This window comes from Pseudomonas sp. GW821-FHT09C10, assembly GCF_059418085.1.
In genome coordinates this window covers 1-177090 of sequence record NZ_JBWKPE010000017.1, presented here as the reverse complement: position 1 = coordinate 177090, position 177090 = coordinate 1, and the positions used below count along the sequence as shown (strand labels likewise).

General features: G+C 61.3%; 178 protein-coding genes, 2 tRNA genes, 2 pseudogenes and 1 riboswitch. Of the genes and pseudogenes, 77 read left to right on the top strand and 105 right to left on the bottom strand.

Annotated elements, in window-relative coordinates:
• Nucleotides 1–174: 174 nt before the first annotated feature.
• From AC07OT_RS27145 to AC07OT_RS27125, 5 genes are all read right to left on the bottom strand, one after another.
• Nucleotides 175–2616 (bottom strand): penicillin acylase family protein, encoded by a 2442-nt coding sequence (locus AC07OT_RS27145; protein ID WP_495109515.1) that lies wholly within the window; start codon nucleotides 2614–2616, stop codon nucleotides 175–177.
• Nucleotides 2617–2758: 142 nt separating this feature from the next.
• On the bottom strand, nucleotides 2759–3403 hold the full coding sequence (locus AC07OT_RS27140; protein WP_092487687.1) for a glutathione S-transferase N-terminal domain-containing protein: 645 nt from the start codon (nucleotides 3401–3403) through the stop codon (nucleotides 2759–2761).
• A gap of 175 nt (nucleotides 3404–3578) precedes the next feature.
• Nucleotides 3579–3779, bottom strand: a complete 201-nt coding sequence (locus tag AC07OT_RS27135) for an SEC-C metal-binding domain-containing protein (protein WP_003189235.1) — start codon at nucleotides 3777–3779, stop codon at nucleotides 3579–3581.
• Nucleotides 3776–4258 (bottom strand): LEA/WHy family protein, encoded by a 483-nt coding sequence (locus tag AC07OT_RS27130; RefSeq protein ID WP_098480258.1) that lies wholly within the window; start codon nucleotides 4256–4258, stop codon nucleotides 3776–3778. The genes AC07OT_RS27135 and AC07OT_RS27130 overlap by 4 nt, the downstream gene beginning before the upstream one ends.
• A gap of 19 nt (nucleotides 4259–4277) precedes the next feature.
• On the bottom strand, nucleotides 4278–4748 hold the full coding sequence (locus AC07OT_RS27125) for a YchJ family protein (RefSeq protein ID WP_065926434.1): 471 nt from the start codon (nucleotides 4746–4748) through the stop codon (nucleotides 4278–4280).
• A gap of 277 nt (nucleotides 4749–5025) precedes the next feature.
• On the opposite strand from AC07OT_RS27125, the gene AC07OT_RS27120 reads away from it, so the two are divergent.
• On the top strand, nucleotides 5026–5322 hold the full coding sequence (locus AC07OT_RS27120; protein ID WP_115485776.1) for a type II toxin-antitoxin system MqsR family toxin: 297 nt from the start codon (nucleotides 5026–5028) through the stop codon (nucleotides 5320–5322).
• A gap of 2 nt (nucleotides 5323–5324) precedes the next feature.
• Complete coding sequence (locus tag AC07OT_RS27115; protein WP_495109514.1) at nucleotides 5325–5726, top strand: type II toxin-antitoxin system MqsA family antitoxin; 402 nt, start codon at nucleotides 5325–5327, stop codon at nucleotides 5724–5726.
• A 29-nt stretch (nucleotides 5727–5755) separates the two neighbouring features.
• Here the strand turns inward: AC07OT_RS27115 and AC07OT_RS27110 are convergent, their stop codons facing one another.
• The gene (locus AC07OT_RS27110) at nucleotides 5756–6253 is read right to left on the bottom strand and encodes a DUF6231 family protein (RefSeq protein WP_027604444.1); all 498 of its coding nucleotides are present in this window, start codon (nucleotides 6251–6253) and stop codon (nucleotides 5756–5758) included.
• Nucleotides 6254–6444: 191 nt separating this feature from the next.
• Between AC07OT_RS27110 and AC07OT_RS27105 the strand changes: the two genes are divergently transcribed.
• Nucleotides 6445–7146 (top strand): PA1041 family peptidoglycan-binding anchor lipoprotein, encoded by a 702-nt coding sequence (locus tag AC07OT_RS27105; protein WP_141156935.1) that lies wholly within the window; start codon nucleotides 6445–6447, stop codon nucleotides 7144–7146.
• Nucleotides 7147–7302: 156 nt separating this feature from the next.
• A complete protein-coding gene (locus AC07OT_RS27100; RefSeq protein ID WP_495109513.1) occupies nucleotides 7303–8061 on the top strand; it encodes a collagen-like protein in 759 nt (252 codons plus the stop codon).
• Nucleotides 8062–8106: 45 nt separating this feature from the next.
• On the opposite strand, the gene AC07OT_RS27095 is transcribed toward AC07OT_RS27100, so the two are convergent.
• On the bottom strand, nucleotides 8107–8571 hold the full coding sequence (locus tag AC07OT_RS27095; RefSeq protein WP_495109512.1) for a CopD family protein: 465 nt from the start codon (nucleotides 8569–8571) through the stop codon (nucleotides 8107–8109).
• Between the two features lie 99 nt (nucleotides 8572–8670).
• On the opposite strand from AC07OT_RS27095, the gene dinG reads away from it, so the two are divergent.
• From dinG to pdxH, 5 genes are all read left to right on the top strand, one after another.
• The gene (dinG, locus tag AC07OT_RS27090; RefSeq protein WP_115485781.1) at nucleotides 8671–10815 is read left to right on the top strand and encodes an ATP-dependent DNA helicase DinG; all 2145 of its coding nucleotides are present in this window, start codon (nucleotides 8671–8673) and stop codon (nucleotides 10813–10815) included.
• A 98-nt stretch (nucleotides 10816–10913) separates the two neighbouring features.
• Nucleotides 10914–13211, top strand: a complete 2298-nt coding sequence (locus tag AC07OT_RS27085) for a beta-galactosidase (protein WP_495109511.1) — start codon at nucleotides 10914–10916, stop codon at nucleotides 13209–13211.
• 82 nt (nucleotides 13212–13293) lie between these two features.
• Complete coding sequence (locus tag AC07OT_RS27080) at nucleotides 13294–14439, top strand: serine hydrolase domain-containing protein (RefSeq protein ID WP_495109510.1); 1146 nt, start codon at nucleotides 13294–13296, stop codon at nucleotides 14437–14439.
• A gap of 143 nt (nucleotides 14440–14582) precedes the next feature.
• The gene (locus AC07OT_RS27075; protein ID WP_495109509.1) at nucleotides 14583–15746 is read left to right on the top strand and encodes an OmpA family protein; all 1164 of its coding nucleotides are present in this window, start codon (nucleotides 14583–14585) and stop codon (nucleotides 15744–15746) included.
• 27 nt (nucleotides 15747–15773) lie between these two features.
• Entirely contained in the window at nucleotides 15774–16421 is a 648-nt protein-coding gene (pdxH, locus tag AC07OT_RS27070) for a pyridoxamine 5'-phosphate oxidase (protein ID WP_495100988.1), read from the top strand.
• 36 nt (nucleotides 16422–16457) lie between these two features.
• On the opposite strand, the gene AC07OT_RS27065 is transcribed toward pdxH, so the two are convergent.
• A complete protein-coding gene (locus AC07OT_RS27065) occupies nucleotides 16458–16718 on the bottom strand; it encodes a hypothetical protein (RefSeq protein WP_027604435.1) in 261 nt (86 codons plus the stop codon).
• Between the two features lie 157 nt (nucleotides 16719–16875).
• Here AC07OT_RS27065 and AC07OT_RS27060 point away from each other — a divergent pair, with 157 nt between their 5' ends.
• Nucleotides 16876–17340, top strand: a complete 465-nt coding sequence (locus tag AC07OT_RS27060) for an outer membrane lipoprotein (RefSeq protein WP_003189251.1) — start codon at nucleotides 16876–16878, stop codon at nucleotides 17338–17340.
• Nucleotides 17341–18041: 701 nt separating this feature from the next.
• Here AC07OT_RS27060 and nhaA read toward each other — a convergent pair.
• Nucleotides 18042–19235, bottom strand: coding sequence for a Na+/H+ antiporter NhaA (gene nhaA, locus AC07OT_RS27055; protein WP_495109508.1), 1194 nt, complete (start codon nucleotides 19233–19235; stop codon nucleotides 18042–18044).
• 216 nt (nucleotides 19236–19451) lie between these two features.
• Here nhaA and AC07OT_RS27050 point away from each other — a divergent pair, with 216 nt between their 5' ends.
• Nucleotides 19452–20546: a PLP-dependent cysteine synthase family protein gene (locus tag AC07OT_RS27050; protein WP_027604433.1), complete on the top strand. Its 1095-nt coding sequence runs from the start codon at nucleotides 19452–19454 to the stop codon at nucleotides 20544–20546.
• 289 nt (nucleotides 20547–20835) lie between these two features.
• Here AC07OT_RS27050 and AC07OT_RS27045 read toward each other — a convergent pair whose 3' ends face one another.
• The 3 genes from AC07OT_RS27045 to AC07OT_RS27035 all read right to left on the bottom strand — a co-directional run bounded on the left by AC07OT_RS27045 (nucleotide 20836) and on the right by AC07OT_RS27035 (nucleotide 23923).
• Nucleotides 20836–22449 carry an NAD(P)/FAD-dependent oxidoreductase gene (locus AC07OT_RS27045; protein ID WP_092487710.1) on the bottom strand — a complete coding sequence of 538 codons (1614 nt, stop codon included), beginning with the start codon at nucleotides 22447–22449 and terminating at the stop codon, nucleotides 20836–20838.
• A gap of 106 nt (nucleotides 22450–22555) precedes the next feature.
• Nucleotides 22556–23227, bottom strand: a complete 672-nt coding sequence (locus tag AC07OT_RS27040; protein ID WP_495109507.1) for a COG3650 family protein — start codon at nucleotides 23225–23227, stop codon at nucleotides 22556–22558.
• A gap of 96 nt (nucleotides 23228–23323) precedes the next feature.
• A complete protein-coding gene (locus AC07OT_RS27035) occupies nucleotides 23324–23923 on the bottom strand; it encodes a short chain dehydrogenase (RefSeq protein ID WP_065938808.1) in 600 nt (199 codons plus the stop codon).
• Between the two features lie 103 nt (nucleotides 23924–24026).
• On the opposite strand from AC07OT_RS27035, the gene AC07OT_RS27030 reads away from it, so the two are divergent.
• Complete coding sequence (locus AC07OT_RS27030; RefSeq protein WP_495109506.1) at nucleotides 24027–24935, top strand: LysR family transcriptional regulator; 909 nt, start codon at nucleotides 24027–24029, stop codon at nucleotides 24933–24935.
• Here AC07OT_RS27030 and AC07OT_RS27025 read toward each other — a convergent pair.
• From AC07OT_RS27025 to AC07OT_RS26985, 9 genes are all read right to left on the bottom strand, one after another.
• Complete coding sequence (locus AC07OT_RS27025; RefSeq protein WP_141156942.1) at nucleotides 24932–25417, bottom strand: DoxX family protein; 486 nt, start codon at nucleotides 25415–25417, stop codon at nucleotides 24932–24934. The two genes, AC07OT_RS27030 and AC07OT_RS27025, sit on opposite strands and share 4 nt — an antisense overlap.
• Nucleotides 25414–26190, bottom strand: coding sequence for an HvfC/BufC family peptide modification chaperone (locus tag AC07OT_RS27020; RefSeq protein WP_495109505.1), 777 nt, complete (start codon nucleotides 26188–26190; stop codon nucleotides 25414–25416). Before AC07OT_RS27020 ends, AC07OT_RS27025 begins: the two co-directional genes overlap by 4 nt.
• The gene (gene bufB / locus AC07OT_RS27015) at nucleotides 26187–27065 is read right to left on the bottom strand and encodes an MNIO family bufferin maturase (RefSeq protein WP_495109504.1); all 879 of its coding nucleotides are present in this window, start codon (nucleotides 27063–27065) and stop codon (nucleotides 26187–26189) included. Before bufB ends, AC07OT_RS27020 begins: the two co-directional genes overlap by 4 nt.
• Nucleotides 27066–27087: 22 nt before the next feature.
• Entirely contained in the window at nucleotides 27088–27384 is a 297-nt protein-coding gene (locus tag AC07OT_RS27010) for a BufA1 family periplasmic bufferin-type metallophore (RefSeq protein WP_027604425.1), read from the bottom strand.
• A gap of 175 nt (nucleotides 27385–27559) precedes the next feature.
• Nucleotides 27560–28261 carry an ABC transporter ATP-binding protein gene (locus AC07OT_RS27005; RefSeq protein ID WP_017844798.1) on the bottom strand — a complete coding sequence of 234 codons (702 nt, stop codon included), beginning with the start codon at nucleotides 28259–28261 and terminating at the stop codon, nucleotides 27560–27562.
• Nucleotide 28262: 1 nt separating this feature from the next.
• On the bottom strand, nucleotides 28263–29030 hold the full coding sequence (gene livG, locus AC07OT_RS27000) for a high-affinity branched-chain amino acid ABC transporter ATP-binding protein LivG (protein WP_027604424.1): 768 nt from the start codon (nucleotides 29028–29030) through the stop codon (nucleotides 28263–28265).
• A complete protein-coding gene (locus AC07OT_RS26995) occupies nucleotides 29027–30280 on the bottom strand; it encodes a high-affinity branched-chain amino acid ABC transporter permease LivM (protein WP_065938814.1) in 1254 nt (417 codons plus the stop codon). Before AC07OT_RS26995 ends, livG begins: the two co-directional genes overlap by 4 nt.
• Nucleotides 30277–31200, bottom strand: a complete 924-nt coding sequence (gene livH, locus AC07OT_RS26990; RefSeq protein WP_003172375.1) for a high-affinity branched-chain amino acid ABC transporter permease LivH — start codon at nucleotides 31198–31200, stop codon at nucleotides 30277–30279. Before livH ends, AC07OT_RS26995 begins: the two co-directional genes overlap by 4 nt.
• A 229-nt stretch (nucleotides 31201–31429) precedes the next feature.
• A complete protein-coding gene (locus AC07OT_RS26985) occupies nucleotides 31430–32557 on the bottom strand; it encodes a branched-chain amino acid ABC transporter substrate-binding protein (protein WP_065938815.1) in 1128 nt (375 codons plus the stop codon).
• A gap of 340 nt (nucleotides 32558–32897) precedes the next feature.
• Here AC07OT_RS26985 and AC07OT_RS26980 point away from each other — a divergent pair, with 340 nt between their 5' ends.
• Together AC07OT_RS26980 and AC07OT_RS26975 are read left to right on the top strand one after the other, a co-directional pair.
• Nucleotides 32898–33200: a DUF2288 domain-containing protein gene (locus AC07OT_RS26980; protein ID WP_065938816.1), complete on the top strand. Its 303-nt coding sequence runs from the start codon at nucleotides 32898–32900 to the stop codon at nucleotides 33198–33200.
• A gap of 260 nt (nucleotides 33201–33460) precedes the next feature.
• Nucleotides 33461–34552 carry a hypothetical protein gene (locus AC07OT_RS26975; RefSeq protein ID WP_141156946.1) on the top strand — a complete coding sequence of 364 codons (1092 nt, stop codon included), beginning with the start codon at nucleotides 33461–33463 and terminating at the stop codon, nucleotides 34550–34552.
• 36 nt (nucleotides 34553–34588) lie between these two features.
• On the opposite strand, the gene AC07OT_RS26970 is transcribed toward AC07OT_RS26975, so the two are convergent.
• From AC07OT_RS26970 to AC07OT_RS26960, 3 genes are all read right to left on the bottom strand, one after another.
• Entirely contained in the window at nucleotides 34589–36766 is a 2178-nt protein-coding gene (locus AC07OT_RS26970; RefSeq protein ID WP_495109503.1) for a hypothetical protein, read from the bottom strand.
• 201 nt (nucleotides 36767–36967) lie between these two features.
• Complete coding sequence (locus tag AC07OT_RS26965) at nucleotides 36968–39232, bottom strand: putative bifunctional diguanylate cyclase/phosphodiesterase (protein ID WP_495109502.1); 2265 nt, start codon at nucleotides 39230–39232, stop codon at nucleotides 36968–36970.
• Between the two features lie 138 nt (nucleotides 39233–39370).
• Nucleotides 39371–39736, bottom strand: a complete 366-nt coding sequence (locus AC07OT_RS26960) for a YkgJ family cysteine cluster protein (protein WP_115485798.1) — start codon at nucleotides 39734–39736, stop codon at nucleotides 39371–39373.
• Nucleotides 39737–39987: 251 nt separating this feature from the next.
• On the opposite strand from AC07OT_RS26960, the gene AC07OT_RS26955 reads away from it, so the two are divergent.
• The gene (locus AC07OT_RS26955; protein WP_495109501.1) at nucleotides 39988–41334 is read left to right on the top strand and encodes a spinster family MFS transporter; all 1347 of its coding nucleotides are present in this window, start codon (nucleotides 39988–39990) and stop codon (nucleotides 41332–41334) included.
• A 181-nt stretch (nucleotides 41335–41515) separates the two neighbouring features.
• On the opposite strand, the gene rapA is transcribed toward AC07OT_RS26955, so the two are convergent.
• Nucleotides 41516–44362, bottom strand: a complete 2847-nt coding sequence (gene rapA / locus AC07OT_RS26950; protein ID WP_495109500.1) for an RNA polymerase-associated protein RapA — start codon at nucleotides 44360–44362, stop codon at nucleotides 41516–41518.
• Between the two features lie 218 nt (nucleotides 44363–44580).
• Here rapA and AC07OT_RS26945 point away from each other — a divergent pair, with 218 nt between their 5' ends.
• A complete protein-coding gene (locus tag AC07OT_RS26945; protein ID WP_065926412.1) occupies nucleotides 44581–44922 on the top strand; it encodes an aspartate-semialdehyde dehydrogenase in 342 nt (113 codons plus the stop codon).
• On the opposite strand, the gene AC07OT_RS26940 is transcribed toward AC07OT_RS26945, so the two are convergent.
• The 3 genes from AC07OT_RS26940 to AC07OT_RS26930 all read right to left on the bottom strand — a co-directional run bounded on the left by AC07OT_RS26940 (nucleotide 44919) and on the right by AC07OT_RS26930 (nucleotide 47531).
• Nucleotides 44919–46100: an aminotransferase class V-fold PLP-dependent enzyme gene (locus AC07OT_RS26940; RefSeq protein WP_495109499.1), complete on the bottom strand. Its 1182-nt coding sequence runs from the start codon at nucleotides 46098–46100 to the stop codon at nucleotides 44919–44921. The genes AC07OT_RS26945 and AC07OT_RS26940 overlap by 4 nt on opposite strands.
• Nucleotides 46097–46567, bottom strand: a complete 471-nt coding sequence (locus AC07OT_RS26935) for a RidA family protein (protein ID WP_495109498.1) — start codon at nucleotides 46565–46567, stop codon at nucleotides 46097–46099. The genes AC07OT_RS26940 and AC07OT_RS26935 overlap by 4 nt, the downstream gene beginning before the upstream one ends.
• A 91-nt stretch (nucleotides 46568–46658) precedes the next feature.
• Nucleotides 46659–47531 carry a LysR substrate-binding domain-containing protein gene (locus AC07OT_RS26930; RefSeq protein WP_495109497.1) on the bottom strand — a complete coding sequence of 291 codons (873 nt, stop codon included), beginning with the start codon at nucleotides 47529–47531 and terminating at the stop codon, nucleotides 46659–46661.
• 100 nt (nucleotides 47532–47631) lie between these two features.
• On the opposite strand from AC07OT_RS26930, the gene AC07OT_RS26925 reads away from it, so the two are divergent.
• Both AC07OT_RS26925 and ccoM read left to right on the top strand, forming a co-directional pair.
• Entirely contained in the window at nucleotides 47632–47826 is a 195-nt protein-coding gene (locus AC07OT_RS26925) for a hypothetical protein (protein WP_141156954.1), read from the top strand.
• A 143-nt stretch (nucleotides 47827–47969) separates the two neighbouring features.
• Nucleotides 47970–48086, top strand: coding sequence for a cytochrome c oxidase subunit CcoM (ccoM, locus tag AC07OT_RS26920; protein WP_017530457.1), 117 nt, complete (start codon nucleotides 47970–47972; stop codon nucleotides 48084–48086).
• A 136-nt stretch (nucleotides 48087–48222) separates the two neighbouring features.
• Here the strand turns inward: ccoM and AC07OT_RS26915 are convergent, their stop codons facing one another.
• On the bottom strand, nucleotides 48223–49698 hold the full coding sequence (locus tag AC07OT_RS26915; protein ID WP_027604410.1) for an inorganic phosphate transporter: 1476 nt from the start codon (nucleotides 49696–49698) through the stop codon (nucleotides 48223–48225).
• A gap of 311 nt (nucleotides 49699–50009) precedes the next feature.
• Nucleotides 50010–50210, bottom strand: a complete 201-nt coding sequence (locus tag AC07OT_RS26910) for a hypothetical protein (RefSeq protein WP_495109517.1) — start codon at nucleotides 50208–50210, stop codon at nucleotides 50010–50012.
• 559 nt (nucleotides 50211–50769) lie between these two features.
• On the opposite strand from AC07OT_RS26910, the gene pcaR reads away from it, so the two are divergent.
• The 11 genes from pcaR (at nucleotide 50770) to pcaC (ending at nucleotide 61684) form a co-directional block, all read left to right on the top strand.
• On the top strand, nucleotides 50770–51612 hold the full coding sequence (pcaR, locus tag AC07OT_RS26905; RefSeq protein WP_025855315.1) for a pca regulon transcriptional regulator PcaR: 843 nt from the start codon (nucleotides 50770–50772) through the stop codon (nucleotides 51610–51612).
• A 145-nt stretch (nucleotides 51613–51757) separates the two neighbouring features.
• Nucleotides 51758–53098 (top strand): 4-hydroxybenzoate transporter PcaK, encoded by a 1341-nt coding sequence (pcaK, locus tag AC07OT_RS26900; protein ID WP_065938825.1) that lies wholly within the window; start codon nucleotides 51758–51760, stop codon nucleotides 53096–53098.
• Nucleotides 53099–53244: 146 nt separating this feature from the next.
• On the top strand, nucleotides 53245–54102 hold the full coding sequence (locus AC07OT_RS26895) for a CoA transferase subunit A (RefSeq protein ID WP_027604408.1): 858 nt from the start codon (nucleotides 53245–53247) through the stop codon (nucleotides 54100–54102).
• Nucleotides 54102–54881: a CoA-transferase subunit beta gene (locus tag AC07OT_RS26890; protein WP_027604407.1), complete on the top strand. Its 780-nt coding sequence runs from the start codon at nucleotides 54102–54104 to the stop codon at nucleotides 54879–54881. Before AC07OT_RS26895 ends, AC07OT_RS26890 begins: the two co-directional genes overlap by 1 nt.
• On the top strand, nucleotides 54878–56080 hold the full coding sequence (pcaF, locus tag AC07OT_RS26885; protein ID WP_495101047.1) for a 3-oxoadipyl-CoA thiolase: 1203 nt from the start codon (nucleotides 54878–54880) through the stop codon (nucleotides 56078–56080). The genes AC07OT_RS26890 and pcaF overlap by 4 nt, the downstream gene beginning before the upstream one ends.
• Before the next feature lie 17 nt (nucleotides 56081–56097).
• Nucleotides 56098–56802 carry a protocatechuate 3,4-dioxygenase subunit beta gene (gene pcaH / locus AC07OT_RS26880; RefSeq protein ID WP_027604405.1) on the top strand — a complete coding sequence of 235 codons (705 nt, stop codon included), beginning with the start codon at nucleotides 56098–56100 and terminating at the stop codon, nucleotides 56800–56802.
• Nucleotide 56803: 1 nt separating this feature from the next.
• Complete coding sequence (pcaG, locus tag AC07OT_RS26875) at nucleotides 56804–57370, top strand: protocatechuate 3,4-dioxygenase subunit alpha (protein WP_098480246.1); 567 nt, start codon at nucleotides 56804–56806, stop codon at nucleotides 57368–57370.
• A 155-nt stretch (nucleotides 57371–57525) separates the two neighbouring features.
• Nucleotides 57526–58821, top strand: a complete 1296-nt coding sequence (locus tag AC07OT_RS26870) for an MFS family transporter (RefSeq protein ID WP_065938827.1) — start codon at nucleotides 57526–57528, stop codon at nucleotides 58819–58821.
• Between the two features lie 10 nt (nucleotides 58822–58831).
• Entirely contained in the window at nucleotides 58832–60196 is a 1365-nt protein-coding gene (locus AC07OT_RS26865; RefSeq protein WP_495109496.1) for a 3-carboxy-cis,cis-muconate cycloisomerase, read from the top strand.
• Between the two features lie 10 nt (nucleotides 60197–60206).
• Nucleotides 60207–60998 (top strand): 3-oxoadipate enol-lactonase, encoded by a 792-nt coding sequence (gene pcaD, locus AC07OT_RS26860; protein WP_495109495.1) that lies wholly within the window; start codon nucleotides 60207–60209, stop codon nucleotides 60996–60998.
• Between the two features lie 287 nt (nucleotides 60999–61285).
• Nucleotides 61286–61684: a 4-carboxymuconolactone decarboxylase gene (gene pcaC, locus AC07OT_RS26855; RefSeq protein WP_495109494.1), complete on the top strand. Its 399-nt coding sequence runs from the start codon at nucleotides 61286–61288 to the stop codon at nucleotides 61682–61684.
• A 5-nt stretch (nucleotides 61685–61689) separates the two neighbouring features.
• On the opposite strand, the gene AC07OT_RS26850 is transcribed toward pcaC, so the two are convergent.
• From AC07OT_RS26850 to AC07OT_RS26815, 8 genes are all read right to left on the bottom strand, one after another.
• Nucleotides 61690–63255 (bottom strand): M91 family zinc metallopeptidase, encoded by a 1566-nt coding sequence (locus tag AC07OT_RS26850; RefSeq protein WP_495109493.1) that lies wholly within the window; start codon nucleotides 63253–63255, stop codon nucleotides 61690–61692.
• Nucleotides 63256–63374: 119 nt separating this feature from the next.
• Complete coding sequence (locus tag AC07OT_RS26845) at nucleotides 63375–64274, bottom strand: polysaccharide deacetylase family protein (RefSeq protein ID WP_108573970.1); 900 nt, start codon at nucleotides 64272–64274, stop codon at nucleotides 63375–63377.
• Nucleotides 64275–64358: 84 nt separating this feature from the next.
• Nucleotides 64359–65609, bottom strand: a complete 1251-nt coding sequence (locus AC07OT_RS26840) for an OprD family porin (protein WP_495109492.1) — start codon at nucleotides 65607–65609, stop codon at nucleotides 64359–64361.
• Nucleotides 65610–65751: 142 nt separating this feature from the next.
• A complete protein-coding gene (locus tag AC07OT_RS26835; protein ID WP_495109491.1) occupies nucleotides 65752–67365 on the bottom strand; it encodes a J domain-containing protein in 1614 nt (537 codons plus the stop codon).
• A gap of 11 nt (nucleotides 67366–67376) precedes the next feature.
• The gene (locus tag AC07OT_RS26830; RefSeq protein WP_495109490.1) at nucleotides 67377–69074 is read right to left on the bottom strand and encodes a molecular chaperone HscC; all 1698 of its coding nucleotides are present in this window, start codon (nucleotides 69072–69074) and stop codon (nucleotides 67377–67379) included.
• A gap of 188 nt (nucleotides 69075–69262) precedes the next feature.
• Nucleotides 69263–70720 carry an AdeC/AdeK/OprM family multidrug efflux complex outer membrane factor gene (gene adeC / locus AC07OT_RS26825; RefSeq protein ID WP_027604394.1) on the bottom strand — a complete coding sequence of 486 codons (1458 nt, stop codon included), beginning with the start codon at nucleotides 70718–70720 and terminating at the stop codon, nucleotides 69263–69265.
• Entirely contained in the window at nucleotides 70717–73878 is a 3162-nt protein-coding gene (locus AC07OT_RS26820; RefSeq protein ID WP_065928270.1) for an efflux RND transporter permease subunit, read from the bottom strand. Before AC07OT_RS26820 ends, adeC begins: the two co-directional genes overlap by 4 nt.
• A gap of 3 nt (nucleotides 73879–73881) precedes the next feature.
• A complete protein-coding gene (locus AC07OT_RS26815; RefSeq protein ID WP_115485810.1) occupies nucleotides 73882–75030 on the bottom strand; it encodes an efflux RND transporter periplasmic adaptor subunit in 1149 nt (382 codons plus the stop codon).
• Nucleotides 75031–75315: 285 nt separating this feature from the next.
• On the opposite strand from AC07OT_RS26815, the gene AC07OT_RS26810 reads away from it, so the two are divergent.
• Nucleotides 75316–75948: a TetR family transcriptional regulator gene (locus AC07OT_RS26810; RefSeq protein WP_027604391.1), complete on the top strand. Its 633-nt coding sequence runs from the start codon at nucleotides 75316–75318 to the stop codon at nucleotides 75946–75948.
• 306 nt (nucleotides 75949–76254) lie between these two features.
• Here AC07OT_RS26810 and AC07OT_RS26805 read toward each other — a convergent pair whose 3' ends face one another.
• The 3 genes from AC07OT_RS26805 to AC07OT_RS26795 are packed head-to-tail and all read right to left on the bottom strand — an operon-like array spanning nucleotide 76255 to nucleotide 78845.
• A complete protein-coding gene (locus AC07OT_RS26805) occupies nucleotides 76255–77310 on the bottom strand; it encodes an alkene reductase (RefSeq protein WP_027604390.1) in 1056 nt (351 codons plus the stop codon).
• A gap of 28 nt (nucleotides 77311–77338) precedes the next feature.
• Entirely contained in the window at nucleotides 77339–78505 is a 1167-nt protein-coding gene (locus tag AC07OT_RS26800) for an MFS transporter (protein ID WP_495109489.1), read from the bottom strand.
• Between the two features lie 13 nt (nucleotides 78506–78518).
• Entirely contained in the window at nucleotides 78519–78845 is a 327-nt protein-coding gene (locus tag AC07OT_RS26795) for an ArsR/SmtB family transcription factor (protein ID WP_065938836.1), read from the bottom strand.
• Between the two features lie 154 nt (nucleotides 78846–78999).
• Here AC07OT_RS26795 and AC07OT_RS26790 point away from each other — a divergent pair, with 154 nt between their 5' ends.
• On the top strand, nucleotides 79000–79584 hold the full coding sequence (locus AC07OT_RS26790) for an acyl carrier protein phosphodiesterase (protein ID WP_495109488.1): 585 nt from the start codon (nucleotides 79000–79002) through the stop codon (nucleotides 79582–79584).
• Between the two features lie 113 nt (nucleotides 79585–79697).
• On the opposite strand, the gene AC07OT_RS26785 is transcribed toward AC07OT_RS26790, so the two are convergent.
• Nucleotides 79698–80489 carry a lysophospholipid acyltransferase family protein gene (locus AC07OT_RS26785; protein ID WP_495109487.1) on the bottom strand — a complete coding sequence of 264 codons (792 nt, stop codon included), beginning with the start codon at nucleotides 80487–80489 and terminating at the stop codon, nucleotides 79698–79700.
• Nucleotides 80489–81244: an L-ornithine N(alpha)-acyltransferase gene (gene olsB, locus AC07OT_RS26780; RefSeq protein ID WP_027604385.1), complete on the bottom strand. Its 756-nt coding sequence runs from the start codon at nucleotides 81242–81244 to the stop codon at nucleotides 80489–80491. The genes AC07OT_RS26785 and olsB overlap by 1 nt, the downstream gene beginning before the upstream one ends.
• 184 nt (nucleotides 81245–81428) lie before the next feature.
• Between olsB and AC07OT_RS26775 the strand changes: the two genes are divergently transcribed.
• From AC07OT_RS26775 to AC07OT_RS26760, 4 genes are all read left to right on the top strand, one after another.
• Nucleotides 81429–82502, top strand: a complete 1074-nt coding sequence (locus tag AC07OT_RS26775; protein WP_495109486.1) for a serine hydrolase domain-containing protein — start codon at nucleotides 81429–81431, stop codon at nucleotides 82500–82502.
• Complete coding sequence (locus AC07OT_RS26770; protein WP_065938841.1) at nucleotides 82499–82813, top strand: amidase; 315 nt, start codon at nucleotides 82499–82501, stop codon at nucleotides 82811–82813. Before AC07OT_RS26775 ends, AC07OT_RS26770 begins: the two co-directional genes overlap by 4 nt.
• Nucleotides 82814–82903: 90 nt before the next feature.
• Nucleotides 82904–83494 (top strand): YceI family protein, encoded by a 591-nt coding sequence (locus AC07OT_RS26765; protein ID WP_065938842.1) that lies wholly within the window; start codon nucleotides 82904–82906, stop codon nucleotides 83492–83494.
• Between the two features lies 1 nt (nucleotide 83495).
• Complete coding sequence (locus AC07OT_RS26760) at nucleotides 83496–84653, top strand: phospholipase D-like domain-containing protein (protein ID WP_495109485.1); 1158 nt, start codon at nucleotides 83496–83498, stop codon at nucleotides 84651–84653.
• A 63-nt stretch (nucleotides 84654–84716) separates the two neighbouring features.
• Here the strand turns inward: AC07OT_RS26760 and bglX are convergent, their stop codons facing one another.
• Nucleotides 84717–87008, bottom strand: coding sequence for a beta-glucosidase BglX (gene bglX / locus AC07OT_RS26755; protein WP_065938844.1), 2292 nt, complete (start codon nucleotides 87006–87008; stop codon nucleotides 84717–84719).
• Between the two features lie 238 nt (nucleotides 87009–87246).
• On the opposite strand from bglX, the gene AC07OT_RS26750 reads away from it, so the two are divergent.
• The 4 genes from AC07OT_RS26750 (at nucleotide 87247) to AC07OT_RS26735 (ending at nucleotide 90593) form a co-directional block, all read left to right on the top strand.
• Nucleotides 87247–87858 carry a LemA family protein gene (locus AC07OT_RS26750; protein WP_065928260.1) on the top strand — a complete coding sequence of 204 codons (612 nt, stop codon included), beginning with the start codon at nucleotides 87247–87249 and terminating at the stop codon, nucleotides 87856–87858.
• Between the two features lie 18 nt (nucleotides 87859–87876).
• Nucleotides 87877–88605: a TPM domain-containing protein gene (locus AC07OT_RS26745; RefSeq protein WP_065938845.1), complete on the top strand. Its 729-nt coding sequence runs from the start codon at nucleotides 87877–87879 to the stop codon at nucleotides 88603–88605.
• Nucleotides 88606–88636: 31 nt separating this feature from the next.
• Nucleotides 88637–89254 carry a TPM domain-containing protein gene (locus AC07OT_RS26740; protein WP_495101012.1) on the top strand — a complete coding sequence of 206 codons (618 nt, stop codon included), beginning with the start codon at nucleotides 88637–88639 and terminating at the stop codon, nucleotides 89252–89254.
• A 121-nt stretch (nucleotides 89255–89375) separates the two neighbouring features.
• Nucleotides 89376–90593, top strand: a complete 1218-nt coding sequence (locus tag AC07OT_RS26735) for a class I SAM-dependent methyltransferase (protein ID WP_495109484.1) — start codon at nucleotides 89376–89378, stop codon at nucleotides 90591–90593.
• Nucleotides 90594–90597: 4 nt separating this feature from the next.
• Here AC07OT_RS26735 and AC07OT_RS26730 read toward each other — a convergent pair whose 3' ends face one another.
• From AC07OT_RS26730 to AC07OT_RS26705, 6 genes are all read right to left on the bottom strand, one after another.
• Entirely contained in the window at nucleotides 90598–91491 is an 894-nt protein-coding gene (locus AC07OT_RS26730) for a DMT family transporter (RefSeq protein ID WP_115485824.1), read from the bottom strand.
• Between the two features lie 102 nt (nucleotides 91492–91593).
• Complete coding sequence (locus AC07OT_RS26725; RefSeq protein WP_253493563.1) at nucleotides 91594–94152, bottom strand: TonB-dependent receptor; 2559 nt, start codon at nucleotides 94150–94152, stop codon at nucleotides 91594–91596.
• 127 nt (nucleotides 94153–94279) lie between these two features.
• Nucleotides 94280–95248: a FecR family protein gene (locus AC07OT_RS26720; protein ID WP_495109483.1), complete on the bottom strand. Its 969-nt coding sequence runs from the start codon at nucleotides 95246–95248 to the stop codon at nucleotides 94280–94282.
• Nucleotides 95245–95784 (bottom strand): RNA polymerase sigma factor, encoded by a 540-nt coding sequence (locus AC07OT_RS26715; protein ID WP_065938851.1) that lies wholly within the window; start codon nucleotides 95782–95784, stop codon nucleotides 95245–95247. Before AC07OT_RS26715 ends, AC07OT_RS26720 begins: the two co-directional genes overlap by 4 nt.
• Before the next feature lie 137 nt (nucleotides 95785–95921).
• Nucleotides 95922–96794, bottom strand: coding sequence for a dihydrodipicolinate synthase family protein (locus tag AC07OT_RS26710; protein ID WP_115485827.1), 873 nt, complete (start codon nucleotides 96792–96794; stop codon nucleotides 95922–95924).
• A gap of 28 nt (nucleotides 96795–96822) precedes the next feature.
• Complete coding sequence (locus AC07OT_RS26705) at nucleotides 96823–97605, bottom strand: aldolase (protein ID WP_495101016.1); 783 nt, start codon at nucleotides 97603–97605, stop codon at nucleotides 96823–96825.
• Between the two features lie 158 nt (nucleotides 97606–97763).
• Between AC07OT_RS26705 and AC07OT_RS26700 the strand changes: the two genes are divergently transcribed.
• Nucleotides 97764–98291 carry a helix-turn-helix domain-containing protein gene (locus AC07OT_RS26700; protein ID WP_027604369.1) on the top strand — a complete coding sequence of 176 codons (528 nt, stop codon included), beginning with the start codon at nucleotides 97764–97766 and terminating at the stop codon, nucleotides 98289–98291.
• 61 nt (nucleotides 98292–98352) lie between these two features.
• On the opposite strand, the gene AC07OT_RS26695 is transcribed toward AC07OT_RS26700, so the two are convergent.
• Entirely contained in the window at nucleotides 98353–99369 is a 1017-nt protein-coding gene (locus AC07OT_RS26695; protein ID WP_495109482.1) for a DUF4917 family protein, read from the bottom strand.
• Between the two features lie 125 nt (nucleotides 99370–99494).
• Between AC07OT_RS26695 and yiaY the strand changes: the two genes are divergently transcribed.
• Nucleotides 99495–100643 carry an L-threonine dehydrogenase gene (yiaY, locus tag AC07OT_RS26690; protein ID WP_495109481.1) on the top strand — a complete coding sequence of 383 codons (1149 nt, stop codon included), beginning with the start codon at nucleotides 99495–99497 and terminating at the stop codon, nucleotides 100641–100643.
• Here yiaY and AC07OT_RS26685 read toward each other — a convergent pair.
• On the bottom strand, nucleotides 100610–101797 hold the full coding sequence (locus AC07OT_RS26685; RefSeq protein ID WP_495109480.1) for an MFS transporter: 1188 nt from the start codon (nucleotides 101795–101797) through the stop codon (nucleotides 100610–100612). The genes yiaY and AC07OT_RS26685 overlap by 34 nt on opposite strands.
• 140 nt (nucleotides 101798–101937) lie before the next feature.
• On the bottom strand, nucleotides 101938–103164 hold the full coding sequence (locus tag AC07OT_RS26680) for an aminotransferase class I/II-fold pyridoxal phosphate-dependent enzyme (protein ID WP_495109479.1): 1227 nt from the start codon (nucleotides 103162–103164) through the stop codon (nucleotides 101938–101940).
• Between the two features lie 355 nt (nucleotides 103165–103519).
• Here AC07OT_RS26680 and AC07OT_RS26675 point away from each other — a divergent pair, with 355 nt between their 5' ends.
• The 5 genes from AC07OT_RS26675 to AC07OT_RS26655 all read left to right on the top strand — a co-directional run bounded on the left by AC07OT_RS26675 (nucleotide 103520) and on the right by AC07OT_RS26655 (nucleotide 108714).
• Nucleotides 103520–104194 (top strand): NAD(P)H-binding protein, encoded by a 675-nt coding sequence (locus tag AC07OT_RS26675; RefSeq protein ID WP_065938855.1) that lies wholly within the window; start codon nucleotides 103520–103522, stop codon nucleotides 104192–104194.
• Nucleotides 104194–105123, top strand: coding sequence for a LysR family transcriptional regulator (locus tag AC07OT_RS26670; RefSeq protein WP_141156978.1), 930 nt, complete (start codon nucleotides 104194–104196; stop codon nucleotides 105121–105123). Before AC07OT_RS26675 ends, AC07OT_RS26670 begins: the two co-directional genes overlap by 1 nt.
• Nucleotides 105124–105191: 68 nt before the next feature.
• Nucleotides 105192–106385 carry a CaiB/BaiF CoA transferase family protein gene (locus AC07OT_RS26665; RefSeq protein WP_141156979.1) on the top strand — a complete coding sequence of 398 codons (1194 nt, stop codon included), beginning with the start codon at nucleotides 105192–105194 and terminating at the stop codon, nucleotides 106383–106385.
• The gene (locus AC07OT_RS26660) at nucleotides 106382–107323 is read left to right on the top strand and encodes a hydroxymethylglutaryl-CoA lyase (RefSeq protein ID WP_495109478.1); all 942 of its coding nucleotides are present in this window, start codon (nucleotides 106382–106384) and stop codon (nucleotides 107321–107323) included. The genes AC07OT_RS26665 and AC07OT_RS26660 overlap by 4 nt, the downstream gene beginning before the upstream one ends.
• Before the next feature lie 59 nt (nucleotides 107324–107382).
• Nucleotides 107383–108714, top strand: coding sequence for an MFS transporter (locus AC07OT_RS26655; RefSeq protein ID WP_495109477.1), 1332 nt, complete (start codon nucleotides 107383–107385; stop codon nucleotides 108712–108714).
• Here AC07OT_RS26655 and AC07OT_RS26650 read toward each other — a convergent pair whose 3' ends face one another.
• Nucleotides 108715–109203 (bottom strand): DMT family transporter, encoded by a 489-nt coding sequence (locus AC07OT_RS26650; protein WP_495109476.1) that lies wholly within the window; start codon nucleotides 109201–109203, stop codon nucleotides 108715–108717.
• A gap of 77 nt (nucleotides 109204–109280) precedes the next feature.
• On the opposite strand from AC07OT_RS26650, the gene AC07OT_RS26645 reads away from it, so the two are divergent.
• Complete coding sequence (locus AC07OT_RS26645; RefSeq protein WP_495109475.1) at nucleotides 109281–110189, top strand: LysR family transcriptional regulator; 909 nt, start codon at nucleotides 109281–109283, stop codon at nucleotides 110187–110189.
• A gap of 7 nt (nucleotides 110190–110196) precedes the next feature.
• Here the strand turns inward: AC07OT_RS26645 and AC07OT_RS26640 are convergent, their stop codons facing one another.
• Together AC07OT_RS26640 and AC07OT_RS26635 are read right to left on the bottom strand one after the other, a co-directional pair.
• Nucleotides 110197–110481 carry a type II toxin-antitoxin system RelE/ParE family toxin gene (locus AC07OT_RS26640; RefSeq protein ID WP_495109474.1) on the bottom strand — a complete coding sequence of 95 codons (285 nt, stop codon included), beginning with the start codon at nucleotides 110479–110481 and terminating at the stop codon, nucleotides 110197–110199.
• Nucleotides 110471–110710 (bottom strand): CopG family ribbon-helix-helix protein, encoded by a 240-nt coding sequence (locus tag AC07OT_RS26635; protein ID WP_065928241.1) that lies wholly within the window; start codon nucleotides 110708–110710, stop codon nucleotides 110471–110473. The genes AC07OT_RS26640 and AC07OT_RS26635 overlap by 11 nt, the downstream gene beginning before the upstream one ends.
• Before the next feature lie 100 nt (nucleotides 110711–110810).
• On the opposite strand from AC07OT_RS26635, the gene fos reads away from it, so the two are divergent.
• The 3 genes from fos (at nucleotide 110811) to AC07OT_RS26620 (ending at nucleotide 112563) form a co-directional block, all read left to right on the top strand.
• Entirely contained in the window at nucleotides 110811–111221 is a 411-nt protein-coding gene (gene fos / locus AC07OT_RS26630) for a fosfomycin resistance glutathione transferase (RefSeq protein ID WP_253493582.1), read from the top strand.
• A gap of 54 nt (nucleotides 111222–111275) precedes the next feature.
• Entirely contained in the window at nucleotides 111276–111917 is a 642-nt protein-coding gene (locus AC07OT_RS26625) for a LysE family translocator (RefSeq protein ID WP_027604357.1), read from the top strand.
• A 118-nt stretch (nucleotides 111918–112035) separates the two neighbouring features.
• On the top strand, nucleotides 112036–112563 hold the full coding sequence (locus tag AC07OT_RS26620) for a DUF4142 domain-containing protein (RefSeq protein ID WP_027604356.1): 528 nt from the start codon (nucleotides 112036–112038) through the stop codon (nucleotides 112561–112563).
• A 54-nt stretch (nucleotides 112564–112617) separates the two neighbouring features.
• On the opposite strand, the gene AC07OT_RS26615 is transcribed toward AC07OT_RS26620, so the two are convergent.
• Entirely contained in the window at nucleotides 112618–113043 is a 426-nt protein-coding gene (locus AC07OT_RS26615) for a low affinity iron permease family protein (protein ID WP_027604355.1), read from the bottom strand.
• 177 nt (nucleotides 113044–113220) lie between these two features.
• Here AC07OT_RS26615 and AC07OT_RS26610 point away from each other — a divergent pair, with 177 nt between their 5' ends.
• Nucleotides 113221–114003 (top strand): GNAT family N-acetyltransferase, encoded by a 783-nt coding sequence (locus AC07OT_RS26610; RefSeq protein ID WP_495109473.1) that lies wholly within the window; start codon nucleotides 113221–113223, stop codon nucleotides 114001–114003.
• Here AC07OT_RS26610 and AC07OT_RS26605 read toward each other — a convergent pair whose 3' ends face one another.
• From AC07OT_RS26605 to AC07OT_RS26585, 5 genes are all read right to left on the bottom strand, one after another.
• Nucleotides 114004–114504 (bottom strand): methylated-DNA--[protein]-cysteine S-methyltransferase, encoded by a 501-nt coding sequence (locus AC07OT_RS26605; RefSeq protein ID WP_495109472.1) that lies wholly within the window; start codon nucleotides 114502–114504, stop codon nucleotides 114004–114006.
• A gap of 93 nt (nucleotides 114505–114597) precedes the next feature.
• Nucleotides 114598–114939, bottom strand: coding sequence for a hypothetical protein (locus tag AC07OT_RS26600; RefSeq protein ID WP_495109471.1), 342 nt, complete (start codon nucleotides 114937–114939; stop codon nucleotides 114598–114600).
• A gap of 88 nt (nucleotides 114940–115027) precedes the next feature.
• Nucleotides 115028–115438, bottom strand: a complete 411-nt coding sequence (locus tag AC07OT_RS26595; RefSeq protein WP_027604351.1) for a type II toxin-antitoxin system HicB family antitoxin — start codon at nucleotides 115436–115438, stop codon at nucleotides 115028–115030.
• 22 nt (nucleotides 115439–115460) lie between these two features.
• Nucleotides 115461–115643, bottom strand: a complete 183-nt coding sequence (locus tag AC07OT_RS26590; RefSeq protein ID WP_003189411.1) for a type II toxin-antitoxin system HicA family toxin — start codon at nucleotides 115641–115643, stop codon at nucleotides 115461–115463.
• A gap of 164 nt (nucleotides 115644–115807) precedes the next feature.
• Nucleotides 115808–116704: a LysR family transcriptional regulator gene (locus tag AC07OT_RS26585; RefSeq protein ID WP_495109470.1), complete on the bottom strand. Its 897-nt coding sequence runs from the start codon at nucleotides 116702–116704 to the stop codon at nucleotides 115808–115810.
• Between the two features lie 95 nt (nucleotides 116705–116799).
• Between AC07OT_RS26585 and AC07OT_RS26580 the strand changes: the two genes are divergently transcribed.
• Both AC07OT_RS26580 and AC07OT_RS26575 read left to right on the top strand, forming a co-directional pair.
• Nucleotides 116800–117963, top strand: coding sequence for an MFS transporter (locus AC07OT_RS26580; protein ID WP_495109469.1), 1164 nt, complete (start codon nucleotides 116800–116802; stop codon nucleotides 117961–117963).
• Nucleotides 117960–119150: an MFS transporter gene (locus AC07OT_RS26575; RefSeq protein ID WP_495109468.1), complete on the top strand. Its 1191-nt coding sequence runs from the start codon at nucleotides 117960–117962 to the stop codon at nucleotides 119148–119150. Before AC07OT_RS26580 ends, AC07OT_RS26575 begins: the two co-directional genes overlap by 4 nt.
• Nucleotides 119151–119155: 5 nt before the next feature.
• Here the strand turns inward: AC07OT_RS26575 and AC07OT_RS26570 are convergent, their stop codons facing one another.
• Complete coding sequence (locus AC07OT_RS26570; protein ID WP_177414150.1) at nucleotides 119156–119398, bottom strand: helix-turn-helix domain-containing transcriptional regulator; 243 nt, start codon at nucleotides 119396–119398, stop codon at nucleotides 119156–119158.
• A gap of 403 nt (nucleotides 119399–119801) precedes the next feature.
• Here AC07OT_RS26570 and AC07OT_RS26565 point away from each other — a divergent pair, with 403 nt between their 5' ends.
• Nucleotides 119802–120041, top strand: coding sequence for a DUF6124 family protein (locus tag AC07OT_RS26565; RefSeq protein ID WP_027604347.1), 240 nt, complete (start codon nucleotides 119802–119804; stop codon nucleotides 120039–120041).
• Between the two features lie 68 nt (nucleotides 120042–120109).
• Here the strand turns inward: AC07OT_RS26565 and AC07OT_RS26560 are convergent, their stop codons facing one another.
• The 12 genes from AC07OT_RS26560 to AC07OT_RS26505 all read right to left on the bottom strand — a co-directional run bounded on the left by AC07OT_RS26560 (nucleotide 120110) and on the right by AC07OT_RS26505 (nucleotide 132722).
• The gene (locus AC07OT_RS26560) at nucleotides 120110–120415 is read right to left on the bottom strand and encodes a DUF6482 family protein (protein ID WP_495109467.1); all 306 of its coding nucleotides are present in this window, start codon (nucleotides 120413–120415) and stop codon (nucleotides 120110–120112) included.
• 257 nt (nucleotides 120416–120672) lie between these two features.
• A tRNA-Gly gene (locus AC07OT_RS26555) sits at nucleotides 120673–120746 on the bottom strand.
• Between the two features lie 110 nt (nucleotides 120747–120856).
• Nucleotides 120857–121741, bottom strand: coding sequence for an alpha/beta fold hydrolase (locus AC07OT_RS26550; RefSeq protein WP_495109466.1), 885 nt, complete (start codon nucleotides 121739–121741; stop codon nucleotides 120857–120859).
• Between the two features lie 304 nt (nucleotides 121742–122045).
• Nucleotides 122046–122738 (bottom strand): pseudouridine synthase, encoded by a 693-nt coding sequence (locus AC07OT_RS26545; RefSeq protein WP_495109465.1) that lies wholly within the window; start codon nucleotides 122736–122738, stop codon nucleotides 122046–122048.
• The gene (locus AC07OT_RS26540; protein WP_065938870.1) at nucleotides 122728–122934 is read right to left on the bottom strand and encodes a cysteine-rich CWC family protein; all 207 of its coding nucleotides are present in this window, start codon (nucleotides 122932–122934) and stop codon (nucleotides 122728–122730) included. Before AC07OT_RS26540 ends, AC07OT_RS26545 begins: the two co-directional genes overlap by 11 nt.
• Before the next feature lie 48 nt (nucleotides 122935–122982).
• Nucleotides 122983–126588 carry an urea carboxylase gene (gene uca, locus AC07OT_RS26535; RefSeq protein ID WP_141156997.1) on the bottom strand — a complete coding sequence of 1202 codons (3606 nt, stop codon included), beginning with the start codon at nucleotides 126586–126588 and terminating at the stop codon, nucleotides 122983–122985.
• A 163-nt stretch (nucleotides 126589–126751) separates the two neighbouring features.
• Entirely contained in the window at nucleotides 126752–127381 is a 630-nt protein-coding gene (locus AC07OT_RS26530) for an urea amidolyase associated protein UAAP2 (protein ID WP_074844417.1), read from the bottom strand.
• Between the two features lie 9 nt (nucleotides 127382–127390).
• Entirely contained in the window at nucleotides 127391–128116 is a 726-nt protein-coding gene (locus AC07OT_RS26525) for an urea amidolyase associated protein UAAP1 (RefSeq protein ID WP_495109464.1), read from the bottom strand.
• Nucleotides 128113–128877 carry an ABC transporter ATP-binding protein gene (locus AC07OT_RS26520; protein ID WP_495109463.1) on the bottom strand — a complete coding sequence of 255 codons (765 nt, stop codon included), beginning with the start codon at nucleotides 128875–128877 and terminating at the stop codon, nucleotides 128113–128115. Before AC07OT_RS26520 ends, AC07OT_RS26525 begins: the two co-directional genes overlap by 4 nt.
• Entirely contained in the window at nucleotides 128874–129689 is an 816-nt protein-coding gene (locus AC07OT_RS26515; RefSeq protein ID WP_495109462.1) for an ABC transporter permease, read from the bottom strand. Before AC07OT_RS26515 ends, AC07OT_RS26520 begins: the two co-directional genes overlap by 4 nt.
• Nucleotides 129690–129701: 12 nt before the next feature.
• Nucleotides 129702–130769 (bottom strand): putative urea ABC transporter substrate-binding protein, encoded by a 1068-nt coding sequence (locus tag AC07OT_RS26510; RefSeq protein ID WP_495109461.1) that lies wholly within the window; start codon nucleotides 130767–130769, stop codon nucleotides 129702–129704.
• Nucleotides 130770–130829: 60 nt separating this feature from the next.
• A riboswitch (guanidine-I (ykkC/yxkD leader) is annotated at nucleotides 130830–130931 on the bottom strand.
• A 168-nt stretch (nucleotides 130932–131099) separates the two neighbouring features.
• Complete coding sequence (locus AC07OT_RS26505) at nucleotides 131100–132722, bottom strand: methyl-accepting chemotaxis protein (RefSeq protein WP_495109460.1); 1623 nt, start codon at nucleotides 132720–132722, stop codon at nucleotides 131100–131102.
• Between the two features lie 262 nt (nucleotides 132723–132984).
• Between AC07OT_RS26505 and AC07OT_RS26500 the strand changes: the two genes are divergently transcribed.
• Nucleotides 132985–133356, top strand: a complete 372-nt coding sequence (locus AC07OT_RS26500; protein WP_081744398.1) for a hypothetical protein — start codon at nucleotides 132985–132987, stop codon at nucleotides 133354–133356.
• A gap of 55 nt (nucleotides 133357–133411) precedes the next feature.
• On the opposite strand, the gene dspII is transcribed toward AC07OT_RS26500, so the two are convergent.
• Nucleotides 133412–134524 (bottom strand): enoyl-CoA hydratase/isomerase DspII, encoded by a 1113-nt coding sequence (dspII, locus tag AC07OT_RS26495; RefSeq protein WP_495101034.1) that lies wholly within the window; start codon nucleotides 134522–134524, stop codon nucleotides 133412–133414.
• A gap of 136 nt (nucleotides 134525–134660) precedes the next feature.
• Here dspII and ung point away from each other — a divergent pair, with 136 nt between their 5' ends.
• Complete coding sequence (gene ung / locus AC07OT_RS26490; protein WP_027604331.1) at nucleotides 134661–135353, top strand: uracil-DNA glycosylase; 693 nt, start codon at nucleotides 134661–134663, stop codon at nucleotides 135351–135353.
• A gap of 31 nt (nucleotides 135354–135384) precedes the next feature.
• Here the strand turns inward: ung and AC07OT_RS26485 are convergent, their stop codons facing one another.
• The 5 genes from AC07OT_RS26485 to AC07OT_RS26465 are packed head-to-tail and all read right to left on the bottom strand — an operon-like array spanning nucleotide 135385 to nucleotide 140756.
• Nucleotides 135385–136422, bottom strand: coding sequence for an AbrB family transcriptional regulator (locus AC07OT_RS26485; protein WP_092487886.1), 1038 nt, complete (start codon nucleotides 136420–136422; stop codon nucleotides 135385–135387).
• Nucleotides 136415–137929: a tripartite tricarboxylate transporter permease gene (locus AC07OT_RS26480; RefSeq protein WP_495109459.1), complete on the bottom strand. Its 1515-nt coding sequence runs from the start codon at nucleotides 137927–137929 to the stop codon at nucleotides 136415–136417. Before AC07OT_RS26480 ends, AC07OT_RS26485 begins: the two co-directional genes overlap by 8 nt.
• A 1-nt stretch (nucleotide 137930) precedes the next feature.
• A complete protein-coding gene (locus AC07OT_RS26475) occupies nucleotides 137931–138389 on the bottom strand; it encodes a tripartite tricarboxylate transporter TctB family protein (protein WP_027604328.1) in 459 nt (152 codons plus the stop codon).
• 59 nt (nucleotides 138390–138448) lie between these two features.
• On the bottom strand, nucleotides 138449–139432 hold the full coding sequence (locus tag AC07OT_RS26470) for a Bug family tripartite tricarboxylate transporter substrate binding protein (protein ID WP_027604327.1): 984 nt from the start codon (nucleotides 139430–139432) through the stop codon (nucleotides 138449–138451).
• A gap of 31 nt (nucleotides 139433–139463) precedes the next feature.
• Nucleotides 139464–140756: an OprD family porin gene (locus AC07OT_RS26465; RefSeq protein WP_065947359.1), complete on the bottom strand. Its 1293-nt coding sequence runs from the start codon at nucleotides 140754–140756 to the stop codon at nucleotides 139464–139466.
• 235 nt (nucleotides 140757–140991) lie between these two features.
• Here AC07OT_RS26465 and AC07OT_RS26460 point away from each other — a divergent pair, with 235 nt between their 5' ends.
• Both AC07OT_RS26460 and AC07OT_RS26455 read left to right on the top strand, forming a co-directional pair.
• Nucleotides 140992–141663, top strand: a complete 672-nt coding sequence (locus tag AC07OT_RS26460; protein ID WP_108573986.1) for a response regulator — start codon at nucleotides 140992–140994, stop codon at nucleotides 141661–141663.
• A complete protein-coding gene (locus tag AC07OT_RS26455) occupies nucleotides 141656–143041 on the top strand; it encodes a sensor histidine kinase (RefSeq protein WP_065928218.1) in 1386 nt (461 codons plus the stop codon). The genes AC07OT_RS26460 and AC07OT_RS26455 overlap by 8 nt, the downstream gene beginning before the upstream one ends.
• Here AC07OT_RS26455 and AC07OT_RS26450 read toward each other — a convergent pair whose 3' ends face one another.
• Both AC07OT_RS26450 and ygfZ read right to left on the bottom strand, forming a co-directional pair.
• Nucleotides 143042–143863 (bottom strand): HDOD domain-containing protein, encoded by an 822-nt coding sequence (locus AC07OT_RS26450; protein WP_495101035.1) that lies wholly within the window; start codon nucleotides 143861–143863, stop codon nucleotides 143042–143044. It lies immediately after the preceding gene.
• Nucleotides 143864–143899: 36 nt separating this feature from the next.
• Complete coding sequence (gene ygfZ, locus AC07OT_RS26445; protein ID WP_495101036.1) at nucleotides 143900–144841, bottom strand: CAF17-like 4Fe-4S cluster assembly/insertion protein YgfZ; 942 nt, start codon at nucleotides 144839–144841, stop codon at nucleotides 143900–143902.
• Between the two features lie 140 nt (nucleotides 144842–144981).
• Between ygfZ and AC07OT_RS26440 the strand changes: the two genes are divergently transcribed.
• Complete coding sequence (locus AC07OT_RS26440) at nucleotides 144982–145236, top strand: FAD assembly factor SdhE (protein WP_115485870.1); 255 nt, start codon at nucleotides 144982–144984, stop codon at nucleotides 145234–145236.
• Nucleotides 145220–145666 (top strand): protein YgfX, encoded by a 447-nt coding sequence (locus tag AC07OT_RS26435; RefSeq protein WP_495109458.1) that lies wholly within the window; start codon nucleotides 145220–145222, stop codon nucleotides 145664–145666. Before AC07OT_RS26440 ends, AC07OT_RS26435 begins: the two co-directional genes overlap by 17 nt.
• Here AC07OT_RS26435 and nadB read toward each other — a convergent pair.
• Nucleotides 145635–147251, bottom strand: coding sequence for an L-aspartate oxidase (gene nadB / locus AC07OT_RS26430; RefSeq protein WP_141157005.1), 1617 nt, complete (start codon nucleotides 147249–147251; stop codon nucleotides 145635–145637). The genes AC07OT_RS26435 and nadB overlap by 32 nt on opposite strands.
• Before the next feature lie 463 nt (nucleotides 147252–147714).
• Here nadB and rpoE point away from each other — a divergent pair, with 463 nt between their 5' ends.
• From rpoE to AC07OT_RS26415, 3 genes are read left to right on the top strand one after another with little or no spacing between them, the layout of a single operon-like run.
• On the top strand, nucleotides 147715–148296 hold the full coding sequence (gene rpoE / locus AC07OT_RS26425; protein ID WP_003172477.1) for an RNA polymerase sigma factor RpoE/AlgU: 582 nt from the start codon (nucleotides 147715–147717) through the stop codon (nucleotides 148294–148296).
• A gap of 32 nt (nucleotides 148297–148328) precedes the next feature.
• Nucleotides 148329–148916 (top strand): sigma-E factor negative regulatory protein, encoded by a 588-nt coding sequence (locus tag AC07OT_RS26420; protein WP_495109457.1) that lies wholly within the window; start codon nucleotides 148329–148331, stop codon nucleotides 148914–148916.
• 16 nt (nucleotides 148917–148932) lie between these two features.
• A complete protein-coding gene (locus AC07OT_RS26415; RefSeq protein ID WP_495109456.1) occupies nucleotides 148933–149895 on the top strand; it encodes a MucB/RseB C-terminal domain-containing protein in 963 nt (320 codons plus the stop codon).
• Nucleotides 149896–149924: 29 nt separating this feature from the next.
• Here AC07OT_RS26415 and AC07OT_RS26410 read toward each other — a convergent pair whose 3' ends face one another.
• Entirely contained in the window at nucleotides 149925–150104 is a 180-nt protein-coding gene (locus AC07OT_RS26410; RefSeq protein WP_495109455.1) for a hypothetical protein, read from the bottom strand.
• A gap of 25 nt (nucleotides 150105–150129) precedes the next feature.
• Here AC07OT_RS26410 and AC07OT_RS26405 point away from each other — a divergent pair, with 25 nt between their 5' ends.
• Nucleotides 150130–151569, top strand: coding sequence for a DegQ family serine endoprotease (locus AC07OT_RS26405; protein ID WP_065938892.1), 1440 nt, complete (start codon nucleotides 150130–150132; stop codon nucleotides 151567–151569).
• Nucleotides 151570–151636: 67 nt separating this feature from the next.
• On the opposite strand, the gene AC07OT_RS26400 is transcribed toward AC07OT_RS26405, so the two are convergent.
• Entirely contained in the window at nucleotides 151637–153070 is a 1434-nt protein-coding gene (locus AC07OT_RS26400; RefSeq protein WP_027604315.1) for a M48 family metalloprotease, read from the bottom strand.
• A gap of 95 nt (nucleotides 153071–153165) precedes the next feature.
• Here AC07OT_RS26400 and AC07OT_RS26395 point away from each other — a divergent pair, with 95 nt between their 5' ends.
• On the top strand, nucleotides 153166–153405 hold the full coding sequence (locus tag AC07OT_RS26395; RefSeq protein ID WP_010212198.1) for a sulfurtransferase TusA family protein: 240 nt from the start codon (nucleotides 153166–153168) through the stop codon (nucleotides 153403–153405).
• A gap of 31 nt (nucleotides 153406–153436) precedes the next feature.
• Nucleotides 153437–154507, top strand: coding sequence for an AI-2E family transporter (locus AC07OT_RS26390; RefSeq protein ID WP_027604314.1), 1071 nt, complete (start codon nucleotides 153437–153439; stop codon nucleotides 154505–154507).
• A 49-nt stretch (nucleotides 154508–154556) separates the two neighbouring features.
• Here the strand turns inward: AC07OT_RS26390 and AC07OT_RS26385 are convergent, their stop codons facing one another.
• Nucleotides 154557–155030 (bottom strand): peroxiredoxin, encoded by a 474-nt coding sequence (locus tag AC07OT_RS26385; RefSeq protein WP_065928211.1) that lies wholly within the window; start codon nucleotides 155028–155030, stop codon nucleotides 154557–154559.
• Between the two features lie 10 nt (nucleotides 155031–155040).
• On the bottom strand, nucleotides 155041–155601 hold the full coding sequence (locus tag AC07OT_RS26380; RefSeq protein WP_003172487.1) for a glycine cleavage system transcriptional repressor: 561 nt from the start codon (nucleotides 155599–155601) through the stop codon (nucleotides 155041–155043).
• A gap of 273 nt (nucleotides 155602–155874) precedes the next feature.
• On the opposite strand from AC07OT_RS26380, the gene dapA reads away from it, so the two are divergent.
• The 5 genes from dapA to AC07OT_RS26355 all read left to right on the top strand — a co-directional run bounded on the left by dapA (nucleotide 155875) and on the right by AC07OT_RS26355 (nucleotide 159563).
• Entirely contained in the window at nucleotides 155875–156753 is an 879-nt protein-coding gene (gene dapA / locus AC07OT_RS26375) for a 4-hydroxy-tetrahydrodipicolinate synthase (protein WP_065938895.1), read from the top strand.
• 17 nt (nucleotides 156754–156770) lie between these two features.
• Nucleotides 156771–157886: an NlpB/DapX family lipoprotein gene (bamC, locus tag AC07OT_RS26370; protein ID WP_495109454.1), complete on the top strand. Its 1116-nt coding sequence runs from the start codon at nucleotides 156771–156773 to the stop codon at nucleotides 157884–157886.
• 4 nt (nucleotides 157887–157890) lie between these two features.
• Nucleotides 157891–158649, top strand: coding sequence for an MBL fold metallo-hydrolase (locus tag AC07OT_RS26365; RefSeq protein WP_027604310.1), 759 nt, complete (start codon nucleotides 157891–157893; stop codon nucleotides 158647–158649).
• 27 nt (nucleotides 158650–158676) lie between these two features.
• Complete coding sequence (gene purC / locus AC07OT_RS26360) at nucleotides 158677–159390, top strand: phosphoribosylaminoimidazolesuccinocarboxamide synthase (RefSeq protein ID WP_027604309.1); 714 nt, start codon at nucleotides 158677–158679, stop codon at nucleotides 159388–159390.
• Nucleotides 159391–159473: 83 nt separating this feature from the next.
• Nucleotides 159474–159563: transfer RNA gene (locus AC07OT_RS26355), tRNA-Ser, on the top strand.
• 139 nt (nucleotides 159564–159702) lie between these two features.
• Here the strand turns inward: AC07OT_RS26355 and AC07OT_RS26350 are convergent.
• Nucleotides 159703–160074 (bottom strand): helix-turn-helix domain-containing protein, encoded by a 372-nt coding sequence (locus AC07OT_RS26350; RefSeq protein ID WP_495109453.1) that lies wholly within the window; start codon nucleotides 160072–160074, stop codon nucleotides 159703–159705.
• Between the two features lie 3 nt (nucleotides 160075–160077).
• Complete coding sequence (locus tag AC07OT_RS26345) at nucleotides 160078–160380, bottom strand: type II toxin-antitoxin system HigB family toxin (RefSeq protein WP_495109452.1); 303 nt, start codon at nucleotides 160378–160380, stop codon at nucleotides 160078–160080.
• 568 nt (nucleotides 160381–160948) lie between these two features.
• Between AC07OT_RS26345 and AC07OT_RS26340 the strand changes: the two are divergent.
• Together AC07OT_RS26340 and AC07OT_RS26335 are read left to right on the top strand one after the other, a co-directional pair.
• Nucleotides 160949–161716: pseudogene (locus AC07OT_RS26340) on the top strand (MCP four helix bundle domain-containing protein); the annotation flags it as partial.
• Nucleotides 161711–162574 carry a methyl-accepting chemotaxis protein gene (locus tag AC07OT_RS26335; protein WP_495109516.1) on the top strand — a complete coding sequence of 288 codons (864 nt, stop codon included), beginning with the start codon at nucleotides 161711–161713 and terminating at the stop codon, nucleotides 162572–162574. The pseudogene AC07OT_RS26340 and the gene AC07OT_RS26335, both read left to right, overlap by 6 nt.
• 13 nt (nucleotides 162575–162587) lie before the next feature.
• Here AC07OT_RS26335 and AC07OT_RS26330 read toward each other — a convergent pair whose 3' ends face one another.
• From AC07OT_RS26330 to AC07OT_RS26290, 9 genes are all read right to left on the bottom strand, one after another.
• The gene (locus AC07OT_RS26330; protein ID WP_027604305.1) at nucleotides 162588–162800 is read right to left on the bottom strand and encodes a cold-shock protein; all 213 of its coding nucleotides are present in this window, start codon (nucleotides 162798–162800) and stop codon (nucleotides 162588–162590) included.
• A gap of 67 nt (nucleotides 162801–162867) precedes the next feature.
• Nucleotides 162868–163080 (bottom strand): cold-shock protein, encoded by a 213-nt coding sequence (locus AC07OT_RS26325; protein ID WP_027604304.1) that lies wholly within the window; start codon nucleotides 163078–163080, stop codon nucleotides 162868–162870.
• Between the two features lie 157 nt (nucleotides 163081–163237).
• On the bottom strand, nucleotides 163238–164116 hold the full coding sequence (locus AC07OT_RS26320; protein ID WP_177414151.1) for an SMP-30/gluconolactonase/LRE family protein: 879 nt from the start codon (nucleotides 164114–164116) through the stop codon (nucleotides 163238–163240).
• An 84-nt stretch (nucleotides 164117–164200) separates the two neighbouring features.
• On the bottom strand, nucleotides 164201–166135 hold the full coding sequence (locus AC07OT_RS26315; protein WP_495109451.1) for a PAS domain-containing hybrid sensor histidine kinase/response regulator: 1935 nt from the start codon (nucleotides 166133–166135) through the stop codon (nucleotides 164201–164203).
• Nucleotides 166125–166988 carry a sensor histidine kinase gene (locus AC07OT_RS26310; protein WP_495109450.1) on the bottom strand — a complete coding sequence of 288 codons (864 nt, stop codon included), beginning with the start codon at nucleotides 166986–166988 and terminating at the stop codon, nucleotides 166125–166127. The genes AC07OT_RS26315 and AC07OT_RS26310 overlap by 11 nt, the downstream gene beginning before the upstream one ends.
• Complete coding sequence (locus tag AC07OT_RS26305; protein WP_495109449.1) at nucleotides 166981–167988, bottom strand: ATP-binding protein; 1008 nt, start codon at nucleotides 167986–167988, stop codon at nucleotides 166981–166983. Before AC07OT_RS26305 ends, AC07OT_RS26310 begins: the two co-directional genes overlap by 8 nt.
• On the bottom strand, nucleotides 167979–168383 hold the full coding sequence (locus tag AC07OT_RS26300; protein WP_495109448.1) for an anti-sigma regulatory factor: 405 nt from the start codon (nucleotides 168381–168383) through the stop codon (nucleotides 167979–167981). The genes AC07OT_RS26305 and AC07OT_RS26300 overlap by 10 nt, the downstream gene beginning before the upstream one ends.
• A complete protein-coding gene (locus AC07OT_RS26295; RefSeq protein WP_065938902.1) occupies nucleotides 168380–168742 on the bottom strand; it encodes an STAS domain-containing protein in 363 nt (120 codons plus the stop codon). Before AC07OT_RS26295 ends, AC07OT_RS26300 begins: the two co-directional genes overlap by 4 nt.
• Before the next feature lie 2 nt (nucleotides 168743–168744).
• A complete protein-coding gene (locus tag AC07OT_RS26290; protein WP_027604298.1) occupies nucleotides 168745–169596 on the bottom strand; it encodes an STAS domain-containing protein in 852 nt (283 codons plus the stop codon).
• A 120-nt stretch (nucleotides 169597–169716) separates the two neighbouring features.
• Between AC07OT_RS26290 and AC07OT_RS26285 the strand changes: the two are divergent.
• A pseudogene (locus AC07OT_RS26285) lies at nucleotides 169717–169914 on the top strand (LysR family transcriptional regulator); the annotation flags it as partial.
• Here the strand turns inward: AC07OT_RS26285 and AC07OT_RS26280 are convergent.
• Nucleotides 169909–170667 (bottom strand): substrate-binding domain-containing protein, encoded by a 759-nt coding sequence (locus AC07OT_RS26280; protein WP_495103041.1) that lies wholly within the window; start codon nucleotides 170665–170667, stop codon nucleotides 169909–169911. The pseudogene AC07OT_RS26285 and the gene AC07OT_RS26280 sit on opposite strands and share 6 nt — an antisense overlap.
• Nucleotides 170667–171971, bottom strand: a complete 1305-nt coding sequence (locus tag AC07OT_RS26275) for an MFS transporter (RefSeq protein ID WP_495109447.1) — start codon at nucleotides 171969–171971, stop codon at nucleotides 170667–170669. Before AC07OT_RS26275 ends, AC07OT_RS26280 begins: the two co-directional genes overlap by 1 nt.
• A 197-nt stretch (nucleotides 171972–172168) precedes the next feature.
• Between AC07OT_RS26275 and AC07OT_RS26270 the strand changes: the two genes are divergently transcribed.
• Nucleotides 172169–172312: a hypothetical protein gene (locus AC07OT_RS26270; protein ID WP_162844254.1), complete on the top strand. Its 144-nt coding sequence runs from the start codon at nucleotides 172169–172171 to the stop codon at nucleotides 172310–172312.
• On the opposite strand, the gene AC07OT_RS26265 is transcribed toward AC07OT_RS26270, so the two are convergent.
• Nucleotides 172313–172810, bottom strand: a complete 498-nt coding sequence (locus AC07OT_RS26265; protein WP_495109446.1) for a hypothetical protein — start codon at nucleotides 172808–172810, stop codon at nucleotides 172313–172315.
• Between the two features lie 84 nt (nucleotides 172811–172894).
• A complete protein-coding gene (locus AC07OT_RS26260) occupies nucleotides 172895–173074 on the bottom strand; it encodes a hypothetical protein (protein ID WP_495109445.1) in 180 nt (59 codons plus the stop codon).
• A gap of 127 nt (nucleotides 173075–173201) precedes the next feature.
• Here AC07OT_RS26260 and AC07OT_RS26255 point away from each other — a divergent pair, with 127 nt between their 5' ends.
• A complete protein-coding gene (locus AC07OT_RS26255; RefSeq protein WP_092356590.1) occupies nucleotides 173202–174125 on the top strand; it encodes a LysR substrate-binding domain-containing protein in 924 nt (307 codons plus the stop codon).
• A 55-nt stretch (nucleotides 174126–174180) separates the two neighbouring features.
• The gene (locus AC07OT_RS26250; RefSeq protein WP_495109444.1) at nucleotides 174181–174543 is read left to right on the top strand and encodes a 5-carboxymethyl-2-hydroxymuconate Delta-isomerase; all 363 of its coding nucleotides are present in this window, start codon (nucleotides 174181–174183) and stop codon (nucleotides 174541–174543) included.
• A 15-nt stretch (nucleotides 174544–174558) separates the two neighbouring features.
• On the opposite strand, the gene AC07OT_RS26245 is transcribed toward AC07OT_RS26250, so the two are convergent.
• Nucleotides 174559–175494 carry a LysR family transcriptional regulator gene (locus AC07OT_RS26245; RefSeq protein ID WP_115485890.1) on the bottom strand — a complete coding sequence of 312 codons (936 nt, stop codon included), beginning with the start codon at nucleotides 175492–175494 and terminating at the stop codon, nucleotides 174559–174561.
• A gap of 137 nt (nucleotides 175495–175631) precedes the next feature.
• On the bottom strand, nucleotides 175632–176819 hold the full coding sequence (locus AC07OT_RS26240) for a cyanate transporter (RefSeq protein ID WP_065938910.1): 1188 nt from the start codon (nucleotides 176817–176819) through the stop codon (nucleotides 175632–175634).
• Nucleotides 176820–177090 lie beyond the last annotated feature (271 nt).

The window sequence follows — 177090 nt, the reverse complement described above, 5'->3', positions numbered from 1 at the left end:
CCGCGTCCAGGCCTCAAATGTGTAAACGATGTCCCCGGTTTCAGATGTAAACGATGTCTACGGTTCTACACCCCGATAGCAGTGGTTCAGTCAAAACATCGGTGACTGACACACCGCTATCGGGGGCAAGCCCCCTCCCACATTTGGATCAGGTTTCGTCAGGTGGAAGTCAGGTCACTTGCCTGGGGTCAGGGTCAACCTGGCCTTCCCATACACTTTCTCGAAGTTCTGCGGCTGCATCGGGAAGCTCAGGTATTGCGCCTTGAGCGACGGGTCGATGCCATTGGCGTAGTTCGGGCTGGCCGGGTTGCCGGACTGGCCGATGCCACCCTGGCCCATCATCGGCTCCACCTGGCCGAAGTCGACGATCATGCGCAGCGCCGGTACCTGGGTGGTGTTGAAGTCCTGGCCCCAGCTGTACGGCGCCGGGTTCAAGGTGTTGTGGTCGCCACCGGACGCCAGCGGGCCGCGAATCACTTGGCCACTGGTGTTTTTCCAGGTGGTGCTGTGCAGCTTGCCCCACTGCCAGGCCTTGTGGTCAGCACCCAGTTGGCTCTCGCCGGCGGTGATCGCGGCGGCCAGGCTGCGGGCGAGGATGGCGGGTTTGTCTTCTTTTTGCGCGGTGCGCACGTCGTCCCAGAACGGGCTGTCTTCGCGGCCCAGCAGGTGGTCGGCCTGGGCGGCATAGGACAGGTTGGCGTTGCTGACAAAGGCTTTCCAGCTGGCACTGTTTTCCGGCCCCAGTTCGTCGAGGAATATCTGCCGGGTGCTTTCCTGCAGGAACAGTTCGTAGAGCGCCGCGTCGGCGGACGTCGACACCAGGCGGCCGTCGAAGGCCATCAGGCGCTTCAGTGCTTCCCGTGCCTTGGCCTGCTCGGGGGCTGGCAGCGCATCAATCGCCTGCTTCAAGGGCTGGGCCATGCCCGGCGCCTGGAACATGGTCTTGAGCTTGGCGGCGAAGGTGGTGGTCTGGTCATATTGCATGGCGATCATGCTGCGGCTGTCGTGCTTGCCCGCATTGGCCAGTTGCGCCAGGCGCTCGCTGCGCTCCGGCGCATCCCAGGAGTTGGATAACTGCATGCCGTAGCCGCGAGGCGCGGTGCGTTGGTTGGCGGTGCCGATCCAGCCTTGGGCCGGGTCCTGGTCATAGGGGTGCAGCATCGCGTCGGCGTAACCGTCCCAGTCAAAGCGCGTATCCCAACCGGGCGAGGGCAGCAGGCCTTCGCCTTCGCGGCGGTTGGGGAAGCGGCCGGTAACCTGCCAGCCAATGCTGCCGGCGTCGGCGAAGACCATGTTCAAGGCAATGGCGCGAATGCTGCGGGTTGCGTCCGAGGCCTTGCCGGCGTTTTGCGCGCGGGACAGGTCGAAGAATGCGTCGAGGCTCTTGTCATCCTTGAAGTCGGCGGTTTGCAGGGCCAGGCCAAAACCGCTGGTCAGGGCCTGGCTGCTGTTGAGCAGGGCGCCGTGGCGGGTTTCGTACACCACTTCGCGAATCGAGCGTTGACCCTTGACGAAGAAGGTTTCATTACGCACCGCTGCCGGCAGCCATTTTCCGTTGTTCTCGTAGTACAACGCGCTGCCCTGGCGTTTGACCTTCTCCAGGAACAGGTCCTGGGTATCGCCCTTGACCGTGCTCATGCTCCACGCCACGTTGCCGTTGAAACCGGACAACAGGGTCGGCAGGCCGGCAATCGAGGCGCCGACGGCCTGGTATTTCGGTGCGCGAATCTGCACGTAGTTCCACGGCGACGGTGCTTGCGGCTGGGCGGCGAGGTCGCCTGCCAGCAGGCTCTTGCCGCTGCGACTGCGTTGCGGGCCGATGGCCCAGTTGCTCGACGTCGTAACCGCCAGCGAGTTGAGGCTGCTCAATTGCTGGCTGACCGCGTCCAGCCCGGCCAGGCCGGTGATCTGGCTGAGGTTCACGCCCTTGAGTTTTTCGGCTTCGGCCAGGGGGATCGGCTCATCCGGCGCGCTTGGTGTCAGCCAGGCGAGTTTGTCCACGCCGACCTTTTGCGCCAGCAGCAACGACGCCAGCTCTTCCTGCAGGTTGGCCGACTCGCTGAAATTCAGCAGGCAGAACAGCAGCGCCGAATCTTCCGGCTTCCAGTACTCAGGCTTGTAGCCCGTCTGGGCCAGGTCCGGCGGCAGCTTGTCGCGGTAGCGGAACAGGTAGGCGTTGACGCCACGGGCATACACTTCGAAGAAGCGCTTGAGGCGCGGCGACGAGGCGTTATACAGCTCGCCCGCGCTTTTCTTCAGGTTGACCGCACGCATGAAGCGGTCAACATCCAGCATTTCAGGCCCGGACATTTCAGCCAGGCGGCCCTGGGCCAGCAGGCGCAGGGTGACCATCTGGGTGATACGGTCACTGGCGTGTACATAGCCGAGGCTGAACAGCGCGTCGTGGAAAGTGTTGCTTTCGATCAGCGGCATGCCCTGGGCGTTGCGGCGTATCGAAACATTCTGTGCGAGGCCCTTGATCGGCTGCACGCCGGCCACTGGCGGCAGGGTGTCCTGGGTGCTCTGGAGCTGGCAACCGGCCAGGCTTAATGCACTGGCCACTGCCGCGGCAACGCCGAACCGGGGAAGAAAATGTGAGAGGGCTGGCGAGGCCATGGCAAAGCTCCTGCGGGGGGTAGCGTCAGTAAAGGCGCTACGTTAGTGAGCGCGGTGAAACGGCGCAAGCAGGAGTTTGGGTAAAGCGTTAGATCTTGAGTCGCACCGCCCCTCCCACCTGTTGACCGCGCACGACTTCAGGTCAGGATTTAGGCGGATTGACCTTTTGGACTAATTCATACGCCCGAACCGTCGCTGGCCGTTCCTTGATGCTATTGAACCAGCGATGAACGTGTGGGAAATCTTCCAGGCGCTGGCTCTGCCACTTGTGGGAAACGATCCACGGATAGATCGCCATATCGGCAATGCTGTAGTCCTCACCCGCCACGAACGCACGGTCCGCCAGACGTCGGTCCAGCACACCGTATAGACGGGCGGTTTCATCTACGTAGCGCTTGATCGCGTAGGGGATTTTCTCCGGTGCGAACTGGCTGAAATGATGGTTCTGACCCGCCATCGGCCCGAGCCCGCCCATTTGCCAGAACAACCATTGCAGCGCTTCCTGGCGACCGCGCAGGTCTTTTGGAATGAATTGACCGGTTTTTTCCGCGAGGTACAGCAGGATCGCGCCGGATTCAAACAGCGAGATCGGCGCGCCGCCGTCGCTCGGGTTCTGATCGACGATGGCCGGGATGCGGTTGTTGGGGGCAATCTTCAGGAAGTCCGGCTTGAACTGGTCGCCCTGGCCGATGTTGATCGGGTGCACGTTGTAGGGCAGACCGGCTTCTTCTAGGAACAGCGATACTTTGTGACCGTTGGGGGTGGTCCAGTAATACAGGTCGATCATGAAGCTCTCCAAAAGTGGTGATGCTTGAGCGAATGCCTGTAGGTATAGGTAAAGGTGGGAGGGTGGAAATTCAATCAAACATTTGCGTCTACCCTTAGACGCTTTCGATTTGGAATGCGATGCAGCTGTGGAAGGGAGCGAACTCCCTCACACACACGTGGGCCCTCAGCGCGATTTACGCGCCGTGGCACTTCTTGAATTTTTTCTCACTGCCGCACGGGCAAGGATCGTTGCGGCCAACGTCCTTCAACGCATTGCGCACCGGCTCCTGGTGAGCGTGGCCGCAGTTCGGGCCGTGGACATGGCCGTGGTCGTGATCATGGTGATCATGATCGTGGTTGCAGTCAGGACCATGGACATGGGGTTGCTGAGTCATCGATGTCGCTCCGGAATAAAATCGCCGGGGATTATCTCGCCATTGTGGTTCACCTGCACGTCATAACCGATGAATAATCCGGTTTTCAGTTCACCCTCCAGGCGATACGGCACAGGCTGGTCGGGTTTTTTCAGCAGTTGCACCACGTCGCGTATCTGCGGCCAGAGGTTGGTGCGCACCGATACCTTGAAAAATGCATGACCCTTGGGCGGTACCGTCAGCCATTCATTGGACTCGCCTTCGGTGAGCACAAAATCATCCAGGGTGACCTTGTAGATCAGCCCACGCACGGTCAGGTCCGAGTCGTCGCGGTTATCCACGCGAAAGTACAGTTTGAATTTCTGCTCCAGCAGCTTGGCCCGCACCACTTCGACTTTCACCAGGGAAACGTGGGGCGGGGGCGAATCGTCTTCGAACCAGGAGGCGCAACCGGTCAGGCCGAAGGTTAACGCCAGCATCAAGCTGTAGATCCGAAGCATGGCGTGAGTCCTGTGGTAGTTAGAGATAGCTGGAACAACACTTTTTGAATTTTTGCCCACTGCCGCACAGGCACGCATCGTTGCGTCCGGTTTTCACTTCCACCGTGGGGTCGATGAAGTACCAGCGCCCTTCATTCTGTACGAAAGAAGACTGCTCGCGGTGGCTATGTTCGCCGGTGCTGTCATGCCAGCGTGCGGTGAAGGTCACGAAGGCGTGTTCCGGCTGGCCGCCGAACACTTCGGAGCTTTCAACCTCCAGGCCGAGCCAGGTGCTCTGGGCGCTCCAGGCGGCGATGGCCTCACGGTCCAGGCCAGCCTGTTGCGCGGGCAAAGTGGTTGCGACCAGATAGTCCACCAGGCCCAGCACATAGGCGCTGTAGCGTGAACGCATCAGGGCGCTGGCACAGGGTGCCGGGTGCCCGGCGTGATAATGGCCGCAGCAGGCATCCAGCAGGTTGCCACTGCCGCAGGGGCAAATGGATGTACTCATCGGGTTACCACCAATACGCGTTCTGTTAGACGTAACAATAGCTAAGCCTTGGTATTACCGCAGACACAGCCGTTGACAGCTTATGGCCCGATACTACAGAGGATCGCAGGGGAACTCGACGCCCAGCGGGTGCGAGGGGCGGCCGAGCGAGCATTCATTCGTTGAGACACTTCCTGGCTGGCTCGCGCAGAGCCGCTTGAGGTTCCATTGAGCTCTACTGCAAGAATAGGTGGATTAACCTACTTGCTAAATAAAAACCCATTAGGTTAATTTCTGCATGGAGAAGAACGCGCCTCACTGCAAGCTGACCAGCGTCAAGGCCCTGATCAAATCCGGGAGGGTGCGTACCACGAATACTGCACGACTCGGCGCCGATGCTCTTAACCTCGACCTCTCCGAGATGCTGGCCGTGATACTGGCCCTTAAACCAACGGACTTTTACAAAAGCATGACTACCTACGCCGACCACACGCTATGGCAAGACGTGTACAGGCCACACACGAAGGCGGGGAAGGTCTATCTGAAACTCACGGTTATCGAAGACGTACTGATTGTGTCCTTCAAGGAGCTATGAAGATGAAATGCCCCGTTTGCGGCGCTGCGGACTTGGTCCATGACATCCGCGACATATCCTATTCCTACAAAGGTGAAACCACTGTAGTTGCGAATGTAACGGGTGAGTTCTGCCCGTCCTGCTCTGAGTCGATCCTGGATTTGGTTGAATCGGATCGTGTCATGAAAGCGATGCGCGCCTTCTCAAAACGGGTCAATGCAGATTTGGTAGACCCTGGCTTCATCGCTACGGTGCGTAAGAAACTTTCGTTGGACCAGCGGGAAGCCGCCGAGATATTCGGTGGCGGGGTCAACGCCTTTTCTCGCTATGAGAATGGAAAAACCAAGCCACCGCTGGCACTCATAAAGCTTCTCAAGTTGCTCGATCGTCACCCTGAGTTACTTAACGAAGTCCGAACGGTGTAGGGGCGCCTGGAATCGATGTACTCATCCGGTTACCACCAATACTTTCCGAAGTTTTCCGGGTTAGCCCAGAAACGGGCGTTGAGCCAGTCCGGCACCTGTTTATAGTCAAGCAGATCGTAGGTAAACAGCGTCAGCACCTGCTCATCGCGCTGGAAACGCTCGCCGGCCTGCAGCGCCAGGGAGAAGAAGTCGGTTTCCTTCCAGCCGCAGGCGCCCAGGTCCACCAGCACCGCAATGCGGCTGGCGTTGAGGTTGCGGATACCGCCGAGCAAGGTCAGGCCTTGGGGTTTTGGCAGGTGCTCGAGGCAATCGACCACCAGCGCCAGGTCAAACCGTTGGGCCGCCAGTGCTTGCGGCAATGGCCCTGGCGCGGCGCAGAACACCTGGGTGTCAGGGTGTGCGTCCTTAAAGGCGTCCAGCGCCGGGAACTGGCTGGCACCCAACAGCAACAGGCGTTTGGGCTGGTGCAGATCGAGCAAGGCGGCCAGCGCTTGCTGGGGAGTACGGGCAGAAATACCAGCGGTCATCAGAGATCCTCACATCAGGACCCTAGAGACTAGCGCGGCTGAGCGTGCGGGCCTAGAGCGGGTGGCTGCGAAAAGTCCTACGCGGGCGGCGATCCCCAATGAATACGGGGGCGCGGCGTAGTGGCGCAGTTGAAAAGAGCGGTCTTTACTCCACCCATCGGCCCCCGCCGATCCCCTCAGGAGAAAGTCAGATGAGCATCATGCGGACAGCTCTACCCTTGGTTCTGCTAACCGGAGTATTGACAGGTTGCGCAGGCTTGCAAAAAACCGATTGGCCTACCTGTGCCGCTGTCGGCGGTGTGACCGGCGCAGCGATCGGTGCGACTGAAAGCTCGGCCTACGCAGGCTATGGCGCGTTGCTGGTCGGCGGCATGGCCGGCGCCTATTGCTGGGTGCACGGCGATGGCGACGAAGATGGCGATGGCGTGCCGGACAGCCGCGACAAGTGCCCGGGCACCCCGAAAGGCGTGCAGGTCGACGCCAATGGTTGCCCACCGGCACCGCCAGTGCCAGCGGCGGTGGTTGAGGAGGTGGTCGTGGTCAAGGAAGAAACCATCGTGATCCGCGATGTGCACTTCCAGTTCGACTCGGCCAAATTGACGGCAGCGGATAAAACCAAACTCGACACCATTGCCACGCGCCTGAAGCAGGAAGCCCCGAGCGCCCAGCTACGGGTCAGTGGTCACACCGACAGCGTCGGTAAAGACGCCTATAACCAGAAACTCTCGGAAAAACGTGCCCATTCGGTCACCGATTACCTGATCGGCGCCGGGGTGCCCCGCAGTGCCTTTGTATCTGTCACCGGGGCGGGCGAAAGCCATCCGGTCGCCGACAACAAGACCGCTGAAGGCCGCGCCCTGAACCGCCGCACGGAAATCCAGATCAACCGCTGACAGCCCTTGCCTCTGTGGGATCCACAGGGGCATTGCCGGCCACCCTCGCTTGAACCGCTCCCTGCTCAAGTTTTTTGAACCTTCACTGGCAAATCGCCTGTAGAAGTCGTTACTGTGCGTCCAAAGAAAAATTTGAAAACATTCAGGAGCCCCATGATGCGTAAGGTTTTTCTGTTGGCCCTGTTGGTCAGCCCCGTTGCCCTGGCCCAAAGCGTCAGTGTTGAAACCAACTCATTGATGCGCCTTCCCTCCAGCACCAGCGTGTTGCAACTGGAGCGCCTGGACGTGGCGGACTACGGCACGTTGCTGATTCCGGCCACCATCAGCCAGGTTACGGTGGAGGAACTGCACCTGGGCCGCGACGCACGCATCGCAATTGTGCCTGGCAATACCGCGCTGCAATTGCAGGTGCGGCATGCACAACTTGAGCAGGGCAGCCAGATCACCTCGCGCGGTGCCCCCGGCACCCATGAAAAACCGGCCAAGGCCGGGCGTGACCTGACTTTGCGCATAAACTCGCTGACGGCTGAAGCACTGTCGGTGGATGCCCGTGGCGGCGCCGGTGCCCAAGGGTATGCCGGGCTGGATGGCGCCAATGGCGTGGATCCTGGGTGCACCTGGGGCTCGGCGGGGCGCGGTTTCAATGGCGATAACGGCGGCGATGGCCTGCCGGGTGGGGCGGGTGCACAGGTGCGCGTGGAGTTGCCGAAGGACTTCCCGGCGGAACATATCAAGGTCTGGGTGGATGGCGGGGCTGGCGGTTTGGCCGGCACGGCCGGCAAGCCGGGCAAAGGCGGGGAGTCCAAAGGTTGCCTGGTGTACCGCGCCGATGGTGGCGAGAAGGGGCGCCCAGGGTTGGAAGGACAGCCGGGGCCAGCTGGGCCTGCGGGTACCGTGACTATTCAGCGGCTCTAAGTTCTAAAGAGCTGCAAGCTTCGAGCTTGCAGCTTGCGGCTGTACTCAGAACATCGGCCGAGCCGATGCAATCGCTACCACCACCAACCCCACGATCAGGTTGATCCCCACCAGCTTGCGAATCTGCCCCAGTGCAGCCGCACCCGCCGGCCAATCCTCAGCCGCCACCGCCGCCTTCAGTTGCGGAAACTTCAGCGCCTGGATACGGATAAACAACGCCGTCATCACCAGATACAAACCCATCATCACCTGCACATAGCGCGGTGCGCTTTCAAACCCGCTGAAGCGCAGGTGCAGCAGGCCGACGCCGCTGATCGGCAAAACCAGCACTGCCACCCATACCCACACGAAAAAACGTTGAAACACATTGGCCCACAGCTTGAGTCGGGCAGGGCCCTCAAGGGCCGCCACAGCGGAGGGGCGCAGGATCATCCAGGCGAAAAACATGCCGCCGACCCAGATCAGGGCGGCCAATACATGCAGGGTGTAAACGAGGCTAAACGCGGTCATTGTGGTACTCCGTTCTGCGCGGGATTAATTAGCGGGGTATGATAGCTGCCGATCCGAACCACTGAAAATTTATCCAGCGTTTTTTGCGCCCGACTATCCATGATCAGCACTGAACTCAAAACCACGATCCAGGGCGCCTACACGCGTTTTCTCGAAGCCAAGAGCTTGAAACCGCGCTACGGCCAACGCCTGATGATCGCCGAAGTGGCCAAGGTCCTCGGGGATATCGACACCGATGACGAAGGCCGCCGCGAAGGTGAGCCCGCCGTCGTGGCCGTCGAGGCCGGTACCGGTACCGGCAAGACCGTGGCCTACAGCCTGGCTGCGATCCCGACCGCCAAGGCCGCCGGCAAGCGCCTGGTGATCGCCACCGCCACCGTCGCCCTGCAGGAGCAGATCGTCTACAAAGACCTGCCCGACCTGATGCGCAACAGCGGCCTGAACTTCACCTTCGCCCTGGCCAAGGGCCGTGGCCGCTACATGTGCCTGTCCAAGCTCGACGTGCTGCTGCAGGAAGGCCACGCACAAACCGCCACGGCGTCGCTGTTCGAGGAAGAAGGCTTCAAGATCGAGGTGGATGAGGTCAGCCAGAAGCTGTTTACCAGCATGATCGAGAAACTGGCCGGCAATAAATGGGACGGCGACCGCGACAGCTGGCCCACCGCCCTCGAAGATGCCGACTGGGCACGCCTGACCACCGACCACAGCCAGTGCACCAACCGCCATTGCCCCAACTTCGGCCAGTGCGCCTTCTACAAGGCTCGCGAAGGCATGGGCAAGGTCGACGTGATCGTTACCAACCACGATATGGTCCTGGCCGACCTGGCCCTGGGCGGCGGTGCCGTGCTGCCGGACCCGCGTGACACCCTTTACGTGTTCGACGAAGGCCATCACCTGCCTGACAAGGCTATCGGCCACTTCGCCCACTACACGCGCCTGCGCTCCACCGCCGACTGGCTGGAAACCACCGCGAAGAATCTGACCAAATTGCTCGCCCAGCACCCGCTGCCCGGCGATCTGGGCAAGTTGATCGAGCAGGTGCCGGAGCTGGCGCGGGAGATCAAGACCCAGCAACAGTTCATGTTCAGCGCCTGCGAGCAGGTGGCCGACTTCAAGCCCGGTGAAGATGTGGAAGGCCGTGAGCGCCCGCGCCACCGCTTTGTCGGTGGGATGATCCCCGAGCATATGCGCGAAATGGGCATCGAGCTGAAGAAAGGCTTTTCCCGTCTTACCGACCTGTTCACCCGCCTGACTGACTTGCTCAAGGAAGGCATGGACGGTGAGGTCAACATCGGAATCGCCAGCAACCAGGCCGAGGAATGGTATCCGCTGTTCGGCAGCCTGTTGTCCCGTTCCCAGGGCAACTGGGAGCTGTGGACGGCCTTTACCGTCGAAGACCCCGAAGACAACCCGCCCATGGCCCGCTGGCTGACCCTGTCGGAAAGCGGTGCGTTGTTTGATATCGAGGTCAACGCCAGCCCGATCCTCGCCGCCGAGATGCTGCGCCGCAACCTGTGGAACGTGGCGTATGGCTGCCTGGTGACCTCGGCCACGCTGACCGCCCTGGGCACCTTCGACCGCTTCCGCATGCGCGCGGGGCTGCCGAAAAAGGCCGTCACGGCGGTGGTGCCAAGCCCGTTCCACCATGCCGACGCCGGTGTGCTGCGGGTGCCCGATCTCAAGGCCGACCCGCGGGATGCACCGGCGCACACCGCGGCGATCATTCGCGACCTGCCCTCCCTGGTGGAAGGTTCGCGCGGCACCCTGGTGTTGTTCTCGTCGCGCAAGCAGATGCAGGACGTGTTCGACGGCCTCGACCGCGACTGGCGCAAGCAGGTGTTTATCCAGGGCAACCTGTCCAAGCAGGAAACCCTGAACAAGCACAAGGCGCGGGTCGATGGCGGGGATTCCAGCGTGCTGTTCGGCCTGGCGAGTTTCGCCGAAGGCGTGGACTTGCCCGGTGCCTACTGCGAACACGTGGTGATCGCCAAGATCCCGTTCTCGGTGCCGGATGATCCGGTCGAGGCCGCGTTGGCCGAATGGATCGAAGCGCGGGGCGGTAACCCGTTCATGGAGATCTCGGTGCCGGATGCTTCCTTGAAGCTGGTGCAGGCCTGCGGTCGCTTGCTGCGTACCGAGGCAGACCGGGGCACCATCACCTTGCTCGACCGCCGCCTGGTGACCCAGCGCTACGGCAAGGCGATCCTGAATGCGTTGCCGCCGTTCCGGCGCGAAATTTCTTAAGCCCTCGTGGGCGAATTCGCCCACTTCGTGGTCTATCTCACTGCTATCGATTTATGTCATCAGGCTATTTACCGGCCGTTTGGGAGAACCTTGTTCGTATGATTCGCACGCTGCCCGCCCTTTTTGCCCTGCTGTTCACTGCGCCCTTGATGGCCGCGCCCGCGGGGCAACAGACATTGTTCAACTTCGTCCGGCCTGCCGATGTGGTCAAGGTGGCGACCCAGGACGCCAGCCTGCCGCAATACAACGCCGAACAAACCCCCGAAGGCGAGGTGTTGCGTCGCATCACCTTCAACCCGGCCGCCGAGCCGAGCCTGGTGCTCAGCCCACAGGCCGGTGCCTGGGACTGGTCGCAGTCCGGCGCCATGAGCCTGCGTATCCAGAGTGCCATGGACTGGGCGCTGACCCTCTACGTCAAGGTGCAGAGCAGCGATGGCAAGACCCTGGTCAGCCGCATCGACCTACCGGCCGGCCCCGCCCAGACCTTGCTGGTCCCGTTGCAAGCCAACTCGCCGTTGAGCCAGGGCATGAAGGCCGGCCCGCCGATGCCGATCACCGTGGATGGCCAGCGTGTGTTGCTGGCCAGCAGCGCCGGCGAGATCGACCGTAGCCAGGTGGTCTCGGTGACCCTGTCGATGATCAAGCCCAACGCCGCGCAAAGCATCCTGCTGGAACGCTTTGGTGTGCAGGACAGTGAGCCGGTGCTGAAGGCGGCCTACAGCGAACTGGTGGATACCTATGGTCAGTCCACCCGTGCGCGCTGGCCGGAAAAGGTCAGCAGCGACGAACAGCTCAAGGCGGCTGCGGCAAAGGAACAAACCCAACTGCAGGGCTGGCTGGCCGCGCGTGATAAATCCGCATTGGACACGTTCGGCGGCTGGAACAAAGGGCCGGCGTTCAAGGCCAGTGGCTTTTTCCGTACCGAAAAGCGCGACGGTCGCTGGTACCTGGTGACCCCGGAAGGCCATCCGTTCTATTCCCTGGGTGTCAATACCGTGGCCCCGGACAACAGCCAGACCTACGTGGCCGGTCGTGAGTGGATGTTCGCGGCGCTGCCAAAGGCCGACGAACCCTTCGACAAGTACTACGGCAGCGGCGATAACCGCACCGGCAATGGTGCGGGTGAAGGTCGTGGCTTCGCTGCCGGGCGTTGGTACGATTTCTACGGCGCCAACCTGCAGCGCACTTATGGCGGCGAAGGGTTTGACCAGAAACGCTGGGTGACCCATACCCTCGATCGCCTGCAAGCCTGGGGTTTCAACACCGTCGGCAACTGGAGCGACGACGCGTTGGCCACTGCCGATCGTGTGCCGTACACCTTGCCGTTGTCGATTGTCGGCGACTACGCCAGCATCAGCACCGGCACCGACTGGTGGGGCGGCATGCCCGATCCGTTCGACCCGCGTTTCGCCATGGCGACCGAGCGCGCGGTGGCCATCGCCGCCCGCGACCACCGCGATGACCCGTGGCTGATCGGTTTCTTTGCAGATAACGAACTGGCCTGGGCCGGCCCCGGCGATGATCCGAAGTCCCGCTACGCCCTGGCCTACGGCACCTTGCGCATGACCACCGACGTACCGGCCAAGCGCGCGTTCCTCAAGCAATTGCGTGACAAGTACCGCAACGAGCAAGGCCTGTCGAAAGCCTGGGGCATCGAGTTGGCGGGGTGGGAGCTGATGGAAGACCCTGGCTTCGAGCCGCCGGTGCCCAACCCTGAACACCCGGAAATCGAAGCTGACTTCAAATACTTCCAGAAGACCTTCGCCGATGCCTACTTCAAGACCATCTCCGACTCGCTGAAATGGCACGCCCCCAACCAACTGCTGCTGGGCGGGCGTTATGCGGTGAGTACGCCGGAGGCCGTGGCGTCGTGCGCGCAGTATTGCGATGTGCTGAGCTTCAACATGTACACGCTCAAACCTCAGGACGGCTATGACTTTGCCGCGCTTCGTGCACTGGACAAGCCGGTGTTGATCACTGAATTCAACTTCGGCTCCGCAGACCGTGGCCCGTTCTGGGGCGGCGTGACCCAGTTGGCCAGGGAAGAAGAGCGTGGCGCGGCATATGCCAACTTCCTCAAGCAAGCCATGGCTGAGCCGTCCATTGTCGGCGTGCATTGGTTCCAGTACCTGGACCAGCCGGTGACCGGCCGGTTGCTGGACGGTGAAAACGGCCACTTCGGCCTGGTGGGTATCACTGACGTACCGTTCCAGGGGTTTGTCGACAGTGTGCGTAGAAGCAACCTGGCGGCGGTGGATCAACTGGGCAAGGAAGCGGAAAAGGCCAAGGCCGCCAGCACCGCGCGTGAAAGCGAAGGCAGCAAGCCTGGGCGCGAGGGCAAAGGCCCGGGGCAGGGCGCCGGACACGCCGGTGGGCATTCGGGAAATGGTCATTGATTCCTTGTTGACGGGTTCACAAATCCAACAATGGCTGGAACAATGTCGGCCACTTTTTACGGTGTTTTCCGAGGGGGCTTAGGTGCAGGTTCAGGGTCATTACGAGCTCCGGTTCGAAGCGGTACGTGAAGCGTTTGCCGCGTTGTTCGATGACCCGCAGGAGCGTGGCGCCGGGCTCTGCATCCAGGTCGGCGGCGAAACCGTCGTTGACCTGTGGGCCGGTACCGCCGACAAGGACGGTGCCGAGGCCTGGCACAGCGACACCATCGTCAACCTGTTTTCCTGCACCAAGACCTTCACCGCTGTCACGGCCCTGCAATTGGTGGCCGAGGGCAAGTTGCAATTGGACGCGCCAGTGGCCAGGTACTGGCCTGAGTTCGCTGCTGCCGGCAAGGAAAACATTACGCTGCGCCAATTGCTCTGCCATCAGGCCGGGTTGCCGGCCATCCGCGAGATGCTGCCCGCCGAAGCCTTGTACGACTGGCAATTGATGGTCGACACCCTGGCAGCCGAAGCCCCCTGGTGGACGCCGGGCCAGGGCCATGGCTACGAGGCGATCACCTACGGTTGGCTGGTCGGCGAATTGCTGCGCCGCGCCGATGGGCGTGGGCCGGGTGAGTCCATTGTGGCGCGGGTGGCACGGCCGCTGGGGCTGGACTTCCACGTGGGCCTGGCCGACGAAGAGTTTTATCGTGTTGCACATATCGCGCGCAGCAAAGGCAATATGGGCGATGAAGCCGCGCAGCGTTTACTGCAAGTAATGATGCGCGAGCCCACCGCCATGACGACGCGGGCATTTGCCAACCCGCCGTCTATTCTCACCAGTACTAATAAACCTGAATGGCGACGCATGCAGCAGCCGGCGGCAAATGGTCACGGTAATGCGCGTAGCCTGGCGGGTTTTTATAGTGGTTTGTTGGACGGTAGTTTGTTGGAAGCCGACATGCTCGAAGAGTTGACCCGTGAACACAGTATCGGGCCGGATAAAACGTTATTGACACAAACCCGCTTCGGGCTGGGCTGCATGTTGGATCAACCACAGTTGCCCAATGCTACATTTGGTCTCGGCGCCCGTGCGTTCGGGCATCCAGGCGCCGGCGGCTCGGTGGGTTTTGCCGATCCTGAGCATGATGTAGCGTTTGGTTTCGTGACTAATACATTGGGGCCTTATGTACTTATGGACCCACGGGCACAGAAGTTGGTCAGAATATTGGCCGGTTGTCTGTAAACCCCTTGCTGTTTCACATTTTTTTGTTACAAAGGCAACTATAAGAAGACGCTGAACGAAATGATGTAACTTTAATGTTCTGTAAGCGTCTGTTTAACGGGTCATCGAGACCCCCATTTCTTTTCTCATTTTGTGGATATCTCATGTTATCGAACAAGTCCTTGGCACTGGCGCTTTGCCTCACTATTACCGGTTGCGCACAAACTCCACAAAATGATGCCGAGGGTGGGCATTGGTGGTCATTTGGGTCGGATAAGGCCACTACCAAGGACGCAGTGACCCAAACCGACGCCAAGCCGGATGCCAAGCCCGCTGCCGGCGCCAAGCCTGCCGCACCTGTAGCCGCTGCTGCTGCGCCTGTCGCCTCCGCGCCAGCGCCGGCCGCCAAGGCTGACACCGGTTCCAGCTGGTGGCCGTTCTCCTCCAAGAGCGCCGACGAGAAGGCCGCTGATGCCAAGGCTGACCTGAAAGCCGACCTCAAGGCCGCGACCCCGACTCCAGACGCCGCGCCTGCCGTCGCCAAGACCGACAGCGAAACCCACTGGTGGTGGCCGTTCGAAAGCAAACCCAAGCCATTGGCCAAAGTCGACGTGACCAATGTGCCAATGCCTGACCCGAAAATCACCCAGGCCTGGTTGGACGACTACGAGCCGCGCCTGCGCGCTGCCATCAAGGACAGCAACCTGCAACTTGAACGTCGCGATAACGTACTCGTGGTGATTGCTCCGGTAGACGGCTCCTACAACCCGAAACGCCCGGCGATGCTGCTGCCGGTTACCCTGGGGCCGTTCACTCGCGTCGCCAAGGCGGTTGAAGCCGATCCAAAAACCGCCGTGCTGGTGCTGGGTCACGTGGATGCCACCGGTACCGCGCCTGCCAGCCAGGCGTTGACCAAGGAGCGTGCGCAGTCCATTGCCTCGATCTTCAGCCTCAGCGGCCTGAAACAGGACCGCCTGATGCTGCGTGGCATGGGTGACCTGATGCCACGTGCCGCCAACGACAGCACCCAGGGCCGCGCGCTGAACCGCCGCATGGAAATCATGTTCACCCAGCGCACTACCATGCTGGCGCTGTTGAGCAAGTATCAATCGGGCAAGACCCCGCCTGTAGCCGAAATGGTTGCGGTGCAGAACGTTCCAGCCCCGGCCCCCGCCGCCAAGACCCCGGCTAAAAAGGCACCCGCGGCTAAAAAGGCGGCTGCCAAGCCCGCGGCTAAAAAAGCCCCGGCCAAGCCCGCTGCGAAGAAACCGGCTCCGGCCAAGGCCAAGGCTGCTGCACCGGCTGCGAATGACCAGGCAAAAAACTGATCCGCTGAACCAGAAGGATAAAGCCGCATGACCCAGGCACTGGCCGATATGCGCCGTGACTACACACGGGACGGTTTGAGCGAGGCCCAGGCCCCGAATGAGCCGTTTGCGTTGTTCCACCAATGGTTTGCCGATGCGGTGAAGACTGAGCAGCCACCGGTGGAAGCCAATGCCATGACCCTGGCTACGGTCGACCAGGACGGTCGCCCGCACTGCCGCATCCTGCTGCTCAAGGGCCTGGATGCGCAGGGCTTTACCTTCTTCACCAACTATCAGAGCGCCAAGGGCGAACAGCTCGCGGCGCGGCCGTTTGCGGCCATGACGTTCTTCTGGCCGACCCTGGAGCGCCAGGTGCGTATTGAAGGGCGGGTGGTCAAGGTCACGCCTGAGGAGTCCGACGCTTATTATCAGGTCCGCCCCCTGGGCAGTCGTTTAGGCGCCTGGGCTTCCCCGCAGAGCCAGGTCATTCGTGACCGTGAAGAACTGCAGGACCTGCTCAAGGCCACCGAACAGCGTTTCAGCGATAGCCAGCCCGACTGCCCCGAGCATTGGGGTGGCTATCGCCTGCTGCCGGAGCGCATCGAGTTCTGGCAAGGCCGCGCCAGCCGCCTGCATGACCGCCTGAACTACCGCCTGCAAGGGACCGAATGGACCCGCGAGCGCCTGGCGCCCTGAGCGGCACCTTTCGTCACCCCACTGGAATGATATCGATCACACCGAAGTCTCTGTTGAAGAGGCTTCGGCTGTGTAGTGCTGTGCGGCGTTCTTCAGCCACTGCGGCAACTCGCTTCGCTTGATCTTCGAGATCCGTGCCTGCTCCAGTTGTTGCAGCATAAAGGCACGCTTGTGCAGGTCGTCGCCTGCGAGGGACAGTGCCAGGTCGCGGTCTATCCAGCGTCTGATCCGCAGGTACAGCCAGCCGTGGAAGTACAGGCCGGCGACGGTAGTGACTACAATGATGAAATAGTCCATGAAGTTCCTGGTTACGATGAGAGTGCTACCGTTGGTCGGTATTTTGGCTACGGGCAGCCTGTACTGAGGCTGAATGAAAGCAATTTCCTGCCGGGCTTGTCGTGACAGGCGTCAAGCTGCAGCGTCTAATGAATACCTGTCCTTTGGAGTTGATGCTATGCGTAAGTCCGTTTTACTGGTTGCCTGCTTTACCACGCTGTCGTTGCTGCTGGGTGGCTGCGCCTCGAGTCTGACCGGCGACTCGTACTCCCGTGACGAAGCGCGTCGTGTACAGACCGTTCGCATGGGCACCATTGAATCCCTGCGTCCGGTAAAAATCGAAGGCACCAAGACCCCAATCGGCGGCGCTGCCGGCGCGGTCATCGGTGGTGTTGGCGGCAGCGCCATCGGCGGTGGCCGTGGCAGTATCGTGACTGCCGTGATCGGCGCCGTTGCCGGCGGCCTGCTGGGCTCGGCCACCGAAGAAGGCCTGACCCGCACCCAGGGCGTGGAAATCACCGTTCGCGAAGACGACGGCAGCATGCGTGCCTACGTGCAAGCCGTGCAGGAAAATGAAATCTTCCGCATCGGCGATCGTGTCCGCATCATGACCGTTGATGGTACCAGCCGCGTTACTCGCTAACCGGTAAGCCGCAGGCAAAAGAAAAACCCCAACCGGGTGACCGGTTGGGGTTTTTGGTTTTATGTAGGCAATAAAAAACCGCCTCAATAGGGCGGTTTTTTATTGCAAACCCAGTTAGTGGCTGGGGTTGAAACCTCAAGGATGCATCGACCTGCAAGCGAATACTAACGCCGGCCTTGTTGGTACGCAAGGCTGAGCGATTTGGTGGTGAAATAGATCGTTTCTGATGCTTTTCGCTTAGTTTATTTCATTGCAATAGTCTGAAATGACTCTCTTGAGCAATGCTGAATATGTGATCACTGTTGGTCACACCTTCTACCCAAAAGTTGGTTAGCATTCTTTCGGTTCTACGTTTGTCGCTTTTAGGTGTGCCGGGGACTCGTGCGAATTCTGGGCCGACCGCCACGGGCTAGTAATCCGTGCCGGATTCATGCGGAAGGACCATTAACCCGGCCGCCTCAAGGATGCATCGACCTGCATCCAAAGGCTCACGTGTTCCGGTAAGTGTGCTGGAGGTAAGGCCCAACGCTTGGAGGGCCGAGTATGTCAAAGTTTGCACGACGTACGTGGAACCTCGTAGTGAATACCCTGCGTGTTTATCACGTGTGGGTATTCCTGCGAGATAGCTTCGATGACCTTTAAGGTCTGAGAAGTGGAGCCGCCTCGGTTTGAACCGAGGCGGCTTTTTGATTTTTGAACGGTTACTTCAAATCCGAAATGACGGCCTTCTTACGACTCGCCATCGCCGTCACCCCATACCCAATACACGCTGCGAGTATCGACCCGGTCAGGATCCCCATTCGATCCTCCCCGGCAAACTCACTGGCACCCGGCACAAACGCCAGGGAGCCGACGAACAGGCTCATGGTGAAGCCGATGCCGCACAGGATCGCCACGCCGAAGACCTGGCCCCAGTTGGCGCCACTGGGCAGCGCGGCAAGGCCGGTCTTGATGGCCAGCCAGGTGAGGCCGAACACACCGACGGTCTTACCGATCAGCAGGCCGGCGGCAATGCCCATCGGCACGTGGTGGGTGAAGCTTTCCAGGCTGACCCCGGTGAGTGACACCCCGGCGTTGGCGAAGGCGAACAGCGGCAGGATGCCGTAGGCCACCCACGGATGCAGGGCGTGTTCCAGTGTAAGCAGCGGCGAGGGCTCGGCATTCCTGGTGCGCATCGGGATGCAGAACGCCAGGGTCACGCCGGCCAGGGTGGCGTGCACACCGCTCTTGAGTACGCACACCCACAGGATCAGGCCGATGATCAGGTAGGGCCCGAGCTTGATCACGCCCAGGCGGTTCATTGCAATCAAGGCAACCAGGCAGGCGCCCGCGCCGGCCAGGGCCGCACCGGACAGGTCGGCAGAATAAAACACTGCAATAACAATGATCGCGCCCAGGTCGTCGATGATGGCCAGGGTCATCAGGAACAGCTTCAACGACACCGGCACCCGCTTGCCCAGCAGTGCCAGGACGCCCAGTGCGAAGGCGATGTCGGTGGCCATCGGGATTGCCCAGCCGGAGAGGGCGGCGGGGTAGTCCTTGTTGATCGCCCAGTAGATCAGCGCCGGCACCACCATGCCGCCGATGGCGGCTGCGCCGGGCAGCACCACTTGCGAAGGCTTGGACAGGTGGCCGTCAAGCAGCTCGCGCTTGACCTCCAAGCCGATCAACAGGAAGAACAGGGCCATCAGGCCATCGTTGATCCACAGCAGCGCGGGCTTGGCGATTTGCAGCGCGCCAATCTGGGCCACCACCGGCACGTCGAGAAACGCGCCATACAGGTGCGACAAGGGAGAGTTGTTGATGATCAGCGCCAAGGCGGCAGCGGCGATCAGCAACAGGCCGCTGGCGGCTTCCAGCTGGAAGAAACGGGTAAAAGTGCTACGCAGAGGCAAGGGATGCTCTCCAATCCAGGTTCAATAGGTGGGTACCCTAACCCGTACCGTTAGTTGTTAAAACAAAAGTTATATTCTTATTTGTTATAAGAGAAGGGGTAGGGTGGTGTAGCGCCAAAGCCTAGCAATTGTGTGTCCAATTGAGTCGTCACTGTATCTGTGTGCAGTGTAGGAAACATCCTAAGATTGGTACTGAAATCCTTAGAGTTCTTCCTTATGAGCGACCACCGTCCCTGGGCCCGCGAAGCCATTCGCATCATCGAAGCGGACTTCCAGCGCAGTGCTGACACGCATCTGATTCCGTTACCGCTGCCGGGCCTGCCGGGCATCGAGTTGTACTTCAAGGATGAATCCAGCCACCCCACCGGCAGCCTGAAACATCGGCTGGCCCGTTCGCTGTTCCTTTACGCGCTGTGCAATGGCTGGCTCAAGCCAGGTGCACCGGTTATTGAAGCATCCAGCGGCTCGACGGCGATTTCCGAAGCGTACTTTGCCCGGCTGCTCGGGGTGCCGTTCATTGCGGTGATGCCCGCCACGACGTCCCAGGAAAAGATCGCGCAGATTGCCTTCTACGGTGGCAAAAGCCATCTGGTACAGGATCCCACGCAGATCTACGCCGAGTCCGAACGCCTGGCCCAGGAAAGCGGCGGTCATTTCATGGATCAGTTCACTTATGCCGAGCGTGCCACCGACTGGCGGGCGAACAACAACATCGCCGAGTCGATCTTCCAGCAGATGCGCTTTGAGCGGCACCCGGAACCGAGCTGGTTGATTTCCAGCCCCGGTACCGGCGGCACGACCGCCACGCTGGGTCGCTATGTGCGTTATCGCCAGCACTGTACCCGCGTGTTGTGTGCCGACGCCGAGCGCTCGGTGTTTTTCGATTTCTACCAGAGCGGTGACGCCAGCCTGCGCCTGGACTGTGGTTCGCGGATCGAAGGCATTGGCCGGCCACGGGTCGAGGCATCGTTTCTGCCCAAGGTGATTGATGCGATGGTCAAGGTGCCGGATGCGCTGTCGCTGGCGGCCATGCATTACCTGGCTGAGCGCCTGGGGCGACGTGTCGGTGGTTCCAGCGGGACCAACCTGATTGGCGCATTAATGGCGGCGCAGCAGATGAAAGCGGCTGGGGAGTCAGGTTCGATCGTGGCGATCTTGTGTGATGGGGGCGAGCGGTATGCAACGACCTATTACGATCAGGCGTGGTTGGCGGGTCAGGGCTATGCGCTCGAGGGGTTGATCGCGGCCGTGGCGGCCAGTGTGGAGCAGGGTGAGCCATTGCCCGCCAGCATCCTGCGCGCAAATATCTGATCCGACGCAAATGTGGAAGGGGGCTTGCCCTAATGCCGATCAGTTAAGAGATAGAACGGGCAAACAGTAACCTGTGGCGAGCGGGCTTGTCGAATCGTCGCACCGCCCGCGTTGGGCTGCGCAGCAGCCCCAATAAGAGCGCTGCAGTGTGCCAGGCAGGTGCGGGGCTGTGTTTTGGGGCTGCTGCGCAGCCCAACGCGGGGCAAGCCCGCTCACCACAGTTACAGTGTTCATCCTTAACTGACTGGCATTAGGCCTTGCCCCCTCCCACATTTAATTTGCGCTGTTCTCAGGCCTCGATACCCAACATATCCCGCGCCAACGCCTCGGCAATCCGAATCCCGTCAACACCGGCCGACAGAATCCCACCCGCATACCCAGCGCCTTCACCGGCCGGGAACAGGCCTTTCACGTTCAGGCTCTGCATCGATTCGTCTCGGGTAATCCGCAGCGGTGACGAGGTGCGCGTTTCGATACCGGTCAACACGGCATCGTGCAGCGAGTAGCCCTTGATCTGCTTCTCGAACGCCGGCAGTGCTTCGCGGATCGCTTCGATGGCGAAGTCCGGCAAGGCCAGGGCCAGGTCACCCAGGGCCACCCCTGGCTTGTAGGACGGTTCCACACTGCCGATCGCCGTGGATGGCTTGCCAGCGATAAAGTCGCCGACCAACTGTGCCGGGGCCTCGTAGTTGCTGCCGCCGAGGATGTAGGCGTGGGACTCCAGGCGCTCCTGCAACTCGATACCCGCCAGCGGGCCGCCTGGGTAATCCACTTCCGGCGTGATGCCGACCACGATGCCGGAGTTGGCATTGCGCTCGTTACGCGAGTACTGGCTCATGCCGTTGGTCACGACACGGTTCGGCTCGGAGGTCGCTGCTACCACAGTGCCCCCCGGGCACATGCAGAAGCTGTAGACCGAACGGCCGTTCTTGGCGTGGTGCACCAGCTTGTAGTCGGCGGCGCCCAGCTTCGGGTGCCCGGCATATTTGCCCAGGCGCGCGGCGTCGATCAGCGATTGCGGGTGTTCGATCCGGAACCCCACCGAGAACGGTTTGGCTTCCATGTAGACGCCACGGCCATGGAGCATGCGGAAGGTGTCGCGGGCGCTGTGGCCGAGGGCCAGGATCACATGTTTGGAGAGGATCTGTTCCCCACCGTCGATGACCACGCCATTCAACTGGCCGTCTTCGATCAGCACGTCGGTCACCCGTTGCTCGAAGCGCACTTCACCGCCCAGGGCGATGATCTGCTCGCGCATGTTTTCCACCACGCCGGTCAGGCGGAAGGTACCGATGTGGGGTTTGCTGACGTAGAGGATTTCTTCCGGCGCGCCGGCCTTGACGAACTCGTGCAGGACTTTGCGGCCGTGGAATTTCGGGTCCTTGATCTGGCTGTAGAGCTTGCCGTCGGAGAAGGTCCCGGCGCCGCCTTCACCGAACTGTACGTTGGACTCGGGGTTGAGCACGCTTTTGCGCCACAGGCCCCAGGTGTCCTTGGTGCGCTGGCGTACTTCCTTGCCGCGTTCGAGGATGATCGGCTTGAAGCCCATCTGCGCCAGTAACAGCCCGGCGAAGATACCGCACGGGCCAAAACCGACGACCACAGGCCGTTCGACCAAGCCTTCCGGGGCCTGGCCCACCACCTTGTAGCTGACGTCCGGCGCCGGGTTGACGTTGCGGTCATCGGCGAACTTGAGCAGCAGGGCGGCCTCACCCTTCACATTGAGGTCAATGGTGTAGATGAAGCACAGCTCCGACGACTTCTTGCGTGCGTCGTAGCTGCGTTTGAACAGGGTGAAATCGAGCAGGTCATCACTGGCGATGCCCAGGCGCTGCACGATGGCAGGCCGCAGGTCTTCTTCTGGATGGTCGATGGGCAGCTTGAGTTCGGTGATTCGTAACATGACGGGATCCGGTAGGCGGCGGACAAAGAGGCCGGCTGTTTTGCAAACCGGCGATTATAAGCCCCAATGGCGGTTTTCCGTCAGGTTAAAACATCGCAGCGCTGAATCAGTCGTCCCGGGAACCACCAAACGCCGCGCAACCGCGCTGCACCTGGCCGTTGACGCGCAATTCCGCCGTCATGTGTTGCAGGCTGCCGCTGACGCTGTCGATGCAGCGTTGCGGCGCGACCCACAGTTCGATGTGCTGGTTGTTGGCTTCGGTCATCAGGTTGAAGCGGCCGTCGCCGATTTGCTCTTCGACATAAGGCACCGCCAGTGGCGCCTGGCCTTCACGCTCAAGCACCATGCCCTTGGCGGTGACGTTCATGGCCCAGGCCGGCTTGTGGCCGTTGGCCCGCAGGGTCATGCGCTTGAAGTCCGGGTCGGTGCAGGCAGAGGTCGAGCGCTCTACGCGGTAGAGTTGTTGCAGGTCGACGCTGCCCTGGGTGCCGCTGGCGACGCCCGAGAACTTGCCACGCAAATCGGCAAACAATGCCCCTTGCTGGCCGGCCAGGGACGCCGCTTCCTGCAGGATGCTGGTGCCACTGGTGTCGTTGACGACATAGTTGCGTTTATCGTCGCACGGCTGGAACAGCAGCTTGCTACCTACCGCCGTGAGTTCGCCCTGCATGCGGGTCAACCCGACGGTAGACAGCTTGGCCGGCTCGCTTTCGAACATCTGGCAAGCGGCGAACACAGGAAGCAAGGCAAATAGGGCGAGGGTACGGGCGGCACGCATGATCGGGTCTCCAGACAAGTGCCGCCACGTTACGCAGGCTGGCGTTGCATCACAACCCCGTCCGCCCGCTTCAGGCATTTCTTACAGACTTCAAATTCAGCCGACAGTAAAGGTTTGACCGGTCTGTAGGCCCTCAACACTTTTGGCGTAGGCCAGCGCTACATCGGCGCCAGCAGCCGGCTTGTAGCCACGGAAGTACGGCGCGTAGCTGCCCATGGCTTCCAGCAGGACCGTGGGACTCACGGAGTTGATGCGCAGCCCTCGTGGCAATTCAATTGCCGCAGCTTTGATAAAAGCGTCGAGTGCACCATTGACCAGAGCAGCCGACGCGCCTGTACGAATCGGGTCACGGTTGAGAATGCCGCTGGTGAAGGTGAAGGAGGCGCCGTCGTTGGCATACTCGCGGCCGATCAACAGCAGGTTGACCTGGCCCATCAGCTTGTCACGCAGGCCCAGCTCAAAATCGCTTTCGCTCATATCACCCAGCGCTACGAAGTTCACGTTGCCAGCCGCGCAGATGAGTGCGTCGAATTTGCCGGTCTGCTCGAACAGGTTGCGGATCGAGGTGCTGTCGCTGATATCCACTTGGAAGTCACCGCTGCTGCGGCCAATGCTGACCACTTCATGACGCTGGGCCAGTTCGGCCTTGACTGCCGAGCCGACGGTGCCGCTGGCGCCAATCAATAGGATTTTCATGGGGCTGTTCCTCCAAGAGTTAGTGAAGGTTCAGTCTAGAGTGGCTTTTTAAGCGGATAAACGTGCTAATAGGCAACCTTTGGTTTTCAATTGGAAACAATCGATGAGCGAGATGGATGACCTGGCGGCCTTTGCCGTACTGATCGAAGCCGGCAGTTTTACGGTGGCGGCCGAGCAACTGGGTTGCAGCAAGGGCCAGCTGTCCAAGCGCATCAGCCATTTGGAGGCACAGTTCAACGTGGTCTTGCTGCACCGCACCACACGCAGGCTCAGCCTGACCGCCGCCGGTGCGGCGCTGTTGCCCCAGGCGCAAGCGCTGGTGGTGCAGGTGGATCGCGCCCGTCAGGCATTGGCGCGTCTCAAGGACGATTTGGCCGGGCCCGTTCGTATGACGGTTCCGGTTTCATTAGGGGAAACCTTTTTCGATGGTTTATTGCTGGAGTTTTCCAAGCAGTACCCTCAGGTGCAGATCGAGCTGGAGCTCAACAACAGTTACCGAGACCTGGCGCGGGACGGCTTTGACTTGGGGGTGCGTTCGGGGGCGATTGAAAACGAGCGTCTGGTGGCCAGGCCGCTGTTGGCCTGGCATGAGATGACCTGTGCCAGTCCCGCCTATCTGGAGCAACATGGCGAACCACTGACCCCTGGGGATCTTGCGGCGCACACCTGTTTACTCAACAGCCACTACAGCGGTCGCGAGGAATGGCTTTATCACCAGCAACACGAGTTGTTGCGGGTGAGGGTGAGCGGCACCTTTGCCTCCAACCATTACAACTTGCTGAAGAAGGCCGCCCTGGTAGGGGCCGGTATCGCCCGCTTGCCGTCCTACGTGCTGCCAACGGAATTGGCTGACGGCCGATTGCGTTGGCTCCTGCGTGATTACCAGACGCGGAGTCTGCCGATGTACCTGGTCCATCCTTATCAAGGCGGCCTGCCGAGACGGACCCAGGTACTGGCCGACTACCTGGTGGACTGGTTCAAGCGCAGCGGTGAGGCACTGGATCGGCTTTAACGGTAGCGGCGCGCAATCAGGTGGTCGATGGACAGGCTGCCCGGCCCTTTGGCAAGCAACAGCAACAGCAGCGCAATCCAGGTGCCGTGGGTGGGGTAGGCGTCCGGGTAGACGAACAACTGAATGACCAGGGTCATGCCGATCAAGGCCAGGGCTGAGAAGCGCGTTGCCAGGCCCACCAGGATCAGCACCGGGAAAAAGTGCTCGGCAAACGCCGCCATGTGCGCGGCTACTTCCGGTGACAGCAATGGCACGTGGTATTCACTGCGAAACAGCGGCAATGTCGAGGCGGCGAGTTTGGGGGTACCGAGTTCGAACGTGCCGTTGATCAGGTCAATGGCAATGCCTTCGACCTTGGTTTGCCCGGATTTCCAGAACACTGCCGCAATGGAGAAGCGCGCGACAAACGCCAGCAGGCTGTAGGGGATTTTCTCGAAAAGTGCGATGGCCTGTCTGATCAGGCACGAAGAGGACGTGTTCATGGCGATACCTGTTGTTCTGGGAGCGGATGAGTGAGGGCGTCGTGGTTGATCAGCAGCGTGAGGCATTGGTGCAGGTCGAACTCGGCGCTGGCCTCGAGGGCATTGGCGACGGCCATTTCCAGCGCCGAGCCGCGTTTCAGGCTATTGATAAAGGCGACCGAGCCGCCGTCGATGGCGAAGACCTTGACGTTCAACCCTTGGCGCAACACCAGTGCGCTCTGGGCATGCCAGGGATCCAGGGTGGCCAGGGCGCCCTCGGTCTGGTGTGCCGCCCACACCGCCACCACGGCGTAGGCGGAGTTCAATGTGCCAACGGACGGGTGCAGTTGCAGATGCAGCGCCCCCGGCTTCGTGTGGGCCTGCAGTTGTTGCAGAACGGCTTGCGGATCCACCACGGTTGTATCCGCTGCGTGATAAGCGCGAACCCGCAAGCGTTCCAATCGGGCGACATCGGCCAGGTAGGGCACGCTGACGGCCGGTTCAAACCCTTGGATAAAGTCGGCGAATGTGCCGCCGTACTCGCTGATCAGCGGGCTGGCGGGCGGGTAGGCCTGGACGAAAATGCCGGCCATGGCGCGGAAAAACTCATCGCCGACCAGTTGCGCGGTTATGGGGTATGCGGTTGCCAGCGCATTGATCAACGAGTTGTGAACATTGTTGCGATACACCGCAAAACGACTGGCCGGGTCGGCCCCGTTGCTGCTGAACAGGCCGTCGGGGCAAGGTAGGTCTGGCGCCAGCAAGGCGCTGGAAAAGGCGTCGTGAAGGCTCATGGGCGGACCTGCGATAAGTACCGTTCAGCCTGCTGGGCTTCTGCCCATAGCACGCTGAAGGCCGGCACTTGGTTGTCGCGCTCGATCAGGGTTGCGACCGGACCCGTCAGCGCGAGCACGTGTTCGTACAGCAGCCATACCGCGTTATCGATGGGTGCGCCGTGGTCATCGATCAGCAGGCGATCGCCCAGGTTGTCGGTGTCTTCGGCGAAGCCGGCCAGATGAATCTCACCCACGGCGCGCAACGGTAGGGCGTTGAGATAGGCCAGTGGGTCGCGCTGGTGGTTGATGCACGACACATAGACGTTGTTCACGTCCAGCAGCAGACCGCAGCCGGTGCGGCGGATGATCTCGCCGATGAAGTCGGTCTCGTCCAGGGTCGAGCGCTGGAACAGCAGGTAGGTCGAGGGGTTCTCCAGCAGCATCGGCCGCTTGAGGGTGCACTGTACCTGGTCGATGTGCTCGCAAACTCGACTCAAGGTGGCGGCGTCATAAGCCAGGGGCAGCAGGTCGTTGAGAAACGCCGGGCCGTGGCTGGACCAGGCCAGGTGTTCGGAAAAGGAGTGGGGTTGGTAGCGTTCGATCAGTGCGGCCAAGCGCCCCAGGTGTTCACGGTTGAGCGGGCCTTCGCCGCCGATGGACAGGCCCACGCCGTGCAACGACAGGGGGTAACGTTCGCGAATCAACCCCAGGTAGTGATGAAACGGGCCGCCGGCCACCATGTAGTTTTCGGCGTGCACTTCAAAAAAACCGATATCGGGCGAAGTATCGAGCACTTCCTTGAAGTGCTCGTTCTTCAGGCCCAATCCGGCCCGATTGGGGAGCCTTGGCACCTGAACCGGTGAGACTGTGGACAGGCGTGAAAGCGTCATCATCCGTACTCCGGCCGGGGAGGGGTCAGGACTTGGCGGTGAAGGCGGCTTCCTGGCCGAAACCGGTCGGCGAGGTGGAGCTTGGGGTTTGGGTGCAGGTGCCGGCCGGGACCAGTTTCCAGGCGTTGGCCTGATCCTTGGTTTTCGAGGTGCCGGCGCAGGATGTGCCGGCACCGGCGGCGCAATCGTTCTTGCCGGCTTCAGCGACGCCGAAGCACTTCTGCATGTCGTCGGCAGCGTGGGCGGTGGTGGTCAGGGCGGACAGGCTCAAGGCCGAACTCAGGGCGAGGACGAGGCTAGCAGCGGACAGTTTGGTGGTCATGATGGATCTCCAGCAGTAGGTTGAGGAGCGGGCTTGAATGCCTGCTTGCACCACTAGAGGCGGGAGGGGGATGTTCGTTACAAGGTCAGACTAAATAATTTCAAACAATGCAAAAAAATGTGGGAGGGAACTTACTCCCTCCCACATGAGATCCGGCTTATCCAGCCACCGTCTCTTAGCCGCCCAGGTACGCCTCACGCACCTTCGGATCGGTCAGCAACTGCTCGCCAGTGCCCTGCATCACCACCCGGCCGTTTTCCAGCACGTAGGCGCGGTCAGCGATTTTCAGCGCCTGGTTGGCGTTCTGCTCCACCAGGAACACCGTTACACCGTCCTTGCGCAGTTGTTCGATGATGTCGAAGATCTGCTGGATGATGATCGGTGCCAGGCCCAGTGAAGGTTCGTCCAACAGCAACAGCTTGGGCTTGCTCATCAGCGCGCGACCGATGGCGAGCATTTGCTGCTCGCCGCCGGACATGGTGCCGCCGCGCTGGCTGAAGCGCTCCTTGAGTCGAGGGAACAGGTGCAGCACCTTGTCCATCTGCTCCTGGTAGTCGCCCTTGTCGGTGAAGAACCCACCCATGGCCAGGTTTTCTTCCACGGTCAGGCGTGAGAATACCCGCCGGCCTTCCGGCACCACGGCAATGCTCTTGCGCATGATGTGCGACGACTGCTGGCCCACCAGCTCTTCACCCATGTAGCGGATGCTGCCGCTGTGGGCCTGCGGCGAGCCGCACAAGGTCATCAGCAAGGTCGACTTGCCGGCTCCGTTGGCACCGATCAGCGTGACGATCTCACCCTGGCGCACTTCGACGTTGACGCTGTGCAAGGCCTGGATCTTGCCGTAGAAAGTGGAAACGTTTTCGAATTGCAGCATTTTACGCTTCCCCCAGATAGGCTTTGATCACTTCAGGATTGTCGCGGATCTGCTCCGGCGTCCCGTCCGCCAGCGGCGTGCCCTGGTTGATCACCACGATATGGTCGGAAATGCTCATGACCAGTTTCATGTCGTGTTCGATCAACAGCACCGTGGCGTTGTTTTCCTCACGCAACACGCCGATCAGCGCCTTGAGGTCTTCGGTTTCCTTGGGGTTCAGGCCGGCGGCCGGTTCGTCGAGCATCAGGATCCGCGGACGGGTCATCATGCAGCGAGCGATTTCCAGGCGACGTTGCTGACCGTAGGCCAGGGTGCCGGCGGGGCGGTTGGCGAACTCGGTGAGGTTGACCTTGTCCAGCCAGTACGCAGCGTACTCCATGGCCTCGCGCTCGCTCTTGCGGAACGCCGGGGTCTTGAACAGGCCCGCAAAGAAGTTGGTGTTCAGGTGACGGTGCTGGGCGATCAACAGGTTCTCGACCGCCGTCATGTCCTTGAACAGCCGTACGTTCTGGAAGGTGCGCACCACGCCCTTGCGGGCGATCTCGTGGCCGGCCAGCCCCTGGATCGGCTGGCCGTCCAGCAGGATGCTGCCGCCACTCGGCTTGTAGAAGCCGGTGAGGCAGTTGAACACCGTGGTCTTGCCGGCACCGTTGGGGCCGATCAGCGCAACCACCTGTTTCTCTTTCACGGTCAGGGCGACGCCGTTGACCGCCAGCAAGCCGCCGAAGCGCATGCTCAAGTTTTCGACTTTCAGGATCTCGCGGCTCATTTGCGCAGCTCCATGTGTGGACGTTGCATGGGCAGCAGGCCTTGAGGTCGCCAGATCATCATCAGCACCATCATGGCGCCGAACATCAACATGCGGTATTCGCTGAACTCACGCATCATTTCCGGCAGCAGGATCATCACGATCGCCGCCAGGATCACGCCCAGCTGCGAGCCCATGCCACCCAACACGACGATGGCGAGGATGATCGCCGACTCGATGAAGGTGAACGACTCCGGGGTCACCAGGCCTTGGCGAGCGGCGAAGAAGCTGCCGGCAAAACCGGCGAACGCGGCACCCAGGGTGAAGGCGGAGAGCTTGATGATGGTCGGGTTCAGGCCCAGGGCACGGCAGGCGATTTCATCTTCGCGCAACGCTTCCCAGGCACGGCCGATCGGCATGCGCAGCAAGCGGTTGATCACGAACAGTGCCGCCAGCGCCAGCAACAGCGCCACCAGGTACAGGAACACCACTTTACTCACCGGGTTGTAGTCGATCCCGAAGTACTCGTGGAAGGTCTGCATGCCTTCGGCAGCGGTGCGGTCGAACGACAGCCCGAAGAACGTCGGCTTGGGGATGCTGCTGATGCCGTTGGGGCCACCGGTGATGTCGGTCAGGTTACGCAGGAACAGACGGATGATTTCCCCGAAGCCCAGGGTCACGATGGCCAGGTAGTCACCGCGCAGGCGCAATACCGGGAAGCCCAGCAGGAAGCCGAACGTGGCCGCCGCCATGCCGGCCAGCGGCAGGCAGATCCAGAAGCTCCAGCCCAGGTAGTGCGACAGCAGCGCGTAGGTGTAGGCACCCACGGCGTAGAAGCCCACATAACCCAGGTCGAGCAGGCCGGCCAGGCCCACTACGATGTTCAGGCCCAGGCCCAGCAACACGTAGATCAGGATCAGGGTGGCAATGTCGACCGCACCGCGCGAGCCGAAGAACGGCCAGATCAGCGCGGCCACGATCAGGCCGATGATGATGTAGCGCTGGGTGCGCGGCAGGGTCAGGAATTGGCTGACCTTGGGCGAGACCAACGGGCCACGGTTGCCCTTGAACAGGGCACCGACCTGTTGGGTGAACAGCACGCGCAGGAACATCAGCACCGAACACAAGGCGATGATGGTCAGCGTCACGGGGCCGGTGCCATGCACTTCCAGGTTGATGCCGACAATGCTCAGCTTGAGGCCGAGTACCGGGAAGGCCACCGCCCACACCAGCAAGGCGCTGAAAAACGCCGATTTAAGATATCTGCTCATACTTTCTCAACCTCCGGACGGCCCAGGATGCCGGTCGGACGGAACAACAGCACCAGGACCAACAGGCCGAACGCGACGACGTCCTTGTATTGGTCGCCGAAAATATCGGCACCAAACGCCTCGGCCACCCCCAGCACCAGGCCGCCGAGCATCGCGCCCGGGATACTGCCGATGCCGCCCAATACCGCTGCGGTAAAAGCCTTGAGGCCTACCAGGAAACCGGCGTTGGGGTTGATCACGCCGTACTGCATGCTCAGCAGTACCGCCGCGACGGCTGCCAGTGCGGCACCGATCACGAAGGTCAGGGCGATGATGTTGTTGGTATTGATGCCCAGCAGGTTGGCCATCTTGATGTCTTCGGCGCAGGCCCGGCAGGCGCGCCCCAGACGGGAGCGGGAGATGAACAGGGTCAGGCCCAGCATGGCCACCAGGGTGACGACGAAGACCAGGATCTGCATGTAGGAAATCAGCACTTCTTCCGCACCACCCGGGCCGAAGGAGAAGCTCCCCGGGATCAGGTTGGGGATGGATTTATCCTTGGAGTCCTGGGACAGCAATACGGTGTTCTGCAGGAAAATCGACATGCCGATGGCGGAAATCAGCGGGATCAAACGGTTGCTGCCACGCAAGGGACGGTAGGCAACGCGCTCGATACTGTAGCCATAGGCACTGGTTACGACGATCGACGCCAGGAACGCGGCGGTCATCAACAGCGGCAGGGAGTGGATACCCATCATGGCCAGCCCGGCAAGGGCAATGAAGGCCACGTAGGAACCAATCATGTATACCTCGCCATGGGCGAAGTTGATCATTCCAATGATGCCGTAAACCATTGTGTAGCCAATGGCTATCAAGGCATAGGTGCTGCCAATGGTCAGCCCATTAACCAGCTGTTGGAAAAAATGATAGATCTCAGGCATTACAGCGCTCCTAAAAACCCGATACGCATTTCACTGGTGGAGTCATGTTCCGGCCCCGTGCTGTGTTCTGTGAGCACATTTGCACAAAGCGTTTGCCAGCGAACCGCTGGTGACGGTTTTAAGATTTTCAGGTGAGCCAGCGCCCGGATCGCGGGTGACAGGCCCATAAACCTCGTAAAACAAAGCCCACTGCTCTCACAGTGGGCTTGTTGGACCAGTAACGCCTGGCTTACTGAGGGGAAACTTCGGTTTTTGGTTTGCCGAAGTGCCATTCGTAGACCACGAACTTGAAGTCCTTCAGGTCGCCCTTGGCGTCGAAGCTCAGGTCGCCGGTAGGGGTCTTGAAGGTGCCCGCGTGGATGGCTGCGGCCACTTTGGCGGTGTCTTCGCTCTTGGCAGTCTTGATGCCCTCGGCGATGACTTCAACGGCCGAGTAGGCCGGGAACACGAACGGACCGGTTGGGTCCTGCTTGTTCTTGGCGAACTCTTCAACGATGGCTTTGTTGGCCGGGTCGGTATCGAAGGATTTAGGCAAGGTCACCAGCAGGCCTTCGGAGGCGCCCTGGGCGATTTGCGAGATGGAGTCGTTGCCGACGCCTTCCGGGCCCATGAACTTGGCGTTCAGGCCTTTTTCCTTGGCTTGGCGCAGGATCAGGCCCAGCTCCGGGTGGTAGCCGCCGTAGTAGACGAAGTCGACGTTGGCTTGCTTGAGCTTCTGGATGATCGAGGAGAAGTCTTTGTCGCCGGCGTTCAGGCCTTCGAAGACGGCAACCTTGGTGCCTTTCTTCTCGAGGGTCTGCTTGACGGCGGTGGCGATGCCTTCGCCGTATTGCTGCTTGTCGTGCAGGACGGCAACGATTTTCGGCTTCACGTGGTCGGCGATGTAGTTGCCGGCCGCCGGGCCCTGGGCGCTGTCCAGGCCGATGGTGCGGAAGATCAGCTTGTAGCCACGGGCGGTGATTTCCGGGCTGGTGGCTGCCGGGGTAATCATGATCACGCCTTCGTCTTCATAAATGTCGGACGCTGGCTGAGTGGAGCTGGAGCAGAGGTGGCCGACCACGAACTTGACGCCGTCGTTGACCACTTTGTTGGCTACGGCCACGGCTTGTTTAGGGTCGCAAGCGTCGTCGTATTCCTTGGCTTCGAGCATTTTGCCGTCGACGCCGCCCTTGGCGTTGATGTCGGCGATGGCCTGCTTGGCACCCATGAATTGCATGTCGCCGTATTGCGTTACAGGACCAGTCTTTGGACCGGCGATGCCGATCTTGATGGTGTCGGCTGCGAACGAATGGCCGGCAACCCCAGCCAGGACCATAGCGGCAAACAGTTTGGAAATCTGCTTAGTAGCCTTATTCATAGTGCTCCACTCTTACTGTTGTATTTTTTATAGTTCTAGCGGCCTTGTGAGCTGCAGAACCGGATCGGATATCTCGGATATCCCCCCGGCAGTGCCCTGGCAACTGTACCGGTACAGTGTAGAGCGCCGGTTGATCGCTTGAAAAGCTGGCTGCCGGGGGCAAAAGCCGGGTGTGTCGCTTAAATGAAAGAAAAAGACAGAATTGCGGCGGGGTGATGCCAGCGTTCCGGGCAATCCTTGGCTTTCCTGACACTTTCTATCGATGACTCATTTGCAACTGGGTTTTTCTGCCGGAGAGGGGGCGCTATGATTGCGCCGATTTTTCCCCAGGTGAATTCCCATGACTCAAGAACCTAGCACCCTCTATGCCAAGCTGCTCGGTGAAACCGCCGAAATCTCCTGGAAGGAGCTTGAGCCGTTCTTTGCTAAGGGTGCCCTATTGTGGGTCGATGCCGGCCTGGATTTGATCGAGGCCGCCGAGGGAATGGCTGAAGACAACCGCGATAAAGTCGCTGCCTGGTTGGCCGCTGGCAGCCTTTGCGAAGTGTCTGCGACGCGGGCATTGGACCTGGTTGAACGTGACCCGAGCTTGTGGGCGGTGGTGGTTTCGCCGTGGATACTGATCCAGGAAAGGGCGGCGTGATAAATGGTTGCACTGAAAAGGTGCGTGATTTTCCGTTTTAAAAGTGTGTAGCTGAGTAACCGCGGGCGCCGTGATGGCATCTTGCCGTGAAGAAAGGTCACAGCACTGGGTGACGCGCACGTCATGGGAACAGTTTTCTCGCCGGTGAATAGGCTGGAGAATTGTTTCTCAGTGTGAATAAAAGAGTGATGCCTGTCAGATCGCGGCGTAGGAAACGGCGAATTCCGGTAAAGTTCGCCGCTTGTCACCCGGAGCTAGTCATGCCGTCAGCGCTGTCCCCCTTAGCGAAGCCTTCGCACCAACTGCTTTACCTTATCTACGGTCACCAGGACGTTTATCGGCGCGAAGCCAAGTTCAGCATCCTCACTGCCCTGTCCCAACTCAAACCGGGCGAGTCGCTGTGCATCCGGGTCATGACCGATCGCCCCCAGGATTACATTGGCTGGCCGGTTGAAACCATCGCCCTGGACGAGCAGACCCTGGCCCAATGGCAGGGTGAAAACGGTTACCCCCATCGCCGCAAGGCCTGCGCGATCGCCCATGGGCTTACGCTGGCGGACAAGACCCTGTTCGTTGACACCGACACGCTGTTCCTCAAGTCCCCCCATCGTGTGTTCGAACTGATAGAGCCGGGCCAGTATGTGATGGACGGCTTCGAATACGACTGGAGCTATGTCTGCAAGCGCCCTGACTATCTCAAGTTGGGCGAGCACCTGCAGGCCCATGGCATCTCTGCGGATAACAGCTTCAAACTCTATAACAGTGGTCTGTGCGGCGTGCGTGCCAGCGATGCGCCGCTGCTCGAAGCCTCCATCCGCCTGATCGACGAGTGGACGCGGAACTCGTTCGATATTCACACCATCGAGCAAATCGCGATTTCCTTCGCGATGCGCGACCAGAAGGTGCGCGAGGCGCATAAATTCGTTCATCACTACTTCGCCGACAAGCGCTTCTTCCATGCCATGCAAGCGCACTTCTTCACCCTTCACGGTGAGGCATTCGGCCCTGAGCTGGTAGCGCGATGCAGGGATGTGCCGCGAGTCAAGCCGGTGCCCTCGCCCTGGCAGCGGCTGCGCATCAAGTGGAAGCTGCGCAATCAGCGCAAGCACCTGAAAAAGGTCGGTCGTGACTTGCTCTACGGCAGTTCGGCGCCTGCGCATCCGTACTACGACGTGTGCCGACACGGGTGGTGGGAATCGGCTTCGCGGGAGATTCGTGGCTGGGATGAGGCGGAGCAGAAGCGGTTCTTCGGCGCAAAAAATTCCGGCTGGCCGAAGCATTTGCCCCGGCCTGCAAGACGCGCCGACGAAAAGACCATCATCGCGTTCCTGCGTCAACGCATGACGCACTGAGGTTGCAACGGCGCCAGGCGGCGCCGTCACACTGGGCTAGGCGGTCTTGCCGGTGTGGTTATTCAACGAAATAACCTTGGTCTTGCCGATGCGGTGACGGTAGATCTCGCGCAAGTACTTGATCGCCTTCTTCACACAATCCCGTGACAGGCGAATGTCATTGATCGACACGAACTTCTCTTTGTCGTTGATCAACTCGCGGTACTTCTTCTCATACATCGGCTTGATCGCGTACCAGTTGGTATCGAGGATCTTCGCCGGGTTTTCAAACTCGTTGAGCAACTCGTCGATGCGGTCTTCGTCGAAGTCCTCGTGGATGATGAAGTCCAGGATCGAATTGTCCAATGTGTCATCGAAGCGGTACGGGTTGCGCGCAAAGCAACGCTTGATAAAGGCCACGATCAGCGTGAGGAAGTCATCCGACAGGCACGGGCTCTTGGCGATCAGGGTGGTCAGCGACAGGTTGGCGGATGCGCCGATCACCAGGGCATAGCGCTTGAGGGTGGTGTTGGGGAACAGGCTGTTGAGGTGCGTCTTGAGCCGGTTCAGGTCCATGTAGGACAGCTTGTAGTCCTTGGGCAGCGAGACGATCGACACCACCGACGAGCAGTTCTTGAAGAAGTGCAGGTCATGCAGCGCCGCCGCGTCGTAGCCGGAGTTCTTGTACTGCTCCAGGGACGCCTTGTAGCGCTTGGACTCGATCGGCAACAGGCTGATGCCTTCGATGGCCTGGGTGACCTTGTTGAAGTGCGGCAGGTCGATGGAGCGGAAGAACAGGTCGTCGATGTTCAGGCGCTGAGGCTCTTTCTCGAAGACTTTGAACTTGTCATTGGACGGCACCGGGGTTTCCGGTACGACGGATTCGGCGTAGGCAATCGCCACCGGCCCGGCCAGGCTCATGAACAGGTCATTGGCATCCAGGCGGATGGTTTCGCCGATGTCGATGCCGGCGCGACGGAAGTAGTTCTGGTCGTAGTCGGTGGTCACGGCCTGGGCGGTGAGGATGTTGAAGATCTGCTGGGATATGTACTGGTTGGCGTGTTTCTCCATGGCATTGACGTCAATGTTCTGGATATTGCCGTCATCGCTCTCTTCGGCGTAGCGCATGATGTCGTTGGAGATCAGCATCATCGCGTTCCACGGGCGGATGCGCCCCTTCACGCTGGCTTCGCTGCTGTCTTCGTTGGCAAAGTTGTATGAAAAATCCCATTCTTCAGACAGGTACTTGCACAGCAGTCGCCCGGCGTTGATGTGCAGCGCTTCGGACATTTCGCTGCGGTGGTCGGAGATGTTCGGCAGCACACAAATGCCGCTGGTGAAGATCGGCTCGAACACGAAGGCGTGGCCGCTTTTGCTGTCGTGTTCGTCGGCGGGCTTGGTGTCGAACGTCTTGTTCATGTACGAATGCTGCTGCGCCAGGCCGAACTCCGAGGCCATGCCCGAACCGGTGCCGCCGCCGGCGCTGAAGATCGAGAAGTACAGGCGCGACTGGTTGGCCTTGATGCCGCAGGAGTCGATCAGGTACGAGTGGATCATCTTCCAGTCGGGGCTGGAAAAGCGCTGGGTGTCTTTGTTGAGGATGATCTTGGCCAGGTACTGGCCGAGGATCGGCGCGTTACCGGCGCCACCGGCATGGACTTCGGAGAGGTCCATGATTTTCATCTTGCTGTAGTCGCGCAGGAAGCCGCTTTTTTCGCCCTTGCGCGAGAAACGGATACGCCCGGCGATGTCCTTGTCCAGGTCACCGAGCATCACCAGCGGTTCCACCAGGAACACCGGTTTGCTGGCCTTGCCGCCGCCCAGGCGCAGGTTGTTGCGAATCCACTGGGCCGGGCTGTAGCCCTTATCCAAGGTTTTGTCTTCGGTGCTGAATTCGTTGAGGTAGAACTTGCGCGCGTTGTACACCAGCTCCGCCACGTCCAGCGCGATGTTCGAACCGCAGCGGCCCAGGCCGATCAGGCACACCGAGGGGAATTCCTGCTCGCTGTGCTGCTCGCTGTCGCCTTCCAGGTGAGGCGGGCGCGGGAACACCATGTCGCGCAGGCCGTCGAGGTTATCGAGGATGCGGTCGGTATTGGTTTCGGTGAAGTACAGGTATTGCTGGGTGGCCAGCGGGCGCGCGGTGCTCAATGACTTTGAACCTGAGGGTTTGCCCTCAGGCGCTGGGAGCAACACGTCGGATACCACGGTGCCAGAGTTATTTTTAGAGGTCATTGTGCGCCATGTGCCTGGACGGATGGCTGAAAAGTATCAAATAGCCATCACGGAATGGGAGATCGCGACTTTACAGTGCGTCCTTGTCCGAACCATCAGGCTTACCCAGTGTGCTCAGGAAAAACCTGGCCGGACTCTGATGAATCGGCCGTTCGTCGGCGATCTTTAGGTAAGTGATGGCGAAATGCCAAAGATTCGACGTCAGCGAATTGGCCTGACAACGGAGGTGGATCCGGGGCGGCCTGGGGACAGCTCTTTTGTCGCAGGGGTGTCCTTGGTGCCCGCCACGCTGGCTGGGGTGATCGGATTGCGCCTGTCGATCCCCTGCATTGCGCCCATTATTTCACTGGCGGGCACCGCCGGGCTCAATAGGTAGCCCTGGACGAAATCACAGCCATGGTTGAGCAGCAGATCGAATTGGGCCTGGGTTTCCACGCCTTCGGTCACCACCTGCAAGTGCAGGGTGTGAGCCATGCCGATAATTGCCTGGACGATCTCGATGTCGGCGGTCGACTTGGGAATGTCCTGGATAAACGAGCGATCGATCTTCAGGGTGTTGAGCGGCAGGCGCTTGAGGTAGGCGAGGGAGGAGTAGCCGGTGCCGAAGTCATCGATGGCCAACGACACGCCCAGCGCGCGGATTTGCCGCAGCAGGGCCAGGGTGCTGCTGATATTGCCCATCAAGGCATTTTCGGTCACTTCCAGCTCCAGGCGGTTGGCGCCGATCCCGCTGAAGCGCAGTGCGTCTTCGATTTCATCCGCCAGTTCGTCGCGGGCCAGGTTCAGGGCCGAGCAATTCACCGACATGGTCAGTTCGGTATAGCCGCGGTCGGAGAGCAGGCTCAAGTCATGGCAGGCTTGGCGCAAGACCCAGTGATCGAGTTCGGCGATCAGCCCGTTGCTTTCGGCAATCCCGATAAACCGGGCTGGGGTCAGCAGCCCATGTTGCGGATGCTGCCAGCGCACCAGGGCCTCCAGGCGTGTCACTTTGCCCAGCTTCATGTCAAAGATCGGTTGGTAGAACAGTACCAACTGGTTCTGGGCGCGCAGGGCGCTGCGTAGCTCTTCTTCCAATTGCAGTTCGAGGGAGGCGCGGGTCTTCAGGTTGGAGTTGAAGAAGTTCAGGCTATTACGTCCCATGTCCTTGGACTGGTACAGCGCCAGGTCGGCGTTTTTGAGCAGCTCTTCGCAGGTCAGGCCATCCTCGGGAAACAGGCTGATGCCAATGCTGGTGGTCATCACCATACGGCGACCGGCCAGTTCGACGGGATCCTTCATCTTTTGCATGATGCGTTGGGCCAGGTGTCGCGCTTCGTCGCGGTGGTGAATGCTGATCAGGATGCAGAACTCATCGCCGCCAAACCGTGCGACCACGTCCGCATGGCTGCGCACGGAGCCTTTGATATGGCTGGCGAGAACGGTGAGCAATTGATCCCCTGCGTCATGGCCGAGGCTGTCGTTGATGCGCTTGAAGTGATCAATATCCAGGAAAATAACCGCCATCATGCCGTTTGAAGCCGTTTTTTCGGCGATTTTTTCCGCAAAAATCTGATTGAAACCGCGTCGGTTAAGCAAGCTGGTCAGCGCGTCGTAATGCGCCACCTGTTGCAGGGAGGCGCGCGCCTGATCCAGTTCGCTGAGCAGTGCGTTGACCCGACGCAGGTCGCGCTCCTTGTGTTGCAGCTTTTTATCCGCCAGCGCGGCGCTGATGCTGCTGCCGATCACCAGCAGGGTGATCACGGCGACCGACAGGCCCAGTTGGATAGGGTTATTGTCCAGAGGTAGCGAGAGATCGGCGCCGGTGGGGACGATCAGTTGCATGGCGGCCATGCCGGTAAAGTGCATGCTGATAATGCCTGCGCCCAACATCAGGCTGGCGGCGTATTTGAGCAGTTGATGGAAGACGCCGGCACCGGTGCGCAGGTAGCTCGACAACAACAGGGCGGCCAGGCTGGCGCCAATGGCGATGCCGACCGAGGCGAGCAGCAGGCCCGACTCGAAATACGCCTGGGCCTGGGAACGCATGGCCGACATGCCGACGTAATGCATCAGGGCTATGCCGATGCCCATCCACAGCGATGCCAGCAGGTATTGGTTAAATCGCAGTTTGGTGTGACTGAGGGTTTGCATGGCGAACAACGAGGCGATCAGGGCGATGGCCAGCGAGGCGAACGTCATGAGCAGTTCGTAGTGAATCGCGATGGGTGCCTGGAAGGCCAGCATGCTGATGAAGTGAGTGGACCAGATACCCCCTGCCAGGCAACCGGCACCCAGCCAACGCCAATGGCGGCGAGCGGTAGGGTCTTCGACATGGCCAACCCGTTCGGCCATGTCCAGGGTGCCGAACCCCGCCGCACAGGCGACCAGATAGGCCAACAGCACCAGAAAAGGGTTATGACTGCAATTGAGTAATAAGTGCCCGTTCGCTGGGAGGTCGGTAAAAAAGTGCAGACCTAGCCATTCCATAGCATGTCCCGTCATAGCGTCACGTCACAGCCTACGGCGATGACCTATGAGGTCGAGTATAGAAGCCTCGCGGGATTTTCCAGCGATAATGGCACTTTGCTCGGAATGATTTTGGCATGCCGTGCATAGCAATTAGTGCTAAGCGCTGATGGGCAACTCCAACTCGAACGGTGCTTGTAACGGCGGCAGGCCGAACGCAGCACGGGCGGCGTCGCAATCGACATTCTGCTCGCCCTGGCTCCATGAAGCCTCGAATTCTCGGCAGGGGCTTGAGCGTTGCTCATAAATCGAGCAACTCGTGCCTTTGCCGACTTCGCCTTCAAGGCTGCAGCAGCGCACGGGCTTCTGGTCGGTGCCGATCATTGCCACGCGGGTCGGGTTGATCTGCACCACCAGGTCATCAGGCACCGTCCCTCCCGAGGAGGCGCACTCACCCCAGAAGAAAGACACACGAAAGTGTGAACAGCAGGCACCGCAACTCAGACACGGACTGGCTTCGGACATGGGCGTCATCGATAAGAAAAGTAGAGTGGGGGACTACTGGAAGGCTCGCCATTCTAATCGGGTCATGGCCGTTGGGAAGGGGGGCAGGCACTTATATTTTTGTCGGCAAAGTCCCGTGCTGTCGGGTGAAATCATGCCCTATCAGCTTTACGAATCATTACAGACAACCACGGCTCGCCTGACTATGTTGCAGGTACCGGGCGGGATGCATCGGGCATCGCAGCTCTCATAACAATAAAAGAGACGGACCCATGCAGAACTCGACCCAAGCGGCGAATGCCTGGCGCATTCTGTTCCTGTTGTTCCTCGCCAACCTGTTCAACTTCTTCGACCGCACCATTCCGGCGATCATCATCGAACCGATCCGCATGGAATGGCACCTGAGCGACTTCCAGCTCGGCATCATCGGCACCGCTTTCACCATCGTCTACGCCATTGCCGGCCTGCCGCTGGGGCGTCTGGCCGATACCGGCTCGCGCAGCAAACTGATGGGCTGGGGCCTGTTCGCGTGGAGCGGGTTGACGGCGATCAACGGCCTGGTCGGCAGTTTCTGGACGTTTTTGCTGGTGCGCATGGGCATCGGTATCGGTGAAGCCAGCTATGCGCCGGCTGCCAACTCGCTGATCGGCGACCTGTTCCCGGCGCACCGTCGTGCCCGGGCCATGGGGATTTTCATGCTGGGCCTGCCTTTGGGCCTGTTGCTGGCGTTCTTCACCATCGGCTGGATGGTCAAGGCGTTCGACAGCTGGCGCGCGCCGTTCTTCATTGCCGCCGTGCCGGGGCTGATCCTTGCGGTATTCATGTTCTATATCAAGGAACCCAAGCGCGGCGCCGCCGAAGCCGTACAAGTCTCCCAGGAGCGCGTCGATCGCCCGATTCGCCGTGTGCTGGCCGTACCGACCTTTCTGTGGCTGGTGCTGGCCGGGTTGTGCTTCAACTTCGCCACCTATGCGTGCAACTCGTTCCTGGTGCCGATGCTGCAGCGCTATTTCCTCCTGCCACTGCAGGACGCGGCGGTCGCCACCGGCGTCATCGTCGGGTTGACCGGCCTGGTGGGCCTGACCTTGGGGGGCTGGATTGCCGACAAGATCCATCAACGCGTTGCCAATGGCCGACTGCTGTTTGCGGCGTGCAGCCTGATCATCTCCACCGTCACCACCGTCTGGGCCCTGCATGCCGGGCGCATCGAGATCGGCGTGTTTGTGGCGCTGTTCAGTGTGGGCTGGTTGTTTGCGTATAACTTCTACACCTGTGTGTACACGGCGATCCAGGACGTGGTCGAGCCGCGCCTACGGGCCACGGCGATGGCGCTGTTCTTTGCCGGTTTGTACTTGCTGGGCGGGGGCATGGGGCCGATTGTGGTGGGCGGGTTGTCCGACCATTTTGCCCATGCGGCGATGTATGCGGCGGGGGCCGAGCAGATGACCGAGGCTTACAAGGCGGTGGGCTTGCATGACGCCATGTACCTGATTCCGGTGGCGCTGTTCTTGACGATGCTGTTTCTGTTCCAGGCGTCACGCAGTTTTGTGCGTGATGCCAAGCGGATGAAGGAGGGGTTGAAGGGGGTTGAGGTACCGGCTGCGGCTGCGATGGCTTGATTCTGCGGTGACGCCATCGGGGGCAAGCCCCCTCCCACAGTAGACCGCGTTGTCATGTCGGTCACCGATCAATGTGGGAGGGGGCTTGCCCCCGATGAGGCCCGCAACGCCAACGGTGTTCTCAAGTGAATAAAAAAGGCCCGCAGTGCGCGGGCCTCTATTCAACCGGGCAGGGCGGTAATCAACCCGCTACCAACACCCGAATGGCTTCCAGTCGCAGCGCCGCCTTGTCGAGCATGGCCAGGCCTTGCTCACGTTGGTTGCGCAGGGCGACCAACTCGCTGTCGCGAACGGTCGGGTTGACCGCTTGCAACGCGGTCAGGCGCGCCAGTTCTTCGTCGGTGTCTGCCGCCAGGCGACGCTTGGCTTCGGCCACACGTTCGGCGTGACGCGGCGTGATCTTCTCTTCACCGGCATTGATCCGCGGTGTGAGTTGATCGCGCTGGGCCTGCACGAACTTGTTGGCGCTGGCCCGTGGCACGCTTTCCAGCTGGTCGTTCAAGGTTTCGAACGAGACGCGGCCGGACAGGTCGTTGCCATTAGTGTCCAGCAGGCAGCGCAGTGCCGCCGGTGGCAGGTAGCGGCCCAGTTGCAGCGCGCGGGGCGCGACCACTTCACTGACGTAGAGCAGCTCCAGCAACACGGTGCCTGGCTTGAGCGCCTTGTTCTTGATCAGTGCCACGGCGGTGTTGCCCATGGAGCCGGACAGCACCAGGTCCATGCCGCCCTGCACCATCGGGTGTTCCCAGGTGATGAACTGCATGTCTTCACGGGACAGCGCCTGGTTACGGTCGTAGGTGATGGTCACGCCTTCGTCGTCGCCCAGGGGGAAGCTCGCGTCGAGCATCTTCTCGCTGGGCTTGAGGATCAGCGCGTTTTCCGAATGGTCTTCGCTGTCGATGCCAAAGGCGTCGAACAGGGTTTCCATGTAGATCGGCAGGGCGAACTGGTCGTCTTGCTCGAGGATGTCCTCCACCAGCGCATCGCCTTCACCGGCGCCACCGGAGTTGAGCTCCAGCAGGCGGTCGCGGCCGGTGTGCAGTTCCTGCTCCAGGCGCTCGCGCTCGGCACGGGCCTCGTCGATCAGGGCTTGCCACTCGCTGTCGTCGGCGTTTTCCAGCAGCGGCAGCAGGCGCGGGCCGAACTGATGCTGCAAGGCGTTGCCGGTCGGGCAGGTGTTGAGGAATGCGTTCAGGGCTTCGTGGTACCACTGGAACAGGCGCTGTTGCGGGCTGGTTTCCAGGTAGGGCACGTGCAGTTCGATCACATGCTTCTGGCCGATCCGGTCCAGACGGCCGATCCGCTGTTCCAGCAGGTCGGGGTGGGATGGCAGGTCGAACAGCACCAGGTGGTGGGAGAACTGGAAGTTGCGGCCTTCACTGCCGATTTCCGAGCAGATCAGCACCTGAGCGCCGAATTCCTCATCGGCGAAGTAAGCGGCGGCGCGGTCACGCTCGAGGATGTTCATGCCCTCGTGGAACACCGTGGCCGGGATGCCGGAGCGCACGCGCAGGGCGTCTTCCAGGTCCATGGCGGTTTCGGCGTGGGCGCAGATCACCAGGACCTTGGTGCGCTTGAGCATTTTCAACTGGTCGATCAGCCATTCGACGCGCGGGTCGAAGCGCCACCAGCGGTTTTCTTCGTCGATGTCCGGTTGCGACTGGAAGCTGACTTCCGGGTACAGCTCGGCGTGTTCGCCCAGGGGCAACTCGAGGTATTCGTCCGGGTTCGGCAGCGGGTAGGCGTGCAGCTTACGCTCCGGGAAGCCCTGCACGGCGGCACGGGTGTTACGGAACAGCACGCGGCCGGTGCCGTGGCGGTCGAGCAGTTCACGTACCAGGCGCGCACTGGCTTCGGCGTCGCCATCGTTGACGGCGGTCAGCAGCGCTTCGCCTTCGTTGCCGAGGAAACCTTGGATGGTCTTGTGCGCGGCGGGCGACAGGCGGCCCTTGTCGAGCAGCTCCTGCACGGCTTCGGCCACCGGGCGATAGTTCTCGCTTTCGGCACGGAAGGCGTGCAGGTCGTGGAAACGGTTCGGGTCCAACAGGCGCAGGCGCGCGAAGTGGCTGTCCTGGCCCAGCTGTTCCGGGGTGGCGGTGAGCAGCAGCACGCCGGGAATCACTTCGGCAAGCTGCTCGACCAGCGAGTATTCCGGGCTGGCTTTGTCTTCATGCCAGACCAGGTGGTGGGCTTCGTCGACCACCATCAGGTCCCAACCGGCGGCGAACAGCGCGTCCTGGGCCTTCTCATCGTCCACCAGCCACTCCAGCGCGACCAGGGCCAGTTGGGTGTCTTCGAACGGGTTGGCGGCATCGCTTTCGATAAAGCGTTCTTCATCGAACAGCGCTAATTGCAGGTTGAAGCGGCGGCGCATTTCCACCAGCCACTGGTGCTGCAGGTTTTCCGGTACCAGGATCAGTACGCGGTTGGCACGGCCCGACAGCAGTTGGCGATGGATCACCAGGCCGGCTTCGATGGTCTTGCCCAGGCCCACTTCGTCAGCCAGCAAGACCCGTGGTGCGATACGGTCAGCGACTTCACGGGCGATGTGCAATTGGTGGGCAATAGGTTGCGCACGTACGCCACCCAGGCCCCACAGCGAGGATTGCAATTGGCGGCTGGTGTGTTCAAGGGTGTGATAGCGCAGCGAGAACCAGGCCAGCGGGTCGATCTGCCCGGCGAACAGACGGTCGCTGGCCAGTCGGAACTGGATAAAGTTGGAGAGCTGGGTTTCCGGCAGGGTGACCTGCTCGTTCTGCCCATTGAGGCCGTGGTAGACCAGCAGGCCGTCGACGTCGTCGACTTCCTGCACGGTCATTTTCCAGCCTTCGAAATGAGTGATGGAGTCACCCGGTGAGAACCTCACACGGGTGAGGGGCGCATTCCGTAGCGCATACTGGCGGGTGTCGCCAGTGGCCGGATAGAGCACGGTCAACAAGCGGCCGTCCTGTGCCAGAACGGTGCCTAACCCCAGCTCTGCTTCGCTGTCACTAATCCAGCGTTGCCCCGGTTGATACTGCTGCGCCATGCTGCCTGACTCCCGCCGTGAAAAAGCCGACTATGTTAACGGAACAAGGCCCCACGCCCAAGGACTCTGACAAAAACTACTCCGTTTGGGCGGCCGGGTGAGCACGCAATCGACGGGTGGCGGGCACTTGTGAGTGTCGACTGGGTCACAGGTTGGCGAACCTGCGCTCAAGTCGTCGCGCGGCCCGCCGACAGCCTGCTGACAGGAGAACAACTATCATGCTTCCACCTATGCTGCCCGTCAGCGTCGTACCGGTTACGTCGCAACTCGACCCGGTCCGCCAGAAACCCGATATTCCGCCCGTGGTCCCTGTGCAAGCGGGCTCCAACGAAAGCACCATCGACCTGAAAAAGGGCGATGCCGAGCAGTCGACTTTTTTGCTGCGCGAGGAACAACGCCGCCAGCAGGAACAGCAGAAACGTCGGCGCGAAGCCGATGAAGACCCGGATCAGCACTTGGCGATCCCGGGCGACCTGCTCAATGCCGACAACACCGTACCGGTTGTGCCGCTGATCGAAGACGCGCCGCGCCAGGGCTTGTGGGTGGACGTCGAGGTTTAGCCCCGCAGTTCCCCCAGGGCCGTCATCAGCAACTCGATGTCGTGATCGTTGTTGAACGGGCTGACGGAGATCCGCGCAATACTGTTCAGGCCACGGGCCTGCATATCCAACGGGGTGTAGGCCACACCGTTGGCGCCGATATTGATCCGTTTCAATCCCAATTGCCGCTTGAGTTCGAAGGCGTCCCAGCCGGCGAGGTTGAAGGCGATCAAGCCTGATTGAAGCGTGCCCAGGTCATGCAGGGAAATACCCGGCATCCCGCGCAATGCTTCGCGGATTCGCCTGCTGGTGTACGTGACCCTTTCCCACACACGCTCGATCCCCAACTGATTCATCTCCTGCAGTGCATTGCCCAGGCCCGCCAACAGGGCGAAGGACACCTCGCTGGTCTCAAAGCGCCGGGCGTCGTTGCGCAGGTCGAAACCGTCGGCGTTCCAGGGGGCGGAAAACACGTCGCGCTGGGCGGGGTTCAAGTGCGAGAGGAAATCCGGCCGCACATACAGCAGCGCCGTTCCCCGTGGCCCGCGCAGGTGCTTGCGCCCGGCTGCCTTGAGCACATCGCACTGCAACGCCTGCACGTCCACCGGCACCTGGCCGACGGCTTGGCCGGCGTCGATAAAGTAGGCGATCCCGTGACGCCTGGCCACTTCACCGATGGCCTGGGCGGGGTTGATCAGTCCGCCGTTGGCGGGGAGCCAGGTGAGGTCGATGAGCTTTACGCGTGAATCGATCATCGCTTCCAACGCCACGGGGCACACCGCGCCGCTAGCATCGCAGGGGATGACGTCCACCCGCGCGCCGGCTTGCACCGCCCACTGCATGCTCGCCAGGTTGCCGCCCCATTCGTGGCGTCCTACCAGAATGCGGTCGCCCGGCTGCCACGGGCCCAAGGCCTGGAACGCCATGCTCCAGGCGGTCGAGCCGCTGCTGGCAAAGGCAATCGACGGGGTGGGCGCGTTGAGCAACTGCGCGGCCGCGCGGCGGGCTTTTTCTACCAGCAGCGCGCCATGCTCGCCGGCTTCCATCGGGCCGTCGCGGGCTTCGCGTTGTAGTTGGTCGAGGATGGCGTCAAGGGTCGCCTGGCTCGGCAAGGAGGCACCGGCAGAGTTGAAGTGCACGATGCCCGATTGGCAGCCAGGAGTGCCCTCGCGCAGATGTTGCACGTGCAGCGGGCTCACGGCTGCAACTCGAAAATCCCGTCAACCTCCACCGCCACGCCGGCCGGCAGACTTGAAACGCCCACTGCCGTGCGCACATGCCGGCCTTTTTCGCCGAGGGCATTCACCAGCAGGTTGGACGCCCCATTGGCCACCGCGCCCTGGCGCTGGAACTCGCCGCTGCTGGCGATAAACACCCCCAGGCGCAGGATGCGCACCAGGCGCGACAGGTCATCGCCCAGGGCATCGCTCAATTGCGCGAGCAAGCTCAGTGCAGCCAGTTCCGCGGCCTGGATACCTTCTTCCTCGCTGAGGGATTCGCCCAGGCGGCCCACGTAGGCAGGCTTGCCGTCTATCAGCGGGATTTGCCCAGAGATAAACAGCTGGTTCTGGCTGACCACATGGTTGATGTAGTTGGCAATCGGCTGGCTGGGTGATGGCAGCGTCAGGCCGAGGGCTTGCACGCGGTGGCGGAGGGAGTCGCTCATGGTGAATCCTCTGGGGTCAGGAGGTTTCAGCATGTGGGGCAGGGGGGAGTGTCGACAAACGGATAGATCTCATCCGACGTATCGAAATAACTCACGTGTCGTGGCAGATATCCTTCAACCACTCGCTGAAACACCGCGCGGCGTCGCTGGCAGGGCCTTGCGCTGCAATCAACCAGTAGCCTATTTCACTGTGATAGGGCGGCCAATCGAAGGCTTCTACCAGGCTGCCATCATCCAGCCTGCGTTGGATCAAGCGATGACGGCCCATGGCGATGCCCTGGCCGGCCACCGCGGCTTCGACCACGATGTTGTAGTCGTGCAGCATGACGCGCGGATGGTGCTTGAGGTCGACTTGATAATGCCCAGACCAGTCCGTCCACTCAAAAGGACGGTGCGAAGTGGCCATCAACAGCGCACCGTTGTGCACTTGGCTGGCCTTGAATGCCGGGCTGCACACCGGTGAGATCACCTCCGGCATCAGTCGTGTGGCCTGTACGTCGGGCCAGTCGCCCTTGCCGTAGCGAATGGCCAGGTCGACTTCGGCCGCCGCGACGTTTGCCAGTTGAATCGCCGGCAGCAACTCCACCTGGATATGCGGATAGCGGTTGAGAAAACCGGCCAGGCGCGGCGCCAACCACAGGGTGGCGAACGACGCCAGCAGGCCGACACGTAACACCGTGGCGCTGGGCACCACCCGTTGGGCGCGGGTCGCGACGGCGATGGCGTCCAGGGCGGGACGGATTTCGGCGTAGTACTGCTGGCCGTCTGCGGTCAGATCGATCGCGCGGGTGCGTCGGATAAACAGCGATTTACCCAGGTGCTGTTCGAGCTTTTGTACCTGATGGCTCAGGGCACTCTGGGTTACCGACAACTCCTGCGCGGCCTTGATAAAGCTCAAGTGCCGGGCCACGGCTTCAAAGGCGCGCAGGGCCAGCAGCGGCGGAAGATCCTTATGCAGTGCCACCTGGATGGGCCTCCTTGAGTGATTGGAAAGTGCCGATTTTGGGCGTCGGTCGGCCTTTTGTCGCCGGTTGATTTGCCGTCGGGCGCAGGAGTCCGCATTATTGAGCCTTACTCGCCACTACGTAAGCCAAGCCATGAGTGATGACGACAAGCTGATCGACCTGAACGCCGAACGCGCCAAGCGCGTGCATGACCTGAATGACAAGCGCCTGAATGAAGTGCGCCAGGCGTTTGAACAGGCGATGCCTTTAGGCAAAGCCAAGAAAAAATCAAAGAACAAACCCAAAAAGCGTTAAAACGGCCTGCATCTATTGATGCAGGTCAGTTATTACCCTTCTTTACGCCCCGTCGCGGGCGACATTGATCCCCGTCAATTTTCCAATCCGCCTTCTCCATTAACTTAGCCCTATCGCAACAAGGCAAGTGCAGGAGGCCGGTCATGTTTATCGATAATGTGGTATTCGCCGGAGTGCTGACTGTAAGCCTCATGGTGCTGTTTTTTGTAGGGTTTGGATTTTTTATCTGGAAAGACGCGAACAAGCGTAAAAAACCTTAGGTCTTTCCGGGTTACATGAGCACGCAAGGCATTTTGGGCGACTTCGGTCGCCCTTTTTTTTGGGTGTTCAATTCTGGTCCATAAAAAAAGGTGCGGTCCTCACAGAGGCCGCACCTTTTTTGTCAGCGCCTGGCGATCAGTTGCCCAGTGCCTTGGAGGCCAGCCAGAACAAGCCGGCCGAGAGGCCCACGGTCGCAGGCAGGGTCAACACCCAAGCCATCAGGATGGTCTTGACCGTGCCACCTTGCAGGCCGCTTTTGTTGGCGACCATGGTGCCCGCCACGCCGGAAGACAGGACGTGGGTGGTGGAGACCGGTAGGGCGAAGATATTGGCAAAGCCAATCATGGTGGCGGTGGTGATCTGTGCCGACATGCCCTGGGCATAGGTCATGCCCTGCTTGCCGATCTTCTCACCGATCGTCAGTACCACACGCTTCCAGCCCACCATGGTGCCCAGGCCCAGGGCCAGTGCGACCGCGAGGATCACCCAGAACGGTGCGTACTCGGTGGTGGCGGTGAGGTCCTTGCGCAGTTTGTCGAGGTCGGACTTCTCACGCGCTTCCAGGCCCGGCAGCTTGCCGACTTTTTTCGCGGTGTCGTCCAGGCACAGCAGGTAGCGGCGCACTTCGATGCGGTGATCGGCACTCAGGGAATGGTAGTCGGAGACGCCTTTCAAGGTATCCAGCAAGGCATTGATGGTGGGTTCGGTCTGCTGCGGGTTGCAGCGGAACTTGCCCGGCAGGTCGTCTTTCACGCTTTTGCCCAGGGCCAGGAACTCACCCAGGGTCTCGTGGTTGCGCTGGTAGAACTGGTTAAGGTGCAGCGTGGCGTCGCGAGTACGCTCGATCTGGTAGGTGGTGCTGCCCAGGTCGAGTACGAACTGCGCCGGCACGATACCGATCAGCACCAGCATGATCAGGCCGATGCCTTTCTGGCCATCGTTGGAGCCGTGCACGAAACTCACGGCCATTGCCGAAATCACCAGGACCAGGCGGTTCCAGAACGGCGGGTGCTTCTTGTCGTCGAGCTTGCGGCGCTGGTCCGGGGTCTTGTGCATCTTCGACAGCGGGCGCCACCATTTCAGGCCGATCAGCACCAGGGCTGCGACCAGGAAGCCGGCCATCGGCGAGAACACCAGGGACGCGCCGATATCGACGGCCTTCTGCCAGTTCACACCGTCAGCCAGGGGGATGTCGTTGATCAGGGCATTGGCCAGGCCGACACCGAGGATCGAACCGATCAGGGTGTGGGAGCTGGAGGCGGGGATACCGAAGTACCAGGTGCCCAGGTTCCAGGTGATCGCCGCGGCTAACAACGAGAAGACCATCGCCAAGCCATGGCCGGTGTTCACATTGATCAGCAGCTCCACGGGCAGCAGGTGCACGATGGCGTAGGCGACACCGACACCACCGAGCAACACGCCGAGGAAGTTGAACACCCCGGAGAAGAACACGGCCAGATGCGGCGGCATGGCTTTGGTATAGATGACTGTGGCCACCGCGTTAGCGGTGTCATGAAAGCCATTGATGAACTCGAAGGCGAGGACAAAGGCCAGGGCGAGCAACAGGCTCACGAGAACCCAAGCATCCAGTCCGCTGAATAAATCGATCATGAAGGTTTTCTGACCCGGTCGTAAGGGGGCGCGATTATGCCAGAAAACCTCGGTAATCGATGCACTAGCTGCTCATCGGTATCAATCTTCATCGAATCGCCCTGGGCGAAAGCTGGCAATCCCAGGGTTTTCGGGGCTTTGGCAAGTCTTTGATTTATAACGCGCAGCGCTGAAAAGACAGGGTTTTGTCACCAAATCGTCATGCCTGAAACATTTGTATGAAATTTTACAGGCGATCGCGGGATGAGGCCGACGGCGCGCTGGCTAAATGGCAGCACTCCAGCCAGGACCCAAGACTCAAGCCGAAGCGCTTATTGCTCTTCGGCCTTGAGTTCCTGTTCAATCTTTTGGATTTCCTGGGCAAATGCCTGGTCGAGCAGGCTGGCTCGCTTGCGCCATGGTTTGCGTTCCGGTTCAGGCTGGGCGGCGTAGGTGGTGACTTCTCCGCCGTAAACATCCTTGTAACGTTGCTCCTGGCGCTCAAGTTCCGCGCGCAGTTCATCTTTCGTCACATTGTTACCTAATTGAGTTGAGTGTAAATACGTAGCAGCGTTAATGCCTGAATGCCGCCTCGGGTTGTTCCAAATTGAACCCATGAAGTGTTCAAGTTTGAAATGGAAACGAGAGGCCACTGTTGCGACAGTCATTGCAGGCAGGTAGTTGCGACCGTTCATGCACGGCCTGTGCATGGTCTGGCGAGCTCCGGCCCCGATATCAAACCGGGCTGACCTCCGCACAGGGTGCATTATAGCGGCGCATTTGAATAACACTATCGGCATAAAGTTAAAAAGCGTCAACTTTGTGTGAGTGTTTTGTTACGCGGACGCGTCGGTATTTGCTGAAAAACTGGCGTCATAAATACAACAAGGGATACCGTTATTAAATGACCGGCTTAACATTATCGGATGGCGAGATTGGGACATCTGCCAGGTGCGGTGCTGAATTGCGATAATCGCATGATTGTCCGATAATCGCCCAATGTTGCGGGGCGTGCCTTGTGCGCCACGGCCGGCCCGGCTTGTAATAGCAGCCCAATCCCCTGTGGTTGACAATAAGAGAAAGGAACCTGGCATGAACGATCAATTGCGCAACTCTTTCGCGTCAGTGGCGCCGCCGATCGTTGCCTCGCCGGCCAAACGTATCCAGGCGTTTACCGGCGACCCGGACTTCATGACCTCGCTGGCTCGCGGCCTGGCCGTGGTGCAGGCGTTCCAGGAGCGCAAGCGCCACCTGACCATCGCCCAGATCAGTCACCGCACCGAAATCCCCCGCGCTGCCGTACGCCGTTGCCTGCATACCCTGATCAAACTCGGCTACGCCACCACCGATGGGCGCACCTATTCATTGCTGCCCAAAGTCCTGACCCTAGGGCATGCCTACCTGTCCTCCACGCCATTGGCGGTATCGGCCCAGCCTTACCTGGACCGCATGAGCGAGCAACTGCACGAAGCCTGCAACATGGCCACCCTCGAAGGCGACGACATCCTCTACATCGCCCGTTCGGCCACCACCCAGCGCCTGATTTCCGTGGACCTGTCGGTGGGCGGACGGTTGCCGGCCTATTGCACCTCCATGGGCCGCATCCTGCTCGCGGCATTGGATGACGCTTCGCTGCAGGACTACCTCGATCACGCCGACCTGCAAACCAAGACCAGCCGCACCCTGACCACCCCCGAAGCCTTGTTCGAATGCCTGCAACAAGTGCGTCAGCAGGGCTGGTGCATTGTCGACCAGGAACTGGAACAGGGCCTGCGCTCCATCGCCGTGCCGGTGTATGACGCGTCCGGCCAGGTGCTGGCGGCGCTCAATGTCAGTACTCACGCTGGGCGGGTCAGCCGCAGCGAACTGGAGCAACGTTTCCTGCCGAGCATGCTCAGTGCCAGCCGTGAGTTGAGTGCGCAGTTGTTTGCTTAAGGTGTTCGGTGACCGCACAGATCCCCGCTTGATCAATTGACGATGTTTCCCCCGGCTTATTACTGTGCGGCAGCGCTCTTGAGGGCGCCCCAATAATAATGACGGCCCCAGGCCGTTGGCCCGCCATCGGTGTGGAATAAGAATAATGAATCAACCTTCTGTCGGCACGACCCTGGACGTCCAGTCCTTCATCAACACCCAGCCACTGTCCCGTTACCAGTGGCGCGTGGTGATCCTGTGTTTCCTCATCGTTTTCCTCGATGGCCTCGACACCGCCGCCATGGGCTTTATCGCGCCCGCGCTGTCCCAGGACTGGGGCATTGACCGCGCCAGCCTTGGCCCGGTGATGAGCGCTGCGTTGATCGGCATGGTATTCGGCGCCCTGGGTTCCGGACCGCTGGCCGACCGTTTCGGGCGCAAGGTTGTGCTGGTGGGCGCGGTGCTGGTGTTTGGCGCCTTCAGCCTGGCCTCGGCCTACAGCAGCAACGTGGACCAATTGCTGGTGCTGCGTTTTCTCACCGGGCTGGGCCTGGGTGCCGGCATGCCGAACGCGACGACCTTGCTCTCCGAATACACCCCTGAACGCCACAAGTCGCTATTGGTGACCAGCATGTTCTGTGGTTTCAACCTGGGCATGGCCGGTGGCGGGTTTATCTCGGCCAAGCTGATCCCGGCGTTCGGCTGGCACGCCTTGTTGATGATCGGCGGCATCCTGCCGTTGATCCTGGTGGTGGTGCTGATGCTGTGGCTGCCGGAATCGGCGCGTTTCCTGGTGGTGCGCAACCGAGGCACCGACAAGGTGCGCAAAACGCTGTCGCCCATCGAACCCTCTATTGTTGCCCAGGCCACCGCCTTCAGCGTGCCCGAACAAAAAACCGTCAAGGCGCGCAATGTGTTTGCGGTGATTTTCTCGGGCACCTACAGCGCCGGCACCTTGCTGCTGTGGCTCACGTACTTCATGGGCCTGGTGATCGTGTACCTGCTGACCAGTTGGCTGCCGACCCTGATGCGCGACAGCGGCGCCAGCATGGAGCAGGCTGCGTTTATCGGCGCGCTGTTCCAGTTTGGTGGCGTATTGAGCGCCGTCGGCGTGGGATGGGCGATGGACCGGTTCAATCCCCACAAGGTCATCGGCACTTTCTACCTGCTGGCCGGGGTGTTTGCCTACGCGGTCGGGCAGAGCCTGGGCAATATCACCCTATTGGCCACCTTGGTGCTGGTCGCCGGGATGTGCGTCAACGGTGCGCAATCGGCGATGCCATCCCTGGCGGCGCGCTTCTACCCGACCCAAGGCCGCGCCACCGGCGTGTCGTGGATGCTTGGCATCGGCCGTTTCGGCGCGATCCTCGGCGCGTGGATGGGCGCCACCTTGCTCGGCCTGGGCTGGAACTTCGAGCAGGTGCTCACCGCCCTGGTGATTCCGGCCGCTTTGGCCACGGCAGCCGTGGTGATCAAAGGCATGGTCAGCCATGCGGATGCGACCTGAGATCAATCGATAGCCTGCCAACAATCTGTTCGATAATCGAACGCTGAGTCGATTATCGGATTGTTTGGCCGATTTCCCCGGCTTAATCTTCAAGCACTTCGGCGCCACCTCAGCGCCTTTTCGATCCACACCGGGAGCCCAACCCCATGGCTGAAATTCTTGCGCTGCGCGACGCGGTGAAGCAATTCGTGAACGACGGCGACACTGTCGCACTGGAAGGCTTCACCCATCTGATCCCTACGGCAGCGGGTCATGAAATCATTCGTCAGGGCAAGAAAGACCTGACGCTGGTGCGTATGACGCCTGACCTGATCTACGACCAGTTGATCGGGGCCGGGTGTGCGCGCAAGTTGATTTTTTCCTGGGGCGGTAACCCGGGTGTAGGCTCCCTGCATCGCCTGCGTGACGCGGTCGAGAAGCAATGGCCGCAACCGTTGGAAATCGAAGAACACAGCCACGCCGACCTGGCCAATGCCTACGTCGCCGGCGCATCGGGCCTGCCGTTCGCGGTGCTGCGCGCCTACGCGGGTTCCGACTTGCCCAAGGTCAACCCGCTGATCAAGAGCGTGACGTGCCCGTTCACCGGTGAAGTGCTGGCAGCGGTACCGTCGGTGCGTCCGGACGTCACCGTGATCCACGCGCAAAAGGCTGATCGCAAGGGCAACGTGCTGCTCTGGGGCATTCTAGGGGTGCAGAAGGAAGCGGCCCTGGCGGCCAAGCGCTGCATCGTCACCGTGGAAGAAATCGTCGATGATCTGAACGCGCCGATGAACAGCTGCGTGCTGCCGACCTGGGCCCTGACGGCGGTGTGCCATGTACCCGGTGGTGCCCATCCGTCTTACGCCCACGGCTACAACGAGCGTGACAATCGCTTCTACCAGGCGTGGGACCCCATCGCCCGCGACCGTGGGACCTTTACCGCCTGGATGGATGAATACATCCACGGCACTGCCGATTTCAGTGAATTCCAGGCCAAGCTGACCACGCAGCAGGAGGCCAAGTAATGGCTTACTCGACCAATGAAATGATGACCGTCGCCGCCGCGCGTCGCCTCAAAAACGGCTCCGTATGCTTTGTGGGCATCGGCCTGCCGTCCAAGGCCGCCAACCTGGCACGCCTGACTTCGTCGCCGGATGTGGTGCTGATCTACGAATCCGGGCCGATTGGCGCCAAGCCCAGCGTATTGCCACTGTCGATCGGTGATGGCGAGCTGGCGGAAACCGCCGACACTGTGGTGCCGACCGGCGAGATTTTTCGCTACTGGCTGCAGGGCGGGCGTATCGACGTGGGCTTCCTCGGCGCCGCGCAAGTCGACCGCTTCGGCAACATCAACACCACCGTGGTCGGTGATTATCACCAACCCAAGGTGCGCCTGCCGGGCGCCGGTGGCGCGCCGGAAATCGCCGGCTCGGCCAAGAGCGTATTGATCATCCTCAAGCAGTCGTCCCGTTCGTTTGTCGACAAGCTGGACTTCATCACCTCGGTCGGCCACGGCGAAGGTGGGGATTCGCGTAAACGCCTGGGTTTGCCGGGTGCCGGTCCTGTCGGAATTATTACCGACCTGTGCATCATGGAACCGGAAGAGGGCACCCATGAATTCGTGGTCACCGCCCTCCATCCGGGCGTGACCCGCGAGCAAGTCGTAGCGGCCACCGGTTGGGCGATTCGGTTTGCCGAGCAGGTCAGCACCACCGCCGAGCCGACCGAGGTCGAGTTGACCGCCCTGCGTGATCTCGAAGCACGCACGGCCGCCGCCCATGGCCAAGCCCCGGGAGAAGCCTGATGCGCGAGGTGTTTATCTGCGATGCGATTCGCACCCCCATCGGCCGCTTTGGCGGTGGCCTGTCCAGTGTGCGCGCCGATGACCTGGCGGCCGTGCCGATCAAGGCACTGATCGAGCGCAACCCTTCCGTGGACTGGTCGGCCGTCGACGAGGTGTTCCTCGGCTGCGCCAACCAGGCCGGTGAAGACAACCGCAACGTCGCCCGCATGGCGTTGCTGCTGGCCGGCCTGCCGGAAAGCATTCCCGGCGTCACCCTCAACCGTCTGTGCGCCTCGGGCATGGATGCGATCGGCACCGCGTTTCGCGCCATCGCCAGCGGCGAAATGGAGCTGGCGATTGCCGGTGGCGTCGAGTCGATGTCCCGTGCGCCGTTCGTGATGGGCAAGGCGGATGCGGCGTTTTCGCGCAACATGAAGCTGGAAGACACCACCATCGGCTGGCGTTTTATCAACCCGTTGATGAAAGCCCAGTACGGCGTGGACGCCATGCCGCAGACCGCCGATAACGTCGCCGACGACTACCAGGTTTCCCGCGCCGACCAGGACGCCTTTGCCCTGCGCAGCCAGCAACGCACCGCCGCCGCCCAGGCTGCCGGGTTCTTCGCTGAAGAAATCGTACCGGTACGGGTCGTCCAGAAAAAAGGCGAAACCGTGGTGGAGCACGATGAGCACCCCAGGGACACCACCCTTGAAGCCCTGGCCAAACTCAAGCCGGTCAACGGCCCGGACAAGACCGTCACCGCGGGCAATGCCTCGGGGGTGAACGACGGTGCGGCCGCACTGATCCTGGCGTCTGCCGAAGCGGTGAAAAAACACGGCCTGACTGCCCGCGCCCGCGTGCTGGGCATGGCCAGCGCCGGTGTTGCGCCACGGGTGATGGGCATCGGCCCGGTGCCGGCGGTGCGCAAGCTGGTGGAACGCCTGGGCCTGGCCGTGACTGACTTCGATGTGATCGAACTCAACGAAGCCTTCGCCAGCCAAGGCCTGGCGGTGCTGCGTGAACTGGGCATCGCCGACGATGCACCCCAGGTCAACCCGAACGGTGGCGCCATCGCACTGGGCCACCCGTTGGGCATGAGCGGTGCACGGCTGGTATTGACGGCCCTGCATCAGTTGGAAAAAACCGGCGGCCGTAAAGGCCTGGCGACCATGTGCGTGGGCGTCGGCCAAGGCCTGGCCCTGGCGATCGAACGCATCTAATAAGAGAGGACAGCTCCATGAGTGACAAGCCCGGTTACCGGCGCCCGCAAGCGGGCACTCAGCCTGATTACCTGCACCCGGCCTACCAGTCGACGAACCTGCGTTCGCCGTCCCAGCCGTTGGTGTTCCTGCCCCATTCCTTGTCGGAAATCACCGGCCCGACCATCGGTGCCGAGCGAGTCAGCGAAAAGGACAACGACCTCACTGCCCAACACGACGGCGAACCGTTGGGCGAACGCATCATCATTCATGGCCGCGTGCTGGATGAAAACGGCCTGCCGGTGCCGGGCATCCTCGTGGAGATCTGGCAGGCCAACGCCGCCGGTCGCTACAACCACAAGCGTGACCTGCACGATGCGCCGCTGGACCCGAACTTCACCGGCACCGGGCGCACCGTCACCGACGCCGATGGCTGGTACCAGTTCCAGACCATCAAGCCTGGGGCCTACCCATGGGGCAACCACCACAACGCGTGGCGCCCGGCGCATATCCACTTTTCGCTGTTCGGCCCGAGCGTGCTGACGCGCCTGGTGACGCAGATGTATTTCCCTGGCGACCCGCTGCTGGAATACGACCCGATCTACAACTGCGTACCGGATACCAGCGCCAAGGAGCGCCTGATCGCCCGTTTCGACCTGGAAAAGACCATTCCTTCCTATGCCCTCGGCTACCGCTGGGACATCGTCCTGCGCGGCCGCGACGCCACGCCGATGGAGAAATGAGATGACACTCTACGCGACCACGTCCCACACCGTAGGGCCGTACTACCACATCGGCCTGACCTGGTTGAACCGCGAGGATTTGACCGTCGCCGCCACCCTCGGCGAGCGCGTGGCGATCAGCGGGCAAGTGGTGGACGGCAACGGTGATGTTGTCAACGACGCCATGCTCGAAGTCTGGCAGGCCAATGCCGCCGGCAAGTACGACCACCCTGAAGACGAGCAGGACAAGGCGCTGGACCCGAACTTCGAAGGCTTTGGCCGGGTGCCGGTGGATGCCGAAGGGCGCTTCCGCTTTACCACGATCAAGCCGGGCAGCGTGCCGGGCCTGCAAGGCACGACCCAGGCGCCGCACCTGGTGGTGTTGGTGTTTGCCCGTGGGCTGGTGAAGCACCTGCTGACGCGGATTTATTTCGAGGGCGAGGCGTTGAACGGGGACGACCCGTTGCTGGCCTGTGTGCCTGCCGAGCGGCGCGGCACGTTGATTGCCAAGCCGGATGCGGCGGGTGTGCACCAGTGGAATGTGATTTTGCAGGGCACAGATAAGGAAACGGTGTTCTTCGATTATTGAGTCGCTTGTCAGGACCCCATCGGGGGCAAGCCCCCTCCCACATTTTGATGTGGGAGGGGGCCGGTTCAGGCACTGCCTACGCAAAAGTCTGCTTGCGGAACATGGTTGTTGCAAAGTATGTCTAGGCTATAACCGTTCCCACTGAGTGAAAAACCATGACAACAACCACCAGTCACTACACCGGAGAAGAGCGCAGCAAACGGATCTTTGCGATTGTCGGTGCCTCCTCCGGCAACCTGGTCGAATGGTTCGACTTCTACGTCTATGCCTTCTGTGCCATTTACTTCGCCCCGGCGTTTTTCCCGTCGGATGACCCCACGGTCCAACTGCTCAACACCGCTGGCGTGTTCGCCGCCGGCTTCCTGATGCGCCCCATCGGCGGCTGGCTGTTCGGCCGGGTCGCCGACAAGCACGGACGCAAGAATTCGATGATGATCTCGGTGCTGATGATGTGCGCCGGTTCCCTGGTCATCGCCTTTTTGCCCACCTACAAAGACATCGGCGCCTGGGCCCCGGCCCTGCTGCTGGTGGCGCGGCTGTTCCAGGGCCTGTCGGTGGGGGGCGAATATGGCACCACTGCGACCTACATGAGTGAAGTCGCACTCAAGGGCCAGCGTGGGTTTTTCGCCTCGTTCCAGTACGTGACCCTGATCGGTGGCCAACTGTTGGCGGTGCTGGTGGTGGTGATCCTGCAACAGATCCTCACTGAGGAAGAGCTGCGGGCCTGGGGCTGGCGGATTCCGTTCGTGATCGGTGCGATTGCCGCGGTGATCTCCCTGCTGCTGCGTCGCACCCTCAAGGAAACCACCAGCAAGGAAACCCGCGAGGACAAGGACGCCGGCAGTATCGCCGCGCTGTTCCGTGACCATAAGGCGGCATTCATCACCGTGCTCGGCTACACCGCAGGCGGTTCGCTGATTTTCTACACCTTTACCACCTACATGCAGAAGTACCTGGTAAACACCGCCGGGATGCACGCCAAGACCGCCAGTTACATCATGACCGGCGCGCTGTTCCTGTACATGTGCATGCAGCCGCTGTTCGGCATGCTGGCCGACAAGATCGGCCGGCGTAATTCGATGCTGTGGTTCGGCGCGTTGGGCACACTGTGCACGGTGCCGATCCTGCTCAGCTTGAAAACCGTCAGCAGTCCGTTCCTGGCGTTTGTGCTGATCACCCTGGCCCTGGCGATTGTCAGCTTCTACACCTCGATCAGCGGCCTGGTGAAGGCGGAAATGTTCCCGCCACAAGTGCGCGCCCTGGGCGTGGGCCTGGCCTATGCGGTGGCCAACGCGATCTTCGGCGGTTCGGCGGAATACGTGGCCCTGGGCCTCAAATCCATGGGCATGGAAAACACCTTCTATTGGTATGTCACCGGCATGATGGCGGTGGCCTTCCTGTTCAGCTTGCGCTTGCCGAAACAGGCGGCGTACCTGCATCACGATTTGTAAGGGATGAGTTATGACACTGCGCACGAGCAATCAACTGTTCGACGCTTACTTCACCGCTGACAGCATGGCCGAGGTGTTCTGCGACCAGGGACGCTTGCAGGGCATGCTCGATTTCGAAGCCGCGCTCGCCCGGGCGCAGGCCCGGGTCGGGTTGATCCCCCAGGCCGCCGTGGCGCCGATTGCCCAGGCGTGCCTGGCGTCGCTGTACGACGTGGATGCCCTCGGCGTGGCAATTGCCGCGGCGGGGAATTCCGCGATTCCGCTGGTGAAGGCCCTGGGCAAGTTGATTGCCAGCGGGGATGCCGGGGCCGAACGCTATGTGCACCTGGGTGCGACCAGCCAGGACGTGATGGACACCGGGCTGGTGCTGCAACTGCGCCGGGCCCTGGGGTTGATCGAAACGGACCTGGCGCGTCTGGGCGACGTGCTTGCCGCCCAGGCCCAGCGTTATGCGACGACGCCGTTGGCCGGGCGTACCTGGTTACAGCACGCGACGCCGGTCACCCTGGGGATGAAGATTGCCGGTTGGCTGGGCGCGGTGACGCGCAGTCGCCAACGTTTGAAAGAACTGCAACCGCGTTTGCTGGTGCTGCAATTCGGCGGCGCGTCCGGGACGTTGGCGGCACTCGGTGAACACGCCATGCCGGTGGCCGAGGCGCTGGCGGCGGAGTTGCAACTGAGCTTGCCTGAACAACCCTGGCACACCCAACGGGATCGTCTGGTGGAGTTCGCCTCCGTCCTGGGCCTGATCGCCGGTAGCCTCGGCAAACTGGGCCGCGATATCAGCCTGCTGATGCAAACCGAAGCGGCCGAAGTGTTCGAGCCGTCGGCGCCCGGCAAGGGCGGTTCGTCGACCATGCCGCACAAACGCAACCCGGTGGGCGCCGCTGTGCTGATCAGCACCGCCACGCGCGTGCCCGGCCTGGTGGCCACGATGTTCAGCGCCATGCCCCAGGAACATGAACGCAGCCTGGGCCTGTGGCACGCCGAATGGGAAACCTTGCCGGAGATTTGCCGCCTGGTGTCCGGGGCCTTGAAACAAGCGCTGCTGGTGAGCGAAGGGTTGGAAGTCGACCCCGGACGCATGGCCCACAACCTCGACCTGACCCAAGGGCTGGTGCTGGCCGAAGCCGTCAGCATCGTGCTGGCTCAACGCCTGGGCCGGGAAACCGCGCACCACCTGCTGGAGCAATGCTGCAAACGCGCCGTCGCAGAAGGGCGCCACTTGCGCGCGGTGCTGGCGGACGAACCGCAGGTCACCGCCGAGTTGTCCGCCCCTGAGTTGGACCGCCTGCTCGACCCGGCCCACTACCTGGGCCAGGCGCCCACCTGGGTCACTCGCGCTGTCACCGAACACTTTGCATTGAACGCCTAAGGAGAACGCTGTGGCTTTCGTACAACTCGCCGAGGGCGAACTGCGTTACCAACTCGATGGCCCCGTGGACGCACCGGTGCTGGTGCTGTCCAACTCGCTGGGCACCGACCTGCATATGTGGGATATCCAGATCCCGGCGTTGACCGAGCATTTCCGGGTGTTGCGTTTCGACACCCGTGGCCACGGCAAATCCCTGGTGACCGAGGGACCGTACAGCATCGAGCAGTTGGGCCACGACGTGATCGCACTGCTGGATGCGCTGGATATTCAGCGTGCGCACTTTTGCGGGCTGTCCATGGGCGGCTTGATCGGCCAATGGCTGGGGATTAATGCCGGTGAGCGCCTGCAGCGCCTGGTGGTGTGCAACACCGCCGCCAAAATCGGCACGCCGGAGATCTGGAACCCACGGATCGAGATGGTCCAGCGGGATGGCGCGGCGTCCATGGTGGCCTTGCGCGATGCGTCGATTGCGCGCTGGTTCACCGCCGATTTTGCGGCAGCCAACCCGCACCAGGCCAAGCAGATCACCGACATGCTTGCCGCGACTTCGCCCCCAGGTTACGCGGCCAACTGCGCCGCCGTGCGTGATGCGGATTTCCGTGAGCAGTTGTCGAAGATCAAGGCGCCAACCCTGGTGATTGCCGGCACTGAAGATGCCGTCACGCCACCGGCCGGTGGTCACTTTATCCAGCACCATGTGCAGGGCGCCGAGTACGCCGAGTTCTACGCGGCGCACCTGTCCAATGTGCAGGCCGGTGCTGCGTTCAGTGATCGGGTTATCAAATTTCTGCTGGCCCGCTGAGGTCGCTGTTGTGGCAACTGGCTCGTTGTGGCAAGTGGGCTACCTGTGGTGAGCGCGCTTCTTGTGGTGAGCGGGCTTCTTGTGGTGAGCGGGCTTGCCCCGCGCTGGGCTGCGAAGCAGCCCCAATACGGACGCCGAATTATTTCAGACAGACCGTGGCGCTTGATTTGGGGCCGCTTCGCGCCCCAGCGCGGGGCAAGCCCGCTCACCACAAGAAGCCCGCTCACCATAGGAGCCCGCTCGCCACAGGTCATCGAGTTGAAATTTTATTGAACCAGGAGTTTTTTGTGGACGAGAAACAACGTTACGCCGATGGCCTGCAGGTGCGCCGCGAAGTGCTGGGCGATGCCCATGTCGACCGCAGCCTCAATGCCCTGACCGAGTTCAACAGCGAGTTCCAGGACATGATCACCCGCCACGCCTGGGGCGACATCTGGACCCGCCCCGGGCTGCCTCGCCACACCCGCAGCCTGATCACCATCGCCATGCTGATCGGCATGAACCGCAATGAAGAGCTCAAGCTGCACCTGCGCGCCGCCGCCAGCAATGGCGTAACCCGTGCCGAGATCAAGGAAGTGCTGATGCAGAGTGCGATCTATTGCGGGATCCCGGCGGCGAATGCAACGTTCCACCTGGCTGAATCAGTGTGGGACGAACTGGGGGTAGAATCCCGCGAGCCGAAGTAACAGGCTCAGGCCAGCCTTGTCGTGTAGACCCTCTTGCGCAACGGAAGTCCCATCTCTTCTTTCAGGCCGTTCTCGGTAAATTCCCGTGGATTGGTGGTGGTTTTCGCGGTGCTGGGGTCGCCGTCGAAATCAACCGGGGGGGCTGTCGTTTGCAGACCGATTGCCTGCCGCTCTATGTTGGGTTCGCGTTCCTGGTGAGTGTCGGGTGTTGCAGTTTCTCCCTTTAGATTTTGACCTGTAGCACCCGCGAATGCGTGTCCCCTCTCATGAGCGAGGCTGCTGATCGGGGGGGAACTGTCGTCATACATATACATCGGGTTGTAATTGATCGTGCCCAGGTCAGCCGTTTCTCCCGGTTTACCCTCCACGATGTAACCCAACTGTGAATCGGTCAGTGATTCGACGTCGCCGCCCGCTTGAAGATACCGTTGAATGGCTTGGGTGTTGAAGCCGTAGGTCATGTCATCACGGGTGTCCAGCTCGCGCAGGGTGACTGGCGCGTTGTTGCGCGCCGCCAGTTCGTCCTCTTTCTTCAAGGACTGCTGGCCTATGGGCGACATTCTCAATAGCTCCAGATCGTCTTCGACCCGCTGTCTGAACTCCGCGGAACCCTCGACCAGATAGGCTGTTTTGCCGGCGTCACTGGGCGTTACATCAAACCTGCGTGAGTTGAGCGAGCGGATCACATTATCCGAAGGTTTGGCGTAGATAACCGTGTTGTCATGGTAAGACCTCACGTTGTTACTATCCCTGCCGGTGTAAATGACCGAACTGCCATGACTGACCATCAGGTTGTCACCACCGCCACCGTGCATCACGGTGTGGCCATTTTTGGCGATCATGAAGTCGTGACCGCGCCCCCCGTCCATATGCACCACTCGGTTGGCAGGGCCCTTCACGGCCTGAAGGTGGTCGTCGCCATTGTCGCCATAAAGCGCACTGCTGCCACTGCCCGCGATCAGCGTGTCGTTGCCTTCTCCGCCCGATGCGACCCCACGCTCCCTGCCCATCACGATAAAGTCGTCGCCAGCGCCGCCCTTGATTTGGGTGGTACCGCCACCACCACGGGCGTAGTCGTCACCGTCTCCCAGGTCGATCCTGATGGGGGGCGTCACGTCTGGAGCCACTACCACGCTGTCGTTGCCGCCGTGGGTCTTGATATACAGGGGTTGGACCATGCCCGCCTCGGGGCGATTGAGCAGCTCAAGGGTGTAGGCTTTACCGTTGACGGTAGCGAGCAGCTTTCCATCGGAGGTACGTCTGATGTTCACCCGGTCTGCATGGTTGCCTGTTTCCAAAACGATTTGACTGAATATTGTGCTGACGTCGCCGTTTTGCGCGGCGCTGAATTCAACCTCCTGGGAGATTTTTACGTGCTTGTCCTGAAACAGGACCTCGCTGTTTACGTAGCTTTTGTGTCCCAGGGCGACTTCGGGAGTCGGTCGGGAGGCGGGGGTCAGGGCATCGGAATCAGGGCGTTTGTATTTGATGTGGACTGGGGGTTCTGGCGTTGCCGGTGATGGGCTGTTGGTGTAATTCGTCAGCACGGGCGTGGGCGCAGGGATAGTCATGGTTGGGCTCGATCGTGGTGGGCAGGTGTTCCTTTGAGTGGCGGGAGGGGAAATGCTGTTCCAAGGGAAAAGCAGTCAAACGCTGTCTTGATGTTGCATGCCTTAAGAGCGGCCTGGAGTTAATGGGAGTCGGCGTCCCACACCCAATTCCACACGCCCGGCAGATGCACTGCTTCATTCACGTCTTTGACCGTACGCGCCAATGCCGCGCGTTGCAGGGCGGCCGTATCGGTGTAGAACGGTTCGGCTGCGGTCTTCATGCCATTGACTCGTGCGCTGTCCAGCAGGATCTGCAGGTATTCCTGCATATGCCGCGCGGTATAGCGGTTGATATCGTGGAAGGTCACCACCACCGGTATCACGCCGTCCACCGTCGGTAACTCCCCCAATGCGATGCGCTCGCGCACCACCGACAGTTGTCGATACAGGTTGGCGCGGCGGCGTGGGCTGCCATTGAAGCCCCAGATCTTGCCGTCATTGGCGCTCAGGTCAGTCAGCAGGACCTGCATGCCGTGGCGCTGGTAGGCGGCGAAGGTGCGTCGGTCGTAGTTCCAGAACGGCGGGCGGACCAGCACGGGCGGCGCGCCGGTGATCGAGGCGATATCGCTCGCGCCCTGGCTGAGGGTGCGTTCCAGCTCGGCATCATTCAGCCAGCGGTGGTTGGTATGAAAGGTCGTGGCAGTGTGAAAAGCCAGCACATGCCCGCCGGCGTATTCACGCGCCATCGTCTTGCGCCCCCGCGAGCTGCCGCCGGAACGCGACGATTCTGTCTGCAGGAAGAACACCGCCTTGATCCCCGGCAGCACCGGGTTGTGCGCCAGGTCGGCGAGCACTGAACGGCTGGGGTTGTTGTAGCCCGAGGCGCTGGGGCCGTCATCGAAGGTCAGCAAAAAACGGATCGGTGCCTGGGCTTGCAGGCGTTGCTCGGTCTGCGCGGTCAGGGCGATGGGCGCGCCGATACAGCCGCTGAGGCTCAAGGCCAGGGCAAGCACGGCGGATGCGATGGCAAAGGATTTCATGGTGTGCGCAGGCTCGGATAAGAGGCCGCTGCTGGGCGGATCAGCAGCGGCAGGCGCGCACGATACAGTAAGTGCCGCGCCGGATTACAGCAGACTTATCGGGTAACTGACGATCAACCGGTTTTCATCGAACTCGTTGTTGCTGTAGTCGCGGCGCATGCTCGAATTGCGCCAGCGCACCGTAAGGTTTTTCACCACGCCGCTTTGCACGGTATAACCCAATTCGCTTTCGCGGCCCCACTCCTTGCCCTCGGTGACGGTGCCGGTGTGCACGTTGCTGCCGCTGATATAGCGGTTCATCAGGGTCAGGCCCGGTACGCCGAGGGCGGCGAAGTTGTAGTCGTGGCGCACCTGCCAGGATTTTTCCTCGGCGTTGTCGTAACTCGAGTTGTAGCTGTCGTTGGCCAGGGTACCGCCGCTGGTGCCGTTGACGCGCATCCAGGCGCTGTTGCCGGTGAGTTTTTGCAGGCCGACGTAAAAGGTGTTGCCGCCATACTTGGCCGAGAACAGACCGGACCAGGTTTTGTTGTCCAGGTCGCCAGCGCGGGCGCTGCCGTCGTCCTTGCCATAGAAGAACCCGAGGTTGGCGCCCAGGGTCCAGTCGCCCAGGGGCTGGCTGTGGATCAGGTTGACGAACTGCTGGCTGTAGATGTCCTTGAGCTGGGCGTTCCACAGTCCGATCTGGGTGCGTTTGTCATTGAAGGCGTACTCGCCGCCCTGGAAGTTGAAGCGGTCCGAGGTGAACGCGGTTTTGCCGACCATCGACATGTCCGACATGCTGCTGTCGTCGCGCGGGCTGTTGGCGCGGAACTGGCCGCCGTACAGGGTCAGGCCGTCGATTTCCTTCGAGGTGATCTGCCCGCCGCGCAGGGTTTGCGGCAGGGAGCGGCCATCGTCGGCACGCAGGATCGGCAGCACCGGCATCCATTCGCCGACCTTCACTTCGGTCTTGGAAATACGCGCCTTGAACGCCACGCCGAGACGGCCGAATTCATCCGCAGGGCGGCCATCGTGGTCCAGCGGCAACAGCTGGGTGCCGCCGGTACCGCGCCCGCCATCGAGCTTCAACGAGTACAGCCCCAGCACATCCACACCGAAACCGACGGTGCCTTGGGTAAAGCCGGACTTGGCGTCGAGGATGAAACTCTGTGTCCACTCCTGCGCGCCACCCTGGGTTTTGGTGGGGTTGGTGAAATTGCGGTTGAAGAAGAAATTACGCAGGTTGAGGTTGGCGCTGGCGTCCTCCAGAAAACCGTGTTCTTCGGCGACGACGGGCAGGGCAAGACTGGCGATAGCGGTGGCCAGCAGGAGCCGGCGCGGGTGAAAAGTGCTCATGGTGGTGGACCTGTTGTTATTGGGTTTATGCAGGTGGCGGCCATGGTGCGGGGCGGTGCGGGGGCGGTTCAATCGGGGCAGGGCGGGTTGTGGGCGATGATCGAACGCAAGTTGCCGGGCGCAAAGGCCCGGTACTGCGGGGTTATCGCTTGGGCAGGTCGAAGTGGGTCCAGGGCACCGCCGGCAAATAATGCTGGGCGGCAATGATCAGCGCCACCATCACCACCAGGAACACCCCTTGCAGAGGGCTCCAGAAGGCCCAGTGCAGGCCGTTCAACCAGGGGTAGCCTTCGGCGAACTTCTGGCTCATATGACCGATGCGTTTTTTGTGCAGCAGGTTGATCAGCAGCGCGCCGGCATAGGTCAGCGCACCCAGTACGCCGAGCATCAAGCCGCAGGCCACCAGCATGATCGCCTGCGGTACGCCGTGGCGAATCACCAGCCAGTAGTCGTTGGGGTTGATTCGCTTGGGGATCAGGTACTGGCTCAGCCACACATCCAGCACCCGATAGGTTGAACTCATCCCGGCCCACATTTGGGTGACGCGAAAGCCAACGGCCGCCGGCACGAACGCCATCAGCATGAAAATGACCAGCGACATCCCGTCCATTCTGTCTGGCTTATCGTGGGCGATGCTCAGGCCAAGCCCCAAAGCGAAGACGGCCCATAGCCGGATAAACACCTGGGTGTAGATCGGCCGGGGCACGAATTTGCGCCAAAAGAACAGGTCTGTTTGAGGCAGGCGCTCGACCAGTTGCGGATAGCGCCAGGTCAGTGTTTGCGCCAGGTGCTGGCAGGCGTTCCACTCGTTCTCGCCAAACCCATCGATCATGCGTTTGTGTTGCGTGGCGGACATCGGCGTCAGCAGCAGGCGTGCGGCCAGGGCATCGGCTGATGTGCGCCGCGTGTCCTGGGCCTTGTCCTGCAAGTTGGCGTAGAAACTTTCCTGCTCGCAACGCGACACCAGTTCGCGCCACATCCACGCCGGTTCCGGGTACACGCCTTTCTGGTCGTCCCAGCCGAAGGCCTGGCACACCCGCTCGAACAGCGGCACGCTCCACTGGGTGTCATGCAGCAGGTGCAGGACGATGCGCTGCCATTGCTGTTGCAGGTCGAACACCCGCAGCCAGGGTTGGTCGTTGTACTGCGTGAGCTGGGTGATGAACTCGCGCTCGGCCTTTTGCTCCAGGAGTTCCTGCAGGGTGCGGCGGTAGTCTTGCAGCAGCTCGCCGGTCAATGCTTCGTATTGCCAGGACGTCATCGCCACCTGCTGCCAGGGGGTCAGCCATTCCAGGTGTTGCGCGGCCCAAGCGGCGATGGCGCTGCGTTCGCCCGGTGCTTCGAAACAATGGCGCAACAGGCCGGCCTGGAACGCATCGGTGCAGCCCTGTTGCCGAGCCTGGGCCCAGCGTTCATCGAGGTTACGCGCGTTAAGGCCGTCGAGCAGTGCCTGGGCCGGGTCCGGTGTGGGGGCGTCGAAGGGCGCAGGGCTGACGGGGCTGATGTCCATCAGTTCGGCCAGGTCATTCAGGTTTGTGTAGGCCGCTTCGGCCACGGGCGCCTGGACGCGTTCTTCCTCTTCGTTATCCGCCCGCCAGCGTGCTTCACTCAGCGCGTGTTCATAGGCCTCGCGCAGGCGCTGGAAGCCTTGGGCGTCGTCGTCCGGGCGGCAGCTTTTCAGCAGCCGTGCATAGCTGCGCTTGATGCTGCGCTCGTCGGCGTCATCCGGCAGTTGCAGTACGGTCCAGCAATCCATGTCGTGTTCCCTCAGCGCCAGAACCCGTTGTCGAGTTGCTCAAGTTGACGGCTCAGTTCGCTGCGGGCTTCGCGGATGCGGCGTTCGTCCTGGGTGTCGAGTACCTGCTGGAACTGCGCCGCCCAATGCCCGAGCTGTTCGCGCAGCTCGCCGAGGTTTTCCTGGTAGAGCCGTTCGAGGCGGGCGACGAGCACGGTATTGACCTGCTGGTCGCGGGGGTGGACCTTCAATTGCGCCAGGGCTTGCAGGCGTTGCTGGATCTCCTGCGGGTTGAGCACGCCGGGGTTATTCTCGATCACCAGCGAATGCTGCTCGCCGGTCAGCGGGATATTCACCTGGGCTTCCAGCAGGCCGTTGTTGTCGTAGGTGAAACGCACGTCCAGGGAGACTTCACCGGCCTTGCGCTTGGGCACTGGAATATCCAGTTGGCCCAGCTCGATGTTGTCTTTGACCAGGCGGCTTTCGCCCTGGTAGATCTTCAGCAGTACGTGGGCCTGGTCGTCGTGCAGGGTGACCACGCTTTTGACCCGACTGACCGGCACGCTGCTGTTGCGTTCGATCAACGGCAGGTAATGGCCGCTTTCGATATGGCCGCCGTACTGGTTGGAGGTTTCGATGCCCAGGGTGTAGGGGCAGACGTCGGTCAGCACCACTTCTTCGAGGGCCGCGGAACGGGCCTTGAGGGCGGCCTGGATCGCCGCACCATGGGCGACCACCTGGTCGGGGTCGAGGCTGATGGAAGGGAAGCGCCCGAACAGGCCGGCGGCGAGTTTACGTACCAGCGGCATGCGCGTGGTGCCGCCCACCAGCAGGATTTCATCCAGGTCGCCGACCCGAATCCGCGCGTCGCGCAGGGCACGTTCGATCGGCGCGCGCAGGCGTTCCAGCAGCGGCGTGTAGAGCTTGGCCAGTTCCTGTTGGGTGATGGTTTTCACCCATTGCTGGCCGTCGACGCGCAGGGCGAACTCGGCGCTGTCGTCCTGGCCCAGGGCTTTGCGTACGCGCTCGGCTTCGCGGCGCAGGGCTTGCAGCACCGTGCTGGTGGGCGGGAAACCCGTGGCGTTGCGTTGGCTGTCGACAAAGTGTTCGAGCAACAGGGTGTCGAAGTCTTCGCCACCGAGGAAGTTGTCGCCGGCGCTGGCGCGGACTTCCATCACCCCGTCGAACAGCTCGATGATCGACACGTCGAAGGTGCCGCCGCCAAGGTCGAAGACCAGGAACGAGGTTTCTTTATCCCGCTGGTGCAGGCCGTAGGCCAAAGCCGCGGCGGTCGGTTCGTTGATCAGTTTCTCAACGCTGAGCCCCGCCAGTTCACCGGCGATGCGCGTGGCCTTGCGTTGGCCGTCGCTGAAATAGGCGGGCACGCTGATCACCGCGTCGGTAACGGTTTGGCCGTAGGTGCGCTCGATGTCTTCCTTGAGGCTTTTGAGTACCAGCGCCGAGAGTTCTTCGGGGCGGAACGAGCGGTCGCCCAGGCGCACTTCGGTGGCGCTGCCCATGTAGCGCTTGAACAGCGAGGTGGTCAGGTGCGGATGGGTGTGCAGGCGCTCTTTGGCGGCCTGGCCTACCAGGACACGGCCTTGGTCATCCAGCCCGACCACGCTGGGGGTCAGTAACTGGCCCAGGGCATTGGGCACCATTTCGGCGGCATCGCCGCGCCAGACGGCTGCGAGACTGTTGGTGGTCCCCAGGTCGATTCCTACGATCATTACGACAAGCTCCCTCTGTGGTCTGTAAGAATCTGTGACAGATTTTACCCTGAAAGGTTGAGCGCAAAGCAAGGCGGGAGCGCTTTGTGGCTCGCCATAAAAACATTCCGTCCATCGCAAGGCCCCGATGACCGGGCATAAAAAAACCGCTTCCAGTAAGGCAAGCGGTTTTGTTTACAACGGCGCTATCAGAACAACTTCAGCGCCGGTGCTTCTTCTTTCAACGGCTCGTTCTTCGCGGTCTGCTCGTTCCAGCCGCCGCCGAGGGCCTTGTACAGGTTGACCTCGCTGGTCAGCTGCGCCAGGCGGTCGGTGATCAGCGATTGCTGGGCACTGAACAGTTGGCGCTGGGCGTCGAGGAAGGTCAGGTTGCTGTCGACACCGATGCGGTAGCGACGCTCGGCCAGGCGGTAGTAATCCTGGTTGGCCGCGACGAAGCCACGCTGGGCCTCCAGCTGCTGCTTGTAGGTCTCACGCGCGGCGAGGCCGTCGGAGACTTCCTGGAAGCCGGTCTGGATCGCCTTCTCGTAGTTCGCCACGTTGATCTCTTTCTGGATCTTCGAGTAGTCCAGGCTGGCGCGCAGGCTGCCGGCGTTGAAGATCGGGATGTTGATCTGCGGGGCGAACGACCAGGTGCCCGAACCGCCTTTGAACAGGCCGCCCAGGGTAGGGCTGGCGGTACCGGCGCTGGCGGTCAGGCTGATGCTCGGGAAGAACGCTGCACGGGCCGCACCGATGTTGGCGTTGGCGGCCTTGAGGTTGTACTCGGCCTGCACGATGTCGGGACGACGTTGCAGCAGGTCCGAGGGCAAGCCGGCCGGTACGTCGCTGAGCAGGTCATCCGACAGCGGCTTGCTGGCGATATTCGCCGGCAGGCCGGTGCCCAGCAGCAGGGTCAGGTTGTTTTCGTCCTGGGCCACCTGGCGGGTGTAGCGTGCCAGTGCCACACGGGCATTTTCCACCGAGGTGCGCGCCTGGCTGAGGTCGAGGGCCGAAGCCACACCGACTTCATTGCTGCGCGAGGTCAGTTTGAAGCTCTGCTCGTACGCGCCGAGGGTGTCCTGGGTCAGCTTGAGCAGTTCCTTGTCGGCCTGCCAGGTCAGGTAGGCATTCGCCACGCTGGCCACCAGGCTGATCTGGGTGCTGCGCCGTGCTTCTTCAGTGGCGAAGTACTTTTGCAGCGCTTCTTCACTCAGGCTGCGCACACGACCGAACAGGTCCAGCTCATAAGAACTGATCCCGAGGCCGGCCGAGTACTGGCTGGTGATGGTCGATTCGCCGGTCTGCGACAGCTTGGCCGGGGTGCGCGAACGGCTGCCGCTGCCCGTGGCCGATACGGCCGGGAACAGGTCGGCACGCTGGATCTGGTACTGCGCCGCATACGCGTCGATGTTCAGGGCCGCGACACGCAGGTCACGGTTGTTCACCAGCGCGGTCTGGATCAGCTGTTGCAGGGCAGGGTCATGGAAAAACTGCTTCCAGCCCTGCTCGGCAGCGGCCTGGCCCGGCGCCTGGGCCGACGAATACGCCGGCCCCTGTGGGAACTGAGCTGCCACCGGCGCTTCAGGGCGCTGGTAGTCAGGGATCAGCGAGCAGCCACTGAGCACGAATGCGGTGACGGCTAAGGAGAGTAGCGACTTGCTCATTGGCCAGCCTCTTGAGGAGTTTGCTTAGGTTCAGTCTTGTTACGTTCGCCCATGGCGGACACGCTCGCGAAGAACAGGGGTACCCAGAAGATCGCCAGCACCGTGGCCGTGATCATACCGCCAATTACACCGGTACCGATTGCGTGCTGGCTGCCTGAGCCGGCGCCCGAGGAGATCGCCAGCGGCAACACGCCGAGGACGAACGCCATGGAGGTCATGATGATCGGCCGCAGGCGCATCCGCGAGGCTTCGATGGCCGCCTCGACGATGCCTTTGCCTTGCTCGTGGAGTTCCTTGGCGAACTCCACGATCAGGATGGCGTTCTTCGCTGCCAGGCCCACCGTCACCAGCAAGCCCACCTGGAAGAACACGTCGTTGGACAAGCCGCGCATGCTGGTGGCGATCAACGCACCCACCACGCCCAGTGGGACCACCAGGATCACTGCGATCGGGATCGACCAGCTTTCGTACAGCGCCGCGAGGCAAAGGAACACCACCAGCAGCGACAGCGCATACAGTGCCGGCGCCTGGGAGCCGGACAGGCGTTCTTCATACGACAGGCCCGTCCAGGCATAGCCCACACCCGCCGGCAGCTCCTTGGCGATGCGTTCGACTTCGGCCATGGCGTCACCGGTACTGTAGCCCGGTGCCGGGGTACCGAGGATTTCCATCGCCGCTACACCGTTATAACGCGAGAGCTTCGGCGAGCCGTAGATCCACTTGCCCGAGGCGATGGCCGACAATGGCACCATCTTCCCGGAGTCGCTGCGCACGTACCATTTGTTCAGGTCTTCCGGGGACATCCGGCTGGCGGCCTCACCTTGCACGTAAACCTTCTTCACCCGACCACGGTCGATGAAGTCGTTGACGTAGCTGCCACCCAAGGCAATCGCCAGGGTCTGGTTGATGTTGGACAGCGTGATGCCCTGGGCACTGGCCTTCTCGTCGTCGACGGTGAGCTCGTATTGCGGCTCATCGTTCACGCCGTTGGGGCGCACACCGGCCAGGATCTTGCTCTGGGCAGCCATGCCCAGGAACTGGTTACGCGCAGCCATCAGCTTTTCATGGCCGACACCGCCCTGGTCTTGCAGGAACACGTCGAAACCGGTGGCGTTACCGAGTTCCAGTACAGACGGCGGCACAATGGCAAACACCATGGCGTCCTGGAAGGTCTGCATGAAGTAACCCTGGGCACGCTTGGCAATCTCGAACACCGAGGTGGACGAGTCGCGCTCATCCCACGGCTTGAGCATCACGAAGGCCAGGCCCGAACTCTGGCCACGACCGGCGAAGTTGAAGCCGTTCACGGTAAACACCGATTTCACGCCTTTGCCTTCGCCTGGTTCGCCTTCCTTATCATTGAGCAGGTAGGCGCGCATGTCGTCGATGACTTTTTGCGTGCGTTCAGCCGAAGAACCTACCGGGGTCTGCACCTGGGCAAAGATCACGCCCTGGTCTTCATCGGGCAGGAACGCAGCCGGGATGCGCATGAACAGCCAGATCATGCCGGCGATGATCAGGGCGTACACCAGGAACGCCGGGATCTTGTGCTTGATCATGTTACCCACGCCGCGCTCGTAGCTCAGTACGCCGCGGTCGAAGGTGCGGTTGAACCAGCCGAAGAAACCACGCTTGGGTTGGCCGTGTTTTTCCGGGTCGATCGGCTTGAGCATGGTGGCGCACAGGGCCGGGGTGAAGATCAGGGCAACCAGTACCGACAACGCCATGGCCGAAACGATGGTGATGGAGAACTGTTTGTAGATCACACCGGTGGAGCCGCCGAAGAACGCCATCGGCAACAGTACCGCCGACAGTACCAGGGCAATACCCACCAGGGCGCCCTGGATCTGGCCCATGGACTTGACCGTCGCCTCTTTCGGCGACAGGTGCTCCTCGGCCATTACCCGCTCGACGTTTTCCACCACGACGATGGCGTCGTCCACCAGCAGGCCGATGGCGAGGATCATGCCGAACATGGTCAATGTGTTGATGGTGAAACCGAACGCCGCGAGGATCCCGAAGGTACCCAGCAATACCACCGGTACGGTCATGGTGGTGATGATGGTGGCGCGGAAGTTCTGCAGGAACAGGAACATCACCAGGAACACCAGCACGATCGCTTCGATCAGGGTGTGCACCACACCGGAGATCGATTCGGTCACGACCGGGGTGGTGTCATACGGCACCACCGCCTTCATGCCAGGCGGGAAGAACGGTTCCAGGGACGCCACGGTGGCACGGATGGCCTTGGCGGTGTCCAGGGCGTTGGCGCCCGACGCGAGCTTGATCGCCATACCGGAAGCCGGGTTGCCGTTGAACTGCGCGCTGATGCTGTAGTTCTGGCCGCCGAGTTCGATACGCGCCACGTCACGCAGGCGAACCTGTGAGCCGTCGGCATTGACCTTCATGAGGATATTGCCGAACTGCTCAGCCGTCTGCAGCCGGGTCTTGCCGATGATGGTGGCGTTCAGCTGGTTGCCGGGCAGGGCAGGCAGGCCGCCCAATTGACCGGTGGCCACCTGGACGTTCTGTGCCGAGATGGCCGTGCTGACATCCACCGGCGTGAGCTGGAAGTTGTTCAGCTTGGCCGGGTCCAGCCAGATACGCATGGCGTACTGCGAACCGAACACCTGGAAGTCACCCACACCTGCGGTCCGGGAAATCGGGTCCTGGATGTTGGAAACGATGTAGTTGGACAAGTCATCCTTGGTCATGCTGCCGTCTTCCGACACCAGGCCGATCACCATCAGGAAGTTCTTTACCGACTTGGTTACGCGGATACCCTGTTGCTGCACTTCCTGCGGCAGCAATGGGGTCGCCAGGTTCAGCTTGTTCTGTACCTGAACCTGGGCGATGTCCGGGTTGGTACCCTGGTTGAACGTCGCGGTGATGGTCATGCTGCCGTCGGAGTTACTGTCCGAGGCCACATAACGCAGGTTGTCGATACCGTTGAGCTGTTGCTCGATGACCTGCACCACGGTGTCCTGCACGGTTTGTGCGGACGCGCCTGGGTAGGTCACCTGGATGTCGATGGCGGTTGGCGCGATGGCCGGGTATTGGTTGATGGGCAACTTCAGGATCGACAGTGCCCCGACCAGCATGATCACCAGGGCAATTACCCAGGCGAAAATGGGACGGTCGATAAAAAATTTCGACATGGATTACTCCCCCTGGCCAGGCGCGGCAGCAGGAGCAGCGGCGGAACCGGCGGGCTTGGCGTTGTCAGCCTCCTTGACCTTGACCTCCACACCCGGCTTGACGTACTGCAGGCCTTCGGTGATCACGCGGTCACCGGCATTCAGGCCTTTCTCCACCAGCCAATAAGCGCCGGCGGTGCGGTTGGCCACCAGCACACGCTGCTCGACCTTGTTGTCGGCGTTGACCACCAGCGCTGTCGGGATGCCCTTGAGGTCGCGGGTCACGCCTTGCTGTGGCGCGAGGATCGCCTTGCTGTTCACGCCGGCTTGCAGCTGGGCGTGCACGAACATGCCCGGCAGCAGGGTGTGGTCAGGGTTGGGGAACACGGCGCGCAGGGTCACGGAGCCGGTGGTCTGGTCGACCGAGACTTCGGAGAATTCCAGCTTGCCGTCATGGCCGTAGTCGCTGCCGTCTTCCAGGGTCAGCTTGACCTTGGCGGCATTGGCGCCGGCTTTTTCCAGTTGGCCGCTTTCCAGGTCGCGGCGCAGTTTCAGCATTTCAGCCGAAGACTGCGTGACGTCGACGTAGATCGGGTCCAGTTGCTGTATTACCGCCATGGCATCGGTCTGGCCATTGCTGACCAGCGCGCCTTCAGTCACCGAAGAACGACCGATACGCCCAGAGATCGGCGCGAACACTTTGGTGTAGCGCACGTTGATCTGGGCGGTTTGCACGTTTGCTTCCGCGGTCATGCGGTTGGCCACGGCGGTGTCGTATTCCTGGCGGCTGACGGCTTGCTCATCGACCAACTGCTTGTAGCGGTCGGAGATGGACTTGGTCTGGGTCAGGCTGGCTTGTGCGCTTTTCAGCGTGGCGTCATAGACCGACGGATCGATCTGATAGAGCTGCTGGCCTTCCTTCACATCCGCGCCTTCCTTGAACAGGCGCTTGAGGATGATGCCGTTGACCTGCGGGCGAACTTCCGCGATGCGGTAGGCGGTGGTGCGGCCGGGCAGCTCGGACGTCAGGGTGTAGGCTTGCGGTTGAATGGTGACCACGCCGACCTGAGGGACTTGAGCGGGCGGAGCCGCTTCTTCCTTTTTACATCCGCTGAGCAGCGATGCCAGGGCGACGGCAGTGACCAGAGCGGTAACAGCTGGCTTAAGTTGCATGAAGATCCTCGGGTCAGGCGCGCAGGGTGCGCACAAGAAGTGTGGAAGGGTAAAAAACAAGCTGTGAGTAGATAAGTAGCTTGCTACGCAATATACTTACGTTCATGGTTGTTTGTAAACTCTTGACAGGCTTCGCGGATTGTTGACAAAGCAGGCCAAAAGTCTCGATTCCATTACGTTCGGCGCCCATGACGGTGTCGTCCCACAAATATTCGGATGATCGTTAACATCTATTAACACTGCGTTAACGATAGTCTTATGTGTCCTGATTGAGGTTGTACTGCCATGGTTCGTCGCACTAAAGAGGAAGCTCAGGAAACGCGCAGCCAAATTCTCGAAGCCGCCGAGCAAGCCTTTTATGAACGCGGCGTTGCACGGACGACGCTGGCGGATATCGCTGCGCTGGCCGGCGTCACGCGGGGCGCCATTTATTGGCACTTCAGTAATAAATCCGATCTGTTGCAGGCCCTGCTGGACACGCTGCATGAGCCACTGGACGAATTGGCCAGGGCCAGTGAAAGCGAGGACGAAGTCGATCCGTTGGGGTGCATGCGCAAGCTGCTGATTCATTTGTTTCATCAGGTGGCCCTGGACCCGAAAACCCGGCGCATCAATGAGATTTTGTTTCATAAGTGCGAATTCACCGATGAAATGTGCGACATGCGCCGTCAGCGCCAGACCCACAGCCTGGAATGCAACCTGCGCATCGGCCTGACACTGCGCAACGCGGTCCATCGCGGGCAACTTCCGGAAAACCTCGACACCACCCGTGGCGCAGTGTGCATCCATGCCTACATCAACGGGCTGATTGGCCAGTGGCTGCTGGTACCCGACAGCTTCCAGCTACATCAGGAGGCCGAACGCTGGGTGGATGCAGGGCTCGATATGCTGCGCCTGAGCCCCAGCCTGCGCAATTGAGACAAAATGCGTAATTGCATCAGGTTGTGTCAACAGTAAAGCCTAAGGACCGTCAATCGTCCTTCTGCCTGATAGGTGGGGTGACTTTATATACGGGCTGGCGGGCGGTTGATACATAGCCGCCTAAGTATTTTGTAGGGATTTTGTTGCAAGGCTGTTAAGGAGTGTTTCCCAAGGCAACATCGTGTCAACAATGTGGGAGGGGGCTTGTCCCCGATGGCCGTGGTTCAGTCAACACATACAGTGACTGACGCACCGCCATCGGGAGCAAGCCCCCTCCCTCATTTGGTTTCGCGTGTCGGGTGATTACAGTGGCAGCGTCGGGTAATCGATGTAGCCCACCGGGCCCTGGCCGTAGAAGGTTTCCGGATGCGCTTCGTTCAACGGCGCATCGGCTTTCAGGCGTGCTGGCAGGTCCGGGTTGGCAATGAACGGCACACCCCAGGCCACGGCGTCCGCTTTGCCTTCGGCCAGCCAGGCATTGGCACTGTCCTTGGTGAAACGTTCGTTGGCGATGTACACGCCGCCAAAGGCCTTTTTCAATTGAGGGCCGAGGCTGTCCGCACCTGCCTTTTCACGGGAGCAGATGAAGGCGATACCACGCTTGCCCAGCTCGCTGGCGACGTAGGTGAAGGTCTCCTTCAGGTTGTCGTCGCCCATGTCGTGGGCATCGGCGCGCGGTGCCAAATGCACACCCACACGGCCAGGGCCCCAGACCTCGATGGCCGCATCGGTCACTTCCAACAGCAGGCGTGCACGGTTTTCCAGGGACCCACCATAGTTGTCGGTGCGCTTATTGGTGCTGCTTTGCAGGAACTGGTCGAGCAGGTAGCCGTTGGCGCCGTGGATCTCCACGCCATCAAAGCCTGCGGCCTTGGCGTTCTCGGCGCCGGTGCGGTAAGCGTCGACGATGTCGGCGATTTCAGCGGTTTCCAGGGCGCGCGGCGTCGGGTAGTCGGCCAATGGGCGCACCAGGCTGACGTGACCTTTAGCCTGGATCGCGCTCGGCGCCACCGGGGTTTCGCCGTTCAGGTAGGACGCGTGGGAAATGCGGCCGACGTGCCACAGTTGCAGGAAGATCTTGCCCCCTGCGCCATGCACGGCCTTGGTGATGTTGGCCCAGCCGCGCACCTGGTCGTTGGACCAGATGCCCGGCGTGTCCGGGTAGCCCACGCCCAGCGGTGTCACCGAAGTGGCTTCGCTGAGGATCAGCCCGGCGGAAGCACGTTGCACGTAGTACTCGGCCATCAGTGCGTTGGGTACGCGGCCGGCATCGGCGCGGCAGCGGGTCAGCGGTGCCATGATGATGCGGTTCGACAGCTCCAGGTCGCCCAGTTTGATCGGATCGAAAATAGTCGTCATGGGAAAACACCCTTCTCTTTGAAGTTGATCAGTGGGTCGCAGGGGCCAGGTCGGCATCGCCGCCCTGACGGAAAGTAATCAGGGTCACCAGCAGCGCCAGGATCGCCAGGGCCGCTGCCGCCAGAGGCACGCTGCTCAGGCCGAAACCGTGGGCAATCACGCTGCCGCCCACCCAGGCGCCGAGGGCGTTGCCGATGTTGAAGGCGCCGATGTTCAGGGTGGAGACCAGGTTCGGCGCGGCCTTGCCGAAGGTCACCACGTTGATCTGCAGCGCAGGTACGGCGGCAAACGAAGCGGTGGCCCAGAGGAACAGGGTGATCTCGGTCGGGATCACGGCGATGCTGGTCCAGGTCAGCGCGGTGGACACCACCGCCATACTGATAAACACGCCGATCAGGGTGGCTGCCAGGCGTTTGTCCGCCAGCTTGCCGCCGATGATATTGCCCACGGTGAGGCCCAGGCCGATCAGCAGCAGGGTCCAGGTCACGCCTTTGGGTGACACGCCGGTGACATCGCCGAGCAGCGGCGCAACATAGGTGAAGAGGGTGAACATGGACGCGGCGAACAGGGCGGTCATGCTCAGCGACAACCAGATGCCGGCACCCTTGAGGGCGGCCAGTTCGGCGCGCATGTCGAGTTTTTCTTCGTCACGCTTGGCCGGCAGGAAGCGGATCAGGCCGATCAGCGCCACCACGCCAATCACCGTCACTGCCCAGAAGGTCGAGCGCCAGCCGGCTTCCTGGCCCAGCGCAGTGCCCAGTGGTACACCGAGCACGTTGGCCAGGGTCAAGCCGGTGAACATCAGGGCCACGGCCGAAGCGCGCTTGTTGGCCGGCACCAGGTTGGCGGCGACCACCGAACCGATGCCGAAGAACGCGCCATGGCACAGCGCGGTGACCACGCGGGCAACCATCAGCACGTTGTAGTCACTGGCCAGGGCGCAGAGCAGGTTGCCGATAATGAAGATGCCCATCAACGCTACCAGGGCCGCCTTGCGGGGCAACCTGGCGGTGGCCAGTGCCATGAACGGCGCACCGATGGCCACGCCCAGGGCATAGCCGGTGACCAGCCAGCCAGCGCCGGGAATCGACACGCCGAGGTCCGCGGCCACATCGGGCAGCAGGCCCATGATCACGAACTCGGTGGTGCCGATGGCGAAGGCGCTCAGGGCCAGGATGAGTAGCGAGAGGGGCATTATCGTTTCCTTGTTACAACGTCGCGCTGATTTCAGCGCTGAGTTCAGTGGTAAGCGCCGCGAGGAAGGCTTGGATCACTTCCTCATTGCGCTTGAAAAAGTGCCACTGCCCGGCCTTCTGGCTGCTGATCAATCCCGCCCGTTGCAAGGTGGCCAGGTGGGCCGACACGGTCGACTGGGACAAGCCGCAGCGCTGGTCGATCTGCCCGGCACAGATGCCGTATTCGTGGTTGTGCAATTGCTCGGGGAACTGCACTTTCGGGTCTTTCAGCCAGGTGAGGATGTCTCGTCGTACTGGGTGCGCCAGGGCTTTTATTATTTCGTCGAGGTCGATGGACATGGCAGGTGCTCGGTGTCGTAAAGCGTTATATCGCGATGAGGCGAACTTTAAATCGTTATATCCCGATATACCAATATGATTTTGCTCTGAGCTCAGGCTGAATCGGTATATCGGGTTATAACGATACGTTGGCGCCAGTGCTAGACTGCGCGGCATGAATTATCTCGCACATCTGCACCTGGGCGGCCAACTTCCTGCGCAACTGCTGGGCAGCCTGTACGGCGACTTTGTCAAAGGTCGCCTGCAGGGCCAGTTCAGCCCGCCAATCGAAGCGGCGATCCAGTTGCATCGCTCGATCGACCGCTTCACCGACAGCCACCCGTTGGTGGGCGAGGCGTTGTCGCGCTTCAGCCTGACCCGGCGGCGCTACGCCGGGATTGTCCTTGATGTGTTCTTCGATCACTGCCTGGCGCGGGATTGGGCGCTGTACGCCGACCAGCCCCTGGAGCACTTCACCTCGCAGGTGTACCGCGTGCTGGCGGCCGAACCGCAGTTGCCGGGGCGGCTGGCGCAGATAGCGCCGTATATGGCCGCGGATGATTGGTTGGGGTCGTACCGCGAGTTTGCGGTGATGGAGCAGGTGTTGCGCGGGATTTCGCGGCGGCTCACACAACCCCAGGAATTAAGGTTTGCGATGCAGGAATTGCGTGAGTTGTATGAGCCGTTGAGTGAAGACTTCCGGATCTTCTACCCCGAACTGCAAGCCTTCGCGCATAACTACCTGACAACACAAAGCTAAATGTGGGAGGGGGCTTGCCCCCGATAGCAGACTTCCAGTCAGCTTATCTATAGCTGACCCACCGCTATCGGGGGCAAGCCCCCTCCCACATTTGGAGCAGTGTCTAGCTCATATCACGCGGCAAAGGCTGGTCGCGCCGCTACGTGTTCAGTCTCCGGCACCGGCCCAAACAACGCCTTCTGCACCGCCTGCTGCGCCTGGAAAGCCAGCGCCGCACGTTCCTGCCCGGCGCAGGCAATCGGTTTGAGCACGTGGATTTCCACATCGCCCTGGTCATTGCCGAACAGGCGCATCAGGTGCGAGAGCAAATCGTCATCGCCAATGAACGGTGCCAGCGGGTCGACCTGCCCGTCGCGCAGATAACGGATGGCCACCGGTTGCAGCGACACATCCGCGTCAATCGCACTGGCCAGCAAGCGCCCATGGAAGGTGCGCAGGCTGCGGCCGTCGGTGGTGGTGCCTTCGGGGAACATCAGCAGCGGGTGCTGTTGTTCCAGATGGCGGGTCATCTGCTTGCGGATCAACTGGCTGTCACCCGAACCGCGACGGATAAACAAGCTACCGGCCTTCGCCGCCAACCAGCCGGCCACCGGCCAGGTGCGCACTTCGGCCTTGGATAAAAACGACATCGGCGCCACTGCGCCCAGTAACGGAATATCGGTCCAGGACACGTGGTTGCTCACCCACAGCATGGGCTGGGTCGGCAACTCGCCGTGCACTGTCACGCGAAAGGGCAGGGCGTTGGTCAGCCGTGCCATGAAGAACCGCGACCAGCGCTGGCGCCGCACCATCGAGTTGGCGATGCCCAAGCGTTCGAACACGCCAAACACACTGGCCATGCTCAAGCCCAGCGCCACTACCACCAGCACCCGGGCGATGCGCCCGTACACGCGCAGGCGGCTCATCACATGGCCGCCTTGAAGTGGCGCGCATAGCGCGGGCATAGCTCATCGCGCTTAAGCAGGATGAACACGTCGGCGACCTGGAAATCCTCATCCCAGCACGGCTCGCCGCAGATCTTCGCACCCAGGCGCATATAGGCCTTGAGCAGTGGCGGCATCTCGGCGATTACGTTGGTCGGCAGGTCCAGCGCCGGCAGCGGTTTTTTCGGTTCGGCGCGCAGGTGTTCGTTGCACAGGTAACGTTCGCGCAGGCGCTGCATGATCGCGTGGGCCTGGATGCCGCCGTCGTGCATCGGGATGCTCGCGCAGCCCATCAGGTAGCTGTAGCCGCCCTGGTTGAGCACTTCGGCCAACTCGCCCCACAACACGGCGATGGTGCCGCCGTTGCGGTAGGCCGGGTCGACGCAGGTGCGGCCGATTTCCAGGATCGGGCCCTGCAGATGCAACAGGCCATGCAGGCTGAATTCTTCTTCGCTGTAGAACCGGCCCAGGGTGCTGGCGGCCTGGTGGTCGAGCAAACGGGTGGTGGCGACGAGTCGACCGCTGTTCAAGTCCCGCACGCCGATGTGGCTGCAGTGAACATCATAGTCATCCATGTCCAGGCCGTGTTCCGCGCCTTTGAGCTTGGCGTTGAACTCGCCGCTGAAGACGTTGAAACGCAGGGCCTGGGCTTCTTGCAAAGCCTTGGCGCCAACCAGGCGTTCGGCTTGCAGACGGCGTTCATTGCCGGTGTCGCTGATGCGGGCGATCTGAGTCATGGCGAATCTCCGAGTGCCAGCCACGTTTCGGCCGGTCGACTTTGTTGTCCAAAGTCAGGCTATGTAGCCCCGGTGTCATCTCCATGAAGTTATGGTGACGCTTGGATGACAGGACCTCTGTAGCAAATCTGTCATTGCCCTCGGCTAGGCTCGCGGGCTTGAATGCCCCCTTGAGTCTGTGTCCATGGTCAAAGGCCTGTTGTGCGTTGCCCTGCTGTTCGTCACCGTTACCGCCTGCGCTGAAACCTGGCCTGACAAGGAGTGGGCCAAGGGCACGCCGCTCGCAGGGCCCGCCGTCGAAGCCCTTGACGCCTATGCATTCCCGCCCCGTGACGACACTGCCCGCCAAGGCATTCGCACCGACGCGCTGCTGGTGATCCGCGACGGTGTGGTCGTCTATGAACGCTACGCCGCGCCGACCACAGCCAGCACGCCACACCTGACCTGGTCCATCAGCAAAAGCCTGATGGCTACCGTGCTCGGCGTGGCCTACGGCGAAAACCGTTTCAAACTGACCGACCCTGCGGCACGCTTTTACCCGCCGATGAAACAGCACCCCAAGGTGACCATGGCCGACCTGCTGCACTGGGCCTCGGGCCTGGACTGGCAGGAAGACTATGAATACGCGCCGCTGAAGTCCTCAGTGGTGGCGATGCTTTACACCCGTGGCCGCGCCGATATGGCCGAGTTCGCCGCCAGCACTGAGTCCTTCAGCGCACCGGGCCAGGCCTTTCGTTATTCCAGCGGCGACAGCAATATCCTGTCCGCCGCGCTCAAGGGCATGCTCGGCCACAAGGCGTACATGAGTTACCCCTGGGACGCGCTGTTCAAGCCGCTGGGCATTCACAACGCCACCTGGGAAACCGATGCCGACGAAACCTTTGTCGCCTCGTCCTATGCGTTCCTCACCGCGCGTGACCTGGCGCGTGTCGGCCTGCTGATGGCCCGCGACGGGCGCTGGGGGGATCAACAATTGCTGCCCAAGGACTGGGTGGCGTTCAACCGCCAACCCTTCGACAAATACACCGCCGGCCAGGACGAAGCCGTCCCCGGTGGCCAATGGTGGCTCAACCAAGGCGCCCCGAGGCCCTGGCCCGACGCCCCCGCCGACACCTTCGCCGCCCTCGGTCATTGGGGCCAGGCGCTGTACGTGATGCCCGACGAACACCTGGTGATCGTGCGCTATGGCGATGATCGCGACGGCAGCTACCGCCACAACGAACTGCTCAAACGCGTGCTCGCGGCGGTGCAACCATGATCCGTCGTCGGCCGTTCACCAGCCTGTTTCTCGTGCTGCTGCTTGCCCTGTCTGGTTGGGTTTGGCACGAGCGCGTCAACCTGCAAGCCTTCCCCGATATCATCGCGGCGTATACCGCCAAGGAGTACTGCTCGTGCCGCTATGTGGCGAACAATCCAGCCGACTACTGCCGGGGTTATGTGAAGCAGTACGTGCCCACCAGTGCGTTCAGCGATAACCCGGAACGCAGTGAAGTGACGGCGAGTGGCTTGGGGCGTACGCACAGCGCGCGGTGGTTGGGGGATCGGCAGGGCTGTCGTCTGAATCCCTGACACAGCGCAAGCCACCCCCCACATTGGATTTGCGCCGTTCGTGACATTGCGCTTAAGGTTCGTGCAGGTTTTTCGCCCCACGAGTCCTTAATGTTCAACGCGTCTGTTATCAAACCCCTGGCCTTCGCCCTGCTGGCCGCTGCCGCGGTGCCCGCCCATGCCGACTGGTACCTGGACAACGAGTCCTCGCGCCTGTCGTTCGTCACCACCAAAAACACCGAGATCGCTGAAGTCCATCGCTTCCTGGTGCTGCACGGCAAGGTCGACAGCAAGGGCGCGGCGCAATTGGAAGTAGAGCTGGAGTCGGTCAACAGCGGCATCCCGCTGCGCGACGAGCGCATGCGCAATCAGCTGTTCGAAATCAAGACTTTCCCCGAAGCGCTGATCAGCGCACAGATCAATCTGCAACCCATCAATGACCTGGCGCCTGGCGCGCAACTGGAACTGCGCTTGCCCCTGAGCGTCACCCTGCATGGCAAGACCCAGACCTACAGCGCCGAGTTGTTGGCCACGCGCCTGGATGACCGGCGTTTCCAGGTGGTGACCCTGGAACCGGTGGTGTTGCATGCGGAGGATTTCGACCTGGCGCCGGGTGTGGCGATGTTGCGTAAAGCGGCCGGTCTCAAGTCGATCAGTTTGTCGGTGCCGGTGGGTGCGGTGCTGATCTTTACGGCGCGCTGACATGAGCGGCGCAGTGTTCCCGTGGCGCAGCGCCAACCGTTTCGAGTTGTTGATCGACGGCCCGCAATTTTTTCCGCAGATGCTGGTGGGCATTGCCCGGGCCGAGCGGCAAGTGGAGTTGGAATTGTATCTGGTGGAGGCTGGCGCCTGCGCCGAAGCGATGGTGCAGGCGCTGGTGCTGGCCGCCGAGCGCGGCGTGCGGGTGCGTTGCCTGTTTGATGACTACGGCAGCCTGGCGTTTACCCTGGGGCTGCGTAAGCGCCTGACCGACGCCGGAGTGGAACTGCGTTTCTACAATCGCCTGAGCTGGCGCCGTTGGATGCGCAACCTGTACCGCGACCACCGCAAGCTGTTGCTGATCGACCAGGAAACTGCCGTGGTCGGTGGCACGGGCGTCACCGATGAGTTCTGGACGCCGGGGCAAGACACCGCCGACTGGCATGAGGTGATGGTGCAGGTCCACGGCCCGCTGGTGCTGGACTGGCAGGCGCTGTTCGAACGGCAATGGCATGCCAATGTCGCGCGCCGTGCGTGGAAGCCCGCCACCCATTTCGGTTTGCCGCGCTTGCCCAAGGTGCCTGCGACGGGGCCAGGCCTGGGCCGAGTGGCCTATGCAGACGCCCGACAGCACCGCGATATCCTGCAATCGCTGATCCGCGCGCTGAACAGCAGCCAGCAACGTATCTGGTTCGCCACGCCGTATTTTTTGCCCACCTGGGGCGTGCGCCGCGCATTGCGTCGGGCCGCAGGGCGTGGGGTGGATGTGCGTTTGCTGCTCACCGGCCCGCGCACCGATCACCCCTCCGTGCGCTACGCCGGGCACCGTTATTACCCGCGTTTGTTGCGTGCAGGCGTGCAGATCTTTGAATACCAGCCGTGCTTTTTGCACCTGAAGATGGCGCTGGTGGACGATTGGGTGAGTATCGGCTCGTGCAACTTCGATCACTGGAATCTGCGCTTCAACCTGGAAGCCAACCTGGAAGCGTTGGACCCTGAGCTAACGCAGGCGGTGGCGGCGAGTTTTACCGCGGATTTTGCCCAGAGCCTGGTGGTCAGCCTGGAAGCGTGGAAGGCGCGGCCGTTGTGGCGGCGGGTGAAGCAGCGGGTGTGGGGGTGGATTGATCGGTTGGTGGTGAACCTGCTGGATCGACGCGGCTAGCAAGAACACTGAGGTCAAATGTGGGAGGGGGCTTGCTCCCACATTTGTTGACCGTGTCAGGCGTTAGAGCAGTTCGAAGGTCTGCTGCTGTACGTCCTGGGAATCCAGCCCGATCTGCACATTGAACTCCCCCGGCTCGGCGGCGAACTTGAGCTGGGTGTTGTAGAACTTCAAGTCGTCCTCGGTGATGGTGAAGTGCAGCGTGCGCTCTTCGCCAGCCTTGAGCATGACCTTCTGGAAGTTCTTCAGCTCCTTGATCGGACGGATCATCGAACCCGCCACGTCCTGGATATACAGCTGCACCACGGTTTCGCCATCGACCTTGCCGGTGTTTTTCAGCGTGACGCTGGCGTCGAGCTTGCCGGTCTTGTTCAGGGTGGTGGACGACAGCGCCATGTCCGACAGGCTGAAGGTGGTGTAGCTCAGGCCATAGCCAAACGGAAACAGCGGCCCGGTGGTGTCATCGAAGTACTGTGAGGTGTAGTTGCCCGGCTTGCCCGGGGTGAATGGCCGGCCGATGGTCAGGTGGTTGTAGTAGGTCGGAATCTGCCCCACGGAGCGTGGGAAGGTGATCGGCAGCTTGCCCGATGGGTTGTAGTCACCGAACAGCACGTCGGCGATGGCGTTGCCGCCTTCGGTACCGGCGAACCAGGTCTCCAGGATCGCGTCGGCTTGTTGTTTCTCTTCCAGGATCGACAGCGGGCGGCCGTTCATCAGTACCAGCACCAGCGGTTTGCCGGTGGCTTTAAGCGCCTTGATCAGGTCGCGCTGGCTTTGCGGGATATTCAGGTCGGTGCGGCTCGACGATTCGTGGGACATGCCACGGGATTCACCCACGGCGGCGACCACCACGTCGGCATCCTTGGCGGCCTTGACCGCTTCATCGATCATCACCTGGGCCGGGCGGGTGTCATCCACCACTTCCGGGGCATCGAAGTTGAGGAAGTTGAGGTAGTCGACCACCGCCTTGTCGTTGGTGATGTTGGCGCCACGGGCGTAGATGATCTTGCCTTTTTCGCCGATGACCGCGTTCATGCCGTCAAGCAGCGTGACCGATTGCTCCGGCTTGCCGGCCGCCGCCCAACTGCCCATCATGTCGATCGGCGCCTTGGCCAGTGGGCCCACGAGCGCGATGGTCGCGGACTTTTTCAGCGGCAGGGCGTCGTTCTGGTTCTTCAGCAGCACCAGGCTGCGGCGCGCCACATCACGGGCCTCGGCACGGTGCAGGCGGCTCTCTGCGTAAGTGTCGGCCGGGTCATCCTCGGCCTTGCCGATGCGCAGGTACGGGTCTTTGAACAGGCCCATGTCGTACTTGGCAGCGAGCACTTCACGCACGGCGTTGTCGATGTCGCTCTGTTCGATCTCGCCGGACTTGAGCAGCCCCGGCAGTTCCTTGCCGTACAGCGAGTCGTTCATGCTCATGTCGATGCCGGCCTTGATCGCCAGCTTGGCGGCTTCACGCCCGTCCTTGGCCACGCCGTGCTTGATCAGCTCGAAGATCGCCCCGTGGTCGCTGACGGCCAGGCCCTTGAAGCCCCAGTCCTTGCGCAGCAGGTCGTTCATCAGCCAGGTGTTGGCGGTGGCGGGCACGCCATTGATCGAGTTCAGCGCCACCATCACGCCGCCGGAACCGGCCTTGATCGCCGCGTGGTACGGCGGCAGGTAGTCCTGGTACATCTTGACCGGGCTCATGTCGACCACGTTGTAGTCACGTCCGCCTTCCACTGCGCCGTAGAGGGCGAAGTGCTTGACGCTGGCCATGATGCTGTCGGCATTCGCGGGGCTGGCGCCCTGGAAGGCCTTGACCATCACCTCGGCAATCCGCGAGACCAGATAGGTGTCTTCACCGAAGCCTTCGGACGTGCGACCCCAGCGCGGGTCGCGGGAGATATCGACCATCGGTGCAAAGGTGATGTCGAGGCTGTCGGCGGCGGCTTCCCGGGCGGCGACGCGCCCGGAGCGGCCGATGGCGTCCATGTCCCAGCTGGAGGCCAGGGCCAGGCTGATCGGGAAGATCGTGCGGTGGCCGTGGATCACGTCATAGGCGAAGAACATCGGGATCTTCAAGCGGCTGCGCATGGCCGCGTCCTGCATCGGACGGTTTTCCGGGCGGGTGATGGAGTTGAACGTGCCACCGATGCGGCCGGCGGCGATTTCCTTGCGGATCAGCTCACGGGGCATTTCCGGGCCGATGCTGATCAGGCGCAATTGGCCGATCTTTTCATCCAGGGTCATCTGCTTGAGCAGGTCGCTGACGAAAGCGTCCTTGTCCTTAAGCGCAGCAGGCTTTGTTTCTGCCCAGACGGGGTGGGTGGCCAGCGTGGCAACAAGGCCGAGCAAACACAGCTTCTTCATGAATATCCTTTTTCGGCTCACTGCACAGCGCTTGGGCTGATCGGCCAAAATGTGGGGAGCGTCTATTGTTGTTCGGGTGTTGTTCAGATAAATGCAGCACACTCTGAACTCTTTATCGCGCTGGGCATCTTTGTAGCTGATTGGCTCGATGCATTCCAGTGGTGGCGGATTATGCCCCAAGCGTGTGGTTTTTAGGGTTAGTCGTCACATTCCATCCAGTTTGGGCAGGAGAAACACCATGCAAGCAGCACAACATTCCCGCTGGGGCCTCAAGGCCGCGGCTTTGCTATTGATCAGCACAGTATTGAGCGGCTGCGGCATCAATAACATCCCGACCCTGGACGAACAGGCCAAGGCGGCCTGGGGCCAGGTGCAGAACCAGTACCAACGCCGCGCCGACCTGATCCCCAACCTGGTGGAAGTGGTCAAGGGTTACGCGGCCCATGAGCAGGACACCCTGACCGCCGTGATCGAGGCGCGGGCCAAGGCCACCTCGATCCAGGTGGATGCCAGCACCCTGGACAACCCGGAAAAACTCAAGCAGTTCCAACAGGCCCAGGACGGTTTGAGCGGTGCCCTCAGCCGCTTGATGGTGGTCTCCGAGCGCTACCCGGACCTGAAGGCCAACCAGAACTTCCTGGCCCTGCAATCCCAGCTCGAGGGCACCGAAAACCGCATCGCCGTGGCCCGTCGCGATTTCATCCAGGCCGTGCAGGCGTACAACACCGAGATCCGCACCTTCCCAGGTCGCCTGTGGCACAGCGTGATGTACAGCGACCTGCCGATCCGCGCCACCTTTGAAGCCACCAGTGCCGATGCCGATAAAGCGCCGCAAGTGAAGTTCAAATAAGGCTGCACTGAGGTGTCGATGCGTTTATTACGGATAGGCCTGGCGCTATGGATGCTGGCCTGCGTGGGGGTGGCCCAGGCAGCGCTGACGTTCCCGGCGTTGAGCGGACGGGTGGTGGACACCGCCCAGATGATCGACCCGGCCACGCGCGAGCACATCACCCAGCAGTTGCAGACGCTGGAGCAGACCCGTGGCGACCAGATCGTGGTGGTCACGGTGCCCGACCTGCAGGGCGTGCCCATCGAGGACTACGGTTACCAGTTGGGTCGCCAGTGGGGCATCGGCCAGAAGGGCAAGGACAATGGCGCGTTGCTGATCGTCGCCCGTGACGAGCGCACGTTGCGCATCGAAGTCGGCTATGGCCTTGAAGGCGTGCTCACCGATGCGCAGGCCTGGGTGATCATCAACCAGGTGATTGCGCCCAAGTTCAAGGCCGGCAATTTCAGCCAGGGCATCAGCGACGGCGTGGCGGCGATGGTACAGGTGGTCGGTGGCGAACCGCTGGCGGTGCCGGCGCATGTGGCGGATGCCAACTTTGCCAAGGATAATCCCGGCTTTTCCATCGGCCTGTTCATCCTGCTGATCGGCGTGTTGTGGCTGTGCAATCGCATGGGCCTGCCGGTGGGCGCGATCCTTTTGGCGATCCTCAGCAGCAGTGGACGCGGCGGCGGTGGCGGGGGAGGTGGCGGCGGTTTCCGAGGCGGCGGTGGTGGCTTCGGCGGCGGCGGCGCGTCGGGCGGCTGGTAATGACAATAACTAGAAAAGAGCATCTACAACCATGGCATTACTGACTGAACACGAGCAGCGCCAAGTCGCCGAAGCGATTGCCCGGGTCGAAAAAACCACCGACGCCGAACTGGTCACCGTGCTGGCGGCCAGCGCCGACGATTACGCCTACATCCCCCTGCTGTGGGCCAGCCTGATCGCCTTGGTGGTGCCGGGCGTGGTGCATTACCTGTCGGGCTACCTGACCATGTACACCTTGCTGCTGGCGCAGTGGGCGACGTTCATCGTGTTGTGCCTGCTGTTTCGCCTGCCCAAGGTGACCACTCGCCTGATCCCGCGCTCGGTACGCCATTGGCGCGCCTCCAACCTGGCGCGCCGGCAGTTCCTGGAGCAGAACCTGCACCACACCCTGGGCAGCACCGGGGTGCTGATTTTTGTCAGCGAGGCGGAACGTTATGTGGAGATCCTGGTGGACGAAGGTATTTCCAAGCGCCTGGATAACAGCAGTTGGGATGCCATCGTCAAGGCGTTTACCCAGCAGGTGAAACAGGGGCAGACGCTGGTTGGGTTTATTGCCTGCATCGAAGCGTGTGGTGAATTATTGAAGGTGCATGTGCCGGTGACACACGCCCGGAATGAACTGCCAAATCGCCTGGTCGTACTCGAATAGAACATCCAACACCGGAGATCAAATGTGGGAGGGGGCAGTACCGTTGATCAAATAACCCCGTGCCCTGAACCCCCATCCCCCCTAAAATGCCCGGCATTCCCTGCCCGAGGCGTTTTTGTTCATGTCTGTCACCGTTCAACCTGCCAGCCCCGCGCCGGATCATCACGCCCAGTTCATCGAACTGTTGAGCACAAGCCTTGCGCAGAACGCCTTTATCAAGCTGGTGCTGGCCAAATACGTCGGCGACGAAGCCGAGTTGCAGCGGCTGATCATCAAGGCGGTGACCGTCAAGGAGCAGCCGTGCCTGTCCTTCGTCTACCGCTACAAGACCCGCGACATCACCAAGAACTTGGCGCTGGCCGACGGCGTGGCGGCGATTGCCGCGTTGCTGCCGGGCTCGTTCAAGAACGCACACCTGCTGTCGCTGACCGACGAAGCCCAGTTGGAATACAGCAAGAAGAACAAAAGCTCGCTGTTCAGGAGCAAGCCTCAGCAACTGCGCGAGGCGCCATCGGCCGAGCATAACCGTGAGAAGCATCGCTTCCTCGACCTGAGCCGGCCGTTCCTCGCCGACCTGGGCGTGACCGACGCCAGGCAGGCGTTGATCCCGTCGATGTCGCGCAAGTGGAAGCAGATCAACAAGTTCATCGAAGTGTTCAGCCATGCGCTGACCTCCTCACCGCTGAAGCTGGACCAACCGGTGCGCGTCGCCGATTTCGGTTCGGGCAAGGGCTACCTCACGTTTGCGATCCACGACTACCTGCGCAACACCCTCAAGGCCGAAGGCGAAGTCACCGGCGTCGAGTTGCGCGAAGACATGGTGACCTTGTGCAACGGCGCAGCGGCCCGCCTGGAGCACCCGGGGCTGGTGTTCAAATGTGGTGATGTGCGCAGCGTGGCGCCCAGCCAGCTGGACGTGATGATCGCCCTGCATGCCTGTGACATCGCCACCGATTACGCGATCCACACCGGCATCCGCTCCGGCGCGTCGATCATCATGTGCTCACCGTGCTGCCACAAGCAGATTCGCCTGCAGATCCAGAGCCCGGCGCTGCTCAAGCCGATGCTGCAATACGGCCTGCACCTGGGCCAGCAGGCGGAAATGGTCACCGACAGCTTGCGGGCATTGTTCCTCGAAGCCTGCGGCTACGAGACCAAGGTGTTCGAGTTCATCTCCCTGGAGCACACCAACAAGAACAAGATGATCCTGGCGGTCAAGCGTGCGGAGCCGGTGGACAACGCGCAGTTGCTGGAGAGAATCCAGGAGTTGAAGGCGTTCTACCACATCTCCGAACACTGCCTGGAAACCCTGCTGCGCGCGGATGGCTACCTTAAATAGGGGCTCACGCCGACTTAGCGATCGGCGCAGCCTGCACCGCGGTCTTGCGCCCGAGCATCACCGTGACGATGACCCCACAGGCAAACACCCAGGTAATCGGCTCGATATGTTCACCGAAGAACAGCGCCGAAAACGCGATGGTGAAGAAGATCTGCAACAGCTGAATCTGGCTGACCCGCGCAATGCCGCCCATGGCCAACCCCGCGTACCAGGCGAAGAAGCCCAGGAACTGCGAGAACAGCGACACATAACCAAAGGCCCACCAGGCGCGCATCGAGACCGCGCCTTGGTGCTGCGCCGCCAGGTACCACACCGGGCCGATCAACACCGGCGTGGACAGCACCAGCGCCCAGCAGATCACCTGCCAGCCGCCCATCTCCTTGGCCAACCGGCCGCCTTCGGCATAGCCCAGGCCACCCACGGCTATCGCGCCGAGCATCAATAAATCGCCGGCCTGGATACTGCCGGCGCCGGTGATCAATGCATAACTCAACACCAACCCGCTGCCCAGCGCCGCGCAGGCCCAGAAGGCTTTCGACGGCCGCTCATGGGACAGCCACGCCGCATACAGCGCCACGCACAGCGGTTGCAGGCCATTGACCAGTGCGCCATGGGACGCTGGCAAGGTTTGCATGGCCCACGCCGACAGCACCGGGAAGCCCAGAATCACCCCCGCAATGACCAGGCACAAACCCCGCACCTGGCGCCAGGTCGGCCAGCGCTCGCGGCGCCACAGCAACAGCGCCGCCGCGGGGATCGCCGCGAACAAGGCACGGCCCAGGCCGTTGAGCAGCGGGTGGATTTCCTGCACCACGATACGGGTGAAGGGCAGGGTCAGGCTGAAGATGATGACGCCCAGCAGGCCGAGGGCCATGCCGGTGTTTTCGCGCGAGCTCATGGGCGGGATCCGAAATCCAGAGGGCTTCAAGGGAAGCCCATCTAGCCACAACCCCCGCCGATTCCGGGCCTACAGCTGGGTGCGGATTTATCCGTACAGTTTTCAGAAGAAGCGCGTGATGCTGATCTTGGCGTCGCGCCCCTTGGTGTAGGCACGGTCGCCGCTCAGGGCCGGACGGAAGTTGTTGTTGAACATATTGTCCAGGGTGAAGTTGACCTCAGTGCCCTTGAGGTACGCCTGCTGCGGCTTCCATTTGGCGAACAGGCCCTGGGTGTTGTAGCGCTTGTTGCCATACTGGTCGTAGAACAAGTCGCCGACGCTGGAGCCCGGGCCGCCCGAATATTTGTCGCTGGGCAGGCGGTCGGTGGCGCCGACGAATTGCCCCGTCCAACCGACCTGGGCATCCCAGGCCGGGATGTTGGTCCCTAACACCAGTACCCATTTGGTCGGCGGAATATCGCGTGCCGACACATCCGGCCCCCATGGGTTGGTGTAGGCCCCTTCGTGTTGGCCGGTGGCATAGGCGTACGATACCGAGCCGAACAGGTAGGTGGAGTTATAGAACGACTCGACCTCGAAGCCCTTGATGGTCAGGCCGCCGATATTGCGATAGTTGGACATCGCCCCCGGCGGGCAGGCCGTGGAAATACTGCCGCCGTTGATGGCCTGGTTCTGGCAGCCTACACCGGTAGCCTTGAAGATCTCGTCCTCGACTTTGTTGTGGAACAGGGTCGTGCGTATTTGCAGGTTGTCATCCTGGGCGATCAGGTTATCGAAGCTGGTGATGTTACCCACGGTGATCGAGGTGATGCGCTCCGGGTCGAGGTCGACGCTGGTGGCGGTGCGGCTGCCCAGGCCCTGCACTTCGTACTGCTCGTCGATCACCGGCGCGCGCCAGGTCTGGCTCCAATTGGCAAACAGCCCGACATGGGGAGTTACCGTCCAGAACAGCGCCAGGCGCGGCGACCAGCCGGTGTAGGTCCGGTCGCTGTAGTCGTGGCCGACGGCCGGGTCGGGGTTGCTGTAGTACGGTGCATCGTTGGCCTCGCCGCGGTTGCGCACGTGGTCGTAGCGCAGCGATGGGGTAACGGTCACGTCCCCCAGGGTCACCGCGTCCTGGATGAAGAAGCTGTTGGTATCGACCTTGCCATGCGGCATGAAGCCCGGTTGGAAATGCCCGTAGTTGTAGCGTGGGGTGTTGTAGGTGGCGCCGGGCATCCACATCTCGGTTTCGCGGGTGTGCTTGCGAATTTGGCCGCCGAGGGTCACTGCGTGTTGCAAGGGACCCGTGTCAAACAGGCTGACGTTACGGATGTCGAGGTTCTTGTCGGTGTAGGCCGTGTCCATCTTGCGCCCGCCGGTGGCCAGCTGGAAAAACGCCGTGGCATCGCGCTCGTCGGTCTGGTCGGTGTTGGACTGGGAGTATTTGACGGTCAGGTCCACCAGCGGGTTGTCCAGGGGCTGGTACTCATACTTGCCCGACCACGTGGTGTCGACGGTGTCGCGGTGGGCTAAAAAACGCTTGAGTGCTCCTTCGTAGCCGTAGCGATCAATGTTGGCCTGAGTCGGTGGCGTGGGGTAGCTGGCGGCGGAGAACGGTGTCCAGCGGTTGCTGTGGGACCGTGAGTAGGACAGGCCGACGCTGTGTTCATCGGTGAAGTGCGCATTGACCTTGAACAGCTTGCCGTCCACATCCTGGGCCGTATTGGGCAGGCGTTGGGGGTTGATCGGGTACTGGTTGTTTTCGTTGGGCAGCTTGGCGGCCACCTTCATGTCGTCACCGTCGCGTTTTGTCAGGTAGGCCAGCGCATCGAAACGACCATCGTCGGTGCGGCCATACACGGCGCTGCTGTAGACCTGTTCGTGGTCGTTGCTGGAATAACCGTACTTGAGCATTGCACCGCTGTTGCGACCGTCCTTGAGCAAATCCGGGGCATCCTTGGTGGTCATGTTCACCGTACCGCCAAAGCCGCCGTTCCCGCTGAACGGCGAGTTGGGGCCTTTCTCCACTTCGATGCTCTTGATCAACTCCGGCTCGATAAACACGGTGCCTTGCTGGTAGCGCTCGAAACCGCTTTTGGTCGCGCCATCGACGGTCAGCGGCACGTCTTCGGCATCGCCGAAGCCACGGATGTTGATGGTCTGACCGCCGGGTTTCAGTGAGCCACCCTGGCTCACGCCGGGCAGGGTCTGCAACAGGCTGGGGATGTTATTGGCCTGGTAGCGATCGATATCCGCCTGGCTCAGGGTGGAGCGGCCGACGGTGCTGGAGTCGACCTGATTGCCGGTGCCGATCACGCTCAGGGTGTCCAGTTGGATCGCGCCGCTCTGGGTGGTTTTGGCCTCTTCGGGCTTTACCACGTATGTGCTGCCGACCTTGATCAGGGTGAACTCACCGTTTTTCAGCAGGCTGCGAATCGCAACTTCCGGTGTGAAGTCACCGTTGAGCGCCGGTGCCTGCACGTTCTTGAGCAGTTCCTCATCGAACAACAGCTGGATCTTCGCCTGCTGCGCTACTTGGCTCAGGGACGTGGCCAGCGCCTGGGCGGGCAGTTGCACGGTGAATGACTCGGCCTGGGCGCTGAGGCTGAACGCCAGGCAGGTGGCAATAAGGGTCGGTCGAAGATACAGGTGCGAAGCGTGGCAAGGCGCGCGAAACATGGAATCCCCCGGAGCGGCCAAATGGCCAAAAAGGTGTGCTGATCAGATACAGACCGGAGGAAGACGGGGCAGGCAAAAAAATCCACACCTGCGAATGCAAAATATTCTCAAATAAGAATTTCGCAGGTTACTTGCTCGGTTCGATCCGCACGGTGCCATCGGACGAGACCACGGTTTTCACCGGCAACAGGGCGGGCAGGGCGTTGAGCAGGGCATCCGGATCATTCACGTCCAGATTGCCCGAGACTTTCAGGTGCGCTACCGCGTTACTGACCTGCAACGGTGCCTGCGGGCGATACAGGCTCAGTTCATCGATCAGGCTGGCCAGTTCACGGTTGCGGAACGACAAGTGCCCGCTGCGCCAATCGGCGACTTCTTCGGCCGTGAGGGTTTGCTGTTGCAAGGTGCTCTTGGCGTAGCTGTAGATGGCGCGTTGCTGGGCGCCGAGCAGAGAGACGGGGCTTGTGGCGGACGGCTCGAAAGCAACCTGGCCGTGGGCGACGCTGACCACCAGTTGCTGCTGGCTGCGGCGCACATCGAAGCCGGTGCCGACCACCCGCACGCTGGCCTCGCCGGCTTGAACGAACAGCGGCCGCTCTTTGTCGGCCGCCACTTCGATATACACCTGGCCCTTGTCCAGGTGCACGATGCGCTGGTGGGCGCTGAAATCCACACGCAGGCGGGTGTTGGCATTCACCGACAGGGTGCTGCCATCGGGCAGCTTCAGGGTGCGCATGCCCTTGGCATGGGCCGCCACCTGGCTGTGATACAACTCGCGGGGCGCACCGATGTGGGGGGCCAATACGGCGCATAGCACGGCGGCTGCTACGGCCAGGGCCGGGCGCAATACCGATGCTTTGCGCTTGGGCAGCGCCACGGGTTTGTTCAGTTGCTGCAACTGGGCCAGGTCGGCCCACAACTGCTCGAATTCGGCATAGGCGCGGGCATGGGCCGGCGTGGCCTGCCAGGCGGCAAAGGCCTTGCGATCGGCACGGCCTGCGTCGTTACGGTTGCGCGCAAACCAACTGGCGGCTTGGGCATCGATGGCGTCACTGGCTTCGATATCCAGGCCGTCGGTGTCGCTCAGGCGGTTCATTCTGGCTGCTCCGTGCCGGGGTCGTTTTGAAGGCGTCGCTTGCAATGCAGCAGGGCAAAAGCGATGTGCTTTTCCACCATGCTTGTCGAAATGCCCATGCGCTCGGCGATCTGCACCTGGCTCAGGCCTTCGAAGCGGTGCAGCATAAGGGCTTCTCGCCGGCGGGGCGAGAGTTCGGCGAGGACTTCTTTCAACTGTTCCAGGCGTTGCAGGCGCTGGGCGGCGGCCATGGGGTCGTTTTGCTCGTCGGTGATCGGTTCCGCGTCCCTGTCGGCCTGATCTGGGTGGACGGTTTGCCGTACCTTCTGTTTGCGCCAGTGATCACGCAGCAGGTTGCGTGCCATCTGGAACAAAAATGCCCGTGGCTGCTCGACCTTGGCCCGGTCGCGGTAGTCCAGCCACTGGGTAAAGACGTCCTGGGTCATGTCCGCCGCGTCGCTGGCGTTGTCCGTGCGTCTGCGCAGGAAATACAGAATATCTGCATAGAACCCGCGAAAGGCATCGGCCGACACCGGGTCGGGCTTGGGACGAGACATGGATATCCTTCTTGACGAAGCACGACGTGGAAAAGTCGTGAATGATATCGAGAACTATTGTCATTTGTCTCTATTTTAGACGAGCCCGGATTAAAATATGGGGAGGAGGCAAACCCCTCCCACATAAGGTCGCAGTTTTACCGCAGCAAGGTCTTCAGTTGTTCGATCCCTGCTTCTCCCAACGGAAACACCGGCAAACGAGGATCGCCCGCCTCCAACCCGGTCAGGCGCAGCCCGGCCTTGATCGTCGCCGGCAACCCGCCCTTGAGGATGAACTCCAGCAACGGCAACTGCCGATAAAATAGCTCGCGCGCCTTGTCCAGGTCATTGGCCAGCACCGCCGCATACAACGCCAGGTTCAGGTGCGGGATCAGGTTTGGCGCCGCCGTGCACCAACCCTTGGCTCCGGCCGCAAAGGCTTCCAGGGCCAGCGGGTTGCAGCCGTTGTAGAACGGCACGTCGCTGTGGCGCCGCAGTTGATGCATGCGTTGAACGTCCCCGGTGCTCTCCTTGACCATCGTCACGTTTGCCACCTGCTTGACGATACGCAGGATCAGATCCACCGACATGTCCGTACCGCTGGTGGCCGGGTTGTTGTAGAGCATGATCGGCACGCCGATGCTGTCGCCGATCGCAGCGTAGTGGGCGAGGATTTCCGCCTCGCTGAGCTTCCAATACGAGGCCGGCAGCACCATCACCACATCCGCGCCATTGGCTTCGGCGTAGCGGGCGCGGCGCACCGCCTTGGCGGTGGTCAGGTCGGAAACGCTGACAACCGTGGGCACGCGCCGGGCGATTTTTGCCAGGCTGTAGGCGCTGACTTCGTCCCACTCGGCATCGCTCAAATACGCACCTTCACCGGTGCTGCCCAGAGGCGCGATGGCGTGCACGCCGCTGTCGATCAAACGGTCGATGGAACGACCGAGGGCGTCGAGGTCGATGCGCTGGCCGTCAGCGCTGAACGGGGTGATGGTGTAGCCGATGATGCCGTGAATCGTTGGGCTGGACATGGAAAGTCTCCGGTAGAAAAAGGTCGGGTCAGTTCAGGCAATCGGCGTGCTGGCGCAGGTTCTGCCGCACGTAGTAATTGAACGCGGCGCCGTGGCGCTTGGGTCGGGAAATCCAGGCATGGGCTTCGCGCCCCAGTTGCGGCAGGATCGGCTTGATCGCACCGGCTGCCATGGCGAGCAACTGCAACTTGGCCGCGCGTTCGATCAACTGTGCGATCACGCAGGCTTCCTCGACACTCGCTCCGGTCGACAACTGGCCGTGGTGCGACAGCAGGATCGCGCGCTTGTCGCCCAGGGCCTCGGTGATGATTTCCCCCTCTTCATTGCCCACCGGCACACCCGGCCAGGCCTCCAGGAACGCGCAGTCTTCGTACAGCGGGCAAAGGTCCATGTGGGACACCTGCAACGGCACTTCCAACATCGACAGTGCAGCGATATGGGTCGGGTGCGTATGAATAATGCAATTCACATCCGGTCGCCCGCGGTACACCCAACTGTGAAAGCGGTTGGCCGGGTTGGGGATGCCGTGACCTTCCAGCACCTCAAGATCCTCGTTGACCAGCAACAGGTTGCTGGCCGTGATTTCATCAAAACCCAGGCCCAGTTGCTGGGTGTAGTAGGTACCCTGTTCAGGCCCGCGCGCGGTGATCTGGCCGGCGAGGCCGGAGTCGTGGCCGTGTTCGAACAGGATTCGGCAAGTGAGCGCCAGCTTTTGCCGGACGGTCCACGTATTATCCGCCAGGGTGTTTTGCATCTGGACCAGCGCTTGCTTGACCAGTTGGTCTTTGGGGAGTGCTAATGTCTTGGCCATATCGGTGTCCTTTGGGTGGTTCAATGGACGTCGGATTTGCTGGTCTCCCGCTGCTCGCAAGGTCGTTGGGTGAGGCAAATGACACTAATGATGCTATATGACACAAAGTGTCATTGGCAAGCGCAGCTTATCGCTTCTGCATGGATTAACCGCAGCACATGTCTATCCGTTTGAAATTATTGAGGAAAAAACTTGGCGTGACCTTGGAGGCCCTGGCTGAAAAATCCGGGATGACCAAGAGTTACCTGTCCAAGGTCGAGCGCGGGCTCAACACGCCGTCGATTGCCGCTGCGCTGAAACTGGCCAAGGCGTTGAACGTGAAGGTCGAAGAGCTGTTCAGCGAAGACCGCGTCAGCCTCGACAGCTACAGCCTGGTGCGCAGCCATGAGCGGCCCGACACCGCGCCGGGTTACGCAGTGCTGGCCCATCAGGTCAGTGAGCGCAGCTTGTTGCCGTTCATCATCTACCCGCCGGCGCAATTCTCCGACAAGACCTTCAAGGAGCACCTTGGAGAGGAGTTCCTGTTCGTGCATGAAGGGGCGGTAGAAGTGGATTTCATGAACGAGCGGGTGATTCTGGAACGCGGCGATGCGCTGCATTTCAATGCCCAGAAGCCGCATCGCCTGCGTTCGGTAGGCCCTGTGCAGGCGCAGCTATTGGTGGTTGTACACAGCTCGCAAGAATGACCGCGCTGACGGTTTGAAATGCGATCGGTATGGGCGGGAGCAAGCCCCTCCCACCGGTGGCTCAACGTTCGACAGGTACCGACAGGGCCGGATCACCCAACGGATGCGTGCGCGCGGCAAAAAACTTCAACTGCGCGCCACAGCCATCAAACAACTGCGAATACCGCCGCTTCTGCTGGCGAATAAACCCGTCGCTGCGGCCCGATACCGAGATCGCCAGGGTCGCGGGGCGGGCCTGGCGAATTGCATCCACCACGTGTTGATCCTGCGTTCCCAGGTCATGGCCAAAGATGCACAGCGCGCCCTCATGGCTCAGCAACTGTTCATAGCAGAACGACAGGTAATCCGAGCTGCGGATGGTCTTGAGCTTCTCTTGCACCGTGCCTTCGTTGATAAACAGCGGCACATCGTCCAGGGTCTTGATCGTATTGTTGATCGCAAAGCTGCTGAGCAAGGTGCTGTCGGTGCTCGGCAATTTGCGCGCGGTGCCGTCAAGGTTGCGCACCAGGTGCAGGCCGCCGTGCAGGTAGAGGATGCGTGTGGTATCGGTGTGGGTGTTGCGCAGGTCGAAGCTCGAGTCGGCGCTGCGGAACAGGTCGTCGATGCCCGGCGTGTGCAGGATCGCCCAATAGTTGAGCAGGTCGTAATTGGTGGTGAACACGCTGGTGTAGGTCGCCAGTTCGCGGTTGATCGTCGCCAGCGTCGACGGCTGCACCAGGCGCCACGGAATGTGCACGGCGTGGATGGTATTGATCAGCGCTTCCTTGATCGCGTAGTAGCGATTACGCGGTGCCGCCGAGCTAACCGCCAGGGCCTTGTTGACTCGGCTGGTGGTTTTCAAGGCCCCCAGGGTCTGCTCGAAGCTGCGGGTCTGCAGGGCGTCGAACACGCTGAGCTCGGATGGGCCCAGGGGTTTTTCTTCGACGGTGCGTGCGTTTTCGAACAGCGAGTCGTAGGCAAAGTCTTCCCAAATCGTGCGGCTCGCGCCATTGCCGATCAGAATCCCACTGAAGGCGGTGCTGCTGCGCAGGGCGCTCCAGTCTTCAAGGTGGGCGTCAATATCCTGGAAATCCTTCATTGCTGTGGGTCTACTCGAAATCGGCTGGATGGCGACTTTATCACGAGCCGGCGTTGATCCTGGTCAAGATGCCGCAGGCAGGTGAGGTTGATGCTGTAGGCATACACGTCATCCGAGGATTCGCCATGAGCAGCACCTTCTTCATTCCCGCCGTCAACATCATGGGCACCGACTGCCTCGACGAAGCCATGAATGCCATTCGTAACTACGGTTTTCGCAAAGCGCTGATCGTCACCGACGCGGGCCTGGCCAAGGCGGGCGTGGCCAGCATGATCGCCGAGAAGTTGGCGATGCAGGACATCGACTCGGTGATCTACGACGGCGCCAAGCCCAACCCCAATGTGGAAAACGTCGAGAAAGGCCTGGCGTTGCTGCAGCAGAGCGCCTGCGATTTCGTGGTGTCCCTGGGCGGCGGTTCGCCCCATGACTGTGCCAAGGGCATCGCCCTGTGCGCCACCAACGGCGGGCATATCAGCGACTACGAAGGCGTCGACCAATCCAGCAAGCCGCAGATGCCCCTGGTGGCGATCAACACCACCGCCGGCACCGCCAGCGAGATGACCCGTTTCTGCATCATCACCGACGAAACCCGCCACGTGAAAATGGCCATCGTCGACCGCAACGTCACGCCGCTGCTGTCGGTCAACGACCCGAGCCTGATGGTCGGCATGCCCAAGGGCCTCACCGCCGCCACCGGCATGGACGCCCTGACCCACGCCATCGAAGCCTACGTGTCCACGGCGGCCACCCCGATCACCGACGCCTGCGCGATCAAGGCCATCGAACTGATCAGCGCCAACCTGCGCCTGGCCGTACGCGACGGCAGCGACAAGGCCGCGCGGGAAAACATGGCCTATGCCCAGTTCCTCGCAGGCATGGCGTTCAACAATGCCTCCCTGGGTTTCGTGCATGCCATGGCCCACCAACTCGGCGGTCTCTACGACCTGCCTCACGGCGTGTGCAACGCGGTGCTGCTGCCCCATGTGCAAAGCTTCAATGCCAGCGTCAGTGCCAAGCGCTTGAGCGATGTCGGCCGCGCGCTGGGTGTCGACGCCAAGGGCACCACTGACGAAGAGGGCGCCCAAGCCGCCATCGCCGCCATTCGCAGCCTGTCCCAGGACGTTGACATTCCTGCTGGCCTGCGCGAACTGGGGGCCAAGTTGCAGGACATTCCGCTGCTGGCCACCAATGCATTGAAGGACGCATGCGGGCTGACCAACCCACGGCGCGCCGATCAGCGTCAGATTGAGGAGATCTTTCGCAGCGCGTTCTGATCTGTCCGGCAACTGGCGGCACATATAAATGCGCCGCCAGCCAACGCCACGCACAAGAGCGCCAATGGCCAAGCCTGCTGGCTCACCAGCAGGCTTGCTACGCCGCCGATCAACGCCGCCATCAACTGGTGCATAAAGCCGCTCAAGGCGATGGCATAGGAACCGCCGACCGGCGACTGATCATTAGCCAGTGACAAACTGATGGGGTAACTCATCGATTGCCCAAAAACTGCCAGGCAATACGGCAGCCACAACAACAGCGCGATCCCGCTGGCAAACACACTACCCAACAGCATCAGCGCCGTTCCCATTAACGCCAGCGCCACGCCCCAGCTCATCATCGTCAACCGCCCCATCCGCGCGACGAAGCGGTTGACCATCAACGCCCCCGCCAGATAGGCCCCGCTGATCGGCCACCCCAGCCAGCCGTACTGCGCCGCGCTCCACTCGAAGCGCCCTTGCAGTATCAGCGGAGCACAGGTGTTGAAGGCAATGATCACCCCATAGCCCAGCCCACCGGCCAATGCTGCGTGTAGAAAGGGGGGATGCCGCACAATCGTGGTGTAGATCCGCCAGGCTGAGTCTGGCGAATCAGCCTTCATCACTGACGGAAACACCACGCTTTGCAGCACAGCAATCAACGTGACGGCACTTATTGCCAACCCGTAGAAAATGGCCTTCCAGCCGAAGGCCGCCTGCAACAGCGACCCCATGAACTGGCCGATACCTAGCGCGATTACAAACGTCATCCCCAGCCACGACAACCCTCTGGCCAAAAGCGCCCCGCTGAAACTGTCCCGCACCAACACCCTGGCCATGACCGCGACTCCACCCGCGCCCAAACCCTGAATCAGCCGTAATGACAAAAAAGACTCGACGTTAAATGCCGATGGAATCGCCGCGCTTGCCGAGGCATATACCGCCAGCGCCGCCAGCAGGACCGGCTTTCTGCCAAAACGCTCCCCCAGGCTGCCCCAGAGCAACATCGGCAGCGCCATACCCACCAGGTACACGGCCAGGGCCAGTGCGACGTGGTCCTCGGCGGCGAGCAGGGACTGGGCGATGACCGGCACAGCGGGCAAATAGCTGCTAATGCCGACTTGGGCGAGGAAGGCGGCGCAGCAAGCGAGGGCGAGACGGGTGGTGTTTTTCAAGGGGAGGCGTCCTGCGCCTTAAGTTCTGCGTACGTCATCGTAAGTCGATTCCTCCGTATGGATCCGAACAATGATTGATGTTTATGCTCATTGAGAAATAAGAGTGAGTATGTGGCGGTTGCTTATAGTAGGTGCGCAATTTATTTTGCGTCTTTGTGTTCCTGTATTAAGGCTGTCAGTGTGGAGCAAAACAACTCTACTGTTTTATGGCTCATGTCTGCCCGAAGAGTTATACGTAATGCTGCTTTTTCCTTGGGCACGACAGGAAAAAATACGGCAGAGGTGAAAAATCCGCTGTCAGCCAGTCGCATAGCGAGTTTGTTCGCTTTTTCAGCCTCGCCGCAGGTTACCAATCGTATTGCGGTGTCGGCACCCTGTTGTTCAGTGTGGATAAGGCTGTCGAATAACCGGATATTGGTTTGAAGCTGTTCTTGAAGCACGGATAGCTCGGTTGTTTGATGTATTTTTATTGACGCCAGCCCGGCTCCTATAGCGGCAGAATTGAGACTTTGGGACCAGTTACTGGGCCCGCCGTATCGATACATTAGACTTTTCTGTCTTTCGCTACCGAACATGATCATTCCTCCACTGGCACCAAATGATTTGCCTAGAGAGGCCACGATTAAGGTTTTATTGTCTATCTCTTGCAAGCGCGGCCGGATAAAACCGGCCCCTTTATCTCCAAATGCGGACAAGGCGTGGGAGTCATCCAAATAAAGGAACAGTCCGTAACGCGCCTTCAAGTAGAGCAGGCTATCGATATCTGCGACTCCACCCATGCTGTATATGCCGTCTGCTATGTAAGCTACATTTTTACGTTTTTTGCACAAGTCTTCAATCCAGCACATGTCATTGTGAGGCGCGGTTTTTACTTCTGTTTCATCTGCGCACGAGGCTTTAATATGATTCATTGAATAGTGGGAATATTTGTCGAATACCATTGTGGGTGGGGAGTCATTGGTAAATACGCCGCTGGCGAGCATGGGCAAGAGTCCGGAGCTGGCCGCACTACAGGACAAAGTGCTGAGGCAGATTGAGTTGAAAAGGCCTGATAGCTCTGTTTCATATCGTTCAAGTATTTCAAGTTTGCATCGATTTTTTGAGTTTGCAATGCGAAGTGTTTTGGCTTCTTTTATTCCCTGGATAGCCCCTTTGAGTATCTTTGGGTTGTAGTCGAGGCCAAGATATGATGTTGTGCAAAAGTGATGAAGTTTTCGTCCGTACTGATCAATAAGTTGGTTGTTGCTTTTGACTTTTACATTAAGTTCGCAAATTCTGCCTGACTGTGCTGAGTGCCAGTCTCTGTCGGCAAGGTCGATCAGCTTTTTGTAATTTGTGAACTGATTTTTTGAATGAATATTTTCCATTGTTTTTACCTGTCCTTAGGGAAGGCAAAAACAGTAAAGGGAAAATTTTGATAAGGTAAGTCAGATATTTCCCATGCAAGCTACTCCGAATGGATATTTTGTTGTGAGTAAGGTCCTACATTTTGTAAGTCCCAATGGACATCCGACCGATTCTTATGTGCATGACTCAACGTAGCGGATCCAGGGAGCATTTGATTGTGATTGGGTAAATGAATGCAGTGGGGGCGTTCGCGTTTTGTTGAGGTCGTATCCCGCAGGATTGAGTAAGGTGTCCGCATACCGGCCGGATGTGACGATGGCCTTCAAGGACCTGTCTCTTGGGTAGTCGAAACCAGATGGATGAAGGGAGTACTTGATGAGAGTTCTGTTATTCGGTGCCACCGGCATGGTCGGCCAGGGCGTCCTGCGCGAGTGCCTGCTGGCCGCTGACGTACAGGAAGTCGTCGCCGTCGGCCGCACGCCCCTGACCCGGGAACACGGCAAGTTGCATCAGGTGTTGCACAGCGACATGCTGGATTTCCAACCCCTGGAAAATCTGCTGCAAGGGTTTGATGCGTGTTTCTTCTGCCTCGGCGTGTCGTCTGCCGGCCTGAACGAAACCAAGTACACCCACCTCACTTATGACCTGACCCTCGTCGCCGCCAGCACCCTGGCGCGGCTTAATCCGCAAATGACGTTTATCTACGTGTCCGGCGCCGGTACGGACAGCTCCGAAGCGGGCAAGTCGATGTGGGCGCGGGTCAAGGGCAAGACCGAGAATGCCCTGCTGCGCCTGCCGTTCAAGGCGGTGTACCTGTTCCGGCCGGGGATCATTCAGCCGCTGCACGGTGTGCGCTCGAAGACGCCGTTGTATCAAGCCTTCTATTCCGTGCTCGGGCCAGTGCTGTCGTTGGTGCGTCGGGTCAAGCCGGGCTGGGTGGTGAGTACGGAGACTGTCGGCCGGGCGATGCTCGCGGCGGTGCGCCATGGCGCGCCGCAACCGGTGGTGGAACAGGCCGAGATCAATCGCCTGGCGTCCGAGCGCGCCTGATGTTGCACAAGAGCCTGGTGCGTCGCCTTGACTTGATCACCCTGCAGCTGTTCGTCGCGGTGTTCGAGGAAGGCACCCTGACCCGCGCCGCCGCCCGCGAAGCCATCGCCGTGTCGGCAGCCAGCAAGCGTTTGATGGAGCTGGAGCAGGTGCTGGGGGTGAGCCTGTTCGTGCGACGGGCCAAGGGCATGGACCTCACCGCCGCCGGCGAAACCCTGCTGCACCATGCCCGGCAGATGCTGTTCAACGTGGAAAAAATGGGCCTGGAGCTTGGCGAACACAGCCACGGTGTTCGCGGTTATGTGCGGATGCTGGCCAATCTCTCGGCGATTATTCAGTTTCTTCCGGAAGACTTGCGGGATTTTTCCAGGCTGCATCCCGAAGTGAAAACCGACCTCGAAGAGCGCCCCAGCAATGGCGTGGTACAAGGTGTGCTGGATGGGGTGGCGGACTTGGGGATCTGCTCCAGTGATACCGACACCAAGGGCCTGCCCAGCGTGACCTATCGCCACGACAAACTGGTGGTGTTGATGCCGGCGGATCACCCGTTGGCGCCGCGCGAAAGCCTGGCCTTCGCCGAAACCCTGGACAGTGACTACGTGGGCCTGCACGCCGCCAGCTCGATCAACATGCGCACCCACACCGCCGCGCGCGAGGCCGGCAAGACACTGCGCCTGCGTATTCATGTACCGGGCTTTGATGCGATGTGCCGGATGGTCCAGGCGAACATGGGCATCGGCATCCTGCCGCTGAAGGCCTATGAATTGTTTGGCCGTGCCCTGGGCCTGCATGCCGTGCCACTGACCGATGCCTGGTCGGACCGCAGTTTGATCCTGGTGGTGCGCGATGAGGCGCAGTTGTCGCCAGTGAGCCGGCTGCTGTTCGATTACCTGAGCGTTCGCATTCAGCGAACGCTCCTTGCCAACTGACGGTTGGATTTTTCCTGTCCCTGTCCTCTAGCCTTGGCTGCACATTCCAAGAATAAGAGGTACACCCCATGACGGCTCCCTTGAGCGGTATCAAGGTGATTGAGATCGGCACGCTGATTGCCGCGCCGTTCGCCGCCCGGCTGATGGCCGAGTTCGGTGCCGAGGTGATCAAGATCGAAGCCCTGGGGCAGGGCGATCCACTTCGTAAATGGCGAAAGCTGCATGAAGGCACCTCGCTGTGGTGGTACCTGCAATCGCGTAACAAGAAATCCCTGGCCCTGGACCTCAAGTCCGCTGAAGGCCTGGACCTGATCAAGCAGCTGCTCGGCGACGCCGATGTGCTGATCGAAAACCTGCGCCCCGGTGGCCTGGAAAAACTCGGCCTGGGCTGGGACGTACTGCACGCGCTCAACCCCAAGCTGACCCTGGTGCGTATCTCCGGCTACGGCCAGACCGGCCCTTACCGTGACCGCCCTGGTTTCGGTGCTATCGGCGAAGCCATGGGCGGGATTCGCTACACCACCGGCAACCCCGATTCGCCCCCGGCGCGGGTCGGCGTCAGCCTCGGCGACTCACTGGCGTCGTTGCATGGTGTGATCGGTGCGCTGATGGCGTTGCTGCGGGTCAAGACCGGCCAAGGCGACGGGCAGGTTGTCGATGTGTCCCTGGCGGAAAGCGTGTTCAACCTGATGGAAAGCCTGGTGCCCGAATACGACATGCTCGGCCACGTGCGTGAGCGCAGCGGCGGTGCCTTGCCCGGTATCGCACCTTCGAATACCTACCTGACCGCCGACGGTGCCTATGTGGTGATCGCCGGTAACAGCGACCCGATCTACAAGCGCCTGATGACCACCATCGGCCGTGCCGACCTGGCCGAAGCCGTCGAATTCGCCCACAACGATGGCCGTGCGGCGAAAAGCGCTTTGCTCGATGCCGCCATCACCCACTGGACCAGCAGCCTGCCTATCGAGCAGGTGCTCAGCGCCCTGGAAGCCGCCGAAGTGCCGGCCGGGCGCATCTACTCCGTGGCCGATATCGTCAGCGACCCGCACTACCAGGCGCGTGACATGTTGCTCAATGCCGAGCTGCCGGGCGGTGTGTCGGTGAAGATGCCCGGCATCGTGCCCAAGCTCTCGGAAACCCCCGGCGCCGTGAACTGGCAGGGCCCGAGCCTGGGCCAGCACACTGATGACATCCTCGGCAGCCTGGGACTTACGGTTGCCGACATTCAACGCCTGAAAACCTCGGGAGTGGTGCAATGATCACTGACTATTCCGACCCGCTGATCGTGCAGGAAGTGTCCCCGCGCGATGGCCTGCAAATCGAACCGACCTGGGTCGAGACCGCTGACAAGATCGCCCTGATCGACCAGCTTTCCCTGGCCGGTTTTTCGCGGATCGAAGCCGGTTCCTTCGTGTCGCCCAAGGCCATCCCTGCATTGCGTGATGGCGAACACGTGTTCCAGGGCATCGCGCGCAAAGCCGGGGTGATCTACGTTGCGCTGATCCCTAACCTCAAGGGCGCCCAGCGCGCCGTCGAGTCGCGCGCCGACGAACTGAATCTGGTGATGTCGGCCAGCCAGACCCACAACCTGGCGAATATGCGTATGCGGTGCGAGGCGTCGTTGGCGGCATTCGGCGAGATCGTCAGCTTTGCCGCCGGGCACCCGGTACGCCTCAACGGCAGCATCGCCACCACCTTTGGCTGCCCGTTCGAAGGCAGGATCGATGAAGACCGCGTGCTGCAACTGGTCGACGCCTATCTGCAACTCGGCATCCAGGGCATCAGCCTCGCCGACACCACCGGCATGGCCAACCCGCGCCAGGTGGAACGCCTGGTCAAGCGCGTGTTGCAACGCGTGCCCGCCAGCGACCTGACCCTGCATTTCCATAACACCCGCGGCCTGGGCCTGTGCAATGTGCTGGCCGCCTACGAAGCCGGGGCCCGGCGTTTTGACGCGGCGCTGGGGGGCCTGGGTGGGTGCCCGTTTGCGCCGGGGGCGTCGGGCAATATCTGCACCGAAGACCTGGTCAACCTGTGTGAAGAGGTCGGCATTCCCACCGGAGTCGACCTGCCGCACCTGCTGAACCTGTCCCGCCGCTTGCCGGCCTTGCTGGGCCATGAATTACCCGGCCAGGTGGCCAAGGCCGGGCGCAATTGCGACCTGCATCCGCCGCCGGACTACATCGCCGCCTTGTAACGCCATACCAGACAACAAAAACAATCGGACGCCTGTGAGCAGTCCGCTGGAGAGAAACCATGAGCACTCATACGTTGCAGGCCGGCGCGCGCCCGGCCGCTGAAATCGATGCCGAAAAAGCCCTGGTCAGCAAGGTCGCCTGGCGCCTGATGCCGCTGATCATGGTGTGCTACCTGTTCGCGTTTTTTGACCGCATCAACATCAGCTTTGCCAAGTTCCAGCTGCAGGCCGACCTCAGCCTGAGCGACACCGCCTACGGCCTGGGCGCCGGGTTGTTCGTGGTGGGGTATGTGATCTTTGAAGTGCCGAGCAACATGATGCTGTACAAGGTCGGCGCGCGGCGCTGGATCGCGCGGATCATGATGTCGTGGGGCCTGGCCACGGCGGCCATGGTGTTTGTCACCGCCGAATGGCAGTTCTATGGCCTGCGTTTCATCATTGGTGCGATGGAGGCGGGCTTCGCGCCCGGTGTGCTGTATTACCTGACGTTGTGGTTCCCGCAGCACTTCCGCGGGCGCATTACCTCGATGCTGTTCCTGGCGTCCGCCTTTGCCGGCCTGGTAGGTGCGCCGTTCTCCGGCCTGGTGCTGGAACACCTCGACGGCGTGCTGCAGATGCGCGGCTGGCACTGGCTGTTCCTGCTCGGCGGCTTGCCCTGCATCGGCTTGGGCTTGCTGGTGCTGACCCTGCTCAAGGACCGTATCGAAGATGCGCACTGGCTGACGCCGGCGGAGAAGACCCTGCTGTCGAGCCGCATTGCCCGGCATGAGCCGAACACACATGGCGGCTCACTGCTGTCGGCGATCCGCATTCCCGGCTTCCTGATGCTCGGGTTTATCTACTTCCTGATCCAGGTGGCGTCTTACGGCCTCAACTTCTGGGCGCCGCAGCTGATCCGCAGCGCCGGCACCCAAAGCCCGGTGATGATCGGCCTGCTCACCGCGATTCCCTATGTGTGCGGCGCGATCAGCATGGTGGTGATCGGGCGGCTGTCGGATGCGACCGGCGAGCGCCGCAAGTTTGTCTGCGGCTTGGTGGTGCTGGGCGCGGTGGGCTTCTTCAGTGCCGGGATCTTTGCCGATCACACCACCTTCCTGATCATCGCCCTGGGCATGTTGGGCGCCGGCATCATCGCGTCGATCCCGACCTTCTGGACCCTGCCGCCCAAGTTGCTGGCCGGTGCCGGCGCAGGCGCGGCGGGCGGGATTGCGGTGATCAATACCCTCGGGCAGTTCGGTGGAATTGTCAGCCCGGTGATGGTGGGGCGGATCAAGGACCTTACCGGCAGCACCACCCCGGCACTCTATGTGATCGGCGTTTGCGCGCTGTTGGCGGCGGCGCTGCTGCTGTGGGGCCTGCCGCAAAAGCTGCGCACCCTCGACAAGGCATGATCAGCCGGCGTTTGTCAGCGCTTGGGCCGGTGTGGCGCTGAACTGAATCAACGCCACGCCGCCCATCAACAACAACGCGCCAAGGATTCGGGGTGTTGTCAGTGAGCGCTCCGCCAAGCCAAACAGGCCGAAGTGATCCAACAGCAGCGACGCGAGAATCTGCCCGGCCATGGCCAGGGCGATAAACCCCGACGCGCCCAGCTTGGGCAGCAGCGTCAACGCCAGCGCGATAAAGCACACGCCAAACGCGCCCCCGGCCCACATCCACAGGGGCGCCTTGGTGATAAATGCGAGGCCGGGCAGCGGCAGGCGCAGCGCCACGATCACCGGCAGCAGCACGAGGATGCTCACCAGCAGCGACGCCAGGGTGGCCCACAGCGGGTGCCCAAGGCTGCGTCCGAGGTTGGCATTGATCGCACTTTGAAACGGCACCATCGCCCCGGCGATCACCGCCAATAGCAACAAACCGGCCCAATGCAACGTCGTCATGGCGAATCTCCCAGAGGTTTTGCTGGACTCTAGGCTATTCGTCGCGCAAATTTAAATTCCAAGTTCTTATGTCGAGCATGCAACTGATGAATGATCTGCGCCGAATCGACCTTAACCTGTTGGTGGTCCTTGACGCCTTGCTCAGTGAGCAACACGTCACCCGCGCCGCCGAGCGTTTGCACCTCAGCCAGCCGGCAGTGAGCCACGCGCTGGCGCGCTTGCGCGATTTATTGGGTGACCCGTTGCTGGTGCGCCAGGGCGGCACGTTAGTGCCCACGGCCCGCGCCCTGGAGTTGGCGGCGCCATTGGCCGAAGCCCTGGCCCAGGTGCAGGCGTTGCTGGCGCCGAATCGCTTTGACCCGGCATCAGCCAAGCGCCGGTTTCGTGTGGCGATGTCGGACTACAGTGCGGCGATTTTCCTGCCGGGTCTGGTTCGCGTCCTGCGGCGTGAAGCGCCCGGTATCGACCTGCAAATCATCCAGGCCAGCCGCGAAGGCATGGTGGAGGGCGTGCTCAACGGTGATATCGACCTGGCTGCCGGCGTCTTTCCCGACATGCCCGCCGAGCTGCGCACTGCGCCGTTGTTCGAAGAGCATTACACCTGCCTGCTGGACCGCAACAGCCTGCCGCACAACGGTGTGCTCGACCTGCCCACCTACCTGTCGCGCCCCCACGTACTGCTGGAAATGCGCGGCAGCGGTGCGCCGGAAATCGAGCGGGCACTGACCGCGATTCGCGAGCGACGGCATGTGGCGATCAGCCTGCCGCACTGGGGCGTGGCGCCGCAGTTGATCAAGGGCACGGACTTGATTCTCACCGTATCGTCGCGAGGCTTGCTGAATATTGATCACCCGCATCTGGTCGCCGTGGCGCCGCCGTTTCATATTCCGTCGTTTACCTTTGAACTGGCATGGCATGCGCGACGGGGCGGGGATTCGGGGTTGCAGTGGTTGATTGGGCAGGTGCAGGGAGGGTTACAGGGCTGAATGGTTGCTACCAGGATGTCGGTGGCTGGCGACGTGTATGAAAAAGTCGCATCACTTGTAATCGTCCATCTCGAATCCGGTAGGGAACGATGTAAGGCCATCGAGGCACTACCCACTCCCGCGTTCCTGGAACTCGACCTTCCTTTCCCATTGCAGGAAATTCGGCGACATGTCCTAGCCCAACCATGATGGCCTGGACGAACTCATGGGCGGCTTTGGGGTTTTCCTGCGCAATGTACGCGGCTTCATCATCAAGGTTCTTGAGGGCTGTCCTCAGCCACTCAACCTGCATTGGTGCGCCATTTATCGGCAACGGCTTTTACCTCCGCAGCCGTCGCGAACTCGCCTGCGTCTGCTTCTTTCAATGCTTTTTGAATTTCTTCGATTTGCCACGCTTCGCGCGTCAAGTATTCGCGTAATGCATCGACTGCGAGAAAGGATTTGCTGCGCCCGGTCGCCTTGGCGAGACTGGCAAGCGTGGCGGCGATGTCTTCGGGTATGCGTAGGGACATAACAGACATGGGGAGCCTCGATGTAGTGATGTGTAGTGCAACATACTACATTGTCATCTCTTCATGATTTACCCCCGTTCGTCAGGGGGATCCGATAAGGAAAATGCTCATGCTCTCAGGCCTCAATCACTTGACCCTGTCGGTCACCGATTTGCAGCGCAGCGTCGGGTTTTACCATGAGTTGTTGCAACTCAAGCTCGAAGCCACCTGGGACACCGGCGCCTATTTGTCATTGCCGGGCCTATGGCTATGCCTGTCCCTTGATCCGCTGCGCGACTCGAAGCCGGCGGCCGATTACACCCACTATGGGTTCACTGTCGCAGCGAGTGATTTCGCTGCGCTGGTCTCGCGCCTGCGCGCCGCCGAGGTGCAAGCGTGGCGCGACAATCGCAGCGAAGGCGCTTCGTTCTATTTCCTTGATCCCGACGGCCATAAGCTCGAAGCCCATGTGGGCGACTTGGCTTCGCGCCTGCTGGCTTGCCGCGACCAGCCCTATGCGGGAATGCGGTTTTACCCATAGCGCAGGAACGTGCAGAATCCGTCCACCTTCCCATGCTTTGTCAGAGTCGCGACCATGACCCCCTCCTTGCTGCTTGCCGTCCTCGCTTCGGGTTTTATCTACGGTATTACGCCTGGCCCCGGCGTATTGGCGGTGTTTGGCATCGGCGCCGCCCGGGGGCGTCGTGCCGGGGCGGGGTTTCTGTGCGGGCACTTGCTCGGCGATGTGCTGTGGTGCAGTACGGCGCTGATCGCGATTGTGGGCGCGCGGGAAGTCGGCAGCAGCGCGTTCGATGTGCTCGGCGTGCTCAGTGGGCTGTACCTGTTCTGGCTCGGCTGGCGCGCGATTCGTACCCAGCGTCGCAGCAGTGAAGCCCCCCAGGGCGCGGCGCGGCATCCGTTCTGGCACGGCATCCTGTTCGGCTTGACCAACCCCAAGGCGTATCCAGTGGCCGTGGCGACATTTACTGCATTGCTGTCCAGCCGCGCCGAATTGCTGACCTGGTCGATGCTGCCGGCGTTGATCTTCCTGAGCTTCGTCGGTGGCCTGTTGGCCTACGCGATCCTGATCGGCGTGGTCGGTGCCCAGCGGGTGCGCACGGTGTATCAGCGCCATGAAATCCTCATCACCAGGCTCTGCGGCGTGATGTTTATCGGCTTCGCCATCAATGCCCTGGCCCATGCGCTGCCAGGCCTGTTCGGCAGTAAACCGGCCTGACTGGGCACGACCGTTCGTCGCGCGGGCAAGTTTTTTCTAAACCTTTGCCGCCCTGAAAATTCGAATTCAGGGCGAGGTGTCTTTCCCCGCACCTATTTTTGCCCTGGAGGAACCCATCATGAGCCGCATGGCTATCCGGTTACGCACCGCCAGTTTCGCGATGCTGCTGGGCCTCGGCGCCAGCAATGCTTTCGCCCAGTCGCCTGCTGAATTCATCGAGCAGGCTTCGGCCAAAGGCATGGCCGATATCGAAACCAGTCGCATGGCCCACGCCAAGACCTCGTCCCAGGAAATCAAGGACTACACCATCGAGGTGATCAACGAGCGCACCCTGGCCAACCAGCATTTGGCGGCCATCGCCAAGAAGCTCGACCTGCCCGTGGCCCCACGGGAGAAGATCGTCGACAAGGCCGAAACCCTGATGCCCGAACTCAAGGACGGCGACTCCTTCGACGCGGCCTACACCGCGCAGCAAGTGAAGGAAAACGAAGACGCCATTGCCCTGTTCAAGCGCGAAGGGGCGGCCTCGGATGTGCCGGAAATCAAGGCACTGGTGGATGAGACGCTGCCCAAGCTGGAAGAACGTCTGCAAAAGGCCCGAGCCCTGGCCTCGACCTACGGTAAGGGCCATCAAGGCGACGGTTGAGCCTTTCGCTTGATATAAAAAACGGCGGTTGGATCATGTCCAACCGCCGTTTTTTTATGCCTGGTTCAGATCGGTCTTGTTCGGGGCCGCATCGTCGGCCGCGTGGCCACAGCTGCTGTTCAGGCTGACGGTGCCGGTGTTGCCGATGCTGCGGTATTCCTGGCGCAGTTTTTCCAGTTCCTTGCGGTCCAGGCCGTCCAGGCTCAGCACGGCGTTCTGCGCATCCTTGGAGACCCGCAGCAGTTCATCGATCTTGATGTGCAGGATGTCGTTATCGCGGTTTTGCGTGTTCTGGATCAGGAACACCATCAGGAAGGTGATGATGGTGGTCGAGGTGTTGATGATCAACTGCCAGGTGTCGTTGTAGTGGAAGTACGGACCGCTCAAGCTCCACAGGAAAATCAACGCGACCGCCGCATAGAACGTCCGGGCACTGCCTGCCCAACGGGACAGGGATTGTGAGACTGCAGAGAATTTCATGACCGCTTTCCTTAAAGGTGAGTGATGAAAATACTGACCGCAGGCACGCTCTGAAATTTCTTTTTACATCTTTGGGTGTGAACAACGTTGTGCGTTTTTCTTCCGGGCTTTTAGGAGTGGGCTTACGGCACACGACGCCGCGAGGGGCAAGACTGGGATTTTATCCGGGAACGCCCTATGCACGTTAACGCCGCCTGTGACCTGACTGCGCTTTATCACCAGACCGAAGATCATTATTTCGCTGCCACTTGCTCGCTGCATCGTCGCTACAACGCTTGTATCAACGCTTATTTTACCGACGGGTATTTCGAACCTGCGAACCTGTTGTTTATCCGGATAGGCAGCACCCCGATGGGGGACGCCATGGCGGCGCCCATGGAACTGATTCGCTGTATCTTGATGAATACACGCATCGTGATTCATGAGGAAAAGGTCGCGCAGGTAGGTGCGGTGCTGATGGGGATCGGCTTTCAGGCAGCCGAAAAGACCACGGCGATGGCACTCGATCTGTCGCGCCTTGTTTCATCGGAGCGTGACAGCACTGTACAGGTCAGCTTGACTCGAAACCTGGAAGGCTGGGCGGCTCCCCTTGGCAATGCGTTTTTGCTCCCGCCTGAATGGGTTACGCGTTATCAGGCACGGCACCAGCGGGCGCTTGACGTGGGTCAAGCGCTTTACCACTTCACCTTGTCCACTGAGGGGCAGGTGAGGTGTTCGTTGACGCTGTCCATGTGCAATGGAGAGGCCCGGCTTAACGATGTCGGCACGATCACGGAGTTCCGCGCCAAGGGGTATGCGACGCAACTGATTCAAACCGCGCTGCTTCATGCTTCGAGCCTGGGGGCCCGGCGCTGTTTTCTTGAAGCAACGACCCAGGGTGTTTCGGTGTACCGCAAGTTGGGTTTCGAAGATTTATTCGACTACCAGTCTTTTGTCCGTGGCCCGGTCGCAGGCCAGTGATCAGAAGGTCATTTTTCCTTGACCACGGTCCTCGAGCGTCAACAGATACTGCTTGGCTTCGAGTCCTCCGGCAAACCCGGTCAAGGTGCCCGAGGCACCAATCACTCGATGGCACGGCGCAATGATCGAGATGGGATTGCGCCCATTGGCAGCGCCCACGGCTCGTACGGCTTTCGGGTTGCCGATCTGCCGGGCGATCTGGCTGTAGCTGCGGGTTTCGCCAAAAGGAATAGTCAGCAGCGCCTGCCAGACCTGTTTCTGAAACTCGGTACCGGCGAAATCCAGTTCCAGGTCGAATGTGTGGCGAGTCCCCGCGAAGTACTCCTTCAACTGGCGCTCGGTTTCCAACAGCACCGGGCTGTCCTTGGCTTCGTGCAATTGACCCAGGCGCACACGGTTGGCGCGTTCGACTTCCCACAGGATGGCACTGAGCTTGCCATCGCGCGCCACCAGGGTGAGTTCCCCGACAGGGGAGGGCATGAGCTTGTATTCGTAGGACATGAGCGGGCTCCTCGAAGGGCGGTTGTTAAACGCTACAGGCCTACGGTAATGCCATCCGCCGGACTGAACACTACGTTTCTTGCGGTGGAATTCTCACTGGCCCTGGAAATTCCAGTAAACCCAGTTGGAATAGTACGGGTACCAGTAGAACCAGGAAATCCTGTAGAGCCCCATGATGACTGAGGCCTCCCCGATGACGACCAGGGAAATCAGATTGAACAGCGTGACGATTGCAGCGAATGCGGTGACGCCTCGGCTGGCATGGCGCCTGGCAAACACTACGCCGTAGACGGATGCGGCGATGGATCCGAGCGCCAGCCCCAGCCCCAAGGGATACGGGAGCCGCACCAGTGCGACCAGCAGTGGTAACACCAGCACCCAGCCGAGCACTTGGCGCAGTACAGGTGTGGATGTGGATTGTTTGGGTTCAATCATGGCAATAACCCTGGGGCCGCAAGCTCAATGAAGCGACATCATCACGCTATGGATGCAGTGCCGCATTCAGACTTTGCTCCCGTTGCAGCTACCGATCCTGTTGCAGCACCTTGAGCGCCGCCGACGCGAGAAAGCCGGAGCGGCTTTTTTCCTCCGGGTGGTGCAGTACATATTCATCGATGCGGTTGAGCAGGTAGCCCGGCAGCGTGATGTTGAGTTTTTGCGCCTTGCCCAGGTACTTGGTGACATCGATGTCTACAACCGCCCAAGTGCAGCCGGCGTACTGAGGGTTGGCGGCATGCACGGTGACCTTCTGGGCGCTCGGGATCGGCGCGCCGTCTTCCGCGAGGATTTCGAAGTGCCCTTCGATGGCTTCGCGCGCCATGGCCATGGCGTCGTCCAGGTCGTCACCGGCAGAGTAGCAACCCGGAATATCCGGGACTTCCACGCCCCAGGCGTGATCGTGGTCACCGGTTGAAATTGCGATGGGGTACAGCATGTTCGTTGTCCTCCAGGGACGATTAACTCAACAGAGCTTGTTTCAAAATGCTCTTGGCGGTTTTGTCCAACAGGTCTTTCTTTGGGTGGGGGATCGTCACCAGGCCAGGCTTCGTCGGGTGCTTGAAGTGGTGATGACTGCCTCTGATGCGCACCAGGTACCAGCCGTCTGCGACGATGTGACCTATCAAGTATCGGCTATCCACAGCACCTCCTTGTGGTGTGTGTTGGTGGTGACTATAACCACTGAAAATAAATTATCAACACTCTACCTACCAGTCTTCGATGACCGGTATTTCGGCAGATGGTGAATGCAGTGTAAGAGCGAGTGGGATCGGCGCTCTGGGGAGGTATTGCGAGGTTTTTCGGGTCATTGCCGGATGTGTAATGCTTCTTCGATAACGGCAAGAAACGCGTCAATCAACACACTGTGTCTTTCGGTCGGTGTCAGCACCAACAATCGCGCACACGCATCTGCCTCCACCAAAGGCCGATAAGTCACGCCCTTGTTCATCAAACTCCGGGTACAGGCCGGCACCAGCGCCACCCCTTGCCCGGCGGCCACCAGTGCAATGATCGAAGTGATCTGCCGTCCGGTCGGTCCGGCATGCAGGGGCACGCCATGGTGGCGGTAAAGCTGCTCGATGGACTGGTTCAGCCCCGAGCCGTAATCGGCTGGAAACAGAATCAAAGGATAGGCACTGAGCTGCGCCAGGCTGATGTCGGCCTGGCTGGCCAACGGGCTGTCACTCGACACCGCTGCCACCAAGGGTTCCTCGCCCAACGACAGCGTTTGCACTGCGTCGTTTTGTGGTAACAGCCGGCTCAAGCCAATATCCAGCCGTCCATCGGCCACTTGCGCACCGAGACTGCCGGAGGCGCATTCCACCAGGGTCAGTTGCACATCGGGAAAGCTTTGGGCGAAGGCCTGGATCGATTGGCTGAACAGGTCCGACAGGGCGATGGAACTCACATAGCCCAGAGCCAGTTGCCCGGCGGTGCCAGCAGCCAATTTACTGGCGATCACCTGTGCCAATTCAACCTGTTCCAGCACGCCACGGGCATAGGGCAGGAACGCGCGGCCCTGGGCGGTGAGCGTCACCGTGCGGCTGGTGCGATCGAACAGCTTGAAACCCAACTCTGCTTCCAGTGCCGAAATCTGCCGGGTCAACGGCGGCTGGGCCAGGTGCAGGCGCAGGGCGGCGCGACCGAAATGCAATTCTTCGGCGACCGTCAGAAAGTAACGCAGCTTGCGTAGGTCGAGCATCCTGATCCTTGGGTATCAATCGGTCCGAATTCGGTATTGGTTCAAGACCTGCCGGCCATTCTATAAAGACCTTTCAAAATAAAACGAGAGGTTTCATGAAACTGCGCCTGCATTGTGCCCGCCTTGCCCTGTTCCTGTGTGGCTGCGCGGCGTTTCTCAACCTCTATGCGACCCAAAGCATCCTCCAGACGTTCGCCGCGCACTTTCATATCAGTGCCAAGGAGGCGGGGTGGAGCATCACCGTCACCACCCTGGCGGTGGCGATCACGGCACCTTTCGTCAGTCGCCTGACCGGACGTTTTGCACAACGCACGGTGATCTCGGTGGCCGCTGTGCTGCTGGCGGTGCCGGCATTGATGACCGCTTATGCCGACAGCTTTGCCGAAGTGCTGGTATGGCGTTTTGTCGAGGGCATGCTGATCCCGGTACTGTTCGCCACCAGCGTGGCCTACATCGGCGACCGCTGGCGCGGCGGCACGGTCACGGAGGTGACGAGTCTCTACGTCGCGGGCACCGTGTTGGGCGGGTTCGCCGGGCGCTTCGTCACCGGAGTCATGACCGAGTATGTGGGCTGGCGTGAGGCCTTTGAAGTGCTCGCGGTGCTGAGCTTGATGGTCGGCGGATTCATCCAGTTTCTGTTGCCGGCCAACCGCCCGCGGACCGTGCAGGTTAAAGCCTCCTCGTCAGGTGTATTTCGCCAGCCGCTGTTGGCCGCATACGCCGTAGGTTTCTGCGTGTTGTTTTCGCAAGTCGCGGCGTTTACCTACGCAGGTTTGTACTTGGGCCTGCCGCCGTTCAACCTCGGGCCTGCGGCGTTGGGGACGCTGTACATGGTGTTCCTGTTGGCGTTGATCGTGATCCCCATCGCCGGACGCCTCAGCAAAGCTCGGCCCCATGCCCAACTGCTGGGTGTCGCCGCCGTGCTGGGCGTCAGTGGTTCGGCGTTGACCCTGATGCCCTCCCTCTGGTGCATCGTAGTGGGCCTGGCGCTCAGTTCCACCGGTGTGTTCCTCGCCCAGGCGGCCGCCAATGGGTTTATCACGGCCACCGCGGGCGATAACAAGACGGGTGCTATCGGGGTGTATCTCACCTGTTATTACCTGGGCGGCAGCGGCGGCGCCATTGTCCCGGCGCTGATCTGGGAACGCTGGGGCTGGGTCGGGTGCGTGGTGCTGATCATCGGGTTCCAACTGCTGATCTTGTTGATCGCCTTGACCGGCTGGAAGCCCCTTAAACCTGAGCTGATTCCTACGCGATGAACGATACCGTTGCTGTGCCTTCGCCCGAATTATCGACGCGCCGTCGCGCTTTGTTCGCTGGTTGCAGCGCCCATGCCGTGCATGATGGGCTCACTGACGTGATCTACGTTTTGCTGCCTGTCTGGCAGGCTCAGTTCGCCTTGTCCTACGCCCAGATCGGCCTGCTGCGGGGTGCCTATTCCGGGATGATGGCCGTGTTCCAATTGCTGGCCAGCCGCGCAGCCAGACGCTGGGGCCGCACACCGATGCTGGTGGGCGGCACGGCGCTGGCGGGTGTTGCCTACCTGCTGGTGGGCCAGGCGACAGGGCTGACCGTGTTGCTGCTGGCGCTGCTGCTCGGCGGTCTGGGCGCCAGCACCCAACACCCACTGGCCTCGTCGATGATCACCGACGCCTACGAGGACGGGGGTGGGGTCAAGCAGGCGCTGTCCCAGTACAACTTCTCCGGCGATATCGGCAAGACACTGATTCCTGGTCTGGTCGGGCTGCTGCTCACCGTCATCATTTGGCAGGCCAGCGCCACGTTGCTGGGCCTGCTTGGCCTGGCGGCGGCGGGGCTGTTGTGGTGGCTGATTCCTGCTCAAGCATCCGAATCCACCGCCGCAAAAACAGCCAAGCCCCTCAGGGGTAGCGGCTCCACCACGGGCCTGCGCGCGCTGATCCTCACCGGCACCCTCGACAGCGCCGTGCGCATGGGATTTCTCACTTTCCTGCCGTTCCTGCTGCAAGCCAAAGGCGCCGGTACTGCTGGCATCGGCCTCGCCCTCACCTTGCTGTTCATCGGTGGTGCCTTCGGCAAACTGTTCTGCGGCTACCTCGGCGCGCGCATCGGCATGATGAAGACCGTGTGGATCACGGAAACCAGCACTGCAGTGCTGATCGTCGCGGCGGTGTGCCTGCCGCTCAGCGGGTTGATGGTGATGCTGCCGCTGTTGGGCCTGGTGCTTAATGGCACCTCCTCGGTACTGTACGGCGCCGTGCCCGACCTTGCCGGCGCGGGCAAGCGCGAGCAGGCGTTTGCACTGTTCTACACCGGCACGATTGGCGGTGGCGCGCTGGCGCCGCTGGTGTTTGGTGCAGTGGGGGATGTGCTGGGCGTGCCGGTGGCGGTGATGGTGTTGGCGGGGATGTTGGGTGTGACGTTGCCGTTGGCGTGGGTGGTGCAGAGGAGTGGGGTTGAGGCTTAAAAGGCTCACTCTCGGGTACTTGGAATTTTTTGCTTAAATGCCAAGGAGTCGAACGGCTGAGGTTCTCGGCTGGACTCAACCATCGCCAGTTCTGCCCGAATTTTCTCACGGGCTTTGGCCGCAAAATCGACAGCCCTTAGGAACTCTGATTTATCACCCTCTGCAATAACCTGAGAAAGGTATTCGTGGATGGCTTCCTGGCTGTCGAGCAGGTCAACAATATCGAAAGCGGTCAATGGCTGAGTCATGATCAAACCTGCGTATGCATTTCTGGTGGGCTGGGGCCATGGACAATGATGTGAGTGGTAGGTTGAATTCAAACGTTCTTCAACGGCTATTTGTTGCCAAAAGCTTCGATTTCTTCACGCTTCGAGCATGGGGCTGAACCTTGCGGCATTGCCTACACAACGATCAGACTCGTCCGAGTTGTGCGCCTTGGACGGCCTCTTTAAGGTTCGTCAGCCGCTGCCCATCAGCGGTCGGGTTTAGTAGCCCGATACGATCAACGGCGTACAGCTGCTCTTATGGTGGCTGCACGCAGGGCGTCTTCGGGCGCGCCGGTTTCGTTGATTCGCCGGTCTACTAACCTGCGTACAGCCGCCACCCATTGTTTAGTAGCTCTGGTATGCGGTCCCTAACGAGGATCAACAGATGTGTACTGACTCATGCAATCCATCCGTAAAACTGTTCAGCGTCCGTCCCGAAATCGACACTCAAGCGCTGCTCGCCAACGCCTACGAAACCATCGCCGGTGCAGGTGCCATGACCCACGAGTTCGTCGAAAGCCTGCCCTCTCAACAGCGCTACCTGGCCCTGGCCATTCAGCAGATGATTGAACTGGGCCTGCTGCTGGTCGAGGCTGTTCAGGACCGCGTGGACCGAGCCGCGTAGGTCACCCGTACGGTGTAAACGGCTTGCCTTCCCAGGCCGCCCATACCACGGGGGAGGGGAGCCAGGATTTACAGTGTCGCCGCCAGCGAAAACGGAATGCGCAACGCACCGATAGGCCCTTCACGCGTACCGCACATTTCATCGTGAACGCAGTGTTGCACCAGTACGCAAGGAAACGGCGGAACCCGCTGCAACAGGTCGCGTAAATGCGTGGTGGACCCGATGCGCATCGGCTTGCCGTGATCGTCCAGTAACGTCGCCTCGACGTGCTCCAGCCTGACGAGAGCGATATAGAAACCGCCCTCCAGGGACAGCAACTCCAGCTCACGTATTTCGCCTTTCCCGGCCAGCTCGGTCAGCATTTGCATATTCATGATTAACCCTCGCTTAGGGCTCATTGGTGACGAAAAACAACGTGACCTGGCCCCACTCATGGCCTGGCTCTTCGAAGGTGCGGGGCGAAGTGTCGCCGCTCGAAGCATGATACTTGTACAATAAATAAAATTTGTACAGGTTTGTGCGCACTCTATTTTTGAATCTCAAATCCCACCCATAAAAAAACCGGCCACCAAGGACCGGTTTTTTATGCATCCCCCGCCAAAATCCTGCCGGCGTGGAAGCTATGTCTGAGTGGAGCGGGTGAAGGGAATCGAACCCTCGTTATCAGCTTGGGAAGCTGGAGTAATGCCATTATACGACACCCGCTCAGAGCGGCTGACTTTGTACCAGATGTGCGCCGGGATTTGAAGTTTTTCTTCGGAATTTGTGCAGCTTGCCGTGGCGAGCAGGTCCGTTCGCCACGGCAAGCCTTCATTTCAGATGGCGAATGCATGCTGCGTCTGGCCCTGGTGATAACGCAATCGGCTGGCCTGCCGTTCCGGTTTCAAAAAGCCCACCACCGCGTCCCGGCTGTCCCGGCAGGCGGCCTTGTGCTCCATATCCAGGAAATGCCCCGTCGCCTGGATGGTGCTGAAGCTGCTCTTCGTCACGTACTGCCCGAACTGCTTGGCATCCTCGGCGCTGGTGTATTCGTCCCATTCGCCGTTCAAAAACAGCACCGGCACATCGATCTGCCGCGCGGCCTTGAGGTAGCACAGGCGGTCGTTGTGCAGTACCTGGCTGATGTGAAAATGCATCTGCCCGTATTCGTGCTCGGCCAGGCTGCTCACATGCTTGTAGTTGAAACGCTTGAACAGCGACGGCAGGTGTTTGCCGATGGTGCTGTTGATCAAGTGCCCGACGCGGTCGCGGTCGAGGTTGCCGAGGTAGTCGACGCCACGCTCGAGGTAGTCGCGCATCGGCGCGTTGATCACCGGAGAGAACGAGCTGATCACGGCCTTTTCCACACGCCGTGGCCGCTGGGCGAGGGCCACCAGGGTGGCGGCGCCGCCCCAGGAGAAGGACAGCACGTGCTCGGCGGCGAAGTGGTCGATCAGCTCCAGGAGGATCTGGCCTTCGACTTCCTTCGTCAGCATTTGCTCATGACGGTTATGGATTTTGGAGCGACCGGCGTAGGGCTGGTCGTACAAAACCACATTGAATTGCGGGTACAGGCTTTTCACGGTTTGGGCGAAGGAGGCCGTGGTGGCCAGCGAGCCGTTGACCAGGATGATGGTCTTTTCAGCAGCATCCGCGCGGTAGAACTCCGTGTAAACCCGATACTGACCCTGTATATCCAACACAGCGATTTCTGGCCTCATGTCGTAAGACTCCTGGCAAGCGGGTAGGGCGCGCAGATCACTCTGCACGAGCTTTATGACAGGTAGGCATACGCCTGGAAGATGAGAGCCCATGTCGGTCCGATGACGGCTGGCCGACGGCTGTTGTTAGGGCGGGCTGTTTGCCTGGGAGGCCCGTAGATCAAGCGCGGGCGGGGCAAGGTGTTTCTTGGAGGTTATAGGCGACTCGTCAGTCATAATTTGGCTGACGGTTTGATTCAAGCAGTAGACCGGGGATGCCGCAAGTCACACAAATGGGTTTTTGCCATCACCGGCCGAACGGTCGTCAGACCTGTCGGATTTCTTCCTCGGACAGCGCCCGGTACTTGCCAGGCGCCAGGGCCGCATCCAAGCCCAATGGGCCCATTCGCTCACGGTGCAGGCCGATCACTTTGTTGTTGAAGTGCCCGAACATGCGCTTCACCTGGTGATAGCGGCCTTCGGTGATGCTCAGTCGGGCCAGGCGTGGCCCCAGCAGCTCCAGCTCGGCCGGTTGCGTGGTCAGGTCTTCAAAGGCGAAATAAAGGCCCGCTGCAAAGGTTGCCGCGTATTCGGGGCCGATGTCCTGCTCCGTCTCTACCCGATAGACCTTGGGCAACTTGGTCTGCGGTTGCGTCAGGCGCCGCGACCACTGGCCGTCGTTGGTGATCAGCATCAGGCCGGTGGTGTTGAAATCCAGGCGACCGGCGATATGCAGCTCGCCTTTGTCCGGCTCATCCAGCAGGTCCAGGACGGTCGGGTGTTGCGGGTCCGAGGTCGCGCTGACGCAGCCCTGGGGTTTGTGCAGCATGAAATAGCGCGCCGCTTTACCCGCCTGCAGTACGTCATCGTCCACGCACACGCGGCTGAATTCGCGCACTTCATGATGTGGGTCGCTGACAGCCACGCCATCCACCGTCACCCGCCGCTCCACCAGCAACACGCGCACTTGCTGGCGATTGAAACGCGGCAGGTTGCTGAGGAAACGGTCAACGCGCATTGCGAAGCTGCTCATCCACCTGAGCACAGCGCGGGCACAGGCAGGCCGTGTTGCGCAATGCATCGGGCAGCGCTTCAAGCACCGCCGGGTCGATGGTGACGCTGTAGCACCAGCACGGCTGGTCGGCGGTGCGTGGGTCGGCCAGGGTGCAATCGTTGCGGGCACCGCAGGCGGGGCAAAGGGTTGGCGTGGTCATGGTCGGTGGGGGCAGGGCCTTGGAAGTCCCTGCACGATACAGCGCCGGTCAGTCCCGTTCCAGCACCACGACCCGTTGGCCGGCGCCAATGCCGCTGCCCGGCTGCACCGGGATTTCCCGCACCACCCCGGCAAAGGGCGCCAGCACCGGGATCTCCATTTTCATCGACTCCAGAATCACCAGCACATCCCCGGCCGCAACCCGCGCGCCCACGGCCACCGGCACCTGCCAGAGGTTGCCGGCGATAGGGCTGTCGATGCTGTATTCATTGGCCTTGAGCAGCGTGTCTTGCGCCGCTGGCGTCGCGAGCTCTTCGCTGTCGAAATGCGCCTGGCCGCTGGCGATCCAGCGTTCGCGCTCGGCATTGAAGGCGTGCTGCTGGTGCTCACGAAACGCGCCGATGCTCGCGGCTTCCCGCGTAAGAAACCCTTGGTAATCCGCCAGGTTCAGCGTGCTTTGCTCAATGCTCAGTTCGAAGCGTCCCAGGGGGAAATCCCGACGAATCCGTACCAGCTCATCCGCGCTCACGGGATAGAACCGAATCTGATCGAAGAAGCGCAGCAGCCACGGCTTGCCGTCAAACGCCGCCACTTCGCGATAGCGGTTCCACATCTGCAAGGTGCGCCCGACAAACTGATAACCGCCGGGCCCTTCCATGCCGTACACGCACAAATACGCGCCGCCGATGCCCACCGAATTTTCGGCGGTCCAGGTGCGGGCCGGGTTGTATTTGGTGGTCACCAGGCGATGACGCGGGTCCAGCGGCGTGGCCACCGGCGCGCCGAGGTAGACGTCGCCCAGGCCCATTACCAGGTAGCTGGCGTCGAACACGGTGTGGCGCACTTCATCGAGGTTGGCCAGGTCGTTGATGCGACGGATGAACTCCAGATTGCTCGGGCACCACGGGGCGTCCTTGCGCACGGTGGTCATGTATTTTTCGATGGCCAGCTGGCACGCCGGGTCGTCCCAGGACAGCGGCAGGTGCACGATGCGCGAAGGCACCTGCAGGTTTTGCCGGGTGCACACGGCGGTCCACTCGTGGCTGATCAGTGCGATCAGGTCGGCCAGGGGCAGTTGTTCCGGCTGGTAGTGGATCTGCAGCGAGCGGATCCCGGGCGTCAGGTCGATCACGCCCTTCAACGCTCGGGTTTCCAGGGCCTGCATCAGGGCATGGCCGCGAAAGCGCAGCACCAGGTCCAGCTCCGGCGCGCCGATTTCCAGCAGCAGGTGGGTGTCGCCGGCGAGGCGCGCGACCAGGCGGGTGTCGGCGTGGCCGATGTCCAGGATGATGGGGGATGCCAATTGCTCGGTGCCGGCGACGGACCGAGTTGCTCCCATCGCGAGCAAGCTCTGCTCCCGCAGGGTTTCGGCATCCTTTTGATCCCAGTTCAGGGCAAGGTCGCGGGCGGTCTTGAGGTCCACCGGTTCAAAGCGAACCTTGTCACCGGCCTTGAGCTGGCCGAGTTGCCAAAGGTCCGCCTCGATCACCGTCACCGGGCACACAAAACCGCCCAGGCTTGGCCCGTCCGGCCCCAGGATCACCGGCATGTCACCGGTGAAATCCACGGCGCCGATGGCATAGGGGTTGTCATGGATATTCGACGGATGCAGCCCTGCTTCGCCGCCGTCCGTGCGTGCCCACAATGGCTTGGGCCCGATCAGCCGAACACCGGTGCGGCTGGAGTTGAAATGCACTTCCCACTGCGTGGCGAAGAACGTGTCGATGTACGCCGGCAGGAAATATTCCGGCGCGCCGTGGGGGCCATAAATCACCCGCAGTATGCGGACCTCCGGCAGCGGTTCAGCGACTGATTGTTGCCCGGCGTTCCGGTCTTCCAACGGCAACAGATGCAACACATCGCCTGCCCGCAAGGCGCGCCCGCCATGCCCGCCAAACTGGCCGAGGGTGAAGGTGCTTTTGCTGCCCAGGTAGTCCGGCACTTGCAGCCCGCCACGCAGGCACAGGTAACTGCGCGCCCCGGCGCCGGCGAGGGTGCCCAGGCTCAGCACCGACCCGGCCTCAATCAACAACGCGGTGTTCATTGGCACGGCTTGATCATTCAACCGCAGCGGGATTTCAGCACCGGTCACGGCGACCACCGCCGCGCAATTGAAGCGCAGCAGCGGCCCGCTCAGGGTGATTTCCAGCGCCGCTGCTCCCTCGTCGTTGCCCAGCAGGCGATTGCCCAGGCGCAGCGCGCGGCTGTCCATCGGCCCCGACGGCGGCACGCCCACGGCCCAGTAGCCGAGGCGGCCGGGATAGTCCTGCACGCTGGTTTGCGTGCCTGCGCTGATCACTTCAAACGTGTCGGCCACGTAGACCAGGTCTTCCAGGCACCGCGTCCACGGCCGGCCATTGGCAAAGGGCGCGGCCAGCAGGATTTGGCGCAGGTAATCGCGGTTGGTTTCCACGCCGTACAACCGGCTGTCACTCAAAGCCCGGTGCAGATCCAGGCGCGCCTGTTCGCGGGTGGGCGCCCAGGTGATGAGCTTGGCGATCATCGGGTCGAAGTAGGGCGGGATCTCGCAGCCGGCTTCCACCCAGGTGTCGATCCGCAGGCCTTCGGCCAGCGGGAAATCCACACAGGTCAGCAAGCCGGGGCTGGGCTGGAAATCGCGGCCCGGGTCTTCGGCATACAGGCGCGCCTGGATCGCGTGGCCCTGGGAGGTTAACTCGAGTGTGTTCAACGGCGGCATTTCCCCGGCCGCCAGTTGCACCATCCAGCGCACCAGGTCCACGCCCCATACCTGTTCGGTAACGCCGTGTTCCACCTGCAAGCGTGTGTTCACTTCGAGGAAGTAGAAGCGCCCGTCAGCACTGTCATAGATAAATTCCACGGTGCCGGCGCTGCGGTAGTTCACGGCCTTGGCCAGGGTGATGGCGGCGGCGCACAGGGCGTCGGCCATGCCTTCGGGCAGGTTCGGCGCCGGGGTTTCTTCGAGGACTTTCTGGTTGCGCCGTTGCACCGAGCAGTCGCGCACGCCGAGGGCGATCACTTCACCGGCGCCGTCGCCGAACACCTGCACTTCCAGGTGGCGTGCGTGCTCGATGTACTTCTCGATAAACACGCCGGCATCGCTGAAATTGTTCTGCCCCAGGCGTTTGACCGCCTCGAAGGACTCGCTCAACTCCACGCTGCTGCGGCATACGCGCATGCCGATACCGCCACCGCCGGCGGTGCTTTTGAGCATCACCGGGTAGCCCACGGTGTCGGCGGCCAGCAACGCGCAGGCGAGGCTGTTGAGCAGTTCGGTGCCTTCCAGCAGCGGGATCTTGTGCTGCTTGGCCAAGGCGCGGGCGGTGTGCTTGAGGCCAAATACCCGCAGCTGTTGCGGCGTCGGCCCGACAAAGGCGATGCCCGCGTTTTCACAGGCTTCGGCAAACGCTGCGTTCTCCGACAGGAAGCCGTAGCCGGGATGAATCGCCTTGGCCCCACAGGCCTTGGCGGTGGCGAGAATTTTTTCCACCGCCAGGTACGTACTGGCCGCCGCGCCTTCACCGAGGCTGTAGGCCTCGTCGGCTTGCTGGATATGCAGGCTCGCCGCATCGGCCTCGGCGTACACGGCGATGCCCTTGACCTGCAGCTCGCGCAAGGTGCGCAGGATGCGGCAGGCGATGGCGCCACGGTTGGCAATCAACAGTTTTTCGAACATGGCAAAACCCTGCGGGCCGTCCCGCAAAGTGGGGGAGCACTGCGGTCGTCCGCAGTGCGTGCAGTCAGTGTGGATCCCACATTGGCGCGCTATTGTTTGCGGATGCACTGCCCGGCTCGGGATTGGCACAGGGCAAACAGCCAACGGCGCAGGCGCTTGAGTTTCAGTTCCATACCAGCAGCTCCGCAGGGGTGGGGTTGTAGGCGTTGCATGGGTTGTTCAACTGCGGGCAGTTGGAGATCAGCACGATCACATCCATCTCCGCCCGCAGGTCGACGTACTTGCCGGGGGCGGAAATGCCGTCTTCGAAGGTCAGCCCGCCGTCGGCCGTCACAGGCACATTCATGAAGAAATTGATGTTCGGTCCGATGTCGCCTTTGCCGAGGCGGCCGTCGTGGGCACAGGCGCGCAGGTAGTTGTCGCGGCAGCTGTGCATGTAGCGTTTTTCCAGGGCGTAGCGCACGGTGTTGCTCTCTTGGGCGCAGGCGCCGCCGAGGGTGTCGTGGCGCCCGCAGGTGTCATCGACGATGGTCAGCATCGGCTGGCCGAGGTTGGAATACAGCACGCTGCCGGTGCCCAGGTACACGCTGTTCTGCCGGCGCAACGTGCGTTGCACGTCGTAGCGTTCACGCGGGTTTTTCACGCTGTAGAACAACGTGTCGACGGCCTGGTTGCCCTCCAGGTCGAGGATGCGCAGGGTCTGCCCGGCCTTGACCTCCATCAGCCACGGTTCGCCGGCGGGGATGGTTGCGCGGTACACGGCCGCGTCCGGTTGTTTCAGTGCGATAGACATGGCAGCTCCTCAGGCGAACAGGCGGTCGGTGTTGATAAAGCCGCGCTCGTTTTCCGGGCGCGAGGTGCGGCAGTGTTCGGCGACGCTTTTGTCGGCGTTCATCCAGCTCAGTTTCAGCGGTTGCGGGGCGTATTGCGGGTTCGGGTCCATGGGGTGTTGCAGTGCAGTGAGCACCACCAGGGTGTCCATCGGCGCATAGAGTTCGATGTAGTCGCCGGCCCTGGAATTACCCGGTACAAAGTGCAGGCCACCGTCGCTGTCCACCGTGACTTTGCTGAACAGGTTGAGGGTCATCAGCAGGTCGGACAGGCTCAGGCCCCACTTGCCCAACTCCACCAACAGGTTGTCGGTGCCGTTGCGGAAGAAGCCATTGCGCAGTTCCTGGTAGCGGCCCTGGCCGTATTTCTCGGCGACTTCGGCGGCGCACAGCACGCCGCCGATGCTGTCGCTCCAGCCGCAGGTGTCGGCGGTGATCGCGGCCAGCACGCGGCCCATGTCCGAGTACAGGCAATGGCCGGTGGTGAGCTTGGCGGTGTGTTGGCATTTGAGGCTGTCGGGCAGGTTCAGGCGCTCGGTTTTTTCGTTGGCGTTGAGCAGGGTCAGGCTGACGTTGGCGCCGCCGCGCAGGTCGGTCAGGCGCAGCAGTTGGCCGCGCTTGAGCACGAACGAACGGTGGCCGCCGCCGGGCAGCATTTCTTCGGCGAAGGGTGGGAACAGTTGGGTGGAATCGGTCATTTGGACGTGGCTCCAAGTTCGGCGGCGAGCGCCTTGCGGCGTTCGCTGTTCAAAGGGATGTCGTAGGTGATGCGCGCGCCATAGGCGCCGGGGGCGTGGGGATCGACGCGGACCTTGTCGAACACCAGCAGGCGCGTGCCGAGGCTGAAGCCTTCGCTCAGGTCATGGGTGACCATGAACACCGTCAGCCGGGTTTCGCGCCACAGTTCCAGCAGCAGCTGGTGCATGTCCTTGCGAATGCCCGGGTCGAGGGCGCCGAAGGGTTCGTCCAGCAGCAACACGCGGGGTTTCATGATCAGGGCTTGGGCGATGGCCAGGCGTTGTTGCATGCCGCCGGAGAGCTGCGCGGGGTACTTGTCCAGGGCGTGGCCGAGGCCGACCTTGTGCAGCAGCGCGGCAGCCTGTTCGCGGGCGTCCTTCCTGGCTTTACCGAACAGCCGGCCCAGCAGGCGAGAACGTGGCAGTTCCAGGCCAAGGGCGACGTTGTCGAGCACCGTCAAATGCGGGAACACCGAATAGCGCTGGAACACCACGCCACGGCTGGCATCCGGCTCGGCGGCGAGGGCCTGGCCGTCCAGCAGGATCTGGCCCTTGCTCGCGGTTTCCTGGCCCAGCAGCAGGCGCAGGAAAGTCGACTTGCCACAGCCGGACGTGCCCACCAGCGTGCAGAATTCACCCTCGGCGACCTGCAGGTTGAGGCCTTCGAGCACCACCTGATCGCCATAGCGCTGCCACACATTATTGACGCTGATAAAGCTCATGCCCGCGCTCCTTCGTACCAGGGGAACGCACGTCGGGTCAGGGCCTTGAGGCCCCAGTCCATCAGCCACGCCAGCAGGGTGATCCACACCACGTAGGGCAGGATCACGTCCATCGCCAGGTAGCGCCGTACTAGGAAGATCCGGTAGCCCAAACCGTCGGTGGAGGCGATGGCTTCGGCGGCGATCAAAAACAACCACGCCGAGCCGAGCATCAACCGCAGCGAGATCAACAGGCGCGGTAGCAATTGCGGCAATACCACACGCAGCATCAGGGTCCAGGTGGAGGCGCCGAGGGTCTGCGCCTTCACCAGCAGCTCGACCGGAATTTCCCGCGCGCGCTGTTCCAGGTCTCGGGCCAGGCACGGGGTGACGCCGATGACGATCAGCATCACCTTGGACAATTCCCCCAGCCCGAACACGATGAACAGGATCGGCAGGATCGCCAGCGGTGGCACCATCGACAGCACCGTCAGCAACGGTGACAACGGCGCGCCAAACAGCGGCAGCGTGCCGGCGGCGATCCCCAGGCACAGGCCGGCGAGGGCGCTGATACTCAGGCCGATGGCGAGGCGCCGCAGGCTGGAGGCGCTGTCCTGCCACAGTACGTATTCGCCGGTGCGGGTGTCGGCGTTGAAGGCCAGGCGCTTTACCGCGTCAAGCATTTGCCCGGCGCCGGGCAGCAGCTTGTCGTTGGGGTTGTCCGCCAGGCGCTCGGCCGAGCCCACGAAGTAGGCGAACAGCAGCAGGGCGAACGGCAGCAGCACCAGCAACAGGCGGCTGGAACGGTCGGGGTGACGGTTGATCAGGCGCATGGCCGGGTCCTCTTACAGCTTGCCGTCGGCGGCCATCTGTACGTAGCTGGGGTCGAACTGCAGCTTGAAGTTGGCCTTGTCGCCACTGGTCACACCGTTGGCGAAGCGCATGCCCACGGCGCTGGCGTCCTTGGCGCCTTCACCCAGCAGGCCGTGTTTAAACGAGAACTCGGCGACTTTGCCCATGGTGGCGGGCAACTGTGGACTGGTGGCGAAGGCCAGGGCTTCCTGGGGCGTGACGAACAGCTTGGTAGTGTCCAGTTGCGACTGGAAACCCTTGAGATCCGTGCCGGAGGCCTTGGCCATATGTTCGAGGGCTGCGGTGCTGGCGGGGCCCTTGGCGTTCATCAGCGCGACCACTTCGAACCAGGCGCCGGTGAGGGCTTTGCCCAGGGCCGGGTTGTCTTTGAGGACCTGGGTGTTGACCACCATCATGTCCATGATTTCGCCGGGCACTTTGCTCGAGTCGAACACCTGGCTCACCCCAGGCTTGGCCTTGATCTCCGAGAGCATCGGGTTCCAGGTGGTGACGGCCTGGACCTGGTCGGTGTTGAACGCCGCCGCGATGTCGGCATCGGAGGTGTTGACCACCTTCAGATCTTTTTCCGTCAAGTCCGCCGACTCCAGCGCGCGGGCCAGCAGGTAGTGGGACACCGAGAGTTCCACCAGGTTGACGTTCATGCCCTTGAGGTCGGCCACGGTCTTGCCGGTGCCCTTGATCACCACGCCGTCGTTGCCGTTGGAGAAGTCGCTGACCACCAGCGCGGTGCTGTCCACACCACCGGCGGCGGGGATGGTCAGGGCGTCCATGTTGGTCATGGTGCAGCCGTCGAACTGGCCGGCGGTGTATTGGTTGATGGATTCGACGTAGTCGTTGAGCTGCACCATGTCGATGGTGATGCCGTATTTCTTCGCCCACTTGTCGAGGATGCCTTGGCTGCCGGCGTACTCCCACGGCATCCAGCCGGCGTAGATCGTCCAGCACACGCTGAAGTGTTTTTTGGGGGCGGCTTGGGCCTGGACGCTCAGCACGGCGGCAAAGACGACGGCGAGCAGGGCGGGTAAACGGATTGAGGGCATGGGGCTTCTCCAGTTGATCAAGGGCGAGCAGGAGCAACGCGGCACCGTGAACGGTGGCTTGTCTCCCGGGCTTTTATCCCGCCGTGTAACCTCAACTGGAGGTCGCCAACTCTCGGACCAGCCACTCGCTTTCGGCGAGCCGGAACCCTAGTCGGCCATTGCTAATTGTGGTGCCGCGAACCTGTGATGAATCCTGCACGCAAGAGACAAAGCGAGAGTCGTGCCAAGTGGCTTCGATGCCCGGCGGTTCAGCCGGGCGGGCGGGAGAGGAGGGAGTAGAAGAGGGCGGTGTGCGCCACGCGGGTGCGTCGGCGCACTGCTATGAGGCGCTTACAGCTGGAACTTGCTGACCAGCACATTGAACGAGGTGGCCAGGCGCGACAGGTCCTGGCTGGAGGCGTTGGTCTGGTGCGCACCGGCGGCGGTCTGGGTCGACAGGTCCTGGATGTTGAGCAGGTTGCGATCCACTTCGCGGGCCACCTGAGCCTGTTCCTCGGACGCCGAGGCGATCACCAGGTTGCGCTCGTTGATGCTGGCCACGCTGGCGGTGATGCGCTCCAGCGCCTGGCCGGCGTTTTGTGCCAGGGTCTGGGTGTTGTTGGCCCAGGTCAGGCTCTTGTTCATGGCGGCCACGGCGCCGTCGGCACCGGCCTGGACTTCACCGATCATTTTCTCGATGTCGACCGTGGAGGTCTGGGTGCGGTGGGCCAGCGCCCGCACCTCATCGGCCACCACCGCAAAACCACGGCCTTGTTCACCGGCTCGGGCAGCTTCGATGGCGGCATTGAGGGCCAGCAGGTTGGTCTGGTCGGCAATGCCGCGGATCACATCGATCACCTTGCCGATTTCACGCACCTGGCCGGCGAGGTCGGCGACCGATTGGGTCGAATCGTTGATCTCGACCACCATCGATGACATGCCCGACACGGCCTGCTCCACCTGCTGGCGGCCGTCCTCGGCTTCGGTGGTGGCCTGGCGCGACGCCTCGGAGGTCGACACGGCGTTGCTCGCCACTTCGTCGACCGCTGCGGTCATCTGGTTGACGGCGGTGGCGGCTTGCTGGATTTCGTCGTTCTGGCGGGTCAGGCCGCGGCTGCTTTCGTCGGTGACCGCGCTCAGCTCTTCGGCGGCTGACGCGAGCTGGTCGGAAGCGTTGGCGATTTCCACCAGGGTGCTTTTCAGGCCGCCCTGCATATCCGACAACGCCATCAACAGTTGCCCGGCTTCGTCGGTACGCTCGGTAACGATGGCTTGGGTCAGGTCACCCTTGGCAATGCGCTGCGCGCCTTCCACCGCCTGGGCGATGGGGCGGGTGATGAGCCGCGTGATCAGCACGCCAATGATGATTGCAATGATGAAGGCCAGCACGATGCCGGCAATCATCCAGGTCATCGCACTGTTGCGCAGATCGTCGGCGGCGGCGGCGCCTTCCTTGATCTGGCGGTTATTGGAGTCGACCATCACGCGAATCAGCTCACGTGCCTGGCGGAACAGTTCATTGTTACTGGTGTTGAGCTGCGTACGGGCTTGCTCAAGCTGGCCGGCATCGAGCATCGCGATGATGCGTTCGGAGTTACTGACGTAGGTGGGCCAGATCTGGTCGAACTTGTCGCCGGCTGCCCGTTCGTCATCTTCCAACGGTGTGGCGCGATAAATGGCGTAGGCGGTCTGGCTGCGTTTGAGTTCGTTGGCGATGTCCTGGCGCACGCGTTCGCGGTCCTGCTGGGCCACATCGCCATTGCTGGCATCCACCAGGCGATACAGGCCACGGTTGTGGGCGACCATGCCATTGAGGGTGGCGGCGGTATTGCTCACCGAGACCAGGTTGTTCGAGAAGGTCAGTTCAAGCGCCGAAGCCAGCCGTGTCACGCCCTTGATACCCAAGGCGCCCACGACGAGGGTGATGAACGCGCACAATACAAATGAGAGCAGCAGTTTGGTTGAAATCTTCATGACTGGAATCCGGGTATGAGGGGAGGAAGCTCGCGCTAGAGCCTCCCTGGCATTGTGCGATGTCGTAATGACATCATGCAAATCCGGAAAGTTTCAGTTCGTACAAAAAAGCCCTGTTCATGACGGTTACACACATGTTTCAAACTATTGCGAAAACGCACCAGTTTCGTTTTTTGATGTCAGATATTTCGTCATTCAGTGAAAGCTGAATGCCGCCCCCCAGCGTCGCTGGAGGTGCTCTTCCGCGGTCCAGGAGGCCGCCATGTATCGACGACTGCTGCTCAGCGCTTTACTCGGTCTGACCCTTTCCGCTTGTGTGCCCTACTACGATGGAGGCCAGAGCTACTACCGTTCCGAGGTCTACACCTCACCGGCGCCGGCTTATTACTATGGCGGCGGCACGGCGTATCAATATCGCCGTGATTACTACCCGTCGCCGCGTTACTACGCTCCGGCACCGCGTTATTACTCGGCACCGCGTTATTACCAGCCGGCGCCTCGCTATTACCCGTCAGGGCCAAGGGCCGGTTACCGGCCATACCCGAACCAGGGCTGGGGGGATCGTTGGAACAATGGCGGGCATGGACGCGGTGGCGATCATGACCGTGGAGGTGGCCGCGGCGGTCACCGTTGACCGGCCTGTATGACAAGCGGCGCATGAAGCGCCGCTTTTTCATGGGCGCAAAACCTCAGTAATCGGACAAGTCCGCCAGCGGGTGCCGGCCTTCCCACGCCTTGGTGAAGTGCGCCTGCACCACGGCGTCCGGGACCGTATTGATGTCCGGCCAATGCCAATGGGGCTTCTGGTCCTTGTCGATCAACCGCGCGCGTACCCCTTCGCTGAATTCCGGATGGCGGCAGCAGTTCAGGCTCAGGGTGTATTCCATCTGGAACACCTCGGCCAGGGACAGATGGCGGGCCCGCTGGATCTGTTCCCACACCAGGTGCGCGGTCAGCGGGCAGCCTTCGCTCAAGGTCTTGCCGGCGCGATTGAACAGTGGGTCCGCGTGGTCACGCAGCGGGCTCAAGGCGCGCCAGGCGCTGCGCACATCGCCGACGTCCAGCCATTCGTCGATCTGTGCCCGGCGCGGCAGCCATTGCGCCTCGGGTTGCTGGGCCACGGCTTCCTGGGCCAGGGCCTTGAGCAGGCTGTTGAGCTGTATCGCGGTCTGCTCCTGCCAGTTCAGTTGCAGCAAGCCATCGAGCAACTCGTCTTGTTGATCGTCGCGCAGGAAACGGTCGGCCAGGCCCAGGTCCAGGGCGTCACGGCCGTTGATATGGGCGCCGGTGAGGCCAAGGAATAAACCCAGCTTGCCGGGCAGGCGCGACAGGAACCAGCTGGCGCCCACGTCCGGGTACAGGCCGATGCTGATCTCGGGCATGGCCAGGCGGCTGCTCGGCGTGACAATCCGTATGGCCGCGCTTTGCAGCAGGCCCATGCCCCCGCCCAGCACGTAACCGTGGCCCCAGCAGATCAACGGCTTAGGGTAAGTGTGCAAGCGGTAGTCGAGACGATATTCCGCAGCAAAAAACTGTGCGGCCAGGGCCGGCACTTCACCCGGCTGCTCGCGGCAGGCCTGGGCCAGGCTGCGCACTTCGCCCCCGGCGCAAAAGGCCTTGGGCCCGTTGCCACGCAGCAGCACGCAGACGATGGCCGGGTCTTTGGCCCAGGCCTCCAGGCGATCTGTCAGGGCCAGGATCATCGGCAAAGAGAGGGCATTGAGGGACTTTTCAGCGTCGAGGCTGGCGATGCCGACGCGGGCGCCGCCACTGCCGGTCAGTTCTTCGAAGTGCAGATTCATCGTGACCTCAATCGAGAAGGTGAAGGATCAGTATGATCGCTTCGTGGGAAAGTGCCGGTGGTGTGTCAGATCAATTGACAAGCAGGGCCGGCTTTCCTAGGGTTCGCCTCATTCTTTTCTACAAGACATTTCAACTATGACCGAAGGCGACCGTATCAAACTCGAACCCAGCTGGAAACACGCCCTGCGTGATGAGTTCGATAAGCCCTACATGGGCCAGTTGCGCGAGTTCCTGCGCCAGGAACATGCCGCCGGCAAAGAGATCTACCCGCCCGGCCCGCTGATCTTCAATGCGCTTAACTCAACGCCGCTGGACAAGGTCAAGGTGGTGATCCTCGGCCAGGACCCGTACCACGGCCCCGGCCAGGCCCACGGTTTGTGCTTTTCGGTACAACCGGGCGTGCCGGCACCGCCGTCTTTGGTCAATATCTACAAAGAGCTCAAGCGCGACCTGAACATCGACATCCCCAACCACGGCTGCCTGCAAAGCTGGGCCGACCAGGGCGTGTTGCTGCTCAACACCACCATGACCGTGGAACGCGCCAACGCCAATGCCCATGCGGGCAAGGGCTGGCAGTTCTTTACCGATCGGATTATCGAGGTGGTCAGCGAGCACCAGCCGCACCTGGTGTTCCTGTTGTGGGGCGCCCATGCCCAGGGCAAGCAGAAACTGGTCGATGCCACCAAGCATTTGGTGCTGACGTCGGTGCATCCGTCACCGTTGTCGGCGTATCGGGGGTTCCTGGGGTGCGGGCATTTCAGCCGCACCAACAAGTTTCTTGAGCAGAACGGCGAGACGCCGATTGAGTGGCGCCTGCCGCCGCTCTAAGGCCAGGCACAGTTCAACCTGTGCCGAAGGTTTAGATTTTTTCCGGCTGACGGTTCCAATGCCGAAACAACGGCTCCGCCAGAAACAGCACAAACAACAAGCGCATCACCTGCATCGCCGTCACCAACGGCACCGACAGTTGCAGGGTCTCGGCCGTAAGGCTCATCTCGGCAATCCCGCCGGGCATCATGCCCAGGGTCAGCGAGCGCAGGTCCAGGTGGGTAAGGGCGCTCAAGCCCACCGCCGCCAACGTTGCCAACGCCATGGTCAAGGCCGTGCCGATCAAGGTGCGGCCCATGAACGACGGTGCTCGACGAAAGAACTGCCGATTGAAGTGACAGCCCAACCCGCTGCCGATCAACCACTGGCCGATCTGGCTGCCGCCGTCGGGTAGGCCGATATGCAGGTCCCACACCACGCTGGCCGTCGCACTGACCAGCAAGGGGCCGAACAACCACGGGTTAGGCTGGCGCAAGCGCTGCCAGCCCCAGGCCACCAGTGCCCCGAGTGGAAACAGCAGCGCCAGCCACGCCCAACTGACAGGCGCCGGATGAAACTGCGGTGCACCGCCGCCCAACAGATACTTGAAGATCGCCGGCACACACAGCACCACCACCAGCACGCGCAGACTTTGCCCAGCCGCGACACGGCTGAGTACCGCGCCATTGCGCGAGCCGAGGTTTACCATCTCGCCGGACCCGCCCGGCATGCTCGAGAAAAACGCGGTGGCGCGGTCTTCACCACTACGGCGCATCAACCACACGCCGACCACGCTCGACAGGCTGGTGACCAGTGCCCCGAAGAAAATCAGGCCGAAGTGGCTCATCACCTGTTCGATCACCACCGGGGTGAAGTGCAGGCCGATGCCGATGCCCACCACCCATTGGCCGCATTTGCGCCCGCCGGGAATCTCCGCCAACTGCCAGGGCGTTAGGCAACGCACGAGGATGATCGCCAGCAATGAGCCGACCATGTACGGCAAAGGCCAGCCGACCAGGCTGGCCAGGTAACCGCCGGCCAGGCCGACCAGCGGTGTTCCCCACCAATGTTTAAAGGTGACCTCAGACATCGGCCACGGCACGACGCTGTAGAGCACGTTTACGCCAGGCACGCAGCAGCGGTACGAACAGCATGATTGCGGTCAGTACCCAAACGCCAAACGTGATCGGGCTCGACCACAGGATTTCCAGCGCACCGTTGGAGATCGACAGCGCGCGGCGCAGGTTCTGCTCCATCAGGCCGCCGAGGATAAAGCCCAGCAGTACGGGCGACAGCGGGAAGTCCAGCTTGCGCAGGATGTAGCCGAAGATGCCGATACCGACCATCAGGAACAGGTCGAAGGTGGTGGCGTGCACCGCGTACACACCGATCGCGGTGATGATCGCGATCACCGGCACCAGCGCCCAGTTCGGCACGGCGAGGATGCGCGTGAAGATGCGGATCATCGGGATGTTGAGGATCACCAGCATGATGTTGGCGATAAACAGCGAAGCGATCAGGCCCCAGACGATGTCCGGTTGCTGTTGGAACAGCAGCGGGCCGGGGGTGATGTTGTACAGCGACAGGGCGCCGATCATCACGGCGGTGGTGCCCGAGCCGGGAACGCCGAGGGTCAGCATCGGCACCAGGGCACCGCAGGCGGACGCGCCGATGGCGGTTTCCGGTGCAGCCAGGCCGCGCATGTCGCCCTGGCCGAATTTGCCGCTGGCACCGGCCAGGCGTTTCTCGGTCATGTAGGCCACGGCCGAGGCCAGGGTCGCGCCCGCGCCGGGCAGCACGCCCATGATGAAACCGAGCAGGCCGCAGCGAATGTTCACCACGAACACCGAACCTGCTTCCTTCAGGTTGAACATCATCCGCCCGGTGGCTTTCACTGCTTCCTGGCCACGGTGGGTTTTTTCCAGCAGCAACAGGATCTCGCTGATGGAGAACAAGCCCAGCACCAACACCACAAACTGGATGCCATCGGTGAGGTGGATGTTATCGCCGGTAAACCGGTACACGCCGCTGTTGGCGTCGATGCCCACGGCGGAAAGGAACAGGCCGATCAGCGCCGCCACAAAGGTCTTCAACGGTTTGTCACCGGCCATGCCGCCCAGGCAGACAATCGCGAACACCATCAGCACGAAATACTCCGCCGGACCGAAGGCAATCGCCCATTTGGCCAGCAGCGGTGCAAACAGCACCATGCCGCAGGTGGCGATAAACGCGCCGATGAACGAACTCCATGCCGACAACGACAGTGCCACACCGGCCAGGCCTTTGCGGGCCATCGGGTAGCCGTCGAGGGTGGTCATCACGGTGGACGCCTCGCCCGGGATGTTCAGCAGGATCGAGCTGATACGGCCGCCGTATTCGCAGCCCAGGTACACGGCCGCCAGCAGGATCAGCGCCGATTCTGGCGGCAGGCCCAGGGCGAACGCGATGGGGATCAACAGCGCCACGCCGTTGATCGGGCCCAGGCCCGGCAACAGGCCGACCACGGTGCCGATCAGGGTGCCGCACAGGGCGGTTACCAGGTTGTAGGGGGACAGCGCAACGCCGAAGCCCTGGCCCAAATAGCCGAAAGTATCCATATCAGTTCTCCAGAACGTCGAGCAGGCCGAGGGGCAGCGGAACATCCATGGCTTTATCGAACAGCAGATAAAGACCGATGGCCATCAGGCTGACGATCACCACGCTGGGCACCCAGCGACCGCCATACAGGCGCGCCATGGGGATGCCGATCAGCATGCTGCTGAGGATGAAGCCCAGGGGCTCGAAGGTGCCGGCAAACACGATCAACAGCGCCACGCAGATGCCGATCTTGACCAGGGTCTGGCGGTCCAGCGCCGGTTCTTCTTCGGTGTGCTGGGTGGGTTGCGGGCGGAACAGCATGTAGATCAGCGCCAGGCTCATCAGCCCCAGCATCAGCAATGGGTAGGCGCGGGGCCCTACGGGTTCGTAGGAAAACGACGCCTGGTAGGGCCAGGCCATCAGCGCCAGACCGGCGCAGGCCAGCAGCAGCGCGGCGGCGAATATGCGTTGTAAGAGCATGTTGAACTCCTGGGCCATGCCTGGGGTTTGCCAGGCATGGCCGCGCGACAGAGGGGCGATTACTGGATCAGGCCGAACTCTTTGGCCAGCACTTTGTAGTCAGCCACCTGTTTCTTCACGTAGGTGTCCAGCTCCGGGCCGGTCATGGCGAACGGGAACAGCTCGCGCTGGTCACGCAGCTTGGCGAACTCGTCGGAGGCCAGCAGTTTGTCGAAGGCCTCCTTCCACCAGGCGTAGTCGGCATCGCTGACTTTTGGCCCGAGGTAGAAACCACGCACCACCGGCCAGACGATGTCGTAGCCTTGCTCTTTGGCGGTCGGAATATTCTTCATTTCCGGCTCGTCCAGGCGCTCCTCGGAGAACACCGCCAGCAGGCGCATGTCACCGCTGAGGATGTGCGGCATGGAGTCGGAGATGTCGGTACTGCCGACCTGGATATGCCCGCCGAGCAGGGCGGTGGCGATTTCACCGCCGCCTTCGAGCGCCACGTAGCGCAGCTCGCGCGGGTTGATCCCGGCGGCCTTGGCGATCAGGGCGGTTTGCATCCAGTCCTGACTGCCGACGGTGCCGCCGGAACCGATCACCACGCTGCCGGGATCTTTCTTCAGGGCTTTGACGAGATCGTCGAGGGTCTTGTAGGGCGAATCGGCTTTAACGGCGATGGCACCGTAGCTGGTACCCACGGCGGCCAGCCAGCGTACGGCGCTCTCATCGAAGCGCCCGAACTTGCCCTGGGCCAGGTTCAACAGCGAACCGCTGGACCAGGCCACGAGCGTACCGCCGTCCGCAGGACGCTGGGCCACCACGGCGTTGTAGGCCACCGCGCCCACGCCACCCGGCATGTAGGTCACGCGCATTGGTTTGCTCAGCAGTTTCTCGTTGACCAGCGCGCTTTGCGCCAGTTTGCAGGTCAGGTCAAAACCACCGCCGGGGGAGGCCGGGGCGATGCATTCCGGGCGCTTGGGTTCGTCGGCGGCCAGCAGTTGGCCGGCGAACAGCATGCAGCCGGCGGCGAGGGCCAATTTACGCAATGAAGGGGTCATGGTGATCTCCGTCTTTGTTGTTATGAGTGGCTTACCAGAGCGCAACGCTGTAGCTGACCAGCAGGCGCATTTCATCCGCATCACGGGCTGAATAGTTGGAACGGTAGGTGGCATTGCGCAGGCGCACGGCGACATCCTTGAATGTGCCGCTTTGCACCACGTACTTGATCTCGCTGTTGCGCTCCCATTCCTTGCCGGTGTCGCCGTTCCTGAGCTTGATATTGTCACCCGAGAGGTAACGGCTCATGAAACTCAGGCCGGGAATGCCCAGCTTGGCGAAGTCGTAGTCGTAGCGCGCCTGCCAGGAGCGCTCTTCGGCGCCGGCAAAGTCGTTGATCTGCACGAAATTGACCAGGTACGGGTCGCTGCCATCCACATAGGGAAAGGCGCTGTCGCCGGACATATGCTGGTAGCCGGCGCTGAGCTTATGGCCATTGAGGGCATAGCTGAACAGGCCGTTGAGGGAGGTGTTGTCGATCTTGCCGCCACGGGCTGCGCCTGCGTCATCGCTGATCGCCAGGCGCAGGTCGGTGGCGAAGGTGCCGGGGCCCATCGGGCGTGCGGCGACCAGGCCGAGGAAGTGCTGGCGGTACACGTCATCGAGTTGGGCGAAGTGGTAGCTGCCGGTGATCTTGTCGGCGAACTTGTAGTCGACCCCGCCGAAGTTGAAATGCTTGCCGGTGGCGCCGCTGAGGAAGCGGCTGTTCTTGTTGTTGAGGGCGATGTCCTCGTAGTTGCTGTCGTCGCGGTCCTTGGCCTTGTCGAGACGGCCGCCGGTGAAGACCAGGTTCTTGAATTCCTTGGAGGTGATCAGGCCACCGTTGAAGGTCTGCGGCAGGATGCGCCCGTCATTGGGCTTGAGGATCGGCAGTTCAGGCATCAGCGAGCCGATCTTGAGCTCGGTGGCGGAAATCTTAACTTTGCCGGTCAGGCCCAGCTTGGAGTACTCGTTGGCGGCGCGACCATCATCATGGGTGGGCAGCAGGCCGGTGCCGGTGCGGTCGGGGCTGGAGTCGAGCTTGACCCCGAGCATGCCCAGCGCATCCACGCCAAAGCCGACGGTGCCGTCGGTGTAGCCTGATTGCAGGTTGAGCATGAAGCCCTGGGCCCACTCGTCGCGCTTGGATTGCTGGGCGCTGGTGCCGTCGCGAAAGTCGCGGTTGAAGTACATGTTGCGGGTTTCCAGGGTCGCGCTGCTGTCTTCGAAGAAGGCAGCCTGGCCAAGCGGCGAAAAGCCGGCAAGGGCAGCGGCACTGGCAAGGGCGGTGTGGGTCAGGCGGGAAATACGAACAGGCGGGCAAGCCTGTGGCTGTGTCGACAGCATCGTGGTGCACTCCGTTATTGTTCTTATTTTGGCGAAAACGCTTCGAGGCGTTTTTCGGGCGCGACCCATCAGGTCGCTCAGTAGGCATGACCTACCGTGGCTGGATGCTAAAGGGCGAAGCTTTCACTAACCTTTCAGCTGCCTTTCAATGTTTTCAGGCTTCACAGGGCAGTCGGCGCCTGTAAACTGCCCGGCAAAGCGTGGCGCCGACCACGTCCGAATAAGGTGGAAATCCATGCGTGTCCTTCTGGTTGAAGACCATCTGCAACTCGCCGAAAGTGTCGCCCAAGCGCTCAAGAGCACAGGTTTGACCGTCGACGTATTGCATGACGGCGTGGCCGCCGACCTGGCCTTGGGCAGTGAGGATTACGCGGTGGCCATCCTCGATGTGGGCCTGCCGCGCATGGACGGTTTCGAGGTGCTGGCGCGCTTGCGGGCGCGTGGGAAAAACCTGCCGGTGCTGATGTTGACCGCGCGCAGCGATGTGAAGGACCGCGTGCATGGCCTGAACCTGGGCGCCGATGACTACCTGGCCAAACCGTTCGAACTGACCGAGCTGGAAGCCCGGGTCAAGGCGCTGCTGCGCCGCAGCGTATTGGGCGGCGAGCGCCAGCAGGCCTGCGGGGTGCTGGTCTATGACCTCGACACCCGCCGTTTCACCGTGGGCGGCGAGTTGATGACGTTGACCTCCCGCGAGCAAGCCGTGCTTGAAGCGCTGATTGCCCGCCCAGGCCGGGTGATGAGCAAGGAGCAACTGGCTTCCCAGGTGTTCGGCCTGGACGAAGAGGCCAGCCCCGACGCCATCGAAATCTACGTGCACCGCCTGCGCAAGAAGCTCGATGGCCACCCCATCGCCATCGTGACGTTCCGCGGTCTCGGCTACCTGCTGGAAGCCCGCGATGCATAAGCCCAGCAGCCTGCGCTGGCGCCTGCTGTGGAACCTGGCGCTGCTGCTGGTGCTGTTGATGCTCGCCAGCGGCATGAGTGCCTACTGGAACGGTCGCGAAGCGGCCGACACCGCCTATGACCGCACGTTGCTGGCCTCGGCGCGTACCATTGCCGCCGGCCTGACCCAGGTGGACGGCACCCTCAGCGCCAACGTGCCCTATGTCGCCCTCGACACCTTTGCCTACGACAGCGCCGGGCGCATCTATTACCAGGTCAATGACATTGATCAGAAGCTGATTTCCGGCTACGAAAACCTCCCCGGCCCGCCCCCCGGTACGCCGCGCACCGACGACTACCCGGCGCTGGCGCGCTTCTACAACGCCAAGTACCAGGGCCAGGAAGTGCGGGTGGTCAGCCTGCTCAAGGCGGTCTCAGAACCGAACATGAACGGCATGGCGGAAATCCGCGTGGCCGAAACCGATGAGGCACGGGTGAGCATGGCCCGCAGCCTGATGGCCGACACCTTGCTGCGCCTGGGCATGCTCGCCATTGGCGCCTTGTTGCTGGTGTGGTTTGCCGTCAGCGCCGCCTTGCGCCCGCTGGAGCGCCTGCGCACGGCGGTGGAAGAGCGCCAGCCCGACGATTTGCGGCCGTTGCCGCTGGTGGAAGTGCAGCATGAGTTCGGCCCGCTGGTGCGTTCCCTCAACCACTTCACCGAACGCCTGCGCGGCCAGTTCGAGCGTCAGGCGCAGTTTATTGCCGATGCATCCCATGAACTGCGTACCCCGTTGGCGGCGCTCAAGGCGCGCCTGGAGCTGGGCCTGCGCGCCGAAGATCCCGCAACCTGGCGCAGTACCCTGGAGACCGCCGCCCAAGGCACCGATCGGTTGACCCACCTGGCCAATCAGTTGCTGTCCCTGGCGCGCATCGAAAACGGCGCCCGGGCGATTGCCGAAGGCGGCGCGCAGTTGCTCGACCTCAGCCAATTGGCTCGTGAACTGGGCATGGCCATGGCGCCGCTGGCCCATGCACGCGGCGTGGCACTGGCGCTGGAGGCGGATGAACCGGTGTGGTTGCGTGGCGAGCCGACGCTGCTCAATGAACTGTTGAGCAACCTGGTGGACAACGCCCTGGCGCACACGCCACCGGGCGGCAACGTGATCCTGCGGGTCACGGCGCCGGCGGTACTGGAGGTGGAAGATGATGGCCCGGGTATTCCGCAGGAGGAGCGCGACCGGGTGTTCGAGCGCTTCTACCGCCGTAGCCAGCAAGGCATGGGCTCAGGCCTGGGGTTGGCGATCGTGGGCGAAATCTGTCGTGCGCATCTGGCCCAGATCAGCCTGCATGACGGCGAGCACGCGGGGTTGAAGGTGCGGGTGAGTTTTATCGCCGGTTGATCAATCGAACATGGCGCGCGCTTCATCCAGCTCTGCGCGCAGTTTTTCGCTGTAGGGATCAACCCGCAGTTTTTTCATCGCCGGCACGCTGGAGACGTCCACCTTGGCCAGGGGGTGATCGGTGCCGTGATGGCAATACAGCATGGCAATCTGCACCAGGTCGATGTAGTCGAGGCAGGCTGAGTCCCGTTCCAGGTTCAGGTACTGGCCCGGCAGTTTCGCCAGCATTTCCGGGAAGTCCCAGCCACTCAGCAACTTGTCGCCCAGCACCGGGTGGATGCTGTCGATCACGTGGTTGAGGCTGACCGGATCCGACAGCAGCTCGTAGTGGTCTTCGGCGTAGGTCAGGATCGGCAGCACGCCGATCTGGTGCACCAGGCCGCCCAGCGCTGCCTGGTCCGGCTTGAGCTGGCTGTGGCTGCGGCACAGGGCGTAGCTGACGCCCGCCACTTCCAGGCTGCGGCGCCACACATCGCGCATTTTCTGTTCGACCACTTCGGAGCGGGCGTGGAAGATCTGTTCCATCACCAGGCCGATGGCCAGGTTGCTGCTGTAGTTGGTGCCCAGCCGGGTGATGGCGGTGTGCAGGTCGGTGACTTCCTGGGTGGCGCGTAACAGTGGGCTGTTGACCACTTTGATCAGGCGCGCCGACAACGCAGTGTCGCGGCCGATCACTTTGCTCAAGTGGCTGATGCTGATTTCCGGGTCTTCAGCGGCCTGACGGATGTTCAGGGCCACTTCCGGCAATGTCGGCAGAACCAGGTCATCGTTGTCGATGGCCTTAACCAACGCCTGTTGGACTTTTTCCGCCAGTTTGTTCATTCATGCTCTCTAGGGTGTTGCAGGAAAATACGGCGACTAACGCTGGATCTCACGATCACGGTCAAGGGTGTAAGGCAGGTCAAGCAGTTGCAAACCGGGGCCTTCCAGCGTGCCTAGGTGCACATCGCCACTATCGGCAGCTTCGGCTTGCAATACCGCCAGAAGTTCAATCACCTGGTCAGCTTTTGCTGCAATCACCACTTCGCCGATGGAGCTGTTGTGGCTGGGGGAAAACAACGGGGTGCCTGGCTCGGGCATTTCAGCCGCATTCAAGCTCAAGCGGTACAGGCGACGCTTGAGTTTGCCCAGGTACTGCATGCGCGCGACGATTTCCTGGCCGGTGTAGCAGCCTTTCTTGAAGCTGACGCCGCCCACGGCCTGCAGGTTGAGCATCTGCGGGATGAACAGTTCGCGAGTCTGGGGCATGACCTGGCCGATACCGGCGCGGATCTGGCCCAGTAGCCAGTGATTCAAGTCGGTTTGTGTCAACTGTGCGGCCAATCGGCTGCGCACGCTGTCGGCTTGCTCGGCAGGTACCCAGAGTTCGGCGCGGGCGGGAGACACGCGGACGGCGATCAGGTGTTCGGTACGGGCAACGCTGTTCGTTTCGGTGGGCAGCTCAAGGCCAAGGCCGGCCAGCGCCTGATCGCCATCGATCACACCGAAACGCACCCAGGCGGCGCTTTCGTCGGTGAGCTTGGACTTGGAGAACACCGCATATTTTTTCAGGTCCGCCAGTTGCGGTTCGAGCAGTTCGCTGGCCATGGCCAGGAGTACGCCGTCGCCCTGCAACAGGATGCGGAAGCTCGACTGCATGCGGCCTTTTTGCGTGCAGCGCGCACCGAGGCTGGCCTGGGTGTCGCTCAGGTAATTGAGGTTGCAGGTGAGTTGTCCCTGCAGGAACTTGGCAGCGTCGGAGCCGCGGACGGCGAGAACGCCTTCGTGGGACAGGGGGCAGAAGAAAGCAGAGTCAGCCATGGGTCATCGCAGGTCAAAAAGTCATGGGTGCATCATAGAGGGGCGCCCGGCAAATGGATAGTTTCCGTAGGGGGCGACCAAAGCCGACTGTTCCGGTGCCGTCGGGCCTGTATACTTGCGCTCTATTTGAGGAGCGCTCCATGGTCGAAGATGTAGAAATCAATCGTCTCTACTGGCACAGCCGTCGTGGCATGCTTGAGCTTGATGTGTTGCTGGTGCCTTTTACCAAAGAGGTGTACGCGACGCTCAATCAGGAAGATCGCGATCTCTACGTCAGGCTGCTGACTTGCGAAGATCAGGACATGTTCGGCTGGTTCATGGAGCGGGCAGAGTCCGAAGATCCTGAACTGCAGCGCATGGTCCGGATGATCCTGGATCGTGTCCAGCCCAAGTAATCGTTTCGAATGCCGCTGGCAGGCCTCACGGCTGCTGCTGGCGGCGTATCTCCTTGCCCAGCTGTTCGCGCTGGGTGCACTGATGGTCCTTGACTCTCCCTTTGCTGTCCTCGGCGTGCTGGCATGCCTGGCCCAGGCTGCCTGGGTATTACCGCGTTATGTTCTGCTGACTCACCGTTCGTCGATTCGTGGCCTGCGGCGCGATGAAGAGGGCTGGCAGTTATTCAGCAATGAGCGCGGTTGGCATCGCGTGCAGCTGCGGCCCGACAGCCTGGCGTTGCCGCTGATTGTGGTGTTGCGCTATCGCGTACCGGGGGAATGGCGGGTGCGCTCGGTCTGCGTGCCGACGGATTCGCAGGCCGCCGATGTGCACCGGCGCCTGCGGGTTCGCTTGAAGTTCAGCCGCCGTAGGTGGTTGGCACCAGAATAGTGTCGCGGGCCTCGGGCAGCATCTGCGGGTAGTCGAGGGTGTAGTGCAGGCCCCGGCTTTCCTTGCGTTCCATGGCCGAACGGATCATCAACTCCGCGACTTGGGCCAGGTTGCGCAGTTCGATCAGGTCACGGCTGACCTTATAGTTGCTGTAGAACTCATCAATCTCATCCAGCAGCAATCGCACCCGGTGCTGTGCCCGTTGCAGGCGCTTGTTGGTGCGCACGATCCCCACGTAGTCCCACATGAAGCGCCGCAGCTCGTCCCAGTTGTGGGCGATGATCACGTCTTCGTCCGAGTCGGTAACCTGGCTGGCATCCCAGCGGGGCAGGGCGGCCGGCACCGGGATGCGCGGCAGTTGTTCGAGAATGTCGGCTGCGGCCGAGCGGGCGTAGACGAAGCATTCGAGCAGTGAGTTGCTGGCCATGCGGTTGGCGCCGTGCAGGCCGGTGAAGCTGGTTTCGCCAATCGCGTACAGGCCGGGTACATCGGTACGCCCATGCTGGTCGACCATCACGCCGCCGCAGGTGTAGTGCGCAGCCGGTACTACGGGGATCGGGCCTTTGGTGATGTCGATGTTGAACGCCAGGCAGCGCTCGTAGACGGTCGGGAAGTGGGTCTTGATGAACGCTTCGGGCTTGTGGCTGATGTCCAGGTAGACGCAGTCGATGCCCAGGCGCTTCATTTCATGGTCGATGGCGCGGGCGACGATATCCCGTGGAGCCAGCTCGGCGCGCGGGTCGAAACGCTGCATGAAGCGCTCACCGTTCGGCAGCTTGAGGTGTGCACCTTCGCCGCGCAGGGCTTCGGTGATCAGGAAACTCTTGGCCTGTGGGTGATAAAGGCAGGTGGGGTGGAACTGGTTGAATTCCAGGTTGGCCACCCGGCAGCCCGAGCGCCATGCCATGGCAATGCCGTCGCCGCAGGCGCCGTCGGGGTTGCTGGTATAGAGGTAGACCTTGGCGGCGCCGCCTGAGGCGAGGATGGTAAAGCGCGCACCATAAGTATCCACTTCGCCGCTGGCGCGGTTGAGCACATAGGCGCCGAGGCAGCGTTCGCCCGGCAGGCCCAGGCGCTTTTCGGTGATCAGGTCGACAGCGACGCGTTGTTCCAGCAGTTCGATGTTGGGGCGTTGGCGGGCCTGGTCGAGCAAGGTCTTGAAGATCGCGGCACCGGTGGCATCGGCGGCGTGGATGATACGGCGATGGCTGTGGCCGCCTTCGCGGGTCAGATGGAACTCGAAGCCACCGTCATCGCTGCCTGCATGTTCATCGCGGGTGAAGGGCACGCCCTGGTCGATCAGCCATTGGATCGCCTCGCGGCTATGCTCGACGGTGAAGCGCACCGCGTCTTCGTTGCACAGGCCACCGCCGGCGTTGAGGGTGTCTTCAACGTGGGATTGCACCGTATCGGTGTCGTCCAGCACCGCGGCGACACCGCCCTGGGCCCAGAATGTCGAACCGTTGGCCAGGTCGCCTTTGCTAAGGACGGCAATACGCAGGTGGCTGGGAAGGGTCAGCGCAAGGCTCAAGCCGGCCGCGCCGCTACCGATCACCAGGACATCGTGTTGAAACTGTTGGCTCATTTGAAGGATTCCGCAAAAAGCGATCCACAGGGCTGGCGCAAACAGGACGCCTGGATCGGCGAATCAAAGGGTCACACGGGCCACTAGTATATAGAGGGGGGGAGCGGCACAATAGCCGGGCATTCGTGGCAATGTGAGATTACGGTGCACGGCTCGGGTAAAATCGACTGGTTATTGAGGTGGGAACTTTTTGCATAAGCCCCGACTCAATAGCAGGTTGCCCGAAAGCTGGGAAAACGTTGAGTTTATTGGCCCGTCGGGAGCATTGGACGCGTCAGAAAACCGACGACAAGATTATTCGCGCAGCCGGCGTTGCCCGCGCTGCGTTTTTCGTGTGTGCCAAATCAGTGCGTGCCGGAAACTTGCTTGAAGGGGGAGAACTTTTGCGAAAAGTCCGAGTCTATGTTTGCAAGCCTGATCGTTTAGTTATGCAAGCCTCCTTCAAGTACAACGAGGAGTGTTCATGCTAACCCAGGAAGAGGATCAGCAGCTGGTCGAGCGCGTTCAACGCGGTGACAAGCGAGCATTTGATCTGCTAGTGCTGAAATACCAGCACAAAATTCTCGGGTTGATCGTGCGGTTTGTGCACGACACCCATGAAGCGCAGGACGTTGCACAGGAAGCCTTTATCAAGGCGTACCGTGCACTGGGCAATTTCCGCGGTGACAGTGCGTTTTACACGTGGCTCTACCGCATCGCCATCAACACGGCGAAGAACTATCTGGTGTCTCGCGGACGCCGCCCACCGGATAGCGATGTAAGTTCAGAAGATGCAGAATTTTACGATGGTGATCACGGCCTCAAAGATCTCGAGTCGCCGGAGCGTGCATTGCTGCGCGACGAGATCGAAGGCACCGTTCATCGCACAATTCAGCAACTGCCAGAAGATTTGCGTACGGCGTTAACTTTACGTGAATTCGATGGTCTGAGTTACGAAGACATTGCGAGCGTCATGCAGTGTCCGGTGGGGACTGTAAGGTCACGGATTTTCCGGGCCCGGGAAGCCATCGATAAAGCCTTGCAACCGTTGTTGCAGGAAAACTAAAGACAGCGGCGACAGCCAAGAGAGGAACCGCCATGAGTCGTGATGCCCTGCAGGAATCGCTGTCCGCAGTGATGGATAACGAAGCGGATGAACTGGAACTTCGTCGAGTGCTCAACGCATTTGATGATGCCGAAACCCGTGATACCTGGTCTCGTTACCAAGTCGCTCGGGCGGTGATGCACAAGGATCTTCTAATCCCTCGTCTGGATATTGCTGCGGCCGTTTCTGCCGCGCTGGCTGATGAAGCCGTTCCGGCAAAAGCTGCTCGTGGCCCTTGGCGCAGCCTGGGTCGCCTGGCAGTGGCTGCCTCGGTGACTGTTGCAGTGCTGGCCGGTGTTCGCCTGTACAACCAGGACGAAATCGCCGGTGCCGAACTGGCCCAGCAGACTCAGCAACCGGTCATGGCCGGTCCGCAAGTCAAAGGCCCAGCGGTACTGGCCGGCTACAAGGAAAGCTCCGACACCACCGGCCCTATGGCCAACGGTGTGCTGCAAGGGCAATCCGGCTGGCAGGACCAGCGTCTTCCAGGCTACATGCGCCAACACGCACAGGAATCCGCCTTGAAAGGCACTGAAAGCGCTCTGCCATACGCTCGCGCTGCAAGCCTGGAAAACCGCTGATCCGTTAAGGAGCCCTATGCGCGCCATACCGCTCCTTACGTTATTGCTCAGTGGTTGGTTTGCACTCCCCGCCCATGCCGACGACGCCCAAGACTGGCTGACTCGACTTGGGCGTGCAGAGCAGCAGCAAAGTTTCCAAGGTACGTTTGTCTACGAGCGTAATGGCAGTTTTTCTACCCATGACATCTGGCATCGCGTCCAGAATGGCCAGGTCCGTGAGCGGCTCTTGCAGCTTGATGGTTCTGCCCAGGAAGTCGTTCGTGTAGATGGTCGTACTCAGTGCGTAAGCGGCACTCTTGTCGCCGGCCTGGGCAATTCGCGTGATGCGCCCTCGCGCGCGCTCGATCCGCAAAGACTCAATCAATTCTACGAACTGGCCGTTATCGGAAAATCTCGCGTGGCCGGTCGTAATGCGGTGATTGTGTCGATTACCCCCCGTGATCAATACCGCTACGGTTTTGAGCTGCACCTTGATCGTGAAACTGCCTTGCCGCTCAAATCCTTGTTGCTGAATGATCAAGGGCAGTTGCTGGAGCGCTTTCAGTTCACTCGATTGGACACCTCCACCACGCCTAATGATCTCGACTTGCAGCCCAGCGGTGAATGCACCTCCATCGCCGTCGGCGATACCAATGCAGCGGCCGTAGAGGCCACCGAGGCGTGGCACTTGGAGTGGTTGCCGCCAGGTTTTCAGCTGACCAATAGCAGCGCCCGCAAGGATCCCCATACCAAGGCCACGGTCGACAGCCTGATGTATGAAGATGGACTGGCGCGTTTCTCGGTGTTTCTCGAACCGATCAGCGATGTGAGCGTGACCGAGACTCGCACCCAATTAGGCCCCACGGTTGCTGTATCTCGTCGCTTGAATACGGTGGATGGCGAAATGATGGTGACTGTGGTTGGCGAAATACCTATTGGCACCGCCGAACGCATCGCACTGTCGGTGCGCGGTGAAAAAAAGGCCACCCCCAAGCCGTGAGTCGTTAATCCTATGTTCATCCGGATCTTTCACAGTACGCCCATGCCAGGTTGGCTGCCGAGAGCATGAAATGTCTGGATCAGCATTTTCACTTGCAAAAATCTCTCATGTTTTTTATAGGTCAGGGCTTGTTGGCCCTGGCCTTGTTTTGTTCGCGGAACAAAGATGTCGTTCGCAGTTTTCGGCGTTTCTTGAACCCTGTCGCTCAACCCTGCTCGTCGTAACGGGAGCTGTATGTCGATACCACGTTTGAAGTCTTACCTATCCATAGTCGCCACGGTATTGGTGCTGGGTCAGGCCGTGCCCGCGCAAGCGGTCGAGTTGCCTGACTTCACCCAATTGGTTGAGCAAGCCTCGCCTGCCGTGGTGAACATCAGTACCACCCAGAAGCTGCCGGATCGCAAAGTCTCCAACCAGCAGATGCCTGACCTGGAAGGCCTGCCGCCGATGCTGCGCGAGTTCTTCGAGCGTGGCATGCCACAACCGCGTGCGCCCCGTGGTGGTGGCGGTGGCCAGCGTGAAGCGCAGTCCCTGGGGTCGGGCTTCATTATCTCGCCAGATGGCTACATCCTCACCAATAACCATGTGATTGCCGACGCCGACGAGATCCTCGTGCGCCTGGCCGATCGCAGTGAGCTGAAAGCCAAATTGGTCGGCACCGATCCGCGTTCCGACGTGGCCTTGCTGAAGATCGAGGGCAAGGACCTGCCGGTGCTGAAGCTGGGCAAGTCCCAAGACCTGAAGGCGGGGCAGTGGGTGGTAGCCATCGGCTCGCCGTTTGGTTTTGACCATACCGTTACCCAGGGTATCGTCAGTGCCATTGGTCGCAGCCTGCCGAACGAGAACTATGTGCCGTTCATCCAGACCGACGTGCCGATCAACCCGGGCAACTCCGGTGGCCCGTTGTTCAACCTGGCGGGCGAAGTGGTGGGGATCAACTCGCAGATCTACACCCGTTCCGGTGGCTTCATGGGGGTTTCGTTCGCCATTCCTATCGACGTGGCCATGGATGTTTCCAATCAGCTGAAAAGCGGTGGCAAGGTCAGCCGTGGCTGGTTGGGCGTGGTCATTCAGGAGGTGAACAAGGACCTGGCTGAATCCTTCGGCCTCGACAAGCCGGCGGGCGCCCTGGTCGCGCAAATCCAGGACGACGGCCCGGCTGCCAAAGGCGGCCTGCAAGTCGGCGACGTGATCCTGAGCATGAACGGTCAACCGATCATTATGTCGGCCGACCTGCCGCACCTGGTTGGCGCGCTCAAGGCCGGCAGCAAGGCCAAGCTGGAAGTGATTCGTGATGGCAAGCGCCAGAATGTCGAGCTGACCGTGGGTGCGATCCCTGAAGAGGGCGCGACCCTGGATGCCCTGGGTAACACCAAGCCGGGCGCCGAGCGCAGCAGCAATCGCCTGGGCATTGCCGTGGCCGAGCTGACTGACGAGCAGAAGAAAGCCTTCGATCTCAAGAGCGGCGTGGTGATCAAGGAAGTGCAGGACGGCCCGGCAGCGTTGATCGGCCTGCAGCCTGGCGACGTGATCACTCACCTGAACAATCAGGCGATTGAGACTACCAAGCAGTTCACCGACATCGCCAAGGCGTTGCCGAAGAACCGCTCGGTATCGATGCGCGTGCTTCGTCAGGGGCGTGCCAGCTTCATTACCTTCAAGCTGGCCGAGTAACCCACCCGGCCAATAAAAAGCCCCGCCTTCGTTTTACGAGGGCGGGGCTTTTTATTGGGCGATGGGTTTAGCCCATCATGCCTTTAACCAGGCGCTCCTGTTCGATCAACTCACGCTGACGTGCATCGATACGTGACGACAACGGGAAATTGCTGCCGGCGCGACGTTTGGCAAAGTCCAACTGCTGAATCGCCTGCTGGAAGTCGCCCACCAAAGCAAAGTATTCGGCGCGAGCCTGATGCAGGCCGATGATATTGCCCGACAAGCCACGAGTCTCGGCGACCTGGTACCACACATCCGGATCGTCCGGGCGAGACTTGAGCAAGCCATCCAGGGCCTTTTCCGCATCGGCGGTGCGATTCTGTTTAAGCAACAGATCTACCCGAATCTGATTCAGCGGGTAGTTGCCGGGGTATTGGGTCAGCATCCGATCCGTGCGTTGCTGGGCATCGGGCAGGTGGTTGTTGTCGATGTCCAACTGGATCTGCGCCAGGTTGTAGGTGATGTCATTGGGCGCCTTGGCCAGCAAGGGTTGAAGGCTTTCCCGTGCCTGCTTGAACTGGGAGGCTTTGATCTGGGCGATGGCCAGGCCATAGCGCGCCACGTCGTTTTTAGGATTTTCGTCCAGTTGCGCCTGGAAGCGCTTGGCGGCGAGTCCGGAGGTGTCTTCGTATTGCAGCTGTACCCGTGCGCGAATCAACTGGTAGCGCAGGCTGTCTTCCTTGCCACCGGCCTTGGCCTGTTCCGCGCGGTTGCGGGTGTCGGCGATACGCGATTCGGTCACCGGGTGAGTCAGCAGGAATTCCGGCGGCTTGGCGTCGAAGCGATACTGACGCATCAGGCGTTCGAACATGGTTGGCATGGAGCGCGGGTCGTAGCCGGCTTTCTCCAGGTTGACGATGCCGATACGGTCCGCTTCCTGTTCATTCTGGCGAGAAAATCGTCGTTGTTCCTGGATGGCCGCGGCCTGTGTGCCGGCGATTGCAGCGATCCCGGCATCCCCGGCACCGGCGGCGGCCGCAATGATGCCGCCGAGGAGGGCGGCCATCATCGGGATCTGCATGCGCTGCTGCGCCTCGACACCACGGGCGAAGTGACGCTGAGACAAGTGAGCCAGTTCGTGGGCCAGCACCGACGCGTATTCCCCTTCGGTCTGGGCATTGAGAAACAGGCCGCCGTTCACGCCGACGATACCGCCGGGTGCGGCAAAGGCGTTCAGCTGCGGGCTGTTGATCAGGATGAATTCCAGGCGCCGGTCATTCACCTGGCTGGTTTCCACCAGCTTGTACACGCTGGTTTCGACGTAATCCTTGAGCTGCGGGTCGTTCAACTGCGAGACCTGGCCCCGTAGGTAGGCCAGCCAGGCGCGGCCCAGCTGATATTCCTGTTGTGGCGAGACAATGGCAGAACTGGCGTCGCCAAGTGACGGCAGGTCGTCAGCGAAGCCTGGGGAGGCCAGCAGGCAAGCCAGCGTCAGCAGGGTGGGGCGCAAAAAAGTCATGCACAGAGCCTTTCGACAAAGAGCTTACTGTAGCCGGACACTGAGCTTCGGACCAGATATTCTAAGCACCCCGAATGCGTGCCCGGAGTAAAACCATGACCGACGCTGTAGCCTTTGATGCCGAACTCGATGCCAGCGGCCTCAATTGCCCGTTGCCTCTGCTCAAAGCCAAGTTGGAACTCAATCGATTGGCCAGTGGCGCTGTGCTCAAGGTGATCGCCACCGACGCAGGTTCCCAGCGTGATTTCCGCACCTTCGCCAAGCTGGCCGGCCATACCCTGCTGCATGAAGAAGACGCCGCCGGTGTGTACCGTTACTGGTTGCGCAAGGCCTGAACCGTTTGCCCCTACCACCCGAGGTTGATTGATGTTCAAAGTGTTACGAGACTGGATCCAGCGCTACTTCTCCGATGAAGAAGCCGTGGTGCTGGCGGTCCTGCTGTTTCTGGCCTTTACGGCCGTACTCACCTTGGGGGGCATGCTGGCGCCGGTACTGGCGGGGATGGTGCTGGCTTACCTGATGCAGGGCCTGGTCACCACCCTGGAGCGTCTACGCTTGCCGGGCGGCGCGGCAGTGGGCCTGGTATTCGCCTTGTTCATGGGGCTGCTGGTGGTGTTTGTCGTCGTGGTATTGCCGCTGCTGTGGCACCAACTGATCACGTTGTTCAACGAGTTGCCGGGCATGCTCGCCAAGTGGCAGTCGCTGTTGCTGCTGCTGCCGGAGCGCTACCCGCATCTGGTGTCGGACGAGCAGGTGCTGCAGGCGATAGAAGTGGCACGGGGCGAAATCGGAAAGTTCGGGCAATGGGCGCTGACCTTTTCCCTGTCCAGCCTGCCGCTGCTGGTCAACATCATGATCTACCTGGTGCTCGTACCGATCCTGGTGTTCTTCTTCCTCAAGGACCGCGCCATGATCGGACGTTGGGTGAGCGGCTATCTGCCGCGCGAACGAGCGCTGATCACCCGGGTGGCCGAAGAAATGAACCGGCAGATCGCCAACTACATTCGTGGCAAGGTCATCGAGATCATTATCTGCGGGGGCGTTACCTACATCGCGTTTATCGCACTGGACCTCAACTACGCCGCCTTGCTGGCACTTCTGGTGGGGATTTCGGTGGTGGTGCCGTATGTCGGTGCCGTGGTGGTGACGGTGCCGGTGACCTTGATCGCCTTGTTCCAGTGGGGCTGGAGCGACCAGTTCATCTACTTGATGGCGGTCTACGGCATCATCCAAACCCTGGATGGCAACGTGCTGGTGCCGCTGCTGTTCTCGGAGGCGGTCAACCTGCACCCGGTGGCGATCATCTGTGCAGTGTTGTTGTTTGGTGGGCTGTGGGGATTCTGGGGGGTGTTCTTTGCGATTCCCCTGGCGACGCTGTTCAAGGCCGTGCTGGATGCGTGGCCGCGGCAGGAGCCGGTGGTGGCACCGTTGTTGTAAGGGGAGGCGCGAATCACTGCTTCATCGCCGCAGTGATCCGCGCTACAGATCAGGCCTTGTTCAACGCCTGGGCTGCGGCCAGAACGGCGTCCACATGGCCCGGCACTTTCACGCCGCGCCATTCCTGGCGCAGCACACCGTCCTTGTCGATCAGGAAGGTGCTGCGATCCACACCCAGGTATTCCTTGCCGTACAGCTTCTTCAGCTTGATGACATCGAACAGCTGGCAGACCGCTTCATCCTTGTCGCTGATCAGCTCGAACGGGAATTCCTGCTTGCCCTTGAAGTTCTCATGGGACTTCACGCTGTCGCGCGACACGCCAAACACCTCTGTGTTGGCGGCCTTGAATGCTGCGTACTGGTCACGGAAACCCTGGCCTTCGGTGGTGCAGCCCGGGGTGCTGTCCTTCGGGTAGAAGTAGATCACCACTTGCTTGCCCTTGAGGGCGGCAAGGCTGAAGGTCTGGCCGCTGGTGGCCTGAGCTTCGAAATCGGCGACCGGTTTATCGATGACTACCGCCATGATGACTTCCTTACATTGGGTTCTGTGGGCGCCACGGCTCGATCAGCGCGTCGAGGTTCAGGGCATCGGCGAAATCCAGGAACTGGTCGCGCAGCCAACTGATCTGCACGCCGGCCGGCAGGGTCACGGTGAAGGTGGCGTTGAGCATGGTGCCGCCGGTTTGCGGGGCCTGGTAGGTGTCGCAGGTCAGGTTCTCCAGTTCGACATTGTGGTCGATGAAGAACTGGCACAGCTCATTGACGATGTCCGAGCGGTAGGCCGAGCTGACATACGCCACATAAGGAAGCGCCTGCGGGCGATTTTCCAGGGCGGCGCTGCGCACCACGTTGACGGTGAAGTCGTGCTTCTTGGCCAGGCCCGGCAGGCCGGTCTCCAGGCGCGCCAGGGCATCCCAGGTGCCGGAAATCTGCAGGACCAGCGCACTGCACTCGCCATGGCGGGTCAGGCGGGAGGTCACCACGGCACAGCGGTTTTCATGGCTGGCGCGGCACAGGACGTTGGTCAGCTCCATGGGGTTGGCGCCGAGGGCACTGATAACAAGGAATTGTTCGCGAACTGTGGGGGTGGACATGCAGCCTTCCTAAAACGATGAGCGGTCGATACTGTGAGGGCTGTATCGATCAAAGCATGAAGGGTAGCGAAAAGCGTCGCCAAGGGATAGGAGGTGGCGTTTTCATTACGTGATCCGCCTGATTTTGCCCTGTCTCAACCGGTGCTTTGGCCCGATGATGGCATTGCCCGTCGTTTAGTTGCGCCAGAACGCATCCTCAGGCGGTACTTCGCTTGTACAAGCATCTTGGCGCCAGTACCATTACGGCTCTCTTTTTCCGGCAGGAGCGGTTGCATGATTGCGGGCAGTATGGTGGCACTGGTCACACCCATGGATGCACAAGGTCATCTCGACTGGGACAGCCTGGGCAAACTGGTGGACTTCCACCTGCAAGAAGGCACCAACGCCATCGTGGCGGTCGGCACCACAGGTGAATCGGCCACCCTCGATGTGGAAGAACACATCCAGGTGATCGAATTCGTGGTCAAGCGTGTCGCGGGGCGTATTGCCGTGATCGCCGGCACGGGCGCCAACTCGACGCGCGAAGCCATCGAGCTGACCCGAAACGCCAAGAAAGCCGGCGCCGACGCCTGCCTGCTGGTGACCCCGTACTACAACAAGCCGACCCAGGAAGGCCTCTACCAGCACTTCCGCACCATTGCCGAAGCCGTCGACATCCCGCAGATCCTCTATAACGTGCCGGGTCGTACCGCGTGCGATATGAAGGCCGAGACCGTGATCCGCCTCTCTACCGTGCCGAACATCATCGGCATCAAGGAAGCCACCGGCGACCTGCAGCGCGCCAAGGACATCCTGGCCGGGGTGAGCAGCGATTTCCTGCTGTATTCCGGTGACGACGCCACGGCTGTCGAGCTGATCCTGCTGGGCGGCAAGGGCAATATCTCCGTGACCGCCAACGTGGCCCCGCGCGCCATGAGCGACATGTGTGCCGCCGCCATCGCCGGCGACGCCGTGACCGCCCGTGCGATCCACGAGAAGCTGATGCCGCTCAACAAGACACTGTTTATCGAATCCAACCCTATTCCCGTGAAGTGGGCGCTGTTCGAGATGGGCCTGATGCCGGACGGTATCCGTCTGCCGCTCACCCGCCTCAGCGAAGCCTGTCACGAACCGCTGCGACAGGCCCTGCGCCAGTCCGGCGTCCTGGTTTAATTGAGGAAGCACTACGCATGAAGCGATTGGCCGGACTTTCCGCACTTGCCTTGATTATCTCCAGCACCAGTGGCTGCGGTTGGATCTGGGGCCCGGAAGGCTACTTCCGTGACCGCGGCAGCGATTACCTGGAAGCACAAGCAACCAAACCGATGCAACTGCCGCCGGACGTCAACGTCGCCAAGCGCCTTGACCCGTTGCTGCCGATTCCACGCAACGTTGCCGACGACACCACGAAGGGTGAATACGTCGTGCCACGTCCACAGCCGATCTCAGCCGTGGCGGATGCCAGCGACTACAGCCTGCAGAAGAGCGGTGATTCGCGTTGGATCGTGGCGCAGCGCCCACCTGCCGAAGTCTGGCCGGTAGCGGTGCAGTTCTTCCAGGACAACGGTTTCCGCATCGACGAGCAGCGCCCGCAGACCGGTGAATTCACCACGGCATGGCAGCAGGGCAGTGAACTGTCCGCCACCATGGCCAAGCGCCTGCAGGCCGGTGGTGTCGCCGCCGACAGCGAAGCCCGTGTGCGTGTGCGCATCGAGCCGGGCGTACAGCGCAACACCAGTGAAGTCTACGTGGTCAGCGCCGAGCGTCCTGCCGGCAGCACCGCCAACGTCGACTTCACCAACCGCTCGGTCAACACCAGTGTCGACTCGGCATTGGTCGACGAGATGCTGGCCAGCATGAGCCGTATCTCCGAGAAGGGCGGTTCCGTTTCCCTGCTCGCCGCCCGTGATTACGACACCCCGAGCCGCGTCAGCCTCACCGAGGACGGCAGCGGCAACGTGGTGCTGAACCTGGGTGAAGACCTGGATCGCGCCTGGGCCAGCGTCGGCCGCGCGTTGGAGCAAGGCCCATGGCGTGTTGAAGACATCAACCGCAGCCTGGGCCTGTACTACATCAACGTGGCTGAAAAGGCCGAGCGCAAAGACGAAGAGCCTGGTTTCTTCGGCAAACTGTTCGGCAGCAAGCCGACCAAGGAAGAAATCGAAACCCGCGCCGAGCGTTATCAGGTGCGTTTGAGCAAGGTTGGCGAGACTGTGCAGGTCACCGTCGAGAAGAACATCAACACCGTCGCGCCGGCTGAAACAGCGCGCAAGGTGTTGGGCGTTATTCAGGACAACCTGGGCTGATCCGATGCGTTTTGCCGTTCTCGGCAGCGGTAGCCAAGGGAACGGCACGCTGGTCGCCCATGACGACACGTACGTGCTGGTGGATTGTGGTTTCTCGTTAAAGGAAACCGAGCGGCGCCTGCTGCGTTTGGGGGTTCACCCTTCGCAGTTGAGCGCGATTCTGGTGACCCACGAACATGCCGACCACGTGCATGGCGTGGGTTTGCTGTCTCGGCGCTACAATCTTCCGGTGTACCTCAGTCGCGGCACACTGCGCGGGATGCGCAAACCTATAGAACCCGCAGGTTTCCTGGCCGGTGGCGAGCAGCTGCAAATCGGCGCCCTGAGCATCGATGTGATTGCCGTGGCGCACGACGCCCAGGAACCGACGCAGTATGTATTCAGTGACGGAGAGCGGCGTTTCGGCGTGCTCACCGACCTGGGCTCCTACTGCGCCAAGGTACTGGACGGCTACCGGAACCTCGATGCCTTGATGATCGAGTCCAACCACTGCCGAGACCTGTTGGCTCGCGGTCACTATCCGTACTTTCTCAAGCAACGGGTCGGCGGCGAACTGGGACATTTGAACAACCATCAGGCGGCGTACCTGGTGTATGAGTTGGGCTGGCAAGACCTGCAACACCTGGTCCTGGCCCACTTGAGCAGCAAGAACAACCTGCCGACGCTTGCCCGGCAATGTTTTGTCGACACCCTCGGGTGCGACCCGGACTGGCTGCAACTGGCCGATCAAGATTCAGGGCTCGACTGGCGACATATCGCCTAGCCCACCTCACTCAAAGCGGAGCCCATCATGGAAAAACGTGAAGAACTCTACCGCGGCAAAGCCAAGTCGGTTTACAAGACCGACGACGCCAACCGCCTGATCCTGCTGTTTCGCAACGACACCTCGGCGTTCGACGGCAAGCGCATCGAACAACTTGATCGCAAGGGCATGGTGAACAACAAGTTCAACGCCTTCATCATGCAGAAACTCGAAGCGGCCGGCATTCCGACCCAATTCGACAAACTGCTGGGCGACAACGAGTGCCTGGTGAAGAAGCTGGACATGATCCCGGTGGAGTGCGTAGTGCGTAACTACGCCGCCGGCAGCCTGGTCAAGCGCCTGGGCGTGGAAGAGGGCCTCAAGCTCAACCCTTACACGTTCGAGCTGTTCCTGAAGGACGACGCCAAGGGCGACCCGTTCATCAACGAATCCCACGTCGTGGCATTCGGCTGGGGCACCGCCGAGCAACTGGCGCGCATGAAGGAGTTGTCCCTCAAGGTCAACGACGTGCTGAGCAAGCTGTTCGACGACGCAGGCCTGCTGCTGGTGGACTTCAAGCTGGAATTTGGTGTGTTCCACGATGGCTCCATCGTCCTCGGCGACGAATTCAGCCCGGACGGCTGCCGCCTGTGGGACAAGGACACCAAGAAGAAGATGGACAAGGACCGCTTCCGCCAAGGCCTCGGTGATGTGATCGAAGCCTACGAAGAAGTCGCCAAGCGCCTCGGCGTACCGCTTTAATCGACGCAAGCATCTGATAGCACGGAAAAAAATCTCGTTTGAGCTTTGCTTCCACGAAACAGGCTGTTATGATGCGCGCCGTTGGAGAGATGCCAGAGTGGCCGAATGGGACGGATTCGAAATCCGTTGTACCTTCACCGGTACCTAGGGTTCGAATCCCTATCTCTCCGCCATTACATAGAAAAAGCCCCGTAGCTGAATAAGCTACGGGGCTTTTTCGTTTCTGAGATTTGGGGGCAAGCTACTCGTTCCGAGCAGCAAACAGGGCCGTAGTGGTTGTTTCCAGCAGGCACAACCAACCGTATTCCGTCTTCAGGCAGTCCTTACTGGCTTGATCAGGCTTTCTGCTGGAATACCAAACATCTCATGCAGCTTCCAAATCATTGGCAAGGTCAGCGCTCGTTTTCCATTCAGCACTTCATAAACACGATTCTGGCGGCCAATGGCGGGAATAAGATCAGCCGCCGACAGGCCAGACTGTTCCATTCTGAAGCGAATGGCATCGATTGGGTTGGGCAGGTCTACGGGAAAGTGTTTGGCTTCATAGGCCTCGATCAGCGTGATCATTACGTCAAAGTAATCACCTTCCGGGGTGCCGGGTTCTGGTTCGTTATCAAACAGCGCAGAGACAGACTTGAGCGCGTCCTTGTAATCCTGTTCGGTGTGGATAGGTCGGATGTTCATGGGTTACTCCGTTTCGACGGTATCGGCGTCAATTGCGTCGTACTGTTTATGTGTACCGACAAACTTGATGTAGACAGCGCCATAGCGATAGGCCACGGCTACCACGAGCCTGTAGTCATTACCTTTGATGTTGAAGACGACCCTTCGACTTTTGAGAATGCTAGCGCTGCGAAAGTGTTCCTTGATGTCAGTCGGGTTTGACCAGTCGGCGTTTTTTACTTCGTCTATCCAGGCCAGGAGCGGTTGCTCCGAATCCGGGTACTTGTGCCAAAAGGTTTTGAGTTGACTGAGTGCGACTATTCTCATGGGAAAATCCTAGTCCCGCCTTGGGACTTTTGCAAGTGGGCACATGGGAACAAGCAGTTTTCCAGACGGGTGTCATGGGCTCTCAAGGCATTTCTCCACATAAGGCATTCCCCTTGTAACCGTGCATGATCGGTCCCAGGAACATGAAAGGACCACAGGCATATAAGGGCGAGGGAGCGGGATGTGAGCGGCACACGGGGAGCTTCAGGGGGATTGGAACTACAGCCCAAAGCGTCACGCCGCACCATGCTCGTTCAGGCGGGTTCTGTTGAGGGGTGGTGCGTACGTTTTTCTGTTCAGGAAGTGAAAGTTGTGCGCCGATGCAGCCGTATAGGCAAGAAATCAGTGCCAGAGTAATGACGGCTTTTTCCATGTCAGACCTGCTGGTGGGGTAATCCTTTGATGTTCCCAGTATTGTCGTTGGGGGGCGCCGTGCTCGTCGATACTGCAAATAACTCACTGATATTTATAACTTCCCATTTCCTGGGTGTACGCCCTCAAGTCTTTATCCACGCGGCCGAAACACTCTCGTACGACATCGTATCCCCCAATAAGAGAGTCCCCCCCAATGTCCCTTCGCAGCCTGTCCATCGCCCGCCGTGCGGGTCTGGGTTTTGCCCTGATTGCTTTGCTCGTGGCCCTGCTGGGTTTTTTTGCACTGTCGAACATGGCAAATATCCGCGCCAGCGCGGTGCAGGTGGAAAGCGGGCTGGTGCCGAAGATGCGGCTGGTGGCGGACATTCGCGAAATCATGCTGCGCATTCGTACGATCTCTTTGCGCATGGCCCTGGACCCGAACCCGGCGAGCATCCCGCAATACCGTAGCCAGATGGACACCCGCAGCCAGGACCTGAGCAAACGGCTGGCCGACCTCGATGCAGTGATCGACACCCCCGAAGTGCGCACGCTCTACGACCAGTTCCAGGTCTCGCTGCGCCAATACCAGCAAGGGCTGGCGCAGTCGTTCATCCTCGCCGACAAGCAGCAGGGCGCCGAGCTCAACAAGCTGTTGCTGGTGGATATGAAAACCGTGGTCGATGGCTCCGGGGCTCAACTCAATGCCCTGGCCGACTACTACAACGCCCAGATCAACCAGCAAGGCCAGGCGGCCGAGTCGCAGTACAGCCGTTCGCGCACCATGGTGTTCGGCTTTGTGATCGTGGCCGGGTTGAGCACCGTGCTGCTGGCCTGGTTGCTCACGCGTAGCATTGTCGGCCCACTCAGTCATGCCGTGCGGGCTGCCGAGAACGTTGCCCAAGGTGACCTGACCCAAACGGTGGACGTGAGCGGCGACGACGAAGTGACGCGCCTGCTCGTAGCACTCAAGACCATGCAGGCCAACCTGCGCGGGACCTTGCAACTGATTCGCCAGTCCGCCGGGCAGATGGCCTCATCGGCCACCGACCTCAACGGCATCACCGACCAGAGCAGCCGCAGCCTGCAACAGCAGACCGCTGAAATCGAGCAGGCCGCCACCGCCGTCAACGAGATGACCTCAGCGGCGGATGAGGTAGCGCGCAATGCGGTGTCTACCTCCGAGTCCACTCGCCTTTCCAATGAAACCGCGCGCGAAGGCCAGCACCGTGTGGGTGAAACGGTCAGCGCCATTCAAGCCCTGAGCACCAACATCGGCGAAACCTCGACCCTGGTGCAGAACCTCGCCGAGCAATCGCGGGATATCGGCAAGGTGCTCGATGTGATCCGCTCCATCGCCGAGCAGACCAACCTGCTGGCACTCAACGCTGCGATCGAGGCTGCGCGGGCCGGTGAGTCCGGGCGCGGCTTTGCGGTGGTGGCTGACGAAGTCCGTGCACTGGCCCACCGTACCCAGCAATCGACCCTGGAAATCGACCAGATGGTGACCGCGATGCGCACGGGGTCCAACGACGCGTTGAGCTCGATGCAGTCGAGCACCCAGCGAGCCACCGACACCCTGGCCCTGGCTGAGGGGGCGGGCGGTGCGTTGAGTCAGATCACCGACTCCATCGACCAGATCCACCAGCGCAACCTGGTCATCGCCAGCGCCGCCGAGGAGCAGGCCCAGGTGGCCAAGGAAGTCGATCGCAATATCGTCAATATTCGCGACCTGTCGGCGCAATCTTCTTCCGGCGCCGGACAGATCAATGGATCGAGTCGAGAACTGGCGCAGCTGGCCGTTTCCCTGAACGAAGCCGTAGCAAAGTTTCAGCTGTAGTGACATGCGCGGGCTAGTTCAGTGTCGACTCGTCCACGATCTCGATATTGACGGCCTGCCAGTCGCCGCCCGGGCCCCTGACCAATTCGTAGGTGACCGTCTGCCCCTCGCGCAGCCGCCGGCCGCCCTGGGCGGTGGTGGCGCTGCGAAAGAAAATGTCCTGCTCATCGTAGGCGGCGGTCTTGCTGCTGATGGAGATTGCAGTCTGTGGAGTTTTCCTGGGCATGGCCGTTCTCCTTTCCAGTGCAATAGGTGGCCCGTCGGGGCAGGTATGTCTGCGGGCATCAAGCGGGTCAGGACACGATTTGGACTTTATCGGCCTGCATGCCTTTCTGGCCTTGTACGGCTTCGAAGGTGACCTTCTGGCCCTCCTTCAGAGTTTTGAACCCGTTGCCCTCGATTGCCCTGAAGTGGACGAACAGGTCGGGGCCGCTCTCCGGCGTGATGAATCCGTAACCCTTTTCATCGTTGAACCACTTCACTGTGCCGTTCTGTCTGTCGCTCATTCTTGGTGTCCTCGAACCGGTGTGCCCCGCTGCTGATTCGTCGCGGTACCCATAAGCAAAGTCCTGAAGCCGCTGCTCGTCAACGCGCCACGGGACCAGCGGTACTGTCATTCCTGACAGGTTCGCCGCCTGTGCCGTTGCGCGATACTGGTTCGTTTTACCGTGGGTTTTCGTGCTGCGCGGGCAGCAGTTCCAGCACCCGATTCCGACCGCCTTCGGCCACCAGATAGGTGCCGCGCGCGGTTGGCACAATCGACTGTGGCGCCTTCAGGAAAGACAGGATGGTCTGCCGGTGCCCCTGTTTATCAATCAGCAGCAACCGCGCACGGTGGGTGGCATCTTCAGTGATCCACAGGCCCCGCTCATCGCACATCAGGAACGTCGGCTGATTCAGCTTGGCCAGCACGACCGGGTCGCTGCCGTCTTCGGTCAGCTCGCGAACCATGCCTTCCTTCTTTTTGGTGTAGAGCAGGCGCCCGTCGGTGCAGCGGATGATCGACTCACCCTCGTCCAGGCCTTTGCGCACCACGCTCAAGCTCTGGTCGCTCCAGCGATAACGCAGCACCCGGCCTTCATCGCGCCTGTCTTCCATGGCATAGAGGTACTTACCGTCGTCCCACAGGCCTTGTACGTTCTGGCCCCTGAACAGTTCGGTGACGACGCCGTCCTTGAGAAAACTGACCGGGGAATCGAGGGCTTCCTGGCTGAATACCCAACCGCCACGGGTGGCGAACATGCCGTCGGGTTTGGACAGATTGCCCACCACAACCTCGCGGGTGCCGTTGGGGTGGATGCGCAGGATGCTGCCCTTGGCGTCGTCGAGTTCCTGGCTGACCATCAGTGAGCCATCGTCCAGGGGCATCAAGGACGCGGCCTTGGCCACGTCGCGATGCAGCACCTGGTAACGCCATTGCTCGGCGGCACGCACCGGGTAGAAGTTCTGCCAGGCGAAAAAGCCCAAGGTTGCGGCACACAGCAGGGCGAGTGTCCACAGGGTGAGGCGCAGGGCCCGATGAGGTTTAACTGTTTGAGGCATAGCGCAGCCGGTAACGAATCAAAAGGTCGCCCACGGTACCAAGCATGCCGCTGAACATCACCCTGTCATTGCCCTGATCTCCTGCTAACCCTCGCCTGCCGTCCCATCCAGCCCACGACGGATCTTTTCCAGCAACTCATCGATATGGAACGGCTTGGAAATCAGATCCATGCCTTCGCCGAGGAAACTTTGCCGGTTCGCGGCATTTTCCGCGTAGCCGGTCATGAACAGGATCGGCAAGGTGTGGCGGATCTCGCGTGCCACGTCTGCCAGTTCGCGCCCGGTCATAAAGGGCAGGCCGACGTCGGTCAGCAACAGGTTGATGCTCGGGTCGCTGCGCAGGCAGACCACCGCTTCGTCACCATTGGCGGCCAGGCTGCAACGGTAGCCGGCGTCGGCCAGGACTTCGGCGACAAAGCTGCGTACCGAAGGCATGTCTTCGACGACCAGCACATGTTCGCCCTTGCTCTGGCCGGGTGCGGCCAGAGGCTTGGTCACGATGCTGGCAGGCCCGCTGGAGGCGGGAAGCATGATGGTCACTTCGGTGCCCTGGCGGGTCACACTGCGGATTTGTGCATCACCGCCGGACTGGCGGGCAAACCCGTAGATGGTCGACAGGCCCAGCCCGGTACCCTGGCCCAGTGGTTTGGTGGTGAAGAAGGGGTCGAAGACTTTGTCGATGACGCTGTGTTCGATGCCCACACCGTTGTCCCGCACCGACAGGGCGATGTAGGCGCCATTTTCCAGTTTCAGGTTGCCACTGGAGTAGGCCGGGTAAGTCGTCACCCAGACAGTGCCGCCCTTGGGCAGCGCGTCGCGGGCGTTGATCACCAGATTCAGCACCGCACTTTCCAGCTGGATCGGATCGACCATCGCCACGGCTGGGTTGTTGGTCAGCTCCAGCTTCAGCGCGATATGTTCACCGATGGTGCGTACCAGCAGTTCCTCCAGGGAGCGGATATGCGCGTTGATGTCGATCGGCCGCGTATCCAGCGGTTGCTGGCGGGCGAAGGCGAGCAGGCGGTTGGTCAGGCCGGCGGCGCTCAGGGCCGAGCTCAACGCTGCATCGGCATAGGCCATGACCTTGTCGGTGCGCTGGGTCTCGATGCGTTTCTTGATCAGCTCCAGGCTGGTGATGATCCCGGTCAGCAGGTTGTTGAAGTCATGGGCAATGCCGCCGGTGAGCTTGCCCAGGGCATCCATCTTCTGCGCCTGCAACAGTTGCGCCTCGGTACGTGCCAACTGGGTGGCGGCGTTGGCCAGCTCGGCCTGTTGGTGCCGCTCGCGGTGGCGGTGCTCGGTGACGTCTTCGACAAACACCAGGCTCAATTCGGCGCTGCGGTAGGGCGAAACCTGCCATTCGGTCTCGCGCAACTGACCGTCGACCTTCATCTGCAGGGTGCCCTTCCAGCGCTCGCCGGCAGCCAGGCGCTGGCACAGTTCCTGGAGCACGCCGAGTTGATCGGCGGCGAAGCACTCCAGCAGGGCGTCGGGGTTGAGGTTGTCGTGAATCAATTGGGCGAAGGCGTGGTTACATTCGTGGACCTTGAGCTGCGCGTCCATGACCGCAATCGGTGCGCTGATATTGAAGAATATTTCGCGAAAGCGTGCCTCGCTCTCGCGCAGCGCATATTCGGTGTCGCGCACCCGCAGCAAGGTCCGCAGGGTCGCCAGCAGCACATCGGGGTCGATGGGGTGGATCAGGTAGGCATCGGCCCCGGCATCCAGGCCGGTGATGATGTCGCCGGTCTCGATGGAGGCCGCCGACACGTGCACCACCGGCAGCAAGGCCGTGACCGGATCGGTGCGCAGCCCGCGTACGATGTCGAAGCCGCTCATGTCCGGCAGGTTGACGTCGAGGATCAGCCCGTCGATCTTTTGGCTGGCGATCAGGTCCAGCCCTTCCTGGCCGGTGCCGGCCTCGAGCACGCGGTAGTCATGGTTCTCCAGGCGCCGGCGCAGGGCATAGCGGGTCGCCGCGTTGTCGTCGACGATCAGCAGTTGGATGTCACGGTTCATCAACAGGCCCGCCAGGAATAGAGAGAGGAATGATCACGAAGAACATCGAGCCCACGCCTGGGGTACTTTCCACGCCGACGCGGCCGCCGAGCAACTCGGCAAAGCGTTTGCACAGCGACAGCCCCAGGCCGGTGCCGCGCAGGCGTTTTTGCAGCGGCGAATCGATCTGGGAAAAGTCTTCGAACAGGTTGCTGTGCAATTCAGCCGGAATGCCCAGGCCGGTGTCGTGCACGGCAAAGCGGATTTCCTGATCACCCACTCTCTGCGCCGACACTCGCACTTCACCTTGCACCGTGAACTTCAGGGCGTTGGAGATGAAGTTGCGCAGGATCTGCGCGAGCTTCTTGTCATCGGTGTACAGCTTGGGCAAGCCAATCGGCTCTTCGAAGATCAAGTCCACCGACGACGCATCGACGATCGGGCGAAACATCCCGCGCAACGCCGAGAACAGATCGAACATGTCGAACCAGGCCGGCGAGATCGTGATGCGCCCGGCCTCGATCTTGGCCAGGTCCAGCAGGTCGTCGACCATTTCGCGCAGTTCGCGTGCCGAGCTGCGAATAAACCCGACCTGTGTGTGCTGCTCAGGGCTCAGCGGACCGTCGAGTTCGTCGGCCAACAGGCTGGTGATGCTCAGGATCGAGCCCAGGGGCGTGCGGAATTCATGGCTCATGTACGACAGGAAACGGCTTTTCAGGTCCGACGCCTGGCGCAGTTGGTCGGCCTGGGTATCCAGCTCGGCATAGAGTGCCAATACGCCCTGGTTGGTTTCGTCCAGTTCGGCGCGCAGTGCATCGGCTTCCAGGCGAAGCGTTCGCACTTGCTCCTCAAGCGAAACGGTGGTGTCAGCCATCGGTGGCCTCCAGGGCAATCACAAAGACGGTAACGTCATCCCGGCCGCGACAGAAATCACGGTGCAGGACGGCGGCGATCAGGGCAGGGTGGCGATGGGAAAGCCCGGGATAGTCCGCCAGGTTCCAGCGTGACTGCAGGCCGTCGCTGTAGAGGATCAGCATCTGGCCACCCACTTGAGCGTAGTCGAAGGGCTGCGCCTTGCGAAACTGCACGCCTACGATCCCCGGATGGGACGCCAGCCCACGGGACTTGCCGGGGCCGATCAGGCTGGCGCCGATATTGCCCACCCCGGTAAAGCGCAGGCTGTCTGCCGTGGCATCGTACTGCGCCACGGCCACGGCTGCGCCGCGGGTGCCGTTCATGCCGATATGCAGGTCGTTGAACAGCTCGCTTGCGTCGAAGAAGGCGTCTTGGGCAAACACCGCTTCGCCGGCCTGCGCCGCGCGTTCGGCTTCGCTGCCATGGCCCAGGCCGTCGGCTACCATCACGCTGAACCGGCCGGGTTCGATCACCAGGTGCCAGGCATCGCCGCAGGCCGGGTCGTCGTGCAGGGAATGCTGGCTGACGCCGTAGCGGATATCTTTGGGGGCCGAGGCCCGTGGATACAGGCGCGCCAGCATCGCCGTGCCGCGTTGATCGGCGTACACGTCGAACACCTGGGCCACACGAGCAATGGCGCCCATGCCGATGCCCTGGGTGCCGCCGGTGGAAAAGCCGTCCACCAGGCAACTGTCCAGGTCAAAGCCCTGGCCACGGTCCACGGCGATCAGCTCCACGCCCTGGTTACCCGTGAGGCGCAGATGCAATTGGCCATGGGCGGCATGCTTGAGGATATTGCTGGCTAGCTCGGTGGCCACCAGTGCCACGCGGCCGGCATCGGTCTCGTCGAAGCCCGATTGTTCGGCCAACTGTTGCGCGGTGCGTCGGGCATGGCCGATCTGGCTGACATCCTCGATCAACAACACCTGGGTCAGGGCACTGGGAATATTCAGGCCCATCGGGTAATCGTCACGCGGGTGCCCTGGCCGGGTGCGGTGTCCAGTTCAAACTCGTCCACCAACCGCTTGGCGCCGGTCAGGCCCAGGCCCAGGCCGCCGCCGGAGGTCCAGCCGTCGGTCATCGCCAACTTGAGGTCGGGGATACCCGGCCCTTCGTCGCGAAAGGTCAGGCGCAGGCCTGGGCGGTAGTCTTTTTCGACCACGGCCCAATCCATATGGCCGCCGCCGCCGTACACCACGGTGTTGCGCGCCAGCTCACTGACGGCGGTGACCAGCTTGGTCAGGTCGATCAGGCGCATGCCGCATTCCTGGGCCAGCTTGCGCACCAATTGTCGGGCCAGCACTACGTCCTGTTCGATGAGCACCGGGTGAGTGCCACTGCTGGCCTGGGTCATGAGTGGTCTACCCGGTCACGCAACAGTTGCATGCCGCGCTCGACGTTCAACGCGGTGGCCACGCCCGGCAGGGTCATGCCCAGTTCCACCAGCGTGATCGCCACGGCCGGCTGCATGCCTACCAGCACGGTCTGGGCATCCATGATGCGCGACAGGCCGGAAATGGTGCCGATCATGCGGCCGATAAACGAGTCGACCATGTCCAGCGCCGAAATGTCGATCAGCACGCCCCGGGCGGATGTGCGGCTGATGCGCTCGGACAGGTCGTCCTGCAGCGTCAGCGCCAGCTGGTCATGCATGTCGACCTGGATCGTCACGAGCAGGAACTCGCCCATCTGCAAAATAGGGATACGTTCCATGCTTAAACAGCCTTGCTGATGGTGACGCCCAGGCGTTTCAGGGCCAACGCCAAGGCATCCGCCAGGTTAGCCTTGGTCACCACGCCTTGCAGGTCGAGGCCCAGGTGCACGATGGTCTGGGCGATCTGCGGACGCACGCCGCTGATGATGCAGTCGGCACCCATGAGGCGGATGGCCGTAACGGTTTTCAACAGGTGCTGGGCTACCAGGGTGTCCACGGTGGGTACGCCGGTGATGTCGATGATGGCGATTTCCGAGCCGGTGTCGACGATGCGCTGCAGCAGCGACTCCATGACCACCTGGGTGCGTTGCGAATCCAGGGTGCCGATCATCGGCAGGGCCAGCACGCCGTCCCACAGCTTGACCACCGGGGTGGACAGTTCCAGCAATTCTTCCTGCTGGCGCTTGATCACCGATTCACGGGATTTCTGGAACGTACGGATGGTGTGCATGCCCAGCGCGTCAAGCAGCTCGGAGATTTCCCACAGTTGTTCGGCCAGTTGCGTCGGTTGTTCGGCGTATTCCCGTTGCAGCAGGGCGAACAGCGGGCCCTTGAGGGCAAAGATAAAGCTGGCGGTCTGTTGCGAGTCCTGGCCGACCAGGGCGCGGCTGTGGGAGAGCTTTTCCAGGAATACTCGGGTTTCTGCCCAGTTTTCATGGTTGACCGGCTGGGAACCGCCTTGCTGCAGGGCCGCGATCAGCAGGTTGAGGAAGTCGTTGGCCTGCTGCCGGGTGTCTTCGGCCTTGACGTTACGCGTGGCCCCCGAAGCTTCAAGGCTGGCAACCCATTCGGTCAGCAGGGTCGGGCGATGGGTGTGCAGTGCCTGGATGGTGTGAGCTTGCAGAGTTGCCACGGGAAACCTCCTTGAATGCCTTGTTGAGTGGCATGCAATTTATACTAAATTGAAGTGCTTTGAATTGTTTCGAAGGTTTTCGTTCATTTGCCTCAAGCCCTGTGGACCGGGCGCTTCAGACTGGTGGAGGCGGGATGGGGGGCTATGCTGCCGTCGATCGCGATACTGGCGTCGGAGCAGCCCATTTGGCTGAGTGTGCGGTGGGTGGAACCGCAGGTGAGGGGTAATGTGGGCTTGATCAAACGCCGCGGACGGAGCTGGTCGTCGGCGGCGCTGGAATTGGAGCGGTGGGGGAGGGAGATACCGTTTCGGTCAGCGCGCCACCGAGTCCAGGCCGGTGGATTGCACCACCGGTTGTGCCTGGGGCGAGGCCAGGAACTGCAACAACGCCTTGGCCTGTGCAGGGTGTTCGGCATTGACCGGAATGCCCGCCGCAAAGCGCGTCACCGATTGCACGTCTTCCGGGATCTTGCCGACGTACGTCACACCCGGCACCGGCAATAACTCCGCCACCTGCTGCAAGCCCACCTCGTAATCGCCCTTGGCGACCTGTTCGGCCACCGGGAGGCGTTCGATCATGGTGCCTTTGGCGGGCATGCCGAGCTTCTTGAACAGCTCTTTCTCGACATACACACCGCTGGCGCTGTCCGAATACGCCACGGACTTGGCCTTGCTCAGTACGGCCTTGAGTTCGGCATCGGTGCCGATCGCGGGTTTGGTCGCACCTGCCTTCACCACCAGGCCGATGCGCGAATCCGCCAGTTCCACGCGGGACGCCGGGTCGACCTTGCCTTGTTTGATCAAGTCATCCAGGGCATAGCCGACCATGATCACCACGTCGGCATGTTCACCACGGGCCAGGCGGTTGGGAATCGCTTCCGGCGCCTTGCCCATGGAGGGGCCGAGGATGGTATCGAGGGTGTCGCCGCTGTGCCGGGCGTATTGCGGGCCCAGCAGTTTATAGGCGGCGGTGAAGCCACCGGAGGTCATCACCTTGAGTTCCTCGGCCTGGGCCGTCAGCGCCAGGGCACCGAGGGCCAGGGCCGTCAGGGTCTTGAACAGAGACTTCATCACGCCGCCCCCTGCATCACCTGCCCGCGTGCATTGGCGCGACGATACAGCGCCAGGGTCGAACACAGCGCGCACAACGCAGCGAACATCATCCAATAGGCTGGCGAGGCCTTGTCTTCGGTGATGTGGATGAACCAGGTGGAGATCGCCGGGGTAAACCCACCGAAGATCGCGGTCGCCAGGCTGTAGGCCAGGGAGAAGCCCGCCACGCGCACTTCCACCGGCATGATTTCCGTGAGGGCGGGGATCATCGCGCCGTTGTACATGCCGTACAGGAACGAGAACCACAGCAGCGTCTCCAGCATATGGGCGAAGCTCGGTGCATTCACCACGTAGGACAGCGCCGGATAAGCCGTGAGCACCGTCAACGCGGTCATGGCGATCAGCACCGGCTTGCGACCGAAGCGGTCGCTCAGGGTGCCGCCGATTGGCAGCCAGACAAAGTTCGACACCGCCACCAGCAAGGTCACCAGCAGCGCATCGGAGGTGCTCAGTTGCAGCACGGTCTTGCCGAAGGTCGGCGCGTACACGGTGATCAGGTAGAACGCGGTGGTGGTCATGGCCACCATCAGCATGCCGCCGATGACCACGGTCCAGTTTTTCACCAGTGTGGCCAGCACTTCGCGCATGGTCGGGCGATGCTTGCGATTGGCGAATTCTTCGGTTTCCTGCAGGTTGCGACGCAACACAAAGATAAAGGGGATGATCACGCAACCGATGGCGAACGGAATGCGCCAGCCCCAATCGGCAACCACCGCCGGCTCCATCCACACGTTCAAGCCATAGCCCAGGGCGGCGGCGACCACGATGGAGATCTGTTGGCTGCCCGATTGCCAGCTGGTGTAGAACCCCTTGCGGCCTGGGGTGGCCATTTCAGACAGGTACACCGACACACCGCCCAGCTCCGCACCGGCCGAGAAGCCTTGCAGCAAGCGGCCCAGTAGCACCAGCGCCGGTGCCCACAGGCCAATGGTGTGATAGCCCGGCACCAGCACGATCAACAGCGTGCCGCTGGCCATGATCGACAAGGTCACGATCAACCCTTTGCGGCGACCGACGTCATCGATATAAGCGCCGAGGATGATGGCGCCCAGTGGGCGCATCAGGAAGCCCGCGCCGAACACGGCGAAGGTCATCATTAATGAGGCAAATTCATTGGCGGCAGGGAAGAACGCGGCAGCAATGTAGGTGGCGTAGAAACCGAACAGAAAGAAGTCGAACTGTTCAAGGAAGTTGCCCGAAGTAACGCGGAATACCGCCCCCACTTTAGAACGGGCAGAATCGGGCAAGGTAGGGCTAGTCATGGTTTTGTGTCTCCAGCGTTCTTTTTAAAGTGCTTGTTTCGCTTAATGCTGAAGATAGTGGCTGACACATTTAGAAATGAAAAGTGAAAAATATGGATTGATTAATGTCTGTTGGTTATGAATTTGCGTGCCTGTCAAAAATCCCGCTCTGTTCTATGCTGGAAGGTATGGCCCATTCTTACGGAAGGGAGATGGCTATGGGCAATGAACCGAAGCGCCAAGATGAGCCGGAGCATGAGCAACCCCGGCGACATGAAGAGGAAAAACCCCAGACCTGGAAGCACCCGGACGACGGCACTGAGCTATCCGAACGGGATCAGGAGCGTCCGCTCAAGCCCTGATCAATGTTCGGCCGGGGCTAAAAAGCACCCTTGACGGGCCATGAACTGCCTCCACGAAGGGCTCTCCGTGGGGGCAGGTGTTACCTGGGTCGGGGTTTCGAACGCCGCCAGCGCGGCGCCGGTATCGGCATTGATCACCTTAACGCGACACCACCCACTGTCGGCGTCGGTAATCCCGCCTTTGAGCAGGTAGCGCCCTTGGGCGGCGAACTGGGTGTTGAACTCAATCACACAGCGCCGGCCGGCGCTCGCCAGGCCCGACACGATCAAGTGCAGCGGCTGGTCGGCGGCGATGTCCACGTAACCGTCGGGGCGCGAAGTGCTGCTGTGCACCGCAAACAGTGCGGTTTCCTTACTCGGCGTTCCCACCCTGCCTTGCAGGCACTCATCATCCGTCGACACGCTGACCGACAGCCATTCGTTGTAGCTGGCGTGGGTGCTCAACTCACTTTTGAGCTGCGCGCGCGGGCCTTCGAGCGGTGCCTTGTAGGGCGTCATGGCGGTACATCCGGCCAGTAACAGCGGTAGTGCGATGTTGCGGATGTTTATCAAGGCAATAGCATCCAGTTCAAAGAGGGGGCGTTATGAAACCAGAAACGAAACAGGAAAACCCGAGGCCAGCACCAGATACGCCACCACTGCTGCCAGGCACAGGCCGACAAACACCCGCAACAAGGTGCGGGCGGTGGGGCGGGTGACAAAGCGGATAAGCCAGAGGCAGAACCCGGCCACCAGAATGGCCAGGCCAAAAATGACCAGCACGGGAGTGTTCCTGCGACGTTCGAGCGCTGTTTATAGTCCCAAAGCCGCGAGATGAACAGTGTGCACATAGACGCGGCCGGCCCGGCTTTCTAAACTGCGGCTTGTCTTGGGCTAGGGGCAGGCGCCGATGAATCGCAATGAATTACGCAAGGCCGATATCAACCTGATGGTGGTCTTCGAAGCACTGATGCTCGAGCGCAATGTGACGCGGGTGGCCGAGAAGCTGTTTCTCGGCCAGCCGACCATCAGTTCGGCCCTCAACCGTCTGCGCACCTTGTTCAACGACCCGCTGTTCATTCGCGTCGGCCATCGCATGGAACCTACCGCGCGCGCCGAGGAAATCATCCAGCACCTGTCGCCGGCCCTGGACTCACTGTCGTCGGCCTTGAGCCTGACTCACGATTTCGACCCGTCCATCAGCACCATGACCTTTCGCATCGGTTTGTCCGACGACGTCGAGTTCGGCCTGTTGCCACCGTTGTTGCGCGCCTTGCGCCAGGAAGCGCCGCAGGTGGTGTTCGTGGTGCAGCACGTGGACTATTGGCGGATTCCCGATCTGCTGGCGTCCGGCGATATTACCGTCGGCATCACCCAGACCCGTGGCCTGCCGGCGAATGCCAAGCGCAAGCTGCTGCGCCACATTCGTCCGCGCCTGCTGCGCGCCGATGCCTCGGACACCCCGCTGACCCTCGATGAATATTGCTCGCGCCCCCATGTGCTGGTGTCCCACACCGCCAACGTGTCCGGGTTTGCCGATGAGTGGCTGGCGGAAATCGGCCGCAAGCGCCATGTGGTGTTGTCGGTGCCGCAGTACAGCGCATTGCCCGCGCTGCTGGCCGGGACCGACCTGATCGCCAGCCTGCCGGACTACACCGCCGAGGCCATGGCGGTGTCGGGCAACCTGTTCTGCGAGCCGTTTCCGTTCGAGACGCCGACCCTGGATTTGTCCATGGTCTGGCTCAGTCATGTGGACACCGACCCGGCCGAGCGCTGGGTGCGTTCGCGGCTGGAAGCGTTCATGAGCGATCGAGGTCAGGCGAACAAGGCCTGAGGCTTTTATCCGTGCTATATCTACAGACTTTCCTACGAATGACTCGGAGTCATCCATGCCACACCTGCACTTGGAATACACCGCCAACCTGACAAACCTGGCCGTCGAGAAAACCCTGTTGCGGCTCAACAATGTGCTGATGGCGTCCGGGCAGTTCGGTTCCGAGTTCGATATCAAAAGCCGTGCGATCAAGGTCGAGAGTTTTCAGGTCGGCACCTCCCTCAACCCACGCGGTTTCATCGCGGTGAAGCTGTCACTGCTCAGCGGGCGGTCGCCGCAGGTCAAGCAGCAATTGTCGCAAAGCCTGCTGGCAGCGTTGCAGGATCTGGGCGACTGGCCGACGGATCTGCAGGTTCAACTCAGTGTCCAGCTGGTCGACATGGATCGCGATTCCTACAGCAAAGTCGCGATCGGCTAACCCTCGCCACAGAAGTCAGAGTAATCCCTGATCCGCACACACCTTCACCACCTGTTCACGAAACCAGGTATTGGCACTGTCCTGTTCACTGCTTTCATTCCACTGCATATCCAGGGTGAACCCCGGTAACCCGTTGGGGGCTTCGCAGTGGCCGAACACCGTCGCGGGCGCCAGCAGTTTCTGCACGCGGCGCGGCAGGGTGACGATGAAGTCGGTGCCGGTGATCATCTTCAGCGCCGCGCTGTAGCTGTTGGCGCGGGCGATCACCTGGCGCTTGTGGGCCTGGCGCGCCAGCCAGCCGTCGATCATGTTGGTGTCGGAGGTCCATGGCGTGGGGAACACGTGGCGCCGCTCGACGAATGATTGCAGGCTGAATGCCGGCTCGCGCGGTGCCGAGCGTTTATCGAAGACGCACACCAGATCGTCCTCCAGCAGCATTTGGGTCTTGAAGTCTTTATGGGCGCGGTGAAAGTGCGGTCCGAAGCAGATCACCAGGTCCAGGCGGCCCTCGCGCAGGTCGTCGGCGGGGATGTCGGCTTCCAGTTTCTGCACATTGACGATCACCGGCAGGTCGGCGCGGTCGAAATTCTTCAACAGGCGCGGCAGGATCAGTTGTTCGAAGTACTCCGGCGCGCAGACATTGAAGGTCACGGCCTTCTGGGTCGGGTCGAAGGCCTGGCCACCGGCGTGGCACAGGTTGATGCTTTCGAGGATCTTCTGCACATGGGCGTACATGGTAGTGGCCTTGTACGTAGGCCGCATGCCCGCCCGCGTGTTGATAAAAAGCTCGTCTTCAAAACTGGTCCGCAGTTTCTTCAGGCTGTAGCTCACGGTGGACTGGCTGACGAACAGCGTTTCTGACACGTCGGTAACGCTGCTCTGGTCATAGACGGCGATAAACACCATCAAGTCCTGCATATCGAGTTTTCTGAGCAAGTTACTGTTTAACATCGGTTTCGTCCGTAAACCCCATGTACCGAAGTCAGTACAAGACAGCGCGAAAGCTTAACGGAACGGCCGTACCAATAGAAAGCTCTGTAGGGCGTTTCTATGTTTTGCGTGGGACAAATACTGTTTGCAACACGACGTCAGCGAATATGTTCTGCGTAATGCCTTGGGTTGAAGCGCGTGACGATCAGCAGCATCACCACGATCACCGCCGTCAGCGACCACCAGGCCCATTCGAAGCTGCCCAGCTGGTCGCGGATCATTCCGGCGATCAGCGGCGACAGGCCGGCAATCAGGTAGCCGATGCCCTGCACGAATGCGGTAAGGCCCCCTGCGCGGCGCGGGTTGTCGAGGTGGTCGAGGGACAGGATCAGGCTCATCGGGAACAACCCGCCGATACCCAGGCCCAGCAGGCACGGCCACAGCAAACTGAGGTGTTGCGGGCTGAGGATCAGGCCGCAGAACCCCAGGATGATCAACCCCAGCAATACCGCCACCACCCCGCGTTTATCTCGGCGGCGGTTGGCGATGGCCGGCGTGACCAGGCCGGACACCACCTCCATCGCGGTCAGGAAACCCAGCAACAAACCGGCATTCTGTTCGCTCCAGCCTTGCTCCACGTAGTACGGCGCCAGCCACGCCAGTACGCAGGTGTAGGACGCTGTACCGAGGCCGAAAAAGATCGCCAGCAACCAGGCGCGGCCGTTGCCGAAAAACGATTCCTGAGGGCCGGCGGCGGCTTGGGGCAACGGTGGCAACACCGAGCGCTGGGCGTACCAGAACACCAGGGCCAGCAACGCCAGAAACCCCCAGATCGCCAGGCCGATGCGCCAGCTGCCGGTCTGCACCTGCACGAAGGGGGAGAACGCTGCCGCCAGCGCTGCGCCGCCCATGATGGCGGTGACGTAGAGGCCCATGAACAGCGAAACGTTGTCGCTGAACCGCGACTTGATCAGGGCCGGCATCAACGCCTGGATCATGGCGATGCCCACACCGGCGGCAATCGCGCTGACGATCAATTCCAGGGCCGAATCCAGGAACAATCGCGACAACGTCGCCACGCCAATCACCAGCAGTGACAGCACAATGCTGCGGTGCTCGCCAACGCGCTTGGCCAGGCCCATGCCAAAGAACATCGCCAGGCCCATGGCCATGACCGGCAACATGGTCAGCAACGCCGCGCTGCTGAAACTCAACGGCACCTCGCCGCGAATCGACGACAGCAACGGCCCCACGGCGGCCATCGAAGGCCGCAGGTTAAGGGCGACCAGCACGACGCTGATCATCAGCCACACGGCGGTGGTGGGTTTTGCCTGAACGTTTTCCATGGGCCTGCCTTGAATGAACAAGGGTGAATCAGGCCACGCATGGGGGAGGGGGGGCAAATGAGAAAGTCGCAGGGGCTATCTAAAAATTGCGGTTAACTGAAACACCGCAAGTCAAAGTGTGAGAGCGGGCAAGCCCTAATGCCGATCAGTTAAGAGATAGAACGGTCAAACAGTAACCTGTGGCGAGCGGGCTTGCCCGCGTTGGGCTGCGCAGCAGCCCCAATAAGAGCGCTGCAGTGTGCCAGGCAGGTCCGGGGCTGTGTTTTGGGGC

Coding starts and splice junctions, on each gene's coding strand:
- AC07OT_RS27145 (WP_495109515.1), bottom strand. CDS start 2,616: ATGGCCTCGCCAGCCCTCTCACATTTTCTTCCCCGGTTCGGCGTTGCC.
- AC07OT_RS27140 (WP_092487687.1), bottom strand. CDS start 3,403: ATGATCGACCTGTATTACTGGACCACCCCCAACGGTCACAAAGTATCG.
- AC07OT_RS27135 (WP_003189235.1), bottom strand. CDS start 3,779: ATGACTCAGCAACCCCATGTCCATGGTCCTGACTGCAACCACGATCAT.
- AC07OT_RS27130 (WP_098480258.1), bottom strand. CDS start 4,258: ATGCTTCGGATCTACAGCTTGATGCTGGCGTTAACCTTCGGCCTGACC.
- AC07OT_RS27125 (WP_065926434.1), bottom strand. CDS start 4,748: ATGAGTACATCCATTTGCCCCTGCGGCAGTGGCAACCTGCTGGATGCC.
- AC07OT_RS27120 (WP_115485776.1), top strand. CDS start 5,026: ATGGAGAAGAACGCGCCTCACTGCAAGCTGACCAGCGTCAAGGCCCTG.
- AC07OT_RS27115 (WP_495109514.1), top strand. CDS start 5,325: ATGAAATGCCCCGTTTGCGGCGCTGCGGACTTGGTCCATGACATCCGC.
- AC07OT_RS27110 (WP_027604444.1), bottom strand. CDS start 6,253: ATGACCGCTGGTATTTCTGCCCGTACTCCCCAGCAAGCGCTGGCCGCC.
- AC07OT_RS27105 (WP_141156935.1), top strand. CDS start 6,445: ATGAGCATCATGCGGACAGCTCTACCCTTGGTTCTGCTAACCGGAGTA.
- AC07OT_RS27100 (WP_495109513.1), top strand. CDS start 7,303: ATGCGTAAGGTTTTTCTGTTGGCCCTGTTGGTCAGCCCCGTTGCCCTG.
- AC07OT_RS27095 (WP_495109512.1), bottom strand. CDS start 8,571: ATGACCGCGTTTAGCCTCGTTTACACCCTGCATGTATTGGCCGCCCTG.
- dinG (WP_115485781.1), top strand. CDS start 8,671: ATGATCAGCACTGAACTCAAAACCACGATCCAGGGCGCCTACACGCGT.
- AC07OT_RS27085 (WP_495109511.1), top strand. CDS start 10,914: ATGATTCGCACGCTGCCCGCCCTTTTTGCCCTGCTGTTCACTGCGCCC.
- AC07OT_RS27075 (WP_495109509.1), top strand. CDS start 14,583: ATGTTATCGAACAAGTCCTTGGCACTGGCGCTTTGCCTCACTATTACC.
- pdxH (WP_495100988.1), top strand. CDS start 15,774: ATGACCCAGGCACTGGCCGATATGCGCCGTGACTACACACGGGACGGT.
- AC07OT_RS27065 (WP_027604435.1), bottom strand. CDS start 16,718: ATGGACTATTTCATCATTGTAGTCACTACCGTCGCCGGCCTGTACTTC.
- AC07OT_RS27060 (WP_003189251.1), top strand. CDS start 16,876: ATGCGTAAGTCCGTTTTACTGGTTGCCTGCTTTACCACGCTGTCGTTG.
- AC07OT_RS27050 (WP_027604433.1), top strand. CDS start 19,452: ATGAGCGACCACCGTCCCTGGGCCCGCGAAGCCATTCGCATCATCGAA.
- AC07OT_RS27045 (WP_092487710.1), bottom strand. CDS start 22,449: ATGTTACGAATCACCGAACTCAAGCTGCCCATCGACCATCCAGAAGAA.
- AC07OT_RS27040 (WP_495109507.1), bottom strand. CDS start 23,227: ATGCGTGCCGCCCGTACCCTCGCCCTATTTGCCTTGCTTCCTGTGTTC.
- AC07OT_RS27035 (WP_065938808.1), bottom strand. CDS start 23,923: ATGAAAATCCTATTGATTGGCGCCAGCGGCACCGTCGGCTCGGCAGTC.
- AC07OT_RS27030 (WP_495109506.1), top strand. CDS start 24,027: ATGAGCGAGATGGATGACCTGGCGGCCTTTGCCGTACTGATCGAAGCC.
- AC07OT_RS27025 (WP_141156942.1), bottom strand. CDS start 25,417: ATGAACACGTCCTCTTCGTGCCTGATCAGACAGGCCATCGCACTTTTC.
- AC07OT_RS27020 (WP_495109505.1), bottom strand. CDS start 26,190: ATGAGCCTTCACGACGCCTTTTCCAGCGCCTTGCTGGCGCCAGACCTA.
- bufB (WP_495109504.1), bottom strand. CDS start 27,065: ATGATGACGCTTTCACGCCTGTCCACAGTCTCACCGGTTCAGGTGCCA.
- AC07OT_RS27010 (WP_027604425.1), bottom strand. CDS start 27,384: ATGACCACCAAACTGTCCGCTGCTAGCCTCGTCCTCGCCCTGAGTTCG.
- AC07OT_RS27005 (WP_017844798.1), bottom strand. CDS start 28,261: ATGCTGCAATTCGAAAACGTTTCCACTTTCTACGGCAAGATCCAGGCC.
- livG (WP_027604424.1), bottom strand. CDS start 29,030: ATGAGCCGCGAGATCCTGAAAGTCGAAAACTTGAGCATGCGCTTCGGC.
- AC07OT_RS26995 (WP_065938814.1), bottom strand. CDS start 30,280: ATGAGCAGATATCTTAAATCGGCGTTTTTCAGCGCCTTGCTGGTGTGG.
- livH (WP_003172375.1), bottom strand. CDS start 31,200: ATGCCTGAGATCTATCATTTTTTCCAACAGCTGGTTAATGGGCTGACC.
- AC07OT_RS26985 (WP_065938815.1), bottom strand. CDS start 32,557: ATGAATAAGGCTACTAAGCAGATTTCCAAACTGTTTGCCGCTATGGTC.
- AC07OT_RS26980 (WP_065938816.1), top strand. CDS start 32,898: ATGACTCAAGAACCTAGCACCCTCTATGCCAAGCTGCTCGGTGAAACC.
- AC07OT_RS26975 (WP_141156946.1), top strand. CDS start 33,461: ATGCCGTCAGCGCTGTCCCCCTTAGCGAAGCCTTCGCACCAACTGCTT.
- AC07OT_RS26970 (WP_495109503.1), bottom strand. CDS start 36,766: ATGACCTCTAAAAATAACTCTGGCACCGTGGTATCCGACGTGTTGCTC.
- AC07OT_RS26965 (WP_495109502.1), bottom strand. CDS start 39,232: ATGGAATGGCTAGGTCTGCACTTTTTTACCGACCTCCCAGCGAACGGG.
- AC07OT_RS26960 (WP_115485798.1), bottom strand. CDS start 39,736: ATGTCCGAAGCCAGTCCGTGTCTGAGTTGCGGTGCCTGCTGTTCACAC.
- AC07OT_RS26955 (WP_495109501.1), top strand. CDS start 39,988: ATGCAGAACTCGACCCAAGCGGCGAATGCCTGGCGCATTCTGTTCCTG.
- rapA (WP_495109500.1), bottom strand. CDS start 44,362: ATGGCGCAGCAGTATCAACCGGGGCAACGCTGGATTAGTGACAGCGAA.
- AC07OT_RS26945 (WP_065926412.1), top strand. CDS start 44,581: ATGCTTCCACCTATGCTGCCCGTCAGCGTCGTACCGGTTACGTCGCAA.
- AC07OT_RS26935 (WP_495109498.1), bottom strand. CDS start 46,567: ATGAGCGACTCCCTCCGCCACCGCGTGCAAGCCCTCGGCCTGACGCTG.
- ccoM (WP_017530457.1), top strand. CDS start 47,970: ATGTTTATCGATAATGTGGTATTCGCCGGAGTGCTGACTGTAAGCCTC.
- AC07OT_RS26915 (WP_027604410.1), bottom strand. CDS start 49,698: ATGATCGATTTATTCAGCGGACTGGATGCTTGGGTTCTCGTGAGCCTG.
- pcaR (WP_025855315.1), top strand. CDS start 50,770: ATGAACGATCAATTGCGCAACTCTTTCGCGTCAGTGGCGCCGCCGATC.
- pcaK (WP_065938825.1), top strand. CDS start 51,758: ATGAATCAACCTTCTGTCGGCACGACCCTGGACGTCCAGTCCTTCATC.
- AC07OT_RS26895 (WP_027604408.1), top strand. CDS start 53,245: ATGGCTGAAATTCTTGCGCTGCGCGACGCGGTGAAGCAATTCGTGAAC.
- AC07OT_RS26890 (WP_027604407.1), top strand. CDS start 54,102: ATGGCTTACTCGACCAATGAAATGATGACCGTCGCCGCCGCGCGTCGC.
- pcaH (WP_027604405.1), top strand. CDS start 56,098: ATGAGTGACAAGCCCGGTTACCGGCGCCCGCAAGCGGGCACTCAGCCT.
- pcaG (WP_098480246.1), top strand. CDS start 56,804: ATGACACTCTACGCGACCACGTCCCACACCGTAGGGCCGTACTACCAC.
- AC07OT_RS26870 (WP_065938827.1), top strand. CDS start 57,526: ATGACAACAACCACCAGTCACTACACCGGAGAAGAGCGCAGCAAACGG.
- AC07OT_RS26865 (WP_495109496.1), top strand. CDS start 58,832: ATGACACTGCGCACGAGCAATCAACTGTTCGACGCTTACTTCACCGCT.
- AC07OT_RS26850 (WP_495109493.1), bottom strand. CDS start 63,255: ATGACTATCCCTGCGCCCACGCCCGTGCTGACGAATTACACCAACAGC.
- AC07OT_RS26845 (WP_108573970.1), bottom strand. CDS start 64,274: ATGAAATCCTTTGCCATCGCATCCGCCGTGCTTGCCCTGGCCTTGAGC.
- AC07OT_RS26840 (WP_495109492.1), bottom strand. CDS start 65,609: ATGAGCACTTTTCACCCGCGCCGGCTCCTGCTGGCCACCGCTATCGCC.
- AC07OT_RS26835 (WP_495109491.1), bottom strand. CDS start 67,365: ATGGATTGCTGGACCGTACTGCAACTGCCGGATGACGCCGACGAGCGC.
- AC07OT_RS26830 (WP_495109490.1), bottom strand. CDS start 69,074: ATGATCGTAGGAATCGACCTGGGGACCACCAACAGTCTCGCAGCCGTC.
- adeC (WP_027604394.1), bottom strand. CDS start 70,720: ATGAGCAAGTCGCTACTCTCCTTAGCCGTCACCGCATTCGTGCTCAGT.
- AC07OT_RS26820 (WP_065928270.1), bottom strand. CDS start 73,878: ATGTCGAAATTTTTTATCGACCGTCCCATTTTCGCCTGGGTAATTGCC.
- AC07OT_RS26815 (WP_115485810.1), bottom strand. CDS start 75,030: ATGCAACTTAAGCCAGCTGTTACCGCTCTGGTCACTGCCGTCGCCCTG.
- AC07OT_RS26810 (WP_027604391.1), top strand. CDS start 75,316: ATGGTTCGTCGCACTAAAGAGGAAGCTCAGGAAACGCGCAGCCAAATT.
- AC07OT_RS26805 (WP_027604390.1), bottom strand. CDS start 77,310: ATGACGACTATTTTCGATCCGATCAAACTGGGCGACCTGGAGCTGTCG.
- AC07OT_RS26800 (WP_495109489.1), bottom strand. CDS start 78,505: ATGCCCCTCTCGCTACTCATCCTGGCCCTGAGCGCCTTCGCCATCGGC.
- AC07OT_RS26795 (WP_065938836.1), bottom strand. CDS start 78,845: ATGTCCATCGACCTCGACGAAATAATAAAAGCCCTGGCGCACCCAGTA.
- AC07OT_RS26790 (WP_495109488.1), top strand. CDS start 79,000: ATGAATTATCTCGCACATCTGCACCTGGGCGGCCAACTTCCTGCGCAA.
- AC07OT_RS26785 (WP_495109487.1), bottom strand. CDS start 80,489: ATGAGCCGCCTGCGCGTGTACGGGCGCATCGCCCGGGTGCTGGTGGTA.
- olsB (WP_027604385.1), bottom strand. CDS start 81,244: ATGACTCAGATCGCCCGCATCAGCGACACCGGCAATGAACGCCGTCTG.
- AC07OT_RS26775 (WP_495109486.1), top strand. CDS start 81,429: ATGGTCAAAGGCCTGTTGTGCGTTGCCCTGCTGTTCGTCACCGTTACC.
- AC07OT_RS26770 (WP_065938841.1), top strand. CDS start 82,499: ATGATCCGTCGTCGGCCGTTCACCAGCCTGTTTCTCGTGCTGCTGCTT.
- AC07OT_RS26765 (WP_065938842.1), top strand. CDS start 82,904: ATGTTCAACGCGTCTGTTATCAAACCCCTGGCCTTCGCCCTGCTGGCC.
- AC07OT_RS26760 (WP_495109485.1), top strand. CDS start 83,496: ATGAGCGGCGCAGTGTTCCCGTGGCGCAGCGCCAACCGTTTCGAGTTG.
- bglX (WP_065938844.1), bottom strand. CDS start 87,008: ATGAAGAAGCTGTGTTTGCTCGGCCTTGTTGCCACGCTGGCCACCCAC.
- AC07OT_RS26750 (WP_065928260.1), top strand. CDS start 87,247: ATGCAAGCAGCACAACATTCCCGCTGGGGCCTCAAGGCCGCGGCTTTG.
- AC07OT_RS26745 (WP_065938845.1), top strand. CDS start 87,877: ATGCGTTTATTACGGATAGGCCTGGCGCTATGGATGCTGGCCTGCGTG.
- AC07OT_RS26740 (WP_495101012.1), top strand. CDS start 88,637: ATGGCATTACTGACTGAACACGAGCAGCGCCAAGTCGCCGAAGCGATT.
- AC07OT_RS26735 (WP_495109484.1), top strand. CDS start 89,376: ATGTCTGTCACCGTTCAACCTGCCAGCCCCGCGCCGGATCATCACGCC.
- AC07OT_RS26730 (WP_115485824.1), bottom strand. CDS start 91,491: ATGAGCTCGCGCGAAAACACCGGCATGGCCCTCGGCCTGCTGGGCGTC.
- AC07OT_RS26725 (WP_253493563.1), bottom strand. CDS start 94,152: ATGTTTCGCGCGCCTTGCCACGCTTCGCACCTGTATCTTCGACCGACC.
- AC07OT_RS26720 (WP_495109483.1), bottom strand. CDS start 95,248: ATGAACCGCCTGAGCGACACCGACGGCCTGGATATCGAAGCCAGTGAC.
- AC07OT_RS26715 (WP_065938851.1), bottom strand. CDS start 95,784: ATGTCTCGTCCCAAGCCCGACCCGGTGTCGGCCGATGCCTTTCGCGGG.
- AC07OT_RS26710 (WP_115485827.1), bottom strand. CDS start 96,794: ATGTCCAGCCCAACGATTCACGGCATCATCGGCTACACCATCACCCCG.
- AC07OT_RS26705 (WP_495101016.1), bottom strand. CDS start 97,605: ATGGCCAAGACATTAGCACTCCCCAAAGACCAACTGGTCAAGCAAGCG.
- AC07OT_RS26700 (WP_027604369.1), top strand. CDS start 97,764: ATGTCTATCCGTTTGAAATTATTGAGGAAAAAACTTGGCGTGACCTTG.
- AC07OT_RS26695 (WP_495109482.1), bottom strand. CDS start 99,369: ATGAAGGATTTCCAGGATATTGACGCCCACCTTGAAGACTGGAGCGCC.
- yiaY (WP_495109481.1), top strand. CDS start 99,495: ATGAGCAGCACCTTCTTCATTCCCGCCGTCAACATCATGGGCACCGAC.
- AC07OT_RS26680 (WP_495109479.1), bottom strand. CDS start 103,164: ATGGAAAATATTCATTCAAAAAATCAGTTCACAAATTACAAAAAGCTG.
- AC07OT_RS26675 (WP_065938855.1), top strand. CDS start 103,520: ATGAGAGTTCTGTTATTCGGTGCCACCGGCATGGTCGGCCAGGGCGTC.
- AC07OT_RS26670 (WP_141156978.1), top strand. CDS start 104,194: ATGTTGCACAAGAGCCTGGTGCGTCGCCTTGACTTGATCACCCTGCAG.
- AC07OT_RS26665 (WP_141156979.1), top strand. CDS start 105,192: ATGACGGCTCCCTTGAGCGGTATCAAGGTGATTGAGATCGGCACGCTG.
- AC07OT_RS26660 (WP_495109478.1), top strand. CDS start 106,382: ATGATCACTGACTATTCCGACCCGCTGATCGTGCAGGAAGTGTCCCCG.
- AC07OT_RS26655 (WP_495109477.1), top strand. CDS start 107,383: ATGAGCACTCATACGTTGCAGGCCGGCGCGCGCCCGGCCGCTGAAATC.
- AC07OT_RS26650 (WP_495109476.1), bottom strand. CDS start 109,203: ATGACGACGTTGCATTGGGCCGGTTTGTTGCTATTGGCGGTGATCGCC.
- AC07OT_RS26645 (WP_495109475.1), top strand. CDS start 109,281: ATGCAACTGATGAATGATCTGCGCCGAATCGACCTTAACCTGTTGGTG.
- AC07OT_RS26640 (WP_495109474.1), bottom strand. CDS start 110,481: ATGCAGGTTGAGTGGCTGAGGACAGCCCTCAAGAACCTTGATGATGAA.
- AC07OT_RS26635 (WP_065928241.1), bottom strand. CDS start 110,710: ATGTCTGTTATGTCCCTACGCATACCCGAAGACATCGCCGCCACGCTT.
- fos (WP_253493582.1), top strand. CDS start 110,811: ATGCTCTCAGGCCTCAATCACTTGACCCTGTCGGTCACCGATTTGCAG.
- AC07OT_RS26625 (WP_027604357.1), top strand. CDS start 111,276: ATGACCCCCTCCTTGCTGCTTGCCGTCCTCGCTTCGGGTTTTATCTAC.
- AC07OT_RS26620 (WP_027604356.1), top strand. CDS start 112,036: ATGAGCCGCATGGCTATCCGGTTACGCACCGCCAGTTTCGCGATGCTG.
- AC07OT_RS26615 (WP_027604355.1), bottom strand. CDS start 113,043: ATGAAATTCTCTGCAGTCTCACAATCCCTGTCCCGTTGGGCAGGCAGT.
- AC07OT_RS26610 (WP_495109473.1), top strand. CDS start 113,221: ATGCACGTTAACGCCGCCTGTGACCTGACTGCGCTTTATCACCAGACC.
- AC07OT_RS26605 (WP_495109472.1), bottom strand. CDS start 114,504: ATGTCCTACGAATACAAGCTCATGCCCTCCCCTGTCGGGGAACTCACC.
- AC07OT_RS26600 (WP_495109471.1), bottom strand. CDS start 114,939: ATGATTGAACCCAAACAATCCACATCCACACCTGTACTGCGCCAAGTG.
- AC07OT_RS26595 (WP_027604351.1), bottom strand. CDS start 115,438: ATGCTGTACCCCATCGCAATTTCAACCGGTGACCACGATCACGCCTGG.
- AC07OT_RS26585 (WP_495109470.1), bottom strand. CDS start 116,704: ATGCTCGACCTACGCAAGCTGCGTTACTTTCTGACGGTCGCCGAAGAA.
- AC07OT_RS26580 (WP_495109469.1), top strand. CDS start 116,800: ATGAAACTGCGCCTGCATTGTGCCCGCCTTGCCCTGTTCCTGTGTGGC.
- AC07OT_RS26575 (WP_495109468.1), top strand. CDS start 117,960: ATGAACGATACCGTTGCTGTGCCTTCGCCCGAATTATCGACGCGCCGT.
- AC07OT_RS26570 (WP_177414150.1), bottom strand. CDS start 119,398: ATGACTCAGCCATTGACCGCTTTCGATATTGTTGACCTGCTCGACAGC.
- AC07OT_RS26565 (WP_027604347.1), top strand. CDS start 119,802: ATGTGTACTGACTCATGCAATCCATCCGTAAAACTGTTCAGCGTCCGT.
- AC07OT_RS26560 (WP_495109467.1), bottom strand. CDS start 120,415: ATGAATATGCAAATGCTGACCGAGCTGGCCGGGAAAGGCGAAATACGT.
- AC07OT_RS26550 (WP_495109466.1), bottom strand. CDS start 121,741: ATGAGGCCAGAAATCGCTGTGTTGGATATACAGGGTCAGTATCGGGTT.
- AC07OT_RS26545 (WP_495109465.1), bottom strand. CDS start 122,738: ATGCGCGTTGACCGTTTCCTCAGCAACCTGCCGCGTTTCAATCGCCAG.
- AC07OT_RS26540 (WP_065938870.1), bottom strand. CDS start 122,934: ATGACCACGCCAACCCTTTGCCCCGCCTGCGGTGCCCGCAACGATTGC.
- uca (WP_141156997.1), bottom strand. CDS start 126,588: ATGTTCGAAAAACTGTTGATTGCCAACCGTGGCGCCATCGCCTGCCGC.
- AC07OT_RS26530 (WP_074844417.1), bottom strand. CDS start 127,381: ATGTCTATCGCACTGAAACAACCGGACGCGGCCGTGTACCGCGCAACC.
- AC07OT_RS26525 (WP_495109464.1), bottom strand. CDS start 128,116: ATGACCGATTCCACCCAACTGTTCCCACCCTTCGCCGAAGAAATGCTG.
- AC07OT_RS26520 (WP_495109463.1), bottom strand. CDS start 128,877: ATGAGCTTTATCAGCGTCAATAATGTGTGGCAGCGCTATGGCGATCAG.
- AC07OT_RS26515 (WP_495109462.1), bottom strand. CDS start 129,689: ATGCGCCTGATCAACCGTCACCCCGACCGTTCCAGCCGCCTGTTGCTG.
- AC07OT_RS26510 (WP_495109461.1), bottom strand. CDS start 130,769: ATGCCCTCAATCCGTTTACCCGCCCTGCTCGCCGTCGTCTTTGCCGCC.
- AC07OT_RS26505 (WP_495109460.1), bottom strand. CDS start 132,722: ATGAAGATTTCAACCAAACTGCTGCTCTCATTTGTATTGTGCGCGTTC.
- AC07OT_RS26500 (WP_081744398.1), top strand. CDS start 132,985: ATGTATCGACGACTGCTGCTCAGCGCTTTACTCGGTCTGACCCTTTCC.
- dspII (WP_495101034.1), bottom strand. CDS start 134,524: ATGAATCTGCACTTCGAAGAACTGACCGGCAGTGGCGGCGCCCGCGTC.
- ung (WP_027604331.1), top strand. CDS start 134,661: ATGACCGAAGGCGACCGTATCAAACTCGAACCCAGCTGGAAACACGCC.
- AC07OT_RS26485 (WP_092487886.1), bottom strand. CDS start 136,422: ATGTCTGAGGTCACCTTTAAACATTGGTGGGGAACACCGCTGGTCGGC.
- AC07OT_RS26480 (WP_495109459.1), bottom strand. CDS start 137,929: ATGGATACTTTCGGCTATTTGGGCCAGGGCTTCGGCGTTGCGCTGTCC.
- AC07OT_RS26475 (WP_027604328.1), bottom strand. CDS start 138,389: ATGCTCTTACAACGCATATTCGCCGCCGCGCTGCTGCTGGCCTGCGCC.
- AC07OT_RS26470 (WP_027604327.1), bottom strand. CDS start 139,432: ATGACCCCTTCATTGCGTAAATTGGCCCTCGCCGCCGGCTGCATGCTG.
- AC07OT_RS26465 (WP_065947359.1), bottom strand. CDS start 140,756: ATGCTGTCGACACAGCCACAGGCTTGCCCGCCTGTTCGTATTTCCCGC.
- AC07OT_RS26460 (WP_108573986.1), top strand. CDS start 140,992: ATGCGTGTCCTTCTGGTTGAAGACCATCTGCAACTCGCCGAAAGTGTC.
- AC07OT_RS26455 (WP_065928218.1), top strand. CDS start 141,656: ATGCATAAGCCCAGCAGCCTGCGCTGGCGCCTGCTGTGGAACCTGGCG.
- AC07OT_RS26450 (WP_495101035.1), bottom strand. CDS start 143,863: ATGAACAAACTGGCGGAAAAAGTCCAACAGGCGTTGGTTAAGGCCATC.
- ygfZ (WP_495101036.1), bottom strand. CDS start 144,841: ATGGCTGACTCTGCTTTCTTCTGCCCCCTGTCCCACGAAGGCGTTCTC.
- AC07OT_RS26440 (WP_115485870.1), top strand. CDS start 144,982: ATGGTCGAAGATGTAGAAATCAATCGTCTCTACTGGCACAGCCGTCGT.
- nadB (WP_141157005.1), bottom strand. CDS start 147,251: ATGAGCCAACAGTTTCAACACGATGTCCTGGTGATCGGTAGCGGCGCG.
- rpoE (WP_003172477.1), top strand. CDS start 147,715: ATGCTAACCCAGGAAGAGGATCAGCAGCTGGTCGAGCGCGTTCAACGC.
- AC07OT_RS26420 (WP_495109457.1), top strand. CDS start 148,329: ATGAGTCGTGATGCCCTGCAGGAATCGCTGTCCGCAGTGATGGATAAC.
- AC07OT_RS26415 (WP_495109456.1), top strand. CDS start 148,933: ATGCGCGCCATACCGCTCCTTACGTTATTGCTCAGTGGTTGGTTTGCA.
- AC07OT_RS26405 (WP_065938892.1), top strand. CDS start 150,130: ATGTCGATACCACGTTTGAAGTCTTACCTATCCATAGTCGCCACGGTA.
- AC07OT_RS26400 (WP_027604315.1), bottom strand. CDS start 153,070: ATGACTTTTTTGCGCCCCACCCTGCTGACGCTGGCTTGCCTGCTGGCC.
- AC07OT_RS26395 (WP_010212198.1), top strand. CDS start 153,166: ATGACCGACGCTGTAGCCTTTGATGCCGAACTCGATGCCAGCGGCCTC.
- AC07OT_RS26390 (WP_027604314.1), top strand. CDS start 153,437: ATGTTCAAAGTGTTACGAGACTGGATCCAGCGCTACTTCTCCGATGAA.
- AC07OT_RS26385 (WP_065928211.1), bottom strand. CDS start 155,030: ATGGCGGTAGTCATCGATAAACCGGTCGCCGATTTCGAAGCTCAGGCC.
- AC07OT_RS26380 (WP_003172487.1), bottom strand. CDS start 155,601: ATGTCCACCCCCACAGTTCGCGAACAATTCCTTGTTATCAGTGCCCTC.
- dapA (WP_065938895.1), top strand. CDS start 155,875: ATGATTGCGGGCAGTATGGTGGCACTGGTCACACCCATGGATGCACAA.
- bamC (WP_495109454.1), top strand. CDS start 156,771: ATGAAGCGATTGGCCGGACTTTCCGCACTTGCCTTGATTATCTCCAGC.
- AC07OT_RS26365 (WP_027604310.1), top strand. CDS start 157,891: ATGCGTTTTGCCGTTCTCGGCAGCGGTAGCCAAGGGAACGGCACGCTG.
- purC (WP_027604309.1), top strand. CDS start 158,677: ATGGAAAAACGTGAAGAACTCTACCGCGGCAAAGCCAAGTCGGTTTAC.
- AC07OT_RS26350 (WP_495109453.1), bottom strand. CDS start 160,074: ATGAACATCCGACCTATCCACACCGAACAGGATTACAAGGACGCGCTC.
- AC07OT_RS26345 (WP_495109452.1), bottom strand. CDS start 160,380: ATGAGAATAGTCGCACTCAGTCAACTCAAAACCTTTTGGCACAAGTAC.
- AC07OT_RS26335 (WP_495109516.1), top strand. CDS start 161,711: ATGCAGGCCAACCTGCGCGGGACCTTGCAACTGATTCGCCAGTCCGCC.
- AC07OT_RS26330 (WP_027604305.1), bottom strand. CDS start 162,800: ATGCCCAGGAAAACTCCACAGACTGCAATCTCCATCAGCAGCAAGACC.
- AC07OT_RS26325 (WP_027604304.1), bottom strand. CDS start 163,080: ATGAGCGACAGACAGAACGGCACAGTGAAGTGGTTCAACGATGAAAAG.
- AC07OT_RS26320 (WP_177414151.1), bottom strand. CDS start 164,116: ATGCCTCAAACAGTTAAACCTCATCGGGCCCTGCGCCTCACCCTGTGG.
- AC07OT_RS26315 (WP_495109451.1), bottom strand. CDS start 166,135: ATGAACCGTGACATCCAACTGCTGATCGTCGACGACAACGCGGCGACC.
- AC07OT_RS26310 (WP_495109450.1), bottom strand. CDS start 166,988: ATGGCTGACACCACCGTTTCGCTTGAGGAGCAAGTGCGAACGCTTCGC.
- AC07OT_RS26305 (WP_495109449.1), bottom strand. CDS start 167,988: ATGGGCCTGAATATTCCCAGTGCCCTGACCCAGGTGTTGTTGATCGAG.
- AC07OT_RS26300 (WP_495109448.1), bottom strand. CDS start 168,383: ATGACCCAGGCCAGCAGTGGCACTCACCCGGTGCTCATCGAACAGGAC.
- AC07OT_RS26295 (WP_065938902.1), bottom strand. CDS start 168,742: ATGGAACGTATCCCTATTTTGCAGATGGGCGAGTTCCTGCTCGTGACG.
- AC07OT_RS26280 (WP_495103041.1), bottom strand. CDS start 170,667: ATGAAGTCTCTGTTCAAGACCCTGACGGCCCTGGCCCTCGGTGCCCTG.
- AC07OT_RS26275 (WP_495109447.1), bottom strand. CDS start 171,971: ATGACTAGCCCTACCTTGCCCGATTCTGCCCGTTCTAAAGTGGGGGCG.
- AC07OT_RS26270 (WP_162844254.1), top strand. CDS start 172,169: ATGGGCAATGAACCGAAGCGCCAAGATGAGCCGGAGCATGAGCAACCC.
- AC07OT_RS26265 (WP_495109446.1), bottom strand. CDS start 172,810: ATGACGCCCTACAAGGCACCGCTCGAAGGCCCGCGCGCGCAGCTCAAA.
- AC07OT_RS26255 (WP_092356590.1), top strand. CDS start 173,202: ATGAATCGCAATGAATTACGCAAGGCCGATATCAACCTGATGGTGGTC.
- AC07OT_RS26250 (WP_495109444.1), top strand. CDS start 174,181: ATGCCACACCTGCACTTGGAATACACCGCCAACCTGACAAACCTGGCC.
- AC07OT_RS26245 (WP_115485890.1), bottom strand. CDS start 175,494: ATGTTAAACAGTAACTTGCTCAGAAAACTCGATATGCAGGACTTGATG.
- AC07OT_RS26240 (WP_065938910.1), bottom strand. CDS start 176,819: ATGGAAAACGTTCAGGCAAAACCCACCACCGCCGTGTGGCTGATGATC.